This window comes from Chryseobacterium artocarpi, assembly GCF_001684975.1.
Classification (GTDB): domain Bacteria; phylum Bacteroidota; class Bacteroidia; order Flavobacteriales; family Weeksellaceae; genus Chryseobacterium; species Chryseobacterium artocarpi.
This window is the reverse complement of record NZ_MAYH01000049.1, coordinates 1-230,686: the sequence shown is the minus strand read 5'-3', so window position 1 is coordinate 230,686 and position 230,686 is coordinate 1. Positions and strand designations below refer to the sequence as shown.

At 35.0% G+C, this 230,686-nt stretch carries 213 protein-coding genes, 2 tRNA genes, 1 rRNA gene, 2 pseudogenes and 2 riboswitches (1 of these 220 cut by a window edge); of the genes and pseudogenes, 106 read left to right on the top strand and 112 right to left on the bottom strand.

Annotated features, from left to right (window positions below):
* From BBI01_RS20355 to BBI01_RS20315, 9 genes are all read left to right on the top strand, one after another.
* On the top strand, positions 1-1,009 hold the 3' portion of the coding sequence (locus BBI01_RS20355) for a beta-ketoacyl-[acyl-carrier-protein] synthase family protein (protein ID WP_065396474.1). Its footprint begins 191 nt before the window's first position; only the last 1,009 of its 1,200 coding nucleotides appear in the window; its start codon lies off the left edge, out of view; the stop codon is at positions 1,007-1,009.
* Positions 1,006-2,067 (top strand): beta-ketoacyl synthase N-terminal-like domain-containing protein, encoded by a 1,062-nt coding sequence (locus tag BBI01_RS20350; RefSeq protein WP_065396473.1) that lies wholly within the window; start codon positions 1,006-1,008, stop codon positions 2,065-2,067. The genes BBI01_RS20355 and BBI01_RS20350 overlap by 4 nt, the downstream gene beginning before the upstream one ends.
* 153 nt (positions 2,068-2,220) lie before the next feature.
* The gene (locus BBI01_RS20345; protein ID WP_065396472.1) at positions 2,221-2,973 is read left to right on the top strand and encodes a polysaccharide deacetylase family protein; all 753 of its coding nucleotides are present in this window, start codon (positions 2,221-2,223) and stop codon (positions 2,971-2,973) included.
* Positions 2,970-3,596, top strand: a complete 627-nt coding sequence (gene lolA2, locus BBI01_RS20340) for a flexirubin biosynthesis/transport protein LolA2 (RefSeq protein WP_065396471.1) — start codon at positions 2,970-2,972, stop codon at positions 3,594-3,596. The genes BBI01_RS20345 and lolA2 overlap by 4 nt, the downstream gene beginning before the upstream one ends.
* On the top strand, positions 3,562-4,197 hold the full coding sequence (gene lolB2, locus BBI01_RS20335; protein ID WP_083190174.1) for a flexirubin biosynthesis protein LolB2: 636 nt from the start codon (positions 3,562-3,564) through the stop codon (positions 4,195-4,197). The genes lolA2 and lolB2 overlap by 35 nt, the downstream gene beginning before the upstream one ends.
* 7 nt (positions 4,198-4,204) lie before the next feature.
* Positions 4,205-4,804, top strand: coding sequence for an outer membrane beta-barrel protein (locus BBI01_RS20330; protein WP_065396470.1), 600 nt, complete (start codon positions 4,205-4,207; stop codon positions 4,802-4,804).
* A 4-nt stretch (positions 4,805-4,808) separates the two neighbouring features.
* Positions 4,809-5,189 (top strand): ApeI family dehydratase, encoded by a 381-nt coding sequence (locus tag BBI01_RS20325; protein ID WP_065396469.1) that lies wholly within the window; start codon positions 4,809-4,811, stop codon positions 5,187-5,189.
* Positions 5,186-5,662: a hypothetical protein gene (locus BBI01_RS20320; protein WP_065396468.1), complete on the top strand. Its 477-nt coding sequence runs from the start codon at positions 5,186-5,188 to the stop codon at positions 5,660-5,662. Before BBI01_RS20325 ends, BBI01_RS20320 begins: the two co-directional genes overlap by 4 nt.
* Positions 5,663-5,666: 4 nt before the next feature.
* Positions 5,667-6,839: a DUF2062 domain-containing protein gene (locus BBI01_RS20315; RefSeq protein ID WP_065396467.1), complete on the top strand. Its 1,173-nt coding sequence runs from the start codon at positions 5,667-5,669 to the stop codon at positions 6,837-6,839.
* 5 nt (positions 6,840-6,844) lie between these two features.
* Here the strand turns inward: BBI01_RS20315 and BBI01_RS20310 are convergent, their stop codons facing one another.
* From BBI01_RS20310 to flxA, 7 genes are all read right to left on the bottom strand, one after another.
* Complete coding sequence (locus tag BBI01_RS20310; RefSeq protein ID WP_083190173.1) at positions 6,845-8,536, bottom strand: C45 family autoproteolytic acyltransferase/hydrolase; 1,692 nt, start codon at positions 8,534-8,536, stop codon at positions 6,845-6,847.
* A 9-nt stretch (positions 8,537-8,545) separates the two neighbouring features.
* A complete protein-coding gene (locus BBI01_RS20305) occupies positions 8,546-10,063 on the bottom strand; it encodes a phytoene desaturase family protein (RefSeq protein ID WP_065396466.1) in 1,518 nt (505 codons plus the stop codon).
* 176 nt (positions 10,064-10,239) lie between these two features.
* On the bottom strand, positions 10,240-11,124 hold the full coding sequence (locus BBI01_RS20300) for a lysophospholipid acyltransferase family protein (RefSeq protein WP_065396465.1): 885 nt from the start codon (positions 11,122-11,124) through the stop codon (positions 10,240-10,242).
* A gap of 103 nt (positions 11,125-11,227) precedes the next feature.
* Positions 11,228-11,482 (bottom strand): acyl carrier protein, encoded by a 255-nt coding sequence (locus tag BBI01_RS20295; protein ID WP_065396464.1) that lies wholly within the window; start codon positions 11,480-11,482, stop codon positions 11,228-11,230.
* Between the two features lie 4 nt (positions 11,483-11,486).
* On the bottom strand, positions 11,487-12,707 hold the full coding sequence (locus BBI01_RS20290; RefSeq protein ID WP_065396463.1) for a beta-ketoacyl-[acyl-carrier-protein] synthase family protein: 1,221 nt from the start codon (positions 12,705-12,707) through the stop codon (positions 11,487-11,489).
* A 108-nt stretch (positions 12,708-12,815) separates the two neighbouring features.
* Positions 12,816-13,547, bottom strand: coding sequence for a flexirubin biosynthesis SDR family reductase FlxB (gene flxB, locus BBI01_RS20285; RefSeq protein WP_065396462.1), 732 nt, complete (start codon positions 13,545-13,547; stop codon positions 12,816-12,818).
* Between the two features lie 78 nt (positions 13,548-13,625).
* Positions 13,626-15,146, bottom strand: a complete 1,521-nt coding sequence (gene flxA, locus BBI01_RS20280; RefSeq protein WP_065396461.1) for a flexirubin biosynthesis tyrosine ammonia-lyase FlxA — start codon at positions 15,144-15,146, stop codon at positions 13,626-13,628.
* Between the two features lie 98 nt (positions 15,147-15,244).
* Between flxA and BBI01_RS20275 the strand changes: the two genes are divergently transcribed.
* Entirely contained in the window at positions 15,245-16,501 is a 1,257-nt protein-coding gene (locus tag BBI01_RS20275; RefSeq protein ID WP_065396460.1) for an NAD(P)/FAD-dependent oxidoreductase, read from the top strand.
* A gap of 35 nt (positions 16,502-16,536) precedes the next feature.
* On the opposite strand, the gene BBI01_RS20270 is transcribed toward BBI01_RS20275, so the two are convergent.
* From BBI01_RS20270 to BBI01_RS23175, 3 genes are all read right to left on the bottom strand, one after another.
* Positions 16,537-17,142: a hypothetical protein gene (locus BBI01_RS20270; protein ID WP_065396459.1), complete on the bottom strand. Its 606-nt coding sequence runs from the start codon at positions 17,140-17,142 to the stop codon at positions 16,537-16,539.
* Between the two features lie 78 nt (positions 17,143-17,220).
* A complete protein-coding gene (gene flxY / locus BBI01_RS20265) occupies positions 17,221-18,513 on the bottom strand; it encodes a flexirubin biosynthesis putative acyl-CoA ligase FlxY (protein ID WP_065396458.1) in 1,293 nt (430 codons plus the stop codon).
* Positions 18,514-18,573: 60 nt separating this feature from the next.
* Positions 18,574-20,259 carry a M23 family metallopeptidase gene (locus tag BBI01_RS23175; protein WP_065396457.1) on the bottom strand — a complete coding sequence of 562 codons (1,686 nt, stop codon included), beginning with the start codon at positions 20,257-20,259 and terminating at the stop codon, positions 18,574-18,576.
* A 446-nt stretch (positions 20,260-20,705) separates the two neighbouring features.
* Here BBI01_RS23175 and ileS point away from each other — a divergent pair, with 446 nt between their 5' ends.
* The 7 genes from ileS (at position 20,706) to trpS (ending at position 27,608) form a co-directional block, all read left to right on the top strand.
* Positions 20,706-24,101, top strand: coding sequence for an isoleucine--tRNA ligase (gene ileS / locus BBI01_RS20255; RefSeq protein WP_065396456.1), 3,396 nt, complete (start codon positions 20,706-20,708; stop codon positions 24,099-24,101).
* A gap of 58 nt (positions 24,102-24,159) precedes the next feature.
* Complete coding sequence (locus BBI01_RS20250) at positions 24,160-24,540, top strand: TraR/DksA family transcriptional regulator (protein WP_045501318.1); 381 nt, start codon at positions 24,160-24,162, stop codon at positions 24,538-24,540.
* Between the two features lie 78 nt (positions 24,541-24,618).
* Positions 24,619-24,864 (top strand): DUF6576 domain-containing protein, encoded by a 246-nt coding sequence (locus tag BBI01_RS20245; protein ID WP_065396455.1) that lies wholly within the window; start codon positions 24,619-24,621, stop codon positions 24,862-24,864.
* A gap of 16 nt (positions 24,865-24,880) precedes the next feature.
* Positions 24,881-25,075 (top strand): DUF2683 family protein, encoded by a 195-nt coding sequence (locus tag BBI01_RS20240; protein WP_065396454.1) that lies wholly within the window; start codon positions 24,881-24,883, stop codon positions 25,073-25,075.
* Positions 25,075-25,716, top strand: coding sequence for a lipoprotein signal peptidase (locus tag BBI01_RS20235; protein ID WP_065396453.1), 642 nt, complete (start codon positions 25,075-25,077; stop codon positions 25,714-25,716). Before BBI01_RS20240 ends, BBI01_RS20235 begins: the two co-directional genes overlap by 1 nt.
* A gap of 16 nt (positions 25,717-25,732) precedes the next feature.
* On the top strand, positions 25,733-26,377 hold the full coding sequence (locus BBI01_RS20230; RefSeq protein ID WP_065396518.1) for a SanA/YdcF family protein: 645 nt from the start codon (positions 25,733-25,735) through the stop codon (positions 26,375-26,377).
* A 262-nt stretch (positions 26,378-26,639) separates the two neighbouring features.
* Entirely contained in the window at positions 26,640-27,608 is a 969-nt protein-coding gene (gene trpS / locus BBI01_RS20225; protein ID WP_065396452.1) for a tryptophan--tRNA ligase, read from the top strand.
* A gap of 58 nt (positions 27,609-27,666) precedes the next feature.
* Here the strand turns inward: trpS and BBI01_RS20220 are convergent, their stop codons facing one another.
* The 9 genes from BBI01_RS20220 to BBI01_RS20185 form a co-directional block, all read right to left on the bottom strand.
* Positions 27,667-28,953 carry a sensor histidine kinase gene (locus BBI01_RS20220; protein ID WP_065396451.1) on the bottom strand — a complete coding sequence of 429 codons (1,287 nt, stop codon included), beginning with the start codon at positions 28,951-28,953 and terminating at the stop codon, positions 27,667-27,669.
* Positions 28,953-29,624 carry a response regulator transcription factor gene (locus BBI01_RS20215; protein WP_065396450.1) on the bottom strand — a complete coding sequence of 224 codons (672 nt, stop codon included), beginning with the start codon at positions 29,622-29,624 and terminating at the stop codon, positions 28,953-28,955. Before BBI01_RS20215 ends, BBI01_RS20220 begins: the two co-directional genes overlap by 1 nt.
* A 204-nt stretch (positions 29,625-29,828) precedes the next feature.
* Entirely contained in the window at positions 29,829-30,035 is a 207-nt protein-coding gene (locus tag BBI01_RS22595) for a PepSY-like domain-containing protein (protein ID WP_123862191.1), read from the bottom strand.
* A 34-nt stretch (positions 30,036-30,069) separates the two neighbouring features.
* The gene (locus BBI01_RS20210; protein ID WP_065396449.1) at positions 30,070-30,519 is read right to left on the bottom strand and encodes a PepSY-like domain-containing protein; all 450 of its coding nucleotides are present in this window, start codon (positions 30,517-30,519) and stop codon (positions 30,070-30,072) included.
* Between the two features lie 280 nt (positions 30,520-30,799).
* Positions 30,800-31,495 carry a YjjG family noncanonical pyrimidine nucleotidase gene (locus BBI01_RS20205; RefSeq protein ID WP_065396448.1) on the bottom strand — a complete coding sequence of 232 codons (696 nt, stop codon included), beginning with the start codon at positions 31,493-31,495 and terminating at the stop codon, positions 30,800-30,802.
* Positions 31,496-31,698: 203 nt separating this feature from the next.
* Positions 31,699-32,289 (bottom strand): RNA polymerase sigma factor, encoded by a 591-nt coding sequence (locus BBI01_RS20200; RefSeq protein ID WP_065396447.1) that lies wholly within the window; start codon positions 32,287-32,289, stop codon positions 31,699-31,701.
* A gap of 196 nt (positions 32,290-32,485) precedes the next feature.
* A complete protein-coding gene (locus tag BBI01_RS20195; protein ID WP_065396446.1) occupies positions 32,486-32,977 on the bottom strand; it encodes a hypothetical protein in 492 nt (163 codons plus the stop codon).
* A gap of 85 nt (positions 32,978-33,062) precedes the next feature.
* Entirely contained in the window at positions 33,063-34,343 is a 1,281-nt protein-coding gene (metK, locus tag BBI01_RS20190) for a methionine adenosyltransferase (protein ID WP_065396445.1), read from the bottom strand.
* 236 nt (positions 34,344-34,579) lie between these two features.
* Entirely contained in the window at positions 34,580-35,530 is a 951-nt protein-coding gene (locus BBI01_RS20185; protein WP_065396444.1) for a LysR substrate-binding domain-containing protein, read from the bottom strand.
* A gap of 132 nt (positions 35,531-35,662) precedes the next feature.
* On the opposite strand from BBI01_RS20185, the gene BBI01_RS20180 reads away from it, so the two are divergent.
* The 5 genes from BBI01_RS20180 to BBI01_RS20160 all read left to right on the top strand — a co-directional run bounded on the left by BBI01_RS20180 (position 35,663) and on the right by BBI01_RS20160 (position 39,937).
* Complete coding sequence (locus BBI01_RS20180) at positions 35,663-37,150, top strand: catalase (protein WP_065396443.1); 1,488 nt, start codon at positions 35,663-35,665, stop codon at positions 37,148-37,150.
* Positions 37,151-37,255: 105 nt separating this feature from the next.
* Complete coding sequence (locus BBI01_RS20175) at positions 37,256-38,023, top strand: enoyl-CoA hydratase/isomerase family protein (protein ID WP_065396517.1); 768 nt, start codon at positions 37,256-37,258, stop codon at positions 38,021-38,023.
* Positions 38,024-38,075: 52 nt separating this feature from the next.
* Positions 38,076-38,498, top strand: coding sequence for a deoxycytidylate deaminase (locus BBI01_RS20170; protein WP_065396442.1), 423 nt, complete (start codon positions 38,076-38,078; stop codon positions 38,496-38,498).
* 8 nt (positions 38,499-38,506) lie between these two features.
* A complete protein-coding gene (xerD, locus tag BBI01_RS20165) occupies positions 38,507-39,421 on the top strand; it encodes a site-specific tyrosine recombinase XerD (RefSeq protein ID WP_065396441.1) in 915 nt (304 codons plus the stop codon).
* A 3-nt stretch (positions 39,422-39,424) separates the two neighbouring features.
* Positions 39,425-39,937: an NUDIX hydrolase gene (locus BBI01_RS20160; RefSeq protein WP_065396440.1), complete on the top strand. Its 513-nt coding sequence runs from the start codon at positions 39,425-39,427 to the stop codon at positions 39,935-39,937.
* A gap of 97 nt (positions 39,938-40,034) precedes the next feature.
* Here the strand turns inward: BBI01_RS20160 and BBI01_RS20155 are convergent, their stop codons facing one another.
* From BBI01_RS20155 to BBI01_RS20115, 9 genes are all read right to left on the bottom strand, one after another.
* The gene (locus BBI01_RS20155; RefSeq protein WP_438561400.1) at positions 40,035-40,496 is read right to left on the bottom strand and encodes a heme-binding domain-containing protein; all 462 of its coding nucleotides are present in this window, start codon (positions 40,494-40,496) and stop codon (positions 40,035-40,037) included.
* 1 nt (position 40,497) lies between these two features.
* Complete coding sequence (locus BBI01_RS20150; RefSeq protein ID WP_065396439.1) at positions 40,498-42,276, bottom strand: Ig-like domain-containing domain; 1,779 nt, start codon at positions 42,274-42,276, stop codon at positions 40,498-40,500.
* 25 nt (positions 42,277-42,301) lie between these two features.
* Positions 42,302-43,564 carry a serine hydrolase domain-containing protein gene (locus BBI01_RS20145; RefSeq protein ID WP_083190172.1) on the bottom strand — a complete coding sequence of 421 codons (1,263 nt, stop codon included), beginning with the start codon at positions 43,562-43,564 and terminating at the stop codon, positions 42,302-42,304.
* A gap of 173 nt (positions 43,565-43,737) precedes the next feature.
* Positions 43,738-44,670 (bottom strand): 2-hydroxyacid dehydrogenase, encoded by a 933-nt coding sequence (locus BBI01_RS20140; RefSeq protein WP_065396437.1) that lies wholly within the window; start codon positions 44,668-44,670, stop codon positions 43,738-43,740.
* Positions 44,671-44,751: 81 nt separating this feature from the next.
* Positions 44,752-45,111 (bottom strand): GxxExxY protein, encoded by a 360-nt coding sequence (locus tag BBI01_RS20135; RefSeq protein ID WP_317040740.1) that lies wholly within the window; start codon positions 45,109-45,111, stop codon positions 44,752-44,754.
* Positions 45,112-45,166: 55 nt separating this feature from the next.
* Positions 45,167-45,709 carry an acyl-CoA thioesterase gene (locus BBI01_RS20130; protein ID WP_065396436.1) on the bottom strand — a complete coding sequence of 181 codons (543 nt, stop codon included), beginning with the start codon at positions 45,707-45,709 and terminating at the stop codon, positions 45,167-45,169.
* The gene (locus tag BBI01_RS20125) at positions 45,697-46,449 is read right to left on the bottom strand and encodes an HU domain-containing protein (RefSeq protein WP_065396435.1); all 753 of its coding nucleotides are present in this window, start codon (positions 46,447-46,449) and stop codon (positions 45,697-45,699) included. Before BBI01_RS20125 ends, BBI01_RS20130 begins: the two co-directional genes overlap by 13 nt.
* 212 nt (positions 46,450-46,661) lie before the next feature.
* Entirely contained in the window at positions 46,662-48,779 is a 2,118-nt protein-coding gene (locus tag BBI01_RS20120) for a TonB-dependent receptor (RefSeq protein ID WP_065396515.1), read from the bottom strand.
* Between the two features lie 324 nt (positions 48,780-49,103).
* Positions 49,104-49,874 (bottom strand): WG repeat-containing protein, encoded by a 771-nt coding sequence (locus tag BBI01_RS20115; protein ID WP_065396514.1) that lies wholly within the window; start codon positions 49,872-49,874, stop codon positions 49,104-49,106.
* A gap of 303 nt (positions 49,875-50,177) precedes the next feature.
* Between BBI01_RS20115 and BBI01_RS20110 the strand changes: the two genes are divergently transcribed.
* The 3 genes from BBI01_RS20110 (at position 50,178) to BBI01_RS20100 (ending at position 58,177) form a co-directional block, all read left to right on the top strand.
* Positions 50,178-52,961 carry a bifunctional aconitate hydratase 2/2-methylisocitrate dehydratase gene (locus tag BBI01_RS20110; RefSeq protein ID WP_065396434.1) on the top strand — a complete coding sequence of 928 codons (2,784 nt, stop codon included), beginning with the start codon at positions 50,178-50,180 and terminating at the stop codon, positions 52,959-52,961.
* 316 nt (positions 52,962-53,277) lie between these two features.
* On the top strand, positions 53,278-55,545 hold the full coding sequence (locus BBI01_RS20105; protein WP_065396433.1) for an aconitate hydratase: 2,268 nt from the start codon (positions 53,278-53,280) through the stop codon (positions 55,543-55,545).
* A 391-nt stretch (positions 55,546-55,936) separates the two neighbouring features.
* Entirely contained in the window at positions 55,937-58,177 is a 2,241-nt protein-coding gene (locus tag BBI01_RS20100; RefSeq protein WP_065396432.1) for an outer membrane beta-barrel protein, read from the top strand.
* Between the two features lie 177 nt (positions 58,178-58,354).
* On the opposite strand, the gene BBI01_RS20095 is transcribed toward BBI01_RS20100, so the two are convergent.
* From BBI01_RS20095 to BBI01_RS20040, 12 genes are all read right to left on the bottom strand, one after another.
* Positions 58,355-59,062: a HesA/MoeB/ThiF family protein gene (locus BBI01_RS20095; RefSeq protein ID WP_065396431.1), complete on the bottom strand. Its 708-nt coding sequence runs from the start codon at positions 59,060-59,062 to the stop codon at positions 58,355-58,357.
* Positions 59,063-59,077: 15 nt separating this feature from the next.
* A complete protein-coding gene (gene thiH / locus BBI01_RS20090; RefSeq protein WP_065396430.1) occupies positions 59,078-60,196 on the bottom strand; it encodes a 2-iminoacetate synthase ThiH in 1,119 nt (372 codons plus the stop codon).
* Between the two features lie 11 nt (positions 60,197-60,207).
* Complete coding sequence (locus BBI01_RS20085; RefSeq protein ID WP_065396429.1) at positions 60,208-60,984, bottom strand: thiazole synthase; 777 nt, start codon at positions 60,982-60,984, stop codon at positions 60,208-60,210.
* Positions 60,977-61,597, bottom strand: coding sequence for a thiamine phosphate synthase (locus BBI01_RS20080; RefSeq protein ID WP_065396428.1), 621 nt, complete (start codon positions 61,595-61,597; stop codon positions 60,977-60,979). Before BBI01_RS20080 ends, BBI01_RS20085 begins: the two co-directional genes overlap by 8 nt.
* Before the next feature lie 5 nt (positions 61,598-61,602).
* Positions 61,603-62,343 carry a hydroxymethylpyrimidine/phosphomethylpyrimidine kinase gene (locus BBI01_RS20075; RefSeq protein WP_065396427.1) on the bottom strand — a complete coding sequence of 247 codons (741 nt, stop codon included), beginning with the start codon at positions 62,341-62,343 and terminating at the stop codon, positions 61,603-61,605.
* Positions 62,316-62,906: a thiamine phosphate synthase gene (locus BBI01_RS20070; RefSeq protein ID WP_065396426.1), complete on the bottom strand. Its 591-nt coding sequence runs from the start codon at positions 62,904-62,906 to the stop codon at positions 62,316-62,318. Before BBI01_RS20070 ends, BBI01_RS20075 begins: the two co-directional genes overlap by 28 nt.
* Complete coding sequence (thiC, locus tag BBI01_RS20065) at positions 62,903-64,714, bottom strand: phosphomethylpyrimidine synthase ThiC (RefSeq protein ID WP_065396425.1); 1,812 nt, start codon at positions 64,712-64,714, stop codon at positions 62,903-62,905. The genes BBI01_RS20070 and thiC overlap by 4 nt, the downstream gene beginning before the upstream one ends.
* A 23-nt stretch (positions 64,715-64,737) precedes the next feature.
* The gene (gene thiS, locus BBI01_RS20060) at positions 64,738-64,944 is read right to left on the bottom strand and encodes a sulfur carrier protein ThiS (RefSeq protein ID WP_065396424.1); all 207 of its coding nucleotides are present in this window, start codon (positions 64,942-64,944) and stop codon (positions 64,738-64,740) included.
* 57 nt (positions 64,945-65,001) lie between these two features.
* A riboswitch (TPP riboswitch) is annotated at positions 65,002-65,097 on the bottom strand.
* An 86-nt stretch (positions 65,098-65,183) separates the two neighbouring features.
* Positions 65,184-65,864: an RluA family pseudouridine synthase gene (locus BBI01_RS20055; protein ID WP_065396423.1), complete on the bottom strand. Its 681-nt coding sequence runs from the start codon at positions 65,862-65,864 to the stop codon at positions 65,184-65,186.
* An 8-nt stretch (positions 65,865-65,872) separates the two neighbouring features.
* Entirely contained in the window at positions 65,873-66,196 is a 324-nt protein-coding gene (locus BBI01_RS20050) for a hypothetical protein (protein ID WP_065396422.1), read from the bottom strand.
* 3 nt (positions 66,197-66,199) lie between these two features.
* On the bottom strand, positions 66,200-67,015 hold the full coding sequence (panB, locus tag BBI01_RS20045) for a 3-methyl-2-oxobutanoate hydroxymethyltransferase (RefSeq protein ID WP_065396421.1): 816 nt from the start codon (positions 67,013-67,015) through the stop codon (positions 66,200-66,202).
* Positions 67,016-67,079: 64 nt separating this feature from the next.
* The gene (locus tag BBI01_RS20040) at positions 67,080-67,793 is read right to left on the bottom strand and encodes a Crp/Fnr family transcriptional regulator (RefSeq protein WP_065396420.1); all 714 of its coding nucleotides are present in this window, start codon (positions 67,791-67,793) and stop codon (positions 67,080-67,082) included.
* Between the two features lie 90 nt (positions 67,794-67,883).
* Here BBI01_RS20040 and BBI01_RS20035 point away from each other — a divergent pair, with 90 nt between their 5' ends.
* From BBI01_RS20035 to BBI01_RS19985, 11 genes are all read left to right on the top strand, one after another.
* A complete protein-coding gene (locus tag BBI01_RS20035) occupies positions 67,884-70,262 on the top strand; it encodes a heavy metal translocating P-type ATPase (RefSeq protein WP_065396419.1) in 2,379 nt (792 codons plus the stop codon).
* Between the two features lie 109 nt (positions 70,263-70,371).
* Entirely contained in the window at positions 70,372-70,584 is a 213-nt protein-coding gene (gene ccoS / locus BBI01_RS20030) for a cbb3-type cytochrome oxidase assembly protein CcoS (protein ID WP_065396418.1), read from the top strand.
* A gap of 21 nt (positions 70,585-70,605) precedes the next feature.
* Complete coding sequence (gene ccoN, locus BBI01_RS20025; protein WP_065396417.1) at positions 70,606-72,867, top strand: cytochrome-c oxidase, cbb3-type subunit I; 2,262 nt, start codon at positions 70,606-70,608, stop codon at positions 72,865-72,867.
* 22 nt (positions 72,868-72,889) lie between these two features.
* A complete protein-coding gene (locus BBI01_RS20020; RefSeq protein ID WP_027373015.1) occupies positions 72,890-73,090 on the top strand; it encodes a cbb3-type cytochrome oxidase subunit 3 in 201 nt (66 codons plus the stop codon).
* A 10-nt stretch (positions 73,091-73,100) separates the two neighbouring features.
* On the top strand, positions 73,101-73,982 hold the full coding sequence (locus BBI01_RS20015; RefSeq protein WP_065396416.1) for a cbb3-type cytochrome c oxidase N-terminal domain-containing protein: 882 nt from the start codon (positions 73,101-73,103) through the stop codon (positions 73,980-73,982).
* 95 nt (positions 73,983-74,077) lie between these two features.
* The gene (gene ccoG / locus BBI01_RS20010; protein ID WP_065396415.1) at positions 74,078-75,532 is read left to right on the top strand and encodes a cytochrome c oxidase accessory protein CcoG; all 1,455 of its coding nucleotides are present in this window, start codon (positions 74,078-74,080) and stop codon (positions 75,530-75,532) included.
* 9 nt (positions 75,533-75,541) lie between these two features.
* Positions 75,542-75,994: a FixH family protein gene (locus tag BBI01_RS20005; protein ID WP_065396414.1), complete on the top strand. Its 453-nt coding sequence runs from the start codon at positions 75,542-75,544 to the stop codon at positions 75,992-75,994.
* Positions 75,985-76,710 carry a sulfite exporter TauE/SafE family protein gene (locus tag BBI01_RS20000; RefSeq protein WP_065396413.1) on the top strand — a complete coding sequence of 242 codons (726 nt, stop codon included), beginning with the start codon at positions 75,985-75,987 and terminating at the stop codon, positions 76,708-76,710. The genes BBI01_RS20005 and BBI01_RS20000 overlap by 10 nt, the downstream gene beginning before the upstream one ends.
* A gap of 18 nt (positions 76,711-76,728) precedes the next feature.
* The gene (locus BBI01_RS19995; protein WP_065396412.1) at positions 76,729-77,469 is read left to right on the top strand and encodes a hypothetical protein; all 741 of its coding nucleotides are present in this window, start codon (positions 76,729-76,731) and stop codon (positions 77,467-77,469) included.
* A 113-nt stretch (positions 77,470-77,582) separates the two neighbouring features.
* The gene (locus BBI01_RS19990; RefSeq protein WP_123862190.1) at positions 77,583-78,764 is read left to right on the top strand and encodes a hypothetical protein; all 1,182 of its coding nucleotides are present in this window, start codon (positions 77,583-77,585) and stop codon (positions 78,762-78,764) included.
* A 4-nt stretch (positions 78,765-78,768) separates the two neighbouring features.
* Complete coding sequence (locus BBI01_RS19985; protein ID WP_065396410.1) at positions 78,769-80,187, top strand: hypothetical protein; 1,419 nt, start codon at positions 78,769-78,771, stop codon at positions 80,185-80,187.
* Positions 80,188-80,265: 78 nt separating this feature from the next.
* Here BBI01_RS19985 and serS read toward each other — a convergent pair whose 3' ends face one another.
* The 10 genes from serS to BBI01_RS19935 all read right to left on the bottom strand — a co-directional run bounded on the left by serS (position 80,266) and on the right by BBI01_RS19935 (position 91,095).
* Positions 80,266-81,534 carry a serine--tRNA ligase gene (gene serS, locus BBI01_RS19980; protein ID WP_065396409.1) on the bottom strand — a complete coding sequence of 423 codons (1,269 nt, stop codon included), beginning with the start codon at positions 81,532-81,534 and terminating at the stop codon, positions 80,266-80,268.
* 63 nt (positions 81,535-81,597) lie between these two features.
* Entirely contained in the window at positions 81,598-82,101 is a 504-nt protein-coding gene (locus BBI01_RS19975) for a hypothetical protein (protein WP_065396408.1), read from the bottom strand.
* A gap of 14 nt (positions 82,102-82,115) precedes the next feature.
* A complete protein-coding gene (locus BBI01_RS19970) occupies positions 82,116-83,363 on the bottom strand; it encodes an oligosaccharide flippase family protein (protein ID WP_065396407.1) in 1,248 nt (415 codons plus the stop codon).
* 47 nt (positions 83,364-83,410) lie between these two features.
* Positions 83,411-84,523, bottom strand: a complete 1,113-nt coding sequence (locus tag BBI01_RS19965; RefSeq protein WP_065396406.1) for a glycosyltransferase — start codon at positions 84,521-84,523, stop codon at positions 83,411-83,413.
* Between the two features lie 6 nt (positions 84,524-84,529).
* Entirely contained in the window at positions 84,530-85,018 is a 489-nt protein-coding gene (locus tag BBI01_RS19960; RefSeq protein ID WP_065396405.1) for a hypothetical protein, read from the bottom strand.
* Between the two features lie 105 nt (positions 85,019-85,123).
* Positions 85,124-85,903, bottom strand: coding sequence for a (Fe-S)-binding protein (locus BBI01_RS19955; protein WP_065396404.1), 780 nt, complete (start codon positions 85,901-85,903; stop codon positions 85,124-85,126).
* Positions 85,893-86,516 (bottom strand): hypothetical protein, encoded by a 624-nt coding sequence (locus tag BBI01_RS19950; RefSeq protein ID WP_065396403.1) that lies wholly within the window; start codon positions 86,514-86,516, stop codon positions 85,893-85,895. Before BBI01_RS19950 ends, BBI01_RS19955 begins: the two co-directional genes overlap by 11 nt.
* A 9-nt stretch (positions 86,517-86,525) precedes the next feature.
* A complete protein-coding gene (locus tag BBI01_RS19945) occupies positions 86,526-87,854 on the bottom strand; it encodes a 4Fe-4S dicluster domain-containing protein (protein WP_065396402.1) in 1,329 nt (442 codons plus the stop codon).
* 8 nt (positions 87,855-87,862) lie between these two features.
* A complete protein-coding gene (locus BBI01_RS19940) occupies positions 87,863-88,813 on the bottom strand; it encodes an MlaD family protein (protein ID WP_065396401.1) in 951 nt (316 codons plus the stop codon).
* A gap of 128 nt (positions 88,814-88,941) precedes the next feature.
* Complete coding sequence (locus BBI01_RS19935; protein ID WP_065396400.1) at positions 88,942-91,095, bottom strand: peptidylprolyl isomerase; 2,154 nt, start codon at positions 91,093-91,095, stop codon at positions 88,942-88,944.
* Between the two features lie 260 nt (positions 91,096-91,355).
* Here BBI01_RS19935 and lon point away from each other — a divergent pair, with 260 nt between their 5' ends.
* A complete protein-coding gene (gene lon, locus BBI01_RS19930) occupies positions 91,356-93,761 on the top strand; it encodes an endopeptidase La (protein WP_065396399.1) in 2,406 nt (801 codons plus the stop codon).
* Between the two features lie 192 nt (positions 93,762-93,953).
* Complete coding sequence (locus BBI01_RS19925) at positions 93,954-95,066, top strand: AI-2E family transporter (RefSeq protein ID WP_065396398.1); 1,113 nt, start codon at positions 93,954-93,956, stop codon at positions 95,064-95,066.
* Between the two features lie 83 nt (positions 95,067-95,149).
* Here the strand turns inward: BBI01_RS19925 and BBI01_RS19920 are convergent, their stop codons facing one another.
* Complete coding sequence (locus BBI01_RS19920) at positions 95,150-95,407, bottom strand: bacteriocin-like protein (protein ID WP_065396397.1); 258 nt, start codon at positions 95,405-95,407, stop codon at positions 95,150-95,152.
* Positions 95,408-95,561: 154 nt separating this feature from the next.
* Between BBI01_RS19920 and BBI01_RS19915 the strand changes: the two genes are divergently transcribed.
* Positions 95,562-95,939 (top strand): MauE/DoxX family redox-associated membrane protein, encoded by a 378-nt coding sequence (locus tag BBI01_RS19915; protein ID WP_065396396.1) that lies wholly within the window; start codon positions 95,562-95,564, stop codon positions 95,937-95,939.
* Between the two features lie 48 nt (positions 95,940-95,987).
* Here the strand turns inward: BBI01_RS19915 and BBI01_RS19910 are convergent, their stop codons facing one another.
* Positions 95,988-97,346, bottom strand: a complete 1,359-nt coding sequence (locus BBI01_RS19910) for an acyl-CoA dehydrogenase family protein (RefSeq protein ID WP_065396395.1) — start codon at positions 97,344-97,346, stop codon at positions 95,988-95,990.
* A 209-nt stretch (positions 97,347-97,555) separates the two neighbouring features.
* Between BBI01_RS19910 and BBI01_RS19905 the strand changes: the two genes are divergently transcribed.
* The 11 genes from BBI01_RS19905 to BBI01_RS19855 all read left to right on the top strand — a co-directional run bounded on the left by BBI01_RS19905 (position 97,556) and on the right by BBI01_RS19855 (position 107,701).
* Complete coding sequence (locus tag BBI01_RS19905; protein WP_065396394.1) at positions 97,556-98,464, top strand: DUF4349 domain-containing protein; 909 nt, start codon at positions 97,556-97,558, stop codon at positions 98,462-98,464.
* A gap of 154 nt (positions 98,465-98,618) precedes the next feature.
* The gene (locus tag BBI01_RS19900) at positions 98,619-99,488 is read left to right on the top strand and encodes a TraB/GumN family protein (RefSeq protein WP_065396393.1); all 870 of its coding nucleotides are present in this window, start codon (positions 98,619-98,621) and stop codon (positions 99,486-99,488) included.
* A 100-nt stretch (positions 99,489-99,588) separates the two neighbouring features.
* Positions 99,589-100,023, top strand: a complete 435-nt coding sequence (locus BBI01_RS19895; protein WP_438561107.1) for an RNA polymerase sigma factor — start codon at positions 99,589-99,591, stop codon at positions 100,021-100,023.
* Positions 100,013-100,618: a hypothetical protein gene (locus BBI01_RS19890; protein ID WP_065396391.1), complete on the top strand. Its 606-nt coding sequence runs from the start codon at positions 100,013-100,015 to the stop codon at positions 100,616-100,618. The genes BBI01_RS19895 and BBI01_RS19890 overlap by 11 nt, the downstream gene beginning before the upstream one ends.
* A gap of 206 nt (positions 100,619-100,824) precedes the next feature.
* Entirely contained in the window at positions 100,825-102,465 is a 1,641-nt protein-coding gene (gene pgi, locus BBI01_RS19885; RefSeq protein ID WP_065396390.1) for a glucose-6-phosphate isomerase, read from the top strand.
* A 47-nt stretch (positions 102,466-102,512) separates the two neighbouring features.
* Entirely contained in the window at positions 102,513-103,397 is an 885-nt protein-coding gene (locus tag BBI01_RS19880) for a bifunctional 5,10-methylenetetrahydrofolate dehydrogenase/5,10-methenyltetrahydrofolate cyclohydrolase (protein ID WP_065396389.1), read from the top strand.
* A 7-nt stretch (positions 103,398-103,404) separates the two neighbouring features.
* Positions 103,405-104,034, top strand: coding sequence for a 7-carboxy-7-deazaguanine synthase QueE (locus tag BBI01_RS19875; protein WP_065396388.1), 630 nt, complete (start codon positions 103,405-103,407; stop codon positions 104,032-104,034).
* A 43-nt stretch (positions 104,035-104,077) separates the two neighbouring features.
* Positions 104,078-105,448 (top strand): exopolysaccharide biosynthesis polyprenyl glycosylphosphotransferase, encoded by a 1,371-nt coding sequence (locus BBI01_RS19870; protein WP_065396387.1) that lies wholly within the window; start codon positions 104,078-104,080, stop codon positions 105,446-105,448.
* A gap of 96 nt (positions 105,449-105,544) precedes the next feature.
* Positions 105,545-106,297, top strand: a complete 753-nt coding sequence (locus tag BBI01_RS19865; protein WP_065396386.1) for an MlaE family ABC transporter permease — start codon at positions 105,545-105,547, stop codon at positions 106,295-106,297.
* On the top strand, positions 106,297-107,106 hold the full coding sequence (locus tag BBI01_RS19860; RefSeq protein ID WP_065396385.1) for an ABC transporter ATP-binding protein: 810 nt from the start codon (positions 106,297-106,299) through the stop codon (positions 107,104-107,106). Before BBI01_RS19865 ends, BBI01_RS19860 begins: the two co-directional genes overlap by 1 nt.
* A complete protein-coding gene (locus BBI01_RS19855) occupies positions 107,090-107,701 on the top strand; it encodes an outer membrane beta-barrel protein (RefSeq protein WP_065396384.1) in 612 nt (203 codons plus the stop codon). The genes BBI01_RS19860 and BBI01_RS19855 overlap by 17 nt, the downstream gene beginning before the upstream one ends.
* A gap of 38 nt (positions 107,702-107,739) precedes the next feature.
* On the opposite strand, the gene BBI01_RS19850 is transcribed toward BBI01_RS19855, so the two are convergent.
* Positions 107,740-108,051, bottom strand: a complete 312-nt coding sequence (locus tag BBI01_RS19850; RefSeq protein ID WP_065396383.1) for a hypothetical protein — start codon at positions 108,049-108,051, stop codon at positions 107,740-107,742.
* A 200-nt stretch (positions 108,052-108,251) separates the two neighbouring features.
* Positions 108,252-109,058: a M48 family metallopeptidase gene (locus BBI01_RS19845; protein WP_065396382.1), complete on the bottom strand. Its 807-nt coding sequence runs from the start codon at positions 109,056-109,058 to the stop codon at positions 108,252-108,254.
* 108 nt (positions 109,059-109,166) lie between these two features.
* Between BBI01_RS19845 and BBI01_RS19840 the strand changes: the two genes are divergently transcribed.
* Positions 109,167-109,715, top strand: a complete 549-nt coding sequence (locus tag BBI01_RS19840) for a DUF4251 domain-containing protein (RefSeq protein ID WP_065396381.1) — start codon at positions 109,167-109,169, stop codon at positions 109,713-109,715.
* On the opposite strand, the gene meaB is transcribed toward BBI01_RS19840, so the two are convergent.
* A complete protein-coding gene (meaB, locus tag BBI01_RS19835) occupies positions 109,712-110,704 on the bottom strand; it encodes a methylmalonyl Co-A mutase-associated GTPase MeaB (protein ID WP_065396380.1) in 993 nt (330 codons plus the stop codon). The genes BBI01_RS19840 and meaB overlap by 4 nt on opposite strands.
* A 197-nt stretch (positions 110,705-110,901) precedes the next feature.
* Between meaB and BBI01_RS19830 the strand changes: the two genes are divergently transcribed.
* Both BBI01_RS19830 and BBI01_RS19825 read left to right on the top strand, forming a co-directional pair.
* Positions 110,902-111,195, top strand: a complete 294-nt coding sequence (locus BBI01_RS19830; RefSeq protein ID WP_065396379.1) for a c-type cytochrome — start codon at positions 110,902-110,904, stop codon at positions 111,193-111,195.
* A gap of 23 nt (positions 111,196-111,218) precedes the next feature.
* Positions 111,219-111,506, top strand: coding sequence for a c-type cytochrome (locus BBI01_RS19825; RefSeq protein ID WP_065396513.1), 288 nt, complete (start codon positions 111,219-111,221; stop codon positions 111,504-111,506).
* Positions 111,507-111,598: 92 nt separating this feature from the next.
* Here BBI01_RS19825 and BBI01_RS19820 read toward each other — a convergent pair whose 3' ends face one another.
* The 5 genes from BBI01_RS19820 to BBI01_RS19800 all read right to left on the bottom strand — a co-directional run bounded on the left by BBI01_RS19820 (position 111,599) and on the right by BBI01_RS19800 (position 115,607).
* Complete coding sequence (locus tag BBI01_RS19820; protein WP_065396378.1) at positions 111,599-112,105, bottom strand: tetratricopeptide repeat protein; 507 nt, start codon at positions 112,103-112,105, stop codon at positions 111,599-111,601.
* On the bottom strand, positions 112,092-112,790 hold the full coding sequence (gene prfH / locus BBI01_RS19815; protein WP_185114367.1) for a peptide chain release factor H: 699 nt from the start codon (positions 112,788-112,790) through the stop codon (positions 112,092-112,094). Before prfH ends, BBI01_RS19820 begins: the two co-directional genes overlap by 14 nt.
* A 2-nt stretch (positions 112,791-112,792) precedes the next feature.
* Entirely contained in the window at positions 112,793-113,338 is a 546-nt protein-coding gene (locus BBI01_RS19810; protein ID WP_065396376.1) for a nucleotidyltransferase family protein, read from the bottom strand.
* A gap of 116 nt (positions 113,339-113,454) precedes the next feature.
* The gene (locus BBI01_RS19805; protein WP_065396512.1) at positions 113,455-114,846 is read right to left on the bottom strand and encodes an RtcB family protein; all 1,392 of its coding nucleotides are present in this window, start codon (positions 114,844-114,846) and stop codon (positions 113,455-113,457) included.
* Between the two features lie 26 nt (positions 114,847-114,872).
* Complete coding sequence (locus BBI01_RS19800) at positions 114,873-115,607, bottom strand: hypothetical protein (protein ID WP_065396375.1); 735 nt, start codon at positions 115,605-115,607, stop codon at positions 114,873-114,875.
* A 435-nt stretch (positions 115,608-116,042) separates the two neighbouring features.
* Between BBI01_RS19800 and BBI01_RS22410 the strand changes: the two genes are divergently transcribed.
* Complete coding sequence (locus BBI01_RS22410) at positions 116,043-116,885, top strand: hypothetical protein (protein ID WP_083190170.1); 843 nt, start codon at positions 116,043-116,045, stop codon at positions 116,883-116,885.
* Positions 116,886-116,926: 41 nt separating this feature from the next.
* On the opposite strand, the gene BBI01_RS19790 is transcribed toward BBI01_RS22410, so the two are convergent.
* Both BBI01_RS19790 and scpA read right to left on the bottom strand, forming a co-directional pair.
* The gene (locus tag BBI01_RS19790) at positions 116,927-117,910 is read right to left on the bottom strand and encodes a M28 family peptidase (protein WP_083190169.1); all 984 of its coding nucleotides are present in this window, start codon (positions 117,908-117,910) and stop codon (positions 116,927-116,929) included.
* 44 nt (positions 117,911-117,954) lie between these two features.
* Complete coding sequence (gene scpA / locus BBI01_RS19785) at positions 117,955-120,075, bottom strand: methylmalonyl-CoA mutase (RefSeq protein ID WP_065396374.1); 2,121 nt, start codon at positions 120,073-120,075, stop codon at positions 117,955-117,957.
* A 210-nt stretch (positions 120,076-120,285) separates the two neighbouring features.
* On the opposite strand from scpA, the gene BBI01_RS19780 reads away from it, so the two are divergent.
* The gene (locus BBI01_RS19780) at positions 120,286-121,062 is read left to right on the top strand and encodes a T9SS type A sorting domain-containing protein (RefSeq protein WP_065396373.1); all 777 of its coding nucleotides are present in this window, start codon (positions 120,286-120,288) and stop codon (positions 121,060-121,062) included.
* Positions 121,063-121,175: 113 nt separating this feature from the next.
* Here the strand turns inward: BBI01_RS19780 and BBI01_RS19775 are convergent, their stop codons facing one another.
* The 7 genes from BBI01_RS19775 to BBI01_RS19745 form a co-directional block, all read right to left on the bottom strand.
* Positions 121,176-123,278 (bottom strand): prolyl oligopeptidase family serine peptidase, encoded by a 2,103-nt coding sequence (locus BBI01_RS19775; RefSeq protein ID WP_065396372.1) that lies wholly within the window; start codon positions 123,276-123,278, stop codon positions 121,176-121,178.
* Positions 123,279-123,382: 104 nt separating this feature from the next.
* The gene (locus BBI01_RS19770) at positions 123,383-124,048 is read right to left on the bottom strand and encodes a hypothetical protein (RefSeq protein ID WP_065396371.1); all 666 of its coding nucleotides are present in this window, start codon (positions 124,046-124,048) and stop codon (positions 123,383-123,385) included.
* An 81-nt stretch (positions 124,049-124,129) separates the two neighbouring features.
* On the bottom strand, positions 124,130-125,215 hold the full coding sequence (gene prfA, locus BBI01_RS19765; protein ID WP_065396370.1) for a peptide chain release factor 1: 1,086 nt from the start codon (positions 125,213-125,215) through the stop codon (positions 124,130-124,132).
* Between the two features lie 146 nt (positions 125,216-125,361).
* Positions 125,362-126,660, bottom strand: coding sequence for an APC family permease (locus tag BBI01_RS19760; protein ID WP_065396369.1), 1,299 nt, complete (start codon positions 126,658-126,660; stop codon positions 125,362-125,364).
* A 6-nt stretch (positions 126,661-126,666) separates the two neighbouring features.
* Entirely contained in the window at positions 126,667-129,090 is a 2,424-nt protein-coding gene (locus tag BBI01_RS19755) for a TonB-dependent receptor plug domain-containing protein (protein WP_065396368.1), read from the bottom strand.
* Positions 129,091-129,185: 95 nt separating this feature from the next.
* A riboswitch (SAM riboswitch) is annotated at positions 129,186-129,291 on the bottom strand.
* 74 nt (positions 129,292-129,365) lie between these two features.
* Positions 129,366-132,200, bottom strand: a complete 2,835-nt coding sequence (locus tag BBI01_RS19750) for an alpha-amylase family glycosyl hydrolase (protein WP_065396509.1) — start codon at positions 132,198-132,200, stop codon at positions 129,366-129,368.
* Positions 132,201-132,392: 192 nt separating this feature from the next.
* Positions 132,393-133,421 (bottom strand): T9SS type A sorting domain-containing protein, encoded by a 1,029-nt coding sequence (locus BBI01_RS19745; protein WP_065396367.1) that lies wholly within the window; start codon positions 133,419-133,421, stop codon positions 132,393-132,395.
* 142 nt (positions 133,422-133,563) lie between these two features.
* On the opposite strand from BBI01_RS19745, the gene BBI01_RS19740 reads away from it, so the two are divergent.
* Positions 133,564-134,436, top strand: a complete 873-nt coding sequence (locus tag BBI01_RS19740) for a helix-turn-helix domain-containing protein (RefSeq protein WP_065396366.1) — start codon at positions 133,564-133,566, stop codon at positions 134,434-134,436.
* 93 nt (positions 134,437-134,529) lie between these two features.
* Here BBI01_RS19740 and BBI01_RS19735 read toward each other — a convergent pair whose 3' ends face one another.
* Entirely contained in the window at positions 134,530-134,814 is a 285-nt protein-coding gene (locus BBI01_RS19735; protein ID WP_181575077.1) for a hypothetical protein, read from the bottom strand.
* 171 nt (positions 134,815-134,985) lie between these two features.
* Positions 134,986-136,593 (bottom strand): fumarate hydratase, encoded by a 1,608-nt coding sequence (locus BBI01_RS19730; protein WP_065396365.1) that lies wholly within the window; start codon positions 136,591-136,593, stop codon positions 134,986-134,988.
* A 199-nt stretch (positions 136,594-136,792) separates the two neighbouring features.
* Here BBI01_RS19730 and fumC point away from each other — a divergent pair, with 199 nt between their 5' ends.
* Positions 136,793-138,187 (top strand): class II fumarate hydratase, encoded by a 1,395-nt coding sequence (gene fumC / locus BBI01_RS19725; RefSeq protein WP_065396507.1) that lies wholly within the window; start codon positions 136,793-136,795, stop codon positions 138,185-138,187.
* Positions 138,188-138,282: 95 nt separating this feature from the next.
* On the opposite strand, the gene BBI01_RS19720 is transcribed toward fumC, so the two are convergent.
* From BBI01_RS19720 to BBI01_RS19690, 7 genes are all read right to left on the bottom strand, one after another.
* A complete protein-coding gene (locus BBI01_RS19720; protein ID WP_065396364.1) occupies positions 138,283-139,932 on the bottom strand; it encodes a DNA repair protein RecN in 1,650 nt (549 codons plus the stop codon).
* Positions 139,933-140,026: 94 nt separating this feature from the next.
* On the bottom strand, positions 140,027-140,557 hold the full coding sequence (locus BBI01_RS19715; protein ID WP_065396363.1) for an SMI1/KNR4 family protein: 531 nt from the start codon (positions 140,555-140,557) through the stop codon (positions 140,027-140,029).
* The gene (gene porD / locus BBI01_RS19710) at positions 140,548-141,450 is read right to left on the bottom strand and encodes a type IX secretion system protein PorD (RefSeq protein WP_065396362.1); all 903 of its coding nucleotides are present in this window, start codon (positions 141,448-141,450) and stop codon (positions 140,548-140,550) included. The genes BBI01_RS19715 and porD overlap by 10 nt, the downstream gene beginning before the upstream one ends.
* Before the next feature lie 120 nt (positions 141,451-141,570).
* Complete coding sequence (gene coaBC / locus BBI01_RS19705) at positions 141,571-142,776, bottom strand: bifunctional phosphopantothenoylcysteine decarboxylase/phosphopantothenate--cysteine ligase CoaBC (protein WP_065396361.1); 1,206 nt, start codon at positions 142,774-142,776, stop codon at positions 141,571-141,573.
* Positions 142,777-142,900: 124 nt separating this feature from the next.
* Positions 142,901-143,224 (bottom strand): DNA-directed RNA polymerase subunit omega, encoded by a 324-nt coding sequence (locus tag BBI01_RS19700; protein WP_002983982.1) that lies wholly within the window; start codon positions 143,222-143,224, stop codon positions 142,901-142,903.
* Positions 143,225-143,266: 42 nt separating this feature from the next.
* The gene (locus BBI01_RS19695; protein WP_065396360.1) at positions 143,267-144,262 is read right to left on the bottom strand and encodes an outer membrane protein assembly factor BamD; all 996 of its coding nucleotides are present in this window, start codon (positions 144,260-144,262) and stop codon (positions 143,267-143,269) included.
* Positions 144,263-144,365: 103 nt separating this feature from the next.
* Positions 144,366-144,995: a TetR/AcrR family transcriptional regulator gene (locus BBI01_RS19690; protein WP_065396359.1), complete on the bottom strand. Its 630-nt coding sequence runs from the start codon at positions 144,993-144,995 to the stop codon at positions 144,366-144,368.
* A gap of 96 nt (positions 144,996-145,091) precedes the next feature.
* Between BBI01_RS19690 and BBI01_RS19685 the strand changes: the two genes are divergently transcribed.
* The 4 genes from BBI01_RS19685 (at position 145,092) to BBI01_RS19670 (ending at position 147,588) form a co-directional block, all read left to right on the top strand.
* Positions 145,092-145,718 (top strand): TatD family hydrolase, encoded by a 627-nt coding sequence (locus tag BBI01_RS19685; RefSeq protein ID WP_065396358.1) that lies wholly within the window; start codon positions 145,092-145,094, stop codon positions 145,716-145,718.
* Complete coding sequence (locus BBI01_RS19680; protein WP_065396357.1) at positions 145,711-146,436, top strand: tRNA threonylcarbamoyladenosine dehydratase; 726 nt, start codon at positions 145,711-145,713, stop codon at positions 146,434-146,436. The genes BBI01_RS19685 and BBI01_RS19680 overlap by 8 nt, the downstream gene beginning before the upstream one ends.
* Positions 146,436-146,807: a ribonuclease P protein component gene (gene rnpA / locus BBI01_RS19675; RefSeq protein WP_065396356.1), complete on the top strand. Its 372-nt coding sequence runs from the start codon at positions 146,436-146,438 to the stop codon at positions 146,805-146,807. Before BBI01_RS19680 ends, rnpA begins: the two co-directional genes overlap by 1 nt.
* Before the next feature lie 175 nt (positions 146,808-146,982).
* Positions 146,983-147,588 (top strand): DUF4126 domain-containing protein, encoded by a 606-nt coding sequence (locus tag BBI01_RS19670; RefSeq protein WP_065396355.1) that lies wholly within the window; start codon positions 146,983-146,985, stop codon positions 147,586-147,588.
* A 41-nt stretch (positions 147,589-147,629) separates the two neighbouring features.
* On the opposite strand, the gene BBI01_RS19665 is transcribed toward BBI01_RS19670, so the two are convergent.
* From BBI01_RS19665 to BBI01_RS19610, 12 genes are all read right to left on the bottom strand, one after another.
* Entirely contained in the window at positions 147,630-149,693 is a 2,064-nt protein-coding gene (locus BBI01_RS19665) for a tetratricopeptide repeat protein (protein WP_065396354.1), read from the bottom strand.
* Between the two features lies 1 nt (position 149,694).
* On the bottom strand, positions 149,695-150,249 hold the full coding sequence (gene lptE / locus BBI01_RS19660; RefSeq protein ID WP_065396506.1) for an LPS assembly lipoprotein LptE: 555 nt from the start codon (positions 150,247-150,249) through the stop codon (positions 149,695-149,697).
* The gene (locus tag BBI01_RS19655; RefSeq protein ID WP_065396353.1) at positions 150,239-150,943 is read right to left on the bottom strand and encodes a hypothetical protein; all 705 of its coding nucleotides are present in this window, start codon (positions 150,941-150,943) and stop codon (positions 150,239-150,241) included. Before BBI01_RS19655 ends, lptE begins: the two co-directional genes overlap by 11 nt.
* A gap of 13 nt (positions 150,944-150,956) precedes the next feature.
* On the bottom strand, positions 150,957-152,246 hold the full coding sequence (locus BBI01_RS19650; RefSeq protein WP_065396352.1) for a sigma-54 interaction domain-containing protein: 1,290 nt from the start codon (positions 152,244-152,246) through the stop codon (positions 150,957-150,959).
* 36 nt (positions 152,247-152,282) lie between these two features.
* A complete protein-coding gene (locus BBI01_RS19645) occupies positions 152,283-153,080 on the bottom strand; it encodes a tetratricopeptide repeat protein (RefSeq protein WP_065396351.1) in 798 nt (265 codons plus the stop codon).
* Complete coding sequence (locus BBI01_RS19640; RefSeq protein ID WP_065396350.1) at positions 153,052-153,570, bottom strand: hypothetical protein; 519 nt, start codon at positions 153,568-153,570, stop codon at positions 153,052-153,054. The genes BBI01_RS19645 and BBI01_RS19640 overlap by 29 nt, the downstream gene beginning before the upstream one ends.
* A 5-nt stretch (positions 153,571-153,575) precedes the next feature.
* Positions 153,576-155,012, bottom strand: a complete 1,437-nt coding sequence (gene miaB, locus BBI01_RS19635; RefSeq protein ID WP_065396349.1) for a tRNA (N6-isopentenyl adenosine(37)-C2)-methylthiotransferase MiaB — start codon at positions 155,010-155,012, stop codon at positions 153,576-153,578.
* Between the two features lie 222 nt (positions 155,013-155,234).
* A complete protein-coding gene (locus BBI01_RS19630; RefSeq protein ID WP_065396348.1) occupies positions 155,235-155,714 on the bottom strand; it encodes an energy transducer TonB in 480 nt (159 codons plus the stop codon).
* Positions 155,715-155,858: 144 nt separating this feature from the next.
* A complete protein-coding gene (locus tag BBI01_RS19625; RefSeq protein ID WP_065396347.1) occupies positions 155,859-157,592 on the bottom strand; it encodes a thiamine pyrophosphate-dependent enzyme in 1,734 nt (577 codons plus the stop codon).
* Between the two features lie 343 nt (positions 157,593-157,935).
* Positions 157,936-159,138: a diaminopimelate decarboxylase gene (gene lysA, locus BBI01_RS19620; protein WP_185114366.1), complete on the bottom strand. Its 1,203-nt coding sequence runs from the start codon at positions 159,136-159,138 to the stop codon at positions 157,936-157,938.
* 250 nt (positions 159,139-159,388) lie between these two features.
* Entirely contained in the window at positions 159,389-160,612 is a 1,224-nt protein-coding gene (locus BBI01_RS19615; RefSeq protein WP_065396345.1) for a 3'-5' exonuclease, read from the bottom strand.
* 139 nt (positions 160,613-160,751) lie between these two features.
* A complete protein-coding gene (locus BBI01_RS19610; RefSeq protein WP_065396344.1) occupies positions 160,752-162,278 on the bottom strand; it encodes a helicase HerA-like domain-containing protein in 1,527 nt (508 codons plus the stop codon).
* Positions 162,279-162,414: 136 nt separating this feature from the next.
* Here BBI01_RS19610 and BBI01_RS19605 point away from each other — a divergent pair, with 136 nt between their 5' ends.
* The 4 genes from BBI01_RS19605 to BBI01_RS19590 all read left to right on the top strand — a co-directional run bounded on the left by BBI01_RS19605 (position 162,415) and on the right by BBI01_RS19590 (position 165,802).
* Entirely contained in the window at positions 162,415-163,488 is a 1,074-nt protein-coding gene (locus tag BBI01_RS19605; protein WP_123862189.1) for a hypothetical protein, read from the top strand.
* A gap of 211 nt (positions 163,489-163,699) precedes the next feature.
* Positions 163,700-165,109 carry an MBL fold metallo-hydrolase gene (locus BBI01_RS19600; RefSeq protein ID WP_065396342.1) on the top strand — a complete coding sequence of 470 codons (1,410 nt, stop codon included), beginning with the start codon at positions 163,700-163,702 and terminating at the stop codon, positions 165,107-165,109.
* 4 nt (positions 165,110-165,113) lie between these two features.
* The gene (locus BBI01_RS19595) at positions 165,114-165,485 is read left to right on the top strand and encodes a rhodanese-like domain-containing protein (RefSeq protein WP_065396341.1); all 372 of its coding nucleotides are present in this window, start codon (positions 165,114-165,116) and stop codon (positions 165,483-165,485) included.
* Between the two features lie 17 nt (positions 165,486-165,502).
* Positions 165,503-165,802, top strand: coding sequence for a thioredoxin family protein (locus tag BBI01_RS19590; protein WP_065396340.1), 300 nt, complete (start codon positions 165,503-165,505; stop codon positions 165,800-165,802).
* 46 nt (positions 165,803-165,848) lie between these two features.
* On the opposite strand, the gene BBI01_RS19585 is transcribed toward BBI01_RS19590, so the two are convergent.
* Positions 165,849-166,598 carry a nitrilase-related carbon-nitrogen hydrolase gene (locus BBI01_RS19585; protein ID WP_065396339.1) on the bottom strand — a complete coding sequence of 250 codons (750 nt, stop codon included), beginning with the start codon at positions 166,596-166,598 and terminating at the stop codon, positions 165,849-165,851.
* A gap of 185 nt (positions 166,599-166,783) precedes the next feature.
* Here BBI01_RS19585 and BBI01_RS19580 point away from each other — a divergent pair, with 185 nt between their 5' ends.
* From BBI01_RS19580 to BBI01_RS19550, 7 genes are all read left to right on the top strand, one after another.
* On the top strand, positions 166,784-167,224 hold the full coding sequence (locus BBI01_RS19580; RefSeq protein WP_065396338.1) for a DUF6646 family protein: 441 nt from the start codon (positions 166,784-166,786) through the stop codon (positions 167,222-167,224).
* 105 nt (positions 167,225-167,329) lie between these two features.
* Positions 167,330-168,811 carry an RIP metalloprotease RseP gene (gene rseP, locus BBI01_RS19575; RefSeq protein ID WP_065396337.1) on the top strand — a complete coding sequence of 494 codons (1,482 nt, stop codon included), beginning with the start codon at positions 167,330-167,332 and terminating at the stop codon, positions 168,809-168,811.
* Positions 168,812-168,890: 79 nt separating this feature from the next.
* Positions 168,891-168,964 (top strand) — tRNA-Asn (locus BBI01_RS19570).
* 241 nt (positions 168,965-169,205) lie between these two features.
* Positions 169,206-170,411: a site-specific integrase gene (locus tag BBI01_RS19565; RefSeq protein WP_065396336.1), complete on the top strand. Its 1,206-nt coding sequence runs from the start codon at positions 169,206-169,208 to the stop codon at positions 170,409-170,411.
* 68 nt (positions 170,412-170,479) lie between these two features.
* The gene (locus tag BBI01_RS19560; protein ID WP_065396335.1) at positions 170,480-171,202 is read left to right on the top strand and encodes a hypothetical protein; all 723 of its coding nucleotides are present in this window, start codon (positions 170,480-170,482) and stop codon (positions 171,200-171,202) included.
* Between the two features lie 193 nt (positions 171,203-171,395).
* Positions 171,396-172,313, top strand: a complete 918-nt coding sequence (locus BBI01_RS19555; protein WP_065396334.1) for an AAA family ATPase — start codon at positions 171,396-171,398, stop codon at positions 172,311-172,313.
* Positions 172,297-173,424 carry a DUF3871 family protein gene (locus tag BBI01_RS19550; protein WP_065396333.1) on the top strand — a complete coding sequence of 376 codons (1,128 nt, stop codon included), beginning with the start codon at positions 172,297-172,299 and terminating at the stop codon, positions 173,422-173,424. Before BBI01_RS19555 ends, BBI01_RS19550 begins: the two co-directional genes overlap by 17 nt.
* A 150-nt stretch (positions 173,425-173,574) precedes the next feature.
* Here the strand turns inward: BBI01_RS19550 and BBI01_RS19545 are convergent, their stop codons facing one another.
* Positions 173,575-174,447: an Abi family protein gene (locus BBI01_RS19545; RefSeq protein ID WP_065396332.1), complete on the bottom strand. Its 873-nt coding sequence runs from the start codon at positions 174,445-174,447 to the stop codon at positions 173,575-173,577.
* A 550-nt stretch (positions 174,448-174,997) separates the two neighbouring features.
* On the opposite strand from BBI01_RS19545, the gene BBI01_RS19540 reads away from it, so the two are divergent.
* Entirely contained in the window at positions 174,998-175,369 is a 372-nt protein-coding gene (locus BBI01_RS19540; RefSeq protein ID WP_065396331.1) for a hypothetical protein, read from the top strand.
* 353 nt (positions 175,370-175,722) lie between these two features.
* On the opposite strand, the gene BBI01_RS19535 is transcribed toward BBI01_RS19540, so the two are convergent.
* The gene (locus BBI01_RS19535) at positions 175,723-175,944 is read right to left on the bottom strand and encodes a helix-turn-helix domain-containing protein (RefSeq protein ID WP_065396330.1); all 222 of its coding nucleotides are present in this window, start codon (positions 175,942-175,944) and stop codon (positions 175,723-175,725) included.
* Positions 175,945-176,048: 104 nt separating this feature from the next.
* Here BBI01_RS19535 and BBI01_RS19530 point away from each other — a divergent pair, with 104 nt between their 5' ends.
* The 6 genes from BBI01_RS19530 (at position 176,049) to BBI01_RS19500 (ending at position 182,103) form a co-directional block, all read left to right on the top strand.
* A complete protein-coding gene (locus tag BBI01_RS19530) occupies positions 176,049-176,651 on the top strand; it encodes a hypothetical protein (RefSeq protein ID WP_065396329.1) in 603 nt (200 codons plus the stop codon).
* An 11-nt stretch (positions 176,652-176,662) separates the two neighbouring features.
* The gene (locus BBI01_RS19525; RefSeq protein ID WP_065396328.1) at positions 176,663-176,947 is read left to right on the top strand and encodes a hypothetical protein; all 285 of its coding nucleotides are present in this window, start codon (positions 176,663-176,665) and stop codon (positions 176,945-176,947) included.
* Positions 176,948-177,321: 374 nt separating this feature from the next.
* Positions 177,322-177,708, top strand: coding sequence for a hypothetical protein (locus tag BBI01_RS19515; RefSeq protein WP_065396326.1), 387 nt, complete (start codon positions 177,322-177,324; stop codon positions 177,706-177,708).
* A gap of 64 nt (positions 177,709-177,772) precedes the next feature.
* Positions 177,773-178,174 (top strand): hypothetical protein, encoded by a 402-nt coding sequence (locus BBI01_RS19510; RefSeq protein ID WP_065396325.1) that lies wholly within the window; start codon positions 177,773-177,775, stop codon positions 178,172-178,174.
* Positions 178,175-178,198: 24 nt separating this feature from the next.
* Positions 178,199-178,645 (top strand): JAB domain-containing protein, encoded by a 447-nt coding sequence (locus BBI01_RS19505; protein ID WP_065396324.1) that lies wholly within the window; start codon positions 178,199-178,201, stop codon positions 178,643-178,645.
* 278 nt (positions 178,646-178,923) lie between these two features.
* Positions 178,924-182,103 carry a S41 family peptidase gene (locus BBI01_RS19500; protein ID WP_065396323.1) on the top strand — a complete coding sequence of 1,060 codons (3,180 nt, stop codon included), beginning with the start codon at positions 178,924-178,926 and terminating at the stop codon, positions 182,101-182,103.
* A 66-nt stretch (positions 182,104-182,169) separates the two neighbouring features.
* Here BBI01_RS19500 and BBI01_RS19495 read toward each other — a convergent pair whose 3' ends face one another.
* A complete protein-coding gene (locus tag BBI01_RS19495; protein WP_065396322.1) occupies positions 182,170-183,504 on the bottom strand; it encodes a TolC family protein in 1,335 nt (444 codons plus the stop codon).
* A complete protein-coding gene (locus tag BBI01_RS19490) occupies positions 183,504-184,646 on the bottom strand; it encodes a hypothetical protein (RefSeq protein ID WP_065396321.1) in 1,143 nt (380 codons plus the stop codon). The genes BBI01_RS19495 and BBI01_RS19490 overlap by 1 nt, the downstream gene beginning before the upstream one ends.
* Positions 184,647-184,659: 13 nt before the next feature.
* On the opposite strand from BBI01_RS19490, the gene BBI01_RS19485 reads away from it, so the two are divergent.
* The 10 genes and pseudogenes from BBI01_RS19485 to BBI01_RS19440 all read left to right on the top strand — a co-directional run bounded on the left by BBI01_RS19485 (position 184,660) and on the right by BBI01_RS19440 (position 195,766).
* Complete coding sequence (locus BBI01_RS19485; protein WP_165602281.1) at positions 184,660-186,501, top strand: lanthionine synthetase LanC family protein; 1,842 nt, start codon at positions 184,660-184,662, stop codon at positions 186,499-186,501.
* Complete coding sequence (locus BBI01_RS19480; protein ID WP_065396319.1) at positions 186,488-188,674, top strand: peptidase domain-containing ABC transporter; 2,187 nt, start codon at positions 186,488-186,490, stop codon at positions 188,672-188,674. The genes BBI01_RS19485 and BBI01_RS19480 overlap by 14 nt, the downstream gene beginning before the upstream one ends.
* Before the next feature lie 253 nt (positions 188,675-188,927).
* A complete protein-coding gene (locus BBI01_RS19475) occupies positions 188,928-189,227 on the top strand; it encodes a pinensin family lanthipeptide (RefSeq protein ID WP_065396318.1) in 300 nt (99 codons plus the stop codon).
* Between the two features lie 174 nt (positions 189,228-189,401).
* Positions 189,402-191,456, top strand: coding sequence for a S41 family peptidase (locus BBI01_RS19470; RefSeq protein ID WP_165602280.1), 2,055 nt, complete (start codon positions 189,402-189,404; stop codon positions 191,454-191,456).
* Between the two features lie 4 nt (positions 191,457-191,460).
* Positions 191,461-191,868 (top strand): NUDIX domain-containing protein, encoded by a 408-nt coding sequence (locus BBI01_RS19465; protein WP_065396316.1) that lies wholly within the window; start codon positions 191,461-191,463, stop codon positions 191,866-191,868.
* Positions 191,865-192,824 (top strand): RNA ligase, encoded by a 960-nt coding sequence (locus BBI01_RS19460; RefSeq protein WP_065396315.1) that lies wholly within the window; start codon positions 191,865-191,867, stop codon positions 192,822-192,824. The genes BBI01_RS19465 and BBI01_RS19460 overlap by 4 nt, the downstream gene beginning before the upstream one ends.
* A gap of 48 nt (positions 192,825-192,872) precedes the next feature.
* Positions 192,873-193,133 carry a pinensin family lanthipeptide gene (locus tag BBI01_RS19455; RefSeq protein ID WP_065396314.1) on the top strand — a complete coding sequence of 87 codons (261 nt, stop codon included), beginning with the start codon at positions 192,873-192,875 and terminating at the stop codon, positions 193,131-193,133.
* 96 nt (positions 193,134-193,229) lie between these two features.
* Positions 193,230-193,307 (top strand): annotated as a pseudogene (locus tag BBI01_RS23200) (pinensin family lanthipeptide); the annotation flags it as partial.
* 362 nt (positions 193,308-193,669) lie between these two features.
* Positions 193,670-195,409 carry an erythromycin esterase family protein gene (locus tag BBI01_RS19445; protein ID WP_065396312.1) on the top strand — a complete coding sequence of 580 codons (1,740 nt, stop codon included), beginning with the start codon at positions 193,670-193,672 and terminating at the stop codon, positions 195,407-195,409.
* A gap of 57 nt (positions 195,410-195,466) precedes the next feature.
* Positions 195,467-195,766 (top strand): pinensin family lanthipeptide, encoded by a 300-nt coding sequence (locus tag BBI01_RS19440; RefSeq protein ID WP_065396311.1) that lies wholly within the window; start codon positions 195,467-195,469, stop codon positions 195,764-195,766.
* A 51-nt stretch (positions 195,767-195,817) separates the two neighbouring features.
* On the opposite strand, the gene BBI01_RS19435 is transcribed toward BBI01_RS19440, so the two are convergent.
* From BBI01_RS19435 to BBI01_RS19420, 4 genes are read right to left on the bottom strand one after another with little or no spacing between them, the layout of a single operon-like run.
* Positions 195,818-196,699: a thiopeptide-type bacteriocin biosynthesis protein gene (locus tag BBI01_RS19435; RefSeq protein WP_065396310.1), complete on the bottom strand. Its 882-nt coding sequence runs from the start codon at positions 196,697-196,699 to the stop codon at positions 195,818-195,820.
* A complete protein-coding gene (locus tag BBI01_RS19430) occupies positions 196,674-199,262 on the bottom strand; it encodes a lantibiotic dehydratase (protein WP_065396309.1) in 2,589 nt (862 codons plus the stop codon). Before BBI01_RS19430 ends, BBI01_RS19435 begins: the two co-directional genes overlap by 26 nt.
* Positions 199,249-200,550, bottom strand: a complete 1,302-nt coding sequence (locus BBI01_RS19425) for an HlyD family secretion protein (RefSeq protein WP_065396308.1) — start codon at positions 200,548-200,550, stop codon at positions 199,249-199,251. The genes BBI01_RS19430 and BBI01_RS19425 overlap by 14 nt, the downstream gene beginning before the upstream one ends.
* Positions 200,531-202,150 (bottom strand): nucleotidyltransferase domain-containing protein, encoded by a 1,620-nt coding sequence (locus BBI01_RS19420; RefSeq protein WP_065396307.1) that lies wholly within the window; start codon positions 202,148-202,150, stop codon positions 200,531-200,533. The genes BBI01_RS19425 and BBI01_RS19420 overlap by 20 nt, the downstream gene beginning before the upstream one ends.
* A gap of 318 nt (positions 202,151-202,468) precedes the next feature.
* Here BBI01_RS19420 and BBI01_RS19415 point away from each other — a divergent pair.
* Positions 202,469-202,542: transfer RNA gene (locus BBI01_RS19415), tRNA-Asn, on the top strand.
* A 377-nt stretch (positions 202,543-202,919) separates the two neighbouring features.
* Entirely contained in the window at positions 202,920-205,448 is a 2,529-nt protein-coding gene (locus BBI01_RS19410) for a DUF5686 family protein (protein ID WP_228394043.1), read from the top strand.
* A gap of 73 nt (positions 205,449-205,521) precedes the next feature.
* On the opposite strand, the gene BBI01_RS22590 is transcribed toward BBI01_RS19410, so the two are convergent.
* The 4 genes and pseudogenes from BBI01_RS22590 to rplU all read right to left on the bottom strand — a co-directional run.
* Positions 205,522-205,695, bottom strand: a complete 174-nt coding sequence (locus BBI01_RS22590; RefSeq protein ID WP_123862185.1) for a bacteriocin-like protein — start codon at positions 205,693-205,695, stop codon at positions 205,522-205,524.
* 21 nt (positions 205,696-205,716) lie between these two features.
* Positions 205,717-205,884, bottom strand: coding sequence for a bacteriocin-like protein (locus BBI01_RS22930; RefSeq protein ID WP_165602279.1), 168 nt, complete (start codon positions 205,882-205,884; stop codon positions 205,717-205,719).
* Positions 205,885-206,068: 184 nt separating this feature from the next.
* Positions 206,069-206,326, bottom strand: coding sequence for a 50S ribosomal protein L27 (gene rpmA, locus BBI01_RS19405; RefSeq protein WP_002984034.1), 258 nt, complete (start codon positions 206,324-206,326; stop codon positions 206,069-206,071).
* Positions 206,327-206,360: 34 nt separating this feature from the next.
* Positions 206,361-206,726, bottom strand: a pseudogene (gene rplU / locus BBI01_RS19400) (50S ribosomal protein L21); the annotation flags it as partial.
* A gap of 184 nt (positions 206,727-206,910) precedes the next feature.
* Between rplU and BBI01_RS19395 the strand changes: the two are divergent.
* The 8 genes from BBI01_RS19395 to BBI01_RS19360 all read left to right on the top strand — a co-directional run bounded on the left by BBI01_RS19395 (position 206,911) and on the right by BBI01_RS19360 (position 216,933).
* Positions 206,911-207,798, top strand: a complete 888-nt coding sequence (locus BBI01_RS19395) for a neutral zinc metallopeptidase (RefSeq protein WP_065396305.1) — start codon at positions 206,911-206,913, stop codon at positions 207,796-207,798.
* A gap of 118 nt (positions 207,799-207,916) precedes the next feature.
* A complete protein-coding gene (locus BBI01_RS19390) occupies positions 207,917-209,011 on the top strand; it encodes an acyltransferase family protein (RefSeq protein WP_065396304.1) in 1,095 nt (364 codons plus the stop codon).
* A 138-nt stretch (positions 209,012-209,149) separates the two neighbouring features.
* Complete coding sequence (locus BBI01_RS19385; RefSeq protein WP_065396303.1) at positions 209,150-209,728, top strand: MiaE family protein; 579 nt, start codon at positions 209,150-209,152, stop codon at positions 209,726-209,728.
* A 25-nt stretch (positions 209,729-209,753) separates the two neighbouring features.
* Positions 209,754-210,371 carry a DUF502 domain-containing protein gene (locus BBI01_RS19380; protein ID WP_065396302.1) on the top strand — a complete coding sequence of 206 codons (618 nt, stop codon included), beginning with the start codon at positions 209,754-209,756 and terminating at the stop codon, positions 210,369-210,371.
* 93 nt (positions 210,372-210,464) lie between these two features.
* The gene (gene tnaA, locus BBI01_RS19375) at positions 210,465-211,841 is read left to right on the top strand and encodes a tryptophanase TnaA (RefSeq protein WP_065396301.1); all 1,377 of its coding nucleotides are present in this window, start codon (positions 210,465-210,467) and stop codon (positions 211,839-211,841) included.
* A gap of 242 nt (positions 211,842-212,083) precedes the next feature.
* A complete protein-coding gene (locus tag BBI01_RS19370; RefSeq protein ID WP_065396300.1) occupies positions 212,084-213,160 on the top strand; it encodes an FAD-dependent monooxygenase in 1,077 nt (358 codons plus the stop codon).
* Between the two features lie 2 nt (positions 213,161-213,162).
* Positions 213,163-214,320, top strand: a complete 1,158-nt coding sequence (locus BBI01_RS19365; RefSeq protein ID WP_065396299.1) for a pyridoxal phosphate-dependent aminotransferase — start codon at positions 213,163-213,165, stop codon at positions 214,318-214,320.
* A gap of 162 nt (positions 214,321-214,482) precedes the next feature.
* Positions 214,483-216,933 (top strand): TonB-dependent receptor plug domain-containing protein, encoded by a 2,451-nt coding sequence (locus BBI01_RS19360; protein WP_065396298.1) that lies wholly within the window; start codon positions 214,483-214,485, stop codon positions 216,931-216,933.
* 55 nt (positions 216,934-216,988) lie between these two features.
* On the opposite strand, the gene BBI01_RS19355 is transcribed toward BBI01_RS19360, so the two are convergent.
* Positions 216,989-218,206 carry a PQQ-dependent sugar dehydrogenase gene (locus BBI01_RS19355; RefSeq protein WP_065396297.1) on the bottom strand — a complete coding sequence of 406 codons (1,218 nt, stop codon included), beginning with the start codon at positions 218,204-218,206 and terminating at the stop codon, positions 216,989-216,991.
* 105 nt (positions 218,207-218,311) lie between these two features.
* On the opposite strand from BBI01_RS19355, the gene BBI01_RS19350 reads away from it, so the two are divergent.
* The 3 genes from BBI01_RS19350 to uvrB all read left to right on the top strand — a co-directional run bounded on the left by BBI01_RS19350 (position 218,312) and on the right by uvrB (position 222,255).
* Positions 218,312-218,683: a BlaI/MecI/CopY family transcriptional regulator gene (locus tag BBI01_RS19350; RefSeq protein WP_065396296.1), complete on the top strand. Its 372-nt coding sequence runs from the start codon at positions 218,312-218,314 to the stop codon at positions 218,681-218,683.
* A gap of 83 nt (positions 218,684-218,766) precedes the next feature.
* Complete coding sequence (locus tag BBI01_RS19345; protein ID WP_065396295.1) at positions 218,767-220,095, top strand: M56 family metallopeptidase; 1,329 nt, start codon at positions 218,767-218,769, stop codon at positions 220,093-220,095.
* Between the two features lie 168 nt (positions 220,096-220,263).
* Positions 220,264-222,255: an excinuclease ABC subunit UvrB gene (gene uvrB / locus BBI01_RS19340; protein WP_065396294.1), complete on the top strand. Its 1,992-nt coding sequence runs from the start codon at positions 220,264-220,266 to the stop codon at positions 222,253-222,255.
* An 83-nt stretch (positions 222,256-222,338) separates the two neighbouring features.
* On the opposite strand, the gene BBI01_RS19335 is transcribed toward uvrB, so the two are convergent.
* The 5 genes from BBI01_RS19335 to BBI01_RS19320 form a co-directional block, all read right to left on the bottom strand.
* A complete protein-coding gene (locus BBI01_RS19335; RefSeq protein WP_065396505.1) occupies positions 222,339-222,566 on the bottom strand; it encodes a DUF3820 family protein in 228 nt (75 codons plus the stop codon).
* Positions 222,567-222,588: 22 nt separating this feature from the next.
* Positions 222,589-223,668 (bottom strand): AI-2E family transporter, encoded by a 1,080-nt coding sequence (locus tag BBI01_RS19330; protein WP_065396293.1) that lies wholly within the window; start codon positions 223,666-223,668, stop codon positions 222,589-222,591.
* A gap of 15 nt (positions 223,669-223,683) precedes the next feature.
* A complete protein-coding gene (locus tag BBI01_RS19325) occupies positions 223,684-224,163 on the bottom strand; it encodes a hypothetical protein (protein ID WP_228394042.1) in 480 nt (159 codons plus the stop codon).
* Positions 224,160-224,417 carry a hypothetical protein gene (locus tag BBI01_RS23110; RefSeq protein ID WP_228394041.1) on the bottom strand — a complete coding sequence of 86 codons (258 nt, stop codon included), beginning with the start codon at positions 224,415-224,417 and terminating at the stop codon, positions 224,160-224,162. The genes BBI01_RS19325 and BBI01_RS23110 overlap by 4 nt, the downstream gene beginning before the upstream one ends.
* Positions 224,418-224,489: 72 nt before the next feature.
* Positions 224,490-225,212, bottom strand: a complete 723-nt coding sequence (locus tag BBI01_RS19320; RefSeq protein WP_065396292.1) for a hypothetical protein — start codon at positions 225,210-225,212, stop codon at positions 224,490-224,492.
* 47 nt (positions 225,213-225,259) lie between these two features.
* On the opposite strand from BBI01_RS19320, the gene BBI01_RS19315 reads away from it, so the two are divergent.
* Both BBI01_RS19315 and BBI01_RS19310 read left to right on the top strand, forming a co-directional pair.
* Complete coding sequence (locus BBI01_RS19315) at positions 225,260-226,237, top strand: aminodeoxychorismate synthase component I (protein WP_065396291.1); 978 nt, start codon at positions 225,260-225,262, stop codon at positions 226,235-226,237.
* Positions 226,221-226,847, top strand: coding sequence for an aminotransferase class IV (locus tag BBI01_RS19310; RefSeq protein WP_065396290.1), 627 nt, complete (start codon positions 226,221-226,223; stop codon positions 226,845-226,847). The genes BBI01_RS19315 and BBI01_RS19310 overlap by 17 nt, the downstream gene beginning before the upstream one ends.
* Here the strand turns inward: BBI01_RS19310 and menD are convergent.
* Positions 226,844-228,520, bottom strand: coding sequence for a 2-succinyl-5-enolpyruvyl-6-hydroxy-3-cyclohexene-1-carboxylic-acid synthase (menD, locus tag BBI01_RS19305; RefSeq protein WP_065396289.1), 1,677 nt, complete (start codon positions 228,518-228,520; stop codon positions 226,844-226,846). The genes BBI01_RS19310 and menD overlap by 4 nt on opposite strands.
* An 84-nt stretch (positions 228,521-228,604) precedes the next feature.
* Here menD and BBI01_RS19300 point away from each other — a divergent pair, with 84 nt between their 5' ends.
* Complete coding sequence (locus BBI01_RS19300; RefSeq protein ID WP_065396288.1) at positions 228,605-229,555, top strand: isopenicillin N synthase family dioxygenase; 951 nt, start codon at positions 228,605-228,607, stop codon at positions 229,553-229,555.
* Positions 229,556-229,607: 52 nt separating this feature from the next.
* Here the strand turns inward: BBI01_RS19300 and BBI01_RS19295 are convergent, their stop codons facing one another.
* Positions 229,608-229,877: a hypothetical protein gene (locus BBI01_RS19295; protein ID WP_065396287.1), complete on the bottom strand. Its 270-nt coding sequence runs from the start codon at positions 229,875-229,877 to the stop codon at positions 229,608-229,610.
* Positions 229,878-230,101: 224 nt separating this feature from the next.
* Between BBI01_RS19295 and BBI01_RS22925 the strand changes: the two genes are divergently transcribed.
* Positions 230,102-230,266, top strand: a complete 165-nt coding sequence (locus BBI01_RS22925; RefSeq protein ID WP_165602278.1) for a bacteriocin-like protein — start codon at positions 230,102-230,104, stop codon at positions 230,264-230,266.
* Between the two features lie 323 nt (positions 230,267-230,589).
* Here the strand turns inward: BBI01_RS22925 and rrf are convergent.
* Positions 230,590-230,686: ribosomal RNA gene (rrf, locus tag BBI01_RS19290) — 5S ribosomal RNA — on the bottom strand; the annotation flags it as partial.

Sequence of the window (230,686 nt, the reverse complement as noted above, 5' to 3'; positions counted from 1 at the left end):
TCAGCTTAATGAAGACAACAACGTAACAAGAACATCCTTATTGGGAATGATCGCTGCAAAAGAAGCTGTAGAAAGTGCCGGAATTTCAAATATCAACGAATACAAAACCGGTTTTATTTCCTCTACCAGCGTCGGAGGAATGGATATTACCGAAAAATATTTCTACTCCTACGAAAACTTCCCTGAAAAGCAAAAGTACATTGATGCTCATGATGCCGGAAATTCTTCATTGGCTATTGCTGATTATCTGGGATTAAAAGGCATGGTTTCTACCATTAGTACAGCATGCTCATCTGCTGCCAATGCAATCATGATGGGAGCTAAATTAATTAAAAACGGGGTCTTAGACCGTGTTATCGTCGGTGGAACAGATTCGCTTTCAAAATTTACGTTGAACGGATTCAATACTCTGATGATTCTTACAGACTCTTACAATACTCCTTTTGACAACAACCGAAAAGGTCTGAACCTTGGAGAAGCAGCCGCTTTTCTCGTTCTTGAATCTGAGGAAGTTGTAAAAAAAGAAAATAAAAAGGTATTAGCTTACCTTTCCGGATACGGAAATGCCAATGATGCCCATCATCAAACCGCTTCTTCTGAAAACGGACAAGGTGCATTTTTAGCAATGCAGCAAGCTCTGAAAATTTCAGGGCTACAAAAAGAGAATATCGACTATATCAATGTTCATGGGACAGCAACGCCTAACAATGATTTATCAGAGGGAATTGCCATGATCAGAATATTCGGGGAAAATAATGTACCTGAATTTAGTTCTACAAAGGCATTTACAGGACATACACTTGCTGCTGCTGCCGGAATTGAAGCTGTTTTTTCAATCTTAGCCATGCAACACAGCCTTATCTTTCCGAATCTGAATTTTAAAACAAAAATGGAAGAGTTTGATTTAACGCCTGTTACTCAGCTTAAAGAGAAAAACATCAATCATGTTCTTTCCAATTCATTCGGGTTTGGAGGAAACTGTTCAACTTTAATATTCTCAAAATCATGAGTGCAGTATACATCAACAGTGCAGCCTGCATCTCTGTTCAGGACACTTTAAACGAAAATATTCTTCAAAATCTTAACCCGCAAAACACGGTAAAGATTATAAAAGCAATAGAGCCTAATTACAAAGAATTCATTCCACCGGCAATGATCAGGAGAATGTCTAAAACTGTAAAAATGAGTTCCGTAGCATCAAACTATGCTTTAAAAGAAGCTGGAATTGAAAAACCGGACGCCATTATTGTGGGAACCGGAATGGGTTGTTCTCAGGATTCTGAAAAGTTTCTGAAAAACGTGATTGATAATCATGAAGAGTTTTTAACCCCTACATTTTTCATTCAATCCACTCATAACACTGTGGCAGGTCAGATTGCTCTTGGATTACAGTGTCATGCCTACAATTTCACTTACGTTAATACTTCTTCATCGCTGGAATTTTCATTTTTGGATGCCCAGCTTCAGATCAATGACGGAGAAGCTGAAAATATTCTGGTAGGATCTACCGATGAGCAGACCGACAGAACCATGGAACTTTATTGTCTGAACAATACTATTAAAAAAGAAACCGATCTTCCGGCAGACCATCTGAATTCCAAAACCAATGGAGTTATTTGGGGTGAAGGAGCAAGTTTTTTTGTGGTTGGAAAAGACAAAACAGAAAGTTCTTACGCAAAGCTTACAGACATTAAAATCAGCAACCGATTAGAATTGAACGAAACACAGGAATTTATTCAGGAGTTTTTATCAAAAAACAATCTTTCTGTGAATCATATTGATGCTGTGATTTTAGGCTTCAGCAGTGATGCTGATTCTGATGCTTACTATACCAAAGCGATGAATCTTTTTCCTAATTCTGCGTTATTGTATTATAAACATTTAAGCGGTGAATTTAATACAGCCAGCGGATTTTCTACCTTTATCGCATGCCACATCCTTAAGGAACAGCAGATTCCGGAAGTAATGATGATCAATGGTATACAAAAGGGAGAAGTGAAAAACGTACTTCTTTACAATCATCTTGCCGGTGATGATCACAGTTTGGTATTACTGGAAAAGGCTTAATTGAAGAGTAGTAATAAAAAACAGTGCTATTGTCATTTTGACGAAGGAAGAATCTCAGCTTTTATATGATAGATTCTTCATTTCGCTCCGCTATATTCAGAATGACAAAATGGGTATACATTCAGGAAGTTTAACAATAAAAAACAGTCAGCAATGAATCACTATTCATTCATCCTATTTTATCTTTTCTGTAACGTTTTTATTTATGCGTTTCAGGGAAGCCTGTGGGTGTATATTGCTTGTTTCCTTGCTTTTTCTGCCGTTGTCGTTTGGGGATCATTTGCTATTGAACTTGGATATTTTGTTAACAGTATTACTCACAAACGAACAAAAACCAAAGAGGTAGCTCTGACTTTTGATGATGGTCCAACAGAATTCACTCCTCAATTTTTAGATTTACTTCAAAAACATCAGGTAAAAGCTACATTTTTCTGTATTGGAAAACAGATTGAAAAATATCCGGAAACATTTCAAAGGATCATAGCGGAAGGACATACCATTGGAAATCATACATTCTCACATTCCAATGCCACAGGTTTTTTATCCACTTCAAAAATGGTCAAAGAGATTGAAAGCTGTGATGAAGTGATGAAACAGATTGGAAATATCAAAACAGATTTATACAGACCTCCTTTCGGAGTTACCAATCCGAGTATTGCAAAAGCCATTAAGCAGACTCATAAAACAAGCATCGGATGGAATATCCGTTCTCTGGATACCGTTATAGATGATGAAAAAAAGATCCTCAGAAGGATTACGAAAACCCTTAAAAAAGGAAGCATTATTCTCCTTCATGATACCTCTGAAAAAACTTATCGTGTACTGGTAGATTTATTAGTATTTTTGGAGGATAAAAAGTATTCAACATTTACCGTTGATTCCATTACAAATTCAAGAAAAAAATGATTAAAAATATTGCCTTAGGAGCATTTTTATTGATTTCCGGGTTCTTTTTTGCTCAAAATACAGCAATGTCAGGAGCAGAAGCAAAAGCATTTGTATCAAAAGTTTCTGCAGACACCAAGGAGATCAAAACCCTGCAAAGTGATTTTACTCAAACCAAGAAAATGGATTTTCTAGATAAAAGCATTGTAACGCACGGAAAAATGTCTCTTCAGACCCCTAATATGCTAAGCTGGAAATATACCAAACCTTATCAATACAGCATTGTTTTTAAAAGCAATAAAATCTACATCAATGATCAGGGTAAAAAATCTTCTGTAGATGCTAAAAGCAAAACATTTGAGAAGATCAATAAACTAATTGTAGGAAGCTCAAACGGAACCATGTTCAATGATCCTGAATTCACAGTAACCTATTTCAAAAACGGAAACTTTAATGTAGCTAAGTTTGTTCCTAAAACATCACAACTGCTGAAATATATCAAACAGATTGAACTATATTTCCCTAAAAGCCAATCTACGGTTTCTCAGGTCAATATGACGGAAGCTTCCGGTGATACTACGAATATCGTTTTCAAAAATACAAAGATCAATGCTTCAATTCCTGCGTCAGAATTTAACTTATAGTCTGATCCTTTTGCTTGCAGTTTCCTGTAAGTCATATCAACTTACTTATGTAAAACGGGTTTCAACGACTGAAAAAACAGTTGAGAATCTTTATTTTTCGTCTTCTGAGGATTATGTGTACAAATGTCAGATGGATATTTATAAAAATCATGTCAGCGGAATTTTGATCATCAAAAAACTTAATGAAACAACTCATCGTGTTGCATTAACTTCTGATTTTGGGAATAAACTGATTGATTTTGAGGTTTCGGATAATGATTTCAAACTTAATTATGTACTTCCTGATCTTGATAAAAAAATTGTCATCAATTTTCTGAAAAACGATTTTCAACAGCTTTTAAAAAGACAATATCCTGTCAGCGAAAGCTTTGAAAATGACAATGCAAAAATCTATCTGTCAAAGATTGACAATAAAGCTTATTATTTATTCTTCAACAAAGAGAATAATTTGCTAAAACAGATTATTTACACTAAAAATAATAAAGAGAAAATCGATTTTACTTTTGATGCAAAAAAGCATATCTTCGCGGACAGTTTAAACTTAAAACACAAGGATTTTAAGATCAATATAAAACTATTTCAAATAACCGAAACTGAATAAATTACACATGAAAAAAATATATTTCCTGCTTTTTGCATTACTATCAACATTATCTTTTGCACAGGTAACTTTTAATCCGGGAATCAGAGTAGGTGCTAATATTTCACACTTATCTAACGGACCTGCACAAGATTATTTTTATTATAATGACAATCAGGGGTATCACTATGGAAGCAACGCATTTGATATCAAATCAAAGGTTGATTTTTATGTAGGTTTCCAAGCAAACATCCGATTTGCAAAATTTTATGCTCTACAGCCGGAAATCTATTATACACGCCAGGGGGCTAAATTTGAAAGTCAAAAATCCACAGTATCTTCTAAAACAGTCACTTTATCTTATGTAGGAGCAGCTGTAGTGAATAAATTTTATTTTGATAAATTTAATATTCATTTCGGTCCTACTTTGGAGCTTTTAACTGATCATAAAGATATTGACACTCCTACAGAAGCCGATCTTGGATTGTTATTTGGTACAGGCTATGATATTACTAAAAATATTGGTGTGGAAGCCCGAATTAAAAAAGGTTTTGTACACATTAATAATGATCATACCAATGTAACATTCCAGCTTGGAGTGTATTATACATTTAATCTTAAAAAATAAGATCATGCAAACTATTCTTACAGATTTTTATACGTTAACATCATACGAAAAGGCTGAAAACGGAAGTTTTACGGCAAATATTCACCTTAATAAAGATCATGATATTTTCAAGGGACATTTCCCAGGAAACCCTGTGACTCCAGGCGTTTGTATGATGCAGATCATTAAAGAACTGACGGAAGAGTTTACGGGTACAAAATTATTTTTAAAAACGGCTTCGAATGTAAAATTCATGGCGATCATTAATCCTTTTGAGACTCCGGATCTAAAACTTCAATTGGATATCACTGAAAATGAAGAAGATGTTAAAGTAAAAAATACAACATTCTTTGGCGAGACTATTGCATTGAAATTGTCTGTAAGCTATAAAAAAATACCATCATGAAACTTATTCTATCATTTGTAGCGGCATTCATTTTTTTCTTCCAGTCTGATCTTGAAGCATTGAGAAACAGCTATGCCAAAGCCAACGAGTCTAATGCCAACACAGCAAATTTCATTGAAGTTGCGGAAAAGCAATCCGGTTCTGATGCTGTGACTTCAGGATATAAAGCAGCTGCCAAAATAATGGAAGCTAAAATCTCAAAAGGAAACAGAAAAGCCCTTGTAAAAACTGGTGCTACAAACCTTGAGAGCATTATCAAAAGTAATCCTAATAACGCCGAACTGAGATTAATCAGACTAAGTGTTCAAGAAAATATTCCTAAAATTGTAGGTTACAGAGGAAGCTTAAAAGATGATAAAGCATTTCTTCTGACTCATTACAGCAAACAAAATGCAACCTTAAAAAATTACATCAAAAGGTTTGCAATGCAGTCTAAAACTATTACCGAGGCTGAAAGAGCCACTTTAAAATAAAACCATGTCCCTTGCTGAAGTACAAAATGCAATTTCTGAAAAGAAAATCTGCATTTTAATTCCGACTTACAATAATGAGAAAACCCTGAAGAGGGTCATCGACGGTGTTTTGAGCTATACCGAAAGTATTATTGTGGTCAATGACGGATCTACAGATTCTACGCCGCAGATTCTTGCTCAATATCCTCAGATTACTGTTATTACCTTACCTGAGAATAAAGGAAAGGGAAACGGGCTTAAAACAGGCTTCAGAAAGGCAAAGGAACTTGGATACGATCATGCTATCACCATTGATTCCGACGGGCAACACTACCCGGATGATATCCCTGTTTTTGTAAATGCTCTTCTTGAGGAAAATGATGATGTTTTATTGATCGGAAACAGAAATATGTCTCAGGACGGTATTCCTAAGAAAAGCAGTTTCGGAAATCGTTTTTCTAATTTTTGGTTTTGGTTTGAAACAGGAATCAAGCTGGAAGATACACAATCCGGTTACAGACTTTATCCTTTACACAAAATTCCAAAGAAATATTTTACTCCCAAATTTGAATTTGAAATTGAGATCATTGTAAGAACAGCATGGAGGCATATTCCTGTAAAAAATGTTCCTATAAAAGTATTGTATGATCCTGCTGAGCGTGTGTCTCATTTCAGACCGTTCAAAGATTTTACAAGAATCAGTATTCTGAATACAATTCTGGTGACCATTACCCTTTTCTACATTATTCCGAGAAACTTCGTGAATAATTTCAAAAAAAAAAGCTTTAAAAAGTTCATAAAGGAAGATGTATTGGAAAGTGACGGAAGTAACCGGACAAAGGCTTTTTCCATTGCATTAGGAGTATTTATAGGACTTTCTCCTTTTTGGGGATTTCAAACTTTACTTGTGATCAGTTTATCTGTTCTTTTTAAACTGAATAAAGTACTTGCCTTTGTCGCATCTAATGTGAGCTTACCTCCTTTTATTCCTTTTATCATTGCTGCATCTTTATTTTTGGGTTCCCCATTTGTACAGGGAGACAGCAATATTCTCAGTCAGGATCTAAATTTTGAACTGATCAAAAATAACCTGCTTCAATATGTAATCGGAAGCTTTATCCTAAGTACAACATTATCTGCTTTGGCTGGTGTAACTACTTTTCTTTTTCTGAATAAACTGAATCCGGAGAATAATTAAAAGAATTATAGTTTTCCCGTCTTTTTATTTGTCTTAGTCAGGTACTTTTCAATTGTCTTTTGATCCGGAACGGTGGTTATTTCTTTAGTAAGTGCTTTTTCAAATTGAATTTTAGCTTTTGAAAACTCCTTTCGATGGTAATAATATTTCCCGGCTAAAAAATACACTTTCCAAAAATCAGGATTTAAAGACTGATAATGAGTAAGGAAACTATCTGTAAGCGTTTCTTTATTGTCAATAGCATCATTGATCTTTAAGGTTACTTTTCTGTATTCTTCATAGTTTTTGAAGTCCTGTGAATCGACAAAAGGATCTTTGGCAATATTCAGTTGGGATTTTGAAAAATCATTATGTTGTAGACCTTTCTCTGAAAATATTTCATTGAGATCATAGCAGACAAATTCTCCCAATTGATAAGGATTGGAAGAAACCCAAACTAATCTTTTCTGGGGTGAAAATATAACTGCATGATGAGCTAAAAGCTGATTTAAAGCCTTTTCATTTCCATAACCGATACTTTTATCTTTTAAGCCTGATCTGTCTCGTAAAATAGCAGCCATTTTCTCTGGATTCAACTTTTTCTCTTCCTGTAAAAGTTCCTGAAGTTTTTCATAGCGGTATGCAGAATGACTTTCTTTAATGTGTTTCTGATTTCTCACATCATCTTTATAAGCATCCGACTGAAAATGATTGGTACAAAATACTTTACTCGTATTCTGAACTTTATACACTCCGAGATTTTTAGGTGAAACTTCAATGATCACAGCATTTTTATCATTGGCACTTCCTACGAGGATAGATTCTGAAACAAAAACACTTCTTTTTTTCGCAATAGCAATAGCTTCATCAATGGTTCTGGCATATTGCAGAATTTCTCTTGTCACCAATGAAATAGGTGTTTTGGCTGTTAAAGGAATTTTTGATTTTCCGGCATTGATTGTTACGGTAATTCCTTCTTTATTCATCCCGGAAACTACGCCGATCATTCCTGCCCAGCTTACAGACATATACGGTATTCCGTCCTCGGGCTGTACAAATTCCACCAGTTTATTTCTTGAGAAATCATCTCCTACATAAAAGTCAAAGTTTCTTCCAATCAGCAGATCTCCGTCTTCTGTATTCTCATTCCAAACGGCAAGTGAAGTACAGCCTACCATTGCTAGATCCTGCAAAGCATGCCCGATGTCATGAGCGCCGTGAAGATAAAGGTTCCTTAGATATTTAGAGGCAATAAAGTCATATTTATCAGATGAATATTGTGATAAGCCATATAATTCTGCCTGATAATCTTCTCTTACATTGAGATACATTTTTCTGTTGTACCACTTTAAAAAGCTGCTTAAAAGGTTTTGTTTAAACTTTGATGGCACAAATCCTTCTACTTTAGAGAAAAAGATTTCTTCCTGTTCCTGCATCAGCTTTTGGGTAAGCGCACCGTTATTATATCCTAATTGAAGAGGATTTCCTTTGATATAAAGTTCCCAAAGCTGTTGTTTATTTTTAGTAAGATAATTCTGGTTATAGCTGTAGGTAGAATCATTGATCTTATTTACTTGAGGGATTTCCAGAGCATATTGTTTAACTTCCGGAATATGGTGTACAGATTTTGAAACCCCACATGAATGAAGGATAAAGAGAAAAAAAGCGGACAGAAAAAGTCTTTGTAAAGACTGGTAAATAGTATTAGTTTTTTTCACTTCGGGTTATTAAAATATATTCCTCAAATGGCTATCAATAGTTTCTTTTCCTATAATTTCAGCACAGGTATTAAAAGCTCCGATGGTAACCCCTAAAATTCCGTGCATATTCACAGACTGACCTGTGAGAAACAGATTATCAATTTTTGTACGGGGAGAAACCATTGTTTTAAGAGGATTATCCGAGTTTTTCATGTAACCGTACATATTTCCTTCAAAACCTCCTATATAATCACGATAAGACAGCGGGGAAGAGGTGTAGATCCTTTTAATGGCATGCCTAAGATTAGGAATTCTCTTTTCCAGAGCTTCAATCATCTTCTCTGTCTTCTCTAGCTTAAACTGTTCATACAATTCGCCTCTCTCGTGTTCATTAGCAACTGTATTGAATGTATTCTCCCATTGCTTCACCTCATCAAAATCCATATAGGAAATTGCTGTCAGACTTTCGGAAAAATCTGGATATTGTGTGGATTGTGTAGATGAAAGCATGTAGGTTTCGGGCCAGGTTTCTTTTTTATAACGGAATGCATTCCAAACCTGTTCTTCGGATGAGTAATGATAAATATTATAATTAAAATTCGGAAAGCTATGAGGTTTTAACACAAGGTAGACACTAAAGCAGGATGAAACCGGCTGCCAGCTTAAAACCCTGTTCAGAAAAGACTTTTTCAACCTTTCCTCACCAATAAACTTAATAGTGGAACGAATCTCAATATTTGAAATAAACTGTTTTGCAAAATATTCCTTTCCGGAAACTGTTTTTACTGAAGCTAAGCTATTATTTTCATTAAAGATAAATTCAGAAACCTCGGAATGTTTATGCACTTCTGCGCCATATTGACGCAGCTTTCGAATCAATAATTTTGAAATCTGGCTTCCTCCTTTCACACATTTGTAGGCACTTTGAATATAGGAATTTACCGTTAATGCATGCACGTAAAAAGGAACATTTTCCGAATCACCGGCATACAGAAAGTTAGAACCTAATAAAACAGACTGAAGGGTTTTGTTCTGTGTAACGGATTCTATGAATCTTTTGGTATTTAAATGCAGAATTTCTTCATTGTAATGATCTTTTCCTACAACATTATATCTTGGAAACTGGCTGCACACATATTGAATCTCTTCACAGTAGTTTTCAAGATTTTCTTTTTCATCAGGAAAGTATTTGATAAGCTGCTCTACAAAATTTTCATATCCTTGTGCGTGTGGATATTCGATGTTATCTTCTCCGAAAGAAATTCTATCGAACCCGTCTTCATCCATTTTCTGAAGCTCAAGTTCGTCCATGATTTCCAGATAAGAGAAGAAACGGTTTAAGTTTTGTCCTTTTGAAAGCCCACCCAGATAATGAACCCCGGTATCAAAAATGAGTTTATCCCTTGAAAAAGTCTGTAGATTTCCGCCATACTGATTGTTTTTTTCCAATATACAGACCTTCAGACCTTCTTTCGCCAAAATAAGAGCCGAAACAAGACCTCCCAATCCGCTACCGATTACAAGTATGTCATATTCTTTCTTCAAAGGAGAACGTGCTTTATAAGTTAAAAAGAGATTGAGAAATTAGGGAATTCAGAGTTATTTTGTACTTCAAAAACGGAAAAGTCTTATTCAGACAATACAAATTCATGATCTCAAATTTTCAAAAATCTCAATAGTTTTGAGTTTTTATTAGTTTTTAGGGAATAAAAATAGAAAAATTAATCAACATCATCCCAAAAATCAAAATAATTAAACCATTGAAGCGGATATTTTTTTACCATCGTCTCAAGATTATCTACATAAGACTGTAAAAGTCCCTGTGAATCTCTGTTTTTGATATTCTGAGCGACTCTTGCATATAAGTGATAATGAAGGTTATCTTCTTTCATTACATAAACGTAAACTACCGGAACACCTAATCGGGAAGCAATAAGGAATGGTCCTGCCGGAAATTTGGCACTTTTCCCCAACAAATCTGCTTCAAGATATTTTGATCCCTCAAAATAACGGTCACCTGTAAAACATATCAGTTCATTATTTGACAATGCCTGATTGATCTCAAAGATATGTGACAGATCTTCTTTTACATAAATGAATTTGATGTTACTTTTCTTTACGGAAACACTTTCCAGATATTCCTTAATTACTGTCACTTCCTGATCTGTAGTGACCAGATTGATCTGGCAATCAAAATCTATGTCTGCAAAGAAATGTTCTGCAATTTCAAAGTTACCGATGTGGGCACTGATCAAAACTCCGCCTTTTTTGGCTGCTAAAAGGTTTCTGAGGTTTTCAATACCGTCAAATTCATAGGTATATTTTTCTCGTAAACCGGCAGAAATAGCAGTTTTATCAATCAAAACTTTTCCGAAAGTAAAGTAGCTTTTAAAGATGGAACGCTTTGCTTTCCAATATCCGTAGTTCAGTCTTTTTTGGAAATAATAAAGAATGTATCGATTGCTTTTTTTCTGAAACAGAACAAAGTAAGAAGCAACAAAATACAGAATGAAATATGAACTTCTGATTCCGATATTTCTAATACACCAAACGAATATTCTGTATCCTGATACGGTCCCTTTAGATTTACCTTTCCACTTGTTCATAAATAGAATTTACCATTATAACAGTATACCAATGTAACCCTATCTCTGAGTATACTCTAATATTGTTACATTGGTACATTTTAGGAATATAGATTACTTATAACTATGCGTTTTTTTCAGCAATCTTATTTTCAATTGTTGAGTAGAAGTCATCAAATGTTACCATTTTTTTGAAATCGGCTTCTCCTAATTTCACTCCGAAATTAGATTCGATCACCACTACCATATCGATATAGTCTAAGCTGTCTAAGCCTAATGTATTTTTAAGGTTGGCATCATTACTGATTTCGTCTCCATCAACTTCAAATTCGTTGACAAGAAAATCATTAACAATAGCAACTATTTTTTCCCTTTCCATGTTTTTAATCAAATTTTTTAACTATTAGTGCAGAATTAGTTCCCCCAAACCCAAAAGAATTCGACAAAAATACATCAATTTTTTGATTTTTTGTTTTGGAGACTAAATTTATCTTTTGAGCCTCATTATCAGGATTATCCAGGTTAATATTTGGAGCTATAAAATCGTTCTGCATCATCAGAATTGAGTAGATAACTTCACTTGCGCCTGCCATCCAACACTCGTGTCCTGTCATGGATTTGGTAGAACTTACAGGAACTTCGCTTCCGAAGATTTCATAAATTGCTTTTGCTTCGTTCGCATCACCAATAGGCGTAGAAGTAGCGTGAGCATTAATATAATCAATGTCTGAAGCTTTCAATCCTGATTGTTTCAAAGCTCTGTCCATTGCAAGGGCTGGTCCGTCAACATTCGGGGTAGAAATATGCCCGCCATTGGATGAGAAACCGTATCCTATAATTTCAGCAATGATTGGAGCACCTCTTCTTTGTGCTGATTCTAAGCTTTCAACAACTAGGCTTGCTGCTCCCCCACTTGGAATCAAACCGTCTCTTCCTGCATCAAAAGGTCTTGAAGCTTTCGTAGGCTCGTCTTCTCTTGCGGAGAAAACTCCCAATCCATCAAAACTTGCCATAGAATATTTGTTGGTTTCCTGAGCTCCACCACAGATAATCATATCCTGAAAACCGTTTTTGATCATCATATAAGCAAGTCCTAAGGAATGCGAACCACTTGCACAGGCTGCGCTGATTGTAAGATTAATTCCTCTCAGCTTAAAGATGGTTGAAAGGTTCATTGTTACCGTTGAGTTCATTGATTTAAAGATCGCTCCGGACCCCATCAATGTAGTATCTTTCTTTTCTCGTGCAATGTCTATAGATTCTACCACTGCCTGAGAAACACTGTCGTTTCCGTATAAAATCCCAACTTCGTGGGTTTCCAGAAAGGCTTCATCAAGATTGGCTTGTTTCAGAGCATCCATCGTAGCAAGATAAGCATATTCACTTTCTTCTCCCATGCTGATGCGCTGACGTCTGTTCAGTAGATTTTTCAGATCCGGTTTTGGAACAACACCTGTAAGCCCAGATCTAAACCCGAATTCTTTTCTCTCCTGATCTAAAACAATACCGGATTTTCCTTGGTATAGAGATTCCCTGACTTCTTCTAAAGAGGTCCCAATGCAGGAATAAATCCCCATTCCGGTAATCACAACCCTGTTTTCCATTTGTTTATATTGAGTTTAACAATGTATCAGTTTAACGATGTAACAATATATTTTATTGAGATTCAATTTATATTGTACACTGGTACATTGGTATATTGTTAAATTATTTTATGAGTAAATTCCGCCGTTAATATTAATAACTTCGCCTGTAATGTATGAAGATTTTCTCGATGCTAAAAACGCTACAAGATCAGCAACTTCTTCAGCTTCACCGAATCTGTTGGCTGGAATCATTGCTTTAAGCTCGTCTTCATTCATTTCCTGAGTCATATCTGTTTTGATAAATCCTGGTGCAACAGCGTTTACGGTAATATTTCTTTTTGCGACTTCCTGAGCAAGGGCTTTTGTAGCTCCTACTAACGCTCCTTTTGCAGCAGAATAATTTGTCTGTCCTGCAGTTCCTTTCACTCCGGATACTGAAACCATATTGATGATTCTTCCGTATTTGTTGCGAAGTAATTTCTGAATAAAGAAATTCGTTACATTGAAGAACCCATCTAAGCTTGTATTGATAACGCTGCTCCAGTCTTCTTTTGGCATCCACATAAACAGACCATCTTTGGTAATTCCGGCGTTGTTTACAATCACTTCTACCACAGCTGTAGGATTATTTTCCTGCCAAGCCGTTAATACATTCTGTACTTCTTCAGTATTTCCTACATCAAATTTAAGGATTTCTCCTGTAGCGCCAAGTTCTTCTACTTTAGCCAAAGTTTCTTTTGCTGCGGCTTCATTTGAAGTGTAGTTGATCAGTATATGGTAGTTTTTTTCTTCAGCCAGTTTTATACAGATCGCCTTTCCGATTCCTCTTGAGCCTCCTGTTATAATTGCACATTTCATGCGTTAGTGTTTATTTCGTTTTAGTTTTTTTAAGTTACCTTGTTTTTCTTTTAATAGACAATTTATTCTGAGGAATAATTACATTGCCTTTAAATATTTCTTTACTTCTTCCAGATAAGGATACATTACCATATCATCTGAGAATGCAGGAATTATTTTTCTGATCTCATCATACAGCTCTTTTGTAGATGAAGAAACTTTATCCTGGAAACCTAGGTATTCAATTGCCTGGATAATTGTAATGGCTTCAATTGCCAATACTTCAAAAGCATTTTCTATTACTTTTCTACAGATTACGGCTGCATTGGTTCCCATACTCACGATATCCTGATTATCATTATTATTCGGGATACTGTGAACGTACATAGGATTTGACAGCATTTGGCTTTCTGCTGTAGTGGAAGTTGCTGTAAACTGTACACCCTGCATTCCGAAATTGAAACCTAATTTACCTAAATTTACAAAAGGAGGCAGAATTTCATTGATTTTAGCATTTAAAAGATAGTTCAGCTGTCTTTCTGCAAGCATGGTTAGTTTGGTTACTACAATTTTAAGCTTATCCATTTCCAAAGAGATATAGTCTCCGTGGAAATTTCCGCCGTGGTAAACATGCTGGTCTTCTACATTGATAATAGGGTTATCATTAGCAGAGTTAATTTCGTTTTCAAGAACTTTTTCCGTATATTCCAATGTATCTAACACTGGTCCTAAGATCTGCGGTACACATCTTAATGAATAATATTCCTGTACTTTTTCCTTGAATACTTTTTCCTGTTCTTCAAAGTGAGTATAAAGGTGATCTTCTCTTTTTCTGATCAGTTTACTGTCTGCTAAATGGGCACGCATTCTTTCTGCAACTTTCTGCTGACCGTAATGTCTTTTAGTTCCGTTCAAAGCAGCGGATAAATGATCATCATACGCCTGAACAATTTCGTTGATCGCACATGAAAGTCTGATAGAAATATCTGTTAATTGATTTGCCTTATAAGCATTCACAATTCCTATTCCTGACATTACCGAAGTACCATTCATCAAAGCAAGACCTTCACGGATCTCAACCTGAATTGGTTCTAATTTTTCAATTTCAAAAACTTCTTTTGTGAATTTTCTTTCTCCTTTATAAAATACTTCTCCTTCTCCGATCAAAACTAAAGCAAGATGAGCCAATTGAACAAGGTCACCACTTGCTCCTACTCCTCCGTGCTCAAAAATCAATGGGATGATATCTCTGTTGATCAATTCCTGAAGAAGATAAATAACGGATTCATGTACTCCTGAATTTCCTAATGACAAGGTATTCATTCTTGCCAACATACATGCCTTAACTTCCTGAGCTGGCAAAGGATTCCCGATTCCTGAAGAGTGGCTTCTGATCAGGTTGTATTGTAGCTGGTGTGTGTCTTCATCACTGATCTTAAATTGAGCCATTGGTCCAAAACCAGTGTTCACACCATATATTACTTTGTTTTTAGAAAATTCTTTTAAAAACTGAAAACTTGTATTCACTCTTGATAAAAGTGATTCATCCAGTTCTATTTTCTCATTTTCAATAATAATTTTTTGAAAGTCTTTCAGTTCTAAAAAGTTGGTTATTTTCATCAATTAAAAGTAATAGTTGATAATTTTGTAAAATATTAATTATTTGTCACTAATTTTGCGGCAAAGATAAAAGTTATTATTAAAATAAAAAATCAAAGATGAGCAAAGAATTTGTTGACGTTCTTGTAATCGGGGCTGGACCTTCCGGATGCGTGTCTTCTTCGTACTTAAAGAAGAACAACGTCAACGTAAAAGTGGTCGAAAAGACAAAATTTCCAAGACTGGTAGTCGGTGAAAGCTTAATTCCAAGGGTAATGGATCACTTTGACGAAGCCGGATTATTCCCTGCACTAGACAAAATGGGCTTTGAAAAAAAGCTTGGAGCTCGTTTCCTTCGTGGTGATGAAGTCTGCATTTTTGATTTCAGCAACAAATTCGGAGAAGGCTGGGATTGGACCTGGCAGGTTCCGAGAGCTGATTTTGATAACACTCTTGCTCAGGAAGTCATTAATAAAGGTATCGATCTGGAATTTGAGACAGAAGTTATTGATATTAAATTTGACGGAACAGATTCTATAACAACGGTAAAGAATAAGGATGGAGAGACTAAAGAAATCCATGCTAAGTTCGTTATTGATTCCAGCGGATACGGAAGAGTACTTCCCCGTTTGCTGGACCTTGAAAAGCCTTCAAAATTGTCTCCTCACTCTGCAATTTTCTCTCATGTGAATGATATTAACAGAGAACCGGGTGAAGAGGGTACATTGATTTCTTTTGACATTATTGAAACGGAAGTCTGGCTTTGGGTAATTCCTTTTTCTAATGGAAATACAAGTATAGGTATCGTAGGACCTACTGATTATATTGATCAATTATCTGAAAACGGAGATCCGGCTGAAGCATTAAGAAAGGCTATTTCTCTTTCTGATTATTATGTAAAACGTTTCGGAGATGTAGAGTTCCTTTTTGACCCAAGACATCTTAAAGATTATTCATGCTCAGTGAAAAGTTTATTCGGAGACGGATTTGCTTTAACAGGGAATGCTTCTGAATTCCTTGATCCTGTTTTTTCCTCAGGGATGGCATTTGCTACCGAATCCGGTATGCTTGCAGCAAAACTTGCTTTAAGACAGCTTAATGGCGAAACAATCGATTGGCAGAAAGAGTATACAGATTATATTTTATATGGTGTAGACGTTTTCACCACTTATGTAAAGGAATGGTATACCGGAAATCTTCAGGAGCTATTCTTCCACCAACCGGAAAATCCGGACGTAAAGAAAAAGATATGTGCTGTTTTAGCAGGATATGTTTGGAATAAGGACAATCCTTTTGTGAAAAAGCATGATACAGTGATTAAAAACCTTGCAAACCTGATCAAACTTGAAAAACAGGAACAGCAAAATCAACAATAAACAAAAACGGTCTGAAAATTCAGACCGTTTTTGTTTTATTTTAAAGACTTTTTAATTTCTCTTCCCAGATATCTTCCGGCAGATTCATAAGCTGCGGCAATTCTTCCGTATTCCATTACAAATTCGTCATTCTTTACGAATTTATCGAACTTGTTAAGCTCTACTTCCGCTACAACTTTTGAAGGGTTATCGGTTTCAATCAGTTTTATTTTGCCCGTTATTTCAGCAGTCATTGCCGTAAGCCCTGCATGCCATCCCGGAAAAACCCATGCTGTTTCTACCAACAGTGTGTATTTTGCAGAAGGATCTTTTTTGAATGAAATATTTTTATACGTTTTATTCAATCCTTTTGCGAAATAATCTACATATTCTCTTTTATAGATCTCCCATTGTCCGATCCACTTTGTCCATGCTTCCTCACCTCTTTTAGGGTTTTCCAGAACCTGTTTTTTTCTGTTTTCAAGATATTGAGCTTCCGTAATATTCTCTTTCATAAATAACACGTTCTCAAACTTGACTTCCACATTTACTTCGGTCTGATCTTTTAATGCAATTAAACTACCCGCTGTAATTTTCATTTTGTCCTGTCCGAAAACTGTTGTAAACATTCCGAAAAACAACAGTAATAATAATTTTTTCATTATTTATTGGTTTTTATATTTAAGCGTTTAAAGATATTATAAAAAGTAGAGTTATAATACTCTTATTGAAAATTAATCTTAACGTAGATCTATAAAAGTAATAGGCTTTCTGCTGTTTGGGTTGAAGACCGTTTTAGACAGAATCTCAAAGTCAATAATTTCAATTTTCGGGCTTACTCTCAATTTTGCTCGGAAATGATCTCTTACTTCATTTACAAAGTTTTCGTTTTCAGCTTCAGTACTTAATTTGATGATAATTTCATCCAGTCCGATCTCATTAGCCTGAATCACGATCTGATAACACAGAATATTATTAAAATCGTTCAGAATATCATTCATCGCAGGCGGATACAAAGTTGTTCCTTTATATTTGATCATCTGCTGCTTTCTTCCGATCACAGGTCCTAACCTCATCGTATTTCTTCCACATTGACATGGTTCATAATGAGCTTTTACAATATCACCTGTTTTAAATCTTAATAAAGGAATAGCCTCCACTCCCAAAGTTGTAATAGTAAGTTCTCCGCTTTCTCCTTCTTTCACTACATTCCCCTCATCATCCAAAATTTCCGTAATGATCAATTCCGGGTGATGATGTCCTCCAATCTGAAATTCACATTCTGTAAAGGCTGTACTCATCTCAGTAGATGCATACGTAGAAAAGAGTTTAATGTTCCACTTTTCTTTAATCTTCTGTGAAAGAATATTATCTGTAAAATCTTGATTCTTGATACTTTCTCCAATACATACTGCACCATAAACACTTGAGTTTTTATAATCCAAGCCATGTTTTTCAGCATAATCGATCATCTTTAACAGGAAAGATGGAACTGTGATCAAATATTTCGGTTTATATCTGAAAATAGAATCCCATTGCAATTCAGGAATTCCCGGTCCCATTCTAACAACACTGGCTCCCATTTTTCTTAATCCTAAAAAGTAAGCAAGTCCCGCCATGAAGCGTTTATCAATGGTTGTGATCATCTGTACAACATCTCCTTTTTGGATTCCTGCACAGGCAAATGATATTGCTTCATTATAGGCAAGTCTTTCAAGGTCATTATCAGACAAACCGAAAGTCACAGGATCTCCCAAAGTTCCTGAAGTTGTACTATAATCTACAATCTTATCCTGAGTAATACAGAAAAAATCATGATTGTACTGCTGTAAATCATTCTTTGTGGTTGTAGGAATCTTCTGCAGATCTTCTAAAGTTTGAATTTCCGCAATATTGATATTATTTTCCCTAAACAGTTTTTTGTAAAAAGGTGAATTCTCCTCAAGATAAGCCAAAAGCTTCTGAAGTTTATCTTCCTGAAACCTTTTTATTTCCTGAGTACTTGATTTTTCGATGAACGGATGAAATTCCAATGATTTTAATTTTGAGCAAATTTATTTAATTAAATTAAAAGTTGATTCATAAACCCGCCTTTATCTTTGAAAGGTAAATGTTTGTGTATTGGTATTGCCTGCTGTATTAATCGTAACAACTTTTAAAGTATGCGAGCCGGAACCTTTAGGACATTTTTCATCAAAAGTATAGATAAAATCATCTTTTGCACGAGCAAATCTAAGCCACTTTCCATCCAGTTCTGCACGGAATTCTACAATATCTCCAACTTTTGTATTTCCTTTCAAACGAAGAATACTACTGTTTATAACTGCTCCTTCTTTCCATCCCGGAGAAACTGAAGGTAAGCTATTATCTAATATAAGTTCCACCGTTCCTAACCTGTTGAATTGTCCTTCTGCCTGATCTCCACTCCATTTTGCTTTTATCACATTCATATCACTTCCATAATTGAGTGACATTACGACTTTATCCTTTTCTTCTTTGGTTAATTTCCTATTCGGTTTTATTTTCAAAATATAGTTATCATGAACAGGTATGTAAGGACTGTTTAAAACAATGGCATTGGAAACCGCATTGACATCACCGTCTGATTTCTCATACATATTAAAATTCACCGCATCATACACAGCATTTTTGCTCAAATTGATTTCAGCATTTTCAGTGGTAATTGTTTTTCCTTCATTGGGAAGAACAGTTTTTGCCGTCTGTGAAATTTTCTCTCCAGCTGTATTAAGCTGAACTTTTGCTGTTAAACGACTTGTATTTCCTTTTACATCTTTAAGAATGACTTCAATGGTATGAATATCCTGATCCTGAAGATTAATGATTCCTGACATATTAGCATTACTGTAATTTTGTAGTTTCATTCCTAGTAAGACAGATAAATGCTGGATTGCCGTTTTGTCTCTGATAAATTTGGTGTAGTCTATACAACCATTCAGATAGCGGGTATCATCATAGCTCACTTTATCAATACTAAAGCCATATATTAATTTCCCATCCATCAATAATTCAGCTTTATAAATACCAAGATTGAAACCTTGATTAGCCTTATCCACTGCTTTTATCCCAAAGCTTATCATTGGAGAATTCACTTTTACAACATCTGTTGCATAAGTATTTCCAACTTTTTTAACCGTAATTCCATTAGCTCCGGGTTCATAAGTACTAAACCTGCGATCATACCAATACAATCCACTGATAATGGGAGCAACAGAATCCGGAATAGCAAAACCGAAAAGCAACGGATTAAGACATTCTTCTGTTTTAGTATCTCTTATTTCAAAATGTAAGTGCGGACCAGCAGAACCTCCCGTATTTCCACTCAAAGCAATAAGTTGTCCTTTAGTAACTGGAAACTGTCCCGCTTGAAAAGTAATATCCTGTTCCCATTTTTCGTCTTTGTATTGCTTCTCTTTTACATATTCATCGAGCTTATCGTAATATTTGTTCAAATGGGCATAGACTGTTGTATAGCCATTGGGATGAGTGACGTAAACCGCATTTCCAAAACCATATCTTTCTACTTTTACCCTGCTTACATAACCTTCTGCGGCAGCCAGTACAGATAAATTTTCCTGACTATTCGTCCTCAGATCCAATCCCATATGGAAATGATTGGTTCTTACCGCTCCAAAATTAGCAGCCAACTGCATGGGAATATTCAACGGATTGCGGAAATAGTTTTGTGGATAATTTTGAGCTTGTGCGATGATTGTATGGATGAAACAAATAGCAACCATCAGTTTGGAGAAGATTTTCATACAGCATTTGGGTTTAGTTCTACTTAAATATACGAGATTTCAAGCAATGATCGTGCTATTGTACTTTAATAGATTTTATTTTTCTCACAGATTTTCACAGATAATGATGGAGCAATCTGCGAAATCTGTTTGATCTGCGAGAAGTTATATTTAGGTTTTGGCTAAAGCCAATGAATCGTTATCTATTTTTTAGGCGCGCTAAAGCCCGCTTCTATTGAATTTTATTTTGGTTAAAAAAAGTATTAAAAAACTTACAGGAATTCATCTAAAAGAGTGTAAAATATTTACTCATGCATACTTCATTATTCCCTTTTCATGCTTCTTTTCATTTATATTTCTGAAATTGAACTTTTTAATAGAAATTACCTAAATAAAACATATCTTATAAACCGACAAAATTTAGTAAATTTGCAGACTTAATTAATCAACGAATTGAGATATTTACAATGAGCCAATTTAAAGAATACAAAAACCTCAACCTTATTGACGTAGCAGAGAATGTAGCGGAATTTTGGAAACAAAATAAAACTTTCAATAAGAGTGTTGAGATTCGTCAGGGAAATCCTGAGTTTGTTTTTTATGAAGGTCCGCCTTCAGCAAACGGTATGCCTGGAATTCACCACGTAATGGCAAGAGCATTGAAGGATATTTTCTGCCGTTACCAAACGCAAAACGGGAAACAGGTTTTCCGTAAAGCGGGATGGGATACGCATGGTCTTCCTGTGGAACTGGGTGTAGAGAAAGAATTAGGAATTACAAAAGAAGATATTGGTAAAAAGATCTCTATTGAAGATTATAATAAAGCTTGTCGTGAAGCTGTAATGCGTTATACCGATGTATGGAATAACCTTACAGAGAAAATCGGATACTGGGTAGACCTTGATGATCCGTACATTACGTACAAGTCAAAATATATGGAAACTGTTTGGTGGTTGTTGAAGCAATTATATGACAAAAGCTTGTTGTATAAAGGATATACGATCCAGCCTTACTCTCCAAAAGCAGGAACAGGACTTTCTTCACACGAATTGAACCAGCCTGGAACGTATCGTGATGTTTCAGATACAACGGTTGTCGCTCAGTTTAAAGTTAAAAAAGATTCATCTGCTTTATTCAACGATGTTGACGGAGATGTACATATCCTTGCATGGACGACGACTCCTTGGACGTTGCCTTCCAACACAGCCCTTACAGTCGGTAGAGATATTGAATATGTTGTTGTTAAAACATTCAATCAGTATACATTTGAGCCGGTAACGGTTGTATTATCCAGCGTTCTTTTACCTAAAGTGTTCGGTAAGAAATATGCTGAAGGTACAGATGAGGATTTTGCCAACTATACTCCGGAAACGAAAGTAATTCCTTTCAGAATTTTAAAAGAATTTACAGGAGAGAAACTTGTTGATACAAGATATGAGCAATTAGTTCCTTGGTTTACGCCAAACGACAATCCTGAGAATGCTTTCAGAGTAATCTTGGGTGATTTCGTTACAACAGAAGATGGTACAGGTATCGTACACACGGCTCCTACTTTTGGTGCTGATGATGCGAGAGTAGCTAAAATGGCTCAGCCTGAGATCCCACCAATGTTGGTAAAGGATGAAAACGACAACCTTGTTCCATTGGTAGATTTACAGGGTAAATTTATCCAGGGCGAGAATGTTCCTGAAGTATTCTCAGGGAAATATATCAAAAACGAATATTACGATGAAGGAACTGCGCCTGAGAAATCTTGGGACGTAGAGCTTGCGATCTTATTAAAAACAGAAAATAAGGCATTCAAAGTAGAGAAATATGTTCACTCATATCCACACTGCTGGAGAACTGACAAACCTGTATTATACTATCCATTGGATTCATGGTTTGTGAAGATGACTGCTGTAAAAGACAGATTGGTTAACCTGAACAAAGAAATCAACTGGAAACCTAAAGCTACCGGAGAAGGACGTTTTGCCAACTGGTTGGAAAATGTAAACGACTGGAACTTATCCCGTTCAAGATACTGGGGTATTCCGTTGCCAATCTGGAGAACAGATGACCTGAAAGAAGAAAAGATCATCGGTTCTGTAGAAGAGCTTTACAACGAAATCGAAAAATCAATTGCAGCAGGTTTCATGACTGAAAACCCGTTCAAAGGTTTCATCATCGGAAATATGTCTGAATCGAACTACGAGCTTGTGGACCTTCACAAGAATGTGGTAGACAAAGTAGTTTTAGTTTCTGATTCAGGAAAAGCAATGAAACGTGAAAGCGACTTGATCGACGTTTGGTTCGATTCAGGTTCTATGCCATATGCTCAATTACACTATCCTTTCGAAAATAAGGAAATGATAGACAACAATAAGGCATTCCCTGCTGATTTCATTGCAGAAGGTGTTGACCAGACTCGTGGATGGTTCTATACACTTCACGCAATCGGAACTGCTGTTTTTGACTCTGTTGCTTATAAAAATGTAATGAGTAACGGTCTTGTTTTGGATAAAAACGGGCAAAAAATGTCAAAACGTTTAGGAAATGCAGTAGATCCATTCGAAACTCTTTCTGTTTACGGACCGGATGCTACTCGCTGGTATATGATTTCCAATGCAAATCCTTGGGAAAACCTGAAGTTTGATATCGAAGGAATTGATGAAGTAAGAAGAAAATTCTTCGGAACGCTTTATAACACGTATTCATTCTTCTCATTGTATGCTAATGTTGACGGATTCAATTATTCAGAAAAAGAAGTGGAAAACCGTCCTGAAATCGACAGATGGATCCTTTCTGAACTGAATTTATTGATCAAGGAAGTAAAAGCTTTCTACGAAGACTACGAACCAACAAGAGTAGCTAGAGCAATCAGCACATTTGTGAATGATAACTTAAGTAACTGGTACGTAAGATTGTGTAGAAGACGTTTCTGGAAAGGAGATTATTCTGATGATAAGATCTCTGCTTACCAGACACTTTATACTTGTCTTGAGGTGGTAGCAAAATTATCTGCTCCTATTGCTCCGTTCTTCATGGATCAGTTGTATCAGGATTTAAATAAAGTAACGGGAAAAGAAAACTGTGAATCTGTACACCTTACAGACTTCCCTGTTGTTGATGAAAGTTTAATTGATCAGGATCTGGTTGAAAAAACACATTTAGCACAGAACATCACAAGTATGGTTTTCTCTTTGAGAAAGAAAGAAAACGTAAAAGTTCGTCAGCCGTTACAAAAAGTATTGATTCCTGTTTTGGATAAAAAGACAGAAGAACAGATTTTAGCAGTAGCTGATCTTATCAAGCAGGAAGTAAACGTGAAAGAACTACAGTTAATCAACGCTGAAGAAGCGGCTCATTTAATTGTAAAACAAATAAAACCAAACTTCAAAGCTCTTGGACCTAAATTAGGAAAAGACATGAAGGTGGTGGGTGCCGAGATTGCCAATCTTACCACAGAACAGATTGCCGGTCTTGAAAAAGAAGGAAAACTTGATGTTCAGGGATATGAGATCACTCTTGATGATGTGGAAATCTCAACAAAAGATATCCCGGGATGGACAGTGACTTCTGACGGTAAAACTACTGTGGCATTAGATTTGACGTTAACCGATGAGTTAAAATCTGAAGGTATTGCCAGAGAATTCATTAACAGAATTCAGAACTTGCGAAAAGAGAAAGATTTCGAACTGACAGACAGAATTAATATCTCCATTGAAGAGAATTCACCATTCCTTGAAGATATTAAGAAAAATGAGGAATATATTTCTTCTGAGGTCTTGTCAAATAAAATAGAAATTGTATCTTCACTTTCAAATTTTAACGAAATCGAAATAGATGAAGTTAATTTTAAGATAAATGTCGAAAAAAATTAACATGTAGTTATTGTATTTCAAATTCCATTTCATAATTTTATTAAAAAAGAGAAAGAATATGTCAGACGAAAGAGTTAGATACAGCGATGCTGATTTACAGGAATTTAGAGCGATCATAAAAGAAAAAATAGAAAAGGCGGAGAAAGATCTTCAGCTGATCAGAGAAAGTTTCATCAATGACCAGAATAATGGAACAGATGACACTTCACCTACTTTCAAAGCATTTGAAGAAGGTGCAGAAACTTTGAGCAAAGAGCAGAACTCTATTCTTGCAGGAAGACAGGAAAAATTCGTACGTGATCTGAAGAATGCTTTAATCAGAATCGAAAACAAGACTTACGGTGTTTGTAGAGTAACAGGAAAACTTATTCCTAAGGAAAGACTTTTAGCCGTTCCTCATGCTACCTTGAGCATCGAAGCGAAAAACATGCAAAAATAACCGTAAGGTTTGTAAAATAATATTGGGTTTATATTGTATTCACGGATACTTTATAAACCTAATTTTTAATGTATACCTATGAGCGAAGTACTCATTTTAATTGTCATCGTTGCAGCAGTTTTATTGTTTTTCAACAGGGGGTGGATCAAAAACAGATTTTTCCCGAAGAAACATACCAACTACACCATCGATGATCAGTTTAATTCTGATAAACGTGATAGGGAAAAGGAAATCGACAGACTTTTGAGTAAGATGGGCAAAAACGGAATCAATGACCTGTCTTCAAAAGATAGAAAAAGGCTTGACGAATTGTCCAAAATGTAAAAATTAAATATAAGAAATGGAATCTATCATAGTACATCCTAAAAACTCTATGGAGCTGAGCGCACTGAAAAGTGTTTTGAAAGAAATGAACATTAAATTTGAGAAGGCTCATGTTAAAAGTTCATATAACGGACAGAAAGTAGTAAAGAAAGCAAGCGATAATAAAAATGTAAAACCTGCCGCAAAACCTTCAAAACCTAAAGGACAGTAATGAAAAAGATATTAGCTATCACATTTTTGGTATTGTTAATAGACCAGGCTTCAAAAATTTACATTAAAACTCATTTCGAACTGAATGAGAGCATTCCTGTCATAGATGGATTTTTTAATAAAACTTTCGTTGAAAACCCAGGAATGGCTTATGGTTTCCATTTTGGAGGAATTATCGGGAAATACTTCCTTGTGATCTTAAGAATCTTCCTAATTGGAGGAATGGTTTATATGTTCAAAAAATGGCTGAAAGAGGGTGCTTCCAACTACCTTTTGATTCCAATGGCAATTATCTTTGCCGGAGCTATCGGAAACCTTATTGATGGGATGTTCTACGGAATGATCTTCGACAGCGGAACGGTTTATGATCCTAGCACTGACCGATGGATTGGTTATGGAGGAGTTTCAAAATTTGTTCCTTTTGGACAAGGCTATTCTACTTTTATGAAAGGTTGTGTAGTAGACATGCTTCACTTCCCTGTTGTAGACTGGTACGTTCCCGATAGCTGGCCTGTAATAGGCGGAAAGCATATTGAATTCTTTAAATATATTTTCAATGTTGCCGATTCAGCAATTACTGTAGGAGCCGCTTTCCTTTTAATATTCCGAAAGAAAGCTTTTCCAAACGGACTTGAATTCTAAAAGATCTATTTTTCAGATGAAAAAAATAATCAAAAATATTTTTAAAATTTTCCTGCTTCTTTTGGTGGCAGGAATTATTTTTATTGCCTGGGCTAATTACAGCATTAAAAAGGAAAGTTCAGAATTTGTTTCTTATAACGTAGCAGACGTACCTGAAACGAAGGTTGCATTATTATTAGGAACCGGTAAAAATCTTAATAACGGAATGCCCAATGCTTATTTCTACAACAGAATTAAAGCAGCTAGTGATCTTTATAAAAGCGGAAAAATACAATATATCATCGTAAGTGGTGATAATAGTACCAAAGACTATAATGAACCGGAAGACATGCAAATGGAATTGACTAAGCAGGGAATTCCTCAGGACAAAATCATTCTGGATCACGCCGGGTTTCGTACATTGGATTCTGTGGTAAGAGCAAAAGATATCTTTGGGCAGACTAAACTGGTGATCATCTCACAGAAATTTCACAATGAACGGGCTGTTTTTCTAGCTAAAGAAAATGGAATGGAAGCTTTTGGCTACAATGCAGAAGATGTAAATAAATATGCAGGATTAAAGACTAATTTACGTGAATATCTTGCGAAAGCTAAGGCATATTGGGATTTGCTTTTTGGGGTAGAGCCTAAATTTGGTGGTGAAAAGATTATTATTCCTTAATCTTTTAAAACACAGATTGGCACAGATAACTATCGATAAAAAACTGCGAAATCTGGTGAATCTGCGAGAGGTTATATTTAGGTTTGGCTAAAGCCAATGGAATTGTTTTTTATGCTAAGGCGGGGGCTAAAGTCCACCTCTATTGATACAGTTGAGCATACATTGAAATTTAAGATATAATCTTTTGATCTTTTCATTCATTATTCCCTTCAAACCTCGTAAATTTGCAATTCATTAATTTTTAAATATAAATTTTAAACAAATGTCAAGAATTCTTACCGGCATTCAAGCCACCGGAACACCCCATCTTGGAAATTTATTAGGGGCAATTATTCCTGCAATCGAATTATCTAAGCAGGAAGGAAATGAATCATTTTTATTTATTGCGAATCTTCATACGCTTACACAGATTAAAGATGCGCAGATTTTAAGACAGAATACCTACGAGATTGCTGCGGCTTGGCTTGCTTGTGGATTGGATACCGAAAAAACATTTTTCTACAGACAAAGTGATATCGCTGAAACCTGTGAACTATCTTGGCATTTATCATGTTTTTTTCCTTATCAAAGATTAACATTAGCGCATTCATTTAAGGATAAGGCTGACAGACTTCAGGATGTGAATGCAGGTCTGTTTACATACCCTATTTTGATGGCAGCAGATATTTTACTGTACGATGCAGAAATAGTTCCTGTTGGAAAAGATCAGCTTCAGCATTTAGAAATAGCAAGAGACGTAGCTTCAAGGTTTAATAACCAGATGGGTGAAGTTTTTGTATTGCCACAATCTGAACTTCAGGAAGACACAAAATATGTTCCGGGAACAGATGGGCAGAAGATGTCTAAATCAAGAGGAAATATCATCAACATCTTCTTACCTGAAAAGGAATTAAAGAAACAAGTAATGAGCATTGAATCTGATTCGAAGTCTTTAGAAGAGCCTAAAGACCCTGCAACAGATAAAACATTCCAGATTTATGAACTGATTGCTACTCCTGAACAGACTGAAGAATTAAGAGCTAAATATTTGGCTGGTAACTTCGGGTATGGTCATGCTAAAAAGGAACTTTTAGATCTTATTTTAGTTCGTTTTGAGAAGGAAAGAGAAGTGTTCAATTATTATATGAGCAATCTTGATGAGCTGGAGGCTAAACTTCAGGAAGGTGCAGCGAAAACAAGACCTGTTGCTTTGGAAACACTGAAAAGAGTAAGAACAAGCTTAGGATATTAATTCTAAACTTTATCTATAAGAAATCGGCTGTCTCAGAATTGAGACAGCCGATTATTTTTTATGATATTTTATTTTTAGTAAGGATGAAATAATGCATTTGATCTTCAAACTCATAAGTAATATCCCAACCCGGATATTGTTTGATGATCGTTTTAATAATGGATAATCCTAAACCTGTAGAAGTCTGATCAGAACCCTGTTTATAAAAGCGGTTGAAAATTCTGGTTTTATCCAACGGAACCTGTATTCCACTATTTTGAAATATGATTCTGTTGTTCTCAATAAAAATATTTAACGTTCCTTCTTCATTATTGTATTTAACAGCATTTTTAAGAAGATTAGATAATAAAATATCGGCAAGATCCTGATTAAACTCTGCTTTAAATGTTCCTTTCTCAATAATGTTAACTTCTACATTTTTAAAAGCTATAAAATCCTCATAATTCTGTACAAGTTTATTCACCATAGCATTAAAATCAACCTCTGAGATTGCATTAAACTGACTGTTTTCAATCTTTGAAAGCATTAATAATGATTTATTCAACCCCACCATTCTTCTCAAGTCATTTTTAACCTCAGTAAGAAAGTTCAGGTTCTTTTTATCAAGGTTTTCATTTTGAATCAGAAGATCTATCTTATTAATAACAATTGCCAAAGGCGTCTGAAGCTCATGAGAAGCATTCTCAATAAACTGTTTCTGCTGATAGAAAACCAGTTCATTACGGTCAATCATTTCATTGATTTCTACATTCAGCTCTTCAAATTCTTTAATGGTATAATTCTGATCATCCTGTGAAAAAGGAATACCGAATTGATATTTTTTCAGTTTATCCAGAATCTGATAGAAAGGACGCATTGCTTTATTAAGAAGATATCCGTTTACAGCAACAATGCTGATTACCAGCAGAAGATAAAGAACGATTAAAGCAGTGGTAAGATCATAAATCAACTCATCTTCTTCTACCGTTGAGGTTCTTATGACAAGCCTTTGATTCTTTTTAAACTGATCAATAAAATCTGCTTCGAGAACACGATACGGCTGATCTTTATCGTCATACTCCATATAATACATCTTATTATACAGTCTGCTTTTGTTTTGATATTCTCCGGCAGTGATAGGGTTGATCTTAAACTCATTGAATCCGAATTCGTTGTTATTCAATAACTCCGGATTAAGATAAACAGCCTTTATAATCTGTATTTTTCTGTCTTTAAGTCCATCATCCACATTATCATGCACTTCATCAAGAATATAGGCATAGAAAAGCCCCGCCCATACTGCTATAATCAGCAGAAGGATCATAATGAGGTACTTTATGGTGTAATATTTTAATGAAACTTTCATCAAACGAATTTATATCCTATTCCGTAAACTGCCTGAAAATCAGCCTCAGCATTGAGTGCCTTCAGTTTTTTACGAAGATTTTTGATTTGTGAATAGATAAAATCAAGGCTGTCTGCCTGATCTATGTAGTCGCCCCAGATAGCTTCTGCGAGCGTGGTTTTCTGCAATGTTTTTTCCGGGTGAATGACGAAGTAATATAAAAGATCGTATTCTTTTCGGTTAAGAACCAATTCTTCATTTCCAATTTTCACATTCCTGCTTTCAGGATCAATGCTAATATTTTTATACCTGATAATATTCTCTCCATCCTGATTTTTTCTTCTGATCACAGACCTTATTCTTGCCATCAGTTCCGCAAGGTGAAAAGGTTTTGCAAGATAGTCATCAGCTCCTATTTCAAGCCCTGTTACCTTATCATCCACAGAATCTTTTGCAGACAGAATGATAACGGGATCTTTTTTATGCATTTTTTTAATTTCTCTCAACAGATCAATCCCATTTCCGTCGGGAAGCATAATATCCAGCAAAATGCAGTCATATTCGTAAGAAATAATTTTTTCAAGTCCGGAACTATAGTTTTCGGCATATTCTACAATAAAATGATCTGCTTCCAGAAACTTCTGTACAGTATCCCTTAAGTCCGGTTCATCTTCTACTATTAAAATCTTCATATGCAGCTTGGATAACTTATATCAAATATATAAAATTATAGAGGAATAATCAGGAGAAAGCCAGGAGACAGAATTCAAGACCAATTGATAAATAGTTTAAGCAATCAATGTCAGAATAAGAACCAACTGATATAATACACAAAGAATATCAATAATGCATACATAACTTCTATCTCCTTCTCCCAAACTTTCTTTCATAGGTTATTAATTAGTCTTTACATAGTGTCCATCTGCATCGAAAATCAGACAAAGACCATTCATCAGATGAATTTTGTAAGCATTATACTTTTTCTCGATAGAACTTACCACACTACACGGGTGATGCTTTGTCATAAAAGACACAATACTCTTTCTAATCTTACTGGAAGACAATTTTCTTCCAGTACTGTTTATTAAACTCCAGTTAACCATAATACTAAAATTTTATTGTTATTCTTTATTACTATTAATCGTCAATTCTTTTAAAATTTCCGTTTCTGTCAAATTCCAGTTCCAATCCGTTGGAAAGTTCAGCTTTATAAGACCATCTCTTTCTTTCTATTTTCACAATGTATGTATTCGGAAAGTTTCTACCAGTATAATTTTTGATTGATACCGGAATAAAACCATAAGGAACTTTCTGATGTTTTCCGTCCACTTCTTTCCAGTTTCCGCTGCTGTCGAATTCCGCTTTCATTCCATTATTCAGATATACTTTGTATTCATCAACACCGTAGATCTCTCTATCTTCAATCGCAGATGACACCGGTATTCCTTTAAAATGACCTGAAAGAAATGCTTTAGCTGTTTTAGGTAATTGATTTGGATTTATAGCTCTATCCTGTGCAGAAACCAAACCGCTAATCATTAAGAACATTACAATAAATACACTTGTGATTTTCTTTACATTTTTCATAAGATTAAGTTTTTCTGTTATGATTATAGTGCAAAGTTCCAAATCAATTTAGGAAAGAATTGGGAATAACTTAAAACGTAAAAAATCAAATGGGTGAAATGAAGTAAATAATGAATAAAAAAACCATTAAGGAAAAGATAAGTTATTAAAAGAATTAAATAAGATTGCTTTGCCTTTAGCTTACAATGACAGTGAGTTTTAATCCTTTTAATAGCCTAAACCGCCCTAATGGTTCAATAAAATATTTTCAAAGCTATATTTTAGCTTTAAAACATAAAAATTATAGATATTCTTTAATCTGCTGAAGATGAGTAATTGCTTTTAAGCCTGTCCCCTGCTTACCTTCTTTATAAACATCAAAGAAAATAGAATCCATACCAAAATCTCTTCCTCCCATAGCATCAGCGATCCAGTCGTCACCAATCATGATACTTTCTTCTTTCTTAGCATCAGAAAGCCCAAGAGAATACTCAAAAATCCTTGGATTAGGTTTTCGTACGCCTATTGCGTCTGCACTCGTAATGGTTTTAAAGTAAGGTGCAATTCCTGATAAAGTACATTTCCTTTCTGTTACTTCCTGAAAACCGTTAGAAATAATGTGTAATGTATAATTTTTAGCCTTAAGATAATCAAGGATATCTTCCGCTCCATCCACCAGTTCGTTGTGGCTTACAATATTATCCAGAAAGTGTTCTTCAAAATAAAGTGCCAGTTCTTTATCATCCACTCCAAAATGCATGAAGGAATCATAAAAACGGTGTTCTCTCAAATACTCTTTGCCTATTAATCCATCTCTGATCTTCTCCCATAAATCTTCATTGATATCATGGTAAACATTATGAAACTCTTCAAAGTCGATATTGTACTTCGAAGTAATTTCCTGTTTTTCGAAAAGGTCTTTGATTGTTAAATAGGCATTTCTGCGATGATCCCAGAGCGTATTGTCCAGGTCAAAATAAACGTGCTGCATTTTCATACAGCACAAAGTTAATAATTTTAATTTTTTGTAATAGGATAATTCTTGCTCTTGCTTTTCACAATTTCAAGGCTTTTCGAAAAATTGAGCAGAAAATCAATGGTTTGCTTTTTAGGTTTCAAAGTTTTCACTTTTAAGGAGTCATTTTTTTTCATAAGCGAAGTATGTTTTCCTTAAAAACGAGAAGTTTTACAAAATATTATCTATCTAGTTAATATTATGTTATTTTCATCCATGATTTTTCTCAGGTTTATCAATGCATATCGTACTCTACCCAATGTGGTATTAATACTCATGTCAGTATGATCTGCAATTTCCTTAAAGCTAAGCCCGTCAAAGAATCTCAGTTTAATTACTTCCTGCTGATTCAAAGGAAGAAATTGTAACATTCTCAATAAATCCTCCTGAATTTGATTGCTTACCAACTGGTCTTCAATATTTTCCGAAGGTTCTCTGATCAGATCAAAAATAGAATATTCATCAGTTTCAAAAGTTGTCTCTGAAACTTTGATATTTTTTGCTTTCAATCTAAAATGGTCGATGATTAAATTGTGGGAAATTCTTTTCGCCCAAAGAATAAATTTTCCTTCTTCGTTATAGCGTCCTTCTTTCAGCATTACAATGATTTTCATGAATGTATCCTGAAAAATATCGTTGGCTAAATCTTCATCATTAATTTTGTAAAAAATGAATGTAAACAGTTCTCTCTGATGGCGATGAATAAGGGTTGATAACGCCCCCTCATCTCCTTTCTGGTAAAGCGAAATTAGTAAACTATCCGATTTTGATTTCATAACTCTTCTCAATATAAATATTTGCAGCCCAGCTATCGACCAGATAAATTATCCAGTTCTTGCTGTATATACAAAACAGTTCTTCAGAGTAGAGTCTATTCGATAGTTGGTACAATTATATTATGGCGTAAATATAATAATTTTTTAATAACTGTTAAGCTAATATTAAATTTTAAAGAGAAAAATTTAAAAAAAATCATTTAAACATATCATGAATGAATACAGTAGGGATATTTAATGTAAAATTAATATTCAACCCTTTCATTTCTTTTCCATTCAAACGGGTATCTCCGATAGGAAAAGCATAGCCTCCTGTAAGATCAAGCATTCCAAATAAAGTAACTCCAATTTTAGGAGCAACATATTTGTTGGTACCTTCCGCTCCTATCAGGAAATAATAAGAATGGTAGAAATCCACATCCTTTTGAAAATTAAGTAAAACATCGGCATTAAGTTTCGGCATGATAGCAAACTTCGAATCGACAGAACCCATCAAAGCAGAGCCTCCTAATCTGTAAATTACATCATCATTTTTAAGAAAAAGCAATTTACCTCCTACTTCTCCAAAACTTTGGTTTTGATACGTATACCCTACAGTAATCATCTTATGCATGGTATATTGTGCTTTCACCAGTGTACTTAGTAAAAACAGGGATAGAATAGTAACTGCTGTTCGAAAATTCATCATCTTTCTATTTATTAAGGTGTAAAATTAAAAAAAACTGCCTTACCGGAAGGCAAAGCAGTTCATAATATTTGTTCAGAAGAATAAATTAAATTCCGAAAGCGGCTTTAATTTCATCTACTTTGTCTAATTTTTCCCAAGTAAAGAACTCAAGACCTTCCAACGTAAGCTCATTTTTATGCCCTTTGTTGAATGTTTTATCAGCTATATAGTGCTCTTTCCCCATGTGACCGTAAGAAGCCGTTTCCTGGTAGATAGGGTTTCTTAATTTTAAGTTCTGCTCAATAGCATAAGGTCTTAAATCAAAGATTGTAGACACTTTTTTAGCGATATCACCATCGTGAAGATCAACTTTTGCAGTTCCGTAAGTATTGATATACAAACCACAAGGTTCAGCAACTCCAATTGCATAAGAAACCTGTACTAAAACTTCGTCCGCAACACCAGCAGCTACTAAGTTTTTAGCAATGTGTCTTGTTGCGTAAGCAGCACTTCTGTCTACTTTTGAAGGATCTTTTCCAGAAAAAGCACCACCACCGTGAGCTCCTTTACCACCGTAAGTATCAACGATAATTTTTCTACCTGTAAGACCTGTATCTCCGTGAGGACCACCGATCACAAATTTACCTGTAGGGTTGATATGATACTTGATCTGATCGTTAAATAATGCTCTGATCTCTTCAGTCTGCTGAGCAACAACTCTAGGAACAAGAATATTCTTGATATCTTCACGGATCTTGTTTAGCATTTCTTCTTCAGTTCCGAAGTCATCATGCTGAGTAGAAACCACGATAGAATCAATTCTGATTGGTTTGTGATCATCAGAATATTCGATAGTTACCTGGCTTTTTGCATCAGGACGTAAGTAAGCAATTTCTTTATTTTCTCTTCTGATCGCAGAAAGTTCTTTAAGGATTGTATGTGCCAAGTCCAAAGCTAGAGGCATATAATTTGCCGTTTCATTGGTAGCATATCCAAACATCATTCCCTGGTCACCAGCTCCCTGAGCATTTGCTTTTGCCTCAAAAGACTCATCATTTACAGCTCTGTCAACCCCTTGGTTGATATCCGGTGACTGTTCATGAATTGCAGAGATTACTCCACAAGAATCTCCATTGAACATATATTCTCCTTTTGTATAACCAATTCCATTGATTACTTCTCTGGCAATAGTCTGAACGTCAAGGTATGCATCAGATTTTACTTCTCCTGCCAATACCACCTGTCCGGTAGTTACAAGAGTTTCACATGCTACTTTTGAATTTTTATCGTATGCTAAGAAATGATCGATCAATGCATCGGAAATCTGATCGGCAATTTTATCCGGATGTCCTTCTGAAACAGATTCAGATGTAAATAAGTAAGACATATTATTCTTTGGTTTTTTAAATTAAAAAAAAATTATTGACGAAAAATAAGAATAAAATTGCCCAGAAAAAAGAATACTGTTTTAGCATTTTTTTATAGAGGTTGCAATCAGGTCAAATTTTTCCTCGTCGTAAACGTCAGCAAATTTAAGCACTATTTTCGTAATACTCAAAAATTTTGTTTACTAATTATATTTTTCTTTAAATTAATGACTTATATCACTTTAAAGCATTCCGTCTACTGAGGCTTTATGCTTACAAATTCCTTTGGACTTTCGTGATAATTTAATTTAAGTTCCAAAGAATTTTTGATAGAATGTGACAATTCATCAATGATCTTTTGCTTAAAGGTAGGCTTATAGTAAATGATACTAATCTCTCTGTAAGGGAAAGGCTTCTTGAATCTGAAAACATTCTTTTTCTGCTCTTCAGAAAGCTGACTTAGCGCAAGCTCCGGAAGAATACTGATTCCTCCCACTTTATCTACCATATGTACTAAAGTCTGAATATTGGATGCCAAGAAATCTAAATTTTTAGGTTTCAAAGTATTTTCTTTCAGATGACAGATATTTTCGAATTGATTTCTAAGACAGTTTCCTTCTTCAAGCAACCATACTTTTTCAACATTCAATTCTTCAGGAATAATGTAAGAATTCTTTTTATTAGCCTCAGTATTAGAGCTATAGATCATCAATTCTTCATTGAATAGGAAATCCTGGTAAAACTCGTCAGCAGTATCATAAGGAGTAGAGATAATTCCGGCATCAAGCTCTCCTGCTTTTAAAGCCTTAATAATATTATCCGTTGTCATTTCCTTTACATTCATCTGAATTTTCGGATTTTCTTCAAGGAATTTAAAGATCTCCGTAGGCAGGATAAATGAAGAAACAGTAGGAATGATTCCAAGATTGATAGTTCCTCCTAGAATATTATTCAAAAGGTTAGCTTTGTTTTTCAGCTCATTGACAGATTCTATAATTACCTTAGCCTGATCAATGATCTGAAGACCTACATCTGTGGTACGGATCGGGTGCGTAGTTCTGTCAAAAACCTTCACATCCAATTCATCCTCAAATTTCTGTATCATGGCACTTAAGGTAGGCTGGGTAATGAAGCACGCCTGAGCTGCTTTTCCAAAATGTTTATACTTATCAACAGCGATAAGATACTCCAGTTGCTGAATATTCATTTGATTAATATTATCTATTACAAAGATATAACGTTTTTGTTATTAGCAATTAAAAAATCAAGTAAATTTGATATTCACTACCTTTACACTTGGATTTAGAAAAAGAAAACAATTATTCAAATCATCAATTATATGGATTCTAAAAAATTAACGTTAAGCAATGGCGCGCCCTACTTTGAGCATCAGGATTCCCAGACGGTAGGACCAAGAGGTCCGGTATTGCTGCAAGACTTTATTCTTCAGGAAAATCTTGCACACTTCGTTAGGGAGAGAATTCCTGAAAGAATTGTACACGCAAAAGGAAGCGGCGCTTATGGAACCTTCACCGTAACCCATGACATCAGCCAATATACTAAGGCAAAATTATTCTCAAAAGTAGGAAACTCCTGCAGAATGTTTGCCCGTTTCTCTACAGTAGGAGGGGAAAAAGGAAGTGCAGATACAGCAAGAGACCCAAGAGGTTTTGCTTTAAAATTCTATACAGAAGACGGAAACTGGGACCTTGTAGGAAACAATACTCCGGTATTCTTTATTAAAGATGCTAAAAAATTCCCGGACTTTATCCATACCCAAAAGAGACTTCCGAAAACCAATTTAAAGAGTGCCACCATGATGTGGGACTTTTGGAGCTTAAACCCGGAATCGCTTCATCAGGTTCTGATATTAATGTCAGACAGGGGAACTCCTTACGGCTACAGACATATGCATGGTTTCGGATCACATACTTTTTCAATGATCAATGATAAAAATGAAAGAGTATGGGTGAAATTTCACTTCAAGACAAAACAAGGGGTCAAAAATTTCACAGATGAAGACGCCGTAAAAATGGCTGGAGAAAATCCGGACTTTGCACAGGAAGATCTTTGTAATGCTATTGAAAACGGAGATTTCCCAAAATGGACAATGTATATTCAGGTAATGACCGAAGAACAGGCAAAAGATTTCAGATGGAATCCTTTTGATGTAACGAAAGTATGGTTCCATGATGATTTCCCATTAATTGAGGTAGGAGAAATGGAGCTTAATGAAGTTCCTGTCAATTATTTTGCCCATGTAGAACAATCTACGTTCTCACCAAGCAGTTTAATTAACGGAATCAGCTTCTCCCCTGACAAAATGCTTCAGGGAAGATTATTCTCTTATCCGGATGCACACCGTTACAGAGTTGGAGTAAATGCTCACCAATTAGAAGTAAACAGATGCCCATTCGCTGTTAACAATTATCAGAGAGATGGTTATATGGCAGATTCAAGCCATTATCAGGATAAACCAAATTACTATCCAAATAGTTTTGATGATATCCAACCGGATGTTTCTTATAAAAACTACGAGTATGAGTTAGATAGTGCCCATGTTGCCAGCTACAACAGAAATGATAATGACAGTGATCATTATACTCAACCAGGACTTCTTTATTCAAAAGCTATGAATGCGGAGGACAGAGATAATCTGATTCAAAATATCATAGGAAGTATGAAAGGAATCAGCGGACCTAAAAAAGATGAAATTATTAACAGACAATTGTGTCACTTTTTCCGCGCTAACATTGAGCTTGGCATGAAAGTAGCTTCACAATTAAACATCAATATCGATGCAAATATGATGAATCATTCTAAATAATCATATTGAACAATAAATTAAAAAAAAGGAAAAAAAAATAATATTTTTTCCTTTTTTTTGTAAAAAATTCATAATTTGCAAAGGATGATATTTCAAAGTGGAAAAATGAGTTACGAAAATATATTATTAAAAAAGGAAGATAAATTATCTATCATTACAATAAACAGACCTGAAAGTTTAAATGCACTCAACGCAAAAACAATTCAGGAAATCAGTACAGCATTGGATGAGCTTAATTCTGACAATTCATGTAGAGTTATTATTCTTACAGGAAGCGGAGAAAAATCCTTTGTAGCTGGAGCTGACATCAAAGAATTCAGTGATTTCGGACAGGAAAAAGCTGAGGAACTTGCAAGAAACGGACAAAATACTTTGTTCAACAAAATTGAAAACATGTCTAAGCCCGTCATTGCAGCCGTAAACGGTTTTGCATTGGGAGGAGGTTTAGAGCTTGCCATGGCATGCCACATCAGATATGCATCGGAAAACGCCAGATTAGGGCTTCCTGAAGTAACACTTGGATTAATTCCAGGGTACGGGGGTACTCAAAGGCTTCCAAAGCTTGTAGGAAAAGGTATTGCCAACGAAATGATCTTCTCTGCCAAAATGATCCCTGCTCAAAAAGCAAAAGAGATCGGACTGGTAAATGAAGTATACTCTATTGAAGAATTATTAACCAAAACGAAAGAATTAGCGAACACTATTGCCAACAATTCACCAATGGCAATATCTAAGGCTATTAACGCCGTAAATTTATCTGACACGGAGAAAGGTTTTGAAACTGAAATCAAATATTTCGGGGAACTTTTTGAAATGGAAGATAAGAAAGAAGGAGTAACTGCTTTCCTTGAGAAAAGAAAGCCGAACTTCTAGTCTTTCAAAAAGATTTTAATCCAAATTATTTCGAAAAAACTAATGTTGCGGTATGAATAAGTTTGATAAAGCTTATCTAAAAATGGCTCAAGAATGGGCAAAACTCTCCTACTGTAAGAGAAAACAGGTAGGAGCTCTTATCGTAAAAGATAGGATGATTATTTCAGATGGTTACAACGGGACTCCTATGGGATTCGAAAACTGCTGTGAAGATGGAGAGGGAAAAACGCACTGGTATGTATTGCATGCGGAAGCCAACGCTATATTAAAGTTGGCAGCATCTACACAATCTGCAAAAGGCGCTACGTTATATTTAACGCTGTCGCCATGCAAAGAGTGTAGCAAACTGATTCTGCAGGCAGGAATTACAAGACTGGTGTACATTAATGAGTATTCGGATGACGATGGGATATCGTTCCTGAGAAACCATAACATTGAAATAGAGCAAATATCGGACTGTGAACTAAAAAAATAAGCACAAATATGACTTGGGATGAAAAGATCAAAGATTTTGAAATATTTCTTCGCTTCGAAAGAAATTTTTCAGAAAATACTCTCGATGCCTATGTTCGGGACATCAAGAAATTAAAAGATTACGCAGAAGAAGATCTGGCAAACGTCGGTCCAGACTCTATCGGTTACGAAAACCTGCAGGAATACATTTTCAATCTTTCTAAACAGAAATTCAGTGAGAGATCACAGGCAAGATGGATATCATCCATTAAAGCTTTCTTTAAATTTCTGCTTGAGGATGAATATCGTGAAGACAATCCCGCAGCGTTACTTGAAGGTCCTAAATTAGGACTGTATCTACCTGATACTTTAAGCTTACCAGACATTAATAAAATTATTGCCGCAATTGAGGTCGATACAGATCTCGGAAGAAGAAACCACAGCATCATTGAAGTGCTTTATGGTTGCGGACTCCGTGTTTCTGAACTAATTGATCTTAAGATCTCCAATATTAACTTCAAGGAGCAGTATATCAAAGTACACGGAAAGGGAAACAAAACCCGTTTTGTTCCTTTGGCGGATTACACTGCTGAACTGCTGGAAAGTTATATTAAAGAGGTACGTTCTAAAGGAAAAATCAATAAGAAATATGAAGATACTCTGTTTTTAAACAGCCGTGGTACTTCCATGTCGAGAGTAATCGTATTCCTTATTATTAAAGAACTTACAGATAAAGCAGGGGTTAACAAAAAAATATCTCCACATACATTCAGACATTCTTTTGCAACGCATTTATTGCAGAATGGTGCAGATCTTCGTTATATTCAGGAAATGCTTGGTCATTCCAGCATTACAACAACGGAAATCTATACCCATCTGAAAACGGAAGAGCTAAGAGATGTTATCTTAAGTTATCACCCGAGAAATATTAATGTTACTCAATAACATATGAAATTATTGAAATATTGTCCGAGCTGTGGCAAAGAAACTCTACATTGGGATAGTGAAAAAAAATGGAGCTGCCCAGAATGTGGTTTTACACTGTACAACAACGTGGCGGGCGCTGTAGCGGTTGTCATAAGATGTGGCGACGAAATCTACCTTACCAGAAGAAACAGAGATCCTAAAAAAGGAAAAATGGATCTTGCCGGAGGATTTGTTGATCCTAAAGAAAGTGCAGAAGAAACCTGTAAAAGAGAACTTTTTGAAGAGCTTCAGCTGGATGTTGATATTTCAAACCTAAAATACCTTACAAGTCTTCCAAATGTTTATCAGTATAAGGAAATTGATTATAATACGATTGATCTCTTTTACGAATATAATGTTTCAGAGAAATTTGAGGTAAACCTTGAACTTTCAGAGATATCGGAAGCGGTATGGATTCCTTTAAAGGATCTCAACCTTGAGGATATTGCTTTTGACTCTCAGAAGAAGTTTTTTGAAGGTTATTTAAAGAAATAATTTTTGTAATATAGGCTCTCGCAGATTTTACAGATGAAGCAGATTATTGGATTTTATCCACTGCTTATTTTGTAAAATCTGCGGGAGTTTTTTTAAATTAATATGTTTTTGATTTCAGCATTTCATCAAAATACTGAATTAGTAGAGTTCTTTCTGCCTCTGAAAGTTTAGCTTCCTTATGATAGACAACATAACCTGGTAACGGCATTGTTTTATGCTTAAGAGCTTCCATTGATCTATCAAGCATATTTTCTTTTAACTCCTTATTATAGGTTCCCCAAACAGAAAAATTAAGATGCTGACGTCCTTCGTTCACGTGGCTTTTCACAGACCATGAAATAGGTGCAATATAAGCGTATTTAGGATATATTGTTTCGTCGGAATGACAATCGTAGCAAGCATTTCTAAGAATAGTACTTATCTTTTCAGGAGCCTGTTTCATCTGAACAAAGTTCACTTTGGAATCAACCGGTTTATTTACTCTATCTATCGGAAAAAACTGAATAAGAGCAAATGCTACAAGTGTCCAGAATACTATTTTCTTTACCGTCTTCATCATCCTATTTTACGGGAGTTATAATTGCATTATTGGATTTTATTTCTTTTTTCACATCCTGCTTCACTGATTCTTTTTCTTGTGGAGGACTATCTACAGGTGCAGCCGGAGCAGGAACAGCGTTTCCTTTAGGATTATCAAGCGTTCTTGTATCTTTTAGATCCCATTCTTCTCTTGTTTCCCATAAGGCTCTTACAACTCCTTTTTTATAGTAAACATAAGCATCTTCAGCAAAGGTTTCTGTAGTAAAGTCAGCTTCATCCCAATAATTATTCTCATTATTATCTACTAAAATCCTTACAATATACTCTGCAGGTTTTAGAATATCAAACTTCACTTTATCTCCTTTGGTATATTTTTGATAAACTACTTTTTCAGACTCGTCCATAAGCTGAATCCAATATTTGGAGGCAGGAGGATTCAAAAGAGTAAATTCAAGACTCCCAAATTCTTCTACTTTATCTACTTCGAAATCAAAACGTTTCGATTGTGTATTTTTAGCGTAGAATGAGGATACTGTTTCTTTTGGAATGGTAAGCTGATAATTTTTTCCACTTACAAAATCAGACTGCACCTGAATTTGATATGGATTGGTAGCTGAAATCTTTGCAGTAAACGGCAGAGTTGTCAAACTATCTCCTTTGACTGTAAGTGTCCATTTTGCTGGATCTATTTTATCAACAATATAATTGGATGCAATTTTAAAGTCAGACTTTGGAGCCAATGAACCTCCTCCATTATCACTAAAGACGTCCATTGCGTTTTTCTTATTATATTTATAGAATAAAGAAGCAGAATAAATACTATCTTTTTTCAATCCTTTATCGTGGCTGAATACCAGTTTTTCTGTTGCTTCCTGCCCAACATTATCCTTTACAGCATCAAACCAGATTCTTACAGAGTCTGATTTTGGACGATGCGTTATTTTTACATCTTTAATTTTTTCATTAAGAGACGCTACTTTTACTTCTTCCGGATGTCCTTCAAATAACATCAAAACTCCTCCTGCAATCTCTTTCATCTCTGTATACTTCACAGGTTTTTTCGAAGGATAAACACTTAAGTTTAATCCTGAGACCGATTTTTCAATGTCTACAGGTTCTTTTTGGAACCCTATTTTTTCTTTTCCCGGATCGTATACAGAATTTCCGTTTTCATCTTCGAAAGCGATTATTTTATATTTCCCTGGAGAAATGTAATTCAGTTCATAGTAACCATCATCATCTACTTTGGTAATATAGTAAGGCTTTTGTTTGTAGTTCATTGTATCTTTTACCTGATACAATCCTACAACCAGTTTATTTTCATTACTTCCAGCTTTCTTTTTGATCTGGAGAGCATCTTTTACTTCACCACTGATATAGGTATCATCTAATTTATCTCCTGTAGAAAAAGCAAAATTGTAATAACGCAGAATATTAGATTCGTTATTATCAACGATTGAATTTCCGAAGTTAAAATTATAAGTAGTATTTGCCTGAAGAGTATCTGCCCACTGGATCAGAACAAATTTGTTGGCAATATTAGACGGAAGAATTCGCTTGATATTTTTAATCGGAGGCGAAATGATCAAATTCTTATTGATATCCTTTAAAGTAATGTATTCATCAAAATCCAGGCGAAGCTCGTGGATATCTCTTTTTACATTTACTCTTGTAGTATCAATATTTGAACTTAAAAATCTTGGTGCCAACGTGTCTTTTGGACCTCCCACAGGAGATCCTACCCTTGCACAAGAGTGTACAAGAAAGCTGATAACGAATAATAAAAGAAACCTTTTCATGAAAATGTTTAAGCAAAAGTAAACATTATTCTCCAAAAACTTCGTGTCCGCTATTCAAACTATCTTTATTGTCATTCATTACCGTTTGAAGTTTCTCCTGCTGTAAAGGGAAATTCTCAAATAATCCTGATAATGCAAGTGCCGTATACACTTTTCCTGAATATTTATTCCCGATAGCAACAATCGTAACTTTAGACTTTAGAAGATGAGCAAAAACAGAGTTTGTTCCATGCCACCATCCATTGTGATAAGTCAGTTTTTCACCGTTATCAAATATTTTCATTCTGAAACCTAAGCCATAATTGTTCATTCCGGCTTTTTCGTTACTGTAAGGAGTAAATACCATTTGCATCAGTTCAGGCTTCAGGAAGTCTTTTGAGAACATTGCTTTCGAAAAATTATATAAATCTCTTGGGGTTGTATAAACGTTTTTATCTCCGTAAATAAGGTCCAGCCTATCCAGAGGATACAGCTTATTTCCACCATAATAGAAAGATTGTGAAGCTGTAGGAATATCTTTTTCCTGGAAGATATAAGAATTGTTCATTTTCAATGGTGTGAAAACCATTTCTTTCATTGCTTGCGGAAAAGGAGTCTTTGTTACTTTTTCAATCAGCAATGCCAATAAAGCAAAGTTCGTATTACAATACATAAATCCTGTATCTGTATCTCTCGCCAGTTCAGGTTTGTATTTGATAATCATATTCAAAACATCCTGATTGGTAATAAACGGCTTGGAAAGTTCTGCAGGTGCAGGTTGTATTTTCGTAATGAAGTATTCGTATTTTGGCAGACCACTTCTCTGATCCAATAAAGTCTGAACCGTCACATTAGGATAAGGAAAGCCAGGAAAGAATTGTGTAAGATGATCGGAAAGCTTTATTTTTCCTGCTTCTACCAGTTTCATCATCGCCATAGCCGTTAACGTTTTGGAAACGGAAGCAACGTGTAATGGTGTATTTTTATCGATTGGCATCTGGTTACCTTCTCTTCCGAAGCCTCTGTAATTTTCATAAAGGATCTCATCGCCTTTTGCAACAAGAATTCCACCACTAAGATCTCCTCCTTCCCATACTTTTTTATAGTACTGGTCAATATAACCTGTCAATGACTCTTTATTGGAAAGCTGTCCGTCTGCTTTAGTAAAAACATTTCCCAAATCTACATTTCCATAATTGGGAAGATTGGTCGTGTTTTCGGCTGAAACCGCTTTGGATTCAGATTTATTTTTACAAGAAAAAAGGGATAAGACAACAGTTATAGTAAGTACAAAATTACGCATCCTCATTAGATTCAAAAATGAGCGGCAATTTAATAAAAGTCAAAAATAAATAGTAAATATGAGAGTGACATTATGAATTATTTAACATAAATAAAATGAAAAGAGAAATGAAAAGGCGAATTTGTCTTTTTACAAATTCGCCTTTATACTATTTTAAAACTTTGTTTTGTCGCTTAAATCTACTGGCAGTGGGAAGCAAGAATTTTATCCACAATAAATTGAGCCAGTTTTTCTTTACTCTGATGCGTCCATCCGGCAATATGTGGAGTAACAATTGCTTTTTCGGATTCCAAAAGATATTTTAAATCTTCATTTTCTGTTTCAAGATTTTCAAAAGAAGACTTTTCGTATTCCAAAACATCTAAACATGTCCCTTTTACTTTCCCCGATTTTAAAGCTTCTACTAAACTTTTCGTTTTTACATTTTTACCTCTTGCTGTATTAACGAAATAGAAGTCATTTTTCATCCCTGAAATAAATTCTTCATCAATAAGGTAATGCGTTTCTGAGGTAAGAGGAATATGCAAACTCAATACTTCTGCAGATTGCTTTAATTCATCCAGGGTAACCTGCGTTGCAAATTCATCCGCCAGATTGGGAAGTATATCATGAAAGATGACTTTACAACCAAAACCAGAAAGTCTTTTTGCCGTTGCTTTACCCATATTTCCATAGCCTATCAACCCTACTGTCTTTCCAAGCAGCTCGTCACCTCTGTTTTCTTCACGTTTCCAAATCCCGTTTTTTACTTCCTGAGAAGCAATAAAAAGTCTGTTCATGATCACCAACAACATTCCAACAACATGTTCCGCCACAGAATCTCTGTTTCCTTCCGGAGAATTGATCAGCTGAATACCTAATGATTCTGCCACAGGAATATCAATATTTTCCATCCCTGCACCTACCCTTGCAATAAACTTCAGATTCTTTCCTTTCTCAAGAAAATTTTTGTCCAATGGAATACGACTTCTGATGATAATACCATCATAATTGTTGATTTTATTACAAACCTCATCGTAAGTAGACGTAAAATCTTCTTCTAAAATAAAGTTTTTAGCCAGAAGCTGTTCGGTAATAAGGGGGTGGTTTTTATCTAAAAGGAGAATTTTCATAATTTAAACACAAATGACACAAATTATAAGGTTCCGTTAATAACTCTTTTTACGCCGTTTTTATATTGGAGTGTATTGAAGTTAATCAACATTCCAAGTTTTACAGTTACTTAATCGAAGATAGGTAAGTATTTGAGCCAAATGAATATCATTCAATGATTCTATAGATTTAATTTCTAAGACAAATTTTTTCTCAATCAAAAAATCAAGTCTGTAACCAATATCTAACTTCACTTCTTCATACATCAATGGCATCAGTTTTTGCCTTTCAACAAGAATATCATGTTTATTCAGTTCATAGAATAAACATTCTTCATAAGCACTTTCCAAAAGTCCTGGACCTAAAGCCTTATGAACATGATATCCTGCCTCGTAAACAAGTCTTGAAATATCATTTTCTGAAATATCCACTGTATTATTTTTTTTCATCTTATCCGACACAAATCATTTGTGAAAATTTGTGCCGAATATTTGTGTTATTAGTGTTTATATATTTTTATTTTTTGTCCTTGGTCGGTTCCTGTGGCTCCTGAAATAATTTCTTAAGCTCTACAGATTCCAAAGGCTTCATTCTCCCTGAAAGAATTAATGAAAGTTCTTTTCTACGGAATGCAGCTGCATACCTTTCCTTTTCTTCTTCTGTTTCAGGAACCATATCCGGGATTGGAATAGGACGATTAAATTCATCCACTGCAACGAATGTATAAATCCCCGAATTCGTGTGAATTTTTTTCTGATTGATTGGATCATCAGACCATACATCCACATACACTTCCATAGAAGTAGAGAACGCTCTCGAAACTTTAGATTCCAATACTACAACTCCTCCTTCAGGAATCGGATGATTGAATGAAACGTGGTTTACAGAAGCTGTTACCACTCTTCTTTCACAGTGTCTAGCTGCAGAAATAGATGCACATCTGTCCATTTTTGCTAAAAGTTCACCACCAAAAAGATTTCTTAAAGAGTTTGTTTCGTTCGGAAGAACGATATTGGTCATGATGGTCAGAGATTCTGACGCTGTTTTTATTTTTGCCATTTATTCTTAGTGTTGTTTGGAGCAGCCGGAACAGCTTTGATTTGTTTTCCGACAGGTTTTACCAATGAATCTTTCTTAAGAGAATCTGAAACCGAAGCTTCAGGAGTATGTACTGTCACTTTCACAGTATCTTTTACAATCCTGTGCGTAGAAGTCTGTACAGAAACTTTATTAAAGGATTTTTTACCAAAAAGTAGTTCCTTTTGAGTAAAAGCAAAGTACGCAATACCCAAAATCGGTATAATTAAAAGGAAAATCCAAAGAATTGTCTTCTTAAATTTATAGTCTTTTTCACGGTTTTCGGAAGCACTTACTTTTTCACCGTTATTAATGTCTGAGAATCTGATTTCTTCCAATCCATAAAAATCCGGACGTCCTGCTTCTACTCTTTTTCCTTTGAAGTGTGTATTTCCTTCTTCGATGAAAATGGTTCCCAGGTTTTGAATTTCCAGGACCTGTTCTGCCTGAAGTTTTTTCTTCCAAAAATCTGTTTGTATCTTCAGATCACTTCTTGAAGCGTCTAAAGACATCTGTTTTTCTCTGGCAATAAAGGCGGTAAGATCTTCAGCCTGTACTTCATAGTCAATTGTAAATTCAATCTGACTAGCCGGAGGTAAGATACTTCCGTTTTCAGAATTGATAATTGCCTTAGAATTTTTCAGAGAAAACACGCCAAATCCTGGAACCGTGACAGTTCCGAATTGTTTTAAATATTCTAAAATGTATGCTGAAATATTCATTTGGTGGCAAATTTATAACTTTTTCATGACTTTTGAAGATATTTAACTTATATAAAAAGAGACTGCCGAAACAGTCTCTTAAGTATTCCGTATTAAAATAGGTATACGGTTATTTAAACTTCTTTTTTAAGTTGAAGAATTGTTAAAAAGGACAAAACTGCTCAAAAGTAAAATAACATTTATAAATTCAAATATCTTCTATTTGAGCATTACTACTGTATTTTCCAGCTTATTCCAAACATAAAGTTCGTTCCTGCCTGTGCAAAATAAGAAGGACTCCCCTCATAAACAGATCCGTTATTGACATATTTCCTATTGAAAAGATTATTCACCAATAATTTCAATGCAATGTCATTGTTCCCGATTTTAAATTGATATTGTGCGTTAAAATCTGCCAGGAAATAATCATTAAGCTTTAAGTTTTGATCTTCTGTGTTATCCATATATTGCTTTCCAACATACTGATTTGTCAATGCAAACTGGAAGTTTTGAGTTGGATTGAATTTTATTCCCAAATTAGCAATTACATTTGGTGAGAATGAAATCTGTGTATTTCCTAGGCTTACCGGAACATCTGCCCCCTGAATATTAAAATCCTGATTCCTATTCTGGCTTAAGCTTACATTTCCGGAAACTTCCCATTGTTTTGAAAGTTTTGCCAAAGCACCTACTTCAATACCTCTTCTGTAGCTTTTCCCAGAGTTTGTTCGGATAAATGCTCCTACATTATTCAGCTCTCCATTTAAAACCAACTGATTAACATAATACATATAATAAAGGTTAGCCGTTAAAGATAAAAAGCCAAACTGTTTTTCTAAACCTGCTTCAAAATCGTGTAATTTCTCAGGTTTAACATCATTGTTTGCCATCAAATCTTCTCTGTTCGGTTCACGATGAGCATGCGCGTAGGATAGAAATACTTTTCCACCATTGATTTTATAGTTCACCCCTGCTTTTGGATTAAAGAACAACCAATTTTTATCAAGATTCGCTCCTTCCTTATCTCCAGCCATAATGATTTTAGTATCGTAATTAATACTTCTAAGCTGTAAATCTCCGAAGAATTCAAAATTATCCAATCTGAATAAAGCCTTTGCAAAACCAGAAACTTCATTTTTTACAGAACGATTTCTGTAGTACTCGCTTTCATCGATCTGCGGAAAAAATACCCCGGTAACATTTCCGTAGTGTCTTCCATAATATTGGTTCGCTACAGCTCCAAAATTCAAATCAAGATTTTCAAACTTCCCATAAAGTGTTGAAACTACTCCATAAAAGTCGTTATTCAACATTTTTTTTCTGATAAAATCTGAATATTTAATGGTTTCTCCGCCTTCTATAATATTGGGTAAATTATATTTTGAAAAAGCATAACCTTGTTTGTAATTGTCATAATATCCTCTTCCTTTTGTGTAATGAAAAGTTGTTTCAAGGTTCCAGCGATCTGTAAACTTCTGTTCCCAAAGTAACTGATAATGATTCTGTCTGTAATTATCCGTCTCATTATCATAGAAGCCTATAACATTTTTATAATCTGCATCATAAATTGCTCCTGAAGCATTGAATTTAGGATTTGTTTCCAGCATTTCTTTACTGATTCCGTTCCATGCTTGGTAAGTTTTTTCCTTTCCTCCAAAAGCCATTACACGGATTTTAGTATTTCCTTCTTCAAATAAAGCCGTAAAATTGTAAGAATGTAAATCTGAAAAAGCTCTGTCTATATACCCATCAGAATGAATGCGCGTATACCTTCCCATTACAGAAAGACGGTTTTTCCAGAATTTTCCTGAACCTACTTCTGCTGAATATTTATAAGTATTAAAAGACCCATAACTATCATCTGTTTTGAAGTAAAATTTCTCTTCAGGTTCTTTTGAAATGACATTGATACTTGCACCAAATGCAGAAACTCCATTGTTAGAAGTTCCCACCCCTCTTTGAATAACAATCTGTGAAGCAGAACTCGTTAAATCAGGAACATTCACAAAAAAAGTACCTTGGCTCTCAGAGTCATTGTAAGGAACTCCGTTCATCATTACATTGATTGCCGATCCAGATACTCCACGAATTCTAAAGCCGGTATATCCTACCCCATTTCCTGCATCTGATGTAGAAATAATTGAAGTTTGATTTTTTAAAAGAATAGGAAGATCCTGCCCTAAGTTTCTACTGTCCAAGTCTTTCTGAACATTAATAATTTCCTTTGCAACGGGAAGTCTTTTAGTAAAGTTAACAGCTTCTATTTCTCTGATCTTCAGAGAATCTTTATTCTGAGCCTGGATAAAAGCTACGGAGGCTACGCTTAGCCCTAAAAAAAATAATCCTTTCATTCTATAAATCTTTAACATTTAATGAATAAAAGGGGATCGATAAGATATTATACAAATTCAACTCACAATAGAGCCTACGTCCCTAAACAGCATTACCTGTTCCAGGTTCAGTGGGTATAATCTCAGCCTGTTAAAGCACCCCTTTATTTCAGCCGCGAAATTACAAAAAATATATGAGATGGTGATGTTTTTGGGATACGGGGTTTGGGATGCGAGGTATTTGGTTACGAGACGATAAGAAAAGCTTTTATAGGAAGGTTTTGTTATATGAAAAAATTGGAGTTATAAAATTTTCATGAGTAATGAGTAATCATCAATTACCGTTTAGTATGTTTTATTATTTGCGTCAATATAATAGTAGTTTTTACCGTCTTTACTTACTTCAAACATCTTTCCCAGCTTCCAGCTGAAGTTTCTTTTGATGTTTGCATATTCAAAAGGAATAATGATTTTATTATTAACATCAATAACTCCGAATTTATCATTATTGGAAGCCACAATCATCGGATTCGCAACATCATCTCCCTCCATAATGTAGAGATATTGATATTGCGGATAAATCTGATACTGTCTGTAGTCTGCCGCATTCACAAAGGTTGCTTTTTCAATAATTCCATAGAAACCATTCAGAATATAAGCTTGAAATAACTGATGTTTGTATTCTGCAAACTTACACTTCCCAAGATCGGCATCCTTAAACTGATAAACTCTTTTTCCGGACTGATCTACTCGATAGGAAATCATGTCTTTTTCTACAGTAGCATAATCTCCTGTTCCAAATTTCCTAACTTTTTCGTTGGGAGAGTTCAGCAGATTACAATCTTCGTAAAAAAATACAGCAATATGATATTCAGGTTGAATAATGAATTTCCCGTTTTGGTTAATATACCCGAACTTATCACCTTTCTTTTTAGGAATCAACAAGGGTAGATCTTTGTTCAAAACCACAAGATCGGGATTAGGTTTAGTTACCATATTTCCTTTTTTCACCGAGGTCTTCATAGTGTTTTTTACTCCGGTTTTCTTAACAGATTTTGTCTGTGAAAAAACGGAAATCGAAATAAAAACGAACAAAACATTCAGGACATTTTTCATATTCATCATTTGTTTGCAAAAATACGACCAAAAATAGATATTATAAAATTCATATTTATAAAGAATCTAAATAAATTCATTCTGTTAAAAAATTAAAAATTCGTAATTTTGGGGGACAATTTGAATTAGTAAATAATTTTAAAAACTTTAAAAGAAAGACGTAGACTATACTCTCTTTGGCTGGTGCATATTGCATTCCAAAATGCAAGTACTCAAATTGTTATTAAATTGGATCGGTAAAGGAGAAATGACAGCTTTCACAACTGTTGTATACATCTACTCTGAAAGTGAAAGACTTCTATTATGAATATTTATAAGGATTACATCAAAGAGATTGAAGAAAGAAAAAACCAGGGGCTTCATCCAAAGCCGATTGATGGTGCTGAATTATTAAGTGAAATTATTGCACAGATTAAAGATTCAGATAATGCAGACAGAGCAGACTCTCTTAAATTTTTCATTTATAACACCTTACCGGGAACAACAAGCGCAGCAAGCGTAAAAGCTAAATTTTTAAAGGAGATCATTTTAGGTGAATCCGTAGTAGAAGAAATTTCTCCTGCATTTGCTTTCGAATTATTATCTCACATGAAAGGAGGTAAATCAATCGAAGTATTATTAGATCTGGCTTTAGGTAACGATGCTGACATTGCTAAACAAGCTGCAGAAGTTCTTAAAACTCAGGTTTTCCTTTACGAAGCAGATACTACCCGTTTAAAAGAAGCATACAGCAGTGGTAATGAGATCGCAAAAGAAATCTTAGAAAGCTACGCGAAGGCTGAGTTCTTCACTCAACTTCCTGAAGTTGCAGAAGAAATCAAAGTGGTTACTTTCATCGCTGGTGAAGGAGATATTTCAACAGATTTACTTTCTCCGGGTAATCAAGCACACTCAAGATCAGACCGTGAACTTCATGGAAAATGTATGATCACTCCTCAGGCACAGGAAGAAATCAAAGCGCTACAAGCGCAACATCCTGATGCAAGCGTTATGCTTATCGCTGAAAAAGGAACAATGGGTGTAGGTTCATCCAGAATGTCAGGGGTAAACAACGTAGCTCTATGGACAGGTAAACAAGCTAGCCCATATGTACCATTCGTAAACATTGCTCCAATCGTAGGAGGAACAAACGGTATTTCTCCAATTTTCCTTACTACAGTTGATGTTACCGGAGGTATTGGTGTTGACCTTAAGAACTGGGTGAAGAAAGTAGACGAAAACGGAAACCCTGTTCGTAACGAAAATGGTGATATCGTTCTTGAAGAAGCTTACTCAGTAGCTACAGGAACTGTTTTAACTATTAATACAAAAGAAAAGAAATTATATAACGGAGATCAGGAACTGATTGACCTTACAAAGTCTTTCACACCACAAAAGATGGAGTTCATCAAAGCTGGAGGATCTTATGCAATCGTATTCGGTAAGAAATTACAGACATTTGCAGCTCAGACTTTAGGGGTTGAAGCTCCTGTAGTTTTTGCTCCATCAAAAGAAATTTCTCACGAAGGGCAAGGTCTTACAGCAGTTGAAAAAATCTTTAACAGAAATGCTGTAGGAACTACACCAGGAAAAGTATTACACGCTGGTTCTGACGTTCGTGTACAGGTAAACATCGTTGGTTCTCAGGACACGACAGGTCTTATGACTTCTCAGGAGCTTGAATCCATGGCGGCTACTGTAATTTCTCCAATCGTTGACGGTGCTTACCAATCAGGGTGTCACACCGCTTCAGTTTGGGATAAAAAAGCTCAGGCAAACATTCCTAAGCTAATGAAATTCATGAACGATTTCGGATTGATCACTGCACGTGACCCGAAAGGTGAATACCACTCAATGACTGACGTTATTCACAAAGTTCTTAACGATATCACTGTAGACGAGTGGGCGATCATCATTGGAGGTGACTCTCACACAAGAATGTCTAAAGGAGTTGCCTTCGGGGCTGACTCTGGAACTGTTGCTCTTGCATTAGCTACTGGTGAAGCTTCAATGCCAATCCCAGAATCTGTAAAAGTAACCTTCAAAGGTGAAATGAAGCCTCACATGGATTTCCGTGATGTAGTACATGCTACTCAGGCTCAGATGTTGAAGCAATTCGGAGGAGAAAACGTATTCCAGGGAAGAATCATTGAGGTTCACATCGGAACACTTCCTGCTGACCAGGCATTCACGTTTACAGACTGGACTGCTGAAATGAAGGCTAAAGCGTCTATCAACATTTCGGAAGACAACACCCTAATCGAATCATTGGAAATTGCTAAAGGCAGAATCCAGATCATGATCGATAAAGGAATGGATAACCATAACAAAGTTCTTCAAGGATTAATTAATAAAGCAAATAAGAGAATTGAGGAAATCAGATCAGGTGAAAAACCAGCTCTTACTCCAGATGCTAACGCTAAATATTATGCTGAAGTTGTTGTAGATCTTGACGTAATCGTAGAACCTATGATTGCTGATCCGGATGTAAACAATGATGATGTTTCTAAGAGATATACTCACGATACCATCAGAGATCTTTCTTACTATGGTGGTGAGAAAAAAGTAGACCTTGGTTTCGTAGGATCTTGTATGGTTCACAAAGGAGACCTTAAGATCGTTTCTCAGATGTTGAAAAACCTTGAAAAACAAAATGGTAAAGTAGAATTCAGCGCACCATTAGTTGTAGCGGCTCCTACTTATAATATCATTGACGAGTTAAAAGCTGAAGGTGACTGGGAATTATTAGAAAAATACTCAGGTTTTGAATTTAATGACAATGCTCCAAAAGGTGAAGCTCGTACACAATATGAAAACGTAATGTACCTTGAGCGTCCAGGATGTAACCTTTGTATGGGTAACCAGGAAAAAGCAGCAAAAGGAGATACTGTTTTAGCGACTTCTACTCGTCTATTCCAAGGAAGAGTAGTTGAAGATTCTGAACGTAAAAAAGGAGAGTCTTTATTAGCTTCAACTCCGGTTGTTGTTCTTTCTGCTATCATCGGAAGAATTCCAAGCATTGAAGAATATAAAGCTGCTGTAGAAGGTATTGACCTGACAACTTTTGTTCCTTCTATTAAGGAATTAACAAGCACAAGTGCTCACTAATAGCATTGATCAATAAGTCATAAGACTATTGAAAACTATATCAATGGAAGATTTTAGTCCTTTTGGATTTAAAATCTTCCATTTTTTGTTTAGAATCGTTCTATTTTACTTTAAATACGATTTTTTTCTGAGAAAATAAAGAAAATAGAATCTATTTTTTCTTAAATTGAAAGTTATAAAATCTCTTGATTTTAGAATCAAAATTGCCCTATTTATAGATTATAGGAACATTTTTTGATATATAAAAAATGATTTTTCTCTTTTATAATATCAGAGAAAGGAATAATAACGGAAAAAGAACAAAACTAAATACGATATGACTTTTGATATTGATATGATCAAAAAAGTGTATGAGCGCTATCCAGAAAGAATTGCTGCGGCAAGACAAATTGTGGGAAAACCTCTTACCCTTTCAGAAAAAATTCTTTACACCCACCTTTGGGAAGGAAATGCTACACAAGCATATGAAAGAGGAAACTCTTATGTAGATTTTGCACCGGACAGAGTTGCTATGCAGGATGCAACAGCACAAATGGCTCTTTTACAGTTTATGCAAGCTGGAAAAGCGAAAGTAGCTGTTCCTTCAACAGCTCACGCAGATCACCTGATTCAGGCGAAAGTAGGTGCTGATAAAGATTTACAAGAGGGGATCAACAAAAACTCTGAAGTGTTCAACTTCCTAAGTTCTGTATGTGATAAATACGGAATCGGATTCTGGAAGCCAGGAGCAGGGATCATTCACCAGGTTGTATTGGAAAACTATGCTTTCCCTGGAGGTATGATGATCGGTACAGACTCTCACACGGTAAACGCTGGCGGGCTAGGAATGGTCGCGATCGGTGTAGGTGGAGCTGATGCAGTAGACGTAATGGCTGGAATGGCTTGGGAACTTAAAATGCCAAAACTTATCGGGGTTAAATTAACCGGTAAAATGAACGGATGGACATCTGCAAAAGATGTCATCTTAAAAGTAGCAGGAATTCTTACCGTAAAAGGAGGTACAGGATGTATCGTAGAATATTTCGGTGAAGGTGCGGAATCTCTTTCTGCAACAGGTAAAGGTACCATCTGTAATATGGGTGCTGAAATCGGAGCTACCACTTCTACTTTCGGTTACGATGATTCAATGAGAAGATACCTGGCTGCTACAGGAAGACAGGATGTGGTAGATGCAGCGGATAAAATTGCAGAACACTTAACTGGGGATGCAGAAGTATATGCTAACCCGGAACAATATTTCGACCAATTAATTGAAATCAACCTTTCTGAGTTGACTCCTCACTTAAACGGACCTTTCACTCCGGATTTAGCGACTCCAGTTGCTGAATTCAGAGCTAAAGCAGAAGCAAACGGATGGCCATTAGAAGTTGAATGGGCATTGATCGGATCTTGTACCAACTCTTCTTATGAAGATTTATCAAGAGCGGCTTCTATTGTAGAAGATGCCGTATCAAAAGGAGTAAAACCTAAAGCAATTTTAGGAATCAATCCAGGTTCTGAACAGGTTAAATTCACAGCGGAAAGAGACGGTTTCTTAGATTCATTCAGAAAATTTGAAAACGCTAGAATCTTTACCAATGCTTGTGGACCTTGTATCGGGCAATGGGACAGAGAAGGAGCTGAAAAAGGCGAGAAAAACTCTATCATTCACTCTTTCAACCGAAACTTTGCGAAAAGAGCTGACGGGAACCCAAATACCCATGCATTTGTAGCTTCTCCTGAAATGGTAGCTGCTGTGGCAATCTCAGGTAGATTAGATTTCAACCCGATTACTGATACTTTAACGAATGAAGCAGGTGAACAAGTAAAACTTGACGAGCCTAAAGGATATGAACTTCCTACAAAAGGATTTGCTGTAGACGACAACGGATATCAGGCACCTTCTGAAGATGGTTCCAGCGTTGTAGTAAACGTAAGCCCTACTTCAGACAGACTTCAGTTATTAGAAGAATTCCCAGCTTGGGACGGTAAAAATATTACAGGAGCTAAAGTATTGATCAAAGCTTTCGGAAAATGTACTACTGACCATATCTCTATGGCTGGACCATGGTTGAAATACAGAGGTCACCTTGACAATATCTCCAACAACATGTTAATCGGAGCTGTAAATGCTTATAATATGGAAACAAACCACGTTAAAAATGAATTAACGGGTGAATATGGTGAAGTTCCTGCTGTACAAAGAGCTTACAAAGCTGCAGGTGTTCCAACAATTGTTGTAGGAGACCAAAACTACGGTGAAGGTTCTTCAAGAGAACATGCTGCAATGGAACCTAGACACCTTGGTGTAAAGGCTGTATTGGTAAAATCATTTGCCAGAATCCACGAAACAAACCTTAAAAAACAAGGTATGCTTGGAATCACTTTCGCAAATGAAGCTGATTATGATAAAATCCTGGAAGATGACACCGTTAACTTCTTAGATCTTGACCAATTTGCTCCAGGAAAACAATTGACTTTAGAGTTCGTTCACAAAGACGGAACTAAAGACATCATCATGGCAAACCACACTTATAATGACCAACAAATTGATTGGTTCAAGGCTGGTTCTGCATTGAACTTGATTAAACAACAAGAAAAATAAGAATTAATTGTTAGATCGATTAATGAAAAGACGGCTTCCATTGAAGCCGTCTTTTTTGTTTTTACTATTATTAAAAAATGATCCATTCATATTTTTAAGTTTACAACGCAACTTTATTTATTACTAAATATAGCTATCAAATTCAATAGGGGCGGACTTTAGTCCGCTTTCATGATCAATCACAATTCCAATGGCTTTAGCCAAAACCTAAAAAATCTGCTCAATCTCCGAAATCTGCGTGATTTTTTATTTCTCGCAGATTCTGAATATTGGGACACTTCCAAATCTTATAGGTTTTTGAAACCTATAAAGTTTGAAATCAATAAAATTATCTAAGTGCCTGTAACAAAGTTTCTTTTTTAGCGTCTAACCGGATAGTAGTAAAAACATCATGAAAAAAACTATATTCGCTTTATCGCTTTTAAGCTCTGTGTTTATATTTTCACAGGAAAAAGGCAAGAATACGACCAATGAAAAACAAATTGACGGAATTGTAATCACCAAAACTAAAAAAGCCGTTGAACAAAAGGCAGACCGTACGATTTTTGATTTCTCTGAACAACCTCAACTGAATAACGGAAACGTTCTGGAAGGAATAAAAAAGCTTCCGGGGCTTTTTGCCACAGACATTGCTGGGATGATGTATCAGGGAAAAATGCTTGACGTTTACCTTAACGGAAGACCCTTAAACATTACTTCCAATGAATTGAATTCTTTTCTTGAAAGCATGCCGGCAAACTCTGTAGAAAGAATTGAAGTCGTTACACAGCCCGGAGCAGAATTTCCTGCTACATCAGGAGGTGCCATTATGAATATTATTACGAATAAAAACGCCAATAAATACTTAAGCGCTACATATTCAGGAAATTACACCTTCACCAATTACGATAAATACAGAAGCAGAACCACAAACTCTGTGAATTTAAATGCCAGAAATAAATATTTTGGATGGCAATTGAATGTGGGACAAAATTATCGTGAAAGTATGATGAATACACAGCAGGATGATTTATTGAACGGTAATACGGATCGATTTGCCCGTACTTATTTTGCTAAGGCGGGAGTAACTTTTGACCTTGGACAGGACAGATTATTGCTGAACTACGATATTTATCACAATAACAATGATAATTATACTTTAAGTGATGGTAAAGGTGACAAAACAATCGACAGAAATATTCCTGCAGGCTATTATATCAAGAATTATACTTTTGGATCTTCTGATATTGCCCGTACCAATTCAGTACGACAAGAAGCTGTAGTAACCTACCAGAAACGTTTTTCTGACAAATCTCAGAAACTTGATTTTCAGTTTGAGTATACAAAAGCTTACACAAAGTTCGGGCAAGATAATGTATTCTTTGATAAAACCTTTGAAGCATTTTCTGGTAATCCTGAGGAACGTTTGCCAACAACAACGCTAGGAAATATTTTAAGCAATAATTCTGATATGAGAATTGCTAACCTTAAGATTGATTATTCTCAGCCAATTAAGCTTCTTGATGGAGGAAAAATGAGTGCCGGAGGGTTGTATGAAAGACAGGATTATGATACGGAAAATAAAGGATTAAAAAACCTTGAATATCAAAGACAGACAGCCTCCACGTACCTTGAATTTCAGGCTAAATTGAAAAAGTTTGACTTCACATTGGGATCACGTTTTGAAAACTATGACATTTCAGGAGTCACCAGATATTTTGATAAAGATGGAAAGCTTGTTCAGGCTGACCTGCTACCGTTTGATAAGTTTAAATTTTTTCCAAATGCCAGCATACAGTACAACCTGATGAACCAGGTATATGTAGCTGCGAACTACAACAGAAAGATCAGCTTACCAAGTATTTCTGCCTTAAACCCGAATAATACCACATTTGGAGGTCCGAATACTCAAATTACAGGTAATGCCAATCTTCAACCCACTATTTTTGATAACTATGAGTTGAAAATTTCGGCTTTTGATTATGCATTCATCGGGTATAGCGTAAGCTCAGCCAGCAATCAGGTGGCACAGATCATTAGAAAAGAGGGTAGAAATCTTTCCAATGAGCAGATTAATATCTCTAATATGAAAATTCACAATTTCAATATTGGACTTCCTGTTCCGTTTCAGATTTTTACCAAGTCTATAGGTGAGATTATGAAATCGAATTTCAATCCTGACAAAATGAATTTCATGTACATTTATGCAGGATATCAGAAACATGAGATTGACAACCTCAACAATAAAGGATTCTGGATTCTTAACCTGATGACCCAGTTGATTCTTCCAAAAGACATTAAACTGACAGCAAATTACAGCTATCTGACACCAAAAGCAGGGTATTTTTACTTCACTGCGGAGAAACCATTTAGCAATAACTTAGATATTACCCTGACGAAAAAGTTTATGAACAATCGTCTTACAGTTTCTGTTTTTGCGAATGATATCTTTAATGGTCAGATTATGCAGGTACGTTCCAATCCACCATCAGGAGAAAATGTAATGATTAGAACGAAATACGATTCAAGAAACTTCGGAATTTCTATCAATTATAAAATTCCGACAAGAAACAAATTGGCTAAAGAGGATGCTAATATTCTGAATCAAACTAAAAAAGAAGATAACGGCGGAGTAATGCAGCAAGGACAATAGATTTTAAATGATTAATAACCGAAAATGAGGCAGTGATACTATTACTGCCTCATTTTTATTTTGCCTGATTTTATTTCACGCTGATTTAGCTGATAACGCAGATTTCTCCTTCATAGAGTTATAATACATCCATATTAAGATCTGCAAAATCTGCGAGAAACAAAAATCTAATCCAATTTAGAATTCTAAAGTTTGAAATCTCCAATTCAGTGTATCAATCAATGTCAACTGATTGAGATTTACAGGAAGATCTGCAATAATTTTCAAAGTTTGAAGCGTCATCATACTTCCGATCATTCCCGGTAAAGCTCCAAGAACTCCCAAACTGTCACAATCTGGTGCATCTTCATCAAAAGGAGGTTCAGGAAAAAGATCCCTAAGGTTTTTACTTCCTTTATGATTGAAAACAGCAACTTGTCCGGAAAAACCTAAGATACTTCCATAAACCAGCGTTTTTTTCAATTCTACACAGGTATCATTCACCAAATATCGTGTTGTGAAGTTATCTGATCCATCTACAACAATATCATACTGGGAAAGTATTTTCGAAGCATTAGAGGCATCAATTTTTTGTTCAATACTGATTACTTTAACCTGATGATTAAGATTTTTAACGAAAGTTTCTGCGCTTTTTACTTTCAGTTCTCCTACTCTATTTTCATCATGAATAATCTGGCGATTGAGATTGTGAAGTTCCACATGATCAAAATCCGCAATACCTAAAGTACCCACTCCTGCTGCAGCAAGATATTGAATAACAGGACTCCCTAAACCTCCCGCTCCTATAACAAGTACTTTGGAACTCATAATTTTTCGTTGCCCTTCTAAACCTATTTCATCAATAAAGATCTGGCGGCTGTATCTTTTAAAAATATCTTCTTGCATTTCGCACTATACTATTTAAACTCCGCTATAAACAGAATCCCAATCCTTCATCACCGGATCATATCCTGATTTTTTAATCATAGATTTAATTTCCTCCATACTTCTCTCATCACTGGTTTCAAATTGTTCTAAAGATTCTTTATCCACAGCATATCCACCAGGGTTGGTTTTTGATCCTGCACTCATTGTGGTAGCTCCCAGTGAAACGATATGGTTCCTGAATGTTTCATTTTCTCTTGTGGATATTGAGATTTCAAGGTCTTCATTCCAAATTCGGTAAGCACAGATCAATTGTAACAGATCTTTATCTTCCATAATAAAGTTAGGCTCAATAATTCCTTCTGCCGGTCTGAGTCTTGGAAATGATACGGAAAATTTGCTCTTCCAGTACTGTTTTTGAAGGTAATCAATATGAAGAGCGTTGAAAAAGCTATCTACCCGCCAGTCTTCCAATCCAAGTAATACCCCTAAGCCCATTTTGTGGATTCCAGCTCTTCCTATTCTGTCAGGAGTTTCCAGGCGATAATGGAAGTTTGATTTTTTACCTTTTGGGTGATATTCTTTATAAACATCCTGATGATAAGTTTCCTGATAGACCAATACAGAATGTACCCCCTCTTCATGAAGCAACCTGTATTCTTTTTCTTCCAAAGGCTGTACTTCAATAGAAATATTGGAAAAATGAGATCTTAATAAGCGAACTGCATTCTGAAAGTAAGGGACTCCTACTATTTTATTTGCTTCTCCGCTGACAAGTAAAACATGATTAACGCCCATAGATTTTAAAACGGAAGTTTCTATCATCAATTCTGAATCGGTAAGCGTTTTTCTTCTGAGATTATTATCAAGGCTGAAACCACAATAAGTACAAATATTTTGACATTCATTACTCAAATACAATGGGGCATACAGCTGAATGGTCTTTCCAAATCGTTTCTGGGTAAGCGCTCTTGTCATAGCAGCCATCAGTTCCAGCTCTTGTGAAGCAGCCGGTGAAAGCAGATTCAGAAAGTCATCCATTGTTTTATTTTTTCTCTGGAGACTATTTCGAACCTCTGAAATGGTTACTTTTTCAAGTCTGGATTTTACTTCATCCCATTGGTATAGCTCGAAAACCTCCTTAAAACTATTCATTATTATGATTTTTATTCAAACAAAAACGAAGTTAGCGGACTTGATGCTTCTGCATGATTAGCAATGGCTCCCAGACCTGATTCAAAGGCTCTTCTTCCGGCAATTACTCCTTCTTTAAAAGCAACAGCCATATTCACAGGATTTCTGGCAACTGCAATTGCTGTATTGACAAGAACGGCATCTGCTCCCATCTCCATAGCTTTGGCTGCATCTGAAGGCGCCCCGATTCCTGCATCTACCACTACAGGCACATTACTTTGACTGATGATAATTTCCAGAAAGTCTAACGTTCTTAATCCTTTATTAGTGCCAATCGGTGCTCCTAAAGGCATTACTACAGCTGTCCCAGCATCTTCCAGACGTTTACATAAAACCGGGTCAGCATGAATGTAAGGCATCACTACAAATCCAAGCTTGGCAAGTTCTTCTGTAGCGTATAAAGTTTCAATAGGGTCTGGAAGTAAATATTTCGGATCTGGATGAATTTCCAGCTTTACCCAGTTGGTTTCCAAAGCTTCTCTTGCCAATTGTGCTGCCAATACTGCTTCTTTCGCTGTTCTTGCTCCGGAAGTATTAGGTAAAAGATGCACATGGGTGCCTTTCAATGAATCCAGAAGGTCGTCTTCTTCTGACTGGGCATCAATTCTTTTCAACGCCATTGTCACCATATTGGATTCTGAAGCAACCACTGAAGCTGCCATATCCTGAAGGCTTCCGAATTTCCCTGTTCCTAAAAACAATCTTGATTCAAAGGTTCTGTCTGCTATTATTAACTTTTGATTATGCATAAATCATTGCTTTTTTAAATTCATTAATGATGGATGGTTCGTTTGTAATTTGCCCCGACACTGCCACTCCATAAATTCCTGCTTCCTGTAAAGGCTGAATATCTTCAAGAGCTACTCCGCCGATGGCAAATATTTTAGGAATCTCTATTGATTTTTCCTGTAAATGATTAATAATTTTCTGATATCCTTCAAATCCAAGAATAGGGCTCAGCTCTTCTTTGGTAAAGGTAAATTTTAAAGGTCCTAAACCAATATAATCACAGGATTCATCTATTCTCTGAAGAACGTCTGAAATGGTATTAGCAGTTCCTCCAATAATTTTATTCTCACCTAAAATAAGTCTAGCTTCTTTGATAGAGCCATCATTTAATCCTAGATGAACTCCATCAGCATCGATAGTTTTTGCCAGCTGAACATTATCGTTGATAATACAAACCGACTGGTATTCTGAACAAAGCTTTTTATAAGTTTCACAAAGGCTGATCAACTCGTTTTCCGACGCTTTTTTCCAACGAATTTGCACCCATTTTACTCCGTTATCAAGAGCTTTTCGGATATTGAGTTCCTGCTCCTGCATTGTCTTTCCCTGTGAGATGTATTGTAATTTTTCCATAGGCTCTATGAATGTGTTCCCAATAAAGAGGGATTGCTTTTTAAAAATTTTTCAATATATAATTTCCCGTTTTTACAGGCGGTCTCCATATTTACTCCTTTGGCAAGTTCTCCTGCAATCGCTGAAGAAAGGACGCATCCTGAACCGTGTTTGGGGTAGTAAACAAAATCCCCGTCAGCTGGAGCCAGATATGTTTCTTTTTCTCCTTCAACTAAAACATCCGTTCCTAAACGATCTTCTCTGTGCCCGCCTTTGATCAGAATCGAACATAGATTTTCACCTGACAAAAGACTACCATCTTTTAAAACCAAGTATTCATTATAGTTAGGAGTGATAAGATTTATTTTATCAAAGCTACTTTTCAATAGAGGAAGTGTTTCAAGATTGAAAAAAGTGAATTCTGATGTACTTTTCAAAACAGGATCCCAAACGATTTGGGTTTCATTATTACAAGCCTTAACTGTATCAATAATTCTTTCCAAGAATTCAGCATCTTTTACAATTCCTATTTTCACTGCGGAAACAGGATAATGATTCATTAATACTTTAATTTCCCTTGTGATTTCATCAATTGGTCGCCATTCTAAACTAAAACATTGAGAGGCAGTCTGCAAAGTAAGTGCAGTACATATCCCAAATCCCATTACTCTAATCTGTTCCAAGGTTTTGATATCCGAAAGTAATCCGGCACCTCCACTCGGATCAAAACCTGCAATACTTATGACAAAAGGACGTTCTTTCTGCATTTTTTAAAAACATTTAATGGTTTATCACTCTCCCAAATTGCACCTAACAAAGCCACTCCATCTGCTCCAAGATCAAATACCTCTTGAATATGGTTTTCATCAATTCCTCCTAAAGCAATCAGCTTCACATTCGGATTATTTCGTTCTTTTAAACTTTCCTTCACTGTTGAATCAACACCATATCCTTTTTTGGAAATACTTGGAAAGAATGGGCTTATAAAGGCATATTCCCATTTTTTTTCCAAAATATTAAAGCTTTGAATATCATGCACAGAAGTAGAAATTATACTTTTGTTTATAAAAGGTTGATATTTCTCCTGTTTACGATCCTCTTCCCTAAAGTGGAATCTTGAAACCCCATATTGTTTCCCAAGATCATGATGGCTGTGCATTACCAATTGAGGATGAAAAATCTCATCAATACAGTTGATAAAACCAATCATTTCGTCCTCATTGATCCAGGGTTTTCTGATGTGAAGTAAATCCAGACCTTCATGAAACATCTCATTAATGGTTTCCGATTCATTTGGAATTATTGTTTCAGGAGTGATAACGAGTATCATATATAAATTTCCTTTCCTTTTTCAATAAATTCCTGTGACTTATCAAACATTCCCTGTTCTGCAGATTCACGGATTTCCTGGGTGATCTTCATTGAGCAGAATTTCGGTCCGCACATTGAACAGAAATGGGCAATTTTAGCTCCGTCAGCAGGAAGCGTTTCATCATGATAAGCTCTTGCAGTATCTGGATCTAACGAAAGATTAAACTGATCTTCCCATCTGAATTCAAACCTTGCTTTACTTAATGCATTATCTCGGTACTGTGCTCCCGGATGTCCTTTTGCTAAATCTGCGGCATGAGCTGCTAGTTTATAGGTAATTACTCCCACTTTTACATCATCTTTATTCGGGAGTCCCAAATGTTCTTTCGGCGTTACATAGCAAAGCATTGCACATCCGAACCAGCCGATCATTGCTGCCCCGATTCCTGAAGTAATATGGTCATAACCTGGTGCAATATCAGTCGTCAAAGGACCTAAGGTATAAAATGGGGCTTCGTCACACACTTCCAATTGCTTCTCCATATTTTCTTTAATCATATGCATTGGAACGTGACCTGGACCTTCAATCATCACCTGTACATTATGTTTCCATGCGATTTTTGTCAGTTCACCTAAGGTTTCCAACTCTGCAAACTGAGCTGCATCATTGGCATCTGCAATAGAGCCGGGACGTAAACCGTCACCTAAAGAGAAAGCCACATCATATTGCTTCATGATCTCGCAAATCTCCTCAAAATGAGTATATAAAAAGTTTTCTTTGTGATGATAAAGGCACCATTTTGCCATAATAGATCCCCCTCTGGAAACAATTCCTGTCACTCTGTTTGCTGTCAGATGAATGTATCTCAATAAAACTCCAGCATGAATCGTGAAATAGGAAACTCCCTGTTCTGCCTGCTCTATCAGAGTATCTTTAAAGACTTCCCAAGTAAGATCCTCCGGCACTCCTTTTACTTTTTCCAGTGCCTGATAAATAGGAACAGTACCAATAGGAACCGGACTGTTTCTAATGATCCATTCTCTTGTTTCATGAATATTCTTTCCTGTTGAAAGATCCATAATAGTGTCTGCTCCCCATCTACAAGCCCATACTGCTTTTTCTACTTCTTCATCAATACTTGATGAAACGGCACTATTTCCGATGTTTGCATTGATTTTCACTAAAAAGTTTCTTCCGATAATCATTGGCTCACTTTCAGGGTGATTAATGTTATTCGGTATAATCGCTCTTCCGGCTGCAATTTCGTCTCTTACAAATTCCGGAGTAATTTTACTTTTCGGAGTATTGGCACCAAAACTATTCCCGATATGCTGGCAAGCCATCTCTTTCGGAACAGAATTAAGTTGCTCAATTCTTTGATTTTCTCTGATGGCAACATATTCCATTTCAGGGGTAATGATTCCCTGTTTTGCGTAATAAAGCTGGGTAAGTTCTTTTCCTTCCTGTGCTACTTTCGGTTTATGATCGTAGGAGAAACGTAATTCATCAAGTTTAGGATCTGCTAAACGTGCTTGTCCGTATTCTGAGGTAATTCCGTCAAGAATATTAACATCTTTTCTGTCCAGAATCCATTGTTCTCTTATTCTTGGAAGTCCTTTTTGGATATCGATCACTGCATTTTCATCAGTATAAGGACCAGAAGTGTCGTAAATAGTGACCGGAGCGTTTTCTTCAAAATTTCCGTTGGTAAGCTTTGTAGGACTAAGCTTTATTTCACGCATTGCTACATTGATAGGATGAATTTTTCCTTCAACATAAATTTTCTTTGAGTTCGGAAATGGCGAACATGTAATTGAATGAGCCATAATATTGGTATTAAGTATGAGAATTAACCACCTTGAGTGGCGGTAATGATTAAAACTGAATCGTTGTTGTTAAGGGATGTTTCCGCCCAGGCAGATAGCGGGACGATACGATTGTTGAGTGCTACGGCAATACCTTTCTTTTTTCCGGGTAATTCCATAGCCAATAATGCTTCCAGATTTTCAGGAAGTACATCGAATGTTTTTCGGGTGTGGTTGATTATAAGTTCCATTCCTAATGATTTAAATATACTTTAGGAATGGCTATTATTGTACAATAGAATGTACAGCAAAAGTCATCTACTTTTCCCTACGCTGGTATAATCCAGATCAGGTTCAAAGGGTAAAGTCTCAGTCTGTAAAAACAGACACCCCTAAAGTGTGGGACGAAGTTAGGTATTTTTTGAGAATGGGCAAAATCAAATTTGCAGAAACAAAAAATCCTACTCAACAATGAGTAGGATTTCTATTTTTAGTCTTCACAAGCTCTCCAGATCGCATCGTTCTGCGGAACAGGAGCTATAATTTCAATTTCTTCTTTGGTAACAGGATGAATAAATTGTAGTTTTCTTGCATGAAGATTTATTCCTCCATCCGGATTAGAGCGCGGAGCCCCATATTTAAGATCTCCTTTAATCGGAACCCCTGTTTTGGATAACTGAGCACGAATCTGATGATGTCTTCCGGTTTCAAGATCAACCTCAAGAAGCAGATAGTTGTCCAGCGTTTTTATCACATGATAAGTAAGAATTGCCTCTTTTGCTCCTTCCGTAGCTTTCGGGAAAACAATAGCTTTATTATTCTTCTCGTTTTTCTTTAAATAATGAACCAGCCTCTGAGTCTGTGGAATCATTTCTTTTCCCACAACTGCCCAATAGGTTTTCTTTACCTCACGGTTCTTTACCATTTGAGTAAGACGGGAAAGCGCTTTAGAAGTTTTTGCATAGATCACCAACCCTGAAGTAGGACGGTCTATACGATGAACCAAGCCAAGGAAAACATTCCCTGGCTTAGCATCTCTTATTTTTATAAAATTCTTTATTGATTCTAAAAGTGATTCATCGCCGGTCTTGTCACCCTGTACAAGCTGTCCGACTTTTTTATTGATCACCAGAAGATGGTTATCCTCATATACAATCTGCTCCTTCATAATTTCTCAGACTACCTGTTTCTGCTTCTATTGGACATTGAAAGAATAATCCCTGCCAAAAGACCAATTGTTTTAAGTGCCGAAAGATTTGATGAATCCGGTAAAAATGCTCCTACTACACAAATTCCTGCCGCTGCATACATTGCATACATGAAATTTTTATTAGTAAGTAACGGCGCCTGAATAAAGAAGCTTGCCCCTATTAAAACATAGAATACCTTTCTGGAAAGTAAATGATTGATATCCGGAGAAAATAAATTAAACCAGCCAATAGCTAAGCAAACTAATGCTGCAATAGATAAAATTCCCTGGATAGATTGTTGTTGGTTCTGCATGAATTAATAACTTTCGTTTTGGTTTGGAAAATCTACGTTCTTTACATCTTTTACATATTGAGAAACGGCTCCTGTAATTTCAGTATAAAGATCAAGATATCTTCTTAAGAATTTTGGACTGAAACCTTTGTTCATCCCTACCATATCATGATATACAAGCACCTGACCGTCACAGTCTGCGCCAGCTCCGATACCAATAGTAGGAATAGAGATACTTTCAGTCACTTTTTTAGCTAAATCTGCTGGAATTTTCTCCAAAACAACAGAAAAACATCCTAATTCTTCTAAAAGCTGGGCATCTGCAATTAGTTTTTCAGCTTCTGCTTCTTCTTTTGCTCTTACTTTATAGGTTCCAAATTTATAAATCGATTGTGGTGTCAATCCCAAGTGTCCCATTACAGGAATTCCGGCATTGATGATTTTCTTAATGGATTTTGAGATTTCTTTTCCGCCTTCAATCTTTACGGCATGAGCTCCTCCTTCCTTCATCATTCTTACAGCAGATTCCAATGCTTTTTCAGGATTACTCTGATAAGTTCCGAAAGGAAGGTCCGCTACTACCAATGCCCTGTCAGTTCCTCTTACCACGCTTTGAGCATGGTAGATCATTTGGTCTAAAGTAATAGGCAGCGTAGTTTCAAAACCAGCCATTACATTTGCCGCAGAGTCTCCAATCAAAATAGCATCTACTCCACCTGCATCTACCATTTTTGCAGTGGTAAAATCGTAGGCAGTAAGCATTGTTATTTTTTCCTTGTCGAATTTCATTTTACGCAAGGTTTCAGTTGTAACTTTTTTAATTTCAGAGTGAACAGACATAATATTATCTATTTTTTAAAAGTTAAAAAGTCGGCACTGAGCCGACTTAAGTTTTGTATGATTTTTATAAAACTACGTGACCGAGTTTCATGAGTTTGTCGTGATTCAGAATTTTGATATTTCTTCCGTCAACTTCAATCAGGCTATCCTGTTTGAATTCGGAGATCAGACGAATGGCACTTTCTGTAGCAGTACCGATAATGTTTGCAATTTCTTCTCTGGTTAAAGAGATTTTGATAAAACCTTCAGGATCTACTCCCAGCTTCTGTTCCAAAAGCAGTAGTATTTCCGCAAGTCTTTCTCTCACTGTTTTCTGAGCAAGGAATGTAATCGTATTGGAAGATTCTCCTAATTCGTATGAAATTTTTTGAAGCATTACGAAAGATAACTGTGGGTCTACTTCCAAAAGATACATGAAAATATCTGCTGGTAAGAAAACACACTCAATATCCGTCATAGCTTCAGCTTTTGCTTGGAAGTTTTCTCCACAAAGCAAAGAACGATAGCCGATGATATCCCCCTCTTTGATAAATCTTAAAATCTGATCTTTTCCAAAAGCTCCGGATTTTGAAAGTTTAGCGGCTCCTTTTTCAATAACAAAAACTCCTTTCGGGGTTTCTCCATCCTCGAAAATAGTATCGTGTTTCTGAAAACTCAATCTTTTTTTACCGTTAATATATTTTTCAAAATCTGCGCTAGAAAGTCTTTCCTTAAATGATTTATCATTAAAAACTCTGGCGAACCTCTCTTCAATTGCTATCTGTTGTTCCTGCGGCATGTTTATATGATATTTATCACAAAAATAGAACTTTTTAACTCGATAAACAAAAAAAATTGTTATAATTTTGTAGTTCAATATTTTAGGGAGGTGAGCGAGAACTGTTTTCATTGTGGTCAAGGTATAGAAAAAGAGAGAATTTTGTTTGATGAAAAGACTTTCTGTTGCAACGGATGTAAATCTGTTTATGAAATTCTGAACATAAATAATTTAAGTAATTTCTATGAACTAAATAAGGGTGCCGGAATTCGTCCCGGTGATGAAAGTTCCACCCAGTTCGATTATCTTGACACCCCGGAAATCTTTGAAAAAGTCACTGATTTCTCTGAAGGAAATACCAGTCTTGTCACATTCAAAATCCCTGTAATTCATTGTTCTTCGTGTATTTGGTTATTGGAGAGCCTTCATACCCTGAATGACTACATTAAATATTCACAGGTTAACTTTACGAGAAAGACCTTACAGGTTTCATTCAATCATAATGATTTAAAATTAAGCGAACTAGCTAATTTTTTAACTAATCTGGGATATAAACCTGTCATCAGTCTTGAAACTGCTGAAAAAAACGTAGATCATCTCGATAAATCTCTTCTTGTAAAATTTGCTATTGCAGGTTTCGCTTTTGGAAACGGAATGTTCCTTGCCTTCCCGGAATATGTAGGGGGTGAAGATTATTGGATGGAACATTATAAAGGACTTTTCAGAGTCTTGATGTTCTTGCTGGCATGTCCGGTTGTATTTTACTCCGCATCAGATTACTATAAATCCGCTTGGTACGGATTAAAAAATAAAATTGTCAACATTGATGTTCCAATCGTATTGGGAATCTTTGTCCTTTTCGGAAGAAGTGTTTATGAAGTAGCGACTGACTACGGTCCAGGATATTTTGATACTCTTTGTGGACTTTTATTCTTCATGCTGATGGGAAAACTTTTCCAGAAAAGAACCTACAGCGCACTTTCGTATGACAGAGATTATAAATCTTTCTATCCAATTGCTGTAACAAAGGTTGATTTTGACGGAAAGCAGGAAAACATTCTTCTTTCTGAGATAAAAGTTGGTGACAGAATTTTAGTTAGAAACCAGGAAATCATTCCGGTAGATGCTATTCTTATCAATGGAGAAGGAAATATAGACAACAGTTTCATTACCGGAGAAAGTGAAAGCATCAGCAAACAACCTGGGGATAAAATATTCGCTGGTGGTAAGCAGGTAGGGTCATCTTTAGAACTTGAAGTTATTAAAGATGTGGATCAAAGTTACCTTACTCAGCTTTGGAATAAGGAAGCTTTCAAAAAGCACGAAACAGGTCTTGACACACTGACGAATAACATTAGTAAATATTTCACATTCATTATTTTAGGCATCGCTTTAATCTCAGGAATTTATTGGGCTTTCATCGATCTTGAGAAAATGTTCCAGGTCATTTCAGCGATTCTGATTATTGCCTGCCCATGTGCACTTGCGTTGTCTGCACCGTTTACTTTCGGTCACATTATGAGGATTTTAGGTCGAAATAAATTCTATGTTAAAGACACTTTAACGATTGAAAAAATTGCAAAACTGGATACCATTGTTTTTGACAAAACAGGAACGATAACTCACAGAAAGAAAGCCAACATCAAGTATGACGGCAATACAATCCAGGAGTTTGATTTACTGAATATTAAAAGCTTACTAAAGAATTCAAATCACCCGCTCTCAAAGTCACTTTATGACTTCATTGAAGTGAATGACGATTATTTCCCGGTTGAAAATTTCCAGGAGATTTCAGGAAAAGGGTATGTAGCAAGTGTAAGAGGAAATGTTTATAAAATCGGATCTGCCCGTTACAATAATCAGGAGCCAAAGAATTTAGAAACAGCTGTATACATCAGTAGAAATGATGAATTCTTAGGTAAATTTATTTTCAAAAACGAATACCGACCAAAGCTTAAAGATTTATTCCAAAAGCTAACGAACTACAAAATATTCATCTTAAGTGGGGATAATTCTTCTGAAGAAACTCAGCTTAAAGAGCTTATTCCAAACTACAAAGGAATGGCTTTCAACCAAAGCCCGGAAGACAAGCTTAATTATATCAAAAATCTTCAGGATCAGGATATGAAAGTAGCTATGCTGGGTGATGGGCTGAACGATGCCGGAGCATTAAAACAGAGCAATGTAGGAATAGCTATTGCTGATGATACGAACAGTTTTACACCATCTTCTGATGTCATTATGAATGGAGAAAAAGTAGTTACTCTTGATGATTATCTGAACGTTTGTAAAGGTTCAATCACGATTGTGAAAATGACATTTATAATCAGTTTTCTTTATAATATTGTCGGGTTAAGTTACGCTGTTACAGGACATATGCATCCGCTTTTCGCGGCAATCATCATGCCAGTAAGTTCTATTACCGTTGTTACCTTCACTACAGTTTCAACATGGATACTGGGTCGCAAATACTTCAAAAAACAGGCTTAAACGCCCTTATTTAGACTGATTTTAAATTAGCTGAAATCGGCATTTCGTGATGAATGTCATTATTTTTCACTAAATTTGAACCCCGAAAATAGGTTAATTTTGTTGTCCAATGGATATTCTATATTTAATGATCGTCTGCAGTGTTTCTTTAGCTGCGATCTTCCTGGTCGTATTTATAGTGTATGCCAAAAAAGGGCAGTTTGAAGATGATGAGTCTCCTGCTGTCAGAATCCTTTTCGATGACGAACGAGTGAAAGAAAAAGATGAAAATGGCGACAAAGATAAAGACGAAAAAGAAATAGGAGAAAATAATAAAAATTGAGAAAAATAGTGAATAGTTGATATGGAAACACAAAAGTTTAGTTATGACAACAGTATTGTCCGTGCGTTCCTCTATGCAACCATTATCTTTGGTTTCATAGGATTTACGTTTGGGCTTACGGCGGCATTAATGCTTTTCTACCCTGAATTACCAGAGTTCTTTTTCGGAACGGATGACACAACCATTAATAGTTTGGCATCGGGTAATATTCAAGGTTTAATAAACACTCATGGTGCATTCGGTTTTGGTAGAATCAGAATGCTACACACAAATACCGTGATCTTCGCGTTCGTGTGTAATATCGTTTATGTAGGAGTGTATTACTCTACGCAAAGATTATTGAAAACAAGAATGTATAGTGATACATTATCTTGGATCCACTTCTGGACTTGGCAGTTTATGATCGTTGCTACGTTCATTACCTTCTTTATGGGTATTAATACTTCTAAAGAATATGCTGAGCACGAATGGCCAATTGATATTTTGATTGCTATCTCTTGGATCATTTTCGGGGTAAACATGATTATGACTATTTCGAAGAGAAGAGTGAGACACCTTTATGTTGCCATTTGGTTCTATTTAGGTACTTGGGTTGCAGTAGCAATGCTTCACATCTTCAACAACCTTGAGGTTCCATTATCATTCTCTGGCTGGAAGTCTTATTCTGCATATGCAGGTGCAAAAGATGCTATCGTACAATGGTGGTATGGTCACAATGCGGTTGCATTCGTATTGACAACTCCGGTTCTAGGTTTAATGTATTATTTCTTACCAAAAGCAGCAGACAGACCAGTATTCTCATATAAACTGTCTATTATTCACTTTTGGTCACTGATCTTCGTATATATTTGGGCTGGTCCTCACCACCTTCAGTATACAGCTCTTCCAGCATGGGCACAGGCAGTAGGAACAGGTTTCTCTATCATGCTTATCGCACCGTCTTGGGGAGGTATGTTAAATGGTCTTCTTACCTTAAGAGGAGCTTGGGATAAAGTAAGAGAAAATCCTATCCTTAAGTTCTTCGTAGTAGCTGTTACTTGTTATGGTATGGCAACGTTTGAAGGACCGCTTTTAGCAACTAAAAACATCAACAAAATTGGTCACTTTACAGACTGGGTTATCGGTCACGTACACTTAGGAGCTCTTGGATGGAATGGTTTCATGGCATTCGGGGTTATCTATTACTTGGTACCAATTATGTGGAGAACAAAAATTTGGTCTGTAAAATTAGCTAACTGGCATTTCTGGTTAGGTACTTTAGGAATCATTTTCTATGCAGTACCAATGTATATTTCAGGATTCACACAAGGTTTAATGTGGAAACAATTCAACCCGGACGGAACATTATTATGGAAAAACTGGTTGGATACTGTAACTGCGATTATTCCTTACTTTAAAATGAGATTCTTAGGAGGGTTATTCTATATTTCAGGAGCTATCCTAATGATCGTTAACGTAATTGCTACGGTAAGAAAAGGTTCATTCCAGAAAGAAGTTCCTGCAGAAGCACCTGCTTTAGCAAATATCGGAAACAAACGTAAAGAAGGAGAAGGATTCCACCTTTGGTTGGAAAGAATGCCAATGCTTTTAACAGTATTATCATTATTTACCATCTCAATCGGAAGTATGGTTGAAATCATTCCTACTCTATCCCTTAAGAAAAGTGTACCTACCATTTCAGCAGTGAAGCCTTATTCTCCGCTTGAACTAGAAGGTAGAGATATCTATATCCGTGAAGGATGTAATGCTTGTCACTCTCAGATGATCAGACCATTCAGAGATGAGATTACAAGATTCAACGGTAAAAACGGACAGTATTCTAAAGCAGGAGAGTTCGTTTATGACAGACCATTCCTATGGGGTTCTAAGAGAACAGGACCGGATTTACATAGAGAAGGAGGTAAAAACCCAAGTTCTTGGCACTACAAGCACATGTATAACCCAAGATCTACATCTGCCGGTTCTATCATGCCTCGTTACCCTTGGTTGATCGCTAATGACTTAGACAGATCTAAAATGGTAGATAAAATGAAGCTAATGAAGAATACATTTGATGTACCTTATACAAAAGCTGAAATTGACTCTGCAGACAAATGGGCAAACAACCAATCGGCTAAAATTGTAAAAGATATCTTCTCTGAAGCAAATGACTTGAAAGAAGCGTATGCTAAGAGACCTCAGGGAGAATTAGAGAAAAAAGAAATCGTAGCTCTTATTTCTTATCTTCAGAGATTAGGAACAGATATCAAAACAACTGAAATTAAAACAGCAAGTAATAACTAAAAAACATTAAAAGGCTCATAATATGATTCCTCAGAACTTTAAAGATATATTATCCAATACAGAAAATGCTGGTTTCTACCAGACACTGGCTCTGATTTTCTTTATGTTGTTCTTCGTAGCTTTGATAATCTATGTTTTTAGCAAGCCTAAAAAATATTACAAAGAAGAAGAAGAAGCACCACTTGGGGATGATGAAGATGACGATTTTAATTTAAAAAATTAAACTATTTTTTATGAAACAAAGAACACCTGTTGTTGTAAACATCTTGATAATAATCGGACTTCTAATAGTTTTTTATTATTTGTTTGTGCAGAGCTACGCGTTCCTAGCTTCGCCTTACTTCTGGGGAACTGTTGTGATTGGAAGTATTCTTGCCTTCATCCACAGTGCTATTGGAGATTTGATTGAAAACAACAAATTCAAAAAATTATCTCCGGAAGAGAAAGCTGCTTATCTAGCTGAAAAGAAAATACCTTTCTTTAAAAGAATGTATGCTGCAGCATTTAAAAAGCAATCTGATACAGAGGAAAAAGATATCCTTATCGACCACGGATTCGACGGAATCATGGAATTGGATAATCAATTACCAAAATGGTGGGTAGGTTTATTCTATTTTGGGACTGCTTTTTGTATTGTATATATTGCCGCTTATTCATTTACAGACTTCGCTCACCCATTAAGCGAGTATGAAAAAGAATATAAAGAGCAAATGGCTAGCATTGCAAAATATGAAAGTGAGCAGCCACCTGTAACAATTGAAACAGCTAAATATTCAGCTGATAATATTGCAGAAGGAAAAGAATTATTCAAAACAAACTGTGCATCTTGTCACAAAGAAGACGGTAGTGGAGGTATCGGACCAAACCTTACTGATAACTACTGGATCAATATGCCAGAGAAAACTTTATTCAAGAACGTATTCCATATGGACTGGAATGGTTCTCCTACTAACCCTGCCATGAGAGCATTCGGTAAGAACGGAGAAGTTTCTGGAGCTGAAATTGAAAAGATTGCAGCATATGTATATCACATCAACCAGGAATTACCACCAGTAACTCAGGCTCAAGGAGGAGCAGCTCCTCAAGGAACTGAAGCACATTGGGAAAAAGAATAATTTAGAAAATTAGAAACATATGAAAAAAACATAATTTGTTATTACCTTAAAAATAGTAACGAATTATGTTTTTTCTTTTTTAAACACATTACAATATGTCAGACATAGAAGAAATAGAAGTACGCGGTGGACAGGGACAGGTTCTGGACCCTGAGACTTACAGAGATTCTATAGGGACAATGGAGCAATCCGGTAAAAGAAGATGGGTATTCCCAAGAAAACCTAAAGGGAAATACACCAACTATAGAAACATTGTAAGCTATCTACTATTAATTATTTATTTCTCACTACCATTTATCAAGATCAATGGTAACCCATTGTTATTGTTCAATGTAATAGACAGAGAATTTTTCATCTTTGGACAGCCTTTCTATCCACAAGACTTTTTTATCCTTACTTTAGGTGCCATCGCATCTTTAATTTTTATTATCGTTTTTACGATTGCATTCGGAAGAATTTTCTGCGGGTGGATTTGCCCTCAGACAATTTTTATGGAATCGATCTTCCGTAAAGTCGAATATCTGATTGAAGGTGACCGAAACAAGCAAATGAAACTGGACAGACAGGAGTGGAACAGCGAAAAGATCTGGAAAAGAACTCTAAAATGGTCTGTTTATATTGTTATTTCATTAATCATCACTCACTTCATGTTCATGTATATCGTGGGCTATGAAGAAGTATTTAAAATTGTTTCAGAAGGACCATTTGCGCATCCTACCAATTTTATTGTAATGATTCTTCTTACCGCTGCATTTTACTTCGTATTTGCATGGTTCAGAGAACAGGTATGTACATTGGTTTGTCCATACGGTAGACTTCAGGGAGTATTGATTGATAAAGATACCATCAACGTTTTCTACGATTTCAAAAGAGGAGAAGGACGATCTAAATGGAGAAAAGGAGAAGATAGAAAAGCTGCAGGGAAAGGTGACTGTATAGACTGTCATCAATGTGTGGTAGTTTGTCCTACAGGAATTGATATCAGAGATGGACAACAGCTGGAATGTATCAATTGTACAGCTTGTATTGATGCCTGCGATGAAGTAATGGAAAAAGTAGGTCTTCCGAAAGGATTGATCAGATATGCTTCTGAAAATGAGATTGAAAAAGAAATTCCTTTCAAATTTACAGGAAGAATGAAAGGATTCTCAATATTCTTATTCCTATTAGTTGGATTCTTAGGATATCTTCTTTACAGCCGAGGTGAAATGGAGGCAAAATTCATTAAACCTGCCGGAAGCACGTTCTTTGTAAAAGAAGGACAAATTATCAATACGTATAATTACACATTCCTGAATAAAACCAACGAGAAGAAAATCGTTACCATTAAAGTAATTGCTCCTGCTCATGGTGAGATCACTTATAGTGCATCAAGCAAAATTCAGGTAGAGAGAGATAAAATTTCAAAGGGAACTATTAATATCAGCTTTCCGGAAGATGAAATGAAACTTTCCAAACAGAATATCACAATCGGGGTTTACGATATGAAAGGAAACCTTGTGGATTCTTATCAGACATATTTTGAAGGACCATTCAAACTACAATTTTAATTAAAAGAAATGAAGAACTTTAGTTGGGGACACGGTGTTGTAATTGCATTATTTGCATTCATAGTTTTTATATTATCCATGATGTTTCTATTCCCGAACGGGCAAAAGAATTCTGAAATGGTAACAGATAATTATTACGAAGAGGAATTACAGTACCAGGATGTAATTGATGCTAAAAAAAGAGCTGACGAACTACAGGAGAAACCTGTATACAGCCAGGATACCAATGGAATTAAAATCACTTTTCCACAAGAAAATACAACTTCTAATACTACGGTAAAATTTGTTTTAAACAGAACCGACGACCAGAATTTAGACATTAAAAAATCTGTAGATCTTGATGCCAACCATACCTTTGTAATTCCTGCACAGGTATTGAAAATGGGGAATTATACCTTAAGATTGAGCTGGACAAAAGACAAAACAGACTATCGAATGGATTATGACGTGATATGGAAATAGGACTTATTGTATCGGCTATTGCTTTAGGCTTTGCTTCCGGTTTTCACTGTATCGGAATGTGCGGACCTATTGCTTTATCGATGGGATTAACTAAAAAACAGGCTGCCAATTTTTATCTTCAAAATCTTACCTACCAATTTGGAAGGATCTTCACCTATTCATTATTAGGTGCTCTTTTAGGGATTATAGGACAAGGGTTTGAGATGGCTGGCTTTCAGAAGTACCTGACCATTACAGCAGGTGTTTTGCTTATCATTATGGCTGTATTTTCATTTGGAGGAAAGGATTTTGCTTCAAAGATTCCCTTTTTATCTAAATTTCTATATTCTGTAAAAACAAATTTAGGACGTGTACTTCAAAAAGCAGATTACCGTTCCAGATTCACCACAGGTATTCTGAATGGTTTTTTACCATGCGGAATGGTTTATATGGCACTTACGGCAAGTCTTGCAGGCGGAGGAATATGGCAGGGAGCTCTATATATGGCTTTATTTGGTTTGGGAACCCTTCCGTTCATGTTTGCGATCGTTTTAGCAGGAAATCTAATGAATCAGGCTTTCAGAACAAAAATTTTAAAAGCAGTTCCCATCATCATGATCATTTTAGGAGGTCTTTTCATACTTAGAGGTTTAGAATTGGGAATTCCTTACGTTTCTCCTAAAGCTGAATCTATGACTGTTTCAAAAGGGCTTAATGAAGCTGTAAATTGTCATTAATAGGTATTAAAATTAACCATGAAGAAAACGATCCTCTTATTTCTTATAAGCCTTATTATGCTGCAATCATGTAGTGTAAATTCTGAAATTGTCTATCACAAAGATTCTGCTCTTACCTATGTAACAGATATTGACACAAGAGAATTTATGGCTGAAATGATGGCAATGACACCAGATTCATTGAAGCAAAAAGAATTTGGAGAAATGGATAAACTTCCAACTACCTGGACCAGTCTATATGATCTGGCAAAGCAGGAAGGAAAGCTAAAAACCGAAAATCCGGATACGATCAAAATTATGAAAAAGGTTTTGATGAAATCCATTAAGGAAAACAATAAACCAGCTGGAATTTCATTTAAAATAGAACATTTTACTCCGGAAGATCATCAGTCTTTGAAGAACTTCACAAAAGAGGAAAAACTTCCGCTAGATCAGAATGTTTATAGTAATTGGGATGGAAAAAACTTAACCATCAATACAGATAATTTCAATCTTAAACCTCTTGAAGCAGCAATCCGTACCAAAAGTACAAAGGAAGATGCTGAAAAAATGGAAGGTATGATGATGATGTTCTTCAAAAATATAGCAACCACTTTAAGGTTTGAAAATAAAATAAAATCAATAAGTGGTAAGCATGACTGGCTGAAACAAATTGACGATTATTCTATCAGAGTAGAGTATGATTTGAAAACTCTTTATAACAAAGATGGAAAATTTAAAAATGCTGATAAAAAAATAACTATTGTCACCGAGCAATAAAACATACTGAATATCAACCAATTTCACTTTCAATTAATTTCACATTAATATAAATAAGTAAATTCTAAGTATTAGTTAAAAATATTATCTTTGGGCTTTAATTAATAATAACCATGAGAATATTTTTACTATCCGCTACTCTAGTGTCAGCAATCAGTTTACATGCTCAAAGCATTAATTCTGAAACAGTTGATTTTCGTGTTTTAAAAGCACCACAAACTTCAATTAGCGAAAACTCCAGAACTTATAATATAACTGTAAATTCTCCTTATAATCTGACTAAGGAAGATGTAATAAAACAAGCTAAAAAAGATCATCAGGATGCCGTTGCCAATTTCAGCAATACCATTGCGGAAAGTCAAAGTGATTATCAGCAGGCTCTTAAAGATTATAATGAGGACGTTATAAAGGCAAAAGAAAAATTCTCAATAGAGTCTGCAGAATTTAAGAAATTAAGTCTTTTGGAGCGTCTTGCCTTACAGGATAAAGGTCAAAAACCACAACTTCAACTACCTGCTAAACCTGTTTATAGAAAGCCATCTCCACCGGTATATAGTGAACCCAATCTAAATGATTACTTCATTGTAGACGACAAGGTTTTAGCCTCTCAAATTGCAATTGACGGTTATAAAAAAGGAAATCCGAATGTAGATGTTTATGTAACAATGGAAAAAGTAAACTTTCAGGACAATGCAGGACAAACCTATGCTAATCAACCTACAAAAATTGTTGTAAAAGAAAACGGGACAGAGAAAATTAATACAACCATCTCACAGGATTTCACTTTTGTATCTTCTCAACCATCTGATAATATCAATAAACCTTCAGAAGAAAAGAAATATCTTGGAAACAATATCAAAGCCATTAATACTTTCCTGAATGACAATTACGGATACAAAACGCTTAATAAACAGGTAAAACTGGAATTTGTAAAAAATAAAGGTGAATTTGATGATTTAGAGAAAGCACATATTTATGTAACAACCAATTTAAGAAAGCTGCAAGCGAACTCTGATCAAACCAATAATAATATTGCTTTTGCCAATATGAAAAAAGGAACAGATCTTTGGGAACAGGCACTTAAAAAGGTAAATTATAAAGACAAAAAAGCTCCTTATAATGCAAAAATTGGAAAGTACATTAATTTAAATCTGATAAGACTGAATGTTGCTCTGGAAAACAAAAAAGACGCAGAAAAGTATCTTAATGACATGCAGGAAAAGCTTGTAGATCTGGATTTATCATACAGCGAAAAAGCAGAATTAAAGCAATTGGAAACCCAGATTTATAAGTAATCGTATGAAGCTTAAAACATTTACAGCATTAGCGATCTGCATTTCTTCAATTGCATTCGCGCAGACCAACTATAAGTATGGAACTAAATTTACCTTTGATCCTACACAGGAAAAAGATGTAAAACTTATTTCCGGAGGTGCCGACACTTATTATATGCAGAGCAGCATTAATGAGAACAGTATCCGCAGTAATAATAAAATATTAGTAAGAAAGTTTGATAATTCTAATAATCTAAAGCAGACTTTCTTTTACGAAATGCCTCAGATAGAAAAATATGCACCTATTAACTATCTTGGCAGTTTTGAATCTGGAAATAAAATTGTTTTCATCACAGAAACTTATGCCGGAAAGGTAAAAAAGAAAGACATCTACAAAATAATTTTTGATAAAAGTACAGCTACATTTGCTCAGGAGCTATTAGCATCGTACCCTATCGAATCTACCATGAAATCTGGGACTACTTATTTTGAAAGGTCTGAAAATGGCAGATATGGAGCTGTTGTTTTTTACCAACATTCTCCAAGAAAAGAACCTGTAAAAATAAGCATTAATGTTATTGATACCGGAAGTCTGAAATCGGTCTGGGCTAAAGATATTACCGGAGAAGCAGGAAGTTCAGATACTGATTTCTTTGTTACTAATTCAGGGAATATCGGACTGTTAAGATCTCCTAATCAAAATGCTTCTCTTCTTTTTGTAACAGCTTCGGGGCAGGAAGAAAAGTTCTTCACAGAAAAAATGAAGATCATAAGCGAAACAGCTGTGTCAATTGGAGATAAAGACTATTTAATTGCCTTTAACAGTACTCCTAAAACGGTAAAATTTAATGCCAGCAATTTCGAAAACCTAATGCTTTATGATATTAAAGAAGGAAAAATCATTGCCAATGATGTCGTTAAGGAATACAACGATGGCAGTAAAATAGCAGACTTATTTATTCCTTATACCTATGTAAGCGGAGATAAAATTTATATTTTCACAGAAAGTAAACTGGATGCAGGAACAAGACAGGTAAAATCTCCTATGGGTACTATGATGATTACCGAAACAGCTTATAAAACAGGAGATCCAAGAATTGTAGCAATCAATACTACTACCGGTAAAGTAGAAGCTGTAAATAAGCTAAACAGCGAAAGGCTTCATGAGCTTGAAAACCATTCTCTGGGACTGGTGAATATTAAAGGAAATTATATTTTTAAGACAGGATCATTATTAAATCTGTCGGCAATTAATTTTGACAATAATGGAAGCAGCGTACTTCATTCGCTTGCTAAAGCAACAGGAAATGATCCTCATTTTGGAGGTGGAGAGGTATATAGCCAGGCATTACTTTACAGACCTGAGAGCAAAACATTCGCTTACCCAAGATCAATGGAAAATCAAGCTAGTATTGTTGCAATAGAAAATTTTGAACCGAAATAATACCCATCCTATTGGAATAACAAAAACCACTGAAAATTTCAGTGGTTTTTTATTTGGATTAAAGACGTTTATATCTTTTTAGTTAATCAGATCAAATCTTGCATATTCAGCAATCTTCTTAGGAAGCTTGATACCTTCCGTAGTCTGGTTATTTTCTAGTAACGCAGCCATGATTCTTGGCAATGCCATTGCAGATCCGTTTAGTGTGTGAACTAGTTGAGATTTACCGTCTGCTTTATAACGGCACTTTAATCTGTTTGCCTGGAACGTCTCAAAGTTTGACACTGAACTTACTTCCAACCACATTTCCTGAGCAGCACTCCATACTTCGAAGTCATACGTCATTGCAGCTGCAAAACCTGTATCACCACCGCAAAGTCTTAATACTCTGAAAGGAAGCTCAAGATCTGTAAGGATATCCTTGATATGCTCTACCATCTCTTCCAAAACAGCATAAGAGTTTTCAGGTTTTTCAATTCTTACAATCTCTACTTTTTCAAATTGGTGAAGACGGTTCAAACCTCTTACGTGTGCACCGTAACTTCCTGCTTCTCTTCTGTAGCACTGAGAAAATGCTGTATTCTTGATCGGAAGATCTTTTTCTTCCAATAAAACATCACGGTAAAGGTTCGTTACAGGAACTTCCGCGGTAGGAATCAAATATAAATTATCTTCGTTGATATAATACATTTGTCCTTCTTTATCAGGCAATTGTCCTGTTCCAAAACCAGATGCTTCATTTACAACGTGAGGCGGGTTCACTTCTGTATATCCTTTTTCAACATTTTTGTCAAGGAAATACTGAACCAATGCTCTTTGTAATCTTGCTCCTTTTCCTAAATAAACAGGGAAACCTGCCCCAGCGATTTTTACTCCCAATTCAAAATCGATAAGGTTATATTTCTTAGCAAGTTCCCAGTGAGGAATAGCACCTTCACCAAGACCTTCTACTGTATGAGACTGGAAAATAATCTCATTATCATCTGCAGAAGCTCCGCTTTTTACCAATTCATTGGGGATGTTTGGAAGCTGATAAAGAATATTCAACAATTCTGTTTCCTTTACTTCCAGTTGAGTTTTCAATTCTGAACTCGACGATTTGTACTGTGCTGTTTTAGATTTTGCTGATTCCGCCTCTTCTTTTTTTCCTTCCTTCATTAAAAGTCCAATTTCCTTGGAGATTTTATTGATCTCGGAAAGCTGGGAATCTAATTCAAATTGGATTCTTTTTCTTTCTTCGTCAGTAGCAATAGCTTCATCTACCAACTCAAGATTCTTGAATTGTCTTTTTTTAAGACCTTCTAAAACGCGTTCCTTATTGTCGCGTAAAAAATTGACTTGTAACATTTTATTTAGATGTTAAATATTATATTTAGCTTAATATAAGCTAACAATTTTACAAATTTAAAATTATTTTGTGATAGTAACGTTATTAATCCAAGCCGGATTATCCGCTTCTTTTGAAAATACAGGTTTTTTATTGTAAAAAACTTTAGAAACCTGAAATAAATTTGGAGAATTACGATAATGAATTTCAAGAGTATCTATAGTAGACTCGGGTTTATTATCAACGGTTTTCGTTAGAGTAACCCTCATTCTTGAATAGTAAGTAGTTCCTGCAGAATCAAACTTTTTTCTTTTTGCTCCTGCTATATATTCCAGATAATACGTAGAATCCTGTCTCATTTTAAGCGCAAAAGTATTCACCGGAGAGTCATCTTTATCACCTAAAAAATCATTAACAGAAAAACTGCTGTAAGAACCGCTTTTTTTGGCATTCAACAAATCCTGATTGGTTGTTGATTTCATATAGATATTCAATACCTGATCAATTCTCTGTAAAGATTCATCATCCTGACTACAGCTTGTCAGTGCAAAAACAATCACTAATATTCCAAAAACAATGTTTCTCATAGCGCAAAGATACTTTATTTCAACTTTCTAAGATAAGTGAAAAATGAAAACATCATTAAAAATCCTACCAGAGTTAAAGCAGTTCCCAAAGAAACAGCCATTCCTACAACACCATACTGCGGAACCCAAACGTAAGAAAATATTGCTAATAAGATCAATGAAAGAATTGAATAAAAGGTATTTCTTTTCATCAAACCTACAGCGGACAACATATTTCCATAGAGGTTTCTTAACAGCATGCTTCCACAGAATACTCCAAGTAATAATGTAAAAGCAAATGCATTATCAATATATTGCTTTCCAAAAAACACTTTGATAATAAAGGTATTCAAAAGACTTCCTGAAATCAGGATTACAAGCGAAATAGGAATGAAAATTTTATAATAATTAATAATATAATTCGTCAAAAAGGACCTATTACGATAGTTTTTAGCAATTACCGGATAATCACTCTGCATAAAAGAAAGTGCCAGAAAGGTAATGTTTGCCGGAATCAGTAATGCTACTTTGTAATTGGCTACAACGCTTTCATTCTTAAAATAATTCAGAAGAAGTATGTCCGCAGAAAAGAAAGCGTCAGATAATAATGCGGTTACGGATGCGTGTAAAGCAAAACTCCATATTTCTTTTTTCGTGAATTTGAGAGAAAAGTTTACTGCTTTCCATGATGATTTTTTAAACCAAAACAGGGAAAGAAAAGGAGAAATAGCATTCGCAATTAAATATCCATACAATCCCCAAAGCATGGAAAATACAATCATCATTACCAACCCTGAGATATTGACAACATTGTTCACCATCGCAAACTCTTTGTTCTTCAAAAACATACGACGATCTGCCTGTATATGAGTCAAAAAGTAGAAACCTATCAGACGAACGGTAAAGAAGAAAAATATATAAAAGATATGATGATAATGACTTACATATACGAAAGCCAATAAAAAAAATATTATACTTAAAATCACCTGATATAAAAAGCCTTTCCTGAAAAGATAACTTGAAAGTTGTTCTTTTTCTTCTTCAGAACTGCTTAAAGATCCAAATCTGATCAAACTTTGAGGACTTCCAAATCCACTGAAAGGGGCAAAAATGGCAAAAACCGAAGCCACAATACTCAGCAACCCGAAATCCTTTTCCGGTAAAATTCTGATCATGAAAAGCGAACCTGAAAAAGCACATATCTTGGTTATCAACAAAGATAGAAATACATGCTGACCTTTATTGGCAAAAAATGCACTGATAAAATCCTTTAAGCTTTTCATTGTATATTATCAACAGGGAATCAACCTATTTTGAATTTATAACGGTTTTAAACCAGACTTTGGTAGACTTCATTAAATTCTTTGGCGATCGCTGCCATCGAAAATTTTTCTGCAACATACCTGTGAAGTTCTTCTTTAGAATCTGTTTTATAGTTTCCGGATAGCATTTTTTTCATTGCTTCGTAAAGCTCTTCTTCAGATTTATCAATAACAATTCCATGATTCTCATTGACAATTTCAGGAATTGCTCCTACTCTGGTCGCAATTACCGGAACACCGGAAGATAGTGACTCAAGAAGTACACAAGAGAAGCTTTCATAATCACTGAAAAGAACAAAACAGTCACTTTTTCTCATCTTCACGGCAACATCTTTGTGAGAAATTTCTCCGAACGTCTTGATATAACTTTTCGCGTTATGTTTATCTATAAGTTTATTCAGTCTGGCAACATCCCCATCTCCTCCGATATGGAATTCAAAATTCTGAAATTCATTTCTCAATCGAACTGCAGCTTCAATCATCACATCAGGATTTTTAAGCGGAATAAGATTGGAGATATGAAGGAATGTAAAAGTTGTATTAGCTTCTTTTTTAGGAATAAATAGGTCAGTATTTACAACGTTTCCAATTACCCGTTTATTTTTACCTATTTTTAGATTTTTAAGATTATCCATCAGAATATTACTTACAGGGAGTAAATACGCTGCTTTACGGGCTATAAACCTTGCTGTGAGTATATTTGTATAGGAAAGTTTTGATCTGTTCACTTCAAGGAAACCAGACCAGTGCTCTGAAATCACAAAAGGAATTTTATACTGTTCTTTCAAATAAACAGCAAAAAACATTGAACTGTGTAGAATATTTGCGTGTACCAGATCCGGCTTCTGCAATTGTGAGAAACCTTTCTGGTACGCAATCATTCTGCTTCTGAAATTCAGAATTGGATTTTTGGAGCTTTTATAATATACAATCAATGTTCTTATTCCATTGATTTTTTTATTATCAAGTATAAATTCTTCCTCTTGATCAGGATTTCCAATGGTATGTAATATTTCTACTTCATGTAGCGATGCTACAGCTTCTGCATGACGCTGTACAAAGTTGCCGTTAGTAGGTTCTAACCTATTTGGGAACCAAGAGGATATAAAAAGAATTTTCAATAGGAATTATTTAATGGAGGAAGCCCAGCTTTTTTCAAATGGCAATACAAAATGACTTAAGAAATCCAGGTAAGTGTTTTTAGAAAAATCAAATACTTCGATATCTTTTGATAGCTCACCATTTCTGATCCTTGTTTTAAAATCAATAAGCTTCAATGTTTTTACTTCTCCGTTTTCAATAAAGCTTGCTTTCATTCTGTCAAAAAGACCTAGCTGATACTCTTCATCTATTTCTCTCATAATCTTCCCTAAAGCATCGATACTGCATCCTGAAGCCATTTCTTTATCTTCATCTACACATACGATAATGAATTGATTTTTTTCAATTTTAAAAGAAGAAGAAAGTGGTTTCCCGTGAGCAGCCCATGTTGCAAGAAAGTCAAACAGTTTTTCTGTAATTGCTTTTGCTTCTTTTGTTTCAAATGGTCTTGATGCCGGGTATATAATAACTCTGTAGTCGTTAGTTTCTACAATGTTGGATTCTTCGATTTTCATATCCTTTCAATTTAAAGGATAAAATTACGAAATATTCCTGAGTTTATAATGCACAAAAAACCCAAGCCAATGCCTGGGTTTTCTTTTATATGATAAAGAATTTCTTTATAAATCGTCTGCTTCAGCGAGAAGTTCCACAATATCTTTTACAGCAACTTCAGTATTTTTATTGAAGTGTTTCACACCGTCTGTCATCATCGTATTACAGAATGGGCAACCGGTAGCAATTACTTTAGGCTCGAAAGATAAAGCTTCTTCTGTTCTTTCAATGTTGATGTCTTTATTTCCTTTTTCTGGTTCTTTAAACATCTGTGCACCTCCTGCTCCACAGCAAAGACCGTTTGTTCTGCAACGCTTCATTTCTACAAGCTCAGCATCCAGCTTTTCAAGCAATAATCTTGGAGCTTCATACTCATCATTAGCTCTTCCAAGATAACATGGATCATGGAATGTGATTTTCTTCCCTTTAAATGCTCCACCTTCAATTTTCAATCTTCCTTCTTCCATTAAGGTTTTCAGAAATTGGGTATGGTGAACTACTTCAAAGTTTCCACCAAGGCTTGGATATTCATTTTTAAGGGTGTTAAAGCAGTGTGGGCAAGCCGTTACGATTTTTTTAACTTCGTAAGCATTTAAAACTTCGATATTGGTAAGCGCCATCATCTGGAAAACGAATTCATTTCCTGCTCTTTTTGCTGGATCTCCGGTACAGCTTTCTTCCTGTCCCAGAACTGCAAATTCAACTCCTATCTTATTTAATATCTTGCAAAATGCTTTTGTAATTTTTTTGGCACGGTCATCAAAGCTCCCAGCACATCCAACCCAAAATAAAACTTCCGGGGATCTTCCTTCGGCAGCATATTCTGCCATTGTTTTAATTTGCATTTTCTTTTTGTTTAATTAATAAATTAGCATAGTATTCCTTAGCTTTTTTCATTACCTCTACAGGTACTATTGAAATATATAAAGGATTAGCTTCGTCATAGTTAAGATACTTCCAGGTATTTCCTGTAGTTTTGTCATTGAGTGCCAAAATCATACTCAGCTTACTCATTTCCAAGGTTGTATCGTTTATAAATTTTGCATTCATGCCCTGAGCTTCCATCAGCCCAACCATCATCTTCTTTTTTTCCTCATCGAATTTCTCTTTCAAAAAGATCATTTTCATTTTCATGGGATAAGTACTGAATGCATATTTGGTATTATCCTGAGCAGTATAAATATCTGAAACATTGAATACATCGTTATTTGTACTCATCAGCTCCATCTTAAACTCATCATTACCTTCAAATAGCTTATTGAAAGTATCTGTCATTATTTTCCTGTCAATCTTTTCAAAAATTGCAGGATGCGTTAAATCCATCATCCCTTCATAATCTTTCTTCTCAAACAAAGACATAAAGGTTTTGGAATCTTCAAGGATTTTTTTCTGATCGGCAGATTGCGCCAATAGAAATCCTGAAAAGATGAACAGAAATATGGAAATCAGTTTTTTCATGACCGGATATTAATCGTTAGCCCAATTCAGACGATCAGCCTGATTATATTGCCAAGGAGCTGCGTTGTTTTCAACGTTTGTCATCATCAGGTTTAGTTCCTGTGGTGCTGCCGACTGTTCCATCACAAGGAATCTTCTCATTTCGAAGATGATAGACAATGGATCCAGCAATACCGGACAAGCATCTGTACAAGCATTACATGTAGTACACGCCCAAAGTTCTTCTTTGGTGATATAGTCGTTCAACAGTTTTTTACCGTCATCAACAAATTTTCCGTTTTTATCGATATTTCTTCCAACTTCTTCCAATCTGTCTCTTGTTTTCATTAAGATCAATCTTGGAGAAAGCTTTTTACCGGTAATATTTGCCGGACAAACGGAAGTACAACGTCCACACTCTGTACATGAATAAGCATTAAGCAATTGCACCTGGTTAAGGTCAAATATATCTTCAGCACCAAATTTAGACGGAGCATCAGCTTCTGCACCTTCAGCCGGAGCGGCATAAGGATCAGCGTTAGGATCCATCATTAATTTGATTTCTTTTGTTACAGAATCAAGGTTATTGAATTTTCCTTTTTTCTCAAGGTTTGCATACCATGTACTTGGGAAAGCCAATATAATGTGTAAGTGTTTTGAATAATAAAGGTAATTCATGAAGAAAAGAATCCCTACAAAGTGGAACCACCAAGCTCCTTTTTCTGTAAAGTGTAAGAATCCGTCGCTAAACCCACTGAAAATAGGTCCTAATACTGCTGAACTGATAGGAAAGCTTCCATGTTCTGGTAATAAACCTCTTTGCTGTAGTACAAAATCAGCAGCATTCATTTTAAAGAAAGCCATCATTAATGCAAATTCTATGATAAGAATCCAGTTTGCATCATGTTTTGGCCATCCGAAAAGTTCTTTCATGGTTAATCTTTTAACACCATAAAAGTTTCTTCTGATGAAAAATACCACTACTCCAATCACAACAAGAAGCGCTAAAACTTCTAATGTTGCAGTAAAGAAGTTATAAAATCCGTTTCCAAAAACTGAAGCAAGGAAACGGTGAGTTCCAAATAATCCATCAACAATGATCTCAATAAGTTCGATGTTGATTATAACAAAGCCTACGTACACGAAAAGGTGTAAAATCCCGGCAACAGGTCGTTTTACCATCTTGCTTTGTCCCATAGCAACTCTTGCCATGGTACTCCAGCGTTCTGACTTCCTATCGTTTCTATTGATTTCGTGACCTAACCTGATATTTCTATAAATTTTCAGCAGGCTTTTGGCAAATAATCCAAATCCGGCAACTAATAAAATCAGGAAAATAATGTTATCGATGTACTGCATAAGGCGTATTAGTCTTTATTGTTTTTACCGAAAACCGAGAAATTGATATATCTCTTCGGATTCGCTTTCATATCTTCAATCAATGAATTCAAATTGGAAGATGCTGAATTCAGGTTATTGTACAGTTGCTCATCCTTCATAAGTTTACCTAAACTACCCTCTCCTTTATCAATACCACCAATTACCTGGTTCAGTTTTCCAACTGTAGCATCAAGATTTGCAATGGTTGCATTCAATTGTTTTGTATCTATACTTTGTGCAAGGTTTCCATATTTATCTAATGTTACCTTTCCACTTTGCATCGTAAGACTTGCATCATCCAATACTTTCTGAAGTTTAGGATCATTGTGCCCTACCAGACTATTTACATTTCCGGCAGTTGTTTGCAATGCTCCAACTGTTTTATTAAGGTTTGATAATAATGCTTTGATTTCAGCTCTGTTTTGAGCATCTACAATTTGGTTAGCGTTCGCCATAAGGGAATCTACCCTGTGCAATACACTCTGTAATTGATCTTTCACCGGACCTACCTGAGAAGAAAGGCTTCCCATCATTCCTAGTTTAAAAGCACCTTGCAATGTATCTCCGTCTTTTGCTGTAACACCTCCATACATAAGATTTACTCTCATTTCTTTACCTGACATTAATCCAGGTTCGAAGATTTCCAGCGTTGAGTTTTTTGAAAATTCAAATTTGTTGTCAACTGTAATCTTTACAACAAAACTAATTTTACCATCCTTTGCTGTTTGAGGTATAATTTTATCAACCTGCCCTACTTTAAGACCGTTGATAGAGACAGCTGAAGACTGTGCAAGACCTTCTACATTGTCATATTTTGCGTAAAATATATTGTCGGTAGTAAAAAGGCTTTTCCCTTTCATAAATTGAAACAACACCACAAAGCCTACGATAGCTAGAAGTGTAATCACACCAGCTTTTAATTCTTTACTGAACTTCACTTGCTAATTTTTTTCTAATAAGCAAATATAGTACATTTTAAATAAATCTTTCCCTTTATTATTCTGCGTTAAATACAAAAAAAAGCGACAAATAAATTTGTCGCTTTTATATTATTGAGAGGAATCTCTTATTGTTGTTGGTTTCCTACCTTGTTCCAGATCTCGATTCTATAATCCTCAATATCTGCATTATCCTGAAGACTCTTCATCCAAGCCTGTCCGAACATTCCTGCGTTTCTTTGAGTAATAGATTCTGTGAACTGCTTAAGGTCACCAGGTTGTTTGTTTACAGTTTCTGATTTTTTGATCAATACATAAACTCCTGTTCCACCTTCAACCGGGTTAGAAAGTTTACCTTTCGCAACACCGAATGCAGCTCCTGCAACTTTAGGCTCCATAGCTCCTGCAACTGAAGGGTTCAGCATGTTAACCTGAGCTGATTGTTTTGAAGTCGCAAATAATTTAGCAATCTGATCTAAGTTTGAAGCTTTTGCTCCTGCAATTTTATCAGAAATTTGTTTTGCTGCCAATTTATTTTTAACGATTACTTCAATCTGATCTCTTACAGATTCTGGATCAGCAAGACCAGCTTCCTGTTTTCCGTTAAGGTATACTACAATTCTGTCTCCTGTTCCGTCTACTGTAAATAACTCTGTATCTCCTTTAGATCTTTTCTTATCAAAAGCCCAAGCAAGAATTTCTCCGTCTTTTTCAGTACCTAAGCCCTGAAGCTGACCTTCAAATCTTTTTGCTGCTTTTGGATTAGAGAATTGATAGTTATCTTTCTTAGCAACATTCACAAAATCATTAAATGATTTTCCTTGAATTTGCTGAATGAATTTCTTCGCTTTTCTGTCTGTTTCAGTTTCTGTAGCATCTGAAGCTTTGATTTCCTTCACAAGGTTCGCCACTTTATATCCCATAGATCCGGACTTCTTATCTTCAATGTTGATGATATGATAACCGAACTGAGTTTCTACTACACCTGTTGCTCCTTTAGGGTTATTTGCTAAATAAGTAAGGAATTCCGGTACAAAAGGAGTTTCTGGAGTTGTCCACCCTAAGCTACCCCCTTGAGCAGCAGAGTTTGGATCATTAGAAAGTTTAAGGAATTCAGTAAATTTAGCTGGTGTAGCTTTTACTACTGCTCCGATAGAGTCTGCCAATTTCTTAGCCTGCTCTTTAGATCTTGTTACTCCTTCCCCTGCAGGGCTTCCTTTGAAAGCAATAAGAATATGTCTTGATAATGTAGAGTCTGAAGTCTTCTTGTTTACAAGTTTAGAAACTACATAGAAGTTTTGTTCTTTATATGGACCAAATGTCTGTCCTACCGCAGCAGTTGCGATCTGACCTTGTATAGTTGCAGGCAATTGCGTAGGTGTCACATATTGAGGATTAAAAGGCATGTCTGAGTTTGCTGTAACAAACATAGAGTCATTCTTCGTATTTTGGAAGTTTTCAGCTCCTCCACTTGCATCTGTACCTCCTGAATATAGTTTTGTAATTTCCTTTAAAGCTGCTGCATCATCTGCTGCACTTGGTTTAGAAGGGAAATATACAATACCGATATTTCTGCTAGGCTCAGCTTTGAACATTACCGGATGTTGCTTGATGTAGTTTGCAAGGTCTTCTGTAGATACATTAATCTTCGTTTTCTGAAGATATGCAGCGTAATCTACTTTTACGAAGTCGATGTCAGCAAGCTGATCTCTTTCTTTCATCAATTCTTCAGCTTCTTTTTTACCTGTGGTAATACCTGCTGAAATATTGGTAAACACCTGTCTAGCCATCAATCTGTACTCGATAGTTTTTCTTGTCTTCAACCATTGAGAATATCCTTGAGGATTGGTGTTTTGTAATGTTTCAATTTCTTTTTTAAGCTCTTGAGTTTTAAAATTACCTTTCTCATCAAAGAACTGTTGATTTTGAGCGAACATCTGATCATACTGGATTTGGTTCCAGAAATAATCATCAGTCATTTCAAAGCCCAATTTCTCAAACTGCTGCTTGATAAGCTTAGATTGTACAAGTAACTGCCAAGCCTGCTCTTCAAGACCGTTTTTTGGACGACCCTGTTGTTCAGCCTGTTGCTGCAGCACGAAAAGCTGATCATTGAACTCTTCGCGGGTGATTTTCTCACCATTTACTTTTCCTAAAACATCAGGATTCTTTCCAAAAACCTTGTCGATACTATCTGGGTTCACCAAGAACGCCAAAAGCGCTAAGGCTATTACTCCCATTAAAAGCCAAGGCTTACTCCTAATCTGTCCTAAAATTGCCATTTTATAAATTATAGTTTTTTATCAGTTTGCGAAAATACACATTTTTAAGAAATTAGAGAAACAGAAGTTCTTTATTTTAATTTTAAATCGCAAAGATTATTTAAAAAAGGAAATTTTGACCATATTTTTTAGCAAAAAACAAATGGCATAAGTATTGTGCATTTTACTGTATTATAATATGCCACACGTTTTCAGGGCTTATTATTAAAAATCCCTATAACGACTAAAAACGAAAATGACAATTTGTCATTCGATTTATTATGACAGAATTTGAAGATATTAGTTTAGAAGAAATGATCAGCGACGGATTTGATATCGTAACTGAGGAAATCAATCTTTCCGACTTTGCGGAGACTGATAAAAATTCCGAACAGAAAATATTCCCTATACTTCCTGTAAGAAATATGGTAATGTTCCCTAACGTGGTGATTCCCATTACTGCAGGACGAAAAACATCAATACAACTTCTTGAGGAAGCGCAGAAAAACGGAGACTTTATTGGAATTGTAAGCCAGAAAAATTCGGATCTTGAACAGCCTACCGAGAAGGATATTTATACTACAGGAACACTAGCAAAGATCATTAAGATTATAAAACTTCCTGAAGGTAATATTACAGCTATTACTAAAGGGTTTCATAGATTTAAGATCAAAAAGATCGTTGATAATTTACCTTATTTCAAAGCGGAAATTTCAAAATTAAAGGATACAAAGCCTAAAAATCAGGAAGAGTATGAAGCATTACTGGAAAATATCAAGGACCTTGCTCTAAAAATCATTGAGCTCGATCCAAATATTCCTAATGCGGCTAATTTTGCGATCAAAAACATTAATAATAATGATGATCTGCTAAATTTCATCTGTACTAACGCAAGTTTCCCATCTCTTGAAAAGCAAAAACTTCTTGAAGAGAAAAGCATGATGGAAAGAGCAAACAAATGCTATGAAATGATGCATGAGGATTTCAGAAAGCTGGAATTGAGAAACCAGATTCACCAGAAAACCTCAAAGGATCTTGACAAGCAGCAAAGAGAATATTTCCTGAATCAACAGATCAGAACTATTCAGGAAGAATTGGGTGGCGGTCCTGAAAGTGATGTAGAAGATCTTATTGCCAAGGCAAAAACAAAAAAATGGAGCCAGGAAGTAGAAGATCATTTCCAAAAAGAGATTGGCAGATTACAACGTCAAAACCCAAATTCTCCGGATTATAATGTACAGAGAAATTACCTTGATTTCTTTACAGATCTTCCGTGGGAAACTTATACTAAAGATATTTTTGATATTGCTAAAGCCGAAAAAGTTTTAGATAAAGCTCATTTCGGATTAGAGGATATCAAGAAAAGAATATTGGAGCACATGGCTGTTTTAAAATTAAAAAACAACATGAAATCTCCTATTTTGCTATTAGTAGGACCTCCGGGAGTGGGTAAAACTTCATTAGGAAAGTCTATCGCAGATTCTTTAGGAAGAAAATATGTAAGATTATCTTTAGGTGGATTGCATGACGAAAGTGAAATCCGCGGACACAGAAAAACATATATCGGAGCGATGGCTGGAAGAATTTTACAGTCTATCAAAAAATCCGGAACCTCGAATCCGGTAATTGTCCTTGATGAGATTGACAAAATCGGACAAGGTCTTCACGGAGATCCAAGTTCCGCTCTTTTGGAGGTTCTTGATCCAGAGCAAAATAAATCTTTCTACGACAACTTCCTTGAAATGGGTTACGACCTATCAAAAGTAATGTTTATCGCCACGGCAAACTCGCTTTCAACGATCCAGACTCCTCTTTTGGACAGAACGGAAATCATTCAGATTGCGGGATATACATTGGAGGAAAAAATTGAGATTGCTAAGAGACATTTAATTAAAAAACAACAGGAGGAAAACGGTTTGGACGCTAAGTCATTCAAGCTTGGAAACCCTGAACTTAAACATATTATTGAAGCTCACACTTCTGAAAGCGGGGTAAGATCTTTAGAAAAAAGAATTGCTTCCATTGCAAGATGGGTAGCTTTACAGACGGCTTTAGTTAAAGAATATGATCCAAAAATATCTCTTGAAAAGGTAGACGAAATCCTTGGAGTTCCAAGACCGAAAAGTTTATCCGAAATCACAGGAGTTCCAGGTGTGGTTACAGGACTTGCCTGGACCAGTGTAGGTGGAGATATTTTATATATTGAAAGTATTTTAAGCAACGGAAAAGGAGCTTTAACAATGACCGGAAATCTGGGAACTGTAATGAAGGAATCTGCAACAATTGCTTTGGAATACATTAAAGCTAAGCATGATGAATTGGGAATCGATCAGGAGGATCTGGACAAGAAAAATATTCACGTTCACGTTCCTGAAGGAGCTACTCCTAAAGATGGACCTTCTGCGGGTATTGCCATGCTAACGTCTATGGTTTCTTCTTTTAAAAATAAAAAGATAAAACCACATCTTGCTATGACCGGAGAGATTACTTTAAGAGGAAAAGTACTTCCTGTAGGCGGAATCAAGGAAAAACTTCTCGCTGCGACAAGAGCCGGAGTAAAGGATGTAATTCTTTGTGAGGCTAACAGAAAAGATGTAGAAGAGATCAAAAAAGATTATTTAAAGAATCTGAAAGTACACTATGTCAGCAGAATGGAAGAGGTAATAGAAATCGCTATTGAAAAATAAGTCAACTTATTAACATATCAACTTCTCAATAAGGAAACACGTTTTGAATATCAGAACGTGTTTCTGCTTTTTATCCCACAGTTAGGAATAAAATTTGATAAGCAGAAATAAAAAATTCATAGTGATTGAATAAAAAACACATCAGTTCACTAGGTTTTTCTTAATTTTATTCCACACTGCAGATTTTAGATTATGAATTTTCTTAGACTTCCTTTCCTTGTCAAGCTTACTCTGGTTGTTATTTCAATCATTGGACTCGGCTATCTTTTAGCATTAGGGCAAAGCATTTTAGCTCCTTTTTTTCTTGCATTTTTAATGGCAATGCTGTTTTTACCGGCAGCTACTTTCATGGAAAGAAAATTAAGATTTCCGCGATCTGTCTCAACAATGACCTCAGTTTTCATTATGTTGATCATTTTAAGTGGGATCATTTATTTTTTCACGAATCAGCTATCTGATTTCAGCAAGGATATTCCTCATCTCAGAGAGCAATTTACAACGGTATTTGAGGGGCTTCAGCATTGGGTCTCCAAGACATTCAATGTAAAAGTAGATGAACAGGTAGATTATATCAATCAGGGATTGAATAAACTTTTATCTTCATCAGGGGCAATTCTAGGTTTCACTTTCGGGATATTCTCAACAGGTTTTGGTTTTATCATCTTCTTTACTTTGTTTTTTATCTTCATTTTAAATTACAGAAGACTTTTAAATAATTTTATTGTTACTGTTTTCAATGAAAGACATAAAACAAGTGTACAGGAAGCTGTAAATGAGATCCGTGTTATGACCAAGAAATATATCTTCGGACTATTTCTTCAAGTGATTATTGTATCAATCTTAACCTCAATTGTTCTTACTGTTTTAGGAGTGAAATATGCCATTCTTTTGGCTGTTCTCACGGGTCTTTTAAACGTAATACCTTACCTTGGAATATTTATATCTCTTGTCATTTCCTGTTTTATTGCTTTTGCAACTTCCAGCCCGTCAACCTGTATTTATGTAGCAATGGGATATATTGCGGTACACGCTGTGGACGGCAATATTGTTTTACCATTTGTTGTAGGTTCAAAAGTAAAGATCAATGCTTTATTTTCTTTTCTTGGTATCCTGTTGGGAGAACACCTTTGGGGAATTGCAGGAATGTTCTTATGTATCCCTGCGATTGCTATCATCAAAATTATCTTTGAAAGAGTAGATGATTTAAGACCTTGGGGTAAATTACTTGGTGAAGAAGAAAAGCCTAATAAGAAAAAGAAAAGCTACAAGATTTCGAAGAATATTACATTGAAAGAAATGGACTAGATTCTTCAATGATAAGTAATGAGTATTAACTATCAAACATAAACAAGGCTGCTTTTTCAAGCAGCCTTGTCTTATTCTATCTCTTATACACCCCATGCACAAAGTGGGCTCATTCCATTCGGGCACACTTCATTACAAGGAATGTAAGATTGATTGTCATGACAATATCCAAGATTAGGATCTGTTCCTCCTCCAGAACCACCGCCACCTCCTAAACAAGGATCACCTGGTGGAATTTTACACGGACACCCAACTGGTCCGATATCACATTGGTCAATACGACCTCCTCCCTGAATTTCTCTCAAATCTGTACGATCTAGTTTTTTAAGATTTTTCAACATAATAGTTATGAGTTTAGTTTGTAATCAAATATAAATAATAAAACTATGCAAAACCGAATATTAACCTATCATTAACACAAATAATTTTATTTTTCATTTATTAAATCATAATAAAATTGCATTTTTATTTTACATTTGATATAAAATATTTATTATGAAAATCTTAAAACTCATCATCTGCCTTTTATTTGGAATTATGTTTATTAATGCTGGATTAGATAAATTCTTTCACTACAACCCTGTTCCTCCGCTTACTGAAGCACAAATGAAATTGTATGCAGCATTCGGAGAAATCGGCTGGTTATTACCGTTAGTAGGAATAGTAGAAGTAATCGGAGGGCTATTATTTATCTTTCCTAAAACAAGAGCATTAGGTGCAATCATTATTCTGCCTGTATTGACAGGGATTTTAATTCATAATGTATACAGAGATCCATCCACCACAGGTATTTGCATTTCCGGAATATTATTTGTGATTAATATCTGGATATTGATTGACAATAGAGAGAAATACAAAGCTTTGGTTGGCTAATAGGATAAACGTAGCAGCCTAATAAATACCACAACTCTATCTAACTATCTACACAAATGCACTGAATCCCGTAATCGATCGTCCTACGATGAGCGAGTTGATTTCTTTTGTTCCTTCGTAAGAGTAAATAGCTTCAGCATCTGCCACAAATCTGGCAACATCATATTCCAGAAGAATCCCGTTTCCGCCCATCACCTCTCGCGCTCTTGAAACAATATCGCGTGTTCTTAATGTACAGAATACTTTTGCCAAGGATGCATGTTCGTCTTTTAAAATACCTTCATCCTGCATTTCGGATAATCTGAATACCATTGTCTGCATTGCTGTAAGATTGGATAACATTTCTACCAAATGCCCCTGAATCATCTGGAACGAAGCAATAGGTTTTCCAAATTGCTCGCGGGTGCGGGTATATGCTAATGCACTTTCATAAGCACCTCTTGCACATCCCGTCGCCATCCATGCTACTCCGGCTCTTGTCATTCTCAGTACTTTTCCTGTATCTTTAAATGAATTGGCGTTCTGCAGCCTATTTTCCTCAGTAACAACACAGTCTTTCAGCGTAATCAATCCGTTTTGAACAATACGAAGAGCCATTTTCCCTTTGATCTTCTCCACAGAATACCCGGGATTATCCTTTTCTACAATAAATCCTTTTACTTCTCCACTATCTAAATCTCTAGCCCAAATGATTACCAGATCTGCAAAAGTGGCATTTCCTATCCATTTTTTCTGCCCATTTAAAACCCAGCCTTCTTCTGTTTTTTTACACGTTACGGTAAGTCCGCCTGCCGCTCCTGAACCTACTTCTGGTTCCGTCAGTCCAAAAGCTCCTATTTTTTCAAATTTCTGCATTTGAGGAAGCCATTTTTGTTTCTGTTCTTCCGAACCACAGATGTAGATAGAACCCATTGCCAATCCGGATTGTACTCCGAAAAAAGTAGCAATAGAGGCATCAATTCTTGCCATCTCCATCGCAATAACACCTTCCATCAGAAAAGGCATTCCGGGACAGCCATATCCTTCGTAGGTAACGCCGCAGATATCTAGTTTTTGAAATTTCGGGATCAATTCAAAAGGAAACTCGTCTCTTAGCCAGTAGTGATTCACCAAAGGCTTCACTTCTTTTTCCATAAAAGCTCTTACTTTCAATTGAACCTCTCTTTGTTCAGGGCTTAAAGTATGGTAGATGTCATAAAAATCACCATCTACAGGAGGAAGTTCTTTCTTTTTTTTATCGGTATCAAGCATCTTCATAAGCCCCGAGAGCTGTTTATCGTCTAGTTTTGAAAAATTATGCATCAGCTTAGGCAAATCTACTTTTTGAGAAATGGCACTTAACTGATCGAAATCTATTGAGGTAAACAGCCCAATTGCGTTTCTGATTTTAGAAAAGGTATTTGACATAATGATAATTGTGATTTTGATTTGTAAAAAGATAAGCAAAAATTACTCCGAAAACAAAAACACACATTTCTCACCATTTTACAAAACAATGATATTCAGATAATTAAAATACAAAATAGTCTTTACAAGTTTTTTACGTCCAATTTTCAAACGTTACAAAGGATCCTTTCTGAACTTTGACTCAAGCAAAATCTCAAAAATCTTACACTATGAAAACGACTTACATCAAATTATCATTATCAGCAGTTCTTTTATTAGGAATTTATTCATGTAAAAAAATGGATACGTCTTCCGAAAGTGAACTTAAAAGCTATGAAGTTGCAGATTCTGCAGCAGTAACAGACAGTGTATCCTCAGTTGCCAGCATGGAAGTAAAAGATAAAAAGTTTATTAAAACAGCAGATATCAATATGGAAGTGAAGGATGTTTATAATGCAACCATTTCCATTGAAAAGTCTGTTCAGGAGCTTGGGGGGTTTGTTACCAAAAGCAATCTTCACAGTGATGTAATGTCTGAGGAAACGTACAATACTTCTGATACGGAAGCAATGCTTATTAAGAAATATCAGACAGAAAATACGATGCAGGTACGCGTTCCAACTGAAAAGCTGGGTGATTTCTTAACCTCAATCAATACCAATAAATTATTTCTTAATTCAAGATCCATTAATGCCGAAGACGTAACTGCTAATATTAAATATTCGGAATTGGAAGCGAAGAGAAATCAACAGACCTCTGAAAATATTGAAAAGATCAAAACGAATAAAGATAAAGTAACACTTAACAATGACAACATGGCTGAGGGTAATCTTCAAAAACTCAATGTCATGAATATAGCTGATCACCTTAAATACAGTACTGTTGACATTTACATCAAGGAACCTAAGCTTCGCATTGCAGAAATTGCAGTCACCAATACAAAAAGTATTGACAATAAATACAGATATAATTTTATCTACGATGCAAAAGATGGGTTTGTATATGGGTTTTATTTAATCCAGAAAATTGTTGTGGGACTTATCAACATCTGGCCAATTTTAATCATTGCAGGAGCACTGGTTTATTTTTTAAGAAAAAGAAAAGCAGTAAGATCTGAACTCCCAAAAAGCCAAGATTAAGCACATCTAACCCAACGGTTATCATCATAATTTTAGATTTTACAACCTCCTGTTTCCGGGAGGTTTTTATTTTTTTCAAAAAAAAACTGTAACGATTATAATACCACTCTTACCTACTATTTAAAAGAACAGAAAATCAAAAAAAATTAATAATATGAAAACTTTAGTTAAACTTGGATTCGCAGCATTATTATCAATGAATTTCATGACTGCAAACGCACAAAAAAACAATACAGACAGCAATAGTCTTCTGTGGGAAGTATCTGGAAATGGTCTTTCTAAGCCTTCTTATATTGCAGGAACATTTCATATCTTATGCAGCAAAGATTTTGATATCAAACCTAAGGTTTGGAATGCACTTAATAAGTCTGAAAATTTTGTAATGGAAATCAATTACACAGATCAAAACGAAATGCTTGCCATGCAGAAAATGATGTCTGCAGATAAAAAGATATCTGAACAACTGTCCTCTGCAGAAGCTACAGAACTGAATAAGGTACTTGCAGACTACGGAACTGATCTGAAGAAGGTAGACAACCACAGTACACAGGCATTATATGCCCTTGTCGCAACAAAAGCGATCCCATGTCCTCAAAATGAGGTAAAAATGTATGAGATAGAATTGTTAAAAAAAGCATTGGGAGATAAGAAAAGTGTGGGCGGTTTAGAAAAAGTAGATGATCAGATCTATGCAATTGGAAAAGCCTACAGCCTGAAAGAAACAATATCTCAACTTAAACTTGGTAATGATTACAGTATTGCTGCAAAGAAAATGACAGAAGCATTTAAAAACGAAAATCTGAAAGATCTTGACCAGCTTATCAAAGACCCAAAATTTATGAACAAAGAACAGGAAAAATATGTACTGACTGACCGAAATAATAAATGGGTAGAAACAATGCCACAAATCATGAAAGATAAAAGTACTTTCTTTGCGGTAGGAAGCGGACATCTTTGGGGACAAAACGGCTTAATTAATCTTCTGAAATCAAAAGGATATACCGTAAAACCGGTAACTCAATAATCACAAACCTAACCATGAAATCATTGTGAGTAATCCAACTGAAACCGCCTTTCTAAAGCTTGTCAATCAGCACAAAGGCATTTTATATAAAGCTTCCCGGATCTATGCAGATTCTATAGAAGACCGGGAAGATCTCCAGCAGGAAATTCTCATCCAGCTTTGGAAATCATATCAAAACTTCAAAGGAAACAGCGAATTTTCCACATGGATGTATCGTGTCGCCATCAATACTGCCATCACTTATTTAAAAAAGGAAAAGCAGAGATCAAAAAATCACACAGATACGCCACCGCATTTTGAAGTACAGCAAGAAGATTATAACCCTACAAAGGATAAGCAACTTGAAATTTTCTACTGTGCCGTACAGGAGCTTAATGCTCTGGAGAAAGCCGTTATATTCTATTTCATGGAAGGAATGTCACATAAAGAAATCGGGAGCAATCTTGGGCTTAGCGAAGGGAATGCCCGTGTAAAACTCAACAGAACAAAAGAAAAAATACAGCAAATCATAAAAAAATCAGGTTATGAATTTTGATCAATTAAAAGAACAGTGGAATAATGAGGACGGCAACGTTAATATTCCTGACAATATAGAACAGCTAAAAGAAAGCAAACATCCTATCGAAAAGATTCAGAAAAGTATGAAAAAAGAATTCCCTATGCAGGTTATTGCAATTATTCTTATTGGGCTTTTCCCTTTTCAACTAGGCTTTCCAGCATCACAATATATTATTTATTATATCTCCTATACCATGATGGTGGTGATATCCACGTATTATCTGTACGGATTTTATAAGTTTTATAAACAAACGGAACTTTATACAGGAAACACCAAAAATAGCCTTTGGAAAATCTACCACGAGCTTAGATTGAATATGGAAAGATATCAGTCATTCGGCTTTTTATTACTCCCACACTTCCTTGTTACTATAGGTTTGACAATCTATAATGTCTTAGAAAAAAAAGGAAAGAGTCTGTCTGAACTCACAAATGCCAACCAGGCTGCTTTAATCATTGCTGTTTTGATAGGGACACTTTCCGTTGTAGTAAGTGTTATCCTATGGACAAAATATATCTACGGAAAACAGGCTAAACAATTAGAAAATATTCTGAATGAAATAGATGAATAAAATTCAGACAAAAGTGTTTTTAAGGACACAAAAGTAAACCTCAGATCAATTCTGAGGTTTTGTTTTTTAAAAAATCGTTATTTATCATCATCAAATTTATCTGAGGTTTTATTTTTCCTTAAATTTGCAGATCAGAAATAAAGTGTTATGGATTTCTAAAGATTTTGATTCGATATACTATATTCTGAACTATAAATTCTCAAAACATGCTATCAAAAATAAACCCAATACAAACCAACAGCTGGAAAGCTCTTGACGAACATTTTGCAGGAAGTGACCTTGAACTAAGAAGTCTTTTCCAGTATAATCCAAACCGTTTTAATGAATTTTCTTTACAAAAGGATAATTACCTTTTTGATTATTCTAAAAACCTGATCGATACAAGAACTAAAGAGCTTTTATTACAACTGGCAGAAGAATGTCAGCTTAAAGATGCTATTTCAAAGATGTTTTCCGGAGATAAAATCAATGAAACGGAAGGAAGAGCGGTATTACACACTGCATTAAGAGATTTCTCTGATCGTGAAATTTTGGTAGACGGGGAAAACATAAAACCACAGATCAAAAGAGTATTGGATCACATGAAAACTTTTTCTGAGAAGATTATTTCAGGAGAGCACAAAGGTTTCAGCGGAAAAGAAATTACTGATGTTGTGAATATCGGAATCGGAGGTTCAGACCTTGGTCCTGTGATGGTTTGTTCTGCTTTAAAGCATTTTAAAACAAGACTGAATGTTCACTTTGTTTCTAATGTGGACGGAAATCATATTGCAGAGGTTGTGAAAAACCTTAATCCTGAAACTACATTGTTCATCGTTGCGTCCAAAACGTTTACCACTCAAGAAACAATGACCAATGCAAATTCTGCTAAAGACTGGTTCTTAAAAGCAGGAAAACAGGAAGATGTGGCAAAACACTTCGTTGCTTTATCCACGAATATTGAAGCTGTAAAAAACTTCGGAATCGCAGAAGAAAACATTTTTGAATTCTGGGACTGGGTAGGCGGAAGATACTCTCTTTGGAGCGCCATCGGTTTAAGCATCGTATTGGCTGTAGGATATGAAAACTTTGAACAGCTTTTAAAAGGAGCTTTTGATACGGATCAACATTTCCAGACTGCAGATTTCTCTGAAAACGTTCCGGTATTGATGGGACTTCTTGGGATCTGGTACCGTAATTTCTATGCAGCTACAAGCTATGCTATTCTTCCTTACTCACAATATCTTGACAGATTTGCTGCATATCTTCAACAGGGAGATATGGAAAGCAACGGAAAATGCGTTGACAGAAACGGTGAATTCGTAGAATATGAAACAGGGCCAATCATCTGGGGAGAACCTGGAACAAACGGACAACACGCATTCTATCAATTGATTCACCAGGGTACAGAATTGATTCCAGCAGATTTTATTGCATACGCGAAAAGCAGTAATAAAGTTTCTGATCACCAGGATAAATTATTAGCAAACTTTTTCGCTCAGACTGAAGCATTAGCATTCGGTAAAACAGAAGAAGAAGTAGAAGAAGAACTTACAAACGCAGGAAAATCTGATGAAGAAATTGACAGGTTATTAAACTACAAAGTCTTCCATGGAAATACTCCTACTAACTCTATATTATTCAAGGAATTAACTCCTTTTTCATTAGGACAATTAATTGCTTTATATGAACATAAAATCTTCGTTCAGGGTGTTATCTGGAATATTTTCAGCTTTGATCAATTTGGCGTTGAACTAGGTAAAGTGCTCGCTAACAAAATCTTACCCGAGCTTGAAAACAACGAGACAATAAATTCTCATGATAGTTCTACCAATGGATTAATTAACTATTATAAAGAATTCAAATAGTAAAAAAGAAAGTAAAAAATAAATCTAAATAAAAGTAAAAAGTAAAAATGGCAGAAATTCTTGACGGACTTAAAGTATCCAAGGAAATAAAAGCTGAGATCAAGGTTGAAGTAGAAAAAATCCTTGCAAGCAAAAGAAGAGCTCCACACTTGGTAGCAATCCTAGTTGGAAACAACGGAGCAAGTAAAGCTTATGTAAATGCTAAAGTGAAAGACTGCGAGGAAGTAGGATTCCAATCAAGCTTAATCAAATTCCCAAGTACAGTTTCAGAATCTGAACTATTGGAAAAAATTGACGAGCTGAATAAATCTAAAGCAGTTGACGGATTTATCGTTCAATTACCTTTACCGGATCAGGTAGATCAGGAGAAAATCATCAATGCTATTGATCCAAGAAAAGATGTAGATGGGTTCCACCCTGAAAACTTCGGAAAAATGGCTTTAGAAATGGATACTTTCTTACCTGCTACTCCTTTCGGAATCTTAACATTATTGGAAAGATACAATATTGAGACTAAAGGAAAAGACTGTGTAATCATCGGAAGAAGTAAAATTGTAGGAAGACCAATGAGTATTCTTATGGGAAGAAAAGATTTCCCTGGAAACTCTACAGTAACACTTACCCACTCATATACTAAAGACATCGAAGAATATACTAAAAAAGCAGACATCGTTATTACAGCGTTGGGAGATCCACACTTCCTAAAAGGAGAAATGATCAAAGACGGAGCTGTAATCGTAGACGTTGGAATTACAAGAGTAGATGATGACTCTCCAAAAGGATATTACCTTGCTGGTGACGTAGATTTTGATAGCTGCGCAGCAAAGGCAAGCTGGATCACACCAGTACCTGGAGGGGTAGGACCAATGACTAGAGCGATGTTGATGAAAAATACGATCATTGCTTATAAAACTTCGGTCTATAACGACTAATTTTAAAATGAATAAAGAACAAGATATTTTATTAAAAGAAGGTAAAATGCTCCCTGTGATGGAGCATTTTTACACTTTACAAGGAGAAGGAGCACACACCGGGAAAGCCGCTTATTTTATCAGATTAGGAGGTTGTGACGTTGGGTGTCATTGGTGTGATGTAAAGGAAAGCTGGGATCCTGAGCTTCATCCGTTGATGGATGCAGTAGAAATTGCAGAAACCGCAGCTAAACATTGTAAAACAATAGTTCTTACAGGGGGAGAACCTCTAACCTGGAACCTGGAAATCCTTACTTCCAAACTAAAAGAACTGGGATGTACAATTCACATTGAAACTTCAGGAGCATATCCTATGAGCGGACATTTGGACTGGATTACTCTTTCCCCAAAGAAAACAGGACTTCCAAAAGAAGAAATCTATCAGAAGGCACACGAACTTAAAGTAATTGTTTTCAATAATCATGACTTTGAATTTGCTCAGGAGCAGGCTTTAAAAGTTTCAGAAAACTGTAAACTTTATCTTCAAAGTGAGTGGAGCAAACGAAATGATATGTATCCTAAAATTACAGACTTCATCTTAGAACACCCGGAATGGCAGGCTTCTGTTCAGACCCATAAATATCTGAATATCCCATAAAAAGATGTACATTAGCTAACCGTTTCCGTAATAACCTTGATAGATGCAGAGAATTCGATACTCTAGATACCTCAAATCGATCATTATTTTGCTTGACCTCATGGTTATTGCATCTATCTTCATATTCTTTTTTATAAGCAGAAACGAAAACCTAAAATACCATAAAGAAACCTGGTATCAAAATACCTTTTCTCTTATTCTCATATTTTTGTTCTGGGTACTTCTGAGTGGTAGAACAAAAATATATAATATTCCAAGAAACTTAACCTATACTCTGTTTCTTGAAAGGCTTTTGGTACACTTTATATTCTTCATTTTAGGTGTTTTGCTTATCGGAAAGGTCAGCAATAATGTATTTTTTAATTCGGATATATATTGGCTTTCATTTTATCTGTTTATTTTTATTTTTCTGGCGAAATCACTCATTTATTTCTCTATTAAATATCTAAGATCTTTAGGAGTAAACTACAGAAATATTATGTTTTTGGGAGATGGAGACTCTACTGAGATTTTAAAAAACATATTTAAAGATCGTAAAGATTATGGATATAGAATATTTGAGCATGAAAACAAGGATATCAGCACCCATGAGCTAGTTAATCTCTGGAAAAAAAATGGAATTCATACCTTGTTTTTATCCACAGAAAACTCTTACGATGAAAGATCAGAATCTGAAATTTTCAGATTAGCAGAAGAAAATAAGGTTCACATCTCACTGATTCCGAGTATTACTCAAAGTGATTTTTTCCTTTATGATTTAGCTTATATACAGACCCAGCCCGTTCTTAATCAGGCAAGATACCCATTGGATTATTATTCCAATTTCCTGATGAAAAGAGCATTTGATATCATCTTTTCAATAATAGTATTAGCTTTTGTCTGTTCATGGCTATTTCCGATTATTGCTATTTTAATTAAAATGACTTCTAAAGGACCTGTTTTCTTCTTCCAGAAAAGATACGGCTTCCATGAAGAGGTATTTAACTGTATTAAATTCAGAACAATGGTGGTGAATAACGAATCCACAACGAAAACTACCAGCGAAAATGACTCGAGAATAACTTCAATAGGTAAATTTTTAAGAAAAACCAGCCTTGATGAGCTTCCACAGTTTATCAATGTATTAAGAGGACAGATGTCTGTAGTAGGACCACGCCCCCATATGCTGGCTGTTGATAATTATTATAAACCAAAAATTGGCAGATATAGTTTAAGAAGTATGGTAAGCCCGGGAATTACTGGTCTTGCCCAGGTAAACGGACTTCGCGGAGACTTCGGTGATGTGGAAGTAGAAATGAAAAAACGTGTTCTTGCTGATGCATTCTATGTAAGGAACTGGAGCTTTGTTCTGGACCTCGTTATTATATTAAAAACAGTCCTTCTTGTCATTGGAGGTGATAAAAATGCAAAATAAAGCTAGGTTTAAGGTTAGGATAATTTTAACATTTTCCGGACTTCAGTCTTCAATTCAGCCCTAGCCTATTTCAATAAAAAAGTCTAATTTAGCAGTATGTTAAAAAAGTTTTTCACAGCAGTAGGGGAATATATTATCCTTCTAGGCAAATCCCTGCAGAAACCCCAGAAAATGAGGGTTTTTTGGAAGCTGTTCATGAGAGAAATTAATGATTTGGGAGTAAATTCTTTCGGACTTGTAATCTTCACATCAATATTTGTAGGAGCAGTAGTAGCAATTCAGATGTTCAATAACTTTGATGCTTCTTCTTTTCCTATTCCCCCTGCATTCGTTGGATATGCAACAAAAGCGGTACTTATTTTGGAGTTTGCTCCTACCATTATCAGTTTAATTTTAGCGGGTAAAGTAGGTTCATACATTGCATCCAGTATTGGAACAATGAGAGTCTCCGAACAGATTGATGCGTTGGATATTATGGGAGTAAATTCACCCAATTTCTTGATATTTCCAAAAATCATTGCCTGTATGATCTTCAACCCTCTTCTTATTGCTATCAGTATTGTATTTGGTATTGGTGGTGGTTATATTGCAGGGCTGTTAACAGGAAACTGGACACCAAACGACTATATAACGGGTATTCAGATGTACATGCCTAATTTATTTATCTATTATGCATTTACAAAAACTGCTGTTTTTGCATTCATCATTGCAACGGTTCCTTCTTATTTTGGATACAATGTAAAAGGTGGATCTTTGGAAGTTGGTAGAGCCAGTACACAAGCAGTAGTATGGACAATGGTATTTATTATCATTTCCGAATTAATTTTAACCCAATTAATATTAAGCTAATGATTGAGGTAAAAGATCTTAAGAAAAGTTTTGGCGATGTTGAAGTACTTAAGGGAATTTCAACTTCATTTGATAAAGGAAAGGTAAATCTCATCATTGGGCAAAGTGGTTCCGGAAAAACAGTATTCCTTAAAAGCTTATTGAACGTTTATATGCCATCATCAGGAGAAATTCTGTTTGATGGTCGAGATGTGAACACCATGAACCGTGAGGAGAAACAGCATCTTCGTTCGGAAATCGGAACTGTATTTCAGGGAAGTGCTTTATTTGACTCTTTAACTGTAGAAGAAAATATCATGTTCCCTTTGGATATGTTTACCAACCTTACATACAGAGAGAAAAAGAAAAGAGTTTTTGAGGTAATCGGAAGAGTACACCTTGATAAAGCTGAAAAAAAATATCCATCTGAAATTTCAGGAGGGATGCAGAAAAGGGTTGCCATTGCAAGAGCTATCGTAAACAATCCAAAATATTTATTCTGTGATGAACCGAATTCCGGATTAGACCCGTATACATCAAAGATCATCGATGACCTTCTGTATGAGATTACAAAGGAATATAATACAACTACCATCATCAATACACACGACATGAACTCTGTAATGACGATTGGCGAGAAAATTGTATACCTAAGACTCGGAATCAAAGAATGGGAAGGGAATAAAGACATCCTGATCACTGCAGGCAATAAAAACCTGATTGACTTCGTTTATTCTTCAGAACTGTTCAAAGAGCTGAGAGAATATTTACTTGAAAATAATAAAACGATTGAGAATACAAAATTAGACGATAATGAAAAAGGTACTTAGTATAGCGTTAATAGGGTTTTCAATGTGGGCTTCTGCACAGATCTCACTGGCAGGTAAGGCAAACTTAATCTTTCCTACCGGCTCACCTTCATGGTCCAACATCAAAGGAACGGTGACTGATGCCGTAGAAGGAACAGGAAAAAACAATGTAGGATTCAACGTGGGTCTTTCATTAAAGGTAGGATTACCTACTTCATTATTCTTAATGCCGGAGGTTTATTACACTCACTTTAAGAATGAATTCACTACTGAAAATACTACTTTTGATGTAAAAAGCAACCGTATTGACGTTCCTGTTCTTTTAGGATACAACGTTTTAGGGAATATGCTTGGAGTATTTGTAGGACCTGTAGGAAGCTTTAACCTAAGTAAAGACAACACTTACAATGACTTCAAAGAAAATGCAAAAAACGATTTTACAGTAGGATATCAGTTTGGAGCACAGCTTGAAATCAAAAAGCTTATTGTAAATGCAAGATATGAAGGTGCATTCAGCAAGGATGAACGAAATTTTATTAACAGAGTTTCCGGTTCGGAAATCAGATATGATAACAGACCTAATTTATTTATGTTAGGTTTGGGATATAAATTTTAATCAATTCTCGAAAATAACAACTTTAAAATCCTCAAATTTTATATTTGAGGATTTTTATTTTGATTTTCAAGCTCAGCCTGACGCTTTGCAATATCAGCAGCCTGTTTTTCCAATTCTTCTTTGTCTTTTTGAAGCTGCTTAAATTCTTTTTTCTTTTGTTCAGCCCTTATCGCGCTTCCTTTACTTACATAGCCAACCATTCCGCCAATGATCAGCCCAATACCAACTCCAGCCATCATTCCCATAATATGAGAAATTTTGATCTGCTCTACAGCAAAATCAGTAGTCAGATAAAAAAGTAAAGCAGAAACTGCTAAAAGAATAAGTCCGGTAATTGATAAACTCTTCATAATATTGTGTTTAAGTGATTATATTTAAAAAGCCTTATCAAATTTACTAAAAAATTAATAAGCCTTTGTCTGAGAATAGAATTTTAATTCTTTGAATGTTCTAATAAACGATTTTTATTTTACACGCACGAAAAAGAATTATAAACAAAAAAGAAGGACTTAATTAAAAAATCAGTCCTCCTCTCTATAATAAGCATAAGCTATATTTTTCCTCCTGCAGCTTTATAATATTCTAAAGCTTTTGGTAAGTCTTTGTTAATATCTGAGATTCTTGTCTCCGGATTAGGGTGAGTAGACAGGAACTCCGGTTGTCTAGCTCCTGAAGAAGCGGCTTCCATTCTATTCCAGAAAGGGATTGCGGCTCTTGGATCATATCCTGCCATAGACATCAGGTAAAGTCCCATTTCATCAGCTTCTGACTCCTGCCCTCTACCATATTTCAATAAGGCAACCTGAGATCCGATAGGATATACTTTCTGGAAAACACTTGCCCATTGTGCATTTGAAATAGCTCCTCCAAGGATAGCTCCTCCATATTGAGCCATCATCGCTTGAGAAATTCTTTCATTTCCGTGACCAGCCAGTGCGTGAGAAACTTCATGTCCCATTACTACAGCAAGTCCGTTGTCATCTTTTGTAACAGGTAAAATTCCCGTATAAACAGCTACTTTACCACCAGGCATACACCATGCATTTAATTCATTACTTTGCAGAAGAGCAAATTCCCAGCTGTAATTGGCAAGGTCTGCTGATCTTCCAATACTCTGATAATATCTTTCTGCAGCATTTTTAATTCTGTTTCCTACATTTACCACTCTCTTTGCATCTGCTGTTCCGGTAACAAGTTTACCTTTAGACAATGTCGTTTTATATTCCTGTGCAGACATTGTTAATATTTCTGAATTATTCGCCAGCTGTAAAGACGACCTTCCTGTAATAGGATTGGTAGTACAAGCAGCGATCGACAGAGCGAATGCTCCAAATCCTAATAGATGTGTAACTTTCATAGTTTGAGTGTTAATAATTCAACCTTAACAATTTTTATTCCAAAATATTCCAGAAAGAATATATTTGCATACATTTTGCTGTTTAAATTTAATTAATTTATATCGATCATGAAAAAGTATATTTCTCTTCTGATGATTTTCGGGGCATTGTTCTTTTTTCAGAGCTGTGCATCCCAGGGTTCTTCAGATCCTGCAGTAGTGAATGCGTTGGTAGATTCTCAAGAATTTACGTTCTATGCACAAAGAGCGAATCCTACGAATTATGATGTCATCAATGTCATGAATTCGATGCCGAATTCAACGTCTACCAGAATGTTGAACTTAAACGGAGATTATACTATTGATGTTACTAAAAACAGCGTAGACGTAGTATTACCTTACTTCGGAAGATTATTTAATCCTACTTACGGAAACACGAATGACAATGGATACAGATTCACTTCAAAGGACTTTACCATTGATAAAACTCAAAACAAAAAAGGAAAATGGATTGTAATAATCAAGCCTAATGATGTAAGAACTACACAAGAAATCATTATTGAAATCTTCAAAAGCGGTAAGGCATTTGTCTCTATAAAAAGTAATGACAGACAACCGATCTCTTATGATGGATATATTTCTAAAATAGAGGTAAAACAGGAAAAGGAAAAACTTTAATCTCTGTTTTCTCCCGATAAAAATTTTTCAACAAATAATTTTGCTTCAGTGCTTGGATTGGAAACCATCTCTGAAGCATTTTTTTTATGCATCTGATAGGCTTCTTCTACCGTATTGCTTTTCTTCATCAGGGAAAGAATATATTCCTGAACCCAATATTCAAAACGTTTTTCTGCCTGTTGGATACGAACCTCATCAAACCTTCCATCTTTCTTTTTAAGCTCTATAAATTCAGAAATTTTATCATAGATTTCCTGTAATCCTTCATTTTTCAGTGCAGAACCTAATAAAACAGGAATTTTCCAGTCTTTTTCTTTCGGTGGAATAAAGTCTAGCGCTCTTTTTAATTCGAGTCTTGTATTTTTTGCTTTCTGGAAATTATCCTGATCTATTTTATTGATAAAAATGACATCAACCATTTCCATGATTCCTCTTTTTATACCCTGAAGTTCATCTCCGCCACCGATGATTTTAAGGAATAAGAAAACATCAGTAATATCAGCAACCAAAACTTCTGACTGCCCTACACCAACGGTTTCAATTAAAATATAATCATAACCTGCTGCTTCACAGATCATCATCGTCTCGAATGTTGTATTGGCGACGCCACCCAGAAATCCTGAGCTCGGAGAAGGGCGAATAAATGCGTTTTCTTCTTTGGCAAGTTCTTCCATACGGGTTTTATCGCCGAGAATACTTCCTTTATTGATTGAAGAACTTGGATCTATGGCAAGAACAGCAACTTTTTTACCCTGAGCGATTGCCAATCTACCGAAACTTTCAATGAATGTGGATTTTCCGGCACCGGGAACTCCTGTCACTCCTACTCTTATGGAGTTTCCCGTTAAAGGCATAATTTTTTTCAGAAGATCTTCTGCCTGTATTCTGTGCTCCGCTTTTTTACTTTCAACTAAAGTAATAGCTTTTGCAATCAGGCGTTTGTTTCCTGATTTTATTCCTTCTATTAGTTCTTCTGTAGAAAATTTCATTGATTCAAAATTAATAATTAAAAAGTGAATGGTCAATAGCTGAGATCCAATGAAAAGAGAAAAGGATAAAACGTGCTAATTTCGTATTCCATATTCTTGTTAATTTAATTTTTATTTCTTCTAAATTAAAACTAGAACACGCTGTATCAACGGGTTCCGGAATTTATTACATTTGTTATATATCAAAAATAAGAAACATGAAAAAACTCATTGCTGCGGCATCGTTTACTGCTATCCTTTTAGTTTCCTGTACTCCAAAAGCATCTACTGCAGCTGCTACAGCCGGTACTTCAACATCTACTGCTGAAGAGATTGCTCAGGGAAAAACTATTTTTGAGAATTCTTGTGGAAAGTGTCATAAATTACCTGACCCTACTTCACATAATTCTGTACAATGGGTGGGCATCATGAATGCAATGGCTCCAAAGGCAAAACTTACGGACGACCAGCATAAATGGGTTTATGATTACATTGTTTCTGTGAAAAAGTAATTCACCAAACAAAAAATATGGGTATGAAAAAACTAATCTTAAGCGGCATTGCAGCATCAGCATTCCTGATTTCCTGCGGACCAAAAAGTATGGCTGTTACAGGACCGAAATATACCTCATCCGAGCAATTGGCTCAGGGAAAAACCATTTTTGAGAATTCCTGTGCAAAATGCCATAAACTGCCGGAACCCACCAAGCATGACAATCAGGGTTGGATCAATACACTGAGCAGAATGGCTCCTAAAGCTAAACTGAATGATGATCAGCATCAAATGGTGTATGATTATCTGATCTCTGTAAATAAAAAATAAGCAGCTTCAAAAACGAAACTGCTTTTATCAGCCACGGCTTCATATATATTATCTATGAAGCCGTGGCTTTAAAATTCAATATTGACAAAAAATTAATCTGCCTTTTTTCTGGTTCTGGGTTTAGGCAGTTTATTCTGTACTAATTTTTCTCTGTCTTCTAAAATATCCAGTTCACTTCTACTGTAACAGAATCTTTTCGCTTCCTTTATATATTCTAACGCCTGTTTGCTATCCCCTTTTCTTTCTGATAAAAGTGATTTACAGTTATAGATTTCTGCTTTATCAATTCCCTTCATCTTTAAAGCATATTCGATAAGTTTTTCTGCTTCATCATAATCTTCATTACTTAAAAGACATTCAATATAAAACTTGGGTGTATTTACATTACTTATATTACTTTGCATTGCTTCTTCAAAGTATTTTTTCCCTGTTTCATAATCTTTTAAAACCTCCGAATATACTCTTCCCATAAGACACAGACTATCTGCATCCTCAGGTTCATAGGAAAGGGCATAGTTCAGAGCATCCAGACATTCGGACATATTATAAGGGAAATAGTCCAATGCTTCAAAATAGTATTTATTTTTAGTTAAGGTCATTGCTGTAGTTTTTTAGTTCGTTTTTAAGATTATTCCTTTGTTTCTTAAAGGATTTATCATGATAAGTATTTTTAAAATCAGTTCCGGAAAATGTTCGGACTGGATTTCCACGCTCTACCTGCAAATGTTGGTTCCAGGTTTCTTTCATTCTATTTTCCAGTTGCTGGATATAAACATTCATTACCCTTTCTTTTAATCTAATAACAGAGAGCTTTTTATTATTCAACTGTGATCTAGTATCCTGTACAAACACTGATTCATTTGTTGGGATGTGAATAGCACGAACTGCCGTATTTACTTTATTGACGTTCTGCCCTCCGCTTCCCTGACTTCTCGTTGTCTGAAATCTGATATCCTTTTCACTGAAATTAATCGTTTCAGGATTTTCTATTTCAAAGATTCCAATGAACCATTTACTTCTTTTATGTAACTTCCTGAATGTACTTTTACCTTCCCAGCAGATGCTTCCCAGCCATGTCTTCAGGAATTCTTTGACATTTTTTCCTTTTAAAAGAATACTTACAGATTTCACGGTCATATTTACATTTCCATTTTCACGGTGAATAATTTCGTGATCTATATTATTATTTTTCACTTCTTCAAGAAAGGTTTTCAATACTTTGGATACAACCCACTGGCATTCTAAAGGTCCTCTTCCTGAAGTGATCTGTATTAATTTTTCCATCATTATTTTGGCATTTTGCTTAATAAAGGGTTCCCAACAGGATCAATACCCTTTTCCAATAGTTCTTTTGCAGCCATCACTGCCCAGCATTTATCACTCGAATGAATATTCCTGTAAAATGAAAGTAAAATATCTGGTCTTACTACTGTAAATCCATTGGTTTCAACGATCTCAAGATCATTTCTTTCAAAAAAATCGATCGTGATTCTGTGAAACTTTTCATTTTCCAATTCTACTGTTTTTTCATATCGTCTGAAGTTTTCTTCACTTGGCAAATGATCGTACCGGGTCCAGACCTTCTGAAACCCTTCCTGTAAAAGGATTGTTACTACTTCAGCTACATTTTCTTTCTTTACAAAGACATCTATATCTTTATGATCATGAGCATGTTTATACTCTGTATGTCCTGTTTCAGACATAAAATGCCATGCCCATCCGCCAGATATAATGACTTTATTTTTTAATTTTTCTAAAATTTCAAGTCCCCACTGAATTCTGAATTCAGGCCAGACTTCTCCGTATCTTTTTATGTTATGAGGTGCTCCCATTCTTTTGTTTTTTTAATGATGAATTGAGATTTATAGCCAGCTGATTATGAAATTACTAAACCTTATAGATTAGTTCAATAAAAGGACTACAGCCAACTATAAACAATCAATTCAATTTATCTATCCATTCTGACAATTCTCGGCTGAAATGTTCCAAGGATATCTACCAATTCGTTTTGTGCATTCATCACTTCATAGATGTCTTTGTACGCCATCGGAGCTTCTTCTGTATTTCCCCCCATTAATGTAACATCTTTAAGTTTCAACTCTTTTTTGATATCATTCTGAGTGAAAAGACTTCTGCATTCTCCTCTTGAGTGGGCTCTTCCTGCTCCATGCGAAGCTGAGTTCAAAGAATCCGGATTTCCTTTTCCACGGACGATGAATCCTTTTGCTGTCATAGATCCGGGTATCATTCCCAGTTCATTTTCATTGGCTGGAGTGGCTCCTTTTCTGTGAACAATAACTTCTTTTCCATTATGAGTTTCCTTCCAGGCAAAGTTGTGATGGTTTTCAATTCTTGCCTTTACTCTGCCCCCAACAGCTTTTACCAATCTTCTGTGAATATCATCATGACACGCTGAGGCGTAATCTCCCGCAAGGTTCATTGCTGTCCAGTACTCCAAGCCGAGATGTGTACTTAAATCCAGCCAGGCGAATTGTTGTGCTTCTTTAGGCAATGGACATTGTTCTACTGCTACTCTTGAGTAATATTGAGCAATCTCAGCTCCAAGCCCTCGTGAACCACTGTGAGAAAGAATTCCCAGATATTTTCCTTTAGGTAAGCCTATCTGTTCATCCTCTTCAGTAATTTCTACTTCTCCAAATTCTACAAAGTGATTTCCTCCTCCTGAGGATCCCATTTGTTTAATAGCTTTTCCTTTCAATCTTCGAAGAATCGGGATTAAATCAAATGTATCCCTATCGAAGATTTCGTGGTCAATATGAGATTTGTGAGTCTCGTACATTCCAAATTTTGTATGTTCGGCAAGGGCTTTTTCATATTTATCCCTTGCTCCGTTCAGATATGAAACGGGTGTATCCAAAATACTTAGGCTCATTCTACAGCCGATGTCCATTCCTACTCCGTAAGGAATTACTGCATTTTCTACAGCTAAAACTCCTCCGATTGGAAGTCCATAACCGCTATGTGCATCAGGCATCAATGCGCCCTGAACAGAAACCGGAAGCTTCAAAGCCGTGTACAGTTGATTTTTAGCTTCTTCTGAAATATTATTCCCGAAGATTTGAAAGTCTGCACGTTGTGAATTCAGCATCCTTTTTTCTGTTTTTTTGGATGAAAGTAACGTTTCTGCAATCTGTCCGAAGGTCAAATCTTTTTCGAATTGTTCTGGATGAATCAGAATTTCTTTTAAAAGAGATTTCACATAATGGATATTTTTAGTTGCAAAATTTCTTTTCATTACTTCCAAGGCAACATTTACGCTTTGATTGTTTGGATAGCCCAGTTTTAATATATCTTTTCCTTTTAGTTTTAAATTTCCCATTGTTTTTGTTTTAAAAATCATCAGAACTACAAGTCCTGAAAACAATCTGCAATCTCTGTTGCAGACATTGTGCAGGTAGTATATTTCCTGCTTTTGATAAGATCTGTTTCATATTCCATTTTCCATGGATTAGATTTTCCGTGCATTTTTTTCTGAAGAATTCCTACAATTTTATGCTGTCCCAAATATGCATCCAGTTCCGCCTGCTCTTTCTCAAGCTCAGCATCTATTGGTTTGTGATGGGTGATCATATGTGGTCTAGTCCTCAGAATAAATCTCCACGGTTCAGTAAATTCGTAATAAGTATCATAGCTTTTCCGAAAAGGACAGTATTCTTCTTTTTTCAGAAAGTACAGCCTTTCTCTTGGGGTAAGTCCAAATTTCGGACTGCTCCATGAGTATGAAGAAACACGATTAAGTTTCTGCCCTCTTTCTACATATATCCTTCGACCAAATTTTCTTTTCTTTTTTAAAAACTGACGGCTTCCGGAATACATGTACGTATTGATTTTCTTTAAAAGTCCCTCAAAGAAATCTCCATCGCTACTCCGCATTACATCATCCCTTACTACAAAGAATCTTACGAATCCTAATTGATAGGGATTTTCCAGAGGAATAAGTGGAATATTTTTCCTTATGTTCCAGACTTCCTTACTACGTTTATACTTTTTTCTTATCTGTTTTTCTACATCTTTTTTTATTGTTCTTTTTCTGCTTCTCAGGCTTCTTAGCTGGTAAAGCAGAAGGTTATCATTTTCCATGTAAGACACAAGATACCAGATGCAAGACCCGAAATACCGGATTTGCTCTTAGTCTATTTTCTTTATCAACTAAAATATTAGTTGAATGGATTAATAATAGTGAACGCGTATAGTTTTGAGGGTAAACCTCAGCCTATTTTGTTCTTAATAACACTTAAAAAGATTTCGGGAAACGTGAGTTTGAAATATTGCGCAATAAAAAACCCGAAATCTCTACGACTTCGGGTTTTGATATTGTATTGTACTATTTTTCTAAGAGTGTACCAAACCGCGAAGCCTTACCTCCATAAGGGGTAATCCAACTGTAGAATTCTGATTAGTTCTGAACATTGCTTCGTTGTTTTTAAATGGTTAAACTTGATTTTCAGGTGCAAATATAGAATTATTTTTTTAATCATCATTATTTAAATCTTATTTTTGTGAAAAAAGAGCTGTATGTATAAAATTTTATGGGCATTACTTCCACTACTTTTTATAGGATGTAAGAAAGAAGAATCTGTAAAAAAAGAAGAGATAAAAGTATTAGATAAAGGATGTCTTTCTCCTCATTTCATGAAAAAAATTCTGGATTTAGAGGAAATAAAATCGCAGGCTAAGTTTCTGGAATCAGAGACCAAAGGGAAAGGCAGAATTGGGTTTCTTGTAGACAGTACAAAGGTAAATAATGGCTGGGATTATTCTATTTCTGTGGGATATAATGGTCCGGATCGTTTTGAAACCTATCATCTTTTTCATGCTTCAAGTGGTCAGTGTAATACTTTGACCATTTTAGACCCTCCGTCGGGAGAATATATTTCTCTTGAGGAGTGGAGAAAAAGTAAAGATACCCCTGCCCCAATGGAATCTTTATTAAAAACAGGACTTTATAGCTTACCTATTGAAAGTCTTCCCCAGGTAGATGTAAAGTTTATAGAAACAGATTTTGCGGTGGAAGGTTCAGAAAAGTACAGCTGCGGAGAGCCAAATTTCAGGTATTTTCCTTTAACCCGATATAAAAATGCTGAACTTATTCTTGTTCCAATGGATTGTGGAGATTTTGATTACCGATATTATCTGCTTACTGTACTGAATAACAGCATCGTTGATGAAGCCTATGTAGAAGGTATTTGGTTTGATCCCGGAAAGGATGATAAGAAGGAGGAGTTCAGCAGCTATGAAATCAATAAAGCAGGAGAAATCACTGTGACAACAGACCACAAGATTGATGGAAATAGTCAAAAGATAACTAAAACGCATTATCAGATTATGGATGATGGTAAAATCGTTCAGAAGAAATAAAATAAAGGCTGTTTCAAAAGTTGAAACAGCCTTTATTTTATTCACTTGAGGTGAATAATGCTTAGAAAAATAGCATCAATAACTTTTGTCATCCGTTTAATATCCAGCGTTTCCAAAGTATCTGTAGATTGGTGATAATTTTTGTTTCTAAAGAATGAAGTATCGGTGATCATCAGGGCTGGAAAATCAAATTTCCAATAGTTCAAATGATCGGAATAATCTACTCCGCCTACAAATTTCGGAGCTGGAAATATAGCTGTTTTGATCTGATTTGAATCTTTAAAATGGTCTATAAAATTTCCAACAAATGGTCCTGCTCCGCTAAACTTTTTAACCAAAGTAATAAAATCTCCTTTGTCTCCATAGATCCAGGAAAGAATCCCTACAGGAAAATCCTGAGATCCTTTTTCATCTTTAAAATATCCGATCATTTCTACACTAGCCATCCCATAGACATCAATTTTATTGTCTTTTAGATATTTTGCATGAATAAAACTTCCCATATTTTCCGTTCTGAAATGAGGAGGCTCTTCAAGTGTGTATGCTACCAGATCTACACGATAATTGAGTTTTTGTCCTTTAAACATTCTGGCAAGTTCCAGAAGTGCTGTAACTCCGGTTGCATTATCATCTGCTCCCTGCTGATCTCCACAGACATCATAATGTGCGCCAATAATTATTCTTTTACGGTTTTCTGTTCCAAAAGAGCAGATTACATTTTTATAGACCTGCCCGTCTACCTGATATTCCTGAAAACCAGTACTGTCTGCATATGTTTTAAAATTCTGATGGATGTACTCTGCAATCTCATTCAGCTGGTCAACATTTTTATGATTCCTGAATTTTGGCGTCTGAGTAAGTGCTGTCAAATGCTTTTTCACCTGTTCAATATTGGCAGGAACAGGAGATTTTTGTATAGGTCTATTCTTCTCTTTTACTGCCCATAAAAAGGTTGCTATACATAAAAAGCCTACCAAGAAAATTAGCTTTTTCTTCGTAGGCTTTATATTATTTTTAAACCCCATAGATGTGCTTTTAATTTCTTTATGAAAATTAAAGCTTTTTAGGTTTAGTTTTCTAAAAACCTCTCTAAGATTTCAACGGCACATTTCGGAAGGTTGGTTCCCGGCCCAAAAATAAAGTCAGCACCGTTGGCATACAGGAATTCATAGTCCTGCTGTGGAATTACTCCTCCTACAACAATGGTAACATCATCTGCTCCCAGTTTTTTAAGTTCTTCTACAACCTGCGGAACTAATGTCTTATGCCCCGCAGCTAAGGAAGATACTCCCAAAATGTGAATATCGTTTTCTACCGCCTGTTTTGCTACTTCTTCCGGTGTCTGGAATAGTGGTGCTACATCGACATCAAATCCCATGTCTGCAAATGCTGTTGCAACTACTTTTGCACCTCTGTCGTGACCATCCTGTCCCATTTTAGCGACCATAATCCTTGGACGGCGTCCTTCTTCTTCTTCAAACTTCTGAGTCAGGTTCAGGGCTTTTTCAAAGTATTCATTTTTCCCGGCGTTCATAGCGTATACTCCAGAGATTGTTTTAATGTTTGCTTTATATCTTCCAAAGGTTTCTTCCATGGCATCACTCATTTCACCAAGAGTAACTCTTCTTCTTGCGGCTTCGATACAAAGTGCTAAAAGATTCCCTTTTCCTGTTTTTGCGGTTTCACGGATTTCATTTAAGATTTCTGTTACAGCTTCCGGATTTCTTTCTGCTTTGATATTGTTCAGTCTATCGATCTGCTTTCTTCGAACTTCGGTATTATCGATGTCAAGAATTTCTATCGCATCCTGTTTTAATGATGATTTGAAAGAGTTTACACCAATGATAAATTCTTCGCCACTATCAATTTTAGCTTGTTTTTTAGCTGCGGCTTCTTCAATTCTCATTTTTGGAATTCCGGCTTCAATTGCTTTGGTCATTCCTCCTTCCTGCTCAACTTCTTCAATATACTTCATTGCTTCCTCGATCATCTGCTGGGTAAGGCTTTCTACAAGATTACTTCCTCCCATTGGATCTACAACATCGCATATCCCACTTTCCTGCTGAAGAATGATCTGTGTATTTCTTGCAATTTTAGCTGAATAATCTGTAGGAAGGGCAATAGCTTCATCTAATGCATTGGTGTGTAATGATTGCGTTCCTCCTAATGCGGAAGATAATGCCTCAATAGCTGTTCTTGTGATGTTATTAAAAGGCTCCTGCTCTGTCAACGACCATCCTGAAGTTTGAGAATGCGTTCTTAAAGCTAATGACTTTGGATTCTGAGGATTAAACTGTTTTAAAAGATTAGCCCAGATATATCTTGCTGCACGCATTTTGGCAATTTCCATGAAGTGATTCATCCCGATTGCCCAGAAGAATGATAGACGTGGGGCAAAATCATCTACGTTCATTCCTGCTTTTATCCCTGTTCTTACGTATTCAAGACCATCCGCCAAAGTGTAAGCCATTTCCAATACCGGAGTAGCTCCTGCTTCCTGCATGTGATACCCTGAAATCGAAATAGAATTGAATTTTGGAATGTTCTGCGAAGTATATTCAAAAATATCCGCAATGATCTTCATAGATGGTGTAGGTGGATAGATGTAAGTATTTCTTACCATGAATTCTTTCAGAATATCGTTCTGGATAGTTCCTGAAAGTAATTCCTGCTTCACTCCCTGTTCTTCTGCTGCTACGATGTAGAAAGACAGAATCGGAAGTACTGCTCCATTCATCGTCATGGATACTGAAATCTGATCAAGAGGAATTTCGTTGAAAAGAATCTTCATGTCTTCCACGGAATCGATTGCCACACCAGCTTTTCCTACGTCTCCTACTACTCTTGAGTGGTCTGAATCATATCCTCGGTGGGTAGCAAGATCAAAAGCTACTGAAAGTCCTTTTTGTCCTGCAGCAAGGTTTCTTCTGTAAAAAGCATTGGATTCTTCTGCTGTGGAGAACCCTGCGTATTGACGGATTGTCCATGGTTTCTGAACATACATTGTAGAATATGGACCTCTTAAGTAAGGGGCAATTCCCGGAGAGGTTTCCGTTAAAGATTCATTTTTAACGTCTTCTTTTTTATAGGAAGACTTCAACTGTAATCCGTCTTTTTCAAAAGGATAGATCTCAGTTATTTTTTCAGTTATATTAAATTGAGGAGTTTTGTTCTGAACTTCTCTTCTCATACTTACGGATTTATTAGATGCTAAATTTAAGCATTTTTAGAATAATAAATAAGCATTTACAACCTTATGATTATCTGCATTTTAAATTAGAATCTTCTTCTATTAAATTCTGGTTAAAAACCTCATTAAAAAGATAATTAACAGAAATTTAAATTGTAGTTTCAGTAAAAGTTTCAGTAACTTTGTCACTTCAAATTTAAAACTAAAACCATGAAAAAATTATTATTTTCTGCTGTAGCTTTAATGGCTGCAAACTTTGCTTTTGCACAATTAGCTCTTGAACATACGTTCACTAATGAAGACACATTTGTCTATTCTACCTCTACAGAAACATTTTATATTTCTAAGACCACTGATCACAAACTGAAAATTTTTAATTCAGACTATTCACTTTATAAGACAGTCAATATTCCAATGCCTGCTACTTTTAACAGGTCAGATTTTTACGGTGAAGAATTTTCAATATCAAAAAATATCTTTAATACTGATGGTAAGTTTGAGTTTATGGTAAGCGTTTTTAATGATGCACAAAATTACTATAAACTATTATTAATTAATGAAGATGGGACACTAATCAAAGATTTTCATACGAATCCCAATACATTCTACGGAGGAGAATTTCACGTTTTTCATGATGCTACAACAAATACCAATAAGTTAACTGTTCGTGGTGCGACAGCTTTCAATATCAACAGTATTCCATTAACGGATGTTTATGGATTACCCACTACAGTTTTAGCGGCAAAAGAAATTCAGGCTGGCAGTAAATTATCTGCATTTCCTATTCCTACGAACAAAATATTGAATGTGATGAATCCCGGAAGTGGGGCAAATAAGATTGAGGTTTTTGATGTAACCGGAAAGTTGGTTCTTAACAAATCTTTTTCAGCTTCAGAGGGTAAGATTTCTATTGATGTAGAAAGGCTTCCAAAGGGAATATATATTTATAAAATTGGTGATTTAAGCTCTAAATTTATGAAGAATTAATCAATTCAGTAATCATAAATAAACCCCTGGATGAATGTCATCCGGGGGTTTTGCTTTATAGTTGTTTATACTGGTCTATATTTTTGATAAGACTGATATTTATTCTATATGAATTAAAGTTTTACTCCCATTTCATATAATGCGAATGATAAAAGGTCTGCATTTTCTCCGATTACCTGATCTGTAGATCTTCCGGCACCGTGTCCTGCATTCTTTTCGATTCTTAGAAGGATTGGGTTTTTACATCCTTGTTTTTCCTGAAGTTCTGCTCCAAATTTGAATGAGTGAGCCGGAACTACTCTGTCATCATGATCACTTGTAATAATCATGGTAGACGGATAACAAGTTTTTGTTTTTACGTTGTGTACAGGAGAGTATGATTTCAGGTATTCAAACATATCCTTGTTGTCTTCTGCTGTTCCATAATCGTAAGACCAGCCTGCACCTGCTGTGAATTTGTTATATCTTAGCATATCCAATACTCCAACTCCAGGGAAAGCTACTCTTGCAAGGTCTGGACGTAAAGTCATTGTTGCCCCTACCAATAAACCTCCGTTTGATCTTCCTGAAAGTGCCATGTATTCTTTTGAAGTATAGCCTTTGCTCTGTAGGTATTCTCCTGCTGCGATAAAGTCATCAAAAACGTTTTTCTTCTGCATTTTTGTTCCTGCATCGTGCCATTTTTTACCATATTCACCTCCTCCACGGATGTTTGGAACGGCATAGATTCCGCCGTTTTCCATCCAGATAGCGTTTACTACCGAGAAAGATGGCTGTAAGCTGATGTTGAAACCTCCGTAAGAGTATAGAATGGTTGGGTTTTTACCATCAAGTTTAGTTCCTTTCTTATAGTTGATCATCATAGGAACTTTTGTTCCGTCTTTTGATGTATAGAATACCTGTTCTGAAACGTAATCATCCGGATTGAATTTCACTTTCGGTTTTTGGTATACTTCTGATTTTCCTGAATCTACATTGAATTTATAGGTAGTTCCTGGTGTAATATAGTTGCTGAAAGAGTAATAAATGTCTTTCTCTTTTTCTTTTCCACCAAATCCTCCTACATTTCCTTTTCCCGGAAGGGCAATTTCTCTGATCAGTTTTCCTGTTTTATCGAACTGTTTTACCTGATCAATAGCATCAATCATATACGTAGCGAAGAAATATCCACCACCTGTAGAGATTCCCAGTACGTTTTCTGTTTGTGGAATAACGTCTTTCCATGTTTCAGGAGCTGGATTGCTGATTGTAGTTTTTACAAGGCGCATATTCGGAGCATCTTTATCTGTGAAAATGAAAAGATCGTCTCCTTGTGTATCTACGATATTTGCATTGATATCAAATCCTTTTGTAATCTGAACAAAATCGCCCCCTTTTTTAAGGTCTTTGATATACATTTCATTTCCGTTGGTAGCATTAGCCGCAGAAATAATAAGATATCTCTGATCATCTGAAACGTGGGCACCAAGGTATCTTCTTGGTGTCTTTTCACCCCCGAAAATCAATTTATCTTCAGATTGTTTTGTTCCTAATTTGTGAAAATAAACCTTATGCTTGTCTGTCATTCCGGAAAGAACGGTTCCTTCTTTTGGTTTATCATAGCTTGAATAATAGAATCCTTCGTCTCCCTGCCAGGAAATTCCACTGAATTTTACATCTAGCAATGTTTCGTCGATCTGTTTTTTGGTAACAGCATCAATGATGATGATTTTATTCCAGTCACTTCCTCCTTCTGAGATAGAGTATGCTGCAAGGTTTCCTTTTTTATTGAAAGAAAGATTAGACAATGAAGTGGTTCCTTTGTCTGAGAATTTATTTGGATCTAAAAATACTTCTGTTGCTTTGGTCTTATTATTTGTTCTGTATAGTACAGATTGTGCCTGCAAACCATCATTTTTAGAATAATAAGTATAATCTCCTTCTTTGAAAGGCGCTGAAATCTTCTCATAATTCCAGATATCTTTCAACTGGTTTCTGATTTTATCTCTGAATGGAATTTTAGACAAATAATTCTGGCTGTAAGCTACTTCCTCATCTACCCATTTTTTAGTAGCATCGGAATCATTTTCAAGATCTCTGTAAGGATCAGCAACAGCAGTTCCAAAATAAGTATCAGTCTGGCTTCCCTTTAATGCTTTTGGATAATTCATTGTTTGAGAATAAAAAGATGCTGAAAACAGAACTCCAGCAGTTAATAATATAGGTTTAAAATTCATAGTGAACGGTTTTATCAAAAATACATAAAGTATGTGAAATAAAAAAAGTCCCGGAAATTCGGAACTTTTATTTTCTAAACAGCTATTAATCAACAGCTAATCTCTTAGAAACTATCGAAATAGAAGTCGGTAAGATTGGTAACAATTTCATCCGGGCTACCGTTCCAATAGTATATTTTATCTCCTTCTTTCAATTCGTACAAGCTGAATTCCTGATCTGTAATAATTGTTTTATCCGCAGTCGTAAAATCCTGAATCATTTGGTTCAGGAACTTTTTCAGTTCATCTGCTTTTATTTTTTTAGGATCTGTTTTAGGTTCCGGTGTAGGATTTGCAGGAACTTTAAAGCTTACAGTATATTCTACCTTTGCGATGTTCTGTCCTTCTACATATTCGTTAGGTGCGACGTTGACCTTTTTAATGTTTAGTTTACCATTTCTGAAATTGGCAAATACAGCTTTAAAATAGTCTTCGGCTTCTTTTTGACATGCTGTGGCTGCAGCTTTAGGAAATATGGATAAAAAGCTGTCTGCACTTGTTTTAATCATGTCATCTGCATTTTCTTTAAAGTTTACTTCAAAAGCATCTTTTCCTTCTACAGTGGGTCTAAGATAATCGTTAAGCTTTAAACGTGTTGCTTCATCATTGTTCAGAAAAGTTACGAAGAACAGTTCAAAGACTTCTTTGGGTTTCTTTACTTCTGTCTGTGCAAAAACGGATTGCCCCATCATGGTAAGCAACAGCATGAAAATAATTTTGTAGTTTTTCATAGTTTATATTTTAATAAGTTATTGGTGATTAAAAATAAAGCCCCTGAAAAAATCAGAGGCTTTATTGTTTATTTTAAAACTCTAGTAGTTTTCTTCTTCTCCTTTCATTTTTTCTGCATTCTCTGCCATGATTACGGCATCGATCATTTCAGCAATATCTCCGTTCATATAAGCATCCAGATTGTACATAGACTTGTTGATTCTATGATCTGTTACTCTTCCCTGAGGATAATTGTACGTTTTGATCTTTGCAGAACGGTCACCTGTAGAAACCATAGATTTACGTTGTGCAGCAATATCTCCCTGTACTTTCTGTAATTCGATATCGTAAAGTTTTGTTCTTAGCATTTCCATTGCCAATTCTCTGTTTGCTAACTGAGAACGAGCTTGCTGACAAACTACTACTAACCCTGAAGGTTTGTGTGTCAACTGTACTTTAGTTTCAACTTTGTTTACGTTCTGACCTCCGGCACCTCCTGAACGTGAAGTCTGCATTTCAATATCAGCAGGATTCAGTTCGAAGTCTACTTCTTCTGCTTCCGGTAAAACAGCAATGGTAATTGCCGATGTATGCACTCTACCCTGAGATTCTGTTTCCGGTACACGCTGTACACGGTGAACTCCTGATTCGAACTTCATGATACCGTATACGCCTTCACCTTCCACTTTCATGATCAATTCCTTATATCCTTTTGCAGCTTCATTAGAATCGGTCACTTCATGTCTCCAGCCTTTTGTTTTGAAATACATGGTATACATTCTATATACATCTTCTACGAAGATTGCAGCTTCATCACCTCCTGTTCCGGCACGTAATTCTACGATAACGTTTTTGTCATCGGCTGGGTCTTTAGGAATCAAAAGAACTTTAAGCTCTTCTTCCAATCCAGGAATTTTTGATTGTGCTTCCAGTTTTTCTTCTTTAGCAAGATCTACAAGATCTCTGTCTGAACCGTCAGCAATAATTTCGTCAGACTCTGCAATGCTATCCAAAGCACCTTTGTACTGATCGTAAACTCTTACAATTTTTCCCAAATCACTATATTCTTTGTTCAAAGAAGAATATCTTTTTTGGTCTGAAATGACATCAGGCTGTATAATAAGGTCTGCAACCTCATTATATCTTTGTTTTATAGCTTCTAATTTTGGAATTAATGATTTAGACATTGTGGAATTTTTGTGGGTGCAAAGATAAGAATTATTAATTCAAAATTAAAGTATAAATTTTTGAGCATGAAGGGTAAAGCGACAAAATTGTAAAAAAGTGAGTCTGTGAAATTATCTGTCTGTATTTTATGTATTCAATTATTAGCTTAAACTTGCCTGGAAATTCTTCTGTCTATCCAATATAGAACGAGCCCTACTGCAATTATTCCTAATCCGATCATACTTTCTTTAGGGTTATGAATAAAGGTAAAATAAAGAATGTATATACTGAACAGGAGGAAAACGGTCGGAAATATGTAAAATGTATTGGATTTAAATATTTTACGGTCTTTCTTTTTAAGAAAATAAACCGTTGAGATTGCCAGACTTGCAAATAACTGAAGGATAAATGCTGTATAAACAAAGATCTCCTTGAAACTTCCTGTTAAAATAATGATCGCGGCAATCACTGCATGAGCAAAGATAGCTCTTACCGGAATTCCTTTTTTGTTTCCTACTGAAAGCGGTTTCCAAATACGTGTATCTTTTGCAAAAGCCTGTGTAAGCCTTGAACCCACCCATAAATAGCCGCTAATTGTTGCAATGAGCTGTAATGCAATAAAAATATTGACAATTTTTCCAAAGGAAAGTCCCAACATGTTCACTGCCGCCTCTCCCATTACATCTTCTTTTCCTGCTAATTGACTTACCGGAGCATGTTTCAGCATAATGTAATTGACAAGGATATAACTCACTGTCACAAAAACAGTTCCTATGATCAGGGATTTTGGAAGATTCTTTTGAACATCTTTTATTTCTCCTGCAATATACGAGGCAGAGTTCCAACCGGTATAGGAATAGGTAACAAAGACCAGTGAAGTAGCAAAGGCGGGAAGCATGATTTCGTTTTGCCAGCTGTTACTGAAATTCAGACTGTTTCCAATTTGTGGATCATCTGATAATCCAATCCCCAGAATAACCAATACAATGATAAAGGCTATTTTAATAAAGGTGAAGAAGTTATGAAACCGGCTTGAAGTCTTTAAACTGAATGACAGAGTAATCGCAACCAAAAAGATCGCTGCAATTGCAAAACCGTTCCCAAAAGAATAATCAAATACAGAAAGATATTTGGACATTGCGAGAGCTGCCAGTGCTACAGGTGAAGAAAACCCGATAATCAGTGAGATCCAGCTTATGAGATATCCAAATAAAGGATGGTAAGTTTCTTTAAGATAAATAAAATCTCCGCCATTTCCTTTAAAATGAGATCCTAATTCGGCATAGCAGAAAGCTCCAAATAATGCGAGAATTCCTCCAATGACCCATAACAGGAAAATACTGTAGGTATTGGTAATATCTGATAACTGAAAACCGAGTGTTGTAAATATCCCAGTTCCTATCATATTGGAAACTACAATGGCAGCAGCTGTCTTCCAGCCAATCTGATGTGAAGAAGTACTCATTTTTGATTAAAAATTAAAATTAAGCCTTCCAAAGAAATAGCTTCCCAATGTTCCCATCTGAACCGGTGCATATTTGAATACTCCATAATACGAATTTTTGTAAGTCTGAAGGTCCGGAAAAACATCGAATACGTTATTGGCTCCTACCGTAAGATTGATATTTTTAGTAAGATTATATCCTATACTCACGTCGGTAACCACCTTTGGAGAAAACTCCTGAACGACTCCGAAAGGAAAACCATCTCTTATGACTTTACCAAAATAGGTATTTCTCACGAGAAAATTGAACCTTCCTATTCCATAATTCAAGCCTAGGGAAGCTTTTGTTTTTGGAGAAAGTGTTTCAATAATATTGATTTGATCCGGACCGAAATATTCGTCTCTTGGGGTATCTATCTTTTCAGGGAAATGAAAGTCCGTGATTTTTGTTTCTGTATAGTTTCCGGCAAGGTTTATATTTAAGTTTCCGCCACCCAGCTTCCAGTCGTAAGTAGCAACCAATTCTATTCCTTTGGTTTCTGTATCAATTGCATTGGCAAAAAATCTTCCGCTTTCCACTCCATAATTTGCCAGTCTTTCGTCGGTAATATTACTGGTGATGACAATTCTGTCTTTTACTCTGATCCAGTATCCGTCTATGGTAATAAAGAGATTGTTTAAAGGTTTAAAAGTAAATCCTGCACTGGCATTCACCGAAGTTTCCTGCTTTAGTTTATCAAAATTAAGGTCACGTGCTGCCTGACTGTCATTTCTAAAGATTCCTTTGGTAACGATCTTTAAACCACTTGTGGAAATATCTGCGTAAGAGTTATTAAAATACTGCTGTTGAAGCGATGGCGCTCTGAACCCTGTTCCAACAGCTGCTCTTACTGCATAATTTTTTACAAATTCATATCTTACTGCTAGTTTTCCGTTCAGAGTATTTCCAAAGTCTGAATAGTTTTCAAATCTTCCTGCCAGATCAATGCTCAGCTTTTTATCCAGATCATAGGAAACATCTGCGTATACTGCTGTGGAATGCCTGTCTTTTTTCAAGGCATTTGCTGGTGAAAAACCGATAAAGGATTGTGAACCACCTGCTCCAATGACCTGTGAGCCATCCACAGCAATATTACCGTTGATATCATATTGAGTATATGAAGCTTCGTCTCCTGCTTTTATCTGATATTGTTCAAATCTGAATTCTCCTCCGAATGCAATATTGAAGTTCTTTATATTTTTAGCGACATCAAGATTTACTGTATTTTGCAGAAAACTATGTGATCCGGCATAAAAAATTGTTGGCGATTTTATTCCTAAGGAAGCGTTGTTGGTATTGCTTACATTATATTTGAATGTATTGCTTCCAAATGTATTGCTGAGATCAATCAACCAGTCGTTTACGTTATATTTTGCTCCAACAGCATAAGAAACATCATAGATCTGAGATCCCAATACTGCCTGAAAACCATAAGGATAAATTTCTTTAACGACATTAAAATCCTCACTTGGCAGTCTTCTGAAACCATATCCTTTTCCTTCTTTGATACTGAACCCACCAAAGGAATAGAATTTTAGATTATCATTCAAAGGATATTCTGAGTTGAAAAATAATTGTCCCTGTCTGATTTGAGCATCTCCGATCTGGAAATTAAAATCATCTCTTGTCAATCCTTCTTTTTTCAGCATAAGATCATCCTGTTCTCTTGCTTCATCCGGATTATCAGCAAATTCATAAGCGAAGTTTTTCCCAAAGATATCAAGATCATGATTTTGAGTTCTCGTTGTCTTACCTCTGTGGCTTAATTGTAATGAAAGGTTGATAAAACCATCATTTTTACCAAGAGAAGCGCCATAATTTACACCAGCCTGATAGGTTTCTCCGTCATTTCTGCCACTTAACCCATAAGTTAAACTTGCAGAAGCACCCGGATTCTTTTTAAGTATAATATTGATAACTCCTGCAATGGCATCTGATCCATATTGTGCTGCGGCGCCATCTCTTAAAACTTCTATTTTTTCAATGGCAATGATCGGAATTGTGCTTAAATCTGTTCCTACAGAACCATTTCCTACTGTGTTCTGATAGTTTACCAGAGAAGTTGTATGTCTTCTTTTTCCATTAAGTAAAACCAAAACCTGATCAGGTCCCATTCCTCTCAAACTGACAGGATCAATGTGTTCTGTTCCATCAGAAGCAGATTGTCTTACGGAATTAAATGACGGAACCACATAGTTCAAAAGGTCCTGAGCTGTCATTTGTGGTGAAGACCTTTGAATTTTATCGATATTGATAACATCTACCGGAACCGGTGTTTCTAGTTTTGTTCTTTTAACGCTACGGTTTCCTACGATGACAATGTCTTCGATTTGTTTTCCTTTTTCCTCCTGCTCCTGGGCTGCGACCAAAATTGTCCCAAGCAGTAATGCAACTGTGCTTAATTTTTTCATCTTTATTCTTGCCAATTAATATTCGTTCTCCGCAGATCGTTCTGCAGATACACACAAGACATCAAGAAATGGAATTCATATAAGAATATTGACTTCACTTATCTCCCCCATCGGGTTGGAATTAGCACCTTTACATTTCTGGAATCATGCAGGTTGCTAAGGTTTCTTTGGGCCAAATCCCTCCACCTTTCTTGATAAATCTAGTGCAAAGGTAGACTTATTTTTTAAATATGCAAAAAAGGCAAATCTGCTCATCTGCAAATTTGCCTTTGTATTTATTTTATAATCATTTTTTGAATTGCCATTCCTGTTTCTGATTTCAAATGGACAAGATAAGTTCCTGCCGGATAGTTGATTTTCAGTTCATGGGTGCCGTTTTCTTTATTCAGCTTCAATGAATCCAGCTTTTTACCATTCATATCAAAGATGATAATTTCCCCGTTTTTAGCTTTGTTAAAAATTAATTTTGCTAAGCCATTTTTTACAGGATTATCTGCAATCTGAAGTGACAGTTTATTTGCAGCATTCACATCTGAAACAGACAACGCTCCTTCATAATTCCCGAAAATTCTGAACTCTCCCGGCTGTAAAGTAATGGAAGCCGTTGTGTTGGTAATATTATTGATCGTATTATCCATTAAATTCTGCCATTGCCCCGTATATGGGAAGTAAGGAGTAACATTTTGTACTGAAGTGGAATAATTGGCAAGCACTACAACATTCTTCATTCCGTTGATAGAAGTATCATACATATAGATTCTTGTGATCAATCCGTCAGGATCGTTTGAGAGATTGTTGGATTCTATACTATACGTCTTAGATTTAAATACCTGATGGCTGTTTCTTATATCTATAATTTTCGCCCAGGTATCATACACTGCTTTTCTGTTGGCATCATTGTCATATCCTAATGTAAAAGCAATAGGTTTTTCGTCTGTTCTGCACCCATTATCAATAGTTCCGTTAGCACATCTGTTGATACTGAATTCATAGCCCAGCTCTCCAAACTGCCAGATCATTTTTGGTCCGGGAATGGTAAAGAATGTTGCTCCAAAAGTTTTCATTCTTTCAAGAGCGGTAGTAAGGTTTTTTACGTTGTAGCTTCCGTTAACTGCACCGTAAGCAAGATTTTTAAACATTAATCTTTCCTCATCATGGCTTTCTCCAAATCCAACTGCACGCATATTGGTAAAACCGTGAAGGTTATGATTCATACGGTCGTAATTGCTGTTTTCCTTATAACCCATTGTATTTTGATTGTAAGGTTCAGTTTGTTTATTCCAAAGCATCACCCCTTTTCCTTCTGCTGTTTTATAATTTGCCCATTGCTGTTCTTCAGCGTCAGTTCCAAGATGTTCAAATATCATGTAAGAATTCGGATCAATTGCCCATTGTTTGTCTGCATAATGTTTCATAATATCCACTCTGTCCTGCTGGTAGGCATTGGTACAGTTTTCATCGTTTTCGGAACAGTTCTGTGTAAATCCTTTTGTTAAATCCCAACGGAAACCGTCGATACGATATTCTGTAAGCCATTGCTGAAGACATCTTTCAACGTAATATTGAGTTGAAAGACTGGAATGGTTAAAGTCATTAAACACATTATAAGAATGTTTAGGAACTTGGTTGAAATAAGGATTATTGGCTGCAACATCTCCGTAACCGTCTCCATCAGGATCAATATTCCAAAGTCTTACCAATGGTGAACGCCCAGTTGCATGATTAAATGCCACATCCAGAATGACCGCAATTCCGTTCTGATGGCACAGATCTACAAATTCTTTGAATTTTTCCGGGGTACCATATGCTTTATCTAAGGCATAATGGAAGGAAGTATTATATCCCCAGGAAAGATTTCCATCAAATTCCATGATGGGAAGAAGCTCAATGGCATTGATTTTTAAATTCTTTAAATAAGTAATCTTATCTATTAAAGACTGCCAGTTTTTCTCCTGGGTAAAGTCTCTTAATAACAATTCATATATGATAAGATCTTCTTTTGCGGGTCTCTGAAAGTTATTTACCTGCCAGTTATAAGCTGTCTGTCCTGTCTTGAATGTAGAAACCTCAAAGTCCTGTCCTATCGGAAAAGCTGGAAGATTAGGATAGGTGGAAGCAGAAATCCATTGATCATCATAGGAAGATAAGATCTGCGGCGAGTAAGGGTCAGCTACTTTTTTTAAATCATTGGTTCTGTATTGAAATGTATACAATTGCTGTGGAGTTAGCCCCCTCAATTCTATCCAATAAAGATCAGGATTGGTTGTATCTCTTTTCATTAAATAAGTATCATTTACAGCCCAATTATTGAAGCTTCCTATTACATGTACAAAATTTTTATGAGGAGCATATAAAGCAAGTCCTACTTTGGTCTGATCGGCAGTATTATAATTTATCCCTTGTTTTATCCACCCCGGAATTGACTCAGAAACCACATTTCTGGGAACCTGTAATATGAATGTTGCTTTCTTTGAGCTTGCTCCTTCCATTGCTATAAGTTCCATATTCGTATCCTGTGTTACCGTATAATTATAAGAATATGATTGAGCCGGTGTTGGCGTAGAATTTACGACTGTTCCATTCGCTTTGAGCTGAAACGTAGCATTTACGTTTGTTGTTGCTGTAATATTAATTGAATTACCCGTTGGTACAGAAGTAATACTATTGGCAGCAGGATTCGTTAAGGTAAGGTTCAAAACTCCAACATTCACGTAGCTATTCGGTGAAGTCTGGTGTACACCGGTTTTATCTTTTAATAAAAATCCGAATCTTCCAATTCCGATTCTACCGAAAAAAGCAGTAGGCGTAAATGTCAGTGAATAAGAATCAGTTCCTGCATTATAGTTGAGTTTATTCAGCTCATTGGAATTGTCCCAGCTTCCGTTGGTAAGACAATCCTGACTATTTTGATAGTTTGCATCATAAGACCAGGACCATATGTAAATTGAATTATTGGAGACTCCCCAGGCTGCTTCATCAATCTGATCCCCGGGAACCGTCAGCGTAATAGCGTCCGTTTCATTAAATGGATTGGGTGAAATTGTATAATTAATCTGCCCGAAAACAAACAGTCCTACAAGCAGAAAAACAATAGAATAAAACTTTTTCATGTCGTTATTTTTATCGAATATAATATTATTTTTCTTTGATAACATTTATTTTTATACATCACATGAGCAATATTGCATAAAAAAGACCCATGAAAAAAAATTCATGAGTCTTTCTAATAAAAGTAATTGTAATGAACTATTTGTACCTAACGAAAAAACGTCAGTTATATTGATTGTTGCCCTTAAAAAAAATTAGTTTTTCATAATTTTCTTAAGAACAGTCTCTCCATTCTTTAATTTTATTTCCACCCAATATAAACCTTGGGAAAGTCCGTTCATATTGATTTGACGATCTGAGAAGTCTACTTCCATTGTTTGTCCTATAGCATTTATAACCTTTACGCCCTGTATTGCAGAATCTGTTTTAAGCATCAGAATTCCTTTTGTAGGATTAGGATATACTTCAACACTTTTACGGTTAAAACTAATGTCTGTTGTTCCCAATCCTGCTTCAGTTTTAACACATCTTACTGACGCTCCCTGACCTCTTGGACCTCCCGCAGCAGGATTAATAGATATGGTTCCTATATATAAATATTTCCCTCCGCTTGTTGCCGTACCTGAGCTCCAAAAATATCCTCTCTGCCCTACAAAGGTAAGTGCCCCGCTTGAGCTGCGATATCCACCCATAGGTAATTTCAAACGACCTTCATAAGCCTTTGTAATGGTAGATATACTTTCTAAAGGAACAATATTTTCCCAATCTGCCTGAGAAGGCAATGCCCAGTTTGGTCCAATAGCCTTACATGGATCAATAGATTCTGTCTCTGTAACATCTGTTAAATTTGTTCCTGTCCATTTATCTCCACTTCCATTGGATGACCACCAACCGCCTGTAATATACTCGCTAGATCCCTGAAGCCCATCCGGCTTATTCACAGAAGGTACTGATCCAATAGCTGAGTTTCTTAATTGATGCCCATCATCCCATCTTCCCCACTGAAAAAGATCGCCATAAGACTCTTCATCATTCGTGGACTCTGCAGTCCTCGAACTTCCAAGATTCTGTTGAAGCCATACTTTTCCATCTGCAGCTCTTACCGTGGTATAAGTAACCTGCTGTCCCCGATAGGTAAATGAAACACATCCCAAATCCCCTGCATTTGTTCCCGGATCTGTATTATTGCAGACTTGCTGAGCCTCCATCATACCGCCTGCCATCAAAGTCAGTAAAACACCAACTCCAAGCTTTCGTACTGCAAAATATAAATCTTCAATCATAAATATTATTTTTAATTATTCTAAATTTAATTTAATTTTGCGCAAAAGTACCGCTCAGAATTAATTACGGGTTATCATTTTCAAACTTTTAGTTATCCTATTGAGATCCTACTTTTAATTGTACCTACCGTAAATGTGCTGTATGAAGAACCATCCGAAAAGTGAAATTGTTTTTAAATCTGAAGATATTGAGATTGTAATGCAAGAAGATAAAGGTTCTGATTTTTTTTCAAAATCTCAACTGGTTGAAAGGAAATCGAGCTTCAATATTCTGTTCTTGTTAAGTTCAGATATTCATCTTAAAGCCTATGATTGCAGTAATCAATATTCATTTCAGAAAAATCAATACATCTTACATTACTCATCACAGGAAAATCAGTCAGAACTATGGAGTGAAAGTGATGAAAACCTGAAATATCTGCAAATTCAGCTTAAATATAGGTATGTATTCAACCTTATCAACCCTAAAAACAATAAGGAAAGTTCAGAAATTCTGAAAGATATGACACATAATAATTTCATATTTCTAAGAAAAACAATTCCTCCTACCATAACGGTTGAAATGCATATGATTATAAAAGAGATTTTAAGCTATCAAAAAAAAGGGGTTATTCAGAAACTATTCATTGAAGCAAAAGTGATAAAGCTTCTTATTCTTATTTTTGAACAGTTTAATGAAAAAAACAGACTTGAAAGCACTTCAGATATTCCTGAAATGATTAAAAAGTTTATTGATGAGAATTACCATCGGAATATTAAAGCGGAAGAAATCGGGAAGCTGATAGGAATTAATCAGAATCTCATCCGAAAAGAATTTAAATCAAAATATCAAATGACCATCACTCATTATATTGCAGAACTACGAATGCTAAAAGCAAAAAAACTAATTGCCAATAAGGAAATTATGATCAAAGAAATCGCTATTGAGTGCGGTTATGAATATATACAAAACTTTACCCGTGCGTTTAAAAAGAAATTCGGAGTATCGCCGGAACACTTGAGAAATAATAAATAGAAAAACCGCCTAAAAAAATTAAGCGGTTTATATATGTTGTTTTGCTTTGATATTACTTTTTCAGAATTCAGGTGAAAAAGCAATGACAATCAATTAATGATGATGTCCGTGATCGTGAAGGAAAGGACCGTTTCCTTTAGGTTGGCTGTAGATCGTTTCTACACCTTCCTGCTCAGTAATAAGCTTTCTTCTGATATCTTCAGGATCGAAAGGCTTCACTTTTCCGAAGTACTCTTTCAAACCTTCAGTAAGCCACATTGGGATTACTAATCCGAAGAACATAAAAATACACCAGAATCCTACTAAGAACATAGTAATGAAAAATACAGTCCAAAGGAACTGGTAGAACGGCCAAAATGCTGATAAAATAGTTATCATTCTCTTAAAGATTTTAGGCAAAAATAAAGCTTTTTTCTTTTTTACACAAAAGATACAGGCTCTAATTTTTAATTTATTTTAATTCTATATAGGTTTTGAGACTCTGAGACAAGAGATATGAGTTTTAAACAATCATCTCATATCTCCCTTCTCGAGGTTTTTATTGTCTGATTAATGAGCAAGATTTGCAAAGAAATCGTTTCCTTTATCATCGGTAATGATGAAAGCCGGGAAGTCTTTTACTTCAATTTTTCTTACTGCTTCCATTCCTAATTCCGGGAAGTCTACAACATCTACCGATACAATATTATCTTTTGCAAGGATTGCTGCTGGTCCTCCAATAGAACCAAGATAGAAACCTCCATATTTATTACAAGCGTTGGTAACGTCTTTACTTCTGTTTCCTTTTGCCAGCATGATCATACTTCCACCATGGCTTTGGAACTCGTCTACATAAACATCCATTCTTCCTGCAGTTGTAGGTCCGAAACTACCTGAAGCCATTCCTTCCGGTGTTTTTGCGGGTCCTGCGTAATAAATCGGATGATTTTTGAAATATTCCGGCATTGGTTTTCCACTGTCGATGATTTCTTTGATCTTAGCATGAGCAATATCTCTTGCTACGATTAAGGTCCCGTTTAGTTTTAATCTTGTTTTGATTGGATATTTTGAAAGCTCGGCTAGAATTTCCGGCATTGGCTTATTCAAATCTACTTCGATGGCTTCTTCAAGGTGTGGTGGTGTAGATGGAAGGAATCTCTTTGGATCCTGTTCTAATTGCTCCAGGAAAATTCCATCTTTTGTAATCTTTCCTTTAATGTTTCTGTCTGCTGAACACGATACTCCCATTCCTACCGGACAAGAAGCAGCATGTCTTGGAAGTCTGATTACTCTTACATCATGGGTAAGGTATTTTCCTCCAAACTGAGCTCCGATAGCACTTTCCTGGCAGATTTTCTGAACTTTAGCCTCCCATTCAAGGTCTCTGAATGCTTGTCCTGCTTCATTTCCTTCTGTAGGAAGATTGTCATAATATTTTGCAGATGCTTTCTTTACCGCTGCAAGGTTTGCCTCAGCTGAAGTTCCTCCGATTACCAAAGCTAAGTGATATGGAGGGCAAGCTGCTGTTCCAAGATCTGAAATTCTTTCTTTAACGAATTCTTCAAGAGATTTTTCGTTCAGTAAAGATTTTGTCTTTTGATATAAGAATGTTTTATTTGCGGAGCCTCCTCCTTTTGTTAAGAATAAAAACTCATAGTAATCTCCTTTCTTAGCGTAGATATCGATCTGTGCTGGAAGGTTTGATCCTGAATTTTTCTCATCAAACATCGTTAGAGGAACTACCTGAGAATATCTAAGGTTTCTTTTTTGATAGGTATTATAGATACCACGGCTTAAGAATTCACCATCATCTACTCCGGTGTATACATTTTCACCTTTTTTACCCATTACGATTGCTGTACCTGTATCCTGGCAAGAAGGTAGTGCTCCTTCAACCGCTACGGCAGCATTTTGTAATAAGTTATAAGCAACGAATCTGTCATTATCTGTAGCTTCAGGATCATCAATGATTCTTTTAAGGCTTTCTAGGTGTGAAGAACGTAGCATGAAAGATACGTCTGCCATAGCTTCTTCAGCCAACAACTCCAATCCTTTCGGGTCAACTGTTAAAATTTCTCTGTCACCCAGTTTTTCAACCTTTACATAATCTGATGTAAGCTTTTTATACACCGTATCATCTTTCTGAATTGGATACGGATCCTGATATCTAAATTCCATTCAATTTTTTGTTTGTACAAAAATACGGCTTCCATTAAAAAAAGATGAGTAAAATCAGTCATTAAAATTGATATTTATAATGATTATAAATTGCGGGTTTCTGAGTTTATAACTAACTTTATACTAATCAAATAATGAATCCGCAAAAAAGAAAAAAATGTGGTTTCATGATAAAAAAGACTATAAAATTTCAATCACAATGAATTACAGAGTAGAAAAAGACACCATGGGAGAAGTGCAGGTACCTGCAGATAAACTTTGGGGTGCACAGACAGAACGTTCCAGAAATAATTTCAAAATCGGTCCGGAAGGCTCAATGCCTCATGAAATCATTGAAGCATTTGCCTATTTAAAGAAGGCTGCGGCATATACCAACGCAGATCTGGGTGTACTTTCACCTGAAAAAAGAGATATGATCGGAAAGGTTTGTGAAGAAATTCTGGAAGGAAAACTGAATGATCAATTTCCTTTGGTAATTTGGCAGACAGGTTCAGGAACACAGTCTAATATGAATGTGAATGAAGTTGTTTCCAACAGAGCTCATGTAAACAATGGAGGAACTTTAGGAGAAAAATCTGAAATTCACCCTAATGATGATGTCAATAAATCTCAATCATCCAATGACACTTATCCTACGGCAATGCATATTGCTGCCTATAAAAAAGTTGTGGAAGTTACAATTCCCGCTGTTGAAAAATTAAAAAATACACTTGCTGAAAAATCTAAAGCATTTAAAGATGTTGTAAAAATCGGGAGAACTCACCTGATGGATGCTACTCCATTGACATTGGGACAGGAGTTTTCCGGTTATGTTGCTCAATTAGAGTTTGGTTTAAGAGCTTTAAAAAATACACTTCCCCACCTTTCAGAGCTTGCCCTTGGAGGAACCGCTGTAGGAACCGGACTGAATACGCCTAGCGGATATGACGTAAAGGTAGCTGAATATATTGCCAAGTTTACCAATCATCCGTTTATCACAGCAGAAAATAAATTTGAGGCACTTGCTGCCCACGATGCTATTGTTGAAAGCCACGGAGCTTTAAAACAACTTGCAGTTTCGTTATTCAAAATTGCTCAGGATATCAGATTGCTTGCTTCAGGACCACGTTCCGGAATCGGGGAAATTTATATTCCTGAAAACGAACCAGGATCTTCCATTATGCCTGGAAAAGTAAACCCTACCCAAAATGAAGCTCTGACAATGGTTTGTGCTCAGGTTTTAGGAAACGACACTACAATTTCATTTGCAGGAACACAAGGTAATTATGAACTGAATGTTTTCAAACCTGTAATGGCTTATAATTTCCTTCAGTCTGCACAATTAATTGCTGATGCATGTATTTCATTCAATGATCATTGTGCGGTAGGTATTGAGCCTAATCATGAGAGAATTAAAGAGCTTGTAGACAAATCCTTAATGCTTGTTACCGCTCTGAATACTCATATCGGATATGAAAATGCAGCAAAAATTGCAAAAACAGCTCATAAAAACGGAACAACATTAAAAGAAGAAGCTATCAATCTTGGACTTTTAACTGCTGAACAATTTGATGAGTGGGTAAAACCTGAAGATATGGTAGGTAGCCTTAAATAATTTTAGAAACATAGATTAAATAGTAAAAGCCTCGAAGTTTTCGGGGCTTTTACTATTTATGTTTCTTAGATTTTCTTTTAATTTGAACTCGGTTTTTATCCAATAAGTTCCTTTGCTTGTGCAAGAGCTGCTTCAGTGATCTTACTTCCTGAAAGCAATTGAGCAATTTCATTAAGTTTATCTTCGTCACTTAAAGGTATAATAGTGGATTGAGTTCTCCCTGAGATGTCCTGTTTTACAACTTTATAGTTATTGTTTCCTTTTGCTGCAACCTGTGCAAGGTGAGAAATTACGATCAATTGCATATCTTCAGACATTTCACGCATAAGATTTCCAATTTCTTCTGCTACTTTTCCGGAAACTCCTGTATCAATTTCATCCAGAATTAAAGTTGGCAGCTCATCACTTTCTGCAATAATCTTCTTTACTGCAAGCATTACCCTTGATCTTTCTCCACCGGAAATTGCCGTTTGAATTGGCTTTAAAGGGAATCCAGAATTCGCCTGAAACAACAGCTGAATATTTTCTTTTCCAAATGGATTAAATTCAACAGCATTCTGCAAATCAATATTTACTTTAGCTTTTTCAAGACCTAGCTTTTTTAGAAGTCCTTCTGCTTTCTTAATGAAAACAGGGATATTCTTTTTCCTGTTTTTAGAAAGCTTTTCCGCAAGTACCTGAAGTATCTTTCCTTTTTTAGAAATATTTTCCTCCGTTTCTTCTATTTGTGACTCTAACTCGGAGGCCCCTTTTTGATCTCCAGACAATTCATTTCTGATCTCAATCAGCCCGTGAACATCTGTTACATTATGCTTAAGGAATAAAGCATTAATTTTATTATTCAGCTCTGTTAAATAGACCAGGTTATCCGGATTGATTTCCACCTTCTCTGCTTCATCTTCAAGTTCAGAAATAATATCTTTCAATTCCACGAAAGAAGCTTCAAGCCTTCCATCAAGTTCAGCAAAACCTGTTGAAACTTCGGAAATTCTGGAAAGTTTTGATTTTGCTTCATTAAAGAAAGACAAAATTCCTATTTCTTCCTGATGAAATCTTGAAAGGATCTGCCCTACATTTTCAGAGATCATTCCTGCATTTTCCTGAATGGAAAGCTGATTCTGAATATCTTCAAAATCTACATCATCCAGCTTTAATTCTTCAAGCTCATTTAATAAAAACTCTTTATAATCGCTCTCTTTGGTAGACTCTGAAAGTTGTGTCCTTAGTTTTTTAATAACCTGTTTAAGATTCTGAAAATCTGAAAATTCCTGTTGATATTGTTCAATGATCGTCTTATTTTCGGAAAGACCATCAATTATTTTAAATTGATATTCAGACGTAAACAGATTTGATGTTTCAAATTGGGAATGAATATCAATTAATTGCGAAGAAAGTTCTTTAAGAATATCCAATGTCACCGGAACGTCATTGATGAACGCTCTGGACTTTCCTGATGGAAGAATTTCTCTTCTGATAATAGTATGAAGCTCATAATCAAGATCGTTTTCAATGAAAAACTTTTTAAACTGATTATTAAGGTTGAACTCTGTTTCAACAACGCTTTTCTCATCTGCTTTTGCAATGGATTTCACATCTGCTCTTTCTCCTAAAATAAGTCGGAGAGCTCCCAGAATAATAGATTTTCCGGCACCCGTTTCACCAGTAATGACCTGCAAGCCATTTTTCAATGATACATCCAAAGTATCAATCAGGGCAAAGTTTTTAATGTAAATTCTTGAAAGCATGGATAATCCGTGTTTTTATCAGATATTAATATTAAGTGTAAAAATAAGTTTTTTTAACGAAAACAGAAATGACAGATCGTGATAAATATGAAACTCAGGATTTTGAAATTTCAGTCAATAATTCATAAAAGTTTTTATGTTTATATTCAAAAGAGTCTGCAATTTCATGATCCCAAAGGACAATTGCACTATTTTTATGAGTATCAAAACACAAGAGCCCCCAATCACTGTATGTAGCAAAGGGTACATATCCTTTATCAAAAAGAAATTCTCTTGGATAGGTTTCAAACATCATTTCACGAAGAGAAGCTCTCCAAAGATTGATGGGATGTGAGCAAAATGATACTTCTGAGATCTGAAGCTCGTAAAAATGTTTATGCTTAAGGAATATTTTAAAGTCTTCTGGGAAAATAAAACCTGTTTCTGCTTCAAATATCTCAAGTTCAGAATCTGTAACTTTGCTTTTTACAGGAAGCCAGGTTTTCCATTCATCATCAGTTTGCACAGGAGCAAGCATTTCTGCTTCAATATCGCAGGGAAGTTTATTGACTTCGTTTTCAATCCAAAACGTAAGCGTTCTATCAATAATTCCTTCAATATCTGTCTGATGGCTCGTTATTTCCATTTATTCCATTTACTATCAATGTTTTTAGGAGAAAGAGTTATCATAACCTGCTTAAGATCATTAAGGATAATTCCTCCATTATTCCCGGAATTAAACACATTGAAGATCTCATCGCTTTTGGTATCCATGAATAGATTAAAGAAAAACCCTTGTTGAAAATTATTTTCATACATTTTCAACTGCATTAGGGTATCAAAGATCACTTTCTTTGCAGCCGTCTGATCCTGATTAAAAAGATTATCCATTCCGGATCTATGATAGGTGTATATTGCAGAACGAAGCTGGCTCCAGCTAGGGTTAAGTATTTCGTTGATCAAGATCGTGCGGCTTCTTGGCTCATTGATCGTATTCCATCCTTCATAGTTTCTGTTTTGTGAATTCTGAGCAATCTGCTGAGCTTTTGAAAACCACTGGCTTCCGCTCATAGACTGGAAACTGTCTGCATCATAACCTAAAATAAGGTAAACGTAGAAACTGATGACATCAGTAAGGTTTTTCCCGGAAAACTGTCTTTCGTTGAAAATAAGATTCTCATTTTCAATATATTCAAATCCAAATCTCTGATCCTGAAGATTCAATAGTGGTGATTCGTAAGTGGTTGCATAAACAGGGCGTACAGCCTGAATAACAATAGTTCCTTTGTATCTGTTATCCACTTTCTCTGAAATAACAATAGAAAAACCACATTTTATTTTTTCAAAGTTCTGAAGTTTTTTCCCTGTCCAGCTGGTATTATTGATAAAATCCCTAAGACTTTTCTCCAAAGATTTAAAAGCCTGCTGATTACTTCCTCCTATCTGCTGTGAATTCACCTGAACTGTTGCCAGTAACTCCTGGGAAAATCCAAAACTATATATAAAAACCAGAAAAAATAAACTTATAATTTTTTTCATATGGAGATACTTATTGTTTTTTTAATGTCATATGTAATCGCGTCATCCTCATTGATATTGTCTCTATAGATTCTGACGATTCATTGTCTATTAAAAATTGAGAACGGAAATTTATTAAAATTATTTTAAAAGTTGAGCTTCAACAAAGTTGAGGATATCCTTTGCCACATCATCTTTAGATTTAAGATCAAATTCTCTTTTCTCTGTTTTGGTGAAAATTTTGATTTTATTGGTGTCATTTTTAAAACCGGCACCTTCATCACGCAAAGAATTCAGAACGATCATATCAAGATTTTTCTTTTCCAGTTTTCCTTTGGCATTTTCTTCTTCATTCTGGGTTTCCAACGCAAATCCTACCAGAAACTGATGCGTTTTCTTTTCTCCCATTGTTTTAAGAATATCAGGGTTCTTAACTAATTCAATGGTAAGGTTTTCATCATTTTTCTTGATTTTTTCCTTAGCTACATCTTTGGGAGCATAGTCTGCAACGGCTGCACTTGCAATTCCTATATCTATCTTATCATAGAATTCAAAAACTTTTGCCAGCATTTCTCTAGCAGAAGTTACTTTATGAAGCTCTACATTTTTATCATTAAGAGTTTGAGAGCTTGGTCCTGAGATCAAAATTACTTTTGCACCTCTTTTTGAAGCTTCCTCAGCAATAGAGAATCCCATTTTTCCGGAGGAATGATTTCCTATGAATCTTACAGGATCAATTGCTTCATAAGTAGGTCCTGCTGTAATCAAAACCGTTTTCCCTTCAAGAGTTTTTACGGAAGTATTACCCTTGAAATAGTTTTCAACTGTATTAAAAATAGTTTCTGGTTCAGCCATTCTTCCCTGCCCTACAAGCCCGCTCGCCAATTCTCCGTTTTCTGCGGGAATAATCACATGTCCAAAACTTTCAGCAAGCTCCAGATTTCTCTTCGTAGACGGATGTACATACATATCTAAATCCATTGCAGGAGCAATAAATACAGGACATTTGGCTGACATATAGGTTGCAATAACCAAATTATCACACATTCCATGAATCATTTTAGACAAAGTATTGGCTGTACAGGGAGCTACGATCATAACATCTGCCCATAAGCCTAATTCTACATGGCTGTTCCAGGTACCATTATCTCCGTAAAATTCTGAGTAAACAGGTTTCTTTGATAAAGTTGACAAACTTAGTTTCGTTACAAAATGTTCTGTATCAGGAGTCATAATAACCTGTACTTCGGCTCCTTTTTTTACAAAATCTCTTATCAGAAAATGAATTTTGTATGCCGCAATTCCTCCAGAGACGGCGATAAGTATCTTTTTACCGGAAACACTCATTTAGCTTTAATTTTTTGGAAATACTAAATTACTTATTTTTTCCCACAATCAGGGTTTAAAACAAGAAAGGTCATAAAAGAACTTAATTCCTTTATGACCTTTATTTATTTAAAAACACAGATGATTATTTTCTCTCTTCTGTCTTTCTGAAATATACATCATCGTTTAACCATTCTTCAATAGCAATTGAAGTCGGCTTTGGAAGTTTTTCGTAATGTTTAGAGATCTCAATTTGTTCTCTGTTTTCGAAAACTTCTTCCAATGTAGAATTGTGAACGGCAAATTCATCCAATTTGTTGTGAAGTTCCGTACGGATCTCCGCATTGATCTGCTCTGCTCTCTTTCCCATGATAACAATAGCTTCATAGATTGAACCTACTTTATCTTCAATCTTATCTTTGTCGTAAGTAATAGTATTTACTTCTGCTTTTGTATCTTTTACACTCATTTTGAGAAAATTATTTTTATTTTAAGATGGCAAATTTACGAATTATCTTTGAATTTTGAAAGTCGCTGCAGGTGGAGGGGTCTGAAGTGCCGCACTGTCCCTCTGCATCTGCTTTGCTTGCTTTTCATTACTGATCTGATCTTTAGCCTGCTGTTCTTTTTTATCTTGCTCTGCTAGTTTATCAGCTACTTTCTTTTGTCTTGCCGTAAGCGCTGCAATTCTTGCTTCCGTATCTTTTTTCACGACAACAAAATTCTGCTTTTCTTTTTCAAGCTTTGCTTTCAATTCTGAAGCGGTTTTTGAATATTCCGTATTAGGAAGTTCTTTTTCTACCATCTTCACATAAGTCAATGCGCTTTCAATACGCTCATCTTTCAGGTCATAAATTGACTTTATTGCTAATTCATAACGAGATTTCATGATATAATCATAAATTTTTGGACGAAGCTTTGTACTTGGAAAGTCCTCTAAAACATTCTCCAATGCTACATTTGCAGCTTTATATTGTCCCATCTTGAAGTACTGTCTTCCGTTTTCATAAGCTTTGAACTCTAATTTATAAGACAATTCATCGATCAGCTGAGAAATATTTTTAGATCTTTCAGAATTCGGATAATTGTTCAGGAAGTCCTGAAGTTCATTAATCGCTAATTCTGTACTGGATTGATCCAGGTTATAATCCATAGAACCTTCATAGTAGCAAAGTGCAGACATGTAAGCTGCTTCTTCTGCTCTTGGGTCTTTTGGAAAGTTAATCGCAAAATTTTTGAACTGATGACCCGCTAGCTTATAACTCTTATCGTAATAGTTGGCATAGGCTGTATTGAATCCTACATTAGGAAAATCATCCGTTCCTGCCACAAGATTGGCAAGTCTGTCGTAAAGAGCCAATGCATTTTTCCACTTTTTCTTAGCGAAGTTTTCATTAGCAGCTTTTAGGATAAAATCTTTATCAGCACTCTTCATTGCTTTTTCCTGCTGGCTTACACATGATGCCATCACGGCTACAGCAAAAAGACCTAAAATATATTTTTTCATATAAAAAATTCAACAGTTTTCGGATTATACAGCCGATTTACTAATTTGCAAAAATATAACTTTTTTGTCAATAGATTTTTTTTTATGAATATTTAACGTAATTTTAGTCTGCAGCGTATCCCAAAATGGCAAAAACACTTAGTAAAAGATTCATTCTTACCTTTTTCTCTGCTTCTTTAGCATAGGTTTCTTCATTTTTGCTGGGAACATAAAGTTCATAAAAATTTTTATTTCGGATGACAAACAAGGTGGAACCAATAATCATGGTAAGGATGTCTTCAGGTTTCGGTGTGAAGGTGAAAACTCCTGAGGCAACTCCTTTTTTAATGACTTCATCCAGTTTTTTAACAAATAACTGATAGAAATCCAGTAATTCATCTTTTAAATTTTCTGTATGACGAAGTTCCTGAGTCACAAAACCATGAAAATAGTTGTACTTGAAAAGTTGGGAAACAATATATTTTATCATTTCACGCATTTGCATTTCAGGTTTACCGTCTTTAATGGTGTCTGCAAATTCTGAGAAATTTTCTCTTGTCTTAAGCACTCTGTACTGATAGAGATAAGACATCATTTTCTCTTTAGAACCGAAGTAATAGGAGATCATTGCAACGTTAATGTTTGCTTTGGAACAAATATCTCTTACAGATGTCCCCTCGTATCCCTTTTTTGCAATAAGCTCTTCTGCAATGTCAAGTATGTGAATCTGTTTTTCTGTAAATTTTTTCTTCATGAAGTGTACTTTGAGTAAAGTTAAGAAATTTTTAACACAATTGTAAACGTTCGTTTAATAATTTTACATTAATTCGAAATAATAGTATTTTTGAGGATGGAATTTTTTGATTTTCACCATCATAAAAAATACATCAGAGACGGAATTTACAATTTGGATATTGAGCAAATTCCGCCAGACTTCCCTTATTCAATAGGGATTCACCCTCAGGATATTGATATTATTAATATAGAAAAACAGCTAAGTTGGCTGAAAAATATGATGCTGGAAAACTGTTTTGCTATTGGTGAATGTGGTTTGGATTCTCTTGTTCCTATAGATCAGAAAATTCAGGAGGAAGTTTTTCTTAAGCAGATTAAGATAGCAAATGAAGTAAATAAACCAATCATCGTTCATTGCGTTAGAAAATTTTACGAAGTGATTTCATTCAGGAAAAAGTCACAGCAGCCTATGATTATTCATGGTTTTAATAAAAAACAGCAGATTGCTACGGATCTTATTACTCATAATTTTTACCTGAGTTTTGGAAAAGCTGTTTTGTATAATCTATCTTTGCAGAATATTTTAAAAAACACTCCATTAAACAAAATCTTTTTAGAAACTGACAATGAAGACTTTAAGATCGAAGAATTGTATGGTAAGGTTTCGGAAATAAAAAGGATTTCTTTGGATGACCTCAACGAACAAATTTTAGAAAATTTACACACGATAAGAAATGGATAAATACTGGCTGGAAAGAACGGAGCTCCTTATTAAGGAAGATGGTTTGGAAAAATTGAACAAAGCAACTGTTCTTGTGGTAGGATTAGGTGGTGTTGGTTCCTTTGCTGCTGAATTTTTGGCTAGAGCCGGGGTAGGAAATATGACCATTGTAGATGGTGATACGGTAGACATTACCAATGTAAACAGACAGCTTCCCGCTTTACGATCCACTGTTGGAAAACATAAAGTAGAAGTGGTTGCTGAAAGACTTCTAGACATCAATCCTGATCTTAAATTAACAAAAATCAATGAGTTTCTGAATCCTGAAAGAATGGATGAAGTGCTGGATTCGGCACCATTTGATTATGTATTGGATTGCATAGACAGCGTAACTCCAAAATTAAGCTTAATTATTTCTGCTAAAAGAAAAAAAATAAAGGTGATAAGTTCAATGGGAGCAGGCGGAAAAACTGATCCAAGCAAGGTATTGGTGAGAGATATCAGCAAAACCGAGCACTGCCACCTTGCAAGACAGATAAGAAAAAGGCTGAGAAAAGTAAAAATAGACAAAGGTGTTCGTTGCGTTTTTTCCAATGATATTCAAGATGAGGAAAGCTTGAAAATGACAGATGGAACGAATTATAAAAGATCTTTTTACGGAACGATAAGCTATATGCCTGCAATTTTCGGGCTTTATGCAGCTGCTGAAGTGATCAATTATTTAGTGAAACAAGATTAATGCAGAATTTCAAATACCCCAGAGCGGAAAAGCTCAAAAAGAATGCGGAGATCAGTTTACTTTTTGAAAAAGGTAAATGGAGAACATCCGGAAATCTGCGAATCATTATTTTGAAAGATAAGCCTACACTGCCAATAGAAAATGGTAAATTGGGTGTTTCTGTTTCTAAAAGATACTTTAAAAGAGCTGTTCACAGAAATCGTGTAAAAAGATTGCTAAGAGAGTGCTATCGTTTACATAAAGACTTATATAAAAGTGCTTTTGGGGATAAAACCATTGCTATGCTTTTTTGGATGTCTTCAGAAATGCCAGAGAAATTTCAGGATGTGGAAGCTCAGTTTATTAAACTTTGTGAGGTGCAGAAGAAATAGCTCTAGTCTAGCAATATAACAATGTAGCAGTTTACCAATAAAGAGTTAAACCTGCCAAGATATATTCAATCTCAAATTGTTTTGGGGTACACTACACCTTATATCCGAACTTCTTACGTTTAAATCTCGGATACTTTTTGTAATTTTAGGGAAAACAATAAATCTGAAAATTAATATGTTAGATCAAGTTCCCTACCTTTCCTATGTACTGAGTGCCTTTATTGGCATTGGGCTAGCGGCAGCTACAGGCTTTAGGGTTTTTCTCCCGATGTTTATTGTAAGTCTTGCCTCTTATTTCCACTGGATTCCTATGAATGAGCAATTTGAGTGGCTTGCAGGGTTACCTACGCTCATCACAACAGGTATTGCAACTGTTGCGGAGATTCTTGCCTATTATATCCCTTTCATTGATCATTTACTGGATACAGTTTCTATTCCTATGGCAACTGTCGCTGGTTCTGTGTTATTTGCAAGTCAGTTTGCTGATATGGGAACCTTTCCACAATGGGCATTGGCACTAATTGCCGGTGGCGGAACAGCTGCTACTATAAGTTCCGGCTTTGCAGGAATACGTGCCGCTTCTACGGCAACCACCGGAGGATTGGGAAATTCTGTGGTGGGAACTACCGAAACAGCAGGAGCTGGGATTATGTCTATTCTAGCGATGGCAGCACCGGCTATTGCAGCAATTATAGCAATAGTTCTTTTGATCTTCGTTATTGTTTATGGCAGGAAAGCCTGGAGAAAATTACGGGGCAAAAAAGCCTCTCAGGATCTATAAAAATAAAAAAGGTACAGTATAAATGCTGTACCTTTTTTATTTTAGTTTTTACTTCTGAAATCTTTAATTTCTTTAATTTTAGAAGTAAAGTAATCTTTCTTTTCAGGGTGTTTTTTGATTAGTATTTCAAATGCTTTTATCGCTTTGGAATATAGTTTCTGTTCAAAATAAAGATTAGCAAGTGTCTCAGTCATCAAATGTGAAATATCATCATTCTTTTCTTTAACCACATAAGTACTTTCTTCTTTTAACTGACTGATTCTAGGATTGTTTTCTATAAAAGTTTCAATCGCTTTTTCTTTGATCTCTTCTTTTTCTTTTTCAACTTCTTCTGTCCTGTCTATTTTCAGCCAACTCTGCCAGGTATTGATAAACCCTGGAACATTACTGTCGACAGGAGATTGAACAGTATTTTCAACAACATCCTTCATTACTTCTTCTTTTGCTGATGTTTCTTTAGTCTCAGCCTGTTCTTCAACTCTCAAGTTGGAAATATCTGAACTGAAGAATGAAACATTCATTACAGGTGCTTCTTCATCTTTTTTGGCTGTAACGACTTCTTTCTCATCGGAAATTTCATTGTTTTCAACTTGTTCTTCAACCCATTCCTGAGTTTTTGGTTCGGATGGTACAGAACCCTCATTGGAATCTTTAATTGGAGCTTCAACTTCTGTAACCGTTTTTTCTGCTTCAACAGGTGTATTTACAACATGTAATGCTTCTGGCTTACTGATTAAAGAGTCAGGTATATTTGATTCAAGACTCATGGGCTTCCAGGAGGACTGAACTTCAGATGTATTTTCTTCAACAGATACTTCCTCAGAAGATTCTTCTACAGTTTCTACTGGTTCAGCAGCTTCTTCTATAACTTCTGCTTTTACTTCTTCTGATAGTTCTGGAGCCTCTTCTCCAGCAGACCAAAAGTGGAAACTCTGAGTTTCTGCAAAGCTGATTTCATGATCTTCTACAACAGTTTCAGGTTCTTCTTTTTTCTCTTGTAGAACCGCTTCTGCCTTTGTTTCCTTCATTTTCTTCTCAACCTCTTCAATCAGACGTCTCATTTCCTCCTCATGCTTATTTACATTGGACAGAGAAACTTCAGCCGTACCTGCTACTTCTTCATTGTTTGCCTGTATTTTAACATCCGGAAGGAAAGCATCTGTTCCATGGAAGCTTAGTTTTGCATCTGATGCTTCTCTCTTCTCTTCTTCCTCAACATGAGAATCGGAGGTTTCTTCAGCTACGGCAATAGATTCAGCATCTATAGCTTCTTCAGTATTTTCATCTATTACTTCTGCTTCTGAAATAGGAGCATTTTCATTTTCCAAAACAGTTTCAGAGTCTTCTGTTTCTTCTACTATATTTTCTTCAGATGATAAAGGTTGTATTTCTTCAAAACTCAGATTTGGATCTTCTTCTACTTTTTCTGCAACATTTTCAGAAGATATCTGATCTTCGTCAATGATTGTTTCAGGCGTAAAGTTTTCACCTGCATTTTCTTCAACTTCCGATTGAACTTCTTTACTTTCTTCCTGATTCTGGATTGGCTCTACTATTGTTGATTCAGGTTTTTGGGTTACCAGGGTTCCTGATTCCAGCGTAGATTCAAGGTCAATTGTTTCTGTATTTTCTTCATCGAGGAAGTTTTCTTCTCCTTCAAACAGAATTCGGTTTCTTTCTCCGTTTACATAAACAGGTTTTATTTCCTGTGCTGTTTGTAAAATGCAAGAAGCTTCTTCTTCAATTGTTTCAGGAGCAGTTTCTTCTCTTTTAATAGGGAAGCCTTTGTCTTTATAATTAAATCGAACAGGTTTTTCCGTCGTTTTTGAAGTTGATTTGTTGTCAATCACTTCTTCCTGTTTTGCTTCCTGTAGGATTTTCCCGTTGATCAGCTGATAAAGAATCTTTTTATCAGTAGTGTATGCTGCTGTCGTAGAAAGTTCCTTCTGATAATTTTCTTTTTCATACAGGTGTACTCCATATAAGTGAAGTGCCCTGATATTTTGGATATAGGGAAATGCATGAATCTCTTCCTTTAAAAGACCTAGATCTTCTAACTGAATATTTTTCGGATTTTTTATTAATTCTAAAACTCTCGGATTCATCTTACCAATTCGCTACAATGTCGTTAAAAATCTTGTTAATAATTCTCTCTGTTACAACTTTCACCTGCTGACTTTCGATATCACTCTGTGATAGATTACTGTTAAAAACAGCTTCATCTGTATAGGTTCTGTCAAAACTTGCTTCCACATTTACTTTATTCTCATAATGTACTTTTACAGTAATCATAAGCTTATTCTGTGCTTGTTGAATCACTCCTCCGGAAGGGTTATTCTGTGTAGTGGAGCTGATGGTTGTAGGAGTAATTGTATAGTCTGTAATTTCTCCTTCTACTAGGATATCGGGATTTTCTTTTGTTCCCTTCAAAGTTGTTCTCTGTAGAAATCTGTTTTGAATATCTGTAGAGAATTGTTGTGATAATGCCGGGTTCACAAGGGGGGCATTATTTGGAAACTCATTGATCTGAATTGTCTTTTCATCTTTAAGGGCTCCACCTTGGCTAAAACTGTAGCAGGAGTTTAAAACGCCCATCAGAACGAAGAGTATTGCAACCTTTGCAGGTTGTTTCAGACTAATATTTTTAATTTTAAAATTCATTTTTAGATCCAATTTCAATGATTTCATCATGCTCAATTTGTTGAATAGCATCTTCATAAGCAAAATAATTTGCAGTGTATAAAAAAGGTAAGGTAAGAAAAACACCAATACCACAGGCAATAGCACCTATTTGGGCTAAGATACTCACTATTAATGAGAAAAGAAATATTGACAATAAATTTCCTTTAGTCATTACTTTTGAAATATTCCACGCTTCTTTTATATCTGTAATTCCTTTAAGACTGATCAATGGAGTAATATAAAATGCTTTCAATGCAAAATAATATATAGCTGCTATCATTATAAACAGATAAGGAATCATAAACAATAACAACAACGGGTTCCCTTCATCACGTCCTGAAATAGATCCTGTAACCACCATTACGATAATCAAAGGAATATAAAGCAATAAGAAACCTCCAAGAATAATTAACTGCAGAATAAAATAAGGCATAAAATCTTTAAAATCAAAAATATCTCCGGGAGATGCCGGTTGATTTCTATTCAGTTTTCTAAGGTATTTATACATATTCCCCATCGCTACTGCTGCGCAAAAAGGGATGATAGACATAAGGCAGCATAATAAAAAAGCTACAAAGATATTTCCAAAATCTTTCTTTAGAAGCTCTACGCCTTTGTTGATATATTCTCCAAGTTTAAAATTGATCGGTTTAGGTGCTAAAAATGTTTTCATTATTTATGTTTGGTTAATCTTCCAGATTATATTGTTTTATTTTTCTATATAAAGTTCTTTGTGAAATTCCAAGTTCATCTGCCGCTCTGTTCCTGCGTCCTTTATGTTTCTCCAACGCTTTGATAATCAAATCCTTTTCGTTATTCTGAAGAGATAAGGATTCTGGTCTGTTTTCTTCCACTTCAATATCCTCAATATCTTCATAGCTATCTTCCGGACTTGAAATAATTGTTGGAGTCTGAACAGTTGGAGTATCATTATTATTCTCAAAATACAATAAAGATCCTGAGTTTACTTGTTGCTGACTTTCGGGAGTATAAATTCTATTGATCAGATTTTTCTCATGATTGCTTAAGTCGGCAGTTCCTCTGTTCTTTATTAATTCCGAAGTTAAGGATTTTAAATCATTAATATCATTACGCATATCAAAGAGGATTTTATACATAATTTCTCTTTCGCTTCCGAAGTCGTTCTGCTTAGGTGTACTCTGATTATTGACCACCATCGGCAGATGCGTTTCCATTGGAATATATTCCGCAAGCTTTTCTGCTGTAATGTTCCTGTTTCTTTCCACAACGGTCATCTGCTCAACTAAGTTTCTTAATTGACGGACATTTCCCGGGAAAGAGTAACTTTCTATGTAGTGAATAGCGCTGGGCTCTAATTCAAGCTCAGGCATTCTGTATTTCTCTGCAAAATCTATTGCAAATTTTCTGAACAATAAATGAATATCTCCTTTTCTTTCTCTCAAAGGAGGCATATCGATCTGAACGGTATTCAAACGGTAGTATAAATCCTCACGGAATCTTCCATCATGAATAGCCTTCATCATATTGACGTTGGTAGCTGCTACAATTCTCACGTTAGTCTTTTGAACCTGTGAAGAACCTACTTTCATAAATTCACCGCTTTCCAACACTCTTAAAAGACGAACCTGCGTCTGTAAAGGAAGTTCTCCCACCTCATCTAAAAAGATTGTGCCTCCATCTGCTACTTCAAAATATCCTTTTCTGGTAGCCGTAGCTCCTGTAAAAGCTCCTTTTTCATGACCAAATAATTCTGAATCTATGGTTCCCTCAGGAATAGCTCCACAGTTTACAACAATATAAGGCTGGTGCTTTCTTCTGGATTCTGAATGAATGATCTTCGGAATAAATTCTTTCCCTACCCCACTTTCTCCGATAACAAGAACAGAGATATCTGTAGGGGCTACCTGAATAGATTTTTCCAGTGCCCTATTGAGTGCCGGAAAGTTCCCGATAATTCCGAAGCGGTTTTTTATGTTTTGTAACTCGTTGCTCATAAGTAAATTTTTGATTATTGATTCAATGTTAATGTTCTACAGCTCTTCTATCTGTTTTCTGTAGACTTTGTTAAAATGATGAGTATAGACATCTTTCATGGTCTTGCCGTCATCATACGTTTGTAAGGCTAACATTTTTAAATCTAAATAATCCTTGTTTCTGATCTTAGAAACTTTACTTTTAAAGTATATGTTCTCAGCAAAGTCGTATTCTTTGCTTTGTTTTTCAAAATTTTCCAGGGCTTTATCATATTTCCCCTGTTCAAAATAGGTTACACCAAGCTGGTAATGATCAAACATTCCCTTCACATAACCGTTTGTGGCAAGCAGTCTTTCGATAATGCCTACTGCTTTTTCTTTTTGTCCTAAAGCACTATAGGACATAGCTTTTACTACATCCAGATGGTAATCACCGTTCAGCGACCTTCCAAGATCTTCCGGATAATATTTTCGGAATTCTTCTAGGTCCTGAATAGCACCTTTATAGTCACCTAAAAATTGAAACTTACACCAGCCTCTATAGCCAAGGTGCATTTTAGGATTTAAGGTAACAGCTTTATCAATCAGAATCTTCCAGGTTGCAAAATCTCCGTTTTTGAGATAAGGCACCGCTTTTTCCATATAAGCATTGGAAAAATCCGGACAGAGTTCAATAGTCCTATCAAAACCTTCCTGAGATTCTCTGAAGCCTTGTAAATCTGAAGCTTGGTTGTAAAGTTCACAGGCTTTTTTGCAATCCTCACCCTCTATCGCATTACAGTTTACCTGTGCAATAGTATTGGTGTACACTATAAGTAACAAAAAGCTAAGGTAATACCTCTGAAACTTTTCCATCTTCAATTTTATAGGTTAAATACTGATAGTAATCTACTTTTAAACCTTCTATCTCTTTTGGCATCCAGCCATTCAATGATTTTGTGAATTTCAACAGCTTATTTTCCAATTCTTCATCCAAAGCAAGATCTTTCAAATCTGAATTCATATGCTTGAGTCTGAACATTCCTGTTTTCCCTTCACAATTTACTAAAAATCTAACGGTAATATAACCGTTGATTTTCTTTTCTGAATATATATTTTCTTTTTTAAGTTTTTCGACAATGGCAATTTTCTCTCCTTTATACAGGAACATCTTCGGTCCGTGATAATATTGAAAGCTGAAAGGTATTCCCTTTCCTTTTCCACACTTCTCAAAACCAGCCTCATCCAGTTTTTCATCAAATGATATATCACCTACGGTATCCGGATATTTACTGACATTCTTTTCTGCCTGACATGAAAACAGGGTAAAAAAGAATAATAATAAAAGATAAACCGCCTTTGTCACTTAAATTATTCTGCTATTCTTCCTAAAAGTGTGCCTTGGGTATTATCATAAACAAAAACGTTCACAATGTCACCAATCTGCTGTCCTTCTAACTTATCGAAAACACATACAGCATTCTGAGAGTTTCTTCCTTTCCATTGGTTTTCGTTTTTCTTGGAAGTTCCTTCGATCAGAATTTGATGCATTCTTCCTACATAAGATTTCATTCTCATTCTGGAAAGCTCTCCCTGAAGTGCAATAACCTCAGCAAGACGTCTCTGCTTCACATCCGCAGGAATGTTATCTTCCATTTTTTTGTGTGCAGGAGTTCCTGGTCTTTCTGAATAGGCAAACATATAACCGTAGTCATATTCTACTTCTTTCATCAGACTTAATGTATCCTGGTGATCTTGCTCTGATTCATTGCAGAATCCAACAATCATATCCTGAGAGAAAGCTACTTCCGGAACAATTTCCTTCGCTTTTCTGATCAATTCAAGGTATTCTTCACGGGTATGCTGCCTGTTCATGGCTTCAAGCATATTATTACTTCCGCTCTGTACAGGAAGGTGTACGTATTTACAGATGTTTTCGTGTTTTGCCATCATTCTGAATACATCAAGGCTCATATCCTGAGGGTTTGATGTAGAGAATCTGATTCTTATTTCCGGAACTGCTTTAGCTACCTGATCAAGTAACTGTGCAAAGTTAACAGCTGTAGCTTTCTGCATTTCTGAAGCTTTGGCAAAATCTTTTTTAGGACCTCCTCCGTACCATAAGTAAGAGTCTACGTTTTGTCCTAAAAGTGTAATTTCTTTATATCCATTGTTCCACAGGTCCTTACATTCTTCAATGATGGAGTGTGGATCACGGCTTCTTTCTCTTCCTCTTGTAAACGGTACTACACAGAAAGTACACATATTATCACATCCTCTTGTAATGGTAACAAAAGCTGTAACTCCATTTCCGCCTAAACGAACCGGATTGATATCTGCGTAAGTTTCTTCTTTTGAAAGAATTACATTGATGGCATCTCTACCATCATCCGTTTCTTTCAATAGGTTTGGCAAATCTCTGTACGCATCCGGACCAACAACCAGATCAACTAATTGTTCTTCTTCTAAGAATTTAGTTTTCAATCTTTCAGCCATACATCCAAGAACACCAACCGTCATATTTGGTCTTTCTTTTTTAAGATTCTTGAATTGGGAAAGACGCATTCTTACGGTTTGCTCAGCTTTTTCACGGATAGAACAAGTGTTTAACAGGATCAGATCTGCTTCTTCTACTTTCATTGTTGTATTGTATCCTTGTTCATTAAGGATGGATGCAACAATTTCAGAGTCTGAGAAGTTCATCTGACAACCATAGCTTTCTAAAAACAGTTTCTTAGAATTTTCCGGTCTTTCGGCTATAGCAAAAGCTTCGCCCTGTTTTGTTTCGTCTATATATTTTTCCTGCACGATAATCAATTTAAGGTTCTCATTTAAAAACACGATAAATTACTTCGTGAATTTTAAACTACGAACAGATAAGTCTGCAAAGATACAAAATATTGTGACAGAATGGCAGGGCTATCTTCCACTAAATATTTACGATAAAAATTAATGTGAAAAATGGTTTGTTTTTTATAAGAATTTGTTGTCCGTGAGGGGGCTTTATCTTCCTTTTACTTTTGGTTTAGATTACATGTCCACAGACAGAGACGAGAAATTCATTTTTACTTTCATTTGGGATTTTACAGGCTGTCCATCACAAGTTGCCGGGGTCCAGTTTTTCTTGATTCTTCTTACCACATATTGCATATCATCAAAGAAAGCTTCACTGTGTAAAACTTTAGGAGCGCCTACCGCATCAATAACTCTTCCTGTAGTATCAATAATTAATGTAAATGTAAAGTCTCCGGTCAAAGTATAAAAATCTGCATTCAGATAGGTATACATGTATTTACTCAATAAATATTTGTAGGCTGAAGCTCCTCCTTCGAAGGATGCAGGTTTAAAATCATTACACTTTACAGCTACCTGTAGAAAAGGTTCTTTAATATCTATTTTGAAAAGGTTTTTATTGTTTTCAACGATAAAGGAATCATCCCTATCCTCAAGCTCCTGGGCAAATGTGAAGTTTGCAACGCATAAGGCAAAAAATAAAAGTAACGTTCTCATAGCTTGATTTGTTATAGAATTATTAAGCAAAGGTAAATATTTCCACCCTTTACAAAAAAGAAAAACTTCACACAAAGTATGAAGTTCTGAGAATAGCGTGATGATTAAACTTTCAAAGGATGTTTATAATACATTTATATCTGTTTACAATAGTCCTTTGATATGCTTATAATTACTTTTTACAGTTTCTAAAACCTCATCCATTTTCCCACCCAGCATCAGCTGAGTCATAGATTTCGTCATTCCAACGATCTGATCAAATTCAATTTTCGGAGGAAGTGCTAATGCATTGGGATTGGTAAAAATATTTAAAAGGTAAGGTCCTTCATGATTCAGGCATTCTTTAATAGCATTCTCTACCTCTTCTGGTTTATGAACATTCTTTCCTGGATATCCCATCGCTTGTGCTACTAATGCAAAGTCTGGATTAATCATATCGGTTTCATTATCCGGCATTCCACCAACTTCCATTTCCAGCTTTACCATTCCCAGGGTTCTGTTATTGAAAACAATCAGCTTTACTGGAAGTTTATATTGAAAAATGGTAGCCATATCCCCCAATAACATAGATAATCCACCGTCTCCACACATAGCAATTACCTGCTTTCCAGGATAGGTAAGAGAAGCTCCGATTGCCATAGGCATTGCATTTGCCATTGATCCATGGTTGAAAGAGCCTAGCATTTTTCTTTCTCCTGTACCTGTAATAAATCTGGCTCCCCAGACACAACACATTCCCGTATCTACTGTAAAGATTGCATCTTTTTTTGCTAATCTATCTAAAGTATGGGTTACATATTCCGGCTGAATAGCGTCTTCTTTACCAAAGTCTTTGACGTATTCCATCTGATTTTCTTTTACTTTATCATAAAAGGCAAGTTGCTCATTGAGAAAATTGACATTTGTTTTTTCAGTAATCATAGGAAGTAGAGCTCTGATGGTTTGTTTGATATCTCCTGCTAAACCCAACTCGAGTTTTGCTCTTCGTCCTAATCGCTCCGGACTTTCGTCTATCTGAACTATTTTATTTTTTACAGGCATAAATTTCTGATACGGAAAATCAGTACCAAGAAGAATTACAAGGTCTGCTTCATGCATCGCGTGATAAGCGGAAGGAAATCCCAGCAATCCTGTAAGTCCAACTTCATTGGGATTGTTGGGCTGAATTGCCATTTTTCCACGGAATGAATATCCCACCGGCGCTTTTAACAGTCCGGAAAGTTCTACAACTTCTCTATTCGCATCAGCTGCTCCAACACCGCAGTAAAGAGTTATTTTTTTACTATTATTGATTAAAGTGGCAAGATTTTTCAGTTCATCATCTGATGGTCTTACAATGGGATTGGTTTTAAAAATCTGATTAGAAGTGGTTGCTTCTTCTGCGTCCATTTCAGAAACGTCGCCCGGAAGCCCAATCACTGCTACACCTTTCTTAGAAATAGCATGCTGAATAGCAGTCTGCATAACCCTTTGTACCTGCTCTGGTCTTGTGATCATCTGATTGTAATGACTACAATCATCAAAAAGCTTTATCGTGTTGGTTTCCTGGAAATAATCCATTCCCATTTCATCACTGGGAATTGTAGATGCTATAACCAACATGGGAACATGAGATCTGTGTGCATCGTATACTCCATTGATAAGGTGAACATGACCTGGACCGGAACTTCCTGCGCATACCGCAAAACCATCAAGTTCAGCTTCAGCGGCAGCGGCATAGGCTCCTACTTCTTCATGTCTCACATGAATCCATTTGATACTACTTTTTTTAACTGCGGCATTGAGATGATTGAGACTGTCACCTGTTACTGCATAAATCCTTTTCACATTGGCATTTTCGAGCATTTCTACAATTTGCTCTGCTATATTTTTAGCCATAATTAAATAAATTTGATGGTTATTTTTTATTTATCACAATTGAGATAAATTTCCTAACTCTATCAAATTTAATTAATTAATTGGAAATTCCGACAGGATTTATTATTAAAAAAATTGTAACTTTTATTGAAATTGAACAACTAGGTTTTATTTTAACTCAAAGCTTTCAGAGTAAAAAAAATAATATACGTTTTGTGTTTTTTCCTTTATAAATTTGCTATGTAGAGAGAGTATTATAGACTTTAAAAAAAGTAAAATTTAGCTTATTAATGGAATACAAGTATTTTATATAAAAAAACGACCGCCCAAAAAGGACAGCCGCTCGTTTATTATTTCATATTTCTTACATCACCACTTCAATCTGGTTTCTCAGTAAGTCTTCAAATTCATCTCTTTTTCGGATCAAATGAGCTTTTCCATCAAGGAATAAAACTTCTGCAGGCTTTAATCTTGAATTGAAATTTGAACTCATCTCAAAACCATATGCTCCTGCATTGTGGAACGCAAGAATATCCCCTTCTCTCACTTCGTTTAGTTTTCTGTCCCATGCAAATGTATCCGTTTCGCAGATGTTTCCTACTACTGTATAAATTCTTTCTGCTCCTTTTGGATTGGAAAGGTTTTCAATCATATGGTAAGAATCATAGAACATCGGACGGATCAAATGATTGAAGCCTGAGTTTACTCCCACGAAAACAGTTGCCGTCGTTTGTTTGATTACATTCGCTTTTACTAAAAGATAACCACTTTTTCCAACTAGGAATTTTCCTGGTTCAAACCATAATTCGAATTTTCTCCCTGTTGTTTTTGTGTATTCGCCTAAAACTTTTTCAACTTTTTTACCTAACGTTTTAACGTCTGTTTCTTCTTCACTATCCTGATAAGGGATTTTGAAACCACTTCCCATATCCAGATACTTCAAATTAGGGAAATGTTCCGCAAGTTCTAGCATGATATCCAGAGCCTGTAGAAAAACTTCCGGGTCTTTGATTTCACTTCCTGTATGCATGTGAAGACCTTCAACATTCACGTTTGTGCTTTTCATCACTCTTTCAATATGACGAAGCTGGTGAATGGAGATCCCGAATTTACTATCGATATGACCTGTTGAAATTTTATAGTTTCCTCCTGCAAAAATATGCGGGTTGATTCTTACAAAAATCGGATAAGAATTCCCGTATTTATTCCCGAACTGCTCAAGGATAGAAATGTTATCAATGTTTATATGAACTCCAAAAGCCATTGCTTCTTCTATTTCTGCCAGATCCACACAGTTTGGAGTAAAGAGTATTTTTTCTTTCGGGAATCCTACCTTTAATCCAAGCTTAACCTCATTTATAGATACACAATCCAAAGAAGCACCCAAGTTCTTGACATACTTAAGAATATTAATGTTCGTCAATGCCTTCGCCGCATAGAAAAACTTTGTATGTTTTAAAAAAGAAGATGTAAGTTTTTCATATTGCACTTTGATCGATTCTGCATCGTAAACATACACCGGTGTACCAAACTCATTGGCAATCTTTAATAATTCTTTTGAATTCATAATTTCATTTTAACATAAAAAAAGGCAGATTCTTCCAAAAAAGAGTCTGCCACATTAATTATTTTTTATGCAAGACAACTCTTTTAAATATTCCAAACCTTAGAGAACCTTACCGCTCCCTTTTTTCCAGTTTTAATTTGTTTAAAATTTTGCATTGCTTCTATTTATTTTTTACAAAAATACTATTTATTTTTCACTTTAAGACCATTCTATTGAACAAGCCTCTTACCTGTAACGTGTAGATTTTCTATTATTTCGGTAGTGGCAGTGTCTCAAAATCTCCGCGGAGAAGGGCTAATTGGAGTTCATTATTCAAGTCCGGTGAAGAAATCGGAAGGTCTATTTTTAGTTTGGCAAGTTTACTTAGTGTCTGTATCTGTGTAAACAACTCATAGAATCCAAAAGATATTACTTTTCCGTTCTCAATGATCAGGAATAGTTTTTCCCCTAATTTTCTCCCTGTACCCAGCCAAAGTTCATTCCTTTTTCTGAACTCTATTTTCTGTTTTAATACGGCAACATCATTATATTCTTCCTGAGTTCCAATAAACTGAACAGCTTTTGTTCCCTGAGTAAATGACCGGAATTTAAGAATAGGTTTCTCTGTTTTATTGAGTGTATTTTTTTCAACAATGTATTTGTTGTTCCTGAAATATAGTCCGAAAGGTAAAACTTCTTTTTTCTTAATATTCTTGGAATTCAGGATCAGTTTGGCAATAATATCTGTTCCGGTAAGTTCAAAATTAATCTGTTCTGAGTCTTTCTGAACCTGTTCCCATTTTTTTGATTTGGAATTGAAAACTTTTTTTGAAAATTTATTGATATCCTGCACATAATCTGTGAAAATAATTCTTCCTGCCTCGTCCTGAAAATATACGAATCCTTTATCATTGGGAAGATCCTGAGTCAGTTCCTTAATCTTATTGATATAGGTTTTAGCATTGGTTTCATCGTGTTGCTTCTGGATAATCTCGTTTTCAGTATCTTTTGATATCAGAAGTTTGAACAGTTCTAAAGTTGCTCTTGCATCTCCATCTGCTCTGTGATGATTGGTCAAAGGAATTCCTAATGATTTCACCAGTTTTCCCAATGAATAACTTACCTCATCAGGAATAAGTTTTTTAGCTAAAGGAATTGTATCTAAAGTATTGATTTTAAAATCATAACCAAGCCTTTTGAATGACTGGCGCAACATTCTGTAATCAAAGTCAATATTATGTCCTACTAAAGTTGTATTCTCCGTAATCTCAATAACTCTTTTAGCTATTTCATGGAATTTCGGGGCAGTTTTAACCATTTTCGGGGTAATACTTGTCAACTTTTGTACAAAAGGAGTGATGTCTCCTTCCGGATTGACAAGAGATATAAATTGGTCCGTAATTTTCTGACCATCATATCTGTAGATGGCAATGTCTATAATGCACTCATTTCTATAACCTGCACCATTACTTTCTATGTCTATAATCGAATACATTGATTTTCCCGTTAACTGCTTTTTTAATTAAAATCTTAATTCTTTACTCCGATATTACTTCCCCATCAGTAAAGATAACCTGCTAAAGTAACAAAAAATATATCAAATATAGCAGGTAATCATAGATTATACTTCAATACTATCTTCTTCTGCCTCCCAGACCAAACATTCCAAGGATTGCCTTTGCTCCTTCTCTCATCAATGTATTGGTAAAAGTTCTTCCTGCCTTACTTTGTAATACCTGTTCAAACATTCCCGGCTCTTCTTTTACCGGTCTTGATCTTTGGGTAGAGGTAGGATTCTGTGCAGCCTGCTCCATTCTGGCAGTTAGTATTTCATAAGCAGACTCTCGGTCTATTGCCTTTTCGTACTTAGCAACCATCGCAGATCTTGATGTCAAATCTGTAACTTCCGTTTCACTCAGAACATCCATTCTGGATTCCGGAGAGATAAGATAAGTATGAACCAATGGTGTAGGAATACCTTTTTCATCCAAAGCTGTTACAAATGCTTCTCCAATTCCCAAATTCTGAATAAGGCTTGGCGCATTGTAAAATTCAGTCGTTGGATAGTTTTCAACGGCTTTTGTGATTTCTTTTTTATCTTTTGCTGTAAAGCCTCTCAATGCATGCTGAATTTTCAGACCTAGCTGAGATAAAACACTTTCAGGAACATCTCCCGGGATCTGTGTAATAAAATAAATTCCCACTCCTTTGGAACGGATCAGTTTTACCATCGTTTCAATCTGCGAAAGAAGAGCTTTTGAAGCTTCATCAAAAAGTAAATGTGCTTCATCTATAAATAATACCAGTTTCGGTTTTCCGCTGTCTCCTTCTTCAGGAAATGTCATGTAGATTTCCGCAAAAAGAGAAAGCATGAAGGTGGAGAACAATTGAGGTTTATTCTGAATATCTGATACTCTCATAATATTAACAACACCCTTGCCATCTCTTTTCTCCAGCAAATCCTGAACATCAAAGCTCAATTCACCGAAGAAGTCTGCCGCTCCCTGCTGTTCTAATGCAACAATTGATCTTAAGATCGCTCCCAATGAAGCCGGCGCTATTGATCCGTAGTTGGCTGCAAGCTCTGCTTTTCCCTGGGCATTATCTGTTACATATTGCAATACTTTTTTCAAATCATTAAAATCAATTAAAGGAAGTCCTTTATCATCACAATATTTGAATACAATGGACATGATACTTTGCTGAGTATCGTTAAGCTGAAGAATTTTACTTAATAAAACAGGACCAAATTCAGTCACTGTAGCTCTTAATTTCACTCCCTTTCCGCCGGAAATACTCATCAATTCTACCGGAAAGCCTTGTGGAGTGTATGGAAGCTGCGTTTTTGCATATCTCTCTTCAATGATGGAATTCATTTGCCCTGCTTCGGCAATTCCAGAGAAGTCTCCTTTGATATCCAGAACTAATGATGGAATTCCCTGATGAGACAGCTGTTCTGCGAAAACCTGTAATGTTTTTGTCTTTCCTGTTCCGGTAGCTCCGGCAATAAGTCCGTGACGGTTAATTGTTTTCAAAGGAATAGTAACATTCACTTCTGTAACGACTTCTCCATTCAACATTCCTTTTCCTAATATAATATGATCTCCCTTCGGAGTGTATCTTGCATTTAATTCTTCAATAAATTGTGCTTTGTCTGCCATCTGATCACTTTTTTTTAACTTATAAATATAAAGGTTTTTGTAAAATATTTAATCACCAAAACAATATTATACCTGTAAGTTTTGTTTTTATGTTTAATAAATTAATGTTTACTTTAGCTATTAAAAATAATGCCATATGCGATTATCAATGATGCTATTTAAAAAAAATTTAATCATCGCTTTCTCTCTTTTATTTACTGTTATTTTTTCCCAAGAACGCAAAAGACCTGTAACTCTAGCCATTAAAGGAGATTTTACTCAGCCTGCCACTTCTGTAATATTTCCTGAATTCTGGGCTGGTTTTCAAAGAGAAAGTATACAATCTTATGATCCTCAGAATAAACATATTGTTGTAAGCTATGTGCAACAAATAACCAAAAAGAACAAAACAACTCTTACATTATATTTATATCCTAAAAAAATTGTTGACAATCAATTACTGAGAGACAATTTTGAAGCTTATCATTATGTTCTTTACCAAAACTCTAATAAGAAAACTAATCTGAAACCTTCTTTCGGAAGCCTTTCCAATGATAATGCAAAGGTAAATTACACCTACTCAATATTTGATCACGCACTAGGTGAACGCGATTTTTTCAAAGGAGTAAAGTTTACGGATAAAAGCTCACTTCTTGCCATTTATGAATGTGGAACATGGGATTTTAAAACGCGGGTTTCAAGCGATAATATGACGAAAGCTCAGATTTCAGAACTGAAAGAAAAGGTTGAAAATTATTTTGGAATATTAAACATTGCCGCTAAAAATCCACTTCCAATAGAGAACGTTCCGGATCTAAGATTATCTCCTATTGTAAAAAGAGATTCTATGATGACTAAAGCAACTATTGCTGCAGCTGAGGCTAAAATAGAATGGATGAAAAACAACCTTGAAAAGAAAGAAGTCATGACGGGATTCAATGATATGAAAATTGATTCTGAAGTATATTCTATTGAGAAAATGATAGAATTCTACAAGGCTCATGAAAATGACTGGACAATGCAGGAAAGTACTAAAAACTATTTTAGTGAAATGATCAGAATCGCAGACAACGGAAGAATCAAAGATCACATCTATGATAAATACAAAGGATTGATTGATTATCAGGAAGGTGCAGATAAAGAAGAAGATTACAACCAGTTCAAAATAGACAAAGGAATTTCTACAACCACTAATGAAATTCTTTATTCATTATTTTACAGAATACAGTAAGTAAACTGTATATAATTCTCATTTCATTTAACAAACATGATATAAAACAGCATTTGTAAATTGACCTTATGTAAGGCATTCTTTTTGCTGAAAACAACGTGCATTAAACATTTGTTTAACGTAAGTATTGAAAGAAACTATCAATGGAATTTAACATTTGATTTAGAATTTATCTAATACTTTGTATCTTTAACTATTAAAAAAATACCCAATGAAAATTGAACAAATATATACGGGCTGTCTGGCTCAGGGTGCCTATTATATTGTATCAGAAAATGAAGCTGTCATTATAGATCCTCTAAGAGAAGTAAAACCTTATCTTGATCGTCTGGAAAAAGACAATGTCACTTTAAAATATATTTTTGAAACCCACTTCCATGCTGATTTTGTATCAGGACATTTGGATCTGAGCAAAAAAACAGGAGCTCCTATTGTATACGGACCTACTGCAGCACCGGAATTTGATGCTATCATTGCAGAAGACAATCAGGTTTTTGAAATTGGAAAAATAAAAATAAAAGTACTTCATACTCCAGGGCATACCATGGAGAGCAGCACTTACCTTTTAATAGATGAAAACGGTACTGAAACGGCAATTTTCACAGGAGACACGCTATTTTTAGGAGATGTCGGAAGACCAGATCTTGCTCAAAAGGCTACAAGTCTTACCCAGGAAGACCTTGCCGGAATTCTGTATGACAGCCTTCAGACTAAGATCATGCCTTTAGATGACAGCATTACAGTATATCCCGCTCACGGAGCCGGTTCTGCATGTGGAAAAAATATGCAAAAGGAAACGGTAGACATTTTAGGTAATCAGAAAAGAACAAATTACGCACTTAATCAACCGGATAAGGAAACCTTTGTGAAGGAAGTACTTGACGGGCTGACTGCTCCACCAAAATATTTCGGAATGAATGTAGCCTTAAATAAAGGAGGTTATGAAAGTCTGGAAGTAGTTATGAACAAAGGATTACAACCTGTTTCTCCAGAAGATTTCGAAGCTTTAGCAGAAGAGTCAGGAGCTTTAATTCTTGACACAAGAGGAGCAGCAGATTTCCATAAAGGTTTTGTTCCCAACTCCATTAATATTGGATTAAAAGGTGATTTTGCCCCTTGGGTAGGAACTCTTATCGTAGATGTAAAGCATCCTTTATTACTAATTACAGATGAGGGAACTGAGGAAGAAGTAATCATCAGATTAAGCAGAGTAGGTTTTGATAATGTTTTAGGATATCTGAAAGGAGGTTTTGAAGCATGGAAAAATGCAGGGAAAGAAACGGATGAAGTGAAAAGAATTTCTCCCGCTGAGTTTGCAGAGCAGTTCACACCTGATGCCAAAGTAATTGATGTAAGAAAACTGACAGAATATTCTGCAGAACATATTGACAATGCTTACAACAGACCTTTGGATTCCATCAGTGAGTGGGCACGTAATCTTGATGACTCTGAACATTTCTTCCTTCACTGCGCAGGCGGGTACAGAAGTATGATCGCAGCAAGTATTCTTAATTCACACGGAATCAGAAACTTTACAGAAATAGAAGGAGGTTTTAACGGGATCAAAAAGACAGAGAAATTTCCAACTACAGACTTTGTTTGCCAATCCAAAACATCATAAGCTCATGAAAATCAATTTCTTTGGATTTGCCCTAGCATCACTCTTGACGTTAAATGCCTGTAAAACAAATCATACACCTACTGTAGCAAAAGCTAACATCAAAGAAGTGGTAACCAGTTCCGATGTAACTTTAGTTGACGTTAGAATTCCTGAACAATATGCTGCAGGAACGGCAAAAAATGCCATCAATATTCCTTTAGCAGAAATTCAGAATAATATTGAAACGTTGAAAGGAAAAAAAGTAGTGGTTTTCTGCAATAAAGGCGTACAGGCAGATCAGGCAATGGAAATCCTAAAGAAAAACGGGGTGGAAGCCTATGATGGAACAAGTTGGAAAAACGTAAAAGGCATTCAGGACGAAGCCAATAAAAAGTAAATTAATAACCCAATTATATGTCACAAAAATTTCAGGAAATCATCAATTCCGAAAGACCGGTACTTATCGACTTTTTTGCCACTTGGTGCCAGCCCTGCAAGGTTCAGTCTTCGGTTTTAAATACAGTAAAAGAAAATATTGGTGAAGGTGCCAGAATTATAAAGGTAGATGTAGACCAGTATCCAGCTCTTGCAGCACAATACGGAGTAAGAGGAGTTCCTACATTGGCAGTTTTCAAAAACGGAGAACTTCTATGGAAAGAAAGCGGAGTACATGATGTCAATACATTAACCAATCTGCTGCAACAATATATTTAAGATTAAAATAATGCTGATTATCAATGATATTCAGCATTATTTTTTATTAATCAATTGAAAAATGATCCCTGTCATTTAAAAACTGGAAGTGTGTTCTAAAATCATTCAGTTCATTCATATCCAGTTCAGCGGATACAATATTTCCTTTTTTATCTGCAATTTCCCGTCCATCAGCAAAGAAACAATGAGAGCTTTCCTGATAGAATAAATTATTCCCATCCGTTCCTATTCTGTTTAACCCAAAAACGAAAGAGAGATTTTCAATAGCTCTTGCCTTTAAAAGATGTTCCCACGCTCCTACTCTTTTTTCTGGCCAGTTTGCAACATATAAAACAGCATCATAATCATCATTATTTCTTGCAAAAACAGGAAAACGAAGATCATAGCAAACCTGAAGAAGAAACCTTACTCCTTGGTAGTCAACAATTATACGTTCTTTTCCGGGTGTATACACCTTATCTTCTCCTGAGAATGAGAATAAATGTCTTTTATTATAAAAAGTAACCTCACCTGTAGGCTGTACAAAATACATCCTGTTGTAAAAATTACCATTTTCTTCTACTGGAGCACTTCCACAGAATGCAGCATTTTTATCTTTAGAAATTTTCTTTAAAAACTCCAGAGACTCGTCATTTCTATCGGAGACTTCTGATGCATCCATACAAAAACCTGTGGAAAACATTTCAGGAAGTAGAAACAGATCTGCAGTTAGATCTTGAAGTTCACTCTCTATTATTTTAAAATTTTCAGCTTTATTTTTCCAGACAATATCTAAATTAAGTCCTACAATCTTCATCTTTTTACTTTTTTATTATTCCAAATCTGTTGTATAAAAATACGTCTTTTATGTTTAATCAGGAAAAGCTTCTTACAATTCTTAATATTTATTAAAGTCTGCTATTTTTATAGTATTCAATACGTTTCGGTTCTATTTTTGATACAGGTATTTTTTATTAATATCATTAAAAATTAAAAAAATTTATGAAGAAATTGGTTTTTATGGTGATGATTTTCTTTTTCGGTGTTACAGCTCATGCTCAGGCATGGACAGGAAAAGGAGATCAGAAAGTTCAATTGGGATTAAGCGCTTGGGGATATGGAACAGGTATTACAGGTACTTACGATTACGGGCTTAATAAGCTCATATCAGTAGGTGCTGGGCTTAACGGTTATTTCAGTAATTACAAGAATAACGACAAAGACAATCGTGTTTTTGTTTTCGGAAGGTTGAACTTTCACTTACAGGAAGCATTGAGCCTGCCTGCAAAACTTGACATTTATCCTGGTGTAGATGTTGGTGTTCTTGGAAAAGACTTTGGAATAGGCGCCCATATCGGAGCCAGATACTTCTTTACAGAAAGAATTGGAGTGTTTGCAGAGGTAGGTAATAACGGAAGTCTTGGTGTTTCATTCAATTTATAATCAAATAGTCCTTAAATATGACAAAGCTTCTCGTTTCGAGGAGCTTTTTATTTGGCATAGTTTTGATAATTGTTACCTTTGCAAATTAAAATCTAAAATTTATTAATGGAAATAGCAATCAAACTCTTCCAGTTCATTCTGAGTATCTCTATACTTGTAGTTCTTCATGAGCTTGGGCACTTCTTACCGGCAAAATGGTTCAAGACCAGAGCAGAGAAATTCTTCCTGTTTTTTGACCCTTACTTCTCCATATTCTCTATGAAGAAAGTTAACGGAAAATGGAAGTATAAATTCTTGTCTCAGAATCTTCCGGATACTGAAGTAATAGAGGTAAACGGAAAAAAGGAAGAAGTTCCTATCGATATATCTAAACTTTCTGACGACGATTGGAGAAAATACCCTGAACAAACCAAATACGGAATCGGATGGCTTCCTTTCGGAGGTTATGTAAAAATTGCCGGAATGGTAGACGAAAGTATGGATACTGCTCAAATGAAAAAACCGGCGGAACCATGGGAATTCAGATCAAAACCGGCTTGGCAGAGACTAATCATCATGTTGGGAGGTGTTACCGTAAACTTTTTCCTTGCATGGATCATCTTCTCTGCATTAGTAGGAAAGAATGGTGAAAACATCTTTGAAGCTGATAAAATTACAACTCCTCTTCATTATACCGAAGCGGCTAAGAAAATGGGCTTCCAGGATGGAGATAAAATTTTGAAAGTTGACGGAAAAGTTCAGAAAGACTTCAAAAAACTTGCTTTAGACGTTCTATTAAGTGATGAAATCACCGTATTAAGAAATGGAAAAGAAGTTACTTTCCCTACTAATGATGACGGAAAAGTAATAGCATTTAACGATCCTGAACCAAGAGCATTCTTAACACCAAGAATGACTCCTATCATTGATACAATCGTTACAAAATCTACAATGGATGCAGGTTTAAAGGTGGGTGATAAAATTCTTGCCATTAACGGAACTCCTATTACTTATTATGACGAACTTAAGCCTCTTGTTATTCCTAACGCAGGAAAAACAGTTGATTTTAAAGTAGCAAGAAACAACGAAACAACTGACTTACAAATCCCTGTATCTAAGGAAGGAACCATTGGTGTTGTATCATACAAAGAAATTGAAAAATATAATGTTCATAATGATTATACTTTCTTCGGAGCGATCTCAAGAGGGTTTACGCTTACGATTGAAAGTTTAACATACCAGATCAAGCAGTTTAAATTAATCTTCAACAAAAAAGTTCAGGGGTACAAAAAAGTTGGAGGTCCGCTTGCTATTGTAAAAAATATGCCGGTAAGCAAAGATGCTCAAGGTGGTGTTTCTATAGACTGGAATGCTTTCTGGGGCTTTACAGCAATGTTCTCTGTATGGTTGGCATTCCTTAACCTTATTCCTATTCCGGGGCTTGATGGCGGGCATGTTATATTTACATTATATGAAATGATTGTAGGAAAGCCGGTTCCTCAAAAAGTACTGGAAAATGCTCAGATGGTGGGAGTTATATTCCTTTTAGGGTTAATGGCTCTTATTTTCGGAAGCGATATCATTAAAGCCATAATGGGAACTTTATAATTTTTTCAAAAAAAATATAAAAATATTTGCAGGGTATAAATATTCGTCCTATATTTGCACCACTTAAAACAAAGGACATTCCTCCTTAGCTCAGTTGGTTAGAGCATCTGACTGTTAATCAGAGGGTCGCTGGTTCGAGCCCAGCAGGAGGAGCAAAAAAGACTTACAGAAATGTAGGTCTTTTTTTATTTTTACTCATTTTCTGTTGGTTACCCCTATCATTAGGGGATTTGATAATTTATTAATTATCCTATTTTCCTTCTTTTTTATTAAATAATAGGCTTCCAAAAAGGTACACCTTCCTTTTGGCTTTGGAACACCATCATTTTAAGAGCTGGAACACCACTTTTAAACATTGGAACACCATTTAAACCCTTATTAATTCTACAAAATTATGAACACTATAAGCATACTCTTTGTATTAGACAAAGCAAAGACAAACACTAAAGGTTTTGCCCCATTAAGATGTAGAATAACATATTTGGGAGAAAGAAAACCATTTGCTACAGGATTATTCATTAGCCCTAAACATTGGGATAGTAAACAGCAGAAAACTAAGCCACCCAATGAAGAACACAATTATATCAACAACCAATTGAGTCTGATTAAGAATAAGATTAATCAGGCTTTTTTATTACTCCAACTCCAAGATGAAAACTTTGATGTAGATGATATTTACAGACAATACAGGGGTGAGACTCTAGTTAAAGATTATTCTTTACTAGAGTACTACAAACTCTACCTTGAAAGACTTAAAAAGCTAATAGGAATTGATATTAAACAACCTACCTATGATAAGTTTGAATATATCAAAGATGATCTGGAAGAGTTTATAAGATTCAAATTCAAGAAATCAGATATAAAGCTAAAAGATTTAGATTTTGACTTCATATCAGAGTTTGAATATTATTCAAAAACTGAGCTGAGACATAGTCAGATTACTATTAACAAAGCTATTCAGAGAATTAAAAAAGTAGTTAAGAAAGCTGTATCACAGAAGTATATTCAGTCCAATCCTTTTGAAGAACATAAACCTAAGAAAGTATACCCCAAACTTGTATTCTTAACACAAAAGGAATTAGACAAACTTGAAAATCATATATTCCAGTCTGAAACATTGAATAGGGTTAAGGACTGTTATTTATTTTGTTGTTATACAGGACTTGCTTATAAGGAGATGTTTGAACTTAAAAGGGAAGATTTGATTACTAAGCCTGATGGAATCAGTTGGATTTACAAGGAAAGAGAAAAGACAGACAGATCCTTCTCTGTACCTCTAATACTACCAAGAGCCCTTGAAGTAATGGAGAAGTATTCTTCAGAAAGTGAGTATCTCTTACCCAGAATAAGTAATCAATATTTTAATAGGCTACTTAAGGAAATAGCTTCTATACTAGAAATCTCTAAAAATCTCACTCATCACACAGCAAGAAAAACATTTGCCTCTACAGTCTTATTGAATAATAATATTCCCATGGAAATTATATCTAAACTTTTAGGTCATTCCAAGGTTACTACTACACAGGAGTATTATGCAGAGCTAATGCCCAAAAAGCTAAGTGAACAACTTCAAAAACTTAAGACTAAACTGAAAAAATAAAAAGATAATTCAACAATATTTTTAATATTTTTCTTAATTTTGAAAACATAATTTTAACTCATTACATTATGAATGAATTCCAACCAGATTGGAATTTTCATAAAGAAAATGAGATTGAAAGTAATCTTCCCCCTCAGAAGTTACCTGGGGCATACAGTGAAGATTTTGAAGAGAGTTTTAAAGAAATACAACTCTACAATCACGACATTTCTTTTGAAGAAAATTTCCAACAAGACAACACTCCTAAGTACATTCTTATTGAGATAAACTCAATAGGAGAAATGCAGGTTAATAACGTTTTATCCCCTAATGATAAAATAGTTGTTAATATGAAAGACTTTGAACAATTCAATTTTGAAAGGTATTTCGTAGACTATGACACCATATTTGGGACTAGGCTTCTTAATTTCATGCAATATGACAGCAGTTTCTTTGTTTGCGATGAAAGAGTCTTTTTTGAAGCATTACTCATCAAGTACAAAAAATCTAATTTTACATCATTTTACTGGTCTAAAGAAAAAATTTTTAAAGAATTAGGTATTAAAAAAGATAGGGCAGAAAAAATAATCAGCAGATTTAAGGAATTAGGAATCATTTCTGTTGAAAATAAGAGGAGCATAAGCTCTGAAGGCAGGCCACAACAGGTTAATTATTTCTTTCTACATCCTGAAAAAGTTATAGAAATACTTCCAAAAGTATTTGGAGATGAAGAGGAAGAAAGGATTTTTCAAGGTCACAGAGATATTCAGAAGTATCTTAAACCTGGGCTAAGGAAAAAGAAAGGGAAATAACCACATTATTCTCTCCACTGGAGGATTTCCCTCAATAAAAGATATGTGTGTAAATAACAATACAATATCTTTTATTTGAGGATTTCCTCTAATGGGTTTGATGTTCTAAATCGCAACTTTTTTAAACAATCAATAATTCACCAACACTCTTGAAAACTCAAGGGTGATATTAACAATTTAAATACAGAATATTATGCAATTAAAACAGTCACAAAGACAACAAGTAAAGCTCAGATTAGGATTATCAGGAGCTAGTGGATTTGGAAAGACCAAATCAGCTTTATTATTAGCCTATGGAATGACACAGGACTGGAGTAAAATAGCAGTCATAGACACAGAAAACTCCTCAGCTTCCTTGTATTCTGACCTGGGTAGCTATAAGGTGTTGGACTTACAAGCACCCTATTCACCAGAAAGATATATACAAGCTATAGAATTGTGTGAAAAGTCAGGAATTGAAGTCATTATCATAGATTCAGCCAGCCATGAATGGAATGGTTCTGGTGGATGTCTTGAAATCCATGAGAAACTAGGTGGTAGGTTTCAGGACTGGGCTAATGTAACTCCAAGACATCAAGCATTCATCAACAAGATATTACAGTCAAGCTGTCATATCATTACCACCACAAGAAGAAAGATGGATTATTCTTTAGATATTGGTAGCAATGGTAAGACTAAAGTCGTCAAACATGGGACAAAGGAAATCACCAGGGATGGCTTTGAATATGAACTCACCATCAATTTTGAATTAGTTAATGATAATCATTTGGCTAAAGCAAGTAAGGATAGAACAGGACTGTTCATGAATAAACCTGAGTTTTTGATAACCCCTCAAACTGGCAAGGTGATTCTTGACTGGTGTAATGCAGGAACTATTAACCAAGCCCAGGTAACCTCTTCTATGCCTAAACAAAGTTACCTGGGTACTAATGAGATTAATACTCTAATTAATAAAATAGGAGACTGTAATACAATTAGTGACCTTTTAGCACTCTACAAACAATATCCCCAGTATCAAGAAGATTTAAAACCAGAATATGAAGCCAGAAAATCATTCTTAATCAAATTATCTAACCCTCAAAACTTTTCAACTAATGGAGTACACAGATAATACAGCAGTAATGGAACTGCACAATGTTCAAAGAAACAGTCAACTTAACCTGGAGACTGTAAATATCCAAGATGCAGAGGTGTTTTATCCAAGCAGAATGAATGAAATTAAGGAGGTTGAACCAAGAAGTGTTCAGCCTCTTTTGGTTTCTGATACAATTAACACTCCTCCTTTCACAACAGATTCTACCTATGTTCATAAACCATTCATTGAAGCCAACACCTTACAGGTTGATTTAAACCACCTTAAAGGTGACTGCATTATTCCTGTGTTCAGTAAGGACAATGAAAAGACCATTGCACATCAAGAGTTTATAGATATTGTGATGAATACAGCATTAAAACTGTTTCCTCACCATAACATCAGTAACCCTGAAATCAGAGTATCACATCAAATCAAGGCCAGAACTCCTGATGCCATCTACAAGAGTGCCAAAGATTTACTAGACCATGAGAAGACTATTTACTATGAAAGAATGGCTTTTATTATTCAAATACCATCTATTGTAGATACTATCAATGGTAATGAATTAGCTCTCACTTTGGGTGGAGTAAGAAGTTATAACCTAGAGAATCTTTACAACAAGAAAACCTTTGAAAAATTCAAGTTCTTCATTGGCTTTCAAAATAAGGTTTGCTGTAATTTATGTGTTAGTTCTGAAGGTTTTGTAGAAGAAATGAGAGTGGGAAATTATCATGAACTACAGGAGAAAGTTATCCATGTGATTCAAAACTACAATACACAAAGTCACCTGGAGGTTATGAAATCTTTATCCCATAGTCATCTTACAGAGCTTCAATTTGCCCAACTCATAGGTAGGTCAAGATTATATCAACACTTACCTAAAAAGGAGAAATTAGCTATTCCAAGTCTGAACTTCAATGACAGTCAGCTTAATACAGTAGCTAAAGATTACTACGAAGATGAAAGCTTTTGTAGGAATGAAGATGGAGATATTAACCTCTGGAATGTGTACAATCTCTTTACACAAGCTAATAAGAGCAGTTATATAGACACTTTTCTAGACAGGAACTTGAATGCTTTTGAGTTTACCAAAGGAATTCAAAAAGCACTTAATGGTAATAGTAAGTACCTGTGGTTTTTGAATTAGTTTTATTCCTTTGATTTTTTAGGGAGATTATATAATAAAAGAGACCTAGAGCAGTAAACTGTCTAGGTCGAATTTTCTTATTTTATAGTGCTCAGTTATAGCAGAATGTATAATAGGGCACTTTATAAGTGCAAATATAAGAAAAATATTTTATATATCAAACTTTATTTTATTGTTAATTATTTCTTCTAGCAATGGATTTGCCTTAGCACTTGTAATTATAGCTTTTATTTCATTCTCAAGCTCATCAGCTCTAGCAGATGATATTTTGCTTAAAACAAATAGAATCAATCTAATAGAAGTATTCAAACATGTAGTATCTGCAATTTTATTTCTGTATCTTTTATTAGGGATTCGCCTAATACCTGTTGGCTGATTAAAATCATAGAGAACTCCATTGTGGGAACATATATTTCTTACGTTTATGATTGAAAGCATAAAATTATCAAGTAATTGATAATCTCTAAAACCATATACAGTTGATATTTTTGTTTTTAAAGAGCTATCTTTCAGTTTATTATAGAATTTGAACACTTGTCCAAAAGTTAAAAATTCAAATGTCTTCCATGCAGGAGCGTGATTATCAGAAGGATAAGTGGTATGATGTTTAGAAATAGTTCTATTTTTTGTTTTAAGATTATAGTAAATGTTATTAAACTCCCTCATAATACTACTATCAACATTTCTACTATCAACATACCAAGTGCTATCTGTATTGTAATGATTTGAAACTAAATATACTAATTGTGTTCTAAAGTGAACTTCTATTCTATATATATATCTAGATAGAAGTGTTTTTAAATCAAAGTCAAAATAATACAAGCTTACTATGTCTTCTAATGTAATATTCGTTCTAAAAATGTGATTAAGAGGGTCTGATTGAAAATAATGCCAATAGAAGCCTAGTCTATAGTAGCCAATATCTAATAATAATTCTTCTGCTTTTGGCTCATTATTTATTATTAATCCCCTTGATTTCAATAATGCTATTTGTGAAGTTATAGTAGTTGCATTTCTTCCCATTATTATATGTTAATTAGTTATAGTTAAATTCAAATTATTACAAAAATACACAAAACATTGAATTATGTAACTTCTTGATTTTATCATACTTTCCTAAACTCTTTAATACTTTATTTTTCAAGTCCAAAAAATTCAATCTCAAAAATTCATGTCCTTATGAACTCCCTCACATACACACCACCCAATTCTTCTCAAGGGAAATCCCCCTCCCCACCTTTCAGAAGCTAGAAACTTTTTACAGGTCTATTATTATTTGAGAGAACACCTGTTACTTCAATTTTAGTTCTTTACTTGTGATAGCACTTCGTCAGCTTATGAATGTGCTTTCACTGCACCTTCCTATACTGATTTCTACTCATCACACTCCACTGCTGAACCTGGGATGGAAATGAGAATATCAATCTTTCTCTTTTACAATACAACACTCCTGAATACCCCTCACCTGTGGGGAGACAACAGACATTAAGCCTTTAAACCCAGGTAATAGTGGTGGCATAAAGGTTTGTGTCTTGTTTCATTAATTAACAATTAACTCAAAATCAAAAAGACTATGGTAACGATTACGAATTACACCAAAAGAAAAAAAGAGGATGGGACAGCATTTTGTGTCCTTGAAATTAACAGTGGTATTGAGCTTTTACAAAGTCAGACCACAGGGCAATATTATGTCACTGCCAAAAAGTGCTACATTCCTGCAACCTTTGACGAAGCTGTGTGCAGAAGTCTTCGAGGTACTATGATGAAAGGTGATATTATCAAGGTTGAATGTAAAACTTATCAGTATACTATCAAAGAAACAGGAGAGATTATCACTTTAAATCACAGGTATGAGTACACTCCTGATGAAAGTTCACAATTAGCCTCCAATAATTATTCAGAGAATTATACAGCTCCAGGTAACCTTGTGAGTACTATCCAGTAAAAATATTAAAAGCCCCAGTTCTTGTAAAATGTATATATACAGAAACAAAAAGTGGGACTTATTTAGGACAAGATTTACCTGGAGCCTATAAAGAAAGGGAGTAAATTTTGTCCTTTTCTTTTACTCTATTTTTTCCTGTTTATTAATGTTTACCTTTACACCTACCCAGGTAACTTTGACTGTAAAAATAATTAATGACTGGGTAAGATTTTATTTAATAGCTGAAGTTTCTATTTATACCTAACACTTATACAAGTCATTGAACATAATATCAGAAACCTCCAGGTAACCTCTTACTAGAAAATTAAACTAACTTTTGGTTTGTCGTAGAGAGAATGGTTAAAGATGAATGATTACTCTATCACATTTGTGATTTCAGAAAGTTTCACCTCTAAGCTAATGGAAATCTTGTATAATGTAAAACTACTAGGACAGGTCTTGCCTGTTTCAATCCTGTTCATGTTAGACTTCTCAAAATTACATAACAGGGCTAATTCAGCTTGAGACATCTTTTTCTCTTCTCTTAGCTGTCTTATCCTCTTACCTAAAGCTATTTGAAAGTTTACTTTTTCCATCAACATAATAACTGATTTCAAAAGTGGTCAAAAATGACAATATTATCGTTATCATTTTTGATAATTATATATATTTGTCTAACCTTAACAAAACATTTTTAACTATGATAACAACCTTAGCATTGAGCTTTCAACACCTTATCATTGTATTCATTATACTAGGTGTGCCAACCTTGATTATTTATCTAATTATCAAGTCAAGAAGTAATGATAAAAAATTAATACTGACTTTTGATATTAACACCATTGGTACTGATAACCAAGCCTTGAATATTAATGAAGAAACTAGTAATAACCTTGAGAAGTATGGAAAGATGTCTGAAAAGTCTAATCTCTTCCTTTATATATTAACTTTTACATTCTTACTATTCTTCACAATGGTGTATACCATTAACAACAGAAGTAATTATGATTTAACTGATGGGGCTTACCTTGCAGGGACAATATTAGCAGGATTAACAACCTTTGGATTCTACATAACAATATTTACATTACTGTTTAATCCTATCAGAAAACTTCACAAGAGATACCTTCAATTCAGTGAGGGGACTATTGATATTTCTGTCTTTAAGAAGTTCAAGAGCAGAAGCAGGACAAACACAATCATTCTTAGTATCATCTGCATTCCTTTATCTTTTGGAGTGTTTGGTTTATTGATGATACCTCATTACAAGTTTTCATCCAACCTTAATAAGCTTAAATTTTAACAACTTCAAATATGAAAACAAAACCATTACTAATTACAATCACTTTCGTTTTGGGAATACTCTTAGCAGTCTTTGGGATTAAGTTCTATCAAGAATCAAACATAGAAGGGTACAATCTTGTCAATTACCCTGTACAGGTGGTTTTACCTGAAGGCTATAAAGAAATAAGCCCAGAAAGCCATCTTGTAGGGTACTATAACAAGAGACAGAACAAGCTCTATATAGCATTTTATGATGAAAATGGTAAGAAAATCAATACAAACAGTACAGCCAAAGACTCCAATGAAAAGCATTAATATAGTATGTACTTAGTTTATTGTTTTTTGGCTTTTCTAAGCCTTAGCCTACATAATGCAACAAGAAATGTTGCTGAGGAGGATGGAGATATTCCTACTATCTACAGAGGAACAAATACAGTACTATTAAATCTTTGGTTCTTTCTTACAGGTTTAATAGCTCCCACAGTAACAATGTTTCTTTATACCAAGTGGTATTGGGCAATAATCTACATAGTTGCAGGGTTACTGATTTCAATCGTAATGGCTAACAACTATATATACAAATACCATATAGTTAGAAGACCACCATTAAACACCCCAAGTAGAGTTGATGTCAGACTATCAATAATTACAAGTATGATTAGTGTTATCTTACTTATTGTTCTGATAGTATGATATTAGAAGTTATTCACTATTACAGTGACCCAGGTAACGTTGACATTGGTGGAAACCTTAAAAATAGTATATTCACCATAATCACGACTTCTACATTTTTCCTTAGCAACAGTATTGTAACTTGGGAACTGAACAGAAGTAAGTTATACATCTGTGAGATATACAGCAGATTTAATGATGAAGCTTATCAGAAATCTTATGTTAATCAAATTCTTGAAGATGATAACAAGATATTTCATGACTGGATTAATTGTGACATCTTAGTCCCAGGTAACCTCATTTCTGACTCTAATAAAGCTAAGGTAAATTATCTCGCAATTAAAATCAAAAGTGGCTGTATAGAAGCTACAGAATGTAGACCAGTTATTGCAGAATACGACTAATAAGCCTTTTGATAAACAACAATCAGCTAACTTTAATAAGGTAGCTTTAACTATCTAAAAATAAATGAATAATGACATATACGAGCACTTAAAATTCAGGCTAGATGATGAGCATAATGACTTTGAGTTTGAGATTATATCTGTACCCCCTTATGAGTTTATAGAAAATAACCTCTCTTTAGTTCCTTATGAATACTTTGGTGACATTAATGAAGTTCTTGGTTTAAAAGTAAAACAGATACTGTTGTACTTTAATGCTGACAGGCTTATGAGGGTTGAATTGAAATATAAAGAGAATAGGGTTGAGAGCCTTAAAAGTAGACTGACAGAATTATTAGTCTACTTTCCTAACTCAGTAACTCTGAAACTGTCCTATCATGATGAAGAGAATGTAACTACCCTAATGTATCAGAAAAAGGTGCTAAACAAGTTTTATGATTTTGGGGTTACAAAAAATGTGAAATAAGCATCCTCACATACTCCAAAAAAAATGAATACAGAAACAACAGTATCAGAGATACAGGTAACATACCACCCCTTCAAAATATCTCAAACTAAGCTCACCATGAGTACTGATGTAATAGACATTATCAGGACAATCTGGGATAATAGGATAATAGAAATGCAGGAAGAGGTAAAAATACTCTTCGTAAACTCTTCAAATACTGTCATTGGCTTCTATAGTCTATCTAGAGGAGGTATTACAAGTAGCTTAGTAGATATTAGATTGATTTTATCAGTAGCCTTGAAATGTTTAGCAACTGGATTAATATTAGTACATAACCACCCAGGTGGCAATCTTAATCCAAGTAGTGCAGATTTAGCCATAGTAAAAAAACTTAATACAGCTTGTAAGCTACTTGACATAGCTCTTCTTGACAGTATCATCATTACGAAAGAGAGTTATACAAGTTTTAATGATGAGGGATTGCTGTAAGTAATTAATGACCTCAAAGGCATACTTTTAGGCATACCCTATTAAAAGTTAATATCTAAATAACTAAATATCAACATGAAAAACATTAAGTATTGAGCCCAGCAGGAGGAGCAAAAAAGACTTACAGAAATGTAAGTCTTTTTTCATTTTACTCACCTACTATATTCTTTTATCACATGGAAGACTAAGATATTTTTAACTTTTACGAAGTTATCGCATCATTTAATAAAGAAATTTCGAAAACTCTTTATTAACTTGCATACATATCAAATTATTCCATGAAAAGAATTTTTATTTCATTATTAGCAGCCTTTGCTAGTATTCAAATCTCTGCACAGGAGAAATCATATTTTTTATCAACCCCTTCTTTAAGTCCTGATGGAAAAACAGCTTATTTTGCTTACGACGGAGACATCTGGAAAGTAGATTCCAATGGAGGAAATGCATCAAGAGTAACCGCTTTGGACGGAGAAGAAATCAATCCACGCCTTTCTCCTGATGGAAAGTGGCTTGCATTCAGCTCCAATCAGTATGGGAACTATGACGTTTATGTAATGCCTTCCGAAGGAGGAACTATAAAACAATTAACCTTCCATACCGGAAAAGATGATATGGAAAACTGGGGATGGGATAATAAAACCATTTATTTTACTTCAAACAGAAACAACAATTTCGGGAGTTTTAAAACGTCCATTGAAGGAAAAACACCACAGAAATTATTCAATAATTATTTTAACAATACCAATGGGCTTGCTGAAACGCCAGCCGGAGAGTATCTTTTCACAAGCTCTTCAGAAAGCGCCAATCAGGTACACCGTAAACGCTATAAAGGAGCAAACAATCCTGACATTTTAGGATACAATCCTAAGACCAATGCCTACACACAACACACTAACTATGAAGGAAAGGATTTCAATGTAAGTGTAGACAAAAACGGCATCATTTATTTCATTTCTGATGAGAATAATAATGAATACAATCTTTATAAAATAGAAAACGGCAAAAAGACCGCATTAACACAATTTGATACTTCTATCAAAAAGCCTTTCGTTGCAGCAAACGGATCTAAAGTGATATTTGAAAAAGATTACCAGCTTTACATCTACGATACAACGACTAAAAACACTACTCTTCTCAATGTAAATCTTAACACGAACAAAACATTAGAAAAAGATCAAAACTTCAGCGTAGAAAACAACATTTCATATTATGATGTTTCTCCTGATGGTAAAAAAATGGCATTTGTAAGCCGTGGAATTTTATTTGTATCTGATATTGAAGGTAAATTCACACAACAGGTTTCTGATGGGAAAGAGCGCGTCATGGAAGCAAAATGGCTGAAGGATAACCGTACATTACTTTTTAATCAAACTGATAAAGGCTACCAAAACTGGTTCACCATATCTGCAGATGGAAAAGGACAACTAAAACAGCTAACAAATGATCTTCGAAACAACCGCAGCATCACTCTTAATAACGATCTGTCAAAAGCTGTTTATTTAAGCGGAAGAGACGAAGTAAGATTACTCGATCTAAAGAACTTCAAATCTACCACCATTGTAAAAGACGAAATCTGGGCATTCCAAAACTCAAGACCATCTTTCTCACCCAATAACGAATATGTATTATTCTCTGCAAAAAGAAATTTCGAGCTGGATATCTTCATTTACAACATTAAAAAGGGAAAGACTATAAACCTTACCAACACTGGTGTTTCAGAAGAAGATCCCACCTGGTCACCCAATGGTAAATACATTTATTTTGCCAGCGACAGGACGAACCCTTCCTATCCTTTAGGAATGCAGAAATCCAATATTTACAGAATGGCTTTAGATTGGTTTGATGAACCTTATAAATCAGAGAAATTCGACAAGCTTTTTGTAGAAGAAAAAAAGGAAATAAAATCCGACAAAGAAGAAAAAGATAAGAAGAATAAAAAGAGCAAGAAGGAGGATGACAAAGACAAAAAAGAAGTGAAAGAGCCTGTTATCAAAGAATTGAAAGTAAATCCTGAAAACACTCTTGAAAGGATTGAATTGATTACTGACCGATATGGATATCAGGACGATCCTATAGTTTTTGCTGACGATAAAAAAGAAATCCTTCTCTTTAACTCTAATCAGGATAACGGAAAACGACAGTTATTCAAAAAAGTATTCACTGATTTCGAACCTGCAAAATCTGAAAAAGTATTTGATAAAGCAGCTTATTACATCACCAAAAATGATAAAAACCTATTTGCATTAATAGAAGGTAATATCTACAAGACAGCAATTTCAGCCTTAAAGCCTGAAAAAATCAATATCCAGTATACCTTTAACAAAAATCTTGCTTCCGAATTTACACAGATGTATGATGAAACAGGGACAGGTGTGGAAGAAAACTTCTATGATGAAAAATTTCATGGGGTTGACTGGAAAGGAAAGAAAGAGCAGTACGCCAAATATCTTCCATATGTAAACAGCAGAAATGATCTGCGAATTTTACTGAATGATCTTCTGGGTGAACTTAATTCTTCACACATTGGGTTTTCATCAAGTGGTAAAGAGGAAAGCACTTATTTGAATTATTTCACTAACGAAACTGGAATTATATTTAAAAAAGATGCTCCTTACACCGTTGAAAGTATTGTTCGAAAATCACCGGCTTTCCGCTCAGGCGTGGATATCAAACCAGGAGATGAGTTGATTTCAGTTAATGGAAAAACGATTGATCCTAAAGAAAACAATGAAATTTATTTCACTACACCTAAAAAACAGGATGAGCTTACATTGGTATTTAACCGTGGTGGAAAAAATATTACGACCAAAGTACACCCGATCTCCAATACGGAGCTAAAAGGGTTGCTTTATGATGATTGGATTTTTAATAATCGTCAACGTGTTAATCAGCTTAGCAACAACAGAATTGCTTACTCTTATATGAAAAACATGTCTACAGATGAGCTTGACCGTTTCCTCTTGGATATGGTAGAACAGGAAAACAAAAAAGAGGCTGTCATTCTCGACCTCCGTTTTAATACCGGAGGAAATGTTCATGATAAAGTATTAAACTTCCTTGCTCAAAAACCTTATTTACAATGGAAATATCGTGAAGGGAAAATGACTGCTCAACCTAATTTTGCTCCTTCCGGAAAACCTATTGTTCTACTTATCAACGAAGGTTCATTAAGTGACGCTGAAATGACTGCCGCCGGATTTAAAGCACTGAAATTAGGAAAAATCATTGGACAGGAAACCTATCGTTGGATTATTTTCACATCAGGAAAAAGTCTTGTAGATGGTTCATTCTATAGGCTTCCTTCTTGGGGAACTTACACACTGGATGGACAGAATCTTGAAAAGACCGGTGTAAAACCAGATATTTATGTTAAGAATACGTTTCTCGACAGACAAAGTGATAATGATCCACAACTGGAAAGAGCTATTCAGGAAATACTTAAAGATTTAAAAAAATAAAAAATAGATATAACAAAAACGTCTCCCATTAGAAACAGGAGACGTTTTTTATTACTTTTAAAAGTTTTAATTTGGCACGAAATAAACTTTCAAATAGTTATACAGATAAAATGTTTTGATTTTTGTCTGTAAAAAGTTTACTTTTTCGTTTTCGTATTCATTGGAGAATCTTTCCAGCTCATATAAAGGAATAATTCCTAATTTGTACTTTTCTTTATTGATATCTAACAATTCAACAAGAACATTCATATAGTTTTTCTCATAATCAAGCTCCTGATAGCTGGTTTCAAGATCTCTTTTAAAACGGTTGACTGTATTGGTAATTTCATCCTTTTTTCTCAGTAGATCATTATTTAGCTTTTCCACTTCTATTTTTGAAATCTCTCGATCTCTTTTGTTTTGGAATTGAGAAAATATAGGAACAGAAACATTGAGTGCCAAATAATGGTTTTTATTGTTCTTTAATTGTTCAAAAAAAGTATAATTATCATCTATTACTCTTCCTCCTGATGTTAAAACATCTGTCTCACCCAAAATATGGGAGTAAAAACTATTAAAATTATAACCTAATGATATTTTAGGCATATAACTGTTTTGTAACATCTTTTGATTTCTCTGTTCTTTTTCTAATGCCAGATTGATGATTCTGATTTCAGGAAAAGATAAGATATTATCAAGATTAGTCTCCACCTCTTTCATTACTTCCGCATCCACATCAATATCAATGTTTTGAATCTCAAAGTTATCACCAATATTTAATAAACTTTTCAGGTTATAATAAAGCAATTCCTTTTCATTTCTGTACTTTCGGATATCTATATCTGTTTTCAGTTTTCTCGCTTCAAGATTTTTTAAATTGATTTTGATTTCGTCTCCTTTCTCTATTCTGTACTTTACAATATCAATAATGGTATTATTAATCTTAGCATTGTTTTCCTGAACCTTTATTTGTTCATCAGCAATTAAAAGATCTGTATATACTTCAAGGATCTGTAAGTAAATATCCCGTAAAGTTCTTTTATTCGCTTCCTGAACAACATCTTGATTCAGCTTCTGTACATCAACATCAAGTTTTCTTTTGAAACCATTAAAAACGGTCCAGTTAAAATTAAAATTTCCTGTGATAGAATTTCTGTTTCTATTCTCCCTGATATTGGATGATGGATTGATAGCTGTCCCCAGATCATAACTATTTGCACCACTAAATGTTGCAGCAGGAAGAAACCTGTCTTTCGCTTTGCGTACATTCACGGCACTTATCAGGGAATCTTTAATTCCGTTTTTAATAATCAGGTTATTATTTTTTGCTACGCTATAACATTCAGATAGCGAAAGTGTTCTGGTTTGGGAAAAAGAATAAAAGCCTATAAAAATAAATACCAGAAAAAGCTTTTTTCTCATTACCTGTATACTTTTTTTAATCTGTTAATTCTCTTCCACATATTGGTAGAGTATTCTGTTTCAGATAGCTTTTTGTCATAATTGAAAAATGTCAATTTTTCAGGTTTCACCATTTGCCAAAGCTCATCTTGAGATAGGTTCGGATTGGAGTTTTTAGCATTATTGAATTCGTTCTGAAGGTCAATCTTTGTATTGATAATCCACTGCTCTACTCCAACCGCAAAAAAAGTTTCAGGAGTATTTTCATGAATATTCTCAACAGTTAACCCTTTTCTTAAATGGTCCCAGATTAAAAGATTAGTGATATAAGAATTTTTTAGCCCCAATTTTTGTGAAAGCTGTCTGTTCATAAGATAAAGCTGTTTCTCTTTCTGAATAATTTCAGCCATGATCTTATGGGCTTCTTTATACCAAGGAAATTTAAGTTTAATTCTCTCTCCTGATTCAAATACAAGAACAAAACCTTCCTGGTTAGGAAGATTAAGATTTTGAAGAGCTTCAAAGTTCTTTACGTCTTTATACATTTCGGTATAATCCTTGGCAACCGGAAATCCTAAATCTTCAAGAGGAAGATTATCTCCGGTCTCATTATCCAGAACACCGATCATATAAAGATCGCGGGAAGTTCCGTAATCAATAAGAACGTTAGTTTCCGGAAAAATCGCTTCAAAAACATACGTTCTATCTCTTTTCAACTTAGAGAATGTGTGTGAATATTTTTCGTAAAGGATTTTTGTAGCTTCTTTTGCATTAACATTTTCAAATGATCTCTGCGTTGCCAAAAAAGGTTTATCATCTACCCAATATAAGGTAGTCATGGTTCCATCTACTTTTTCAAAAATCTTAAAGCCTGTTTCAGGAATTTTAAAATTCTGCCCTTCACTTAAAAGTAAAGTTTCATCATCAATATATCTTCTATAAGTGAAGAATTTCGGAAATGGTCTTGCTAAAACTTCACCTTCTCCATTGATAATAAGTCCCCGGCAATGGATATTGTTATCATCCCAAATTACATTGGATTTTTCCAATCCTGAATGATAACCATATAGATACAATTCCTCTGTTGGATGTTTCTCAACACTAATGGAGGAATATTTCACATATTTATCTAAAAGATTCTTATCAAATCTAATCATTTTCATATTTTTGTCCGTTATGGATGCAAATATATTACTTAAATTCAATTTGGAAAACCGCCATTTTGTAATCAATAATCTATTAAAAACGAAAAATAATTCAATATATACTGGAAAATCAGGAATTATCATCTATTTATTAGAACTATATAGCATTACGAATGACGAAACTCTATTAATTGAAATACAGAAAGTTGCAGACATAATCTATGAAGACCTTAATGAACACGCATCTTACTCTTTTTTTACAGGAAATATGGGAGTTGCCTATTCATTTTTACAGGTATTTATTCACACAGGAGAGGAGAAATATTTAAATCACTGCTTTGAGATCTCCAAAAAAAGTAAAATCCATTTCAGTCTTATTGAGCGTCCAATTATTGATTTACTAAATGGTGTTTCCGGTATTTTATTAGGTCTTTTACATATTTATTCTCGAGGATATCAAGAACAATGGATATTAGATGATATTAATTTTTATATAGATTATATCATCAACAAGTCTTATAAATCCAAAAACGGAAATATTTATTGGGATCTCACAGCAAGGATCAACAAAGGACTTACAGGTTTCTCTCATGGAGCATCCGGAATAGGTTTTGTATTCAACGAACTTTATAAACTTACTGGAAATACAGCCTTTAAAGAAATCTTTGAGTCTGCCTTAAGATATGAAGACGAGTATTATGAACCAGCTATTAAAAACTGGCTTGATTTCAGAAAGTTTCCTTATAAACCTGAAGACAGTACCCAGTTTGACGAAAATGCAAGGAATGGTAATCTAAGCTTCTTTCTGGAAAGTAAACACATGTTTGCGTGGTGTCATGGTGCACCAGGAATTATTGGGGTAAGAGAAAATGTATCTTCTGATATTATTAATGAAATTCTTCTTTCTATTGAAACATCCAAAAACCATTCTTTATGCCATAGCGGTACAGGAAATCTGTTATGTCTTATTGAGAACGAATCAATAAATCCTAAATTTTACAGAAAGCACCTTGAAGACAAATGCCATGCTCTGATTGCTTATCATGACAAACATAAATCATTTATTAATGGTTATAACGACTCTGATTCTGATGAATATGGATTATTCATGGGAGAATTGGGGACATTCTATTTTCTTCTTAAAGCTTATAAGCATTTAACAGACCTTGCTACTGAGGATACAATCAATATTCTATATCCAAAAGTTTCTCCGAAAACATTCTTAGAAATATATAATCAACAGATATATAATAGTATTGCAGAAGCTTCATTTCCAAAAACTTTTTCGTTGATTCACGAGAAATATCCGGACTTAGTTTTAGAAAAAGAGGATATTCAAACTGAAAATCTAAGAAAAAAAGTAGCCAAACTGGAAGATGAGATCATTAATGATGTATTTTTGTTCGAGCAAACAATAAAACAAGTAGAACTTGACATTGAAAGCCATTCTTATGAGTTTTTCAAGAATAAGACGGATTTCAATTTTTTCAAATCGAACATAAAAAACAATAATTTAAGTGAAATACAGGTAAATATTGGTAACAAGGTCCAATTTGTTCAAACCCGATGGGATTGGAACCCTATGACTAATGAAAAATGGTCTTTAAATAATAAAAACAATATCGGGCAATATGAATATGCAATTACTCCTGATTACGAGAACATGTTCATTTCCCTGTCCAAGGTTCAAACCTACATTATTGATTATCTGAAAGGTAATGAGAATACGCCTTTAGAAGACATAATCAATCATTTTTATGAGATTATTGATGGATCTCCGGACAATAAAAAACTAATACAAGAAAACGTTATTAGCAATGTTTTTTACTTACTAAAAAACAGAGCTTTAGAAATCAAATATGAAAAAATTTAAATTCTATAAACAGCTGGACCAAATGGATTGTGGTCCTACCTGTTTAAAAATGATTGCAAAACATTACGGTGCAATCTATTCTGTAGAATATTTCAGGGATAAAAGTGCCATATCCAACCAAGGGGTAACATTATACGGGCTGAGTCGTGCAGCAGAGAATATCGGATTAAGGACACTAAGTGCAAGAGTGCCTTTTGATAGTATTGAAAAACTTATTTTTCCTTTTATAGCCCACTGGAAAAGCAATCACTTTATTGTAGTTTATAAAAAAACAGATAAACATGTTTATGTTGCTGATCCTGCAATAGGTAAAATAAAATATACCCATAAAGAATTCCTTGATGGATGGACATTAAAGGAGTTTAAAGACGAAGGGAATGTCTTGCTTATGGAACCTTCCCCATCTTTCTACAGCGATAATATCAATAAGAAGAAACGTGAAATCACCTCTTTTGATTCATTTATTTATTTTCTGCAATATTTAAGACCCCATAAAGGGCTTTTACTTCAGATCTTTCTGGGCTTAATGGTGGGCACAATTATTCAGCTGATTCTGCCTTTCCTATCTCAGGCTATGGTAGACAAAGGAATCAACGGAAGCAATATTGAATTGGTATACCTCATCCTTATTGCCCAAATTTTACTTAACATCGGAAATGCTTTTGCCGGATATGTAAGGAGCTGGATATTTCTGCATATCGGAACTAAGATTAATATTTCCATTGTTTCAGACTTCCTGATCAGAGTATTGGATCTTCCACTCATGTTCTTTGACAGTAGATCCGTGGGAGATCTTCTTCAGAGAATCAATGACAATTCCAGGATTGAAAGTTTCTTAACAGGTACATTCCTGAGTATTTTCTTTTCCATGATTAATCTCTTATTATTCGGTGGAATCATTTTTTATTATAATAAAGTAATATTTTCTGTATTTCTTATCGGAAGTATTCTCTATGTTTTGTGGGTTTTCTTTTTCCAAAACATTCGTAAGAAATTGGATATAAAAATATTTGATTTAAATTCCAGGAATACGAGTTCTCTGGTACAGCTTTTCGATGGAGTACAGGAAATTAAACTTTCTAACAGTGAGAAAATTAAAAGATGGGATTGGGAAAAGCTTCAGGCATCCATGTTTGAGCAGAAAAAGAAAATGCTTTATGCCAATCAAACCCAACAATCCGGATCTTTATTTATAAACCAGATCAAGAATATCTTAATTTCCTTTCTAGCTGCAAAGTCAGTAATTGATGGGGAAATCAGTTTAGGAACTATGTTTGCCATTCAATTTATTATTGCACAGGCAAATGCTCCTATTACAGATTTTGTTTCTTTCATCAGATCATATCAGATGGCAGAACTGAGTTTCAGACGATTAAATGAAATCTATTCTAAAAATAATGTGGCAGAAACCAATGAAAATTATATCACTATTATGCCAGATAGTAAGGATATCATTTTAAAAGATCTTTCATTTTCTTATTCCAAGAATGAAGATGATCTGGTTCTAAAGGATATTAGTCTGAAGGTTCCCGAAGGAAAACTTACCGCTATTGTAGGAGAAAGTGGCTCCGGGAAAACAACCATCTTAAAACTTCTTTTAAAATTCTATTTACCTGAAAAAGGACTGATTTCACTGGGAGGTGTTAACTTTAATAATATCAACCCTCAATGGTGGAATGAAAACTGTGGTGCTGTTTTACAGGATAGTTTTATTTTCTCAGATACTATAGCAAAAAACATCAGTCTTGGAGATACAATGATTGATAAAGACAGATTGGTATGGGCTGCAAAAATGGCAAATATTCAAGGGTTCATTGATGTGCTTCCGTTTGGTTATAATACAAGAATAGGAAAAGGTGGGCATGGTCTAAGCCAGGGACAAAAACAAAGAGTTTTAATAGCTCGCGTATTTTATAAAAATCCAAATTTCGTATTTCTGGATGAGGCAACTAATGCTTTGGATTCTGAAAATGAATCACAAATTATGGATCATATGCAGGAATTTTTAAAAGATAAAACTACAATTATTGTAGCACACAGGTTAAGTACTGTAAGAAATGCTGACAACATTATCGTTATTGATGATGGGAAAATTGTGGAACAAGGAACCCATGAAGAACTTATTACCAAAAACGGGAAATATTTTTCATTGGTAAAAAAACAACTATCATAAGAATTTTATATTTTTGCGACAAATCAACACAGTGGGAAAAAATACCTTAAGAAATCTTAGCCAAAAAAGCTTTCATAAAAATCAGATTTCAACTGAAACCCTCAATTCAGGAAAAGGATTCTAAACTAGATACTACCACCTTGTGATTCGATGAAAATTATAATACAGTTTAATTAAACTATAAATTCAACAGCATAGGGCATAATCAACTGAATATTAAAAAAATTAATAAAAACAACCTTTAAAAATAAACATGGAAAACAAAAAACTAACACTAGAGGACCTAAAATTAGAAAGCTTCTTAACAGAAATTGATAATTCTAAACTGATAAAAGTTCAGGGAGGAAACGGAGCATATGGTAGCGACGTTACCGAAGACAGCTGTGTGGATAGTTGTGAAACTGAGATGGAAACCCATCCTACAGAAGGTTCTGACTGCTGTACAGATGAATTACCTAGTGCTGAAACTTGTGGGCTAGATTGTACTACGGGAGAAGAACCTACAGGTGTTTCCGAGTGTTGCCCAGAACAGGAAAGCATGGTTGATTGTTAATCAAAAGTTTAAATAGCCAATCCTGATTGGCTATTTTCATTCTCCAAATCCTCACTATAACCACCTATGTATCACAAGATCAGAATATTCATATTTACCTTATTTTTTTTTACGTTAAATGCCCAGACAATTTTTGAATTACAAAAGCTAAAAGACTTTGCAAAAACATATGGAGTGATCAGATACTTTCATCCTAGTGATGAAGCGGCTTCTATTGATTGGAATTACTTTGCATCCTATGGGGTAGAAAAAATATCTCAATCAAAAAATCAAAAAGAATTTGAAGCAGAATTAAAAAATTTATTCCAACCTGTAGCTCCTTCCGTAACTTTTACCACAACTCTTTACAATTGGAATACAACTCCTTCTTTACATCCAGTATTTTGGATCCATAACGGATTGGGCATAGATAATATAAAGGTCAGAAAAGATTATACCAGCAAAAGGTTCAATAAGGAAACGGCTTCCAAAAATGAATCTCGCTATGTATATATTAACATAAAACCTATTCATTTTCAATCTGATATAAAGATTACTTATGAAGCAAAAAGCAGTAATAGCGCTGCAAGTTTTGCATATGCTAATATTTATACGGAAGGTAATGAGAAACCTCTTTTCCAAACTCATCAGTATGAGCCCATTACATCAATAGAATGGCAACAAAAAGAATTATTAATCAGCAATCATCTTTCCATTAACAGGATCAATTTCGGGTTACTTTCATCCAAACTGGGATCTGAATTTAGAAATGTAAAACTTTGGCTACTAAATGACACAAAAGAATGGATTACCTCACCTCTTCCTCCGTTTACCAATGAAGAATGGAAAGCCAATAATACAGAAACCATACTGGAGAGATATGATTCGGGATTCAGGTTTAAAGATACCACTGTCAACGATACCAAAACCTATGACATTAACTGGGATAAATATGTAAAACTTGATCTTTCCAATAATATAAGCCTAAGTATACCTACTGTCGTCTATTCCGATAAAAACTCAACGCTACCCATTTCTGATCAGCAACAACTTAAGAGAATACAAACATCGTTAAAGCAACAACCTTTTAACAAAAATATAGCTTTTGCAAATGTCATTATTTGTTGGAATATATTTAAGCACTTCTATCCTTATCAGGATGTGGTTAAAGTAAACTGGGACAGCGTTTTAGAAACCGCTTTGAAAGATGCTTATGACGATACAAATGAGTATGATAATTACCTTACTTTATCACGTTTTCTTTCCAATTTCAATGATGGTCATATGAGTGTCTCTTATCAGGGACTTTCGGAAAAAAGAAAATATGCTCCTGGGATTTCAGTAAGATATAGAAATAATATATTAGTTGTAAAAAATGTCAAACCAGATCTTAAGGATATTCAGAAAGGAGATATAATTACGGCTGTTAATGGTATTCCTACTGTAAAATACATGGATAGTCTTCAACATTATCTTTCCGGATCAAAGCATTTTAGAGAATGGAACTCTTCTCTTACCTTATTAAGAGGAACACTCAATAGTAATTTAAATTTGAACCTTAAAGCAGGAAAAACAATTGCTTTAACCAGAAATATAGAATTTGTTCCTAATGTTGACTTCTATACACGGGATGATGTCACAAAAGCACAAGAAATAAATAAGGAAACCTATTATGTGAACATGGATAAGCTTTCTGAAGAAGAAATGGAAGCCGAAGTTTCCAATATCAGAAAATATAAAAATCTTATTATAGATTTAAGAGGCTACCCAAGAACTGATCAAAAACATCGCCTGTTAAATTATTTATTACCTATTGCAGACTCTACAAAATGGCTTTGTTCTAAGCAGATTTATTTACCAGACTTTAAATACTATAAAGAAACCTGTAATGGGCATCGTTTAAGAAAATTTATTTCAGACAATCCATTAAAGATCAATACTGTTTTACTGGTAGATGAAAGAAGTGTAAGCAATGCAGAAATGTTCTCGCAAACAGTAAAACATTATAAATTAGCCACTATAATTGGCAGGCCTACGGCTGGAGCTAATGGAAATAGAAATGACATTAATCTATTAAACGGTTTTCAGATTTCATTTACAGGAATGAAGGTTACCAATCCTGACGGAACTTTATTTCATGCAGTGGGCGTAATTCCTGATATTCTGGTAAATGAAACACCTGACGACATCAAAAGTGGAAAAGATATTTACATGGAAAAAGCACTAGAATTTTTCCGTACAAAAAAATAACATCATGGTAGAATCTTGCGGACTGGTTATTAAACATAAAAACGAAATACTACTAATAAAGCCTAAAGGAATTTCAGGAAAAAACTTTTCGATTCCAAAAGGTTTAATGGAAAACGGGGAGGATTATATGGATGCCGCCATACGAGAAACCTATGAAGAAGTAGGGTTAAAATTTGAAAAGAAAAATATCATATTATCCTCTTATAATACAATTCCATATATTAATAATAAAGTTGTTACCAAAAAACTACATTATTTTTTGGTAGATGTAAGCAGTAGCAATAAAGAAGATGTTCTTTCATCATTAAAACTACAGAACAGCGAAGTAGCATCAGCCAATTTTTATACAAAAGAAGAAGCGATCAACCTTATTTTCTGGAGGCAGGCTATTATCCTTCATTATTTCCTATGATTAGTCTAGAAGATATTAAGTACAATTACAACAATGGATATATTTCTATTGTTAAACATCCTTATGCCGAACTGCATATTCTAAATTACACAAAAAAAGCTTCTCAAGAAGCTGTGTGGAATGAAGTAACCTTAAACAGCAGAGGATTGATTATTAATACCAAAGGAAAAATAATTTCTCTCCCTTTTCGGAAGTTTTTTGAAATTGAGCAGCTTCCTACTGAACTGACTCCCTCAAAACCACCTGTTGAGATTCTTGAAAAACTGGATGGTGCATTGGGCATTATGTATTGGTACAAAGATATTCCTTATATCAGCACAAGAGGAAGCTTCACTTCTTTTCAGGCAATAAGAGCAACAGAAGTACTACACAAAAAGTATTCTAAAATTTTTTACCTGCTTGATCGCAATTGCACCTATCTATTTGAAATTATTCTTCCTGAAAACCGTGTTGTCATTGATTATGGGAATTTGGAAGATCTTTATCTCATTGGGGTCATCAATAATGAAACGCAAGAGGAGATTAGTATTCATGATTACAAATATGTTTTCAGTTTGCCTCAGAAATTTGAAGTTAATCCAGGTTTTTCACTCCAGGATTTATATGAAATGAAAACCGAAAAAATTTTGGAAGGTTTTGTATTAAAATATGATGACGGTTTCAGGATTAAGGTTAAAAATAAGGATTATAGAGCTCGTTATCAATTTTATGCTGAAACGATAAGAAATTATGCTCTTGAAAAAGTTTTTTTAAGTAAAACGGACCATAGTTTTGAAGAAAAACTTTCAGCTTCTGATTCACACTGGTTAGAAATATTAATGAATAATATCATACTTTTAAAGGAAAAGTCTTTAGCAAACAACGATACAGAGCGGTTTGGAATCATCAAAAACAGAGTTTTCCAAAATCAATTTTTCACTGATATAGGAAACTTTAAAGAAAAGTTTTTATATTAGTCGGCTCAATTAACCATTGAAAATTTTACACAAATTAAATAAATAATTATGAACAAAAAATTAACATTAGAGGATCTTAAATTAGAGAGCTTTTTAACTGAAATCGACAATTCTAAATTGGTAAAAGTACAGGGAGGTAATGGGGCTTATGGAGGAGAAACCGAAGACTCTTGTGGAATATACTGCGACGATTTGGAAACAATGGGTGTATGTGGTGACACAGATGGATCAGATAACCCGGTCTGCAATACTTGTAACGAGACAGATGGCTGTACTGAAGGAGACGGATGCCCAGGTCCTGATCAATAGGGAGCCCGTAGTTTGAGAAATAAAACCTCAATACATTCTTAAATAAGAAATATCCTAGAAAATTTTCAATAAAACAAACATTAATTAAAAAAAATTATGAACACAAAATTAACACTAGAGGATCTAAAACTAGAAAGTTTTTTAACTGAAATCGACAATTCTAAATTAGTAAAAGTACAAGGGGGTAACGGGGCCTACGAAGACAATTCTGAAGATTGCGACACAGTAAACGGGGCGTGCGAAACAGCAACTTGTATGACTTATGTTGATTGCGCAGGTACTTACGCAGAATGTGACGAAACATTAGGAGGTGGCAACTGCCCTTCTCTTACCAGCAATGACTGTGATGGAGGGTCTGGAGAAGTACAATGTTAAACTATGTATAATTAATCAGGTAAAGACCATATGGATAATTTTCACAGATATCACCAGATTAATCCATATTGTAACTTACAATCATTAAATTGAATTTTTCTGAACAGTTTAATTTCGTATTAAACTGTTCTTTATTTTTACAAGATTTAAATTTTACAAAAATGTTCTTAAAAAAACACTTATTACTTATTTTCTTTTTCCTTTTTCATATAATAACTGCACAGAGATTTCTGAATTCGGATTTTGAAAAAGTAAATGATGAAAACCTTCCTCTAAAATGGTACCTCAATGGTAAAAATTATCTTTATGAAACTGATAATATAATAAAGATCTCTGGAAATAAAAGTCTGAAAGTTACTAGTAATTCACCAAAAAACACTGATTTTGCAAGCTTTTTCTGTTCAATCCCTACCGAACTTTTCAAAGGAAAGGAACTCCGTCTGGTTGGTAAAATTAAAGTACAGTCTACACAGAATGGCAATGCCGGACTTTGGGTAAGGGTAAATGATGCCAATAATAAGGTTCTTGCTTTTGATAATATGAGCGGCAAGAGAATAACTGGAAATACAGATTGGACAGAAGCATCCATTACACTAAAAGTTAATCCAGATGCAGAAAAAATAATAATAGGAGGAATTTCTAAAGGAGAAGGAGTTGCCTGGTTTGATGATTTTAAATTATTTGCCAATAATAAACCCATCGAAGACATTTCAAAAAAAGAAAAACTAACCCTGGAAGAAGCTGATATCTTAAAAAAATATATTTATCCTCTAAAAACCTATGATCCGGACTCAAAAGATAATAATGATCTGAAAATTCTAAAAAAACTGATCGGCAATTCCAAAACCGTTGCTCTGGGAGAAGTCACTCACGGATCATCAGAAATTTTCAAGATGAAGGATCGTATAATCAGATATCTGGTACCAAATGAAGGCTTTAATCTTTTTTCAATAGAAGCTGCAATGCCGGAATCTTATCAAATGAATAATTATATCATAGATGGTAAAGGCTCTGCAAAAGAATATCTTAACGGAATGATTTTCTGGACATGGAAAACCAATGAAATCCTGAATATGGTAGAATGGATGAAGCAATACAATCAATCTACTGATAAAAAAGTGTATTTCTCTGGTTTTGATATGCAAAGCTTTACTGCTTCCATAAACGAATTGAAAAAACAATTTCAAAATAACCCAGCTTCTCTACAGAAGATTGAAGAACTGAATAAATTACTGGAAAAAATAAGAAATCAATTCCAAAATGACAAGAAACAAAACATTGATCAAAAAGACAGAGACATTATAAACTCTATTATTTCTGAAATTAAGAAGGATGTTGAAAATAAAGGAAATAATAAAGATTTAGCTTTCATCAAACAGAATATAAGAATCATAGAACAGTATCTTGACTTGAATAGTATAAGCAGAGACAAATATATGGCAGAGAATGTCTTATGGATTAAAAATAATAATCCTGATTCAAAAATGATCCTTTGGGCTCACAACGGACATATAGATGAATCCCGTAATAATATGGGATATTTCTTATCTGAACAGCTTGGTAAGGATTATTTAACATTTGGATTCGCTTTTTATTCAGGAAGATACACCGCAAAAGGAGACAAAGGCCTGTCAACATACGATGCCCAGGAAGCATATCTTGGTAGTTATGAGTATTTTCTTAACTCCCTGAATGAACCTTATTTCATATTAGATATAAAAAAAATAAAAGAAGATAATAATGAAAAAATCAAATGGATTATTGAAGATTTAGACCTGAGAAGAACAGGAGCGGTAAATCATTTGAATGAATTTTATCCTACAGACATATCTAAGAATTTTGATTATCTGATTTTTATCAATAAATCGTCAAATTCTGTTATATTTAAGCAGCTTAATTAAAAAATATTTAAAAAAAATCACTATTTTCGCTTAGTATAGATAAAAATAACCAGATTTATGGAAAACAAAAAATTAACATTAGAGGATTTAAAATTAGAAAGCTTTTTAACTGAAATTGATAACTCAAAACTTGTAAAAGTACAGGGTGGTAATGGCGCCTATAGTGATGACGATACAGAAGGAGAATATTGCAATACTACTCCTGAAACAGATGAAGATACAGGTCCTGTAGCATGCCCGGATACAGATTATACATATGGAGGAGGTGCTACATGTGGTGATTGCCCAACTTATGAAACTACAGATACAGTAGGAGATCAAACAGAAGGAAGCTGTGATGGTCAATGTACAGACTAATAATAGAAAATTTAAAAAAGCACTCGTTTGAGTGCTTTTTTTGTTCGATAACTAATTTATAAAACTATTGTAGAGTACATAGCTAATGTAACCTTCATCATGATTTGACAACCCTAATCTATTATTTAGCATATGCAGATAACTTATATAAATAATATGTCTCTTTCTAGTTAAAGATGAATTGTTTAGAGCTATATCCTTTTCTTTTATGTAACGATGCCAGTGAAATATCGGAGAATCATCTATAGCTTCATCAGTATCTAACACACCATCAAGAGCATTAAACCTTTCTAAAATAGCTTCCTTATTTTTTAAATACTGCTTTTCAAAGAGAATATCTACATTTTCAGTTTTTGAAACTATTCTGGCTCTTTCTTTCCAATGGCTGTTATCCATTTTAAATAGCATCTCTTTTATTTCATCATCATTAAGTGCCACACTTTTTAGAAATATATAAGATAACTGCAATGCAATTCCTTGTGCTACTCCAAGATTCCAATTTTGATTAATAGATGACATCAGGTTCAGTACTGTTTCCGAGGAGTCCTGAAAATGACTTTCAGCAGTAGAAATACCTTCTCCCCCTCCATATCTCTCTACTTCAGGTTCATATTCTATAAAATGAACCGTATTATTAGGAAGAAAATGTTCTTTTTCTATATTTCTTACTGAAGGATTCTTTTCCAGATAAATACTGAAAAATGTAATGATTTCATTTTTTATTTTTTCCTTATCATTAGTATTCACTAATAATCTAAGACGTATATGCGGCCCTGCCTCCCAATACCTGATAAAAAAATACTTATGAACCGGGAACTGGTTTTTAATAATTTCTAAAAATCCTGGCAACGCTTCTATAAGAAATTTGTTATGAGCAGTATAAAAAATGTGAACAGAAATCCACTCTTTATTTTCTGTAAGATTCTCCATCATACCATTGTATTAAAAATTCACTGATGTAATTATTATCCTTTTTCATTTCAACAGCATCCTCACTTTTTGGTAATACTTCACTTATTCTTACTGTTTTAGCCTTACTTAATAGCTTCTTGATGAAAGAAATAAAAACAGGATTGTAAATATTAATATACTGAGGTTTATAATCATCCGGTGCAAAGTTTTTGTCTTTACTTCTACTGATGTTCAATATGATGAAAAACTCAGAAGGAATATTAAATTTCTTCGCCCATTTTGCGAAATGTACTAAAAATTCATGATCATCTTTGTCACAGAACCCATTCAATTCCGCTGTTTCTTTTTCATTAATGATCCAGTGCTGTCTCTGTAAAATAAAATTCTCAGAATATGTCATTCTCGGAAACATTTCAACAGTTTCACTCAATAATACTTTATATTTCTTATTAAGCTCTGTTATTAAATAGCCATAAGAAGGTGTAACTTTATCTGAAAAATTCAACAAAAGATTAAATAGCTGTGATCGTCCTTTTACTCCTTGAAAGCAGGAATCATGTACATATATTTTTTTGTTAAAAACAGGACTGAACAATTCCAATTCTTGATTTTCTTCATTTTTCCTCACCAATAGATCACTTACTTTTATCTGGTGCTTCTGATCTACATTTTTATGACCTCCCGGAATAATACATTCAAAAGGGAATAGTGGTGGATGAAGATTTGCGTTAAAGAAAGAGGAGTCATTTACTTCAGAATAAATAAGATCATCTTTCTCCAATTTATTATTTTGCTTAACGACATCCCCATAAAACTCCTTGTCAAACATATAAAGAAATCTGCTGGACATTCTTCCATATCCCCAACCAGAACTGTTTACAATAATATTATTCCCTGCAACTTGGAAAAACATAGATAAAGAAAGATTTTTGTTCGTTTTTATCTTTTGTTTAGCCTCTATGAACACCTTCTTCTCATCATTAAAATAATAATCAAAACTATCAATAATCTTACTACCATCTACTGCTGGCGTAAGCATATTTAAAGCATTTTGATTTTCATTAGAATTTTCTTTTAAAAATCTATAATAGTCTTCATAGAAATTCAAAAGATTCACCTCATTTTGGTCATAGTTTTTCGAAAAGAATGCAAAGAGTTCATTTCTTCTTTTTTTTACATTAGAAAAATTATCTGATATTAAAACAAGATCAGTCATGTCCTTAAGCTTATCCTCAAAGAAGTCTTTATTCAAAGTAATATCATTTTTCAGAGATGTATCTTCTAAAAATATTTTTTCCTTTTTGAATAAAAATTTAAAATCTTCAAATGTTTCAGAAACTTTTTCCTGATCCATTTCAGATTTAGGTGAAGCCTGTCTTAATAAAAAAACACTTTGTTTTAAAGCTTGATAAGCCTCATCCAATATCTGTTTTCTTTCATTAATATTTCCAAAATTTTCCTGATAACGATTTTTACAGTCATTTAAGACTATAAGCAGATGGATCACAACTGTTTTGGGTTCAGAATCTGCAATATTGGGAAATTCCTGTAAAAGTTTTTCAATCCAGTCTATATCTGTTCCTGAAGCAAAATAATCTAATTCTATTAACCCTATATTGAACAGCTTTTTTACATATTTTTTAATGGAATCTTCGTCAGCTGCAATATTTTCAATACATACTTTTACCAGTTCAGAATATACAATATCCGGATTTTCATTGCAAAAATTTATAATAAAATTAACAACCCCATTATTATCAAAGCTATGAAAGTATTCAAAATTATTCTTGTTGATAAGAATTTTACATTTTCCCTCCTCATTATCTACAACTAGAGAGGGATTAAGCGATATCCTTAATGATTCATAAATTTCTTCAATTCTCACAAAATAATTGCGTAGAATCTGAAAAATAGCATTATTAATCCTTATAAAACTGGTTACCTCTTCTGAGGATGGAGTGGATACGATAATGGCATCCTGTTTTTTAAACGAAACCCTATTCAGTTGTGTAAGAGAGCTGAATGGAGTCGGTTTATATATCGACCTTGTTAAATATTTTAAATAGCCAATTTCCCTCTGTCTGTTTTTTTTATTTACAGTAACTTCCGGAACATATTTATCAATTGAAGATATAAGAGAATCACTACTGATAAGAAATCCGTTCTGTAGCAAAGGATTATCCAGCAATACTTTGATGACATCTCTTTTATCTTTGATTTCTGTATCAAATTCAGATCTGAAAAGACTTAACTCCTTTTCGTATATTTCTTTTAAAGCAAGATATCCCGCATAGGCATCTGAATAATCTGCTGTTTTCTTTAAGTCGCCTGGTTTTATACTTTTATCATTATAAATAGAACGTCTTACATTCTGAATACCATTATTAATATCTTTATCTTTAATAGAAAGATTGAGTGTATGAAGATTATCTAAGGTTTCTTCTTTCTTATTTTCAAGCTCAAGACTTAGTTTTAGTATATGAGAGAGGTTATTATTGAAGGGTGGTGAAGTGTGTAATAATTGATTTCCTAGGTTTGTGTTTATACTACATATTCTTCCAATTCCGTGGTTAAGAATTTCCATTATCTATTAGTTTTTTTACATTCTTTATAAAGAGTTCAAAGAGCGTCTGATCTTTAAGAATGACCTCTCCTTTTCCTCTTAGCTCAGGGCTAAACGGAATATTGGTTCCATAAGAGGTCTTTAAAGTACTTGGAAGATCTACAATTACATTATAGAAGCCTTCACTATTTGGAAAAGATGAAACCCTTTTCACCTTTCCGGTAACAAAGCCGTATTCTGTACTTTCATAGCCGTCCAGCTTGATAATTACCTTTTGTTCTGATTTTATTTTTCCCAAAAACTTCCCGGAAACGAGCCCATTCCCCAACATATCCTGCGAAAGTGGGCGTAAAGAGATCAAGTGCTCTCCCACTGTAGTAAACTTATTACTATTCCAGACATTAAAAAAGTTTACTTCACCAGTATAAGGAGCAATGAAAATATTTTTTTCCTTCCATTTTGAAAACTCTTCCTTAAATACCAAAAAGCTGTTGATACATTCTCTTTTCAGATCACTTACATTTAATTTATTATCTGCTATGGTCTGTTTAGATTTATAAGCAGTCTGTACAATATCAGATTCTTCTGTTTTATATTGAAAACTAAGATTATGGTAAACCTTTTTAAGCTCATTATACTCTCTCTGGATGTTATCCATATCTGTTTTTGAGATATATCCTTTCTTATAAAGCTCTTCATTGTTTTGCACCTTTTTTTGCAAAATAGAAAGGTTTTCCTTTACAGAATTAATCTCATTATCCTTAGACGAAAGCGCACTTTTTTTATTGGACAAATCCTGAGTATAAGCATCTACCCTAGAAGCACTTGGATCCACACTTTTAAATGTTCTGTACTCATCCAGGTTCTTGATAAAATTAGAGTAATAAATCTCAAGCTCCCCCAGATTCAAAGCCGTGTTTACCTTTATTTTCTCCAAGTTATTCTGGGATACAAGTACATCTGTATTTTCTATAAACTTAGAAGCGGTTACAAGATCATTATACTTAATATTCTTTTCTATCAGTGCAATCCAATCTCCTTCATTTACCTTTTTGCCATTCTCTACCAACAGTTTAAGATTACCTGAATTTTGAGAAACAAACTGATAGCTCGGGGTTTGGGTCTCTATCTTAAGCCCTTGAATATCTGCCGATTCAGGATATTTGATAATAAAACTGATAGAAATAACGATAACAAGTATAAGAAAAATAGAAAGAATACTATTTCTTATGATCCAGTTGGGACGGTTCTCAAGAATGTCCTGAACCTCTTCACTATAAATTTCTATATTATTCTGTTCCTGAGGCATGGTGATAATTATTTAGAATATAAAAGATAAATGCCCGGTCTATAGATGGAATTCCCAGAATATTAAATACCGATTCCAATAATTTTCTATACGAGATCAGATGTTTTGCATCTTCAACGGAATCCAGATTCAAAATATCATACTCAAACTTAAAGTAATCTTTTTCATTATTCTCAATATCAGAAACAATTGTTTTAAGATCTGCTTTCAGTTCTGCCAATAACGAAGAAGAATCTAAAATTTCCTCTGTTTGAATAGTATCATCGCTTAAAAATGCATTAATAAAGTTATTAAAGTTTGACTGATTACTCTCGTACTTTAATTTAAAATGATTAGTAACCTTTTCTTTTTCAAAAATAAGTTCTTCATAACTTTTCAAAGCACGTACATCAAAAGATAACGGAAGAAGATCCTGATATACATAGTTTGAGAATTTTTTCTTTAAATCATTATTGATTAATTTATAAACATACAACGATAATAGAAAGCCTGTACCAAAAACATCTTCTTTCTTATAATCCAGATTATTCTTTCTGAGATATTGAGTTAATACATATGAAAATCTTTCTTTGAAATGATCAAACTTGCCATTAAGCGCCTCGCCTCCAAAGGTTCCTTTAAAGGATACATTTTGAGTAATATAACTTGTTAACGGATGTAAAATATCCGCTTTAATACCATTGAATATCTCTACATTACTTATCCCTGATTTATCATCATACAATTCTATATTCAATAAAGATTTAGCCTGAGTATCTTTATATTCAAATGAAAATGCTTTTATATAAAGTTTAAACTTTTTATTAAAATAATAGGTAATAAGGTTGATAATTCCCTTATAATCAGCAATGCTTGCATCTAGAATTTCTATGGTCATCCTTTGATTACCTAAAAATGCTTTTCTGGTAGAGTACTGATTTTGGAAATTATGGAAAACATTCAGGTGCTTTTTTAAGATTTCAATAATTTCAGATGATGCTACTTCCTCACTGAATAATTCATTGATCACATAATCAAAATCCTTTACAAAATCAGGTGCAATAATTTTCAATTCCGCAAGTCTTGCCTTTCCATTACTCTCCCATCTATTATTAGCAATACAGTATAATTGGCTTACTTCATCAAAAAGCTTTGAAAACAATGTAAACTTATCGATGCTGTTCTCACAATCTTCAAGATCATCAATGGCATTAGAAATTTTAATGCATTTATTCTTAATATCATGTTCATCTATATCATATTCTTTTCCTTTATGATACAAAAAATCGCACGTTTCGAAAACTGAAGTGAGTGAATCATCTTCACCTGAAAGGGGTTCGCCTTTGGCGATCATCCTTATTAAAGCTCCGGACTTACTTGCGTATGATTTTTCAAGTTCTTCGGTGATTCTGTTTTTAGGAATGACAAGACAGTCTATATATTTATTAATCTCCTCAATATAAAATTTTTCATTATGAGAAATTGCTACATCTGGTGACAGCACAATAATATCTATGTCTGAATTTGGCTTCATGTTTCCGGTTTTATAGCTACCTGTAAGAATAAATGAACAATCTTTGTATTTATTCTCCAGTGATAAAACCATTGTTTCTTTTATCATCGGTTATATAATTTTTTTACATCTACAGAAACGGCTAAAATACTGAAAAAACAAAATACATTAATTCACTTAGAAGTAAAATATTATAAAAATTCACTTATTTCAACATTATTTTGAATAGCTTTTAGCTACCACTTACTACACAAAAAAGATTATTCACTTATTTTCCATCACAAAATTTAACTCGACAATTTAAACAAGATAAATTTAATTTATTGAAAAATAAAATGATAGCGTTTTTTGTTAAATATTACAATACAAAAACTTGCGTCGTACAGATATTCATATTATATTTGCACCACTTAAAACAAAGGACATTCCTCCTTAGCTCAGTTGGTTAGAGCATCTGACTGTTAATCAGAGGGTCGCTGGTTCGAGCCCAGCAGGAGGAGCAAAAAGACTTACAGAAATGTAGGTCTTTTTTTATTGATATACTTCTATAGTAATTTTTCAAAAATTTATTAAGCACGTCATTTTAAAATAATTCATTTTTTTACAAAGATCCTTATAAAGTCTTCATTTCACATTTCTATGAAAAAAAGCTTAATCAGGTAAATTAATAACCAAAAATATCTACTTTTTAAAAGTATATTAATTGGCTGACACCATATATTTTAAACCAAATGAACCATTAATAATTTTTTCCGTCAACCTAGTACTATTTTCGCTAAATTTGCCGTTTTAGAAAGAACTATATTTTTTTTATTTTTTTATATATTTTTTAAAAAACTGCATACTTTTTGTTTATGCTAATTGCCTGAAGAAACGAATGATGTTAAACAAGAACTCCAAAAAACACTATTTTTTATTATTTTTCCTGACTTTTACAAGTATTGTATACGCTCAAAATAAAGCCAGCGGAAAAATTGTTGACTCCAAAAACAAAGAACTTAGCAAAGTTGATATCTTTATCAATGACAATACAACCCCTTCCCTTACTACAACATCGGGAAGCTTCAGCATTCAATCGGACAGTATTATTCATAAACTAAAGTTCACCAGAAAAAACTTTACTCCAGAAACCCTGGAGATCACTCCTGAAAATGCAGAAAATATTTTCGTGCAGCTTTCTCAGGCAAAAGTCAGTGACATACAGGAGATTGTTTTGAAAGGAGGAAAAACAAAATACAAAAACAAAAAAGAAAACCCTGCTTATGCCATCATGCAGAAAGTATGGGCACAGAAAAGAAATAACGGACTTGAAAAGTTTGACACTTATTCGTATAAAGAATACGAAAAGATTGAGTACGATCTGAACAATATAGACAGTACGTTCATGAAGAAAAAAATCTTTAATAAACTGGATTTCATCTTCACGTATGCAGATTCTACAGCAAGTGGCAGACTTGGTCTTCCCATATTTCTAAATGAAGCTGTTTATGAAAACTATGGAAAAAAGAAACCTAGCACAGACAGCAAGAGGACATTAATCGCACAGAAAACTTCCGGCTTCCAGGACAATCAGGTAATCACAGTTTCTGCTAAAAATCTATACAGAGATATCAATATTTATGATAACACTCTTAATTACTTTGATATCGGATTCCAAAGCCCTGCAGGAGCGGATGGTTTCGGAACTTATGATTACACTTTGGTAGATACTATTTCTATTCGTGGAGAAAAGGCTTTTCATATCAAATACCAACCTAAAAGAAAAGATGTACTGGCGTTTCAGGGAAATCTTTATATAGATACAGATAATTATGCAGTAGTGGGAGCTACATTGAGATCTACTCAAAAAATTAATGTCAACTTTGTCAACGGTGTTTATACACAATTAGAATACGACAATCCTGATGACACTACGTTCCTTCCAAAAAAGCTTGTTACAGAATTTGAAATGAGCCCTTTTTCAAAGAAAAAAGGATCTAAAAGTATTATCGCCAAAAGATCAGTTGATTATTCCAATTATGAGTTCAATAAACCTCTTGATCCCAATGTATTTAAGCGTAAGGAAGAGGAATATGAAGACAAGTTTACAGATAAAGATGAAGCCTATTGGACAAAAGCAAGACCTGATAGTTTATCAAAGTCAGAGCAAGGGATTTATAATATGCTTGATCAGCTACAGCAGACCCCTAAATTCAACCGAATTGTAAAATTATTTGAAACATTGGGTTCTCGTTATTATAACGCCTTTAAAGGAGTGGATTTAGGTCCGATCTTTTCCATATACGGAAGAAATGATGTAGAAGGAGACAGAATCAGAATCGGAGCAAGATCATATTTTGGATTGAATGACCCTTGGAGAGTTCAGTTCTATACAGCTTATGGCTTCAAAGATCAACAAGTAAAATATGGTGTTGAAGCACGTTATATGTTCAACAGACTTAACCGATTTATGATCGGAGCCGGAACCAGCAGAGATATCGTTCAGCTTGGAGGGCAGCTTACTTCAGGTGACGGAGTAGCATCACGTACTTTATCTTCAAGTACATTCTTTGCAAGAGGTGAGAATATTTCCCTAAGTTCTGTTAATCAAACCAATGTATTTGCGGCTATTGAGCCTTGGAAAAATATTCAATTCAGGGTAGACGGAGTAATGCAAAGTATAAAATCTGCTATTCCTGAGAAATTTAACCTTATGTATTATCAGAACGGAAATCTAAGAAAGACCGTTAATGATTCTCATGTTACCTTTAGTGTCATAGCAAAACCCGGAGCCAAATTTTCCCAAACCGGAATCGACAGATACCAGGCTCGAAATCTTGCTCCAACGATTGTTTTAAGATATACGAGAGGTATTGAAGGCTTATTTAATGCAGATTTCAATTATGACAAGCTACAGTTTATGTTTGAGAAGCCATTCTTAATTGGAACTATAGGAAAAACCGTTGTTAATTTTGAGGCAGGAAAGAACTTTAATACCGTTCCATTAGCATTACAGAATATTATTCCGGCTAACCTTTCTTACGGATTAGCCCCGAATACATTCTCTCAGCTTAATTACTATGAATTTGTTGCAGATGCTTATACAACTCTTCATCTGGAACATCATTTTAATGGAAAGATTCTTTCTTATATTCCTTTGATTAAAAAATTAAAATTGAGAGAAGTTGCTTTCATCAGAGCAGCTTACGGAACATTAAGCGATGCTTCTAAAGCGATCAATGTGGAAGGGTTTAAATATTCTGCTCCTAGTGAACATATTTATTACGAATATGGATTTGGGATCGAGAATATTGGTATAGGTAACCTTCGACTGTTCAGAGTTGACTTTAACTGGCGAGGAAATTATCTTGACAGACCTGATATTTCAAAATTTGGAGTAAAAGCAGGGATTCAGGTAGGATTTTAAGAAACAGAGATATAAAAATGGGGCGGCTTCTTCGAAGCCGCCCCATTTTTATATTATTTTATTCAAACTCAGATCAACAAGCGCAAGGAACAATTTCTTCCATTGCATTTGGACAATACTCCTGCTGCCAGCGTGTAAGCCCACACCATTGGACACATGTTGATGCCAAAAAATCAGGACACATATAATCACTTCCTCCGTTGATGGACTTTAGCTCATTCTTTGTAATTTTCTTAAGCTTTCTCATTGTAATATAAAATGATTAATACTAAATACATTCACAAGGCTCCTCAAAGATATTATTTGGACAATGCAGTTTTTGCCATGAAGTCCATTTGCACCATGCATTGCAAGTACTTGCTACCGGAGGGCAATTTTGAGCACCTCCATTAATTTCTTTCAAATTCTTTTTTGTTAGTTTCTTAAGGTTTTTCATAGTTATTTGTTTTTAATTTGTTACCCATTCTATGTCATTCAGCATTCACAACTGACTTGTTATTTGAGCATTAACAAATATATCAATATTTCACTACGAATAGAATATTTATGAAAAATTTAACTTTTAATCAACAAAAAAGCCTCAACAAATGTTGAGGCTGTAATTTTTATAACGCTTACAATTATGCGTTTGGTTCTACAGATACGAAAGATCTGTTGTTTGCTTTCTTTCTGAAAACTACTTTACCATCTACTAATGCGAACAAAGTGTGGTCTTTACCGATACCAACGTTATCACCTGGGTGGTGTTGAGTACCTCTTTGTCTAACAATAATGTTTCCGGCAATAGCTTCTTGTCCTCCGAAAATCTTCACACCTAATCTTTTAGAGTGCGATTCTCTACCGTTCTTGGAACTACCAACTCCTTTCTTGTGTGCCATTTTATTTTAAGGTTTTTTGGTTTATAAATTATTCTGCGCTTTCAGCTTCAACTTTCTTAGTTGTTTTCTTAGCTGTTTTTTTAGCTCCATCAAATCCTGTAATACCAGTAATTTGAATTTGAGTTAAAGATTGTCTGTGACCGTTTTTCACTTTGTAACCTTTTCTTCTTTTCTTTTTGAAAACGATTACTTTATCAGCTTTTACGTGGTCTAGGATCTCTGCTTCTACAGTGATTCCGCTTACAGCTGGGGCGCCTACAGTGATTGAACCGTTTACAGTAAGAAGAACTTTATCGAAAGATACTTTTCCTCCTTTGTCTCCTTTTAAACGGTTTACAAACAACTTCTGGTCTTGTTCAACTTTGTATTGAAGCCCTGCTATTTCTACAATTGCAAACATTGTTTATAAATTTTTAGTTATTTCGAGGTGCAAATATACAATTAAATTTCTAATTAACTTACAATCAAAGCTATATTTTTTCAATTAAAATCCTATTCACTATGTTTTGAATAATTTTTTATAATAAAGTGTTCATATATAAGAGATAATTTTATACCTTCGTTTCACCAACTAAATTATTTATATGAAAAAAAACTTTAATCTCTGCTTAATTGCAGGCGCCATTGCTGGTTCATTCCTGACAGCATGTAGTGATGACAAAATGGAAGACACTGTTCTACCTCAACAAGAAACACTTAATGCCAAGATTGATCAACCGGGAGACCTTGAAAAAATCTGCTACTATGTAGATAATAATTGGAATTCTACTGCTGTATTAAAGACTACTCTTCAGAATTCTACCGATACCAACTTCATGAATGCTCAAATGACTAAAATTGCAGGTCTTTGGGGAAGAAGCAATCCTACATTACGATTTGTAGACGATCCATCCAATTACAATTCTACCTATAATGCTATTTCCTATTCTACAGGAAAAATCTATTACGGATACGCAATCTATTATGATGCAAAATCTAAAGGTGGAGATATTGTAAACGCTATGATCCTTGCTCATGAATATGGACATCAGCTACAATATATCTTCGGACTTCCTTCTGTAACAGAAAATACAGCAAGACCAAACGAGCTTGAAGCAGATGGTTTTGCAGGATATTACTTAAGGAGACCTAATGGCTATAACAAAACTAACTTCTCTGAAATTGCTGCTGCTTATGAGTTTGCACAAAGCATCGGAGACTATCAGACAAATAGCCCGGGACACCATGGTACACCAGCACAAAGAAGATCTGCAGTACGTTTAGGATTCTTACTGGGACAATATGACCTTAATGCAGCAAACTTTGATTATAACTTCTTCTATTATTACCAAGGGGTTCTTAACGGAACTTACAGAATGGCTAAGAACACTGTAAGTCCGGAAATTGATGCTTATATGAGTAAATATATAGATGAGCTGAGAAAAATTCAATCCGGAGAAATTTCTGCGGAAGAATTTAAAAATCTAAAATAAGGAAACATTCATTTTTAGCATATTTAAGAAAGGAGGCAGACGATTTTGTTCTGTCTCTTTTTGCGTATTTGAAAAATAACGGAAGTTTTAATTACTTTTGACCCCATATCTCACCATAATGAACAGAGACCTATACATTGACTTCGCCAAAGGGTTGGCAACACTCTCTATTATCTTTATCCATACGGCATTCTGGTCTGGGCAATTTTATATTCCGGCAGAAGTAAGAGTATTCTCTCTGGTTTTTGATGTAGCACTTTTTTATGCTTTAAGCGGAATTACTTCCGGAGCTAATATTGAAAAAACATTATACAGACTCTTAAAATTACAAATCACTTATATGATTTTTGTAACCTTCCTGTTCTTTTTAGATTATTTCTTTAAAGTTTTTGGATTAACATTCTTTTCATTGGAGTGGGTTCAGAATTTCTATTCAACATTTGGTTCAAAATACTCTACAACCAGTATTTCAGACGTTCCACAATGGCAAAATCTGGGTAATTGGTACCTACATCAATACACCAATGCTGATACATTCCCTGTGGTCATGGGGAGTTTCTGGTACTTGAAAGTATATTATATTCTTACCGTGTTTGGAGTACTGATCTTGCGTTTTTTTCCAAAACACATCAATTGGTTTATAGGATTATGTATTGGTCTAACATTAATATTCAATATCTTCCCAGAATACTATCCTGCCGGACAGGTTGGGTATGTAGCATTCTATCTGGCTGTTTTTCTGATTGGAAACAGAATGCGTGGAAAAAAGATTCCCACAAAATTCATTCCTGTTTTATACACACTTGTTGCAATTGCCTTAGGATGGATGTTCTGGTATTACGGAACTGAGATCTTTTATAAGATCAATAAAAATAAATTCCCTCCAAAGATTCCTTATATCATCTGGACATTTTTCTCTCTGGCAACATTATTTGTTTTGTATAATCGTCTGAAGATCACAAAAGAAAACTTCATCACTCATATTGGTAAAAATGCAATTTTCTTTTACTTTGCACAAGGGATCAGCTCCTCGTTGGTTTATTTTCTTGTTGTTCCTTTAAAAGAAAAAATGCCTTGGTGGATTTTAATGATCTTTATTTATGTTATTAATATTGCGTTGGCATTTATCATTTCAGCAGGATTGAAAAAAGTAGATACTTCTGGCTGGAAAATTTTAGAATTTCTCAGAAGAAAAACAGCCGTTGGTCGTTAATGATTTGAAAGCTTATAATTGGTAAATACAATAGAAATAAGCTCCATGATTACATAAAACTCAACAAAAAAATAAATTCTACACCATTAGAAGCACCAAATATGTCCAATTTGTTTAAATTTACAAAAATTTTACAACATGTTTAAGTTGAAACTACCTACCGATCCAAGGTGGGCAAATATTGCGGAAGGAAACATTGGAGAAATTTTAACGGATCATGCGTGGTGCGAACAAAAAGCTGCTACCAACGCTATCGGTCTGATCACTATGCTTCCGGAATATCCAGAAATCGTGACTGAACTTCTTGCTATTGCTCAGGAAGAGCTTGACCATTTTAATCAGGTTCATGAGATTATCAAAAAAAGAGGTTATACATTCGGGAGAGCCAGAAAAGATGATTATGTGAATGAGCTGGCAAAATTTATCATTCAGGGAAGCAGAGAGGATCTTATTGTAGACAAAATGCTTTTTGCTGCTATGATTGAAGCCAGAAGCTGTGAAAGATTCAAAGTTTTGACAGAAAATATTAAAGACGAAGAACTAAAGGTTTTTTATCGTGAATTGATGATTTCAGAGGCAAACCATTATACTACTTTTATCGGGTTTGCAAGACAGCTTGGAAATCCTGACAAAGTAAATGAACGTTGGGAAGAATGGTTAGAATATGAAGCTAATATCATTAAATCCTACGGAAATAAAGAAACAATTCACGGTTAAAATATAAAACAGTAAAGAATAAACGTTGAAGAAACCAAGCTTTGAAAGTATTGCCAATTCATTCCTGAAAAACTTTTTTCAAGGACTGGTTATTATTGGACCTATCGGGTTGACAATTTTTGTCATCTGGTATATTGTCAGTGCTATTGATAACCTTGTTCCATCACTTGCAAAGCAGGTTCCTGGGCTTGTTTTCGTATCAACAATATTGCTTACTGCTATTCTAGGGTATCTGGGAAACAAATTTGTGATCGGAAGATTCTTTTTTGATACTATGGACAGCCTTCTGGAAAAAACACCCGGAGTAAAACACATTTACACTCCTACTAAAGACGTCATGTCTTCATTTGTGGGCGACAAGAAAAAATTCAACGATCCTGTATGGGTAAAAACCAATGAAAATCCTGAAATATGGAGAATCGGTTTTTTAACTCAAAAAGAAATGTCGGACGTTGACAAGCATAATTACGTTGCGGTATATTTACCCCATTCCTATGCAATTTCAGGGTGGGTAATTGTTACTGAAGAAAAAAACATCAAACCTGTAGTGGGGATGACTGCTGCTTCGGCTATGAAGTTCGCAGTAAGCGGCGGTGTAGCCGGATTCCATTCTGATGAAAATATATTTAAAGCACCGGAATAATTCCCATTCCGCTTTAGATGTACATTGATGAATTTGAAAATTATTTTCAAACAGATTTTTCTTTTACACACAATTTAAAAACATACCAGACCCATGAATTTACCGTACGCGGAGCCTTTCCGCATCAAAATGGTGGAAGAAATCCGCCAATCCACAAGGGAAGAAAGAGAGCAATGGCTGAAAGAAGCGAATTACAATCTTTTCAACTTAAAATCTTCTCAAGTTTTTATTGACCTTTTAACAGATTCCGGAACCGGTGCTATGTCTGACAGACAATGGGGTGCCTTAATGACGGGAGATGAAAGCTATGCCGGATCACGTTCTTTCGAACAGCTACAAAATACTGTTGAAAGAATTACCGGATTCAAATATTTATTACCAACCCACCAGGGAAGAGCTGCCGAAAACGTACTTTTCTCCGTATTGGTAAAAGAAGGAGATGTAGTTCCGGGCAACTCACACTTTGATACTACCAAAGGACACATCGAATTCAGAAAAGCACACGCTATAGACTGTACAATTGATGAAGCTTTTGACATCAATGACCTTCATCCTTTTAAAGGAAATATCAACCTTGAAAAGCTGGAAGAAGTTTATAAAAGTCACCCAAAAGAAAACATTCCTTTCTGTCTGATTACCATTACTTGTAATTCTTCAGGAGGACAACCTGTTTCTTTGGAAAACATGAAAGCCGTGAAAGCCCTTTCCGATCAATACGGGATTCCTGTATTTTTTGATTCCGCAAGATTTGCAGAAAATGCTTATTTCATCAAAAAAAGAGAGCAAGGACAGGAAAACAGAACTATTAAGGACATCTGTAAGGAAATTTTCTCTTACGGTGACGGAATGACGATGAGTTCTAAAAAAGACGGTCTTGTAAACATCGGAGGCTTTATTGCATTGAACAATGAAGAGGTTTTCAGAAAGGCATCCAACTTTACAATCATCTATGAAGGATTCATTACTTATGGCGGAATGGCTGGAAGAGATATGGCTGCATTAGCAGTAGGTCTTGATGAAGCTACAGAATTCGCTTATCTTGAAAGCAGAATATCTCAGGTAGAATACCTTGGAAATAAGCTGATTGAGTATGGAATTCCGGTTCAAAAACCAATTGGGGGACACGCTGTATTTATTGATTCTTTGAATTTCCTTCCAAATGTTTCCCGCGAAGAATATCCTGCACAGACTTTAGGTCTTGAAATCTATAAAGAAGCAGGAATCAGAACAGTAGAGATAGGGACTTTACTAGCGGACAGAGATCCTGAGACCAGACAAAACCGTTATCCGAAACTGGAACTGGTACGTCTTGCTATTCCTAGAAGAACATACACCAACAACCATATGGATTATATTGCCGCGGCAATCAAAAACGTATATGAAAGACGTGAAGAAGTAGCAAAAGGATATAAGATCACCTGGGAACCAGAAATATTAAGACACTTTACTGTTCAGCTTGAAAAAGCATAGATACATAGACAAAACCGGAATTCTTTTCCGGTTTTTATTTTTATAATTCTTTAGTTCCAGAAAGTCAACTCTTTAACTATACAATTATCTTATGCTTTTCATTTTATTTTTCAATACTTTTAAATCAAATTACTTTATTTTTTTTAAATAATGAATGTTTTTAATTTACTTTTGCATCGATCTAAAAATAAGATCAAAAAAATAGATTAAACACCAACCTGAAAAAATCCGTTATTCCGAACATGAATAAAATTGCTGTCGTGGGCGCTGGTATTTCCGGCTTAAGCATGGCGAATTACTTAGAAAAACATAAGATAGACTATCACATTTACGAAAGAAGAAAAAAGGAAGATCTTGCCGGGCATGGCTTTCTGATCCCCCAGGAAGGAATAGAATACCTCACTCAAATTATTGATCCTTCACTTCTTTTTGAACATGGGAATTTTCTAAAAAAATACATTCAATATTCCCACACGGGAAAAAAACTTGGAGAAAAAGACCTCAACAATGTTTTTGCAATCTCAAGACACTCTCTAATCAGTCTCTTAGCTCAAAATATTTCTCCTGAAAAGATAACCTATAGCACAACGATAATTCCTTGCGAGACTGAAATTGGAAGATTGAAGAAATCTGATGAAACCTATATTGATTCTAATCTTGCCATTATTTCGGATGGTTCCAGAAGCAGGATCAGAAGAAGTCTTTTTAAGGATGAAAAAATGAAGACAGTAAGAGAAAGCGAAGTCGTCAATATCATTAAAGACAAAGAAATTGCAGATACGATTGAAAATGATTTCATGAAATTTCATCATGATCAGGGCGGGCTTACTTTTGGTATTATCAAACTTTCAGAGGATACTATTCTATGGTACTCTCAATTTGACAATGAGAAATACAGAATCAATGAATGCTCTTGTGACAATTTAAAGAAATACATGCTTGAAGTTTTTAAAGATTGGCATCCGCTCGTTTCTTCTATTATTCAAAAATCAAACTATGAAAACGTACATTTATGGTGTGTTTATGAATTGGAAGAGCTCAATCCGTTCTATAAAAACAATATTGTTTTCATTGGTGATGCCGCACACCCTTTGATTCCTTTTACAAGCCAAGGAGTTACCTCAGCATTAAAAGACTCACACGTACTAACTAAATACTTAGTTGAAGAAGGTGGTATAACTGAAGCTTTTAGTAAATATGAATCAGACAGGAAACCCGAAATAGAAACTCATATCCAAAATGGCAGAACCTTACTGAAACAGTTTTTACTTCCTACAGATCAACATACAGATAATATTTTACCCATATCATATAAATAAAAATGTTCACGAATAACGATATTAATTTTGAAGCCCTTAAAAGAAAAGCATATAACGGAAGATGGGCAACATTAGAAGACGGAATCATTCCTCTTACCGCAGCAGATCCAGATTTCAGAACCGCTCCTGAAATAGAACAGGGAATCATTGAATACATTAAGGACGGATATTTGAGCTACGGACCTTTTTCCGGACTTCCGGAATTTAAAAAGAGTGTTGCTGATCATTTCAATCAGGAAAAACATGGCGATTTTTCCCCTGAAAATGTGCTTGCGGTAAACAGTGCTGCACAGGGAATGTTTCTAATAGCATCTTATGTTTTACAACCTGGTGATGAAGCAATTATTCTGGATCCTGTAGATTTTCTGTTTAAAAAATCAGTGGAAACAGCGGGCGGAAAGGTAATGCTGTGTCCGGTAGATACTATAACCGGCGAGATTGATTTTGAAAAAATGATTTCGTTGATTAATCCCAAGACCAAACTTATTAGCATTTGTAATCCTCACAATCCGCTTGGGAAGGTTTATTCTAAAGAGGTTTTGAAAAAGGTTTCCGAAATTGCTTCCGCTCACGACTTATGGGTAATGAGTGATGAGATTTGGAGTGATATTATTTATGATAACAGAGATTTTCATACCTATTCATCAGTTTCTGAAGAGGCAAAGAGAAAGAGTTTTACCGTATATGGTTTTTCAAAGTCATTTGGAATTGCAGGATTGAGAATCGGAGCTGTTTTATGTAATGACCAGGATATTCTTGAAGATTTTACAGAGAAATCTAATTTCAATTCTACCATTGAAGGAGTTTCAACTTTATCACAAATTGCGGGAAGTGTAGCTTTGGAAAAAGCAAAACCATGGTATAAAGAATTTTTAAATCATTTACAGCAAAACCGAGATCTTGCTTTTAAATTATTAAGCAACTCTGAGATAGTAACTCCTAATCTACCGGAAGCCACTTTTGTCTTATTTCCAAAAATTAAAAACGAAATGTCAAGTGATCAGTTTGTCCAGCATGTTTTACAACAGGGAAAGGTGGCTATTGTTCCGGGATCAGAAAGATGGTTTGGAAAAGGAGCAGAAGGTCATATCAGAATTTGTTTTTCAACTTCACAAGAAATTCTTGAAGAAGGAATTAATAGAATCATTAAAAGCTTTTGAAGTTAAAAATTTTCATATAATTAAACATAATAATTATTAATATTCGCTATAACAATAAAAACAACATTAAATTAAGACATCCATAACAAATAAATCTTTTTAATGTTGATTTAAAAATAAATAATGATAATTTTGATTTAATCACCACTCAAAATTATCATTATGAAGATAAAATACATTAGCGTAATTTTTCTTGCTGCTTCTACGTTATCCTATGCCCAGGAAGTGAAAGATACACTTGCCAAAGAATCAAAAATAGAAGAAGTTTCCATTACCGGAAGCCGGAATAAGAAAAGAACAGTTGTAAACACTCCCGTTCCTATTGATATCATTGATATTAAACAGGTAAGCCAATCAACAGGACAGGTGGAAGTAAACCAACTCTTACAGTTCTCGGCTCCTTCTTTTAATTCTAACAAACAATCGGGATCTGATGGTGCCGATGCGGTAGACCCTGCAACATTAAGAGGTTTAGGACCTGATCAGACTCTGCTTCTATTAAATGGAAAAAGATATCATCAATCTTCACTGATTAATCTTTTCGGAACTAAAGGAAGGGGAAATACCGGATATGACATGAATACCATTCCGATTGGTGCTATTAAAAGAGTCGAAGTACTGCGTGACGGAGCGGCAGCGCAATATGGTTCCGATGCTATTGCTGGAGTAATCAACGTTATTCTGAATGATCGGGATAAAGGTTTCGAAGGAAATGTATTTTCGGGAATGAATCTTTTTAAAAGTCCTGGAAATAATGATATTGTATCGGATCATAAAATTGACGGAACTACTTTTGATTTCAGTGGAAATCTTGGAACAAAAATAGGTTCAAAAGGAGGATTTGGTAACTTCACAGCTGAGTTTATTACTAAAGATTACGCGATCAGAAATGCAAATCCGGCAATTTATAATGATCCCGATCCGGCACCAAGGCAGAGATTCGGGGATGCAAAAGCTCAGAATGTTTATTTTTTCGGGAATATTGAACTTCCTCTTTCCGATGGATTGAAGTTTTATTCACGCCAGGGATTTTCCCACAGAAATACCAAAGCTTATGCATGGACCAGAACGGCAAATGCCAATGGAAATATTCCTGAAATTTATCCAATGGGTTTTGATCCTATTGAAGATACCAGCATTACGGATTTCACTTTTGATAATGGCTTAAAATTCAAAGTGGCAGACTGGGATGTGGATTTTTATAATGCTTTTGGGAACAACAGGTTCACTTACGATATCACCAATACCATCAATGCTACTTTAGGCGTCAAGTCTCCTACCCGATTCTATGCCGGAGGGCATTCTTTATTACAGAACACAACGGGTTTTAATGCTGTGAAACAATTTAAGGTACTGGAAGGCTTAAATATCGCTTTCGGGTCTGAGTTCAGATATGAAAAATTTGAAATCCTAAAAGGAGAAGAAGGATCTTATGCGATGTATGATATCAATGGAAATATTGTTACACCTGATACACCCGATTATCTATTAGTTACCAATCCCCTTGCACCGTCTGACGACAATAAAAGACCAGGAGGTTCTCAGGGCTTTCCCGGCTATTCTACAAATATTGCCAAAAACAGAAATAATTTTGCCGCTTATGTAGACACCGAACTTGATATTACCAAAAACTGGATGATCAGTGTAGCGGGAAGGTTTGAAAATTACAATGACTTTGGAAGTACATTAAACGGGAAGTTCGCAACACGCTATGCTATCACTCCACAATTGGCTTTCCGTGGGTCTGTTTCTACAGGATTCAGGGCTCCGTCGTTGGCTCAGAAATATTATAGCCAGCAGTTTACTAACTTTCAGGGTGGTAAATTGGTAACCATTCAATTAGCGTCTAATGATAGTGATCTGGCAAACAGAGTAGGCATTGCTCAGCTGAAACAGGAAACCTCTATTAACGGAAGCGCAGGTTTTACTTTCAACACGGGAAAATTCACAGCAACCATTGATGGATATTATATCAACGTAAAAAACAGAATTGTTTTAACAGGAAATTTCTCAAGAGATGATCTGCCTAAGGATGTTCAGAATGATTATCCATATATTGATCAGGTACAATTTTTTGCCAATGCTATTAATACCCGCACAAAAGGAGTTGATGTTATCTTAAGCTATAATGAAAATCTGGGTTCAGGAAAACTGACTGCCACTCTTGCCGGGAACTATAATGATATGGAAATCACAAAAGTGAATACTTCCGATCAATTAAAAGGCATGGAAAATACGTATCTAAGCCCAAGAGAAAGAGGTTTCATCCTTGCTTCCGCTCCAAAGACAAAAGTAAATCTTAATCTTAACTATAAGATCAATAAGTTCAACGCAAATTTACAGCTTGTAAGGTTTGATAAAGTTACATTGATAGGTTATGATGACGCAGAACAAGTTTACAATGCAAAAGTAACTACAGATATTTCTTTTGGCTATGAATTTTCTAAGAGTTTTAATCTTACCCTGGGAAGTAAAAATATTTTCAACAGATATCCAACTTTACAAACGACACAGGTTACAACAGGAAACACAGAGTCGGGAGGTATTTTTGATCCTGTACAAATGGGTTTTGCAGGAAGACAGGTATTTGCCCGACTTAATTTTAAGTTTTAAGGGACGAATTGAAATTACTACTACCAAAAAACTCCTGAAAATTCAGGAGTTTTTATTATTTCTTTGAGATTTTATAAAGCTTTCCGCTGTCTGTAACTGCGTATAAATTGCCATCTTCACCATTCAGAACATCTCTAAAACGTTCTTTCTGATCTTCTAAAAGCCTTTCTTCACCTACAACCCTATTATCCTTCATCACAATCCTGTTAATATGCTCACCGCTTAGACAGCCAATAAACAAATTCCCTTTCCATTCTTCAATGTTTCCGGTATAGAAGGTGACTCCACTGGGAGAAATTACCGGATCCCAATAATAAACCGGTTGTTCCGTTCCTTCTTTTTGAGTAATTCCCTGCCCCACTTTATCTCCGGAATACTCGATTCCATAGGTGACATCTCCCCAACCATAGTTTTTTCCAGGTTGAATAAGATTAATTTCATCTCCTCCTCTTGGTCCCATTTCTACATCCCAAAGTTGCCCATTAGGATCTATAGCCAAACCTTGTGGATTTCGTACACCATAAGCGTAAATCTCAGGTTTATATCCGGATTTTCCTATAAATGGATTTCCCGGAGCTGGTTTTCCATCTTTTGTAATTTTAAGTATTTTACCTAAATAATTATCTGTTTTCTGTGCATAAACACGAGTTACTTTGTCAGATCTTTCTCCTGTACTTACAAAAAAATTTCCATCCTTGTCAAAAGCCAGTCTGCTTCCGTAATGTTTATCTCCGTCATAGGAAGGCTCTGCCCTGAAAATAACTTTTACTTCTGAAATATTTTTAAGATCAGAGGATAACCTTCCTTTTGCTACTGAGGTTAAATTACCTTTTCCAAAAGGCTCTGAAAAGCTGAAATAAATATTATTATTGGTCTTAAAATCCGGATCAAGTGCTACATCCAGCATTCCGCCCTGACCTTTAGAGTCAACCTTAGGGAAACCTTCTATTTTTACAATCTGTTTTCCGTCTTTTGATACAACATTCATATGACCTCTTTTGTCTGTAATCAGAAACCGACCATCCGGTAAATTAATAATTCCCCAGGGTCTGCCCAAATCTTTGTTTATTATTTCTACATGATATGGAGCATTTGTTTTTACAGCTTTAATCCTTGTCTGCCCTTTAAATGCCGGCTGATATTCAGAATTAGGCTTTTCTGTTTCTACACTTCCGTCTTTTCCAATCTGCTGCGCATTGGCATGATTCTCTTTACATGAGGATAAAATGAAAAAAACACTGAGAATCGGAACATAAAATTGATTGATTTTCATAATATTACGATTGGTGATTATAAATTGAATGGAAAAATAATGCCACAAAATTTGTTTATTTCAATTTTTATTCTACATTTGTAGAACAAATAACAAAATTGTAGAATGAAAGAGATAAAACTAACTGATTCCGAAAAAGTTCTGATGGATATTCTTTGGGAAAAAGAGAAAGTCTTCATGAAAGATATTTTAGAAACTTATCCGGAACCCAAGCCAGCTGTAACCACAATAGCAACACTGCTGAAAAGAATACAGAACAAGGACCTTGTAGGCTACAAACTTTATGGAAATTCTCGTGAATACTATCCAAAGGTAGAAAAGGGAGAATATTTCAAGGAAGAAATGACTTCCATGATTGACCGTTTTTTCAATAGCTCTGTGACTCAGTTTGCTTCATTTTTTACGTCCAATGCAAAACTTAGTCAAAAGCAACTGAAAGAACTCCGCGATATTATTGATGAACAAATAGAAGAATAACCATGTTAACCATTATTCTAAAAATAATTCTGTGTTCATCAATCTTCATTGCTGTATATTTTTTGTTTTTGGAAAAGAAGAAAATGTATAGATTCAACAGGATCTATTTATTAGGCTCCCTCATTCTTTCATACATCATTCCTTTTGTTACTATTACTGTACAGAAGACACCAGCAAAACAACCACAATTAATCATTGAAGAAACAATACAAGAGACCGTCTCTGTAACTACAGCACAGGAAAGTTTTGACTGGACCAATGTATTTTGGCTGGTCTATGTAGCGGTAACTTCTTTCTTTTTGATTAAAAACACATTATCCATTATTGCAATCAAAAGAATACGGGGAGAAAAACAATCCTATCAGAATTACAATATTATATTCACAGAAAAAAAACAGTCACCATTCAGCTTTTGGAATACAATCTATATGGGAAAAGATTATATGAAGAACGGCACAATTGATCCGAGAATTTTCCTTCATGAAAAAAGCCACATAGATCAGAAACACAGTATAGATCTGGCGATTGTACATCTTGTGAAAATCTTTACATGGTTCAATCCTGTTTTATTTCTCTATAAAAAAGCAATTGTTACTAATCACGAATTCCTAGCAGACGAAGCGGTTTTGAATAGTAATTTCAATATTAAAGACTATCAAAATCTGATTCTCGAAGAAATAGTAAACTGCCAAAATTTGCCATTAACCCATTCATTTAATTTTAATAACACCAAAAAACGATTTATTATGATGAAGGCACAAAAATCTAAATTCAGCCTTGCTAGAAAAACATTAGGCGTGACAACACTTATTGCTGCAACTGCATTGCTATCAGAAAGAATTTATGCAAATGAATCTGTAAAGAAAGACAATAGCACAGAAATCATATCTTCTTCTACGCAGAAAGACTTGACAACAAAAGAAAAAATAAAAAACTTAGTATCAGAACCAATAACAGTTTCTTCAAATGAAAGAGAACAACAGGAGAATGTCTCAATTGCTTCAGAGCTGAAAAAAGAAACTTTAAAAACTGTTTCTGATACAATATCTCCTAAAGCAAACAACGAAGGTAAAAACACAATTTCACAAGAAGAACAAGATAAAGATTTGGTTAAAGCGGAATATCCTGAAGGACGCAATACCCTTCTAAGCAAAATAAACAAGGAAACGGATATAGGTTCGGTTCAACCACAAAAAGGAACGATACAATCAATAGCTTCTGTTTATATAGATGCAACCGGAAAAACAACCAAAGTAACGACTGAAGGAGATAATGAAGCTTTCAACAAAGCATTTCTGAAAACAATAACCGCAATCAGCAACGAAACTACATGGAAGCCCGCTACAAAAAACGGACAGGCAGTTGCTTCGGTAATAAAAATACCTGCCAAAATAACTTTTGCTCAACAGTAAAAATAAAAGCGCTACTTGTTTAGCGCTTTTTTGTTGATGAAAATCCAAAGAAAATAAGAATGATAGAGGTAAGAGATTTATTAAATCTTTATCATCAAAATATTCATGATCGAAACATTATTCTGCCTAATAATTTCTTTCGTATTTTTGTTGTATACATTCTTTCTTATGAATTTTAATCTTCATTCAGAATATAAACCAACCGGAGACCAGCCTCAAGCTATTGAAAAACTTACTGCCGGAATTGAAATCGGCGAGAAATATCAGACGCTTCTCGGAGTAACGGGTTCCGGAAAAACCTTTACGGTTGCTAATGTTGTACAAAATGTTCAACGTCCCACTCTTGTTTTAGCTCATAACAAGACCTTAGCAGCGCAGCTTTTCATGGAATTTAAAGAATTTTTTCCTGATAATGCGGTAGAGTATTTTGTCAGCTACTATGACTATTACCAGCCGGAAGCTTACATTGCTACCACCGGAACTTATATTGAAAAGGATTTAAGCATTAATGAGGAAGTGGAAAAGTTGCGTCTTTCTGCCACGGCAAGTCTTCTTTCCGGGAGGAGAGATGTTTTGATTGTTGCATCCGTTTCCTGTATTTATGGTATTGGAAACCCCACAGAGTTCCATAAGTCATTAATTTCCATTGCTATTGGTGAAAAAGTAACAAGAACCGCACTTTTGCATTCATTAGTCAATGCCCTATATGCAAGAACATTGAATGAATTCCAAAGAGGAACATTCCGTGTGAAAGGAGATGTAATAGATGTTTTCCCCGCTTATGCTGATAATGCGATCAGAATTCAGTTTTTTGGGGATGAGATTGAAAAGATTCAGAGCTTTGATCCGGTGACAGGAAATGTAGAGTCTAATTTTGACCAAATTCAGATTTATCCGGCAAACCTTTTTGTAACTTCAAAAGAAACCTTAAATGGTGCCATCAGAGAGATTCAGGATGACATGGTGAAACAGGTAGACTTTTTTAATTCTATCGAAAAACCTTTGGAGGCGAAAAGACTCCAGGAAAGAACGGAGCTGGATCTTGAAATGATCAAAGAATTAGGGTATTGTTCGGGTATTGAGAACTATTCAAGATATCTTGACGGCAGACTTCCGGGTACAAGACCTTTCTGTCTTCTCGATTATTTCCCTAAGGACTTCCTAATGGTCATTGATGAAAGCCACGTTACTGTTCCCCAGGTTCATGCCATGTACGGCGGAGACCGAAGTAGAAAAGAAGCATTGGTAGAGTTTGGTTTCAGACTTCCTGCTGCTATGGATAACAGACCTTTGAAGTTTGAAGAATTCGAAAGTATACAGAATCAGGTTATTTATGTTTCAGCAACTCCTGCCGACTATGAACTGGAAAGAACCGGAGGTGCTTATATTGAGCAGATTATCCGTCCAACAGGACTTTTAGATCCTATTATTGAGGTAAGACCTACCCTAAACCAGATTGATGATCTAATGGAAGAGATTCAGAAAAGATCTGACGCTGATGAAAGGGTTTTGGTAACTACTTTAACCAAGAAAATGGCTGAGGAACTTACCAAATACTTTACAAAATTCGGAATCAGAACAAGGTATATCCACTCTGATGTGGAAACGCTGGAGCGTATTCAGATTATGCAGGATTTACGTTTGGGGCTTTTTGATGTATTAATTGGAGTAAATCTATTAAGAGAAGGATTGGATCTACCTGAGGTTTCATTAGTGGCAATTCTGGATGCTGATAAGGAAGGAATGCTTAGAAGCAGAAGATCAATGATCCAGACCGTAGGACGTGCCGCAAGAAACGTGAATGGAAAAGCCATCATGTATGCAGACAAAATCACCAAATCTATGCAGGCAACTTTAGACGAAACCGAATATCGTCGCGCCAAGCAAATGCAATATAATGAAGAACACGGTCTTAAACCTACAGCACTGAATAAAAAGATTTCTGAAAATCTTGTCGGAAGAAGTAAAGACTTCCCCGATGAAAAATATACTCAAAAAGAAATTCTTCAGAAAGTTGCTGAAACAAAGGCAAGCTACACCGGTGAAGATATTGAGAAAATAATTGATCAGAAGCAGAAAGAAATGGAGGCTGCAGCTAAAAATTTAGATTTTATTAAAGCTGCTAAACTAAGGGACGAAATTACAGCCCTGAAAGCTTAATTCTTTTTATAGAAACAAATAAATGAGATTGGGCGGCATCTTCGATGCCGCCCAATCTATATTGCTAAAGTGTCCGTTATATTTTACAGCCCATTTCTGACCGATGCTCTGATAGGAGTAAGCAAATCCATTAGCCCATTTAATTTGATTTCATAAACGGTTGATAACTGCATCCCCAGCTTTCCTTTCGGCATTCCGCTTCTGCTGAACCACTCAAGATAGCTTATAGGAAGGTCTACTAAAACCGTTCCTTCGTATTTTCCGAATGGCATCTTAACAACACAAATTTCTCTTAATATTTCCGGATTTATTCCCTCCACTTTTATATAATAATTAAATCAGTTTATTTTTTAAATCTTTATTCTCTGGCAATTCCAGATCAGGAGGAGTTTCTTCGTCCGAAAATTCATTTCTGTACACTTGTATTAAAAGCAAAGTAAAGGAGATAAGAATAGGTCCGAATATCAGCCCCATAAAGCCAAACAGATTCATTCCCATAATGATCCCAAATACGGTATTGAGCGGATGAATGTTCTCCAGCTTCTTTAAAAGTGTAAATCGAAGCAGATTATCTGTAAGTCCTACCACAACTACACAATAAATAGCCAGACCAATACCTTGCGCCGTATTTCCTTCTGCAATCATAAAGATACATACCGGAACATACACAATTGCCGTTCCCACTACAGGAATTACTGATGCGGCAGCCGTTAAAGCAAAAAGCAATACTGCTCCCGGAGCTCCGAATATAAGGTATCCGATAAGTGATACTATTCCCTGTCCTATTGCAACAACAGGAATACCAATAGCGTTTGCCATAATAAGCTTTCTCAACTTCTCACCAAGCAAAGAAACATTTGATCTTTTTAATGGTGCAGAAGTTGTCAGTATTCTTTCAAACAGCCTTGGCTTTTCCAGCATAAAATAAAGAATAAAATACATGGACATTATCACGGTAAGTGTATTGAATGTTCCACTGACAGCTGAGGTTGAAAACTTTCCAACAGAGCTTTTCAATTTATTCATATTATCCTGGCTAAGAATATCAAAGCTTGTCTTAGAATAGATATAGCCATGTATTTTATCAAGAAACACGTTGAATTTAGCCATATATTCCTGAGCATTTCCCAGCTTATCAATAATTAAATCTGCAATGAAATAGATAGGCAAAATCAAAACAATAAGGCTCGCAAGCATTAGAGCAAACGCGGCTAAAGAAGGTTTCCATTTTCTCTCTTCCTGCAGATAAAAATTATATTTTCTACAAACTACATAGATCGTAATAGCTCCTAAAACCGAAGGAATAAACAATGCAAGATTAGAACAGATCAATCCTGCCAGGACCAAAATAATGACCAGCAAAGAAATCTGCTTAATGGCAATACTGCTTATCTGTTTATCTTTATTCATCATTTAAATTTCTCTTTATTATTTAGTATACATGATTTGTCTTGGTTTTCCAAGAAAGGCACAATAAGTAGAATACATAACGATCATGATAAATGGAGCCGTTAAAATAATTCCAAAACCACAAAGTATAATCCCCGCCGCCGAAATTAGCATTCCCAGGAAACCTGTCAATAGAAACACTCCATAATTTTCTTTTGCGATGGCAAATGATTTGTTTAACGCTTCCATAGCAGAAGAGTTTTCAAATAATAAAATAGGATATCCAATCAAAAGAAAAGGATACACAAAAAAGAAAGGTAAAAAGCAAAATGCCATTGCTATAGAAGAAATAACTCCAGATATAAGACTATATATCAATATATTAACAAAATTCTGACGGTACCCGATAAACAGATCTGAAAATTCAATAGGATTTTTTGTATTGAATTTATTAACCATATAGATCAAACCCACATATAAAGGTGTCAATAATAATAAGAAAAGACTGGAAAACGTCATATACATTGAAAATCCAGGTGTTTCCCAATATCTGAAATTGAGTAGTCTCCTGAAGACTGCATTTCTTCCATTATTGCCGCAGAATTAAAGCCGGTAATTGTCTGAATAAGAAATCCTCCTACCAAATAAATTACCATAGCTACAACAGCATAGCCAAAAATACCCTTATACATTTCAAATGCATGCGAGATAATGGATCCTGTATCTTTATTCGGTACAGAACCTTGTTGATCAAATTCGTTAAATTCGGACATAGTTTAATATTTTAATGATTTTACCAAATTTAACTTTTTTTAGTAAAAAAACATATTAAACCGTATTTAAATTTAACCTTTCTCTGAAAAAACCGTTTTATACAAAGAATAAATCATGGCATTCCAGAATGGAAATGTAAATAAACCACCTATCAAGAATAGTGTGAAACCCAAATACTTAAATAAAACAGCAACCAATATGCATACGATAATCTCTACGAAATACATTTTAAGAGCTTTAAAGTTCAAAGAAACGGCTTCAAAGATTCTTTTATTGGTAAAAAACATCAGCGGAGCAACAAATATGGTCATTGCTACCCAAATTACTGCTAAAAATATGGTAGGTACGGTAAATCTGTAAATCATGAACCAAAACAGATAGTAACCAAGGTATTTGAAGAAATTAATTCCATAATATCCGGCAAACAAATCACTCAATTCCAATTTTTCTTTAAGATCAAGCTTTCTGAAGATCTGGAAAAAGCCAAGATTCAAGGGGTAAAGAAATGCTGTTGTTGCCCAAATAGCAAGCATAAACATCTGATAGTTTTCAGTAGCACTTAGTTCTGCTACTTTTGCCAAGTAAGCCTGGGTACCCTCCTGAAGGGCTTCCTGAAGCACAGCGTTTTGTGCAAATATATCGTACTTTGAACCAAACAGGAAAAAAGAGGTAAGAAAGATTCCGAAAAATATTATGGAGAACATCAACTGATAAGCCAGTGTTTTATTCCAATAAAAAAAAGCCTGCTTCAATATAAAATCTATTCCCGGTTTCTGAGGATATTTGCTCTGCATCATAAAAATTTTATGCAAAAGTAAACATCAATAATTATTTTTGCGGAATGTTTTCAGTGAATCATCAAAAATTTATCGAAATGGATGAGCTTTCTCTTCAGAAGGTTCCCTATTTCTTCGTTATCGACTTCCTTTCAGAGAATGTAGAAATCTATAAGAAAAATGAAATTGAAAAAGCAGGCTTAATCATTGATTTTCAAAACTTTTCAACAAAAAAAACCAAGCTTAATTTAAATAAAAAAGTAGAATGGAAATCATTCCCGGAAACGCTGGAAAGCTTTAAAATGGGATTTGATAAAGTTCAAAAAAATATTCGCCTTGGAAATTCATATCTTGTAAACTATACCCGAAAAACTAAAATTGAGACCAATTTAAGTCTTGAAGAAATTTTTTATCACTCGGAAGCAAAGTACAAGGTTTTTTATAAAGATTTTTTTGTATTTTTTTCTCCGGAAACTTTTGTGAAGATCATTGATGGTAAAATTCTGACCTATCCGATGAAAGGAACCATTGATGCCTCCATAGAAAATGCGGCTGAGATTCTGAAGAACGATAAAAAGGAAAAAGCTGAGCATTATACAGTAGTAGACCTGCTTCGTAATGATCTGAGTATAGTGGCTGATGATGTTTATGTAGATCAATTCCAGCAGATTGATTTCATCAAAACCAGACAAAAGGATTTGTATGCGATGAGCTCGGAAATTTCAGGAAAGATAAAACCTCAGTTTGATGGTAAAGTAGGAAGCATTATGCAAAAACTTCTTCCTGCAGGCTCTATTTTGGGAGCTCCAAAACCAAAAACACTGGAAATCATTCTGGATGCAGAAGGATACCAAAGAGGATACTACACGGGAGTTTGTGGCTGGTTCGACGGTAAAAATGTCGACAGCTGTGTAATGATACGCTTTATTGAAAAAGAAAATGATCAACTTTATTTCAAAAGCGGAGGCGGTATAACGCACATGAGTAAATTAGAAGACGAATATCAGGAAATGAAAAATAAAATCTATGTCCCAATTCATTGAAAGCATTAAAGTAGAAGATCAGGAGATTTTTCTATTGGATCTACATCAGAAACGTATCAACCAGACATTTTCCCACTTCGGGAAGGAAGACTCCATTGATCTTGCCACAATCTTTAAGAATCTGCAACATGATGAAGACGGACTTTTTAAGCTAAGAATAGCTTATGATCTTGATAAGAGAATCCGAACACAGATGATTCCTTATGCTATTCCTGAAATTCAGGATTTTCAGTTGGTAGAAAACAACAGCTTTGATTACTCTTTTAAGTTTGAGGACCGTAAAGAGCTTGATAAGATGAAAATGAAGGCAAAGGCAGAGGAAATCATCATCGTCAAAAACAATCATATCACCGATACTTCATTTTCTAATCTTTTATTCTTAAAAGGTAAAGAATGGTTTACCCCTACCACTTACCTCTTAAACGGTGTACAAAGACAGCATCTTCTAAAGCAGAAAAAAATCAAGGAAGCTGAAATCACCTTACAGAATATAAAGCAATTCACACACTTCCAGATCATTAATGCTATGAATGATTTCGATGATATGTTTATTTATCCAATCAGCAGAATAATGAATCTGCCGGGTAATGAAGAATACCTTGACCTTTAGTTTTCTTTTAGGAAATTAAAGTAAGCTTTCTGCACATCTGCACTATTCTTTCCGTATGTATTTACTTCCAGAATTTTTGGTTGCGCATCCGGCTTGAAGAAATTCTCCAATACTCTGTCTAAAGTAAGCTCATCTTCCACTTTCACATAAGAGAATCCGAAGTGTTTTGCAAGATGCTCTGCATGTTTACGGTGTTTTGTTGCGATAAACTCGTCAAGAGTATTTGGATTGGCATTTCCGGGTCCCGGAATTATTTTAAAGATATTTCCTTCTCCGTTATTGAAAATCATAATCCTTACAAACGGAGGAATATATTGGTTCCAAAGACCATTGATATCATAAAAGAAACTTAAATCTCCGGTAATCAGCAAAGTTGGATTAGCATTTTTAATCGCAAATCCCATTGCCGTGGAAGTAGAACCATCAATACCGCTGGTTCCTCGGTTACAGTATATTTTTCTCTTCCCAAAATCAAATAACTGAGCATATCTGATACCCGAAGAATTACTGACATGGATATTATAGTTTTCAGGAATCGTCTGAGCTGCTTTATTAAAAAAGTAAAAATCTGAAAACTCTACCGTATTCAAAAACTGCTCATGTTTAGCATCTTTTTTATCTCTTAAAACATCCCACAAATTAAAATAAGGTCTTGGCTCAAGATTAATAAATTTCAAAAGTTTTGAAAAGAAAACTTCTGGTTTTACCTCAATTTTCTCTGTTAATGAGAAATAAGTATCTGGTTGCCAAACTTCATCCAAATGCCAGTGTTGTTTTGGGCGGGCGCTTCTCAGGAATTGTTTTACTTTTTTGGAAACAACATTCTGTCCTACAGTAATCAACAGATCCGGAGCATAAGTTTTATAATCTTCTTCCGTAAAATTAAAAATATAACGGTCGATATGTCTGAAGAATTTCTCGTGATAAAGATTGGAATTTGCTTCACTCAGTACAACCACGGAATGATTCTTCACCAACTGCGTCAATTGATTCTCCAATTCAGGGCTATAATCCTTCGTTCCTACCAATATCATGATTCTTTGAGACGTATGCCAGTCCGCAACTAAATTCGACGGAATTTCGTAGTCTTTATGCTTAATCGTCTTCTCTACTGTCGGGAACGTAGGAAGTTCTGAAACCAAATCATACAAAGGTTCTTCTAAAGGAATATTTATATGTACCGGTCCCTGCTTTTCAAAGCAAAGTTCGATCGCTTTTTTAATGGTATCAAAATTAATATCTTCTGCATTCTCCTTACTGTCTTCCAAAAGCTGGAAGTCCCCATAAGAATGTTGATGAAAAACATCTTTCTGTCTAATCGTTTGCCCATCAAAAATATCAACAAAATCTGTAGGTCTGTCAGCAGTAAGCACCAAAAGTGGAATATTCTGATAAAAAGCTTCAGTAATCGCAGGATAATAATTAACCACGGCTGAACCACTTGTACAAGTAATTGCAGCTGGTTTCTTTTCACTTTTAGCCATTCCCATTGCTACAAAAGCCGCGCTTCTTTCGTCTACGATGCTGTAACAGTTAAAACTATCTACTTCAGAAAAATGAATCGCCAAAGGAGCATTCCTTGATCCCGGAGAAATTACGATGTCTGAAATCCCGTACTGCTGAAGAAGATGTGCAAGTATTTGGATACTTCTCTTAGAAGAATATTTTTTCATACAGCAAATTTAACTTATAAATAATGATTTTAAAATCATTTAATTTAAAAAATATGTAATTTTGCTGTTCGTAAATTTCTAAAAATGGATAAAATACCTAGTGTAGACCTGCGTGATTTCCTTTCGGACAACCCGGAACGCAAACAGAAATTTGTAAATGAAATCGGAAAAGCTTATGAAGAAATTGGTTTTGTAGCCTTAAAAGGTCACTTTCTTGATGACAACCTAGTAGATGATTTGTATGGAGAGGTAAAAAACTTTTTTGAACAACCAGTGGAAACGAAACAGAAGTATGAGATTCCTGGAATTGGTGGACAAAGAGGTTATGTAGGATTCGGTAAAGAAACTGCTAAAGGTTTCAAAAAAGGAGACTTAAAAGAGTTTTGGCACTTTGGACAATATTTGTCTGAAGGTTCAGAATACAAAACTGAGTATCCAGACAACGTAATCGTTGAAGAACTTCCAAAATTTAATGAAGTAGGTAAAGAGGCATTCCAAATGCTTGAAAAAACAGGACAGTATGTTTTAAGAGCTTTAGCATTGCACCTTGGTTTAGATGAATTCTATTTTGATGATAAGATCGCAGAAGGAAACTCTATTCTAAGACCTATTCACTACCCGCCAATCACTCAGGAACCGGATGATGCGGTAAGAGCTGCAGCTCACGGAGATATTAACCTTATCACTCTATTAATGGGAGCACAAGGTAAAGGTCTTCAGGTTCAGAATCACAACGGAGAATGGATAGATGCGATCGCAGAACCGGATGAATTGATGATCAATGTTGGAGATATGCTTTCAAGACATACAAACAACAAATTGAAATCTACCATCCACAGAGTGGTAAACCCGCCAAGAGAAATGTGGACTACTTCAAGATATTCAATTCCTTTCTTTATGCACCCAATCAGTGCCATGTCTTTAAATGCTCTTGACAACTGTGTAGACGAAAACAATCCAAAGTTATACGAAGACACAACAGCAGGTGAGTTTTTACATGAAAGATTGATCGAATTAGGATTGATTAAAAAATAAGAAAAGAAAGTCAGTAATTTAAAATTACTGACTTTTTTATTAGTTTAATGATCTAACCTGTTATACAATAGAATTCAGGGCATGGAGTAGACTGTGTGAAAGTACCCCAAGGACAAATACAGGTATAGCTATCTCCACCACCTCCAGGATTCTCTCCTCCCCCAGGACCTTCATAAGGAACACATTTTCCTCCCGAACAAATATTTCCCGCTGAGCAGCCTCCTTCTCCCGGTCCACCACCTTCAAAACAAAAAGCAGGAGAACCTACTCCCGCAACAATTTCTCTTTTACTTTCCCTTGAAAGTTTCTTAAAGTTTTTCATAGTTATTAATTTTTTGGTACTTCCTACTCTATAAGCTTTTCGGATAACGCTTCTTTAAATATAACATTTATTCAGTTAATAATCAAATGATTATAAGAATAATCAATTATATATAGCAACAGATACTAATTTAATTACGAAATAACAAATTATATAAAATATAAATATTTTTATTTAAAATGTTTATTAATTTTACTTTACAACAAATTTTTAATTAAAACAATATGAAAAATTTAAGAAAATTACAAAAAGATCAACTGAAGAGTATTTCCGGCTCAGGAAACAATCTTCCCGAACCAGAATTCTGTATATATTATTGTAGTGGTACAATAATCTGTGCAACCTGCAATAGTGATTTTAAATGTCCGGATGCAAATAATGATATGTAATCTAGACCCACAATTAAATAAAGAAAACCGTTCTCTTGATGAGAATGGTTTATTTTTTAATCATAATAAGCATCAAAACTCTCTTTTAATAGACCAATTAAAGCTTTATGTAATAAAAATAGAATAAGGCGAAAAACAAGCCTCAAAATGACCTTTATAATATTTCAAATTGCTTGCCTTAAAATTCAAATATTGGCTTAGCAAAATATAAAATGAGTCTCAGAGAGCTTCTCTTTGGTATTAGCGTATAGCTATTAAGATTAGGTATAGTTCAAAAAAAAGTCTCATACATTACTGTATGAGACTTTTAAAAATAAAATAAAAACTGGCGGCGACCTACTCTCCCGCGTTAGCAGTACCATCGGCGCTGGTGGGCTTAACTTCTGTGTTCGGAATGGGAACAGGTGAGCCCCACCGCTA

Coding starts and splice junctions, on each gene's coding strand:
- BBI01_RS19420 (WP_065396307.1), bottom strand. CDS start 202,150: ATGATAAAAGAAACAATGGTTTTATCACTGGAGAATAAATACAAAGAT.
- BBI01_RS20295 (WP_065396464.1), bottom strand. CDS start 11,482: ATGGAAAGGGAAAAAATAGTTGCTATTGTTAATGATTTTCTTGTCAAC.
- BBI01_RS20160 (WP_065396440.1), top strand. CDS start 39,425: ATGAAATTATTGAAATATTGTCCGAGCTGTGGCAAAGAAACTCTACAT.
- BBI01_RS19790 (WP_083190169.1), bottom strand. CDS start 117,910: ATGGGGTTTAAAAATAATATAAAGCCTACGAAGAAAAAGCTAATTTTC.
- BBI01_RS20095 (WP_065396431.1), bottom strand. CDS start 59,062: ATGCAAGAAGATATTTTTAAAAGATACAGCCGCCAGATCTTTATTGAT.
- BBI01_RS19850 (WP_065396383.1), bottom strand. CDS start 108,051: ATGAAGAGTTTATCAATTACCGGACTTATTCTTTTAGCAGTTTCTGCT.
- BBI01_RS20250 (WP_045501318.1), top strand. CDS start 24,160: ATGTCAGACGAAAGAGTTAGATACAGCGATGCTGATTTACAGGAATTT.
- BBI01_RS20175 (WP_065396517.1), top strand. CDS start 37,256: ATGAGTTACGAAAATATATTATTAAAAAAGGAAGATAAATTATCTATC.
- BBI01_RS19880 (WP_065396389.1), top strand. CDS start 102,513: ATGGCAGAAATTCTTGACGGACTTAAAGTATCCAAGGAAATAAAAGCT.
- BBI01_RS20145 (WP_083190172.1), bottom strand. CDS start 43,564: ATGAGGATGCGTAATTTTGTACTTACTATAACTGTTGTCTTATCCCTT.
- BBI01_RS19685 (WP_065396358.1), top strand. CDS start 145,092: ATGGAATTTTTTGATTTTCACCATCATAAAAAATACATCAGAGACGGA.
- BBI01_RS19500 (WP_065396323.1), top strand. CDS start 178,924: ATGAAAAGAATTTTTATTTCATTATTAGCAGCCTTTGCTAGTATTCAA.
- BBI01_RS20315 (WP_065396467.1), top strand. CDS start 5,667: ATGTCCCTTGCTGAAGTACAAAATGCAATTTCTGAAAAGAAAATCTGC.
- BBI01_RS19665 (WP_065396354.1), bottom strand. CDS start 149,693: ATGAATCCGAGAGTTTTAGAATTAATAAAAAATCCGAAAAATATTCAG.
- BBI01_RS19460 (WP_065396315.1), top strand. CDS start 191,865: ATGATTAGTCTAGAAGATATTAAGTACAATTACAACAATGGATATATT.
- BBI01_RS22410 (WP_083190170.1), top strand. CDS start 116,043: ATGTATAAAATTTTATGGGCATTACTTCCACTACTTTTTATAGGATGT.
- BBI01_RS22590 (WP_123862185.1), bottom strand. CDS start 205,695: ATGAGAAAGCTTAAGAAAATTACAAAGAATGAGCTAAAGTCCATCAAC.
- BBI01_RS19960 (WP_065396405.1), bottom strand. CDS start 85,018: ATGAAAATCGAAGAATCCAACATTGTAGAAACTAACGACTACAGAGTT.
- ileS (WP_065396456.1), top strand. CDS start 20,706: ATGAGCCAATTTAAAGAATACAAAAACCTCAACCTTATTGACGTAGCA.
- BBI01_RS20130 (WP_065396436.1), bottom strand. CDS start 45,709: ATGGCAAAAATAAAAACAGCGTCAGAATCTCTGACCATCATGACCAAT.
- BBI01_RS19825 (WP_065396513.1), top strand. CDS start 111,219: ATGAAAAAACTAATCTTAAGCGGCATTGCAGCATCAGCATTCCTGATT.
- BBI01_RS20105 (WP_065396433.1), top strand. CDS start 53,278: ATGACTTTTGATATTGATATGATCAAAAAAGTGTATGAGCGCTATCCA.
- BBI01_RS20140 (WP_065396437.1), bottom strand. CDS start 44,670: ATGAAAATTCTCCTTTTAGATAAAAACCACCCCCTTATTACCGAACAG.
- BBI01_RS20215 (WP_065396450.1), bottom strand. CDS start 29,624: ATGAAGATTTTAATAGTAGAAGATGAACCGGACTTAAGGGATACTGTA.
- BBI01_RS19365 (WP_065396299.1), top strand. CDS start 213,163: ATGTTCACGAATAACGATATTAATTTTGAAGCCCTTAAAAGAAAAGCA.
- BBI01_RS19820 (WP_065396378.1), bottom strand. CDS start 112,105: ATGACCTTAACTAAAAATAAATACTATTTTGAAGCATTGGACTATTTC.
- BBI01_RS19320 (WP_065396292.1), bottom strand. CDS start 225,212: ATGCAGAGCAAATATCCTCAGAAACCGGGAATAGATTTTATATTGAAG.
- trpS (WP_065396452.1), top strand. CDS start 26,640: ATGTCAAGAATTCTTACCGGCATTCAAGCCACCGGAACACCCCATCTT.
- BBI01_RS19950 (WP_065396403.1), bottom strand. CDS start 86,516: ATGAAAAAACTGATTTCCATATTTCTGTTCATCTTTTCAGGATTTCTA.
- BBI01_RS19755 (WP_065396368.1), bottom strand. CDS start 129,090: ATGAAAAAATTAAGCACAGTTGCATTACTGCTTGGGACAATTTTGGTC.
- panB (WP_065396421.1), bottom strand. CDS start 67,015: ATGTCTGTTCACTCTGAAATTAAAAAAGTTACAACTGAAACCTTGCGT.
- BBI01_RS20180 (WP_065396443.1), top strand. CDS start 35,663: ATGGATTCTAAAAAATTAACGTTAAGCAATGGCGCGCCCTACTTTGAG.
- BBI01_RS20020 (WP_027373015.1), top strand. CDS start 72,890: ATGATTCCTCAGAACTTTAAAGATATATTATCCAATACAGAAAATGCT.
- BBI01_RS19970 (WP_065396407.1), bottom strand. CDS start 83,363: ATGAAAAGCTTAAAGGATTTTATCAGTGCATTTTTTGCCAATAAAGGT.
- lon (WP_065396399.1), top strand. CDS start 91,356: ATGACAGAATTTGAAGATATTAGTTTAGAAGAAATGATCAGCGACGGA.
- BBI01_RS19295 (WP_065396287.1), bottom strand. CDS start 229,877: ATGAAAAACTTTAAGAAACTTTCAAGGGAAAGTAAAAGAGAAATTGTT.
- BBI01_RS19650 (WP_065396352.1), bottom strand. CDS start 152,246: ATGAGCAACGAGTTACAAAACATAAAAAACCGCTTCGGAATTATCGGG.
- BBI01_RS19985 (WP_065396410.1), top strand. CDS start 78,769: ATGAAGCTTAAAACATTTACAGCATTAGCGATCTGCATTTCTTCAATT.
- BBI01_RS19350 (WP_065396296.1), top strand. CDS start 218,312: ATGAAAGAGATAAAACTAACTGATTCCGAAAAAGTTCTGATGGATATT.
- BBI01_RS20040 (WP_065396420.1), bottom strand. CDS start 67,793: ATGCCGCAGGAACAACAGATAGCAATTGAAGAGAGGTTCGCCAGAGTT.
- BBI01_RS19550 (WP_065396333.1), top strand. CDS start 172,297: ATGGAGTACACAGATAATACAGCAGTAATGGAACTGCACAATGTTCAA.
- porD (WP_065396362.1), bottom strand. CDS start 141,450: ATGAAAAAAATTATAAGTTTATTTTTTCTGGTTTTTATATATAGTTTT.
- BBI01_RS19900 (WP_065396393.1), top strand. CDS start 98,619: ATGAAAACTTTAGTTAAACTTGGATTCGCAGCATTATTATCAATGAAT.
- BBI01_RS19715 (WP_065396363.1), bottom strand. CDS start 140,557: ATGGAAATAACGAGCCATCAGACAGATATTGAAGGAATTATTGATAGA.
- BBI01_RS19530 (WP_065396329.1), top strand. CDS start 176,049: ATGATAACAACCTTAGCATTGAGCTTTCAACACCTTATCATTGTATTC.
- BBI01_RS19355 (WP_065396297.1), bottom strand. CDS start 218,206: ATGAAAATCAATCAATTTTATGTTCCGATTCTCAGTGTTTTTTTCATT.
- BBI01_RS19560 (WP_065396335.1), top strand. CDS start 170,480: ATGAATGAATTCCAACCAGATTGGAATTTTCATAAAGAAAATGAGATT.
- BBI01_RS19865 (WP_065396386.1), top strand. CDS start 105,545: ATGTTAAAAAAGTTTTTCACAGCAGTAGGGGAATATATTATCCTTCTA.
- BBI01_RS22925 (WP_165602278.1), top strand. CDS start 230,102: ATGAAAAATTTAAGAAAATTACAAAAAGATCAACTGAAGAGTATTTCC.
- BBI01_RS19720 (WP_065396364.1), bottom strand. CDS start 139,932: ATGCTTTCAAGAATTTACATTAAAAACTTTGCCCTGATTGATACTTTG.
- BBI01_RS20275 (WP_065396460.1), top strand. CDS start 15,245: ATGAGCAAAGAATTTGTTGACGTTCTTGTAATCGGGGCTGGACCTTCC.
- BBI01_RS19525 (WP_065396328.1), top strand. CDS start 176,663: ATGAAAACAAAACCATTACTAATTACAATCACTTTCGTTTTGGGAATA.
- BBI01_RS19610 (WP_065396344.1), bottom strand. CDS start 162,278: ATGGCAGACAAAGCACAATTTATTGAAGAATTAAATGCAAGATACACT.
- BBI01_RS23175 (WP_065396457.1), bottom strand. CDS start 20,259: ATGAAAATCTTCTCCAAACTGATGGTTGCTATTTGTTTCATCCATACA.
- BBI01_RS19750 (WP_065396509.1), bottom strand. CDS start 132,200: ATGAAAAAGTTTTATTCTATTGTTTTTCTGCTTGTAGGACTGTTTGTT.
- BBI01_RS19465 (WP_065396316.1), top strand. CDS start 191,461: ATGGTAGAATCTTGCGGACTGGTTATTAAACATAAAAACGAAATACTA.
- BBI01_RS19490 (WP_065396321.1), bottom strand. CDS start 184,646: ATGAAAATGATTAGATTTGATAAGAATCTTTTAGATAAATATGTGAAA.
- BBI01_RS20350 (WP_065396473.1), top strand. CDS start 1,006: ATGAGTGCAGTATACATCAACAGTGCAGCCTGCATCTCTGTTCAGGAC.
- BBI01_RS19845 (WP_065396382.1), bottom strand. CDS start 109,058: ATGAAAGTTACACATCTATTAGGATTTGGAGCATTCGCTCTGTCGATC.
- BBI01_RS19595 (WP_065396341.1), top strand. CDS start 165,114: ATGAAAATCAATTTCTTTGGATTTGCCCTAGCATCACTCTTGACGTTA.
- BBI01_RS20210 (WP_065396449.1), bottom strand. CDS start 30,519: ATGAAAAATGTAAAGAAAATCACAAGTGTATTTATTGTAATGTTCTTA.
- BBI01_RS19535 (WP_065396330.1), bottom strand. CDS start 175,944: ATGGAAAAAGTAAACTTTCAAATAGCTTTAGGTAAGAGGATAAGACAG.
- BBI01_RS19440 (WP_065396311.1), top strand. CDS start 195,467: ATGGAAAACAAAAAATTAACATTAGAGGATTTAAAATTAGAAAGCTTT.
- BBI01_RS20155 (WP_438561400.1), bottom strand. CDS start 40,496: ATGATGAAGACGGTAAAGAAAATAGTATTCTGGACACTTGTAGCATTT.
- BBI01_RS19370 (WP_065396300.1), top strand. CDS start 212,084: ATGAATAAAATTGCTGTCGTGGGCGCTGGTATTTCCGGCTTAAGCATG.
- BBI01_RS19310 (WP_065396290.1), top strand. CDS start 226,221: ATGTCCCAATTCATTGAAAGCATTAAAGTAGAAGATCAGGAGATTTTT.
- BBI01_RS20125 (WP_065396435.1), bottom strand. CDS start 46,449: ATGAATATTTCAGCATACATTTTAGAATATTTAAAACAATTCGGAACT.
- BBI01_RS19565 (WP_065396336.1), top strand. CDS start 169,206: ATGAACACTATAAGCATACTCTTTGTATTAGACAAAGCAAAGACAAAC.
- BBI01_RS19905 (WP_065396394.1), top strand. CDS start 97,556: ATGAAAACGACTTACATCAAATTATCATTATCAGCAGTTCTTTTATTA.
- rpmA (WP_002984034.1), bottom strand. CDS start 206,326: ATGGCACACAAGAAAGGAGTTGGTAGTTCCAAGAACGGTAGAGAATCG.
- BBI01_RS19925 (WP_065396398.1), top strand. CDS start 93,954: ATGAATTTTCTTAGACTTCCTTTCCTTGTCAAGCTTACTCTGGTTGTT.
- BBI01_RS19615 (WP_065396345.1), bottom strand. CDS start 160,612: ATGTATTCGATTATAGACATAGAAAGTAATGGTGCAGGTTATAGAAAT.
- coaBC (WP_065396361.1), bottom strand. CDS start 142,776: ATGAGTGTTTCCGGTAAAAAGATACTTATCGCCGTCTCTGGAGGAATT.
- menD (WP_065396289.1), bottom strand. CDS start 228,520: ATGAAAAAATATTCTTCTAAGAGAAGTATCCAAATACTTGCACATCTT.
- BBI01_RS19910 (WP_065396395.1), bottom strand. CDS start 97,346: ATGTCAAATACCTTTTCTAAAATCAGAAACGCAATTGGGCTGTTTACC.
- ccoG (WP_065396415.1), top strand. CDS start 74,078: ATGTCAGACATAGAAGAAATAGAAGTACGCGGTGGACAGGGACAGGTT.
- BBI01_RS19315 (WP_065396291.1), top strand. CDS start 225,260: ATGTTTTCAGTGAATCATCAAAAATTTATCGAAATGGATGAGCTTTCT.
- BBI01_RS20205 (WP_065396448.1), bottom strand. CDS start 31,495: ATGAAAATGCAGCACGTTTATTTTGACCTGGACAATACGCTCTGGGAT.
- BBI01_RS19920 (WP_065396397.1), bottom strand. CDS start 95,407: ATGTTGAAAAATCTTAAAAAACTAGATCGTACAGATTTGAGAGAAATT.
- lolB2 (WP_083190174.1), top strand. CDS start 3,562: ATGCTTCAATTCCTGCGTCAGAATTTAACTTATAGTCTGATCCTTTTG.
- BBI01_RS19875 (WP_065396388.1), top strand. CDS start 103,405: ATGAATAAAGAACAAGATATTTTATTAAAAGAAGGTAAAATGCTCCCT.
- lolA2 (WP_065396471.1), top strand. CDS start 2,970: ATGATTAAAAATATTGCCTTAGGAGCATTTTTATTGATTTCCGGGTTC.
- BBI01_RS19435 (WP_065396310.1), bottom strand. CDS start 196,699: ATGATGGAGAATCTTACAGAAAATAAAGAGTGGATTTCTGTTCACATT.
- BBI01_RS19915 (WP_065396396.1), top strand. CDS start 95,562: ATGAAAATCTTAAAACTCATCATCTGCCTTTTATTTGGAATTATGTTT.
- BBI01_RS19325 (WP_228394042.1), bottom strand. CDS start 224,163: ATGACGTTTTCCAGTCTTTTCTTATTATTATTGACACCTTTATATGTG.
- BBI01_RS20120 (WP_065396515.1), bottom strand. CDS start 48,779: ATGAAAGGATTATTTTTTTTAGGGCTAAGCGTAGCCTCCGTAGCTTTT.
- BBI01_RS20015 (WP_065396416.1), top strand. CDS start 73,101: ATGAAACAAAGAACACCTGTTGTTGTAAACATCTTGATAATAATCGGA.
- BBI01_RS20220 (WP_065396451.1), bottom strand. CDS start 28,953: ATGAAAGTTTCATTAAAATATTACACCATAAAGTACCTCATTATGATC.
- BBI01_RS19690 (WP_065396359.1), bottom strand. CDS start 144,995: ATGAAGAAAAAATTTACAGAAAAACAGATTCACATACTTGACATTGCA.
- BBI01_RS19430 (WP_065396309.1), bottom strand. CDS start 199,262: ATGGAAATTCTTAACCACGGAATTGGAAGAATATGTAGTATAAACACA.
- prfH (WP_185114367.1), bottom strand. CDS start 112,790: ATGGAAAAATTAATACAGATCACTTCAGGAAGAGGACCTTTAGAATGC.
- BBI01_RS19545 (WP_065396332.1), bottom strand. CDS start 174,447: ATGGGAAGAAATGCAACTACTATAACTTCACAAATAGCATTATTGAAA.
- BBI01_RS19480 (WP_065396319.1), top strand. CDS start 186,488: ATGAAAAAATTTAAATTCTATAAACAGCTGGACCAAATGGATTGTGGT.
- BBI01_RS19945 (WP_065396402.1), bottom strand. CDS start 87,854: ATGCAGTACATCGATAACATTATTTTCCTGATTTTATTAGTTGCCGGA.
- rnpA (WP_065396356.1), top strand. CDS start 146,436: ATGCAGAATTTCAAATACCCCAGAGCGGAAAAGCTCAAAAAGAATGCG.
- BBI01_RS19390 (WP_065396304.1), top strand. CDS start 207,917: ATGAACAGAGACCTATACATTGACTTCGCCAAAGGGTTGGCAACACTC.
- BBI01_RS19830 (WP_065396379.1), top strand. CDS start 110,902: ATGAAAAAACTCATTGCTGCGGCATCGTTTACTGCTATCCTTTTAGTT.
- BBI01_RS19760 (WP_065396369.1), bottom strand. CDS start 126,660: ATGAGTACTTCTTCACATCAGATTGGCTGGAAGACAGCTGCTGCCATT.
- BBI01_RS19870 (WP_065396387.1), top strand. CDS start 104,078: ATGCAGAGAATTCGATACTCTAGATACCTCAAATCGATCATTATTTTG.
- BBI01_RS19515 (WP_065396326.1), top strand. CDS start 177,322: ATGATATTAGAAGTTATTCACTATTACAGTGACCCAGGTAACGTTGAC.
- BBI01_RS19630 (WP_065396348.1), bottom strand. CDS start 155,714: ATGAGAACGTTACTTTTATTTTTTGCCTTATGCGTTGCAAACTTCACA.
- BBI01_RS19485 (WP_165602281.1), top strand. CDS start 184,660: ATGGATGCAAATATATTACTTAAATTCAATTTGGAAAACCGCCATTTT.
- BBI01_RS19510 (WP_065396325.1), top strand. CDS start 177,773: ATGAATAATGACATATACGAGCACTTAAAATTCAGGCTAGATGATGAG.
- BBI01_RS19410 (WP_228394043.1), top strand. CDS start 202,920: ATGATGTTAAACAAGAACTCCAAAAAACACTATTTTTTATTATTTTTC.
- BBI01_RS19990 (WP_123862190.1), top strand. CDS start 77,583: ATGAGAATATTTTTACTATCCGCTACTCTAGTGTCAGCAATCAGTTTA.
- flxB (WP_065396462.1), bottom strand. CDS start 13,547: ATGAAATGTGCAATTATAACAGGAGGCTCAAGAGGAATCGGAAAGGCG.
- BBI01_RS19780 (WP_065396373.1), top strand. CDS start 120,286: ATGAAAAAATTATTATTTTCTGCTGTAGCTTTAATGGCTGCAAACTTT.
- BBI01_RS20235 (WP_065396453.1), top strand. CDS start 25,075: ATGAAAAAGATATTAGCTATCACATTTTTGGTATTGTTAATAGACCAG.
- BBI01_RS20075 (WP_065396427.1), bottom strand. CDS start 62,343: ATGCAGAAAGAACGTCCTTTTGTCATAAGTATTGCAGGTTTTGATCCG.
- BBI01_RS20000 (WP_065396413.1), top strand. CDS start 75,985: ATGGAAATAGGACTTATTGTATCGGCTATTGCTTTAGGCTTTGCTTCC.
- BBI01_RS19580 (WP_065396338.1), top strand. CDS start 166,784: ATGAAGAAATTGGTTTTTATGGTGATGATTTTCTTTTTCGGTGTTACA.
- BBI01_RS20050 (WP_065396422.1), bottom strand. CDS start 66,196: ATGCAGAACCAACAACAATCTATCCAGGGAATTTTATCTATTGCAGCA.
- metK (WP_065396445.1), bottom strand. CDS start 34,343: ATGTCTTACTTATTTACATCTGAATCTGTTTCAGAAGGACATCCGGAT.
- lysA (WP_185114366.1), bottom strand. CDS start 159,138: ATGAATTCAAAAGAATTATTAAAGATTGCCAATGAGTTTGGTACACCG.
- BBI01_RS19475 (WP_065396318.1), top strand. CDS start 188,928: ATGGAAAACAAAAAACTAACACTAGAGGACCTAAAATTAGAAAGCTTC.
- BBI01_RS19360 (WP_065396298.1), top strand. CDS start 214,483: ATGAAGATAAAATACATTAGCGTAATTTTTCTTGCTGCTTCTACGTTA.
- BBI01_RS19330 (WP_065396293.1), bottom strand. CDS start 223,668: ATGATGAATAAAGATAAACAGATAAGCAGTATTGCCATTAAGCAGATT.
- BBI01_RS19770 (WP_065396371.1), bottom strand. CDS start 124,048: ATGAAAAACTACAAAATTATTTTCATGCTGTTGCTTACCATGATGGGG.
- BBI01_RS19605 (WP_123862189.1), top strand. CDS start 162,415: ATGCGATTATCAATGATGCTATTTAAAAAAAATTTAATCATCGCTTTC.
- BBI01_RS19590 (WP_065396340.1), top strand. CDS start 165,503: ATGTCACAAAAATTTCAGGAAATCATCAATTCCGAAAGACCGGTACTT.
- BBI01_RS22595 (WP_123862191.1), bottom strand. CDS start 30,035: ATGGTTAACTGGAGTTTAATAAACAGTACTGGAAGAAAATTGTCTTCC.
- BBI01_RS20325 (WP_065396469.1), top strand. CDS start 4,809: ATGCAAACTATTCTTACAGATTTTTATACGTTAACATCATACGAAAAG.
- BBI01_RS20290 (WP_065396463.1), bottom strand. CDS start 12,707: ATGGAAAACAGGGTTGTGATTACCGGAATGGGGATTTATTCCTGCATT.
- pgi (WP_065396390.1), top strand. CDS start 100,825: ATGCTATCAAAAATAAACCCAATACAAACCAACAGCTGGAAAGCTCTT.
- BBI01_RS19600 (WP_065396342.1), top strand. CDS start 163,700: ATGAAAATTGAACAAATATATACGGGCTGTCTGGCTCAGGGTGCCTAT.
- BBI01_RS20115 (WP_065396514.1), bottom strand. CDS start 49,874: ATGAAAAATGTCCTGAATGTTTTGTTCGTTTTTATTTCGATTTCCGTT.
- flxA (WP_065396461.1), bottom strand. CDS start 15,146: ATGAAAATAACCAACTTTTTAGAACTGAAAGACTTTCAAAAAATTATT.
- BBI01_RS20320 (WP_065396468.1), top strand. CDS start 5,186: ATGAAACTTATTCTATCATTTGTAGCGGCATTCATTTTTTTCTTCCAG.
- BBI01_RS19995 (WP_065396412.1), top strand. CDS start 76,729: ATGAAGAAAACGATCCTCTTATTTCTTATAAGCCTTATTATGCTGCAA.
- BBI01_RS20085 (WP_065396429.1), bottom strand. CDS start 60,984: ATGCATAATCAAAAGTTAATAATAGCAGACAGAACCTTTGAATCAAGA.
- BBI01_RS19810 (WP_065396376.1), bottom strand. CDS start 113,338: ATGGGAGCACCTCATAACATAAAAAGATACGGAGAAGTCTGGCCTGAA.
- lptE (WP_065396506.1), bottom strand. CDS start 150,249: ATGAATTTTAAAATTAAAAATATTAGTCTGAAACAACCTGCAAAGGTT.
- BBI01_RS20110 (WP_065396434.1), top strand. CDS start 50,178: ATGAATATTTATAAGGATTACATCAAAGAGATTGAAGAAAGAAAAAAC.
- BBI01_RS19455 (WP_065396314.1), top strand. CDS start 192,873: ATGAACAAAAAATTAACATTAGAGGATCTTAAATTAGAGAGCTTTTTA.
- xerD (WP_065396441.1), top strand. CDS start 38,507: ATGACTTGGGATGAAAAGATCAAAGATTTTGAAATATTTCTTCGCTTC.
- BBI01_RS19505 (WP_065396324.1), top strand. CDS start 178,199: ATGAATACAGAAACAACAGTATCAGAGATACAGGTAACATACCACCCC.
- BBI01_RS19935 (WP_065396400.1), bottom strand. CDS start 91,095: ATGGCAATTTTAGGACAGATTAGGAGTAAGCCTTGGCTTTTAATGGGA.
- tnaA (WP_065396301.1), top strand. CDS start 210,465: ATGAATTTACCGTACGCGGAGCCTTTCCGCATCAAAATGGTGGAAGAA.
- BBI01_RS20185 (WP_065396444.1), bottom strand. CDS start 35,530: ATGAATATTCAGCAACTGGAGTATCTTATCGCTGTTGATAAGTATAAA.
- BBI01_RS19395 (WP_065396305.1), top strand. CDS start 206,911: ATGAAAAAAAACTTTAATCTCTGCTTAATTGCAGGCGCCATTGCTGGT.
- BBI01_RS20080 (WP_065396428.1), bottom strand. CDS start 61,597: ATGGAAAAATTACAATACATCTCACAGGGAAAGACAATGCAGGAGCAG.
- BBI01_RS19445 (WP_065396312.1), top strand. CDS start 193,670: ATGTTCTTAAAAAAACACTTATTACTTATTTTCTTTTTCCTTTTTCAT.
- thiC (WP_065396425.1), bottom strand. CDS start 64,714: ATGGCTCATTCAATTACATGTTCGCCATTTCCGAACTCAAAGAAAATT.
- BBI01_RS19975 (WP_065396408.1), bottom strand. CDS start 82,101: ATGAGAAACATTGTTTTTGGAATATTAGTGATTGTTTTTGCACTGACA.
- BBI01_RS19555 (WP_065396334.1), top strand. CDS start 171,396: ATGCAATTAAAACAGTCACAAAGACAACAAGTAAAGCTCAGATTAGGA.
- BBI01_RS19955 (WP_065396404.1), bottom strand. CDS start 85,903: ATGCAAATTAAAACAATGGCAGAATATGCTGCCGAAGGAAGATCCCCG.
- thiS (WP_065396424.1), bottom strand. CDS start 64,944: ATGGAACTTATAATCAACCACACCCGAAAAACATTCGATGTACTTCCT.
- scpA (WP_065396374.1), bottom strand. CDS start 120,075: ATGAGAAGAGAAGTTCAGAACAAAACTCCTCAATTTAATATAACTGAA.
- BBI01_RS20150 (WP_065396439.1), bottom strand. CDS start 42,276: ATGAAAAGGTTTCTTTTATTATTCGTTATCAGCTTTCTTGTACACTCT.
- BBI01_RS20245 (WP_065396455.1), top strand. CDS start 24,619: ATGAGCGAAGTACTCATTTTAATTGTCATCGTTGCAGCAGTTTTATTG.
- BBI01_RS19740 (WP_065396366.1), top strand. CDS start 133,564: ATGAAGAACCATCCGAAAAGTGAAATTGTTTTTAAATCTGAAGATATT.
- BBI01_RS19300 (WP_065396288.1), top strand. CDS start 228,605: ATGGATAAAATACCTAGTGTAGACCTGCGTGATTTCCTTTCGGACAAC.
- BBI01_RS20345 (WP_065396472.1), top strand. CDS start 2,221: ATGAATCACTATTCATTCATCCTATTTTATCTTTTCTGTAACGTTTTT.
- BBI01_RS20170 (WP_065396442.1), top strand. CDS start 38,076: ATGAATAAGTTTGATAAAGCTTATCTAAAAATGGCTCAAGAATGGGCA.
- BBI01_RS19860 (WP_065396385.1), top strand. CDS start 106,297: ATGATTGAGGTAAAAGATCTTAAGAAAAGTTTTGGCGATGTTGAAGTA.
- BBI01_RS19625 (WP_065396347.1), bottom strand. CDS start 157,592: ATGGCTAAAAATATAGCAGAGCAAATTGTAGAAATGCTCGAAAATGCC.
- BBI01_RS20070 (WP_065396426.1), bottom strand. CDS start 62,906: ATGATACTCGTTATCACTCCTGAAACAATAATTCCAAATGAATCGGAA.
- BBI01_RS20330 (WP_065396470.1), top strand. CDS start 4,205: ATGAAAAAAATATATTTCCTGCTTTTTGCATTACTATCAACATTATCT.
- ccoS (WP_065396418.1), top strand. CDS start 70,372: ATGGATATTCTATATTTAATGATCGTCTGCAGTGTTTCTTTAGCTGCG.
- BBI01_RS19585 (WP_065396339.1), bottom strand. CDS start 166,598: ATGAAGATTGTAGGACTTAATTTAGATATTGTCTGGAAAAATAAAGCT.
- BBI01_RS20270 (WP_065396459.1), bottom strand. CDS start 17,142: ATGAAAAAATTATTATTACTGTTGTTTTTCGGAATGTTTACAACAGTT.
- ccoN (WP_065396417.1), top strand. CDS start 70,606: ATGGAAACACAAAAGTTTAGTTATGACAACAGTATTGTCCGTGCGTTC.
- BBI01_RS20005 (WP_065396414.1), top strand. CDS start 75,542: ATGAAGAACTTTAGTTGGGGACACGGTGTTGTAATTGCATTATTTGCA.
- BBI01_RS19890 (WP_065396391.1), top strand. CDS start 100,013: ATGAATTTTGATCAATTAAAAGAACAGTGGAATAATGAGGACGGCAAC.
- BBI01_RS20240 (WP_065396454.1), top strand. CDS start 24,881: ATGGAATCTATCATAGTACATCCTAAAAACTCTATGGAGCTGAGCGCA.
- BBI01_RS19840 (WP_065396381.1), top strand. CDS start 109,167: ATGAAAAAGTATATTTCTCTTCTGATGATTTTCGGGGCATTGTTCTTT.
- BBI01_RS19670 (WP_065396355.1), top strand. CDS start 146,983: ATGTTAGATCAAGTTCCCTACCTTTCCTATGTACTGAGTGCCTTTATT.
- BBI01_RS19855 (WP_065396384.1), top strand. CDS start 107,090: ATGAAAAAGGTACTTAGTATAGCGTTAATAGGGTTTTCAATGTGGGCT.
- BBI01_RS19385 (WP_065396303.1), top strand. CDS start 209,150: ATGTTTAAGTTGAAACTACCTACCGATCCAAGGTGGGCAAATATTGCG.
- BBI01_RS20200 (WP_065396447.1), bottom strand. CDS start 32,289: ATGAAATCAAAATCGGATAGTTTACTAATTTCGCTTTACCAGAAAGGA.
- thiH (WP_065396430.1), bottom strand. CDS start 60,196: ATGAATAGTTTTAAGGAGGTTTTCGAGCTATACCAATGGGATGAAGTA.
- prfA (WP_065396370.1), bottom strand. CDS start 125,215: ATGTCTAAATCATTAATTCCAAAATTAGAAGCTATAAAACAAAGATAT.
- BBI01_RS19735 (WP_181575077.1), bottom strand. CDS start 134,814: ATGATAACTATTTTATCAGCATTTTGGCCGTTCTACCAGTTCCTTTGG.
- BBI01_RS19800 (WP_065396375.1), bottom strand. CDS start 115,607: ATGGAAAATGATAACCTTCTGCTTTACCAGCTAAGAAGCCTGAGAAGC.
- BBI01_RS19775 (WP_065396372.1), bottom strand. CDS start 123,278: ATGAATTTTAAACCTATATTATTAACTGCTGGAGTTCTGTTTTCAGCA.
- BBI01_RS19655 (WP_065396353.1), bottom strand. CDS start 150,943: ATGAAAACATTTTTAGCACCTAAACCGATCAATTTTAAACTTGGAGAA.
- BBI01_RS20300 (WP_065396465.1), bottom strand. CDS start 11,124: ATGAACAAGTGGAAAGGTAAATCTAAAGGGACCGTATCAGGATACAGA.
- BBI01_RS22930 (WP_165602279.1), bottom strand. CDS start 205,884: ATGAAAAACCTTAAGAAACTAACAAAAAAGAATTTGAAAGAAATTAAT.
- BBI01_RS19645 (WP_065396351.1), bottom strand. CDS start 153,080: ATGGAAAAGTTTCAGAGGTATTACCTTAGCTTTTTGTTACTTATAGTG.
- BBI01_RS19540 (WP_065396331.1), top strand. CDS start 174,998: ATGGTAACGATTACGAATTACACCAAAAGAAAAAAAGAGGATGGGACA.
- BBI01_RS19345 (WP_065396295.1), top strand. CDS start 218,767: ATGTATAGATTCAACAGGATCTATTTATTAGGCTCCCTCATTCTTTCA.
- fumC (WP_065396507.1), top strand. CDS start 136,793: ATGAATTACAGAGTAGAAAAAGACACCATGGGAGAAGTGCAGGTACCT.
- serS (WP_065396409.1), bottom strand. CDS start 81,534: ATGTTACAAGTCAATTTTTTACGCGACAATAAGGAACGCGTTTTAGAA.
- BBI01_RS19805 (WP_065396512.1), bottom strand. CDS start 114,846: ATGGGAAATTTAAAACTAAAAGGAAAAGATATATTAAAACTGGGCTAT.
- BBI01_RS19700 (WP_002983982.1), bottom strand. CDS start 143,224: ATGAGTGTAAAAGATACAAAAGCAGAAGTAAATACTATTACTTACGAC.
- BBI01_RS19425 (WP_065396308.1), bottom strand. CDS start 200,550: ATGCCTCAGGAACAGAATAATATAGAAATTTATAGTGAAGAGGTTCAG.
- uvrB (WP_065396294.1), top strand. CDS start 220,264: ATGAATTTTAATCTTCATTCAGAATATAAACCAACCGGAGACCAGCCT.
- BBI01_RS19495 (WP_065396322.1), bottom strand. CDS start 183,504: ATGAGAAAAAAGCTTTTTCTGGTATTTATTTTTATAGGCTTTTATTCT.
- rseP (WP_065396337.1), top strand. CDS start 167,330: ATGGAAATAGCAATCAAACTCTTCCAGTTCATTCTGAGTATCTCTATA.
- BBI01_RS19680 (WP_065396357.1), top strand. CDS start 145,711: ATGGATAAATACTGGCTGGAAAGAACGGAGCTCCTTATTAAGGAAGAT.
- BBI01_RS20230 (WP_065396518.1), top strand. CDS start 25,733: ATGAAAAAAATAATCAAAAATATTTTTAAAATTTTCCTGCTTCTTTTG.
- BBI01_RS23110 (WP_228394041.1), bottom strand. CDS start 224,417: ATGTCCGAATTTAACGAATTTGATCAACAAGGTTCTGTACCGAATAAA.
- BBI01_RS19730 (WP_065396365.1), bottom strand. CDS start 136,593: ATGGAATTTAGATATCAGGATCCGTATCCAATTCAGAAAGATGATACG.
- BBI01_RS19695 (WP_065396360.1), bottom strand. CDS start 144,262: ATGAAAAAATATATTTTAGGTCTTTTTGCTGTAGCCGTGATGGCATCA.
- BBI01_RS19745 (WP_065396367.1), bottom strand. CDS start 133,421: ATGATTGAAGATTTATATTTTGCAGTACGAAAGCTTGGAGTTGGTGTT.
- BBI01_RS20100 (WP_065396432.1), top strand. CDS start 55,937: ATGAAAAAAACTATATTCGCTTTATCGCTTTTAAGCTCTGTGTTTATA.
- meaB (WP_065396380.1), bottom strand. CDS start 110,704: ATGAAATTTTCTACAGAAGAACTAATAGAAGGAATAAAATCAGGAAAC.
- BBI01_RS20195 (WP_065396446.1), bottom strand. CDS start 32,977: ATGATGAATTTTCGAACAGCAGTTACTATTCTATCCCTGTTTTTACTA.